209 protein-coding genes and 5 pseudogenes (2 of these 214 running past the window's edge) are annotated in these 230,686 nt (G+C 45.0%); 106 read left to right on the forward strand and 108 right to left on the reverse strand.

Annotated features, from left to right (window positions below):
- Together NL645_RS04510 and NL645_RS04515 are read left to right on the forward strand one after the other, a co-directional pair.
- Window positions 1–480: the 3' portion of a LysR family transcriptional regulator gene (locus tag NL645_RS04510; RefSeq protein ID WP_253651286.1), read on the forward strand. 408 nt of this gene lie to the left of the window's left edge; the window shows 480 of its 888 coding nt (coding positions 409–888); its start codon lies beyond the left edge, outside the window; it ends in the stop codon at window positions 478–480.
- A gap of 182 nt (window positions 481–662) precedes the next feature.
- Entirely contained in the window at window positions 663–2,483 is a 1,821-nt protein-coding gene (locus tag NL645_RS04515; protein ID WP_006742077.1) for a bifunctional diguanylate cyclase/phosphodiesterase, read from the forward strand.
- 107 nt (window positions 2,484–2,590) lie between these two features.
- Here NL645_RS04515 and NL645_RS04520 read toward each other — a convergent pair whose 3' ends face one another.
- Both NL645_RS04520 and NL645_RS04525 read right to left on the reverse strand, forming a co-directional pair.
- Window positions 2,591–3,874, reverse strand: a complete 1,284-nt coding sequence (locus NL645_RS04520; protein WP_309248899.1) for a peptidoglycan DD-metalloendopeptidase family protein — start codon at window positions 3,872–3,874, stop codon at window positions 2,591–2,593.
- Between the two features lie 124 nt (window positions 3,875–3,998).
- Window positions 3,999–4,628 carry a hypothetical protein gene (locus NL645_RS04525; protein WP_203342804.1) on the reverse strand — a complete coding sequence of 210 codons (630 nt, stop codon included), beginning with the start codon at window positions 4,626–4,628 and terminating at the stop codon, window positions 3,999–4,001.
- A 203-nt stretch (window positions 4,629–4,831) separates the two neighbouring features.
- On the opposite strand from NL645_RS04525, the gene NL645_RS04530 reads away from it, so the two are divergent.
- The 4 genes from NL645_RS04530 (at window position 4,832) to NL645_RS04545 (ending at window position 10,185) form a co-directional block, all read left to right on the forward strand.
- The gene (locus tag NL645_RS04530; RefSeq protein WP_012842460.1) at window positions 4,832–5,233 is read left to right on the forward strand and encodes a GFA family protein; all 402 of its coding nucleotides are present in this window, start codon (window positions 4,832–4,834) and stop codon (window positions 5,231–5,233) included.
- 152 nt (window positions 5,234–5,385) lie between these two features.
- A complete protein-coding gene (locus NL645_RS04535) occupies window positions 5,386–6,057 on the forward strand; it encodes a YoaK family protein (protein WP_005391213.1) in 672 nt (223 codons plus the stop codon).
- 455 nt (window positions 6,058–6,512) lie between these two features.
- The gene (locus NL645_RS04540) at window positions 6,513–7,877 is read left to right on the forward strand and encodes a YjiH family protein (protein WP_031780191.1); all 1,365 of its coding nucleotides are present in this window, start codon (window positions 6,513–6,515) and stop codon (window positions 7,875–7,877) included.
- 436 nt (window positions 7,878–8,313) lie between these two features.
- On the forward strand, window positions 8,314–10,185 hold the full coding sequence (locus NL645_RS04545; RefSeq protein WP_046873719.1) for a methyl-accepting chemotaxis protein: 1,872 nt from the start codon (window positions 8,314–8,316) through the stop codon (window positions 10,183–10,185).
- A 153-nt stretch (window positions 10,186–10,338) separates the two neighbouring features.
- Here the strand turns inward: NL645_RS04545 and NL645_RS04550 are convergent, their stop codons facing one another.
- From NL645_RS04550 to NL645_RS04560, 3 genes are all read right to left on the reverse strand, one after another.
- Complete coding sequence (locus NL645_RS04550; RefSeq protein WP_253651287.1) at window positions 10,339–10,686, reverse strand: hypothetical protein; 348 nt, start codon at window positions 10,684–10,686, stop codon at window positions 10,339–10,341.
- Window positions 10,687–10,921: 235 nt separating this feature from the next.
- The gene (locus tag NL645_RS04555; protein ID WP_170902664.1) at window positions 10,922–12,079 is read right to left on the reverse strand and encodes an amino acid permease; all 1,158 of its coding nucleotides are present in this window, start codon (window positions 12,077–12,079) and stop codon (window positions 10,922–10,924) included.
- Between the two features lie 696 nt (window positions 12,080–12,775).
- Window positions 12,776–13,087 carry a hypothetical protein gene (locus tag NL645_RS04560; protein WP_006742087.1) on the reverse strand — a complete coding sequence of 104 codons (312 nt, stop codon included), beginning with the start codon at window positions 13,085–13,087 and terminating at the stop codon, window positions 12,776–12,778.
- Window positions 13,088–13,228: 141 nt separating this feature from the next.
- Between NL645_RS04560 and NL645_RS04565 the strand changes: the two genes are divergently transcribed.
- The gene (locus tag NL645_RS04565; RefSeq protein ID WP_005391220.1) at window positions 13,229–13,564 is read left to right on the forward strand and encodes a helix-turn-helix domain-containing protein; all 336 of its coding nucleotides are present in this window, start codon (window positions 13,229–13,231) and stop codon (window positions 13,562–13,564) included.
- A gap of 215 nt (window positions 13,565–13,779) precedes the next feature.
- Here the strand turns inward: NL645_RS04565 and NL645_RS04570 are convergent, their stop codons facing one another.
- The 7 genes from NL645_RS04570 to NL645_RS04600 form a co-directional block, all read right to left on the reverse strand.
- The gene (locus tag NL645_RS04570; protein WP_253651288.1) at window positions 13,780–14,526 is read right to left on the reverse strand and encodes a phosphatase; all 747 of its coding nucleotides are present in this window, start codon (window positions 14,524–14,526) and stop codon (window positions 13,780–13,782) included.
- Between the two features lie 25 nt (window positions 14,527–14,551).
- Window positions 14,552–15,286: a nucleoside/nucleotide kinase family protein gene (locus NL645_RS04575; protein ID WP_253651289.1), complete on the reverse strand. Its 735-nt coding sequence runs from the start codon at window positions 15,284–15,286 to the stop codon at window positions 14,552–14,554.
- Window positions 15,287–15,295: 9 nt separating this feature from the next.
- On the reverse strand, window positions 15,296–15,814 hold the full coding sequence (locus NL645_RS04580; protein ID WP_031780192.1) for an MltR family transcriptional regulator: 519 nt from the start codon (window positions 15,812–15,814) through the stop codon (window positions 15,296–15,298).
- Window positions 15,815–15,873: 59 nt separating this feature from the next.
- Complete coding sequence (locus tag NL645_RS04585; protein ID WP_253651290.1) at window positions 15,874–17,145, reverse strand: zinc-binding dehydrogenase; 1,272 nt, start codon at window positions 17,143–17,145, stop codon at window positions 15,874–15,876.
- A gap of 47 nt (window positions 17,146–17,192) precedes the next feature.
- On the reverse strand, window positions 17,193–18,617 hold the full coding sequence (locus tag NL645_RS04590) for a PTS mannitol transporter subunit IICB (RefSeq protein WP_309248898.1): 1,425 nt from the start codon (window positions 18,615–18,617) through the stop codon (window positions 17,193–17,195).
- A 12-nt stretch (window positions 18,618–18,629) separates the two neighbouring features.
- Window positions 18,630–19,073: a PTS sugar transporter subunit IIA gene (locus NL645_RS04595; RefSeq protein ID WP_005391226.1), complete on the reverse strand. Its 444-nt coding sequence runs from the start codon at window positions 19,071–19,073 to the stop codon at window positions 18,630–18,632.
- A gap of 431 nt (window positions 19,074–19,504) precedes the next feature.
- Window positions 19,505–21,262, reverse strand: a complete 1,758-nt coding sequence (locus NL645_RS04600; RefSeq protein ID WP_253651291.1) for an SgrR family transcriptional regulator — start codon at window positions 21,260–21,262, stop codon at window positions 19,505–19,507.
- Between the two features lie 394 nt (window positions 21,263–21,656).
- On the opposite strand from NL645_RS04600, the gene NL645_RS04605 reads away from it, so the two are divergent.
- Both NL645_RS04605 and arsB read left to right on the forward strand, forming a co-directional pair.
- A complete protein-coding gene (locus tag NL645_RS04605) occupies window positions 21,657–21,998 on the forward strand; it encodes a helix-turn-helix transcriptional regulator (RefSeq protein WP_006742094.1) in 342 nt (113 codons plus the stop codon).
- A gap of 84 nt (window positions 21,999–22,082) precedes the next feature.
- A complete protein-coding gene (arsB, locus tag NL645_RS04610; protein WP_253651292.1) occupies window positions 22,083–23,138 on the forward strand; it encodes an ACR3 family arsenite efflux transporter in 1,056 nt (351 codons plus the stop codon).
- A 42-nt stretch (window positions 23,139–23,180) separates the two neighbouring features.
- On the opposite strand, the gene NL645_RS04615 is transcribed toward arsB, so the two are convergent.
- Together NL645_RS04615 and NL645_RS04620 are read right to left on the reverse strand one after the other, a co-directional pair.
- Complete coding sequence (locus NL645_RS04615; RefSeq protein ID WP_253651293.1) at window positions 23,181–23,960, reverse strand: helix-turn-helix transcriptional regulator; 780 nt, start codon at window positions 23,958–23,960, stop codon at window positions 23,181–23,183.
- A 21-nt stretch (window positions 23,961–23,981) separates the two neighbouring features.
- On the reverse strand, window positions 23,982–24,515 hold the full coding sequence (locus NL645_RS04620; protein ID WP_005391235.1) for a YbhB/YbcL family Raf kinase inhibitor-like protein: 534 nt from the start codon (window positions 24,513–24,515) through the stop codon (window positions 23,982–23,984).
- A 188-nt stretch (window positions 24,516–24,703) separates the two neighbouring features.
- Here NL645_RS04620 and NL645_RS04625 point away from each other — a divergent pair, with 188 nt between their 5' ends.
- Window positions 24,704–25,495, forward strand: coding sequence for a PhzF family phenazine biosynthesis protein (locus NL645_RS04625; protein ID WP_253651294.1), 792 nt, complete (start codon window positions 24,704–24,706; stop codon window positions 25,493–25,495).
- A gap of 92 nt (window positions 25,496–25,587) precedes the next feature.
- Here the strand turns inward: NL645_RS04625 and NL645_RS04630 are convergent, their stop codons facing one another.
- Window positions 25,588–26,616, reverse strand: a complete 1,029-nt coding sequence (locus NL645_RS04630; protein ID WP_253651295.1) for a lactonase family protein — start codon at window positions 26,614–26,616, stop codon at window positions 25,588–25,590.
- Window positions 26,617–27,024: 408 nt separating this feature from the next.
- Between NL645_RS04630 and NL645_RS04635 the strand changes: the two are divergent.
- From NL645_RS04635 to NL645_RS04645, 3 genes and pseudogenes are all read left to right on the forward strand, one after another.
- Window positions 27,025–27,972: pseudogene (locus tag NL645_RS04635) on the forward strand (HlyD family secretion protein).
- Window positions 27,973–27,976: 4 nt separating this feature from the next.
- A complete protein-coding gene (locus NL645_RS04640; RefSeq protein WP_005482690.1) occupies window positions 27,977–28,903 on the forward strand; it encodes an ABC transporter ATP-binding protein in 927 nt (308 codons plus the stop codon).
- Entirely contained in the window at window positions 28,903–30,000 is a 1,098-nt protein-coding gene (locus NL645_RS04645) for an ABC transporter permease (protein WP_005498311.1), read from the forward strand. Before NL645_RS04640 ends, NL645_RS04645 begins: the two co-directional genes overlap by 1 nt.
- A gap of 108 nt (window positions 30,001–30,108) precedes the next feature.
- On the opposite strand, the gene NL645_RS04650 is transcribed toward NL645_RS04645, so the two are convergent.
- From NL645_RS04650 to fdhF, 3 genes are all read right to left on the reverse strand, one after another.
- The gene (locus NL645_RS04650) at window positions 30,109–30,480 is read right to left on the reverse strand and encodes a hypothetical protein (protein ID WP_005391248.1); all 372 of its coding nucleotides are present in this window, start codon (window positions 30,478–30,480) and stop codon (window positions 30,109–30,111) included.
- 176 nt (window positions 30,481–30,656) lie between these two features.
- Window positions 30,657–31,598 (reverse strand): endonuclease/exonuclease/phosphatase family protein, encoded by a 942-nt coding sequence (locus NL645_RS04655; protein WP_253651296.1) that lies wholly within the window; start codon window positions 31,596–31,598, stop codon window positions 30,657–30,659.
- Between the two features lie 78 nt (window positions 31,599–31,676).
- A complete protein-coding gene (gene fdhF, locus NL645_RS04660; protein WP_253651297.1) occupies window positions 31,677–35,945 on the reverse strand; it encodes a formate dehydrogenase subunit alpha in 4,269 nt (1,422 codons plus the stop codon).
- Window positions 35,946–36,189: 244 nt separating this feature from the next.
- On the opposite strand from fdhF, the gene NL645_RS04665 reads away from it, so the two are divergent.
- The 5 genes from NL645_RS04665 (at window position 36,190) to NL645_RS04685 (ending at window position 43,854) form a co-directional block, all read left to right on the forward strand.
- Complete coding sequence (locus NL645_RS04665) at window positions 36,190–36,609, forward strand: hypothetical protein (RefSeq protein ID WP_164665794.1); 420 nt, start codon at window positions 36,190–36,192, stop codon at window positions 36,607–36,609.
- 217 nt (window positions 36,610–36,826) lie between these two features.
- Entirely contained in the window at window positions 36,827–38,248 is a 1,422-nt protein-coding gene (locus tag NL645_RS04670) for a TolC family protein (protein ID WP_253651298.1), read from the forward strand.
- A 102-nt stretch (window positions 38,249–38,350) separates the two neighbouring features.
- Window positions 38,351–40,066: an efflux RND transporter periplasmic adaptor subunit gene (locus NL645_RS04675; protein ID WP_145535531.1), complete on the forward strand. Its 1,716-nt coding sequence runs from the start codon at window positions 38,351–38,353 to the stop codon at window positions 40,064–40,066.
- Between the two features lie 2 nt (window positions 40,067–40,068).
- Window positions 40,069–43,209: an efflux RND transporter permease subunit gene (locus tag NL645_RS04680; RefSeq protein WP_253651299.1), complete on the forward strand. Its 3,141-nt coding sequence runs from the start codon at window positions 40,069–40,071 to the stop codon at window positions 43,207–43,209.
- Between the two features lie 63 nt (window positions 43,210–43,272).
- Window positions 43,273–43,854 (forward strand): cupredoxin family protein, encoded by a 582-nt coding sequence (locus tag NL645_RS04685; protein WP_053313544.1) that lies wholly within the window; start codon window positions 43,273–43,275, stop codon window positions 43,852–43,854.
- A gap of 97 nt (window positions 43,855–43,951) precedes the next feature.
- Here NL645_RS04685 and NL645_RS04690 read toward each other — a convergent pair whose 3' ends face one another.
- A complete protein-coding gene (locus NL645_RS04690) occupies window positions 43,952–45,301 on the reverse strand; it encodes a ferric reductase-like transmembrane domain-containing protein (protein ID WP_253651300.1) in 1,350 nt (449 codons plus the stop codon).
- Between the two features lie 239 nt (window positions 45,302–45,540).
- Between NL645_RS04690 and blaCARB the strand changes: the two genes are divergently transcribed.
- The gene (gene blaCARB / locus NL645_RS04695; RefSeq protein ID WP_047008407.1) at window positions 45,541–46,392 is read left to right on the forward strand and encodes a CARB family carbenicillin-hydrolyzing class A beta-lactamase; all 852 of its coding nucleotides are present in this window, start codon (window positions 45,541–45,543) and stop codon (window positions 46,390–46,392) included.
- A 292-nt stretch (window positions 46,393–46,684) separates the two neighbouring features.
- Window positions 46,685–47,734: a sensor domain-containing diguanylate cyclase gene (locus NL645_RS04700; protein ID WP_253651301.1), complete on the forward strand. Its 1,050-nt coding sequence runs from the start codon at window positions 46,685–46,687 to the stop codon at window positions 47,732–47,734.
- Window positions 47,735–47,852: 118 nt separating this feature from the next.
- Here the strand turns inward: NL645_RS04700 and NL645_RS04705 are convergent, their stop codons facing one another.
- Window positions 47,853–48,005, reverse strand: a complete 153-nt coding sequence (locus NL645_RS04705) for a hypothetical protein (RefSeq protein ID WP_005375418.1) — start codon at window positions 48,003–48,005, stop codon at window positions 47,853–47,855.
- Between the two features lie 245 nt (window positions 48,006–48,250).
- Between NL645_RS04705 and speG the strand changes: the two genes are divergently transcribed.
- Window positions 48,251–48,790 (forward strand): spermidine N1-acetyltransferase, encoded by a 540-nt coding sequence (gene speG, locus NL645_RS04710; protein WP_253651426.1) that lies wholly within the window; start codon window positions 48,251–48,253, stop codon window positions 48,788–48,790.
- A 48-nt stretch (window positions 48,791–48,838) separates the two neighbouring features.
- On the opposite strand, the gene NL645_RS04715 is transcribed toward speG, so the two are convergent.
- The 7 genes and pseudogenes from NL645_RS04715 to NL645_RS04745 form a co-directional block, all read right to left on the reverse strand.
- Window positions 48,839–49,636, reverse strand: a complete 798-nt coding sequence (locus tag NL645_RS04715; protein WP_104970180.1) for a hypothetical protein — start codon at window positions 49,634–49,636, stop codon at window positions 48,839–48,841.
- A 176-nt stretch (window positions 49,637–49,812) separates the two neighbouring features.
- Complete coding sequence (locus NL645_RS04720) at window positions 49,813–50,913, reverse strand: OmpP1/FadL family transporter (protein ID WP_253651302.1); 1,101 nt, start codon at window positions 50,911–50,913, stop codon at window positions 49,813–49,815.
- Window positions 50,914–51,033: 120 nt separating this feature from the next.
- A pseudogene (vmeQ, locus tag NL645_RS04725) lies at window positions 51,034–54,173 on the reverse strand (efflux RND transporter permease subunit VmeQ).
- A 10-nt stretch (window positions 54,174–54,183) separates the two neighbouring features.
- Window positions 54,184–55,326 (reverse strand): efflux RND transporter periplasmic adaptor subunit VmeP, encoded by a 1,143-nt coding sequence (gene vmeP, locus NL645_RS04730; RefSeq protein WP_253651303.1) that lies wholly within the window; start codon window positions 55,324–55,326, stop codon window positions 54,184–54,186.
- A 90-nt stretch (window positions 55,327–55,416) separates the two neighbouring features.
- Window positions 55,417–56,208 (reverse strand): hypothetical protein, encoded by a 792-nt coding sequence (locus NL645_RS04735; RefSeq protein ID WP_025532673.1) that lies wholly within the window; start codon window positions 56,206–56,208, stop codon window positions 55,417–55,419.
- Window positions 56,209–56,738: 530 nt separating this feature from the next.
- Window positions 56,739–58,898 carry a prolyl oligopeptidase family protein gene (locus tag NL645_RS04740; RefSeq protein WP_253651304.1) on the reverse strand — a complete coding sequence of 720 codons (2,160 nt, stop codon included), beginning with the start codon at window positions 58,896–58,898 and terminating at the stop codon, window positions 56,739–56,741.
- Between the two features lie 206 nt (window positions 58,899–59,104).
- Complete coding sequence (locus NL645_RS04745; RefSeq protein WP_253651305.1) at window positions 59,105–60,676, reverse strand: ATP-binding cassette domain-containing protein; 1,572 nt, start codon at window positions 60,674–60,676, stop codon at window positions 59,105–59,107.
- Window positions 60,677–61,067: 391 nt separating this feature from the next.
- Here NL645_RS04745 and NL645_RS04750 point away from each other — a divergent pair, with 391 nt between their 5' ends.
- The 3 genes from NL645_RS04750 to NL645_RS04760 all read left to right on the forward strand — a co-directional run bounded on the left by NL645_RS04750 (window position 61,068) and on the right by NL645_RS04760 (window position 64,233).
- Window positions 61,068–61,493, forward strand: coding sequence for a universal stress protein (locus NL645_RS04750; protein ID WP_005392539.1), 426 nt, complete (start codon window positions 61,068–61,070; stop codon window positions 61,491–61,493).
- Window positions 61,494–61,660: 167 nt separating this feature from the next.
- Window positions 61,661–62,278 carry an NAD(P)H-dependent oxidoreductase gene (locus NL645_RS04755; protein WP_005392538.1) on the forward strand — a complete coding sequence of 206 codons (618 nt, stop codon included), beginning with the start codon at window positions 61,661–61,663 and terminating at the stop codon, window positions 62,276–62,278.
- Window positions 62,275–64,233 (forward strand): monovalent cation:proton antiporter-2 (CPA2) family protein, encoded by a 1,959-nt coding sequence (locus NL645_RS04760; protein ID WP_253651306.1) that lies wholly within the window; start codon window positions 62,275–62,277, stop codon window positions 64,231–64,233. Before NL645_RS04755 ends, NL645_RS04760 begins: the two co-directional genes overlap by 4 nt.
- A gap of 99 nt (window positions 64,234–64,332) precedes the next feature.
- On the opposite strand, the gene NL645_RS04765 is transcribed toward NL645_RS04760, so the two are convergent.
- Window positions 64,333–64,626: a hypothetical protein gene (locus NL645_RS04765; RefSeq protein ID WP_005392536.1), complete on the reverse strand. Its 294-nt coding sequence runs from the start codon at window positions 64,624–64,626 to the stop codon at window positions 64,333–64,335.
- Window positions 64,627–64,871: 245 nt separating this feature from the next.
- Here NL645_RS04765 and NL645_RS04770 point away from each other — a divergent pair, with 245 nt between their 5' ends.
- On the forward strand, window positions 64,872–65,165 hold the full coding sequence (locus NL645_RS04770; RefSeq protein WP_005375388.1) for a helix-turn-helix transcriptional regulator: 294 nt from the start codon (window positions 64,872–64,874) through the stop codon (window positions 65,163–65,165).
- A gap of 109 nt (window positions 65,166–65,274) precedes the next feature.
- Here NL645_RS04770 and NL645_RS04775 read toward each other — a convergent pair whose 3' ends face one another.
- Window positions 65,275–66,624, reverse strand: a complete 1,350-nt coding sequence (locus NL645_RS04775; RefSeq protein ID WP_104972818.1) for an alpha-amylase family protein — start codon at window positions 66,622–66,624, stop codon at window positions 65,275–65,277.
- A 518-nt stretch (window positions 66,625–67,142) separates the two neighbouring features.
- Between NL645_RS04775 and NL645_RS04780 the strand changes: the two genes are divergently transcribed.
- Together NL645_RS04780 and NL645_RS04785 are read left to right on the forward strand one after the other, a co-directional pair.
- Window positions 67,143–67,499, forward strand: coding sequence for a MerR family transcriptional regulator (locus tag NL645_RS04780; protein ID WP_104973030.1), 357 nt, complete (start codon window positions 67,143–67,145; stop codon window positions 67,497–67,499).
- Between the two features lie 58 nt (window positions 67,500–67,557).
- Entirely contained in the window at window positions 67,558–67,935 is a 378-nt protein-coding gene (locus tag NL645_RS04785) for a carboxymuconolactone decarboxylase family protein (protein ID WP_053809605.1), read from the forward strand.
- Between the two features lie 82 nt (window positions 67,936–68,017).
- Here the strand turns inward: NL645_RS04785 and NL645_RS04790 are convergent, their stop codons facing one another.
- The gene (locus tag NL645_RS04790) at window positions 68,018–68,248 is read right to left on the reverse strand and encodes a PAS factor family protein (protein ID WP_005375384.1); all 231 of its coding nucleotides are present in this window, start codon (window positions 68,246–68,248) and stop codon (window positions 68,018–68,020) included.
- 285 nt (window positions 68,249–68,533) lie between these two features.
- On the reverse strand, window positions 68,534–70,960 hold the full coding sequence (locus NL645_RS04795) for a M9 family metallopeptidase (protein ID WP_104973031.1): 2,427 nt from the start codon (window positions 70,958–70,960) through the stop codon (window positions 68,534–68,536).
- A 447-nt stretch (window positions 70,961–71,407) separates the two neighbouring features.
- Between NL645_RS04795 and NL645_RS04800 the strand changes: the two genes are divergently transcribed.
- Window positions 71,408–72,385, forward strand: a complete 978-nt coding sequence (locus tag NL645_RS04800) for a hypothetical protein (RefSeq protein ID WP_104973032.1) — start codon at window positions 71,408–71,410, stop codon at window positions 72,383–72,385.
- Between the two features lie 31 nt (window positions 72,386–72,416).
- Here NL645_RS04800 and accD read toward each other — a convergent pair whose 3' ends face one another.
- Complete coding sequence (gene accD, locus NL645_RS04805) at window positions 72,417–73,280, reverse strand: acetyl-CoA carboxylase, carboxyltransferase subunit beta (RefSeq protein WP_046873750.1); 864 nt, start codon at window positions 73,278–73,280, stop codon at window positions 72,417–72,419.
- Window positions 73,281–73,422: 142 nt separating this feature from the next.
- On the opposite strand from accD, the gene NL645_RS04810 reads away from it, so the two are divergent.
- Window positions 73,423–74,322: a LysR family transcriptional regulator gene (locus tag NL645_RS04810; protein WP_253651307.1), complete on the forward strand. Its 900-nt coding sequence runs from the start codon at window positions 73,423–73,425 to the stop codon at window positions 74,320–74,322.
- 131 nt (window positions 74,323–74,453) lie between these two features.
- Here NL645_RS04810 and NL645_RS04815 read toward each other — a convergent pair whose 3' ends face one another.
- The 3 genes and pseudogenes from NL645_RS04815 to NL645_RS04825 all read right to left on the reverse strand — a co-directional run bounded on the left by NL645_RS04815 (window position 74,454) and on the right by NL645_RS04825 (window position 77,838).
- Window positions 74,454–76,013, reverse strand: coding sequence for a methyl-accepting chemotaxis protein (locus tag NL645_RS04815; protein WP_047008423.1), 1,560 nt, complete (start codon window positions 76,011–76,013; stop codon window positions 74,454–74,456).
- 345 nt (window positions 76,014–76,358) lie between these two features.
- Window positions 76,359–76,709 (reverse strand): DUF3147 family protein, encoded by a 351-nt coding sequence (locus tag NL645_RS04820; protein ID WP_005392525.1) that lies wholly within the window; start codon window positions 76,707–76,709, stop codon window positions 76,359–76,361.
- Window positions 76,710–76,760: 51 nt separating this feature from the next.
- Window positions 76,761–77,838: pseudogene (locus NL645_RS04825) on the reverse strand (nickel/cobalt efflux protein RcnA).
- Window positions 77,839–77,974: 136 nt separating this feature from the next.
- On the opposite strand from NL645_RS04825, the gene rcnR reads away from it, so the two are divergent.
- The 3 genes from rcnR (at window position 77,975) to NL645_RS04845 (ending at window position 79,795) form a co-directional block, all read left to right on the forward strand.
- Window positions 77,975–78,247: a Ni(II)/Co(II)-binding transcriptional repressor RcnR gene (rcnR, locus tag NL645_RS04835; RefSeq protein WP_046873754.1), complete on the forward strand. Its 273-nt coding sequence runs from the start codon at window positions 77,975–77,977 to the stop codon at window positions 78,245–78,247.
- A 196-nt stretch (window positions 78,248–78,443) separates the two neighbouring features.
- Window positions 78,444–79,370: a zinc dependent phospholipase C family protein gene (locus tag NL645_RS04840; RefSeq protein WP_109169148.1), complete on the forward strand. Its 927-nt coding sequence runs from the start codon at window positions 78,444–78,446 to the stop codon at window positions 79,368–79,370.
- Complete coding sequence (locus NL645_RS04845) at window positions 79,367–79,795, forward strand: hypothetical protein (protein ID WP_109169149.1); 429 nt, start codon at window positions 79,367–79,369, stop codon at window positions 79,793–79,795. The genes NL645_RS04840 and NL645_RS04845 overlap by 4 nt, the downstream gene beginning before the upstream one ends.
- A 124-nt stretch (window positions 79,796–79,919) precedes the next feature.
- Here NL645_RS04845 and ppiC read toward each other — a convergent pair whose 3' ends face one another.
- Window positions 79,920–80,261: a peptidylprolyl isomerase PpiC gene (gene ppiC / locus NL645_RS04850; protein ID WP_074189873.1), complete on the reverse strand. Its 342-nt coding sequence runs from the start codon at window positions 80,259–80,261 to the stop codon at window positions 79,920–79,922.
- A 214-nt stretch (window positions 80,262–80,475) separates the two neighbouring features.
- Between ppiC and NL645_RS04855 the strand changes: the two genes are divergently transcribed.
- Window positions 80,476–81,390, forward strand: a complete 915-nt coding sequence (locus tag NL645_RS04855; RefSeq protein ID WP_005392519.1) for a chemotaxis protein — start codon at window positions 80,476–80,478, stop codon at window positions 81,388–81,390.
- A gap of 100 nt (window positions 81,391–81,490) precedes the next feature.
- On the opposite strand, the gene NL645_RS04860 is transcribed toward NL645_RS04855, so the two are convergent.
- The 4 genes from NL645_RS04860 to hutW all read right to left on the reverse strand — a co-directional run bounded on the left by NL645_RS04860 (window position 81,491) and on the right by hutW (window position 84,615).
- Window positions 81,491–82,027, reverse strand: coding sequence for an ATP--cob(I)alamin adenosyltransferase (locus tag NL645_RS04860; RefSeq protein WP_048625311.1), 537 nt, complete (start codon window positions 82,025–82,027; stop codon window positions 81,491–81,493).
- A gap of 97 nt (window positions 82,028–82,124) precedes the next feature.
- Window positions 82,125–82,655, reverse strand: coding sequence for a heme utilization protein HutZ (hutZ, locus tag NL645_RS04865; RefSeq protein WP_065645732.1), 531 nt, complete (start codon window positions 82,653–82,655; stop codon window positions 82,125–82,127).
- 56 nt (window positions 82,656–82,711) lie between these two features.
- Window positions 82,712–83,215, reverse strand: a complete 504-nt coding sequence (hutX, locus tag NL645_RS04870; RefSeq protein ID WP_047008487.1) for a heme utilization cystosolic carrier protein HutX — start codon at window positions 83,213–83,215, stop codon at window positions 82,712–82,714.
- Between the two features lie 29 nt (window positions 83,216–83,244).
- Entirely contained in the window at window positions 83,245–84,615 is a 1,371-nt protein-coding gene (gene hutW, locus NL645_RS04875) for a heme anaerobic degradation radical SAM methyltransferase ChuW/HutW (protein WP_253651310.1), read from the reverse strand.
- 160 nt (window positions 84,616–84,775) lie between these two features.
- On the opposite strand from hutW, the gene NL645_RS04880 reads away from it, so the two are divergent.
- The 6 genes from NL645_RS04880 to NL645_RS04905 are packed head-to-tail and all read left to right on the forward strand — an operon-like array spanning window position 84,776 to window position 89,354.
- A complete protein-coding gene (locus NL645_RS04880; RefSeq protein WP_253651311.1) occupies window positions 84,776–85,519 on the forward strand; it encodes an energy transducer TonB in 744 nt (247 codons plus the stop codon).
- Window positions 85,519–86,217 (forward strand): MotA/TolQ/ExbB proton channel family protein, encoded by a 699-nt coding sequence (locus NL645_RS04885; RefSeq protein ID WP_005392513.1) that lies wholly within the window; start codon window positions 85,519–85,521, stop codon window positions 86,215–86,217. The genes NL645_RS04880 and NL645_RS04885 overlap by 1 nt, the downstream gene beginning before the upstream one ends.
- On the forward strand, window positions 86,214–86,627 hold the full coding sequence (locus tag NL645_RS04890) for a biopolymer transporter ExbD (protein WP_182018268.1): 414 nt from the start codon (window positions 86,214–86,216) through the stop codon (window positions 86,625–86,627). The genes NL645_RS04885 and NL645_RS04890 overlap by 4 nt, the downstream gene beginning before the upstream one ends.
- A 28-nt stretch (window positions 86,628–86,655) precedes the next feature.
- Window positions 86,656–87,525: a hemin ABC transporter substrate-binding protein gene (locus NL645_RS04895; protein WP_012842436.1), complete on the forward strand. Its 870-nt coding sequence runs from the start codon at window positions 86,656–86,658 to the stop codon at window positions 87,523–87,525.
- A gap of 9 nt (window positions 87,526–87,534) precedes the next feature.
- Window positions 87,535–88,572, forward strand: a complete 1,038-nt coding sequence (locus NL645_RS04900; protein ID WP_253651312.1) for an iron ABC transporter permease — start codon at window positions 87,535–87,537, stop codon at window positions 88,570–88,572.
- The gene (locus NL645_RS04905; RefSeq protein ID WP_253651313.1) at window positions 88,572–89,354 is read left to right on the forward strand and encodes a heme ABC transporter ATP-binding protein; all 783 of its coding nucleotides are present in this window, start codon (window positions 88,572–88,574) and stop codon (window positions 89,352–89,354) included. Before NL645_RS04900 ends, NL645_RS04905 begins: the two co-directional genes overlap by 1 nt.
- Window positions 89,355–89,545: 191 nt before the next feature.
- On the opposite strand, the gene NL645_RS04910 is transcribed toward NL645_RS04905, so the two are convergent.
- The gene (locus NL645_RS04910; protein ID WP_005392508.1) at window positions 89,546–90,007 is read right to left on the reverse strand and encodes a TetR/AcrR family transcriptional regulator; all 462 of its coding nucleotides are present in this window, start codon (window positions 90,005–90,007) and stop codon (window positions 89,546–89,548) included.
- Between the two features lie 607 nt (window positions 90,008–90,614).
- Between NL645_RS04910 and NL645_RS04915 the strand changes: the two genes are divergently transcribed.
- A complete protein-coding gene (locus tag NL645_RS04915; RefSeq protein WP_253651314.1) occupies window positions 90,615–90,914 on the forward strand; it encodes a YfcZ/YiiS family protein in 300 nt (99 codons plus the stop codon).
- Between the two features lie 74 nt (window positions 90,915–90,988).
- On the opposite strand, the gene NL645_RS04920 is transcribed toward NL645_RS04915, so the two are convergent.
- Window positions 90,989–91,261 (reverse strand): YnjH family protein, encoded by a 273-nt coding sequence (locus NL645_RS04920; protein ID WP_006742199.1) that lies wholly within the window; start codon window positions 91,259–91,261, stop codon window positions 90,989–90,991.
- Window positions 91,262–91,577: 316 nt separating this feature from the next.
- Between NL645_RS04920 and NL645_RS04925 the strand changes: the two genes are divergently transcribed.
- Entirely contained in the window at window positions 91,578–92,177 is a 600-nt protein-coding gene (locus NL645_RS04925) for a hypothetical protein (protein ID WP_031780261.1), read from the forward strand.
- 74 nt (window positions 92,178–92,251) lie between these two features.
- On the opposite strand, the gene NL645_RS04930 is transcribed toward NL645_RS04925, so the two are convergent.
- Window positions 92,252–93,361, reverse strand: a complete 1,110-nt coding sequence (locus NL645_RS04930) for a 1-acyl-sn-glycerol-3-phosphate acyltransferase (RefSeq protein ID WP_006742201.1) — start codon at window positions 93,359–93,361, stop codon at window positions 92,252–92,254.
- 191 nt (window positions 93,362–93,552) lie between these two features.
- Between NL645_RS04930 and NL645_RS04935 the strand changes: the two genes are divergently transcribed.
- Entirely contained in the window at window positions 93,553–94,161 is a 609-nt protein-coding gene (locus NL645_RS04935; RefSeq protein WP_253651315.1) for an AraC family transcriptional regulator, read from the forward strand.
- A gap of 127 nt (window positions 94,162–94,288) precedes the next feature.
- Here NL645_RS04935 and NL645_RS04940 read toward each other — a convergent pair whose 3' ends face one another.
- Together NL645_RS04940 and NL645_RS04945 are read right to left on the reverse strand one after the other, a co-directional pair.
- Window positions 94,289–94,771: a hypothetical protein gene (locus tag NL645_RS04940; protein ID WP_006742203.1), complete on the reverse strand. Its 483-nt coding sequence runs from the start codon at window positions 94,769–94,771 to the stop codon at window positions 94,289–94,291.
- A gap of 14 nt (window positions 94,772–94,785) precedes the next feature.
- The gene (locus NL645_RS04945) at window positions 94,786–95,319 is read right to left on the reverse strand and encodes a nicotinate-nicotinamide nucleotide adenylyltransferase (RefSeq protein ID WP_253651316.1); all 534 of its coding nucleotides are present in this window, start codon (window positions 95,317–95,319) and stop codon (window positions 94,786–94,788) included.
- 177 nt (window positions 95,320–95,496) lie between these two features.
- Between NL645_RS04945 and nadE the strand changes: the two genes are divergently transcribed.
- Complete coding sequence (nadE, locus tag NL645_RS04950; protein ID WP_006742205.1) at window positions 95,497–96,327, forward strand: ammonia-dependent NAD(+) synthetase; 831 nt, start codon at window positions 95,497–95,499, stop codon at window positions 96,325–96,327.
- 82 nt (window positions 96,328–96,409) lie between these two features.
- Here nadE and NL645_RS04955 read toward each other — a convergent pair whose 3' ends face one another.
- The gene (locus tag NL645_RS04955; RefSeq protein ID WP_139059232.1) at window positions 96,410–98,227 is read right to left on the reverse strand and encodes a hybrid-cluster NAD(P)-dependent oxidoreductase; all 1,818 of its coding nucleotides are present in this window, start codon (window positions 98,225–98,227) and stop codon (window positions 96,410–96,412) included.
- 267 nt (window positions 98,228–98,494) lie between these two features.
- Here NL645_RS04955 and NL645_RS04960 point away from each other — a divergent pair, with 267 nt between their 5' ends.
- On the forward strand, window positions 98,495–98,659 hold the full coding sequence (locus NL645_RS04960) for a YqaE/Pmp3 family membrane protein (RefSeq protein WP_005375297.1): 165 nt from the start codon (window positions 98,495–98,497) through the stop codon (window positions 98,657–98,659).
- Between the two features lie 155 nt (window positions 98,660–98,814).
- Window positions 98,815–99,843: a dihydroorotase gene (gene pyrC, locus NL645_RS04965; RefSeq protein WP_253651317.1), complete on the forward strand. Its 1,029-nt coding sequence runs from the start codon at window positions 98,815–98,817 to the stop codon at window positions 99,841–99,843.
- A gap of 98 nt (window positions 99,844–99,941) precedes the next feature.
- Here pyrC and NL645_RS04970 read toward each other — a convergent pair whose 3' ends face one another.
- Window positions 99,942–100,847 carry a DUF808 domain-containing protein gene (locus tag NL645_RS04970; RefSeq protein WP_046873771.1) on the reverse strand — a complete coding sequence of 302 codons (906 nt, stop codon included), beginning with the start codon at window positions 100,845–100,847 and terminating at the stop codon, window positions 99,942–99,944.
- 172 nt (window positions 100,848–101,019) lie between these two features.
- On the opposite strand from NL645_RS04970, the gene NL645_RS04975 reads away from it, so the two are divergent.
- The gene (locus NL645_RS04975; RefSeq protein ID WP_253651318.1) at window positions 101,020–101,937 is read left to right on the forward strand and encodes a M14 family metallocarboxypeptidase; all 918 of its coding nucleotides are present in this window, start codon (window positions 101,020–101,022) and stop codon (window positions 101,935–101,937) included.
- On the opposite strand, the gene NL645_RS04980 is transcribed toward NL645_RS04975, so the two are convergent.
- On the reverse strand, window positions 101,932–102,720 hold the full coding sequence (locus NL645_RS04980) for a helix-turn-helix domain-containing protein (protein WP_053809626.1): 789 nt from the start codon (window positions 102,718–102,720) through the stop codon (window positions 101,932–101,934). The genes NL645_RS04975 and NL645_RS04980 overlap by 6 nt on opposite strands.
- Window positions 102,721–102,818: 98 nt before the next feature.
- Between NL645_RS04980 and NL645_RS04985 the strand changes: the two genes are divergently transcribed.
- The 3 genes from NL645_RS04985 (at window position 102,819) to NL645_RS04995 (ending at window position 104,772) form a co-directional block, all read left to right on the forward strand.
- A complete protein-coding gene (locus NL645_RS04985; protein ID WP_074189861.1) occupies window positions 102,819–103,724 on the forward strand; it encodes a DMT family transporter in 906 nt (301 codons plus the stop codon).
- Between the two features lie 145 nt (window positions 103,725–103,869).
- A complete protein-coding gene (locus tag NL645_RS04990) occupies window positions 103,870–104,355 on the forward strand; it encodes an acyl-CoA thioesterase (RefSeq protein WP_005392490.1) in 486 nt (161 codons plus the stop codon).
- A gap of 171 nt (window positions 104,356–104,526) precedes the next feature.
- On the forward strand, window positions 104,527–104,772 hold the full coding sequence (locus tag NL645_RS04995; RefSeq protein ID WP_005375277.1) for a hypothetical protein: 246 nt from the start codon (window positions 104,527–104,529) through the stop codon (window positions 104,770–104,772).
- 362 nt (window positions 104,773–105,134) lie between these two features.
- Here NL645_RS04995 and malG read toward each other — a convergent pair whose 3' ends face one another.
- The 3 genes from malG to malE form a co-directional block, all read right to left on the reverse strand.
- On the reverse strand, window positions 105,135–106,025 hold the full coding sequence (gene malG / locus NL645_RS05000) for a maltose ABC transporter permease MalG (RefSeq protein ID WP_005375275.1): 891 nt from the start codon (window positions 106,023–106,025) through the stop codon (window positions 105,135–105,137).
- Between the two features lie 12 nt (window positions 106,026–106,037).
- A complete protein-coding gene (gene malF, locus NL645_RS05005; RefSeq protein ID WP_031780258.1) occupies window positions 106,038–107,612 on the reverse strand; it encodes a maltose ABC transporter permease MalF in 1,575 nt (524 codons plus the stop codon).
- 79 nt (window positions 107,613–107,691) lie between these two features.
- Window positions 107,692–108,870, reverse strand: a complete 1,179-nt coding sequence (gene malE / locus NL645_RS05010) for a maltose/maltodextrin ABC transporter substrate-binding protein MalE (protein ID WP_005375272.1) — start codon at window positions 108,868–108,870, stop codon at window positions 107,692–107,694.
- A gap of 672 nt (window positions 108,871–109,542) precedes the next feature.
- Between malE and malK the strand changes: the two genes are divergently transcribed.
- From malK to NL645_RS05095, 17 genes are all read left to right on the forward strand, one after another.
- Window positions 109,543–110,661, forward strand: coding sequence for a maltose/maltodextrin ABC transporter ATP-binding protein MalK (gene malK / locus NL645_RS05015; RefSeq protein WP_005375271.1), 1,119 nt, complete (start codon window positions 109,543–109,545; stop codon window positions 110,659–110,661).
- Between the two features lie 423 nt (window positions 110,662–111,084).
- Window positions 111,085–112,485 carry an undecaprenyl-phosphate glucose phosphotransferase gene (locus tag NL645_RS05020; protein WP_048625323.1) on the forward strand — a complete coding sequence of 467 codons (1,401 nt, stop codon included), beginning with the start codon at window positions 111,085–111,087 and terminating at the stop codon, window positions 112,483–112,485.
- A 10-nt stretch (window positions 112,486–112,495) separates the two neighbouring features.
- Complete coding sequence (locus NL645_RS05025) at window positions 112,496–113,701, forward strand: outer membrane beta-barrel protein (RefSeq protein WP_253651319.1); 1,206 nt, start codon at window positions 112,496–112,498, stop codon at window positions 113,699–113,701.
- Window positions 113,702–113,734: 33 nt separating this feature from the next.
- Entirely contained in the window at window positions 113,735–114,247 is a 513-nt protein-coding gene (locus NL645_RS05030; RefSeq protein ID WP_031780257.1) for a polysaccharide biosynthesis/export family protein, read from the forward strand.
- Window positions 114,248–114,262: 15 nt separating this feature from the next.
- On the forward strand, window positions 114,263–116,443 hold the full coding sequence (locus NL645_RS05035) for a polysaccharide biosynthesis tyrosine autokinase (RefSeq protein WP_253651320.1): 2,181 nt from the start codon (window positions 114,263–114,265) through the stop codon (window positions 116,441–116,443).
- Entirely contained in the window at window positions 116,421–117,230 is an 810-nt protein-coding gene (locus NL645_RS05040) for a putative capsular polysaccharide synthesis family protein (protein WP_253651321.1), read from the forward strand. The genes NL645_RS05035 and NL645_RS05040 overlap by 23 nt, the downstream gene beginning before the upstream one ends.
- A 2-nt stretch (window positions 117,231–117,232) precedes the next feature.
- On the forward strand, window positions 117,233–118,285 hold the full coding sequence (locus NL645_RS05045; RefSeq protein ID WP_253651322.1) for a glycosyltransferase: 1,053 nt from the start codon (window positions 117,233–117,235) through the stop codon (window positions 118,283–118,285).
- On the forward strand, window positions 118,251–119,504 hold the full coding sequence (locus NL645_RS05050) for an O-antigen ligase (RefSeq protein ID WP_104970209.1): 1,254 nt from the start codon (window positions 118,251–118,253) through the stop codon (window positions 119,502–119,504). Before NL645_RS05045 ends, NL645_RS05050 begins: the two co-directional genes overlap by 35 nt.
- Window positions 119,505–119,519: 15 nt before the next feature.
- Window positions 119,520–120,353: a putative capsular polysaccharide synthesis family protein gene (locus tag NL645_RS05055; RefSeq protein WP_253651323.1), complete on the forward strand. Its 834-nt coding sequence runs from the start codon at window positions 119,520–119,522 to the stop codon at window positions 120,351–120,353.
- Window positions 120,350–121,381 carry a glycosyltransferase family 4 protein gene (locus tag NL645_RS05060; protein ID WP_104973054.1) on the forward strand — a complete coding sequence of 344 codons (1,032 nt, stop codon included), beginning with the start codon at window positions 120,350–120,352 and terminating at the stop codon, window positions 121,379–121,381. The genes NL645_RS05055 and NL645_RS05060 overlap by 4 nt, the downstream gene beginning before the upstream one ends.
- A gap of 8 nt (window positions 121,382–121,389) precedes the next feature.
- The gene (locus NL645_RS05065; RefSeq protein ID WP_005392477.1) at window positions 121,390–122,697 is read left to right on the forward strand and encodes an oligosaccharide flippase family protein; all 1,308 of its coding nucleotides are present in this window, start codon (window positions 121,390–121,392) and stop codon (window positions 122,695–122,697) included.
- Window positions 122,698–122,699: 2 nt separating this feature from the next.
- Window positions 122,700–123,098 carry a VanZ family protein gene (locus tag NL645_RS05070; RefSeq protein WP_253651324.1) on the forward strand — a complete coding sequence of 133 codons (399 nt, stop codon included), beginning with the start codon at window positions 122,700–122,702 and terminating at the stop codon, window positions 123,096–123,098.
- A gap of 64 nt (window positions 123,099–123,162) precedes the next feature.
- Window positions 123,163–123,483: a N(4)-acetylcytidine aminohydrolase gene (gene yqfB, locus NL645_RS05075; protein ID WP_253651325.1), complete on the forward strand. Its 321-nt coding sequence runs from the start codon at window positions 123,163–123,165 to the stop codon at window positions 123,481–123,483.
- Window positions 123,484–123,533: 50 nt separating this feature from the next.
- Entirely contained in the window at window positions 123,534–124,133 is a 600-nt protein-coding gene (locus tag NL645_RS05080) for a TetR/AcrR family transcriptional regulator (protein WP_005392474.1), read from the forward strand.
- Between the two features lie 149 nt (window positions 124,134–124,282).
- Window positions 124,283–125,317, forward strand: coding sequence for an NADP-dependent oxidoreductase (locus NL645_RS05085; protein ID WP_006742222.1), 1,035 nt, complete (start codon window positions 124,283–124,285; stop codon window positions 125,315–125,317).
- A gap of 15 nt (window positions 125,318–125,332) precedes the next feature.
- Window positions 125,333–125,950 carry a glutathione S-transferase family protein gene (locus NL645_RS05090; RefSeq protein WP_006742223.1) on the forward strand — a complete coding sequence of 206 codons (618 nt, stop codon included), beginning with the start codon at window positions 125,333–125,335 and terminating at the stop codon, window positions 125,948–125,950.
- Window positions 125,951–126,239: 289 nt separating this feature from the next.
- Window positions 126,240–127,679: a catalase gene (locus tag NL645_RS05095; RefSeq protein ID WP_253651326.1), complete on the forward strand. Its 1,440-nt coding sequence runs from the start codon at window positions 126,240–126,242 to the stop codon at window positions 127,677–127,679.
- Window positions 127,680–127,844: 165 nt separating this feature from the next.
- Here the strand turns inward: NL645_RS05095 and NL645_RS05100 are convergent, their stop codons facing one another.
- Window positions 127,845–128,723 carry an NAD(P)-dependent oxidoreductase gene (locus NL645_RS05100; protein ID WP_145535615.1) on the reverse strand — a complete coding sequence of 293 codons (879 nt, stop codon included), beginning with the start codon at window positions 128,721–128,723 and terminating at the stop codon, window positions 127,845–127,847.
- A gap of 180 nt (window positions 128,724–128,903) precedes the next feature.
- Complete coding sequence (locus tag NL645_RS05105; RefSeq protein WP_253651327.1) at window positions 128,904–130,775, reverse strand: fructose-specific PTS transporter subunit EIIC; 1,872 nt, start codon at window positions 130,773–130,775, stop codon at window positions 128,904–128,906.
- A 267-nt stretch (window positions 130,776–131,042) separates the two neighbouring features.
- Here NL645_RS05105 and NL645_RS05110 point away from each other — a divergent pair, with 267 nt between their 5' ends.
- Window positions 131,043–131,345 (forward strand): PTS fructose transporter subunit IIB, encoded by a 303-nt coding sequence (locus NL645_RS05110; protein ID WP_253651328.1) that lies wholly within the window; start codon window positions 131,043–131,045, stop codon window positions 131,343–131,345.
- Between the two features lie 8 nt (window positions 131,346–131,353).
- Entirely contained in the window at window positions 131,354–132,130 is a 777-nt protein-coding gene (locus tag NL645_RS05115) for a PTS sugar transporter subunit IIA (RefSeq protein ID WP_021484097.1), read from the forward strand.
- 34 nt (window positions 132,131–132,164) lie between these two features.
- Here the strand turns inward: NL645_RS05115 and NL645_RS05120 are convergent, their stop codons facing one another.
- Window positions 132,165–133,007, reverse strand: coding sequence for a helix-turn-helix transcriptional regulator (locus NL645_RS05120; protein ID WP_006742228.1), 843 nt, complete (start codon window positions 133,005–133,007; stop codon window positions 132,165–132,167).
- 385 nt (window positions 133,008–133,392) lie between these two features.
- On the opposite strand from NL645_RS05120, the gene NL645_RS05125 reads away from it, so the two are divergent.
- Both NL645_RS05125 and manA read left to right on the forward strand, forming a co-directional pair.
- The gene (locus NL645_RS05125; protein ID WP_253651329.1) at window positions 133,393–135,300 is read left to right on the forward strand and encodes a fructose-specific PTS transporter subunit EIIC; all 1,908 of its coding nucleotides are present in this window, start codon (window positions 133,393–133,395) and stop codon (window positions 135,298–135,300) included.
- Between the two features lie 77 nt (window positions 135,301–135,377).
- Window positions 135,378–136,610 carry a mannose-6-phosphate isomerase, class I gene (manA, locus tag NL645_RS05130; RefSeq protein WP_253651330.1) on the forward strand — a complete coding sequence of 411 codons (1,233 nt, stop codon included), beginning with the start codon at window positions 135,378–135,380 and terminating at the stop codon, window positions 136,608–136,610.
- Between the two features lie 129 nt (window positions 136,611–136,739).
- Here manA and NL645_RS05135 read toward each other — a convergent pair whose 3' ends face one another.
- Genes NL645_RS05135 through norV form a run of 3 tightly spaced genes read right to left on the reverse strand, consistent with a single transcriptional unit; the run spans window position 136,740 to window position 139,783 of the window.
- A complete protein-coding gene (locus tag NL645_RS05135) occupies window positions 136,740–137,078 on the reverse strand; it encodes a DUF1971 domain-containing protein (RefSeq protein WP_139059218.1) in 339 nt (112 codons plus the stop codon).
- 44 nt (window positions 137,079–137,122) lie between these two features.
- The gene (gene norW, locus NL645_RS05140) at window positions 137,123–138,271 is read right to left on the reverse strand and encodes an NADH:flavorubredoxin reductase NorW (protein WP_253651331.1); all 1,149 of its coding nucleotides are present in this window, start codon (window positions 138,269–138,271) and stop codon (window positions 137,123–137,125) included.
- Between the two features lie 9 nt (window positions 138,272–138,280).
- On the reverse strand, window positions 138,281–139,783 hold the full coding sequence (gene norV / locus NL645_RS05145; protein WP_253651332.1) for an anaerobic nitric oxide reductase flavorubredoxin: 1,503 nt from the start codon (window positions 139,781–139,783) through the stop codon (window positions 138,281–138,283).
- A 190-nt stretch (window positions 139,784–139,973) separates the two neighbouring features.
- On the opposite strand from norV, the gene norR reads away from it, so the two are divergent.
- The 3 genes from norR to azu all read left to right on the forward strand — a co-directional run bounded on the left by norR (window position 139,974) and on the right by azu (window position 143,060).
- Entirely contained in the window at window positions 139,974–141,506 is a 1,533-nt protein-coding gene (gene norR / locus NL645_RS05150) for a nitric oxide reductase transcriptional regulator NorR (RefSeq protein WP_253651333.1), read from the forward strand.
- Window positions 141,507–141,594: 88 nt separating this feature from the next.
- Window positions 141,595–142,245 (forward strand): HAD family phosphatase, encoded by a 651-nt coding sequence (locus NL645_RS05155; RefSeq protein ID WP_005392456.1) that lies wholly within the window; start codon window positions 141,595–141,597, stop codon window positions 142,243–142,245.
- A gap of 362 nt (window positions 142,246–142,607) precedes the next feature.
- The gene (gene azu / locus NL645_RS05160; protein WP_005392455.1) at window positions 142,608–143,060 is read left to right on the forward strand and encodes an azurin; all 453 of its coding nucleotides are present in this window, start codon (window positions 142,608–142,610) and stop codon (window positions 143,058–143,060) included.
- A 67-nt stretch (window positions 143,061–143,127) separates the two neighbouring features.
- Here the strand turns inward: azu and NL645_RS05165 are convergent, their stop codons facing one another.
- The 7 genes and pseudogenes from NL645_RS05165 to NL645_RS05195 all read right to left on the reverse strand — a co-directional run bounded on the left by NL645_RS05165 (window position 143,128) and on the right by NL645_RS05195 (window position 151,453).
- Window positions 143,128–145,173 (reverse strand): EAL domain-containing protein, encoded by a 2,046-nt coding sequence (locus tag NL645_RS05165; RefSeq protein WP_253651334.1) that lies wholly within the window; start codon window positions 145,171–145,173, stop codon window positions 143,128–143,130.
- A gap of 402 nt (window positions 145,174–145,575) precedes the next feature.
- A complete protein-coding gene (locus NL645_RS05170; RefSeq protein ID WP_074189841.1) occupies window positions 145,576–145,926 on the reverse strand; it encodes an ethanolamine utilization protein EutQ in 351 nt (116 codons plus the stop codon).
- On the reverse strand, window positions 145,923–147,239 hold the full coding sequence (locus NL645_RS05175) for an FAD-binding oxidoreductase (RefSeq protein ID WP_253651335.1): 1,317 nt from the start codon (window positions 147,237–147,239) through the stop codon (window positions 145,923–145,925). Before NL645_RS05175 ends, NL645_RS05170 begins: the two co-directional genes overlap by 4 nt.
- A gap of 12 nt (window positions 147,240–147,251) precedes the next feature.
- Complete coding sequence (locus tag NL645_RS05180; protein WP_253651427.1) at window positions 147,252–148,535, reverse strand: NAD(P)/FAD-dependent oxidoreductase; 1,284 nt, start codon at window positions 148,533–148,535, stop codon at window positions 147,252–147,254.
- Window positions 148,524–148,685 (reverse strand): annotated as a pseudogene (locus tag NL645_RS05185) (rubredoxin); the annotation flags it as partial. The gene NL645_RS05180 and the pseudogene NL645_RS05185, both read right to left, overlap by 12 nt.
- Before the next feature lie 142 nt (window positions 148,686–148,827).
- On the reverse strand, window positions 148,828–150,264 hold the full coding sequence (locus tag NL645_RS05190; protein ID WP_253651336.1) for an aldehyde dehydrogenase family protein: 1,437 nt from the start codon (window positions 150,262–150,264) through the stop codon (window positions 148,828–148,830).
- Between the two features lies 1 nt (window position 150,265).
- Entirely contained in the window at window positions 150,266–151,453 is a 1,188-nt protein-coding gene (locus NL645_RS05195; RefSeq protein WP_005392447.1) for an aromatic ring-hydroxylating dioxygenase subunit alpha, read from the reverse strand.
- A gap of 319 nt (window positions 151,454–151,772) precedes the next feature.
- Here NL645_RS05195 and NL645_RS05200 point away from each other — a divergent pair, with 319 nt between their 5' ends.
- Window positions 151,773–153,509 (forward strand): BCCT family transporter, encoded by a 1,737-nt coding sequence (locus NL645_RS05200; RefSeq protein ID WP_253651337.1) that lies wholly within the window; start codon window positions 151,773–151,775, stop codon window positions 153,507–153,509.
- A gap of 94 nt (window positions 153,510–153,603) precedes the next feature.
- On the opposite strand, the gene NL645_RS05205 is transcribed toward NL645_RS05200, so the two are convergent.
- Entirely contained in the window at window positions 153,604–154,530 is a 927-nt protein-coding gene (locus NL645_RS05205) for a LysR substrate-binding domain-containing protein (RefSeq protein WP_253651338.1), read from the reverse strand.
- Window positions 154,531–154,773: 243 nt separating this feature from the next.
- A complete protein-coding gene (locus NL645_RS05210) occupies window positions 154,774–157,182 on the reverse strand; it encodes a glycoside hydrolase family 2 protein (protein ID WP_253651339.1) in 2,409 nt (802 codons plus the stop codon).
- A gap of 304 nt (window positions 157,183–157,486) precedes the next feature.
- Between NL645_RS05210 and NL645_RS05215 the strand changes: the two genes are divergently transcribed.
- On the forward strand, window positions 157,487–159,073 hold the full coding sequence (locus NL645_RS05215; protein WP_005392697.1) for a BCCT family transporter: 1,587 nt from the start codon (window positions 157,487–157,489) through the stop codon (window positions 159,071–159,073).
- A 62-nt stretch (window positions 159,074–159,135) separates the two neighbouring features.
- Here the strand turns inward: NL645_RS05215 and NL645_RS05220 are convergent, their stop codons facing one another.
- Window positions 159,136–159,864, reverse strand: a complete 729-nt coding sequence (locus NL645_RS05220; RefSeq protein WP_074189836.1) for a UTRA domain-containing protein — start codon at window positions 159,862–159,864, stop codon at window positions 159,136–159,138.
- 210 nt (window positions 159,865–160,074) lie between these two features.
- Between NL645_RS05220 and NL645_RS05225 the strand changes: the two genes are divergently transcribed.
- Genes NL645_RS05225 through NL645_RS05250 form a run of 6 tightly spaced genes read left to right on the forward strand, consistent with a single transcriptional unit; the run spans window position 160,075 to window position 165,335 of the window.
- A complete protein-coding gene (locus NL645_RS05225; RefSeq protein ID WP_253651340.1) occupies window positions 160,075–161,142 on the forward strand; it encodes an ABC transporter substrate-binding protein in 1,068 nt (355 codons plus the stop codon).
- 12 nt (window positions 161,143–161,154) lie between these two features.
- On the forward strand, window positions 161,155–161,979 hold the full coding sequence (locus tag NL645_RS05230) for an alkaline phosphatase family protein (protein ID WP_253651341.1): 825 nt from the start codon (window positions 161,155–161,157) through the stop codon (window positions 161,977–161,979).
- A complete protein-coding gene (locus NL645_RS05235) occupies window positions 161,976–162,866 on the forward strand; it encodes an ABC transporter permease subunit (protein ID WP_047008046.1) in 891 nt (296 codons plus the stop codon). Before NL645_RS05230 ends, NL645_RS05235 begins: the two co-directional genes overlap by 4 nt.
- A gap of 2 nt (window positions 162,867–162,868) precedes the next feature.
- Window positions 162,869–163,657: an ABC transporter permease gene (locus NL645_RS05240; RefSeq protein WP_253651342.1), complete on the forward strand. Its 789-nt coding sequence runs from the start codon at window positions 162,869–162,871 to the stop codon at window positions 163,655–163,657.
- A complete protein-coding gene (locus NL645_RS05245; protein WP_253651343.1) occupies window positions 163,654–164,673 on the forward strand; it encodes an ABC transporter ATP-binding protein in 1,020 nt (339 codons plus the stop codon). Before NL645_RS05240 ends, NL645_RS05245 begins: the two co-directional genes overlap by 4 nt.
- A gap of 2 nt (window positions 164,674–164,675) precedes the next feature.
- Entirely contained in the window at window positions 164,676–165,335 is a 660-nt protein-coding gene (locus tag NL645_RS05250) for an HAD family phosphatase (RefSeq protein WP_253651344.1), read from the forward strand.
- Between the two features lie 533 nt (window positions 165,336–165,868).
- On the opposite strand, the gene NL645_RS05255 is transcribed toward NL645_RS05250, so the two are convergent.
- From NL645_RS05255 to NL645_RS05270, 4 genes are all read right to left on the reverse strand, one after another.
- A complete protein-coding gene (locus NL645_RS05255) occupies window positions 165,869–166,279 on the reverse strand; it encodes a hypothetical protein (protein ID WP_253651345.1) in 411 nt (136 codons plus the stop codon).
- An 811-nt stretch (window positions 166,280–167,090) separates the two neighbouring features.
- Window positions 167,091–167,357: a hypothetical protein gene (locus NL645_RS05260; RefSeq protein WP_046873807.1), complete on the reverse strand. Its 267-nt coding sequence runs from the start codon at window positions 167,355–167,357 to the stop codon at window positions 167,091–167,093.
- Between the two features lie 341 nt (window positions 167,358–167,698).
- A complete protein-coding gene (locus NL645_RS05265; protein WP_253651346.1) occupies window positions 167,699–170,851 on the reverse strand; it encodes an efflux RND transporter permease subunit in 3,153 nt (1,050 codons plus the stop codon).
- A gap of 13 nt (window positions 170,852–170,864) precedes the next feature.
- Window positions 170,865–172,022, reverse strand: a complete 1,158-nt coding sequence (locus NL645_RS05270; RefSeq protein ID WP_139059295.1) for an efflux RND transporter periplasmic adaptor subunit — start codon at window positions 172,020–172,022, stop codon at window positions 170,865–170,867.
- A 518-nt stretch (window positions 172,023–172,540) separates the two neighbouring features.
- Here NL645_RS05270 and NL645_RS05275 point away from each other — a divergent pair.
- Both NL645_RS05275 and NL645_RS05280 read left to right on the forward strand, forming a co-directional pair.
- Window positions 172,541–174,058 (forward strand): phospholipase D family protein, encoded by a 1,518-nt coding sequence (locus tag NL645_RS05275; protein ID WP_046873810.1) that lies wholly within the window; start codon window positions 172,541–172,543, stop codon window positions 174,056–174,058.
- 89 nt (window positions 174,059–174,147) lie between these two features.
- Entirely contained in the window at window positions 174,148–174,735 is a 588-nt protein-coding gene (locus tag NL645_RS05280; protein WP_253651347.1) for a bifunctional 2-polyprenyl-6-hydroxyphenol methylase/3-demethylubiquinol 3-O-methyltransferase UbiG, read from the forward strand.
- Between the two features lie 50 nt (window positions 174,736–174,785).
- Here NL645_RS05280 and NL645_RS05285 read toward each other — a convergent pair whose 3' ends face one another.
- Complete coding sequence (locus NL645_RS05285) at window positions 174,786–175,256, reverse strand: ASCH domain-containing protein (RefSeq protein ID WP_253651348.1); 471 nt, start codon at window positions 175,254–175,256, stop codon at window positions 174,786–174,788.
- Window positions 175,257–175,456: 200 nt separating this feature from the next.
- On the opposite strand from NL645_RS05285, the gene NL645_RS05290 reads away from it, so the two are divergent.
- Together NL645_RS05290 and NL645_RS05295 are read left to right on the forward strand one after the other, a co-directional pair.
- Window positions 175,457–176,302 (forward strand): tetratricopeptide repeat protein, encoded by an 846-nt coding sequence (locus NL645_RS05290; RefSeq protein WP_005392681.1) that lies wholly within the window; start codon window positions 175,457–175,459, stop codon window positions 176,300–176,302.
- Between the two features lie 13 nt (window positions 176,303–176,315).
- Window positions 176,316–176,711: a DUF2391 family protein gene (locus tag NL645_RS05295; protein WP_031780282.1), complete on the forward strand. Its 396-nt coding sequence runs from the start codon at window positions 176,316–176,318 to the stop codon at window positions 176,709–176,711.
- A 3-nt stretch (window positions 176,712–176,714) separates the two neighbouring features.
- Here the strand turns inward: NL645_RS05295 and soxR are convergent, their stop codons facing one another.
- A complete protein-coding gene (gene soxR / locus NL645_RS05300; protein ID WP_025629511.1) occupies window positions 176,715–177,152 on the reverse strand; it encodes a redox-sensitive transcriptional activator SoxR in 438 nt (145 codons plus the stop codon).
- 201 nt (window positions 177,153–177,353) lie between these two features.
- Between soxR and NL645_RS05305 the strand changes: the two genes are divergently transcribed.
- From NL645_RS05305 to fusA, 5 genes are all read left to right on the forward strand, one after another.
- Window positions 177,354–178,562 carry an MFS transporter gene (locus NL645_RS05305; RefSeq protein WP_253651349.1) on the forward strand — a complete coding sequence of 403 codons (1,209 nt, stop codon included), beginning with the start codon at window positions 177,354–177,356 and terminating at the stop codon, window positions 178,560–178,562.
- 140 nt (window positions 178,563–178,702) lie between these two features.
- Window positions 178,703–179,584 (forward strand): LysR family transcriptional regulator, encoded by an 882-nt coding sequence (locus NL645_RS05310; RefSeq protein WP_253651350.1) that lies wholly within the window; start codon window positions 178,703–178,705, stop codon window positions 179,582–179,584.
- A 101-nt stretch (window positions 179,585–179,685) separates the two neighbouring features.
- Window positions 179,686–180,690 (forward strand): N-acetyltransferase DgcN, encoded by a 1,005-nt coding sequence (gene dgcN / locus NL645_RS05315; protein WP_253651428.1) that lies wholly within the window; start codon window positions 179,686–179,688, stop codon window positions 180,688–180,690.
- A 50-nt stretch (window positions 180,691–180,740) separates the two neighbouring features.
- Window positions 180,741–181,733, forward strand: coding sequence for an N-acetyl-D-Glu racemase DgcA (dgcA, locus tag NL645_RS05320; protein WP_253651351.1), 993 nt, complete (start codon window positions 180,741–180,743; stop codon window positions 181,731–181,733).
- 293 nt (window positions 181,734–182,026) lie between these two features.
- Window positions 182,027–184,051 (forward strand): elongation factor G, encoded by a 2,025-nt coding sequence (gene fusA / locus NL645_RS05325; RefSeq protein ID WP_100088706.1) that lies wholly within the window; start codon window positions 182,027–182,029, stop codon window positions 184,049–184,051.
- A 71-nt stretch (window positions 184,052–184,122) separates the two neighbouring features.
- Here the strand turns inward: fusA and NL645_RS05330 are convergent, their stop codons facing one another.
- On the reverse strand, window positions 184,123–184,317 hold the full coding sequence (locus NL645_RS05330; RefSeq protein ID WP_053808086.1) for a hypothetical protein: 195 nt from the start codon (window positions 184,315–184,317) through the stop codon (window positions 184,123–184,125).
- Between the two features lie 210 nt (window positions 184,318–184,527).
- Between NL645_RS05330 and NL645_RS05335 the strand changes: the two genes are divergently transcribed.
- On the forward strand, window positions 184,528–185,322 hold the full coding sequence (locus tag NL645_RS05335; RefSeq protein ID WP_253651352.1) for a phosphotransferase: 795 nt from the start codon (window positions 184,528–184,530) through the stop codon (window positions 185,320–185,322).
- Here NL645_RS05335 and nqrM read toward each other — a convergent pair.
- From nqrM to NL645_RS05350, 3 genes are read right to left on the reverse strand one after another with little or no spacing between them, the layout of a single operon-like run.
- A complete protein-coding gene (gene nqrM / locus NL645_RS05340; RefSeq protein ID WP_253651353.1) occupies window positions 185,300–185,509 on the reverse strand; it encodes a (Na+)-NQR maturation NqrM in 210 nt (69 codons plus the stop codon). The genes NL645_RS05335 and nqrM overlap by 23 nt on opposite strands.
- 1 nt (window position 185,510) lies before the next feature.
- Complete coding sequence (locus NL645_RS05345) at window positions 185,511–186,026, reverse strand: NifB/NifX family molybdenum-iron cluster-binding protein (protein ID WP_114323438.1); 516 nt, start codon at window positions 186,024–186,026, stop codon at window positions 185,511–185,513.
- Window positions 186,023–186,313, reverse strand: coding sequence for a DUF134 domain-containing protein (locus NL645_RS05350; RefSeq protein ID WP_253651429.1), 291 nt, complete (start codon window positions 186,311–186,313; stop codon window positions 186,023–186,025). Before NL645_RS05350 ends, NL645_RS05345 begins: the two co-directional genes overlap by 4 nt.
- A 502-nt stretch (window positions 186,314–186,815) precedes the next feature.
- Here NL645_RS05350 and NL645_RS05355 point away from each other — a divergent pair.
- The 4 genes from NL645_RS05355 (at window position 186,816) to ompV (ending at window position 190,723) form a co-directional block, all read left to right on the forward strand.
- The gene (locus NL645_RS05355; RefSeq protein WP_253651354.1) at window positions 186,816–187,715 is read left to right on the forward strand and encodes a proline/glycine betaine ABC transporter permease; all 900 of its coding nucleotides are present in this window, start codon (window positions 186,816–186,818) and stop codon (window positions 187,713–187,715) included.
- Window positions 187,708–188,937 carry a glycine betaine/L-proline ABC transporter ATP-binding protein gene (locus NL645_RS05360; RefSeq protein WP_253651355.1) on the forward strand — a complete coding sequence of 410 codons (1,230 nt, stop codon included), beginning with the start codon at window positions 187,708–187,710 and terminating at the stop codon, window positions 188,935–188,937. The genes NL645_RS05355 and NL645_RS05360 overlap by 8 nt, the downstream gene beginning before the upstream one ends.
- Before the next feature lie 253 nt (window positions 188,938–189,190).
- A complete protein-coding gene (locus NL645_RS05365) occupies window positions 189,191–189,727 on the forward strand; it encodes a copper resistance protein NlpE (protein WP_046873821.1) in 537 nt (178 codons plus the stop codon).
- A gap of 219 nt (window positions 189,728–189,946) precedes the next feature.
- On the forward strand, window positions 189,947–190,723 hold the full coding sequence (gene ompV / locus NL645_RS05370; RefSeq protein ID WP_253651356.1) for an outer membrane protein OmpV: 777 nt from the start codon (window positions 189,947–189,949) through the stop codon (window positions 190,721–190,723).
- A gap of 75 nt (window positions 190,724–190,798) precedes the next feature.
- Here the strand turns inward: ompV and NL645_RS05375 are convergent, their stop codons facing one another.
- The 3 genes from NL645_RS05375 to NL645_RS05385 all read right to left on the reverse strand — a co-directional run bounded on the left by NL645_RS05375 (window position 190,799) and on the right by NL645_RS05385 (window position 194,305).
- The gene (locus NL645_RS05375; RefSeq protein ID WP_253651357.1) at window positions 190,799–192,466 is read right to left on the reverse strand and encodes an ABC transporter substrate-binding protein; all 1,668 of its coding nucleotides are present in this window, start codon (window positions 192,464–192,466) and stop codon (window positions 190,799–190,801) included.
- Between the two features lie 159 nt (window positions 192,467–192,625).
- Window positions 192,626–193,240, reverse strand: a complete 615-nt coding sequence (locus tag NL645_RS05380) for an outer membrane beta-barrel protein (protein WP_005373936.1) — start codon at window positions 193,238–193,240, stop codon at window positions 192,626–192,628.
- A 180-nt stretch (window positions 193,241–193,420) separates the two neighbouring features.
- Window positions 193,421–194,305, reverse strand: coding sequence for a LysR family transcriptional regulator (locus tag NL645_RS05385; RefSeq protein ID WP_005392662.1), 885 nt, complete (start codon window positions 194,303–194,305; stop codon window positions 193,421–193,423).
- Between the two features lie 94 nt (window positions 194,306–194,399).
- Between NL645_RS05385 and NL645_RS05390 the strand changes: the two genes are divergently transcribed.
- Window positions 194,400–195,296: a DMT family transporter gene (locus tag NL645_RS05390; protein ID WP_005392661.1), complete on the forward strand. Its 897-nt coding sequence runs from the start codon at window positions 194,400–194,402 to the stop codon at window positions 195,294–195,296.
- A gap of 65 nt (window positions 195,297–195,361) precedes the next feature.
- On the opposite strand, the gene NL645_RS05395 is transcribed toward NL645_RS05390, so the two are convergent.
- The 4 genes from NL645_RS05395 to pncB form a co-directional block, all read right to left on the reverse strand.
- Entirely contained in the window at window positions 195,362–196,141 is a 780-nt protein-coding gene (locus NL645_RS05395; RefSeq protein WP_253651358.1) for a methyltransferase-like protein 9, read from the reverse strand.
- A gap of 170 nt (window positions 196,142–196,311) precedes the next feature.
- A complete protein-coding gene (locus NL645_RS05400) occupies window positions 196,312–196,830 on the reverse strand; it encodes a glycine zipper 2TM domain-containing protein (protein ID WP_182033271.1) in 519 nt (172 codons plus the stop codon).
- A gap of 214 nt (window positions 196,831–197,044) precedes the next feature.
- On the reverse strand, window positions 197,045–197,404 hold the full coding sequence (locus NL645_RS05405) for a hypothetical protein (protein WP_005373947.1): 360 nt from the start codon (window positions 197,402–197,404) through the stop codon (window positions 197,045–197,047).
- Between the two features lie 336 nt (window positions 197,405–197,740).
- Window positions 197,741–199,051 (reverse strand): nicotinate phosphoribosyltransferase, encoded by a 1,311-nt coding sequence (gene pncB, locus NL645_RS05410; RefSeq protein ID WP_253651359.1) that lies wholly within the window; start codon window positions 199,049–199,051, stop codon window positions 197,741–197,743.
- Window positions 199,052–199,350: 299 nt separating this feature from the next.
- Between pncB and NL645_RS05415 the strand changes: the two genes are divergently transcribed.
- From NL645_RS05415 to NL645_RS05425, 3 genes are read left to right on the forward strand one after another with little or no spacing between them, the layout of a single operon-like run.
- Window positions 199,351–200,076, forward strand: coding sequence for an NUDIX domain-containing protein (locus NL645_RS05415; protein WP_005373953.1), 726 nt, complete (start codon window positions 199,351–199,353; stop codon window positions 200,074–200,076).
- 32 nt (window positions 200,077–200,108) lie between these two features.
- The gene (locus tag NL645_RS05420; protein WP_053808096.1) at window positions 200,109–200,762 is read left to right on the forward strand and encodes an isochorismatase family protein; all 654 of its coding nucleotides are present in this window, start codon (window positions 200,109–200,111) and stop codon (window positions 200,760–200,762) included.
- A 31-nt stretch (window positions 200,763–200,793) separates the two neighbouring features.
- Window positions 200,794–201,150: a VOC family protein gene (locus tag NL645_RS05425; protein WP_253651360.1), complete on the forward strand. Its 357-nt coding sequence runs from the start codon at window positions 200,794–200,796 to the stop codon at window positions 201,148–201,150.
- 3 nt (window positions 201,151–201,153) lie between these two features.
- On the opposite strand, the gene NL645_RS05430 is transcribed toward NL645_RS05425, so the two are convergent.
- Window positions 201,154–201,894: a DNA-binding transcriptional regulator YciT gene (locus NL645_RS05430; protein WP_006741337.1), complete on the reverse strand. Its 741-nt coding sequence runs from the start codon at window positions 201,892–201,894 to the stop codon at window positions 201,154–201,156.
- Window positions 201,895–201,985: 91 nt separating this feature from the next.
- Window positions 201,986–202,375 carry a VOC family protein gene (locus NL645_RS05435; RefSeq protein ID WP_017189619.1) on the reverse strand — a complete coding sequence of 130 codons (390 nt, stop codon included), beginning with the start codon at window positions 202,373–202,375 and terminating at the stop codon, window positions 201,986–201,988.
- A 193-nt stretch (window positions 202,376–202,568) separates the two neighbouring features.
- Here NL645_RS05435 and NL645_RS05440 point away from each other — a divergent pair, with 193 nt between their 5' ends.
- The 3 genes from NL645_RS05440 (at window position 202,569) to NL645_RS05450 (ending at window position 205,193) form a co-directional block, all read left to right on the forward strand.
- On the forward strand, window positions 202,569–203,042 hold the full coding sequence (locus NL645_RS05440) for a peptide-methionine (S)-S-oxide reductase (RefSeq protein WP_134646420.1): 474 nt from the start codon (window positions 202,569–202,571) through the stop codon (window positions 203,040–203,042).
- A gap of 298 nt (window positions 203,043–203,340) precedes the next feature.
- Entirely contained in the window at window positions 203,341–203,781 is a 441-nt protein-coding gene (locus tag NL645_RS05445; protein ID WP_025787941.1) for a PTS sugar transporter subunit IIA, read from the forward strand.
- A gap of 11 nt (window positions 203,782–203,792) precedes the next feature.
- Complete coding sequence (locus tag NL645_RS05450; RefSeq protein WP_150917093.1) at window positions 203,793–205,193, forward strand: fructose-specific PTS transporter subunit EIIC; 1,401 nt, start codon at window positions 203,793–203,795, stop codon at window positions 205,191–205,193.
- Between the two features lie 62 nt (window positions 205,194–205,255).
- Here the strand turns inward: NL645_RS05450 and NL645_RS05455 are convergent, their stop codons facing one another.
- From NL645_RS05455 to NL645_RS05470, 4 genes are all read right to left on the reverse strand, one after another.
- On the reverse strand, window positions 205,256–206,311 hold the full coding sequence (locus tag NL645_RS05455) for a nitronate monooxygenase family protein (RefSeq protein WP_046873830.1): 1,056 nt from the start codon (window positions 206,309–206,311) through the stop codon (window positions 205,256–205,258).
- A gap of 187 nt (window positions 206,312–206,498) precedes the next feature.
- Window positions 206,499–207,902 (reverse strand): ethanolamine permease, encoded by a 1,404-nt coding sequence (gene eat / locus NL645_RS05460; RefSeq protein ID WP_253651361.1) that lies wholly within the window; start codon window positions 207,900–207,902, stop codon window positions 206,499–206,501.
- An 11-nt stretch (window positions 207,903–207,913) separates the two neighbouring features.
- Window positions 207,914–208,798 (reverse strand): ethanolamine ammonia-lyase subunit EutC, encoded by an 885-nt coding sequence (gene eutC, locus NL645_RS05465; RefSeq protein WP_046873832.1) that lies wholly within the window; start codon window positions 208,796–208,798, stop codon window positions 207,914–207,916.
- Complete coding sequence (locus NL645_RS05470) at window positions 208,791–210,203, reverse strand: ethanolamine ammonia-lyase subunit EutB (protein ID WP_046873833.1); 1,413 nt, start codon at window positions 210,201–210,203, stop codon at window positions 208,791–208,793. The genes eutC and NL645_RS05470 overlap by 8 nt, the downstream gene beginning before the upstream one ends.
- 184 nt (window positions 210,204–210,387) lie before the next feature.
- Between NL645_RS05470 and NL645_RS05475 the strand changes: the two genes are divergently transcribed.
- Window positions 210,388–211,338, forward strand: a complete 951-nt coding sequence (locus NL645_RS05475; RefSeq protein WP_046873834.1) for a helix-turn-helix domain-containing protein — start codon at window positions 210,388–210,390, stop codon at window positions 211,336–211,338.
- 44 nt (window positions 211,339–211,382) lie between these two features.
- Here NL645_RS05475 and NL645_RS05480 read toward each other — a convergent pair whose 3' ends face one another.
- Window positions 211,383–211,910: a TetR/AcrR family transcriptional regulator gene (locus NL645_RS05480; protein ID WP_046873835.1), complete on the reverse strand. Its 528-nt coding sequence runs from the start codon at window positions 211,908–211,910 to the stop codon at window positions 211,383–211,385.
- A gap of 123 nt (window positions 211,911–212,033) precedes the next feature.
- Here NL645_RS05480 and NL645_RS05485 point away from each other — a divergent pair, with 123 nt between their 5' ends.
- Complete coding sequence (locus NL645_RS05485) at window positions 212,034–212,255, forward strand: hypothetical protein (protein WP_005481464.1); 222 nt, start codon at window positions 212,034–212,036, stop codon at window positions 212,253–212,255.
- Window positions 212,256–212,356: 101 nt separating this feature from the next.
- Here NL645_RS05485 and NL645_RS05490 read toward each other — a convergent pair whose 3' ends face one another.
- The 6 genes and pseudogenes from NL645_RS05490 to NL645_RS05515 all read right to left on the reverse strand — a co-directional run bounded on the left by NL645_RS05490 (window position 212,357) and on the right by NL645_RS05515 (window position 216,614).
- Window positions 212,357–212,728 (reverse strand): VOC family protein, encoded by a 372-nt coding sequence (locus NL645_RS05490; RefSeq protein WP_046873836.1) that lies wholly within the window; start codon window positions 212,726–212,728, stop codon window positions 212,357–212,359.
- Window positions 212,729–212,787: 59 nt separating this feature from the next.
- Window positions 212,788–213,057, reverse strand: a pseudogene (locus tag NL645_RS05495) (LysR family transcriptional regulator); the annotation flags it as partial.
- A gap of 194 nt (window positions 213,058–213,251) precedes the next feature.
- Window positions 213,252–214,223, reverse strand: a complete 972-nt coding sequence (locus tag NL645_RS05500) for a leukocidin/hemolysin toxin family protein (RefSeq protein ID WP_253651362.1) — start codon at window positions 214,221–214,223, stop codon at window positions 213,252–213,254.
- 153 nt (window positions 214,224–214,376) lie between these two features.
- Window positions 214,377–214,586 (reverse strand): hypothetical protein, encoded by a 210-nt coding sequence (locus tag NL645_RS05505; RefSeq protein ID WP_005395278.1) that lies wholly within the window; start codon window positions 214,584–214,586, stop codon window positions 214,377–214,379.
- 105 nt (window positions 214,587–214,691) lie between these two features.
- Window positions 214,692–216,290: a chaperonin GroEL gene (groL, locus tag NL645_RS05510; protein ID WP_005395280.1), complete on the reverse strand. Its 1,599-nt coding sequence runs from the start codon at window positions 216,288–216,290 to the stop codon at window positions 214,692–214,694.
- Window positions 216,291–216,323: 33 nt separating this feature from the next.
- A complete protein-coding gene (locus NL645_RS05515; RefSeq protein WP_005373989.1) occupies window positions 216,324–216,614 on the reverse strand; it encodes a co-chaperone GroES in 291 nt (96 codons plus the stop codon).
- A gap of 269 nt (window positions 216,615–216,883) precedes the next feature.
- On the opposite strand from NL645_RS05515, the gene NL645_RS05520 reads away from it, so the two are divergent.
- Window positions 216,884–217,234 (forward strand): rhodanese-like domain-containing protein, encoded by a 351-nt coding sequence (locus tag NL645_RS05520; RefSeq protein WP_046873837.1) that lies wholly within the window; start codon window positions 216,884–216,886, stop codon window positions 217,232–217,234.
- Window positions 217,235–217,330: 96 nt separating this feature from the next.
- Here the strand turns inward: NL645_RS05520 and NL645_RS05525 are convergent, their stop codons facing one another.
- The 4 genes from NL645_RS05525 to NL645_RS05540 all read right to left on the reverse strand — a co-directional run bounded on the left by NL645_RS05525 (window position 217,331) and on the right by NL645_RS05540 (window position 221,524).
- Complete coding sequence (locus tag NL645_RS05525) at window positions 217,331–217,729, reverse strand: GFA family protein (RefSeq protein ID WP_046873838.1); 399 nt, start codon at window positions 217,727–217,729, stop codon at window positions 217,331–217,333.
- Between the two features lie 280 nt (window positions 217,730–218,009).
- Window positions 218,010–218,273: a DUF3012 domain-containing protein gene (locus tag NL645_RS05530; protein WP_005395285.1), complete on the reverse strand. Its 264-nt coding sequence runs from the start codon at window positions 218,271–218,273 to the stop codon at window positions 218,010–218,012.
- Between the two features lie 192 nt (window positions 218,274–218,465).
- On the reverse strand, window positions 218,466–219,485 hold the full coding sequence (gene fni, locus NL645_RS05535; RefSeq protein ID WP_006741316.1) for a type 2 isopentenyl-diphosphate Delta-isomerase: 1,020 nt from the start codon (window positions 219,483–219,485) through the stop codon (window positions 218,466–218,468).
- A 239-nt stretch (window positions 219,486–219,724) separates the two neighbouring features.
- A complete protein-coding gene (locus NL645_RS05540) occupies window positions 219,725–221,524 on the reverse strand; it encodes a sodium:proton antiporter (protein ID WP_253651363.1) in 1,800 nt (599 codons plus the stop codon).
- Window positions 221,525–221,948: 424 nt separating this feature from the next.
- On the opposite strand from NL645_RS05540, the gene NL645_RS05545 reads away from it, so the two are divergent.
- Window positions 221,949–224,603, forward strand: a complete 2,655-nt coding sequence (locus NL645_RS05545; protein WP_253651364.1) for a DUF2339 domain-containing protein — start codon at window positions 221,949–221,951, stop codon at window positions 224,601–224,603.
- An 88-nt stretch (window positions 224,604–224,691) separates the two neighbouring features.
- Here the strand turns inward: NL645_RS05545 and NL645_RS05550 are convergent, their stop codons facing one another.
- The 7 genes in view from NL645_RS05550 to flgG are tightly spaced (at most 32 nt apart) and all read right to left on the reverse strand, a layout consistent with a single transcriptional unit that may run on beyond the window.
- A complete protein-coding gene (locus tag NL645_RS05550) occupies window positions 224,692–225,732 on the reverse strand; it encodes a flagellin (protein ID WP_253651365.1) in 1,041 nt (346 codons plus the stop codon).
- A gap of 17 nt (window positions 225,733–225,749) precedes the next feature.
- A complete protein-coding gene (gene flgL, locus NL645_RS05555) occupies window positions 225,750–226,649 on the reverse strand; it encodes a flagellar hook-associated protein FlgL (protein ID WP_005395290.1) in 900 nt (299 codons plus the stop codon).
- 11 nt (window positions 226,650–226,660) lie between these two features.
- A complete protein-coding gene (flgK, locus tag NL645_RS05560; RefSeq protein ID WP_005395291.1) occupies window positions 226,661–228,034 on the reverse strand; it encodes a flagellar hook-associated protein FlgK in 1,374 nt (457 codons plus the stop codon).
- On the reverse strand, window positions 228,035–228,583 hold the full coding sequence (locus tag NL645_RS05565; protein ID WP_253651366.1) for a rod-binding protein: 549 nt from the start codon (window positions 228,581–228,583) through the stop codon (window positions 228,035–228,037). It lies immediately after the preceding gene.
- 10 nt (window positions 228,584–228,593) lie between these two features.
- A complete protein-coding gene (locus NL645_RS05570; protein ID WP_031780462.1) occupies window positions 228,594–229,715 on the reverse strand; it encodes a flagellar basal body P-ring protein FlgI in 1,122 nt (373 codons plus the stop codon).
- Complete coding sequence (gene flgH / locus NL645_RS05575; protein WP_005395295.1) at window positions 229,715–230,386, reverse strand: flagellar basal body L-ring protein FlgH; 672 nt, start codon at window positions 230,384–230,386, stop codon at window positions 229,715–229,717. The genes NL645_RS05570 and flgH overlap by 1 nt, the downstream gene beginning before the upstream one ends.
- A gap of 32 nt (window positions 230,387–230,418) precedes the next feature.
- Window positions 230,419–230,686 carry the 3' portion of a flagellar basal-body rod protein FlgG gene (flgG, locus tag NL645_RS05580; protein WP_005395297.1) on the reverse strand. The gene runs 518 nt beyond the window's last position, so the window shows 268 of its 786 coding nt (coding positions 519–786); the start codon falls outside the window, past its right edge — the gene reads right to left on this strand; the stop codon is at window positions 230,419–230,421.

Here is a 230,686-nt window from a genome sequence, read left to right on the forward strand (position 1 = left end):
AGCTTAGACCTGTTTATTAGCCGGGAATTAGAGCAACTTAATTCGCTAAGTTTCAAAGCCACCGCACTTTTCGAACATAAAGCCCAGTTTTACGCCGCGCCTAGTTACCTAAAAAAATATGGCACCCCACAATGCGTTGAGGATCTGACAGAGCATAATGTCCTGATTTGGGGTGAAAAGCCCTCACGAGAAATCAAAACCAATCGAGGCAAACGTATCAGCTTGTCCGGTAACTTTGCCACGACCAACCCAGAAGCGCTGTTTCATGGTGCCAAAAGAGGCATGGGTATTCTGATGACGAATAACGTCATGATCAAAGATGATCTCAAATCCGGAGCGTTAGTGCCTATCTTGCCCGATATCACGGCGGATAAAGCCACTGTATATGCCTACTATCCAAAGCTGGATTATCAACATACCCGGACTAAGCTGTTCCTCGATTATCTCAAATCGCGATTAGAAGAGGAGAAGCGTGCTTAGCTTGAATTTCTAGCGCTATATATCGATGAGGTTCAAGCATAAAAACATGAAAGTAATGATTTGTTCGTTCACAAAATTTGAAAAATTCGCCTTAGTAACCGATAGTTTATTTGATGCATATCAAATAATAATTCTTCGTGTCTCACACGATATGGTAATCACAACGCTAGGTGAAATGCTCAATGGGTCAGGTACAAATCAGTTTCCACAAAATTGATGAAATATTGAAGCTAAACGGCACGGCTCAGCTAAACCGAGTCACGTTAGATATTCATCAACAATTGCAGAGCCATTGCACTTGCGTTGTAGAAGTTGCGCATCTTCAACATTCGGCTCATACCATCTCCTTCGCTAGCAATGGAAAAATTACAGACAATCTAAGCTACCACCTTTCAGGCACCCCCTGTGAAAAAGTGGCAAAAGACATTGGCGAACATATTTTCTATCAGGACCAAGTTTACAAACGCTTTCCTGAAGATCAGATGTTTCAAGAGGATGGTATTCAAGCTTACATTGGTCTGCCATTAAAGACACAAAATGGCGAGGTTCTGGGAATTTTATTGTCCACCTTTACCCGAAGCATCCACGCTAAGGAAGCGCAAGATATCCTCGACTTCCACCGCTTTTATGCCAATGTCATTATTCACAGCTTACGTGAAAAGTGGGTCAGTGAACGTTCAGATAAGCTTCTTAATCAGCTTAGCTATGAAGTATCGCATGATAACCTAACTGGACTGCTCAACCGTAGCTGTTTAGCTGATACCTTGGAGACATTGACGCAACAGGCCACTCGTCCATTCAGTTTGGCTTACCTAGACATCGATAACTTTAAATCGATCAATGATATCAACGGAAACTACATCGGCGACCAAATCATTAAGTTTACGGCGAACGCCATTCAACAAAGCTTGTCATCGCCAAACAACGCTTTTCGTGTCGCAGGAGATGAATTCGCCTTCATTACTTACGACGAAGATCCTGTCGCCGTGTGTCAGGAAGTACTCGACAAAATTGAAAGCGGCTACAGCGACAAATCTAACCGAATTTCTTTCACTGTTAGTATTGGTATCGCGCGCGCACCAGTACATATGTTGAACAGCGATGAGCTAATTTTGAATGCCAGTCTCGCTCTCAAAGACTGTAAAAAACATCGCGATACACGAATTCAGCATTACGACACACACCTTAGCGCCCTTTATCACCGTAGAACGCAGCTTATTGAAGCTATGCGCATTCAACTTAGCGCTGACATACATGATAGCGAAGAGTTGTATGTCGTTGTTCAGCCAATCGTAGATATCACAAGCGATCGCTGGAATTACTTTGAAATCCTAGCCCGCTGGAACAGCAATGTTTACGGAAACATCTCCCCTGCGGAATTCATTGAAGCTGCCGAACAATCAGGCCTGATTATCGAGTTGGGTGAACGTATTATTGAACTCGCATGTATCGCAAAACAAGAGCTAGAAGCCAACTTAGGATACAAAGTCAAACTCTCTATCAATTGCTCTGCGTATGAGCTGGTCGACTCTAACCGCTATATTAACCACCTAACTAACATGGTTGAAAAGTATCAGCATGAAGCAAAAGACTTTGTTATAGAGCTCACCGAGACCGTTTTACTCTCGCAAAGTGGCCGTGAACAGATGGTACTTAACTCATTGCGGTACTTAGGTTTTAAGGTCGCGTTGGATGATTTTGGTACGGGATACTCCAGCTTGAATTACATACACAATTATCCGATTGATAGCATTAAAATCGATGCAACCTTCGTTCAAAACATGCTCTCAAATACAACCTCTGAACAAGTGGTGTTTTTGATAGCGCAATTAGCAGAACTGCTTGATGTGGATTTGATTGCCGAAGGCGTAGAAGACGATAGAGCACTACAAAAGTTAATTGAAATGGGCTGCCACTACATTCAAGGCTATTTCTACTCTCGCCCACACAGTGTTGATGAAATCGTACACCTGATAAATGAACGTGAAGTGCGGAGCGCCTAAGAGCTCTAAACAAGCCACGGTCATGGAATGTAAATCTAGCTAATGCATAAAGTAAAAGAGACCAAGCTATACTTAGTCTCTTTTTATTTTTTGAGCGAAGTACTTTGTTACAGCACTGCTTTCTCTTTATCGCGTAATAGCTTATCCATTTCATCTCTGTTCGCGACAAAGGTTGCCATCTCTTTCTTAGGAACAGAGCTCGCCATTGGGATGTTTGCTCGCATGGCGTTAACTGGACGGCCGTATTCAATCAATTCATAGTGAAGGTGTGGCCCTGTCACTCGACCTGTTTTACCTGAAAGACCGATACGCTGGCCTCGAGAAACCTTTTGCCCTTTCTTCACCAGAATCTTACTTAGGTGTAAGTAACGGGTTTTGTATTTGCTGCCATGCTCAACAACCACGTAGTTACCCGCATAAGGGTGTTTACGAGTCATGATCACTGTACCGTCACCAGTAGAAACGACTGGAGTACCGGTTGGTACGGCAAAGTCAGTACCGTTGTGTGGCGCGACACGCCCCGTTACTGGATGTAAGCGATTAGGATTGAAGCCAGAACTGATACGCCAACGGCTACTTACAGGATAACGCTGGAATGCGCGCTGCAAGCTCTCGCCTTTGGCATTGTAGAATTGACCATCGGTATGAAGGTAAGCTGTGATTTCACGTCCGCGATTGTAAATCTTAATCGCCTCAATTTCGTTCTTGCCCGTTGGTATACCATTGATGCTTTGCGAACGACGAACGACTTCAAATCGATCACCTGCACGAAGATCACGCCCAAAGTTGAGCTGCTCTTTGAGTAAGCTCACAACTTGACTCACTTCTGCCGACGTTAGACCTAATCGACTTGCAGAAGAAGAGAAACTGCCTTGAATAACACCAACCAATGGTTCTTGGCGCCACACGCCAGGAATCGAGATATCGGTAAAGTCATAGCTACCATCACTATTTAGTTGGTAGACCACTTTATCTGCAATAGAAAATTGCAGTTCCATTTTCTCTAACTCACCTGTCGCATCATCACGCCAAAAACGGAGCGTATTGCCCGGCTTTAGTGTATCAAGTGCAAGGTAGTTCAAATCCGTTTCCATTACTTTCATTAACGAGCTGTAACCGAAACCGAGCTGGCTAAAAATAGTGCTTAGGTTGTCACCAGCTTGGATTTGATATTCGAAGTTCGGGGGAGTGACAACTTCGGCAGTTGTCGCATCAAGAATTTTTTCAACGACCTGAGATTCAGGCAGGTTCAATGCGATGGTTTTGGTTAAAGATGACTCTTTGAGAGAGTGAGAAACACCAATCGCAACTAAAACTGGCAAGGAGTATACCAGCAGCGCTCTACGACTTGTCAGATTCGGCAACCGTCTTGTAATTTCATTTGTAGACACGGGAATTACTATCTCCTTTCAAACAAGGCTCATAGCTTATGCATTCCCGTATAAGAAATCACTATGAAATTTCGAGATCTAGCGCAGAAAACACTGAATTTTTACAGAACTCAAAAAAAATTCATCACTGTTGCATATGTAAGTTATTCCCTACACGCTTTAATGTGGATGAATTTAATTGATTTGGCGTATCTGCCATTGCTTGATCGTCACCATGCGCTAAATATGAAAGCGTGATAATGGCATCACTTTCCCATGTGATTTGGGTAAATTTAACGCGATCACCGACAAAAATACTGTCTAAAAGGACAACTCGGCTCGGCACGGGGTCAAACTTGAACAAGCCAACATAGTTAAACGAACCGCTACCTTGTGTCGTTACAATCATCGGTGCAGCAATCCATGAAACACTCTCAATCTCACGCTGACTAATAAACGCAGTTGGAACGAGTACCTGACCTTTTGTCGCACCTGCATCATAATCGCCTATCAAATAGCCGTTTTCTTTATCCCACTCATCAAGAAAAGTGACCGCTCCCTGCTCTGGTACTTGAATCGTCCATGGGTTGCGTGAAGTAATTCCCAGCGTCTCTTGCACAATAACATTGGTTTCTACTTCCGTTTGAGGGAACTTAGCCATGATCTCTTCATCAGACAAACTAAAGCGATAAACACCCGCGATCACAACCACGACCAATAATACGATCGGAATAAGAAGAATAAGTGGTATCGGCAGGATTCTTTTGTGAGCCATGAAGACTTCCTTGTTTAAAGGTATAAATGAAAAAGCGAGTATAGCATTGTATACCCAAATGATTTCATCCCTTCAAGTGTTTCAAAATTAAACTAAACTGACTGTATCCAAATGATTTTCAAGCCCAGAGTTCATAACTTGCCACTGACACTGCTCTCAGTGTTCCAAATTCATTGGTGTATTGGGAAGAATAGGTAATCACGATGACAACAACCATTCATACATGCGAATGCGCTTGCGGTTTAGTTGAGCTCCGTTGTAAGGGAGAACCCATCCGTACGTCTGTCTGCCATTGTTTTGAATGCCAAAAGCGGACAGGCAGTGTGTTTGGGGTACAGGCTCGCTTTGATAAAGAGCACGTAACTTTAAACGGTGAGGTCACCTGCTATACGCGAATGGGGGATGATGGCAGCGAGGTTCAGTATGAGTTTTGCCCTTCTTGCGGCACGACAATGCGCTTATTGGTCTCTACATTTCCTGAAATCATGATCATTCCCGTCGGTCTTTTTACTGATAAAGAGTTCCACCAACCAACGGTTTCAATCTATGAACAGAGGAAACATGGATGGGTGAGTTTCGAATGTACAATGGAACACATCAGGTAGGGGAAATCCCCCTCTATGTCGTTATCACGGTCAACGCAAAAGCTCTATAAATGAGATTTTTTTGAGAATGATCAACCGAGTTTTACTGTAAGGGGTTTCGTAACGCGGTGTGAGCGTTATAATCGGCTCCTAACATTTGGTGGGGTTTTATTGTGATTTCCAGACTTCCTCGTTGGGTGGAATATGGCGCGTTTCTACTTGCCCTTCTCGCGGGCTGCGTCAATGCCGTTGGTCTTCTCGGCTTTCAACATCAAGCGATAACACATCTTTCGGGAACCGTAACTCAGCTAGGGAACAGCTTGTTAACAGGTGTGGATAGCTCCATTCACCTGCTCTTCATCGTATTTAGCTTTTTGATCGGTGCTGCCTTTAGCGGCTTTTTTATTGAGAGCAGTGCGTTAAAACTAGGGCGAAGATATGGTGTTGCACTGTGCATAGAAGGGAGCTTGCTCCTACTCAGTTTGGGCTTTTTGGTGCAAGGGGATTTGTACGGCCAATATCTAGCGTCAGCAGCATGTGGATTACAAAACGCAATGATCACTACATTCAGCGGCGCAGTAGTCAGAACCACACATATGACTGGGATCATCACCGATCTGGGGATTATGATTGGAGAAAGCTTAAGAGGTCGTCAATTTGATCGACGTAAAGCAAAGCTATTCCTATTCATTTTCTTCGGATTCTTGCTGGGCGGTGTCGCAGGAGCCGCACTATTCGTGGTGTATGGATTATATACGCTCGTTTTCCCTGCAATATTGGCTTTCGCTACGGCTCTGATCTACTGGAGTTACCTTTACGTGCTTAGTCGCCAACAAAAAGCATAAAATTTCGAACCGATTGAGGCCGAATGCTTCAATCGGTTGTAGCTCAACTCTCTCACCGCTGCACTTCATAATAAACGTTTTATCGTGTTGTAACGCAGCTAAAAAACCTTATAACAGCTAGGGCTAACAGGGCTCCCGGCAAAAAGTTAGTTAGATCAAAGTCACATTTGTTTACCGTTTTATTATTCCAGTCACAATGCGCCCCATAATTCTCTGCGCTGCCCGCGCTCCGTGCTACAATTTTCTAACACAAGCAACATATTCGTATACACTTATACGTTATTTGACCAATTACCCGACAAATCGGCTGAATAACTAGATGTATTTAATGAATAGTATTGCAATGGATGCAGTTTGCGGGTACCCTCCGCAAAACTGTGATTAAATACGGATGTTTAGTGAATATTTATGTCATGGAAATGGCAAGTATTGACTAGTAGTAACACGAGACAACTATGCATAATACCACTAATGCTACTGAAGCACCTAAGGGCAACTTTTGGATGTTTTTCATCCCTTCCCTTATCGGTCTTCTACTCTTTATGGCTCCGATCTCATACGATGGCGGCCTAACTATCCCTGTTGCGGTTATGGCAAAAGTCATCCCGGCAGTATTAGGCGATACCTTGATCGCTATCGTCACCAGTATCATCGCTTTCATGGCAGTCGCTTCTGTTCTTTGCAAAATTTTCAAGCCTGCAGCGATTTTACGTAATGGATTTTTAAACGGTCTTTTCAATCCATCGCCACTTTGGCTTATTGTTCGCTTAATCGGTGGTGCAGCCGTATTAATGACATTCTTCCAAGTGGGTCCAAAAGCGATTTGGGAAGAAAATACAGGAGGCCTTGTTCTTACCGGTCTTCTACCAACTTTGTTTGCGGTGTTCATTTTTGCGGGCCTACTCCTTCCGCTTCTTCTGAACTTTGGTCTTCTTGAGCTGTTTGGCGCATTACTGAGTAAAATCATGCGCCCGGTATTCAACCTGCCTGGCCGTAGTGCAATTGACTGTATGGCGTCTTGGTTAGGCGACGGCAGTGTTGGTATCTTGCTAACCAGCAAACAGTACGAAAATAAATTCTATACTCAGCGTGAAGCCGCTGTTGTCGGGACAACGTTCTCAGCAGTATCGATCACGTTTAGCTTAGTGGTTATCGCTCAGGTACAGTTAGAGCATCTGTTCCTACCTTTCTACGGCGCAATCTGTTTAGCAGGTATTGTCGCTGCGGTTATCATTCCTCGCTTACCGCCGCTAAGCCTGAAGAAAGATCGCTACATTGATGGCAGCAACCCAGATAAAGATGCTGACGCCGTACCAGAAGGCCACACCACATTCTCATGGGGTATGGATCTAGCACTTAAGCGCGCGGGTCAGGTAACATCTGTTCAGTCTGTATTTAAAGAAGGCGTACATAACGCAATCGACATGGTGTTTGGTGTACTGCCTGTGGTTATGGGTCTAGGTACCGTGGCATTAGTGATTGCAGAGTACACTCCTGTATTTGAAATTCTAGGTCAGCCATTCATTCCATACCTAGAGCTACTGCAAATTCCAGAAGCTGTCGCCGCATCACAGACTATTGTTGTTGGCTTTGCGGATATGTTTATTCCAGCAATTTTAGCGGCATCAATTGATAATGAAATGACACGTTTTGTTATTGCAGCAATGTCAGTAACTCAGCTTATCTACATGTCAGAAGTTGGCGCCCTACTACTAGGCAGCAAAATTCCAGTAAACATTGTAGAACTGTTCGTTATTTTCATTCTGCGTACGCTAATCACATTACCTGTGATTGCTGGTGTTGCTCATCTGATTTTCTAAAATCAAAGCATCAATCAACAAAGGCTCCGCATTGTCGGGGCCTTTTTTATGTCTAAAACTCTATCTACAGCTCTATTCAGATCACTTAATTAGCAAACGCTCATAACTTACAACGAACAGCTCCAATCACGCCCCCTTTTACGACAGTTAAGTCGCTCTCATCTCACCAATAACGCCAACCTGAATCACTATGCTTTACGCAATTCTTTTCATTATGACGTTTTCATTAACAGAGCGCACAAATCTGATCAAACTCACGGTTTTTGTCGTAACTTACCGTTTTGTTTAAATTTGGTTAAAATAGACTCATGTTTTTGACAAAGATGTCGATAAAAAAGATAACCAAACACAATAGGTTTCTCTTGATGCCGAATTCGCCCGTTTAAAAAGAGGTGAAAGCATAGTGAAGCCAACCGGGAGAATCAGAGGAAAGCTCATGAAATTTAGACATAAGGTTGTCACAGCCTCGTCATTTTTGCTGCTAATTACCGTGTCACTACTGTCGACGCAACAAGTTATGACGATCCGCTCCCAAACGCAGGAGCACATTGACTCGAGTGTGAACGAGATATTGACCAGTGTTGGCAATACCGTGCAATCAGAAATGAATGCTAAAAAGGATCTCGCTCGTTCTATTACTGAAGTTATCGAACTTAATCCAAGTTCACACAACTACGTTCAGAACATTCTTGAGCGACCAACACCAAAAGCCAGCTTTCTTGCGATTGGCTTTGGTTATGAAAGCAATGGCTTCGTGATTGAAAATGACGACGGCTGGGAAGCAGGACCAGACTACGATCCGCGTCAACGTCCTTGGTTCATCGCAGCTAAAAACAAAGGCGATTTGGTCGTAACAGACCCATACGTCGATGCGTCTTCAAAAAACGTTATCATCTCTGTTGGTACACCTGTAAAAGAAAACGGCCAGTTCTTAGCTGGTATGTTTTATGACCTCGAACTAACTACCCTTTCTGACCTCGTCAACCAAGTTAATCTGTTTGACGCTGGTTACTTATTTTTGGTCACCGCTGATGGGACAACCATTGCCCACCCTCAAAGTAAGTACAACGGTGAAAAAGTTGGTAGCTACCTGCCACAGGTTGATCTTACACAATCAACGCAACACATTGAGATCGATGGCGATCGTTATATGATTAACTTGACTCACATCCCTGGCGAGAACTGGTACGTGGGTTCAGTTATTGATGAAGCTATCGCCTACTCTGCCGTAGGAGAGCTTCGCAACAGCGCTATTATTTATTCAATCATTGCCGTGATTGCTTCTGTTATTGCACTGACTCTACTCATTCGCACGCTCATGCGTCCGCTGGACACTTTAAACAACGCGATTAAAGATGTTGCGTCAGGGAAAGGCGATCTTACACAGCGCCTTGAAACTGATACTGACCAAGAATTCTCAGAGCTTGCTACAAACTTCAATACGTTCATGGAAAACTTGCAACAGCAAATTATTGAGTCGAAGAGTATTTCTGATCAAATTTTGAATGGCACTCAAATCACCGCTGAGGGTGCAAAAGATTCGGCAGGTGCTATTCAAACTCAGCTACAAGAGCTAGAACAATTAGCCACCGCGATGCACGAGATGTCTGTTACCGCGACTGAAGTTGCCAATAATGCGCAAGGCGCAGCGAGTGCAGCCAAAGAAGCTGATCAAGCAACAGTTGAGGGCTCTTCTGTGGTCGGTGAATCAACACAAACGATCAACATGCTTTCCGATAGCATTGACCTTGCTGTCGAAGAAGTGCAAGTGCTTGAATCTGCAACCGCCAACATCGAAACGATTCTAAAAGTCATCAACGATATTGCGGACCAAACGAACTTACTCGCGTTGAATGCCGCAATCGAGGCTGCACGTGCGGGAGAATCTGGCCGAGGCTTCGCCGTCGTTGCTGATGAAGTTCGTACACTGGCGCAACGAACTCAAGAATCAACAACAGAAATTCGTACTATGATTGAGCAGCTGCAATCTGGCGCATCATCTGTGGCAAATGCTATGCATCAAAGCAAGGGTAGCGCTGTAGAAGCCGTAGAAAAAGCAGACTTGGCAAACAACGCGCTACAACGTATTCGTGATGCGATTCAGCGTATTTCTGATATGAACTTACAAATCGCCTCAGCGGCGGAAGAACAAAGCTTAGTTGCGGAAGAGATCAACAACAATACGGTGAATATTAAAGACCTATCGACTCAAGTCGCCGAATCTGCAAATCGAACTAACGATGCTATGCAGGCACAGCAAGAAGATGTACATAAACAAGATCAAATATTAAACCGATTTACAGTCTAGTCTTCACCTAAACAAAAACAGCGAGCCAATGCTCGCTGTTTTTGTTTTTAGACCTCTATCGCAATGGTATCTAGACTTAGAACGCCTAGTTTTTAGTGTTGTTGCCACTCGGCTCAAAACTGTTATCACGCTTGCTATGCTGCCTTTCCCACTCTAGTTGAATTCAACATGGATATAGCGGTCATTGGAGCGACGATAATAACGATCATCCACTTTTAAATAGGTGAAATCTCCAATCTTTATGTAGGTACTATTACGAGGAATTCGGTCGTGGTAGTAGTAACTGCGTCTTGGTCGTCGAGACTCCACATAAATAACGTCACGATGTTTATACTTATGCTTATGTTTATGCTTGTGCTTGCGTTTATGATGATGGTGATGCTCATGATGGTGATCATATCGATGACCATGCCTATGTTCCGGGTCAGCCATCACTTCTGTACTAAACACACCTAAAGACAATATAACGCCAACCATGGCAAAAGATAATTGCTTTGACACAACAGAGCCTCTTATTAATATCAATAGCAACATAATAGGTAGGTGAATCACTGCACATGTCAGCCTTTCGCCAAGGAGTTTTACTACAAGGTCAAAGCTTATCGTGATTATTAGAGAAAGGTTAAGCATCACTGATATTGATAACTTTTTAAGTCCTCTTTGTTTGGGTTATAAGCACAAAAAAGCCGCCCGTTATACAACGGGCGGCTCAGTTTTTAAATAAGCTAGCGTGATTTTATACTGCTTGGGCAAACAGCAAGAAACAGCCGAATAGGAAGATCATGCTCATTCCCATTACGCCGCCACCAGCTTCATAAATACTGTCATCTTCTACTGGCACTCGACGCACTTTCATTGTCATTGATAATGGGACAAAGACCGCGAGAAACACAAGAATAATCCCCGCGTAGCTAAGAATAGCCAAGAAGTGTTCTGGCGCAAATACAGCACCTAGTAGTGGTAGCACAAACGTGGTAACAAAAATCACCGGCTTGCTTGCTTTCAGTAGGTCTGCATTTTGATCGTATAGCGCCATTGCCACACCTAAGAACGATGTTAACAGTGCTAACCCAGTGAACATGGATAGGATAAACTCCAAACCCTCGTATTGCTGACCTAATACCGAGATCAACTCCGTTACGTTGGAGTATTGAACAAGCTCATGAGGTGGTAGGTTACCGACAACTGCTAATAACCATAATAAGTAACAAACAAGCGGAATAGTTGAACCCACGATAATCATATTACGCAGTTGAGTTTTGCTCGCTTCTTTGTTGTAAGTTACAAGCGATGGGATCACGACCATAAAACCGAAACTGGTGAAAAGCACCGAGCTTGTCTTAATTAGCGCCATCTTATCGTCACTCACGACTTCATCAAGTCCCTCAAACGAGACGCTTGGTGCAAGCGCAAAAAGTGTCAGAATCAGCGCCACGATCATGCCTAGGAACAAACCGCGATTAAGCTTATCTACAACCCCTGTACCTGCCGAAACAATGATACCGACTAAAAGAGTAAAACCGACTTGGCTTGCGATCGTAGATGTTGGCAGCCCAATTGAGGCTGTTACTTTTTGTACGAGATCACCCGCACCAATGATATAAGCCATCAATAGACAAACTAACAGGGCGTAAAGCAAGCTGTTGGTTACCAACTGGCCACCTTTACCTAGCGTTTCGCGAGCAATTGCATTCATGCTCGCGCCGCCGCCTACTTTGCAACTAGCCTCAAGAAGGAGCAGCGCAGCGTAAGTCGTCCCAGCCCAGATGAATAACATAAGAAGAGTGCCCCAGAGGAGGCCAAATTGAGCAAGCACCATTGGTATAGCAAGCATACCAGCGCCAAGAGCAGTACCTGCAACGATCAGGGAGCTGCCGACAAGTTTTAGGTTCACGGTTAATACCTCTAAATTCAATCCGTTTATTTCTCGCCAGTTGTGCTACATCCAAAGCACACCCAACAAAACGCTCTACTCAGCCAAAATTTGGTTACAAGAACCCTATATGGCTAAGAAAACATGCAGCAAAAGGTGGTTAATTCAATTGCACATGAACACTTGAGAGTCGTTTTGGGCGATGTCATCGTTGATGAAATGCGCACAACTTTGGGTTCGAAGCAAAATTGTTCATCTTAATTCATCAACGCCATTCGTTATGAATGGATTTGGTTCGAAAAGATTGTAAGGCATAAGCAGGACGATTGAAAAGCAAAAGGTCAATCTTATAGCGATATATTTTAACAACTCTCCTCATTCACCTAAGATGTGTTGTTATTTTCATCACTAATCAGTCTTTTATCGCCTAATGAGAGTAAAAACGTGCTCAACCGCTCAACTTTGGATGGGTGTACAAATTAATTTACAGTTCAAGTAAAGGTGTTAGATTCCAGGGGCGTAGCCTAGATCGGACAATATCGCTATTATTCGCTGCGTACCGACACTGTTCGGTTCACATACCTCTAAACACTGATTTACGGTTCGAAACTATAGGTAAATGAGTGTCCGAATGCTGGGTGTGGTTCCCCAGCATTTGCATCCTTTCTTTTTGGTGTTATCCAAACTGTCTAAATCTAAGCTAGCTTGCCCATTCTATTAATACGCTTTATCTAACGCTCCGATGATATAAGTTAATGCTGAAACGCCCATATCCGCGACCTGCTTCTCAGTCACACTCATATTTTCATACGCAATCTGCAACTCTACCTCACCTATCGATTCTTTATGAAGATAAAGCTCTTTGTAGTTCATCAACCTCTGTTGAGACTGTCGAGTCAGAGCGACAACATTTTCTTTAGTGACACGATGCTGCTCATTAAGCTCGCTAAATAATTGATCTAAAATGCGTTGCATTTTGCGAATTGAGGATTTTGTCTCTATTGATTTGTATGATTGATACTTTTCCATTGAGTTTATAACTGACTAAAATATGTACATTTTTATTAGATGGCTATTCTTATACTGATTGCAAAACAGGTAAATATGAGATGGTTAAACTGGTCCACTTCTTGCTTTATTTAGGTCAAAACTGTCCTTTCAGGAGAGCACATGCAGGTCGACCCTATTATTGAAGCACTGATTGCGAGAAGAAAAGCGAGTGGCCTCTCCCGTGAACAAATGGCAAACATCGCAGGGATGAGCGTGAAAACGTATCAACGGATAGAGCGTGGAGAATCCGACCTGAAACTTTCCCAATATCGCTCCATACTGCGCTCTCTGCATTTGACCGATCTCGACATCGCATTGGATATAAGAGACGTTCAACATGTAACAGCGGATGATCTAATGGCCGTTGCACGCTTGCTTTCTCCTGAGGCTCAGTCCCTACTTGTTCGCCTGTTATCGCTCGTTATTGAACAGCGGAACACAAAAAGCGGCTCATAACCTTATGACTGATTAAGAGCAATAAAATTCCCGCTCGGCCTATAATATTCTCGAATTATGGCCTTCGTTCCCTTTTTCATTGATTCTTCTTTTCACGCTTTATATGACAGTCGCGTTGTGTGTTCTACGCCTCCCCAAAACGAATAAAACCCGCAGCTTAGCGGGTTTTAGGGCTGTATAAGAAAATACTTCGTTTAATGTGTTTGGGATTTTACTTAGTAAAAATCCTTAAACTCTGAAATCCTCGCCTTACCTCTCAGCAATAAGAAGTTCAAGAATCGGCTCGTCGACGTAGTGAGTATCTTCTCTTCTTCCACACCGTGTTTTTCCAGCAAAGCAATCGCCAAATCTAACTTAGAGATCTCTTCACAGAAGTGCGCATCAGATCCGGTACTGAAGTAAACGCCAATCTCTTTGCCCAGCTCGACAATGCGATCACAACGGGAATCACTGCCCTTACGGCTTTTGCCTGTCAAAGATGTATTGTTAACTTCAACCGCAACATTGTTCTCTTTCGTGCAGCGCAGCACCTGTTCCATATCGAATGGGTAATTTGGGTTGCCTAAGTGACCGAGAACATCCACCCTGCCGCTTTTAATCGCATTTATCAGAGCGGCAGTATGCTCAGCTTCGGTTGCGGGCTTGAATACGGGTTCATGGAAACTCGCAATCACCCAGTCAAGATGTTGGTCAGAAGACGATGGTAAGTCTATCTCCCCTTTCACATTCAGCGTGTTGGCTTCGACACCACGGAGAATACCTACATCGTGTAAAAAGCGGGGCAAAATTCTTTGATTATTGAAATGCCAGTAGTGAGGGGCTCCTGGCATTTCGGGAGCATGATCGGTGGTACAAAGAAGTTTTAGCCCCTTATTCTTGGCTGCCAATGCGTTCTCTAAAATGGTGCTGTAGGCATGTCCACTGGCAATAGTATGGGTGTGGCTATCAACGACGATATCCATGGTGACCTCCTAAATTGTGGACGAATTATCGAATTTCGAACGAACCGTTTTGATTGAGAAACAGCGTGAGATCCGCTGGAATTGAGTGATTTAAAACCTTATCTACATTTACGGCATCTGAGTTCAAATAAAACTCCAATGCAGCTTCTGGCTCTGTACCACCACGAATCTTACGATTGACTAAACGCTCTTGTAGAAACTCAGGCTGTGTATCTACAAAGACGGTAAAATCGGCCAAACAATGCAGTTCATTCCACACCGGTTCATTAAGCAGTAACCAATTCCCCTCAACGACAACCACATTCCGATTTACCAAAATGGCGTCGTCGACTGGATCATGCAAATTGCGGTCGTAGTATGGCCATTTTGTATCTTTCATTTTGAGCTGTTTGAGCTTGTCGATAAGCTCCGTCAGATTAAATGTTTGATAGGACCCCTTAATACTGCGCAGAGGCACGAGCTCGCCATCTCGTTCAATCGTATTGTTGTCGAGGATCTCATTTGGATAGTGGAAACCATCAAACGGCAGCACTTGTAAAGGCTCTTGGCTTTCATCATGTTCAGAGAGATATTCCCAGAACGCAGCAAGGGTTGACTTACCGCTGCCCGGAGGGGCACACAAGAACACCACAATGCGTTCCTGCTTCTCATGATAAAGACGGGTAAATTTTTCGATAAGAGGTTGATGGATTCGCTTTACGTCGGCATCAGGAAAGGTAGCTTCGGTTTCAAAACCACTGACGTTTAAATTCACTTTCATGGTGAACCCTTATTGATTGATCTCCCCTTCGATTCTTTCTATCAACATTTCACACGACAGCTTCAACACTGTTTTGATGAGAGATTCGTATCTCATTTGCGAAAAGGACTCAAACGAAGAGAACTTAAGCTGATTGATCGACTCAAGATAAAAGCTGTCTTGCTGAGAAGAGAGTACCGCTTGGTTTTTGATGAAGTCATAAATCACGTCATCCGCGAATTCGACTTTCTCCGGTTGGCTAACCACATACTCCAACACCTGATCGTACAACCCGATATCGGCGTAAGTTTCCAAAGAGATTTTGCCCATCGCAAACATCAGCTTCGATACCACATCGGTTGTTGCTAACGGACCATCTTCTTTCAATAAAGGATCCACAGCATACTCCTTCACAAGGTCGTCTTGAACGAACACTTTCGGAAGCAGTGCTTTTAACTTGAGGTTAATTATTTTGTTAGAAACCTGAAGAAACGCAGTGGCATTTTCGCACTCGTCCAGTTTCTCCAGTAATTCATCTTCACGTGACAACGTATTATGACCTCTCCATTGTGTGGCAGCGCAAAGGCTACCACACAAATTCGTTGCAACTAAACCGTTAAGCTTACGTCATAAAACTCAAGTAACGCTTTTTCTGCATGTGCGTTCCACACATAGTTATTAGCGTTCAAAATTGCGTCTAATTCGGCGAAGAACGGGTCTTGGTCTACCAACGATAAGAAATCATCAATCGCGGTCAATGGCAGGTCAATATGCGGGTAAATCAACTTCTTACCGCCCGGAATATCCAACTGATTCAAAATCGTATGGGGTGCAGCTTGTAAGCCACCAACATGCGTGATCATGAACGATGGATTGATCTTACCTTGTGAGGAAAGCTCTATAGATTCCACCATGTCACCCTTTGAACCACCGGACGTCCCTACAATATGGGTTGATTCGTAATGCACGTTGTAAAAGTTAAACGGCACTTTGAAGTTCTTATCCGTTGGGCCAGCAAAGAAATTCAAGCAACCATCATTGCCAAGTAGCTCATCCGCTTGCTCAAGCACTTGAGCAAGCGCCGCGTAGACCATTACATCGTCATAACCATTGCCACCGTTGAGTGCTTTGAGATACGTGACCGGGTCGTCGATTTGAGCCGTGTTCACGTAGTGCAGTTCTACGCCCTGCTCTTTGGCTTTTGCAACGGGAATGAGGCTTTCAGCTCGGTCTAAACGCGCGGCGTCGATGTCCGTCACCACGATCAGTTTTGGCTTTACAGGGCCGTTGATCGCATAGTCAATCGCACCAATGCCCATTGGGCCAGCACACGCAAGTAGCGCTAATGCTCCGCCCTCTTTGATGCCCATATCGTGCTCGTACACGTATTGCGTGGTGTGGTAGCTCGCATGGTACGCACCGATAATGCAAGACATTGGCTCAGCCAGCGACGCATCAGCAAAGTAATCGCCGTGGTAAGGCAGCACGCAGCCTAGGTCGATAGCGATTTTAGGAATAATGGAATACGTCGCGTTGCCGCCAAATGTCTCATAGCTGTAGCCCGCCGAGTAGCCTGTTGGCAAGCCCATGGCAGGTTGCAGAACAAAGTAATCGCCAGCTTTGAATCGGTCTTTTAGATTCTCACCGACTTCAACAATCACACCTGCGTATTCATGACCTGTCATCACTGGCACTTCGTCAATGTTTTCAGGAACGCGTTTGTGTTTGCTACCTAACAATGCTGCTTTGTAAGTGGATAGACAAATGCTGTTTGAAATGTTTTTAACCAGAAGTTCATCGGCTGAAATGCTTGGCAAATCAAAAGTTCTTAGTTGAACGTTTTTCTCACCACAGATAACCGCTGCCGTTGTTTGTACCATGATTTATCTCCTAAATGGGGCGATACCTGCCGCCCCAAACTGCATTGTTAGGCTGGTTGCTCAGTCGCGACCGCTTGTTGCTTAATCTTGTCCATCAGCTCGTCAAGCGCTGGGTCGTTGAGGAAGTTCTTGATCGTTACGACTGGTAAACCTGTCGCGTTGACCGCGCGGCTTTCTAAGCTCTCGTGTGTCACGACGATATCGGCTTCACTCGGGACTTTCTCGATGGCGAAGTTCTTCACTTCAATCTCTATCCCAGCTTGTACCAGCTTGCGTTTGAAGGTCGATGCGCCCATTGCACTAGAGCCCATACCCGCATCACATGCGAATGCGACAAATAAAATTGGTTTGCTCGGCTCTTGCGTCGTCGCAGCTGCAACTGGCTTAACTGCGCCTTCCGCTTTCATCTCTTTCATGTCAGAAACTGATTTCTCAAACTCGCTTTCTTTTTCTTCTGATTTGCTCACCTTCAGAATCGCACTTGCTACCAAGAAAGAGACAATCGTTGCACTTGTCACACCGGCGATGGTCGCAATGAAGCTACCTTTCGGAGTAAGAGCAAGGTAAGAGAAGATAGAGCCTGGACTTGGACCCGCGACCAAACCTGCATCGAATAGGTTGAAGGTTGCGATGCCTGTCGCCGCACCAGCAATCATTGCCACAATCATGATTGGTTTCATGAGTACATATGGGAAGTACAGCTCATGAATGCCACCAAAGAAGTGAATGATGATGGCACTTGGCGCAGAGCGTTTAGATAAACCCTGACCAAACTTTGCGTAAGCCAGCAGCATACCAAGACCTGGGCCTGGGTTAGACGCCACCATAAAGAAGATGGACTTGCCCGTTTCTGCGGCCGCTTGCAGGCCTAGTGGGTAATAAATACCTTGGTCAATGGCGTTGTTCAGGAACAACACTTTTGCTGGTTCGTTAATGATCGCTAACAGAGGCAGGAAACCCGTCGCAACCAACGCTTCGATGCCTGATTTCACAAACAAGTTTGCTGCGGTGACTGAAGGGCCAACAATCTCGTAGGCGAACAAACACAACAACATACCGACGATACCCAACGAGAAGTTGTTGACCACCATCTCAAAACCAGAAGGGATGCGGTGTTGAATACGTTTATCCACTTGCATCACAACCCAAGCACTCAGTGGGCCCATGATCATTGCGCCAACAAACATCGGTATGTCAGCCCCGACAATCACGCCCATCGTACCGATAGCCCCCGCTACCGCGCCGCGTTTTTCACCAACAATCTGACCACCAGTGTAACCAATTAAAAGTGGCAGCAAGTAAGTGATCATTGGCCCCACGAGTTCGCCAAAGGCTTCGTTTGGCATCCAGCCCGTAGGAATAAAGAGTGCAGTAATAAAGCCCCAAGCGATAAAGGCTCCGATATTTGGCAGCACCATGGCGGTCAAATGACCTCCGAAGGCTTGCACATTGGCTCGCATGTTTGCTTTCACGTTATGTTCCTTTTAGTATGCTTTTATTATGTCTAGCACTTGTTCTTTGGAAGAGGCTTGTGCCAGTTTTGCAATGTTCTCTTCATCCACAAACATCTCGCTCAACGCTTGAATCACCTCAATGTGGGTATCAGAGTCTTTCGCAGCTAAGGTAATAAGAATATTGGCCGGACCGAGATCCGATCCAAAATCAACAGGTGATGGGAAAATATGAATGCCTAAGCCTGTTTTTAAAACACCAGTTTCAGGTCGGGCATGAGGCATTGCCAATCCAGGGCATAACACATAGTAAGGACCGTTTTCTTCCGTTGAACGGATGATTGCATCAGCATAATGCTGGGAGACGTAACCTTTATTTTCTAGGTATTGAGTGGTCTTTTTAACCGCATCTTGCCATTGGTAAGCGCGATCATTAATTACATCTACTAGTTCGTGGTCGATTAACTCGTACAACATATTTAACCCTATCAACAGTTCGTCATCTGATGGGTTAATTATCAATAACAGAGTCCCAACCGCGCAACCGAGCTACTTTTGCGCTTCGAGTCACACTTTAAAGCCTGTCAATTTGTTTAAATGGACAGAGCTCAAAAATCCCACACGTAAAAAATCTACAAATTTTATTTGAGCAACAAGTCAATAGACGAATTTTGAATACAATCACCTTCTCGAAAATATTCTTAAAGTTACATTATTTAAATCAGATCACATTAGACCTATTGACTCGATATAATTCGTGATTAATTTCAAAGTTCATTTCGGGCTGTTTCTTGATCACTCGCGCTCAAACGTAGATAAGCATCACACTTGTTGGCTAGAAAAAATAAAAACGTCACTGGCTTTCACCAAATTGCAGACACAAAAAACCGCCATTCAGGCGGTTTTGATCAGTCCGCAGACCAAACGGATCGTATGTCTGGCCATCCCCAGTTTGTGAGTGCGACATCTTCCAAGACCCCTTGAAAACGTAGCGTCTGAGTATGGTGAAACATCGGTGCAATCCAATATTCGCTAATCAATGTGGACGCAATCGGCTCTAACGCGCTCAGATAATCTTCAAGCGGTGAGAATGCGCGGACATTTTCCATTTGAGCATCCAACCACGCCGCATTTTGCACCCCCAAGGTGTGGTAAAGCACGGCATTGCTAAAGAAGTTGCTAAACGCAGACGCATGACGGTTATCGTCCAAGTTGATATTGGTGACAACCAGAGTCTCATCTAGCGTGCCGTTTTTGGCTTTCTCGCTCAGTTCACGGTAGGAGTACATAACGATCTCCACTCGGCTGCCCGCACGCTCTAAACACGAAGAAATCGCTCGTGCGCACCGGCGTAGCGCCGTGTAATTGTACCCTGCGATGGTGATCAGCTTTGGCAACTTGACCGCATCTCCAAAGGGGCGCAACACTGGCTTCCAGTTAGGCAATAAGTTATAAGCAGGTATGCTCCCAAATATAATGTTTTCATTACGCATCACGTCAGCTAGCAGTTCAGGTTGAATCAATTCACTGATGTATCGGCGCTGGGCCTGAGACAAAGCGTGCTTTGCATGATGGTTAAACAGTGCGAACAAACAACCGTCTTCCGTTCGACTGCGTTTACTCGCTGGTGATACTTCACTGTTTGGCGTCGACATATAGTGGCTGCACATGTCATCAGCAGAATCAGGTTCTGGTTGCAATGTGTTTGCGGCAAGCGATGGATTTTCCATCTGTTCATCGTTGACGATCCATATCGTCACAAAATCCGTTAATACTCGACACGCGTAATAGCCATCAAACGCTTGCAGTTTCAAACGGTTTTCACTGTGCTCAACGACGGAAAATGGACCACTCCCCACCACCAACTTGTTGTTAGCAACGTTCACCTGACTCACGGGCTGAATGCCATATTTCACGCCAGAAATAAGTCCAGCAAAACCCAAGTCAGGTCGGTTAAGCTTAAAAACAACCTTCAATGGATTAAGTGCCGTAATGTTGGCAACATGCGCCAGCTCTTTTTCGTAGTATTCCAAAGAGCTTAATTTGGCGAACAAACTCACCACCGTGTCGGCATCGATTGGGTTGCCATTATGAAAAGTCAGACCCGGACGAAGATAAAATGTCCATTCGTACAAGCTGTCATCATAACGCCAATGATGAGCCAGCTCTGGCTGCACCTGCCCGTTGTAATCGCTCGAAACCAAACAACAATAAATTTGGCGAAGCAAAAAACGTTCACTACTTCGCTGCAGTTGATGCGGAACCACACGCTCGAACATGCGTTTGTAGGTCAGCTGAATATTGAGCCGCCCCTCTTTTACCGATGCGCCCGACGTTGTTTTGAGGAGTCGCCCAAATGCAGCTTCATCTTCATCCAGAATCGACAGCGCTTTCTCGTACTTACCAAGCTTGATTCGCTCTAGTGCAAGGCTTTCTTTTAGCGCGCTGAGTTCAACGTTTAACAACAATGTTGAACGCTGGTTCCGTCCCGGTTTTGGTCGCCAACTTAACCACGCTATCTCTTGCATCTGCGCCAGCAAACTGCGCGCATGACGAGGCGAAGTAAACAACAAATCGGCGATTTCTTGCAGCGTGGTTTTTGCTTCATTACCAACACCAAAAGAGAGCAAGCGTTGGTAATAACGAAATAAGTTGAGATCAGACACCGCACGCACCTTAACTCTAGGAGGCCATTCAATAGGCGTATTTTACTGAACTTGGCGGCAATAAAATAAGAAAACTTCCAAACACTTTGTTCCCCTTTTACTAACATTTCGTGCCTATATTGTAGGAAAACCCCACCAATTCGGTTTTATCAGGAATAAAGCGAAGAAATCTACTCTCTTTTTCGCCTCCCCTTTTTTCACCATACTAATTTAGCGAGCAGGAAATATAGAGAATTGCTCATAACCTAACCCCCAAGCAGAACTTAGCTCCTGATACCACACCCCCAATTCGTCGTATCTTTAAGTTCTGCTTTTTTACTGCCAACAGTTGCGCCTTAGAAAAAGCACACGTACACTTAATCGTAATTCGACGATTAACTATAAAGGTTTGCTCATGAGCAACAAATGCAGCGAAACGTGCCAAATTGCTTTTGAAGCCACGCAAAAACAACTCGATAAAGAGCAAGCACTCGCCGCTCAAGCGAAAGCGCTGTCTCATCCTGCTCGCTTACGCATTCTGCATATTCTTCACACTTTAGACACTATGGGCGGCTGCTTAAATAGCGATTTAGTCTCTGAGTTAGGTTTAGCGCAATCGACCGTATCAGAACACTTACGTATTCTAAAACAGGCCGGGTTTATCAGTGCAGAACCTAACCCGCCAAAGGTTTGTTACCGCATTCAACGTGAAAAACTGAACGCGTTTAACGCTCAATTTTCCGGTTTATTTAGCTAAGACACATTGCGCGCTTTCCATGCGCGCAAAGATAAACTATAACCTTATATATCGCCTTTCGACGATAGACGAATAGAGATCACTATGACGACTGAAGTTTTAAATAGTGCCAGCGAAAAAATGAGCTTTCTTGACCGCTACTTAACGGTTTGGATCTTTGTCGCAATGGCCATCGGCGTGGGGATAGGCGCAGCCTACCCGCAAGTAGCAGAATGGAACGAAGCAATGTCCGTTGGTAGTACGAACGTACCACTCGCCATTGGTTTGATTTTGATGATGTACCCACCACTCGCCAAGGTGAACTACGGTCTATTAGGAACGGTAACGAGAGATAAAAAAGCCATCACGCTGTCTCTGGTTATGAACTGGATCATCGGCCCAATCCTCATGTTCGTTCTTGCTTTAACCTTTCTTGGTGATCATCCAGGTTACATGGTCGGTATTATTTTGATTGGCCTTGCACGCTGCATCGCTATGGTCTTAGTGTGGAATGATATTGGCGGCGGCAACAAAGAATATGGCGCGGCCTTGGTGGCATTAAATAGCGCATTTCAAATTCTGACTTACAGCGTTATGGCTTGGCTATTCATCACCGTACTTCCACCGTTCTTTGGCTATGAAGGTTTTGTGGTTGATATTTCCATGGGAGACATTGCGGAAAGCGTATTGATTTACTTAGGCATTCCGTTCCTCGCTGGTTTTCTCAGTCGTAAATGGTTAGTCGCTGCAAAGGGTGAGAAGTGGTACAACGATGTGTTTATTCCTCGAATTTCACCCATTACTTTGATCGCTTTGCTCGCCACCATCGTGCTGATGTTCAGCCTCAAAGGAGAGATGATTTTACAGCTACCAATGGATGTGTTCCGCGTGGCAGTCCCACTAGCGATCTACTTCGTATTGATGTTTTTTACCAGCTTCTTTATCGGGAAGAGAATGGGCATCCCCTACGATAAAAATGCCTCCATCGCTTATACAGCGACGGGCAACAACTTCGAGCTGGCCATCGCGGTTTCCATTGCTGTATTTGGCCTGAACTCCGATCAAGCATTCGCTGGCGTGATTGGTCCGCTAATCGAGGTTCCTGTTCTGATTGCTTTGGTTAACGTCGCACTGAGGATGAAAACCAAATACCAGAGCTAAAATTGGAAACATAAAGATCGAGCCAAACAGCAATATTAAGTACTAACTGACGACAGTTTTTATGTACTCACTGGGCGTTAAACCAAACTTCCCTTTAAATCGTTGGCTAAAACGGCCTTCCGATTGATAGCCACACAACTGCGCGAGTAACGCAACGTTGTATGAACCATTTTGCATCAGGTAGAGTGCGTGATTTAAGCGCACTTCTGCCAGCACTTCGCGATACTGAGTGCCCTCTTGTTTGAGTTTGCGTATCAACGTTGCTCGGCTCATAGCAAAGCGCTCAGCAACAAATTCCAAAGGATGGTCATCGCCCGGAGAGCGTGACAGATAGCGGCTGAGTTTCTGACTGAACGAGGTATTGGAACTCGAGAAAAGCCGATGCAATAGTCCTCGCTCTGCTAACTGCTGATACAACCCCATCATCCAATAACGTTGCGTCGCTTCACTTAAACTTTCCCGTTCAAAAGAAAACAAGGCATTTAATGTCGCTTGCAGTGCTTTATCTGTCTCCACCGCTGGGACGTAATTTCCCAATGCATTACTCATACTCAGCTCTAACATTTCATCGCTAGGTACGCAGTGAAAACTGAACATTCGTGAGAGAAAACGCCCTTGTTGAGGAAGGTTTTCAAAATTCAGCGAAGCGTTTGCTTCACAAAGCATGATGTTAGGATGAAGAATATCAAACGCTTCGTCTCTCCAAAACAGACGCTTACTCCCTTTGATGATCTGGATAATACTCGGGGAGTGAATCCTGACGTTACGCAGCTTTTGCTGCTGCTCCGCACGAAACAGCGTCACTTGATATTGATGCCCCATCTTCTCCCCTTAAGTATTTAATTATCGCGTGTAAGTCGCGGTTAACTTCGCGTTGTCCAATGCAACACTATTCAACGTAAATCCTACAACCGCCGCTGGCGTGTTCTCATCCAAGTTCAACTTATCACTCGGCAGCGCCCAAACGGTAAACTGGTAGCGGTGCATACCATCTTTTTCTGGCGGACATGCGCCGCCAAAACCAGTAGTACCGTAATCGATACGAGACTCCTTACCGCCGAGCTTGCTAATATCAACGCCACGAGGCAATTCGTTAACTGAGGCTGGAATATCAAACGCTATCCAATGCCAAAAACCACTGCCTGTTGGTGCATCAGGATCGTACGCGGTAATCGCAAAACTTTTTGTACCCTTTGGAACGTCTTTCCACATCAGTTGTGGAGACTGGTTCGCACCATCACATCCCCAACCTGAATATTCAAATGTCTTCGCCATTGGATGACCTTCTTGAATATCTTTGCTCGTTAGTTCAAAAGCGTGGGCAGAGCCGATAACCAAAACGCTAAGGGCCAAAACAGACTTGTGAATCGCTTTCATGTGTTTATTCCTTTCAATGAGTTCAATTCAAGTCTATTCATCAACCCAAGCCAAGATACATCAATAAGTATCACAAAATATAAAACCATCGTCTATTTTGATACTTTAAGATTCAAATATAAATTTCTTATTCTCTGAGTTGCATCTGGTTTATGCTAACTAACCACTCATAGAACAAGGAAGACAAAATGGAACTGGATATCTACGTCGTTGACGCATTTACAGACACGCAATTTAAAGGCAACTCAGCCGCAGTTGTACCCTTGCAAGAGTGGTTAGAACCAGATCTAATGCAAAACATTGCAGCGGAAAACAACCTCTCTGAAACCGCGTTTGTTAAAACGATTGGTACGAATCAATATGAAGTACGCTGGTTTTCGCCACTTACAGAAATCGACTTTTGTGGACACGCAACGCTCGCTGCTTCCATGGTGTTGTTCGACCAACTCGGCGTTACAGGAAGTATTGAGTTTCACACATTAAAAGTGGGCACCTTAACCGTAATTAAGAACGCACTTGGCAAGATTGAAATGACATTTCCGACAAGAGTGCCACAGCCCGTCGACGCCATTCCTACGCAATTAATTGAGGGATTAAACTGCGAGGTCACACACGTACTGCTTAGCCCGCAAGCTTACTTCGTCATCGTGGAAGATGAGCAAACCGTTTTCGATGTTCAATATCGATCCGACCAACTGAAACAACTCGCTCCTTACGATGTCGTCGTCACATCAAAAGGCAGTCAATACGACTTTGTATCTCGCTACTTTTGGCCAGCGAACGGCGGAGATGAAGACCCTGTCACAGGATCAGTCCACGCAGGCTTAGCGCCATATTGGGCGCAAGAGCTCGGCAAAGCATCTTTAGTGGCGAATCAAGCATCAGCACGTGGTGGCGTTCTGTACTGCGAAGTCAAGGAGGATTACGTCAAAGTATCTGGTGATGGTGTGTTGTATATGAAAGGCAAAATTTACGTCTAACTGTACGTTGAAGATTGGCGTTAACTGTTTTTATCCTGAAAGCCTAGCCGCCCGCTAGGCTTTTCTATTTCCTGCTGCTTCTGCGTTATTCGTTACAAAAGTTGTTCGACAATACACACTGGAGAGCCTATCTCACAGTCATAACCCGTTGGGGTAATTTCACCCGTTTGAGGATTGCGACGAAAGCTCACCACATTGTTGGAATGTTGATTGGCAACCAACAACCACTTTTGATCATGAGACAACACAAAATCTCGTGGAAAAACCCCTTCACAGTGAATGGCTGCTCGCCTTTTCGGCGTATCGCCAGACACATCAAACACACTGATTTTGTTCTGAGCTCGGCAAGAGACATACAAAAACGTTTCATCTTGCGAAAGACGAATCGCCGCCGCCGCTTGCTGATTCTCTTCCCCTTCTAATAATTCTGTTTGATTCGAGATAAGCCATTTATCTTGGTGCTTAACCAGCACAATCATGGTTTCTGACAGTTCGCAAACCACATACGCTGTCGACTCTTGTTGGTTAAACACCACATGGCGCGGTCCCGAACCTGCGGGCAAATGAATCACTTGCGACAGTGAAAAATCCGGCGGCTGGGCATCGTAATCATAAATAAGGACGCTATCACTGCCTAAGTCTACGACAACCAATTGATGACTGTGCTTTAAAAACGTGACTTGATGAGCGTGAGGAGAAGTTTGGCGCTCTAAATTCGGCCCGCATCCATCAACGTATAAATCCGCCAATAAACCAAGCGGTTTACCATCGCGATCCAATTGAAATACGCTAACATTTCCAGAGCCATAATTAGCAACCGCCAACAACGGTTCTTTGATATCCAAATGACACGGATAATCGCCATTAATCGGCAAAGAGACGGATTCACTACCGCGAAAAAACGCAAGCTCTGCACCTTCATTTCTATCCATTTCGCTAAACGTATACAGCCCGTGTTCGGTGGTCGTGAGATAGGACGGATTACGTTGAACTACAACATCGTCAAGCCGATTCAGTTCACCCGTTTCAGTGTTCAGCGATAGACGCGCAATGCCCGTGCTCGTACTCGGTGGGTTGGTGTAAGTGCCAATATAAAAATGCACGTGACCAGTTGTTGTCATGGATGGCCTTATATGAGTGATTCGTATTATTCAACACCTTGCCTATTGTCATGGCCGACCGCAATCCATTTTACGAATCAACCACTTAAAATGTGAAGTGATTTCTAATTCAGAATCAAGTGACAACTTGCAGCCCCCAACTAGCCTAGTGTTTATCGCTGGGCATTTAACTTTACTTATCAGGAAAAACCTGACCTCGTTCAAGGTTTTTTCATTCCACTTAGCTACAAGCTTGTTCTAACGCTAAGCCTCTCTATTTAAAAAGAATCGCTTGTAGATAAAATGCTAAGCTCTAAAAAAGAAATCGTTATGGATGGCGGTTAGCGACGGGTTGGCGGGCTCAATCAACACGCTCCCGTTCGCAAGTTATCTATTCATGCATTACTTCTTCAAAGGAAGCACCGCACTATGAAGCGAATCATTTTTGGCACATTGATTATTGCCCTTTTAAGCGCCTGTTCGAAAGATAACACGCACCAAGCGCTTGGCACCCTGTAACGTGACCGCGTAACGTTTACCGCCACATCTAATGAGATAATTAGAGCCCTTCCTGTCAAAGAAGGCAGCTTGGTCAGTGAAGGGGAAGTGTTGGTTCAGCTCGATACCAAGAATCAACAAGCCGTTCTTGCGCACGCCGTTGCCGAGCAAGCCAAAGCGGGAGCGTATTTGCTTAAATTGACCAATGGTGAACGCCCAGAAGACATTGCTGCCGCATCGGCACGCGTAGCCCGAGCGGAAGCGCAGCTCACCGAAGCGCAGAAAAACTATCAACGCAAAGCAGAACTGGTGCGTAAAAAGCTCATCAGCCAATCCGAAAAAGATTCAGCTCTTGCGGCAAGGGACTCGGCGAGAGCCGAATTAGACTCAGCAAAAGAAGAGTTCAGTAAGCTCACCGCAGGTTCTCGCCTCGAAGACATCGAACAAGCTAAAGCCGCTTTAATGGCGGCAAAAGCCGAAGTGGCGTTGCAAGAGCAAAAGCTGGCAGAACTCACCATCACGGCTACGCGTGACGGTACGCTCGATAATTTGCCTTACAATCTTGGCGAACGCGTACCAGTAAACGGTGTGGTTGCCGTGATTCAAGCCAACCGCGTGCCGTATGCGCGAGTGTATGTTCCTGCCGATTATCGAATCGGGTTTATTCCTGGAAAAACCGTGACAGTGAATGTCGATGGCCTTGAGAGTCCATTACAAGGCACCGTTCGTTGGGTGGCTAGTGAGCCTTCATTCACACCCTACTTCGCACTAACCGAAGAAGAACGTTCACGATTGATGTATCTAGCAGAAGTTGATTTACCTGAGTCTGCCAAAACGTTGCCGTCAGGTGTGCCTGCCCAAGTAGATTTGGTGGAGTAAGCCAATGACCGAGTATGCAATTCAAGCTCAAAATGTGGTCAAAAAGTTCGGCGACTTTACTGCTATCAATAACATCACACTCAACGTGCCCAAAGGCAGCATTTACGGATTTTTGGGGCCAAATGGTTGCGGTAAGTCGACCACCATTCGTGTGCTCACCGGCCTTCTCAGCCCAAGTGAAGGCAGTGTGGATGTGCTTGGGTTAGACATCCCAAAACAATCCGAACAACTGCGGCTCAAAATTGGCTACATGACACAAAAGTTCTCGTTGTACGACGACCTATCCGTTCAAGAAAACCTCGAATTTATTGGGCAAATTTTTGGTTTAAGCAGCAAATCGCTGAAAGAGCGGATAGAAGAGCAGCTCACCACTTACGGGTTGGATCAATTGCGCAAACAGCGCGTAAGCGGCATGAGTGGCGGACAAAAGCAGCGCCTTTCACTCGCCGCGGCGACCATGCACAAACCCGAACTGCTATTTTTGGATGAGCCGACATCCGCCGTTGACCCCGAAAATCGACGCGATTTTTGGGAGCAATTGTTCGACTTGTGCGATCAAGGAACGACGATTTTGGTCACCACGCATTACATGGACGAAGCGGAACGCTGCCACCGTCTGGCGATCATGGAATCGGGCGAAATTCGTGCCGATGGCGAACCCGAACAGTTAATGGAACAGATGGGCGTTAATATCATTGAGGTGAAAGCCGACAAACTTCGTGAACTCAAAGAAAAGCTGATTCAACGTGACGAAGTTCGCTCTGCGGCGCAGTTGGGGATTCGTTTACGCATCCTTATCCACCAGCATGTCGAGCAGCCGATTGAATGGTTAAAGCAGACGTTTCCTGAACTTCAAAACGCTGAAATGAACCACGCTCGCCCAAGCTTAGAAGATGTTTTTGTCAGCGTGACAGGGAAAGGCCGCCAATGATGAAACCTATCGCTCGCATGAAAGCCGTCATGATCAAAGAGATTCGCCAACTTTCCCGTGACCGAATCACGTTTGGCATGGTGGTGATGATCCCGCTTATCCAGCTTTTGCTGTTCGGCTTCGCAATCAATACGGACATTCGCAACATTCCGGTAGGTGTTGTCGACCAAAGTGGCAGTACCGCCGGGCGGATCATTACCCAGTCCGTCAAAGTCACTCAAGTGGTGGATATCAAAGAAACCTATGCCACCGCGCAAGAGGCTGAACAAGCGATTCAAGATGGTATTGTGCGCGCTGTGCTGATTTTGCCAAGCGATCTCACACAACGCATGATGCAAGGTCGAGAGCTTGGGCAATGGATTGTGGATGGGTCAGATACCATGATCAGCTCGGCAATATTGTCGTTGCAAACCATGCCATTGACCGATTTTGATTTCGAGATTCGCCCGGCGCCAAGCAAAACATTCGAAGTCGCACTCTACTACAACCCAAGTCGGCGTTCTGCGGTCAACATCGTACCCGGCTTACTCGGTGTGATTCTCACCATGACGATGATTTTGTTCACCAGTGCCGCGATTGTACGAGAACGTGAACGAGGAAATTTGGAGCTATTGATCACCACGCCCATCCACTCGATAGAGCTAATGGTGGCGAAAATCGTGCCGTATATCTTTGTCGGCTTAATTCAGGTTTTCATCATTCTAGGGTTGGGACATTGGATTTTCGGCGTGCCGATTAACGGTGCAATCAGCCAAATTCTGTTTGGAACCTTGTTGTTTATCGCCGCCAGCTTAACTTTAGGATTGGTCATATCCACCATCGCCACAACACAGCTTCAAGCCATGCAAATGACGGTGTTCATTCTTCTGCCTTCAATTCTGCTGTCTGGATTTATGTTTCCTTACGAGGGCATGCCAGTCGCAGCACAGTGGATTTCAGAAGCCCTGCCCGCCACTCACTTTATGCGCATGATTCGAGGCATAGTGTTGCGAGGAGCGGATCTGATGGACTTATGGCGAGATACCCTTTGGTTGCTCGGGTTTACCGTATTTGGATTGGTCGTTGCGTCACTGAGGTTTAAGAAATCGCTCGATTAAACTTGCCAATTTTTCTCTTCCGCAGAAACAAAAATAGCCTCGACAATGAGGCTATTTTTGTTTGGATATTCAAATTTAGTTTTACCGGACTTAACTAAGCAACTCACCTTAATAATATTCGCCGTACGAGCAGTCTCGTAAGTCTGAAATACTGTAGTTTTTCAAAGAGTTGATTTTAAAGTTAAACACCACCTGTTTACAGACGACACCTTCACGATCGGTATAGGTAATAAAGCCTTCACTGTAAGCACGTTTGCCATCAGAAGACGTAACATCGGCCACGAGTTCTAAATGCCCTTTGTGCGCCTCTACGCGATTCATCATCTCAAACACATCCATCCACTCTTCGCGATTTGCCATTTGTATCAACATGGATTTGGCCTGTGTTTCCAACTGCTGCGGATACACGTAATAACGGTTGTAACCAAAGTATGCGCACATCAGTAATAAAACGAGTGCAAATGAGGTTGTTCTTGTCATGCAAGCGGCCTCTTGTTGTTATAAAAATCCTGCTTCGTTAGTTCAGTATAGGAAGCGAGCAAAGTTTAGGTCATGGAACTTGCTCAAATAACAGAGAACAGTCAGAGAGAGTCAATTCTATGACAAGCTCAGCACAGGTTTAACTTATGCAACACAACAAATTCTAAGGGCTTTAACTATGGAATATGCACACCGATCTGGGTTGTCACCATGCGGTGATCTGAGCCTTGTGGTAAAGCAGAGGATTCACGAGAGCAGATGATTCGCTGTCCTTGCTCAGATTTTAGCCACAAATGATCAATACCTATCATCATCGGCTCTGGCACGTTGATGCCTTTGATGTTAGTTGGCCAGCTCGTCACTGGCGCGGTTTGAAAACTCGGGAACAGCGTAGCAAAACGAGGGCTAACCGAGGAGAGATTGAAATCCCCCACAACCAACACCTCTGGCTCGGGATAAAGCGCGGTCAGCATTTCTATGGTTCGCACCAGCGCATTTCTTTGATGCCAAAGCTCGCTGGTTCTTGGTGACGGTGGATGAGCCGCAAACAAAGTGATCTGTGCTTGACCTTTAGGCAACCAAACCGCTCTGATGACTTCTTGTCCATTTGGCGCACGATAAACCGAAACCTCCGTGATGGGGTGTCGGCTAAGAATCATCAAATTTGATGGATACCCCACGTTACGTTGGCCACCATAATAATGCGGATAGACATCATCCAACATGTGCAAAAGGCTGCCAACACGCGGCGTCAGCTCTTGCATCACCACCAAATCAGCAGGATACCTCAACAGATAGTTGATGAACTGATTGATGTCCGAGTTTTCGTAAAAAAGATTGAATTGAATGACGCTCAACGAGTGCGAGCAAGACGCCACATGGCTGCGCTGCGACGGAACAAGTAACGAGACAAACAAAATAGCGACAAAGGCAGAAAATGCACTTTGCAACCATCGACGAGTGATGAAAAACGCCGAGGCTAAAGCAACGTAAGTGAACACAATGAGGGCGGGAATCGAGGTAAGATTCTCCGCCCACCAAATATGTTCAATTTGCCTGACAGCCAGCCAAATAAGAGCGGGTAGAAGCAATATGATCCACTTAAAAACGCTCGGCACACGCACTGCTCGTTTCGCTATTACATATCATAAGCTTAAATGCAATTTCTCAACTCGCCAGTGCGTGAAGTGTTGATGTTAGACGTGGTGTACCGCTTCCTCGACAGGCTCTGGTTGAGCAGCCGTTTCACTGATTTCAATCTTCACCGCTGCGACTTTGAATTCAGGAATTTTCGCATGCGGGTCCGTTGCCGTAGTCGTCAAGCGATTGACCGGCGATTCAACGAAATGAAACGGGATAAACACGACGCCTTTTTGCATTCGCTTGGTCACAAACGCATCAATTTCGATGCTGCCACGACGAGTCGACACTTTTAGGCGCTGACCATTATGGATACCAATTGCTTCGGCATCTTCAACACTGATCATCGCTCTTGGCCCAGCAAGGTTATCCAACCCTTTCGTTTTGCGTGTCATCGTACCGGTGTGGAACTGTTCTAGCACACGCCCTGTTGTAAGCACCAAAGGATACTCTTCATCAGGCAACTCGGCTGCATAACGGAACGGTACGCCCACCATTTGCCCTTTCCCTCGGGTAAATTGGGTTTGGTGCATAATACGAGTACCGTTTGGATTGTTCTTGTTACTTGGCCATTGAACACCGTTCGGCGTGATCGCGTCCCAACGCAATCCTGCATATTGCGGCGTTACACGCGCAATCTCGCTAGTGATTTCAGAAACGCACTGGTAATGCCAATCGCTGCCCATCGCGTTTGCGATCGCTTGAATGATCCACCAATCTTCTTTCGCCTCACCCGGCGCTTTCACTGCCGCATTAACGCGCTGCACGCGTCGCTCAGTATTGGTGAAGTGACCGGATTTTTCCGCAAATGAACAAGAAGGCAATACCACATCGGCGTCCTGCGCCGTCTCGGTGAGGAAGATGTCTTGCACGACCAAGAAGTCGAGTGCTTCCAACCCTTCAATCACGTGTGCTTGGTTTGGATCACTCAGTACTGGGTTTTCGCCCATGATGTACATTCCACGAACTTCTCGTTTGCACGCCGCATCGATGATTTCCGTTAGGGTAAGCCCTTGCTCAGAAGGTAAGTTCGGCGCATCCCACTCAATCGCGAATTTCTGACGAACAATCGGGTTATACACTTTTTGATATCCCGGATAGCAGTTCGGCAATGCGCCCATATCACACGCACCTTGCACGTTTGACTGACCGCGCAACGGGTTAATGCCACCGCCCTCGATACCGATGTTGCCACACAACAATTGCAGGTTAGCAATCGAACGAACGTTGTCGTGACCCGTCGTATGTTGGGTAATGCCCATTGAGTAATACACCGCCGTGCGTTTTGCTGTACCGATCATTCGCGCCATCGCAAAAATATCGTCCGCTTTTACGCCCGTAACCAACTCAACTTTGTCGAGGTTGTACGCTGGCGACATTACCTCTTGAAGCAAGGTATCAAAGCCGTCGACGCGCTCTTCGATGTATTCTTGATCGTACCAACCATTTTTGATGATTTGCTGCATCACGCCGTTGAGCAACATAACATCCGTACCCGGTCGATGCGCTAAGTACAGCTCTGCATGTTCGGCCATGTCTACTCGTTTCGGGTCTGCCACAATCAAGCGTGCCCCGTAATGACGAATCGCCTGTTTGATATGCGAAGCGATGATCGGGTGCGCAGATGTGGTGTCAGAACCGATAATAAAGATCACATCGGAATGCTTAATGCTTGGAATGTCGTTGGTCATCGCACCACTCCCCAACGATGCTTCAAGCCCTGTCACACTTGATGCGTGACACAAACGTGCGCAGTGATCAACGTTGTTCGTACCAAGTTCACGACGGATGAATTTTTGAAACGCGTAGTTATCTTCGTTAGTGGTTTTCGCTGAAGAGAATCCGGCCAGTGCGTTGCTACCAAAATCTTGCTTGATGGTCGAAAGCTTCGAAGCCACGAGCTGAATCGCTTCGTCCCAACTTGCTGGCTGCAACCAACCATCTTTACGAATCAGTGGTGTCGTTAAACGCTCTTCGTTGCTAATGAAATCAAAACCGAAACGGCCTTTCACGCACAGCATACCTTGGTTAACTGGCGAATCCGCCCCTTTTACATAGCGGATTTTGTTTTGTTGCTCATCGACAAACATGGTCAACTTACAACCCACACCGCAGTAGGTACAAATGGTGTCGACGGCTTTTAGGTGTTCGGTTCTACCTTGAGAACGATCACGGCTATCCACCATCGCGCCCGTTGGACATGCCTGAACACACGCCCCACATTGCACGCATTTTGAATCGCCCATGAGCGTCAAACCGCTGCAACTTGCGCCTTTTTCATCGGAGCGGAATCGTGGACGATCATCTGGTCTTAAAGCTGGTCGGCCATTTTTATCCGACACAAAACTCAACACACCATGTACCGCTTGCTCGCGGCATGCTTGAATACACTGACCACAACTGATGCAGCGGTTAGCATCAAATTCAATGAACTCAGAACTGCGGTCTACTTCGTATTTATGACGAAGATCTTTCGCACGTAAATCGAGCCAATCTTGATGACCAATCACGTTAGCAGAGGAAACGTCCACGGAAACATCGAAATGTTGCTCGGCATGATATTCCGTTGAGTAATCTCGCAAGGCACAGTCGGTATTCGCTTGGCAACCACACTCTAAGCAGCGCGCCGCTTCTTTCATGGCCTCTTCGTTATCAAAGCCCAGTTCCACTTCAGCAAAACTCTGCTCACGCTGTGCTGGCGTCAATTCCGGCATGATTGAACGAGCAACTTTTTGGATATTTTCGAAATGAAGTGGGTCAACCTGCGCCAGTTTTTTCTCTTTACGAGAGTTGAACGCTGGTTTCGGCATGTCCGCCATATCGCCATCGAGGAACAGATCAATCGCTTTTGCCGCAACTCGCCCATCTCCCACTGCTTCAACCGCTGTTGCAGGACCACGACGAAAATCACCGATACTGAAGATATTGCCCGTACCCGTGTGCATGGTTTGCGAGTCGGACTCAGATGTGTTCCAACGCGTTAGAGGAATGGACAGCTCATCGTTTTCTAAGAAGCTGAGATCCGGCTTTTGCGATACCGCTGCAATCACGGTATCAAATGCTTCAGTAAAGAACTCACCCGTTGGTTTCGGGCTACGACGACCAGACGCATCTGGCTCACCTAACGCCATTCGTTCTAATCGAATTGCCTTCACGCGGCCGTTTTCATCCGAGATGCTTTCCGCCGGATTCGTTAAGAAATGGAACTTCACACCCTCATGTTCAGCTTCGACGATTTCGTAGTCTTCGGCTGGCATTTCGTCGCGAGTTCGACGATAGATCAAAGTGGTATCGGCACCCGCACGACGCGCCGTACGCGCACAGTCGATCGCAGTGTTACCACCACCAATCACGGCAACTTTTTTGCCCGTAACGTAGTTTTGCTCTGTAACGTAATCTTTCAGGTAATCAACACCGAGGTAGCAACCGTCCAACTCGCTACCAGGATACTTCATTTCTACCGCTTGAGACGCCCCCACTGCCAAACAGACAGCATCGTAGCCTTCACTCAATTGAGACAGCGTGAAATCAACACCAAGCTTTTTGTTGGTTTCAACTTGCATACCGTTGCGGCACATCAGTTCGATTTCTTTGTCTAGAATGTCTTTGGGTAGGCGATATTCAGGAATGCCGTAGCGTAGCCAACCGCCTGCTTTTGGCATGGACTCAAATACGGTGACGTCATAACCTTCATTCGACAAGTAATAACCTGCCGTTAAGCCACCGGGGCCACTACCAACAACGGCGATCTTGCGATGCTTCGCTGGTTTTTTCTCTGGGACATACGCTTCATGCGCCGCTGAATCTGCGTCTGCGGCATGGCGTTTGAGTTGGCGAATGGCAATCGGCTCATCCACCAAAGAACGGCGACACTCACTTTCGCAGAATGCCGGACACACTCGCCCAATCGACAACGGCATTGGCAGTGTGCGTTTAATCACTTCAATCGCTTTTTGATGATCGTTTTGCGAGATATGGTAGAGATAAGATTGGATGTCTACCCCAGCAGGACACGCCGTTTTGCATGGAGCTTCACAGTCTGCGTAGTGGTCCGTCATGATTCGGTTGAGCGCTTTTCTGCGGTGCTCACTCAGTTGTTCTGATTGTGTGACGACATTGAGACCGCGGTACACTTTGAGATCACAGGCGCGCTTAGTTCCGCCACTTTCCACTTCGACCACACACAAATCACACGGAATTTTCTCGTTACTTTTGTTCATTCCGCACAGTGAAGGGATTTCGACCCCGCACACTTTGGCTGCTTCCAGAAGGGTTAGCCCCTCTTCTACAATTCTATATTTTCCATCGATGACAATTTCTATCATACAACCCCCGAAGCAGGCACACTAAACCTTACATTCTATAAGGATAAACCCTACCATGGAAAGTTCGTGTGACAAAAAACTCACTAGCGAGATATTTCTTAGCGATTAATATGTCCAATTGACTTTAAGATGTAGAACTCATTATCTCGAAGTGGGTTCGGTATAATCCTTGACTTTACCCCTAGGGTAACCTTTATTATTTAAGGGTTACTCGATATATAAGCTCATTTTGACTGGAAACCGTATGCGTCTGAAATCATTGCATACAATTTGGCTAACGTTATGTACAACGCTGATACTGCTGGTATCTAGCGTGGTTAACAGCGCGCCTTTAATGAGCCTAAAAATGATGTCGAGTGATGCCATGATGTCTGTTCACATGACGGAAATGGCAAGCGAGAACGATCACTGCGGCTCCCCGAGTATGAGCATGGAGATGGCCTCATCGTTGAGCTCCGACTCTGCAGAGATGACCATGAGCTGTGTTGATGGCTCCGGTATGATCCACAATTGCTGTACAGCATCTTGCTCATTCGTTTTTGTCCCATTACCAGCCACTGACAACCAGCTCTCCCCATTGGCTTGTCGCGCATCCATTGCCTCAGAAATTACCGCACCAGTGGTACAAGTCACCCATGATTTGTATCGGCCTCCGATAGTTTAATCCATACAAAGCATTCGACCCTGCATCGCTTTGCAGGCAGTTTCTTTGCGCCCAACTGATAGCGTGCTCACCTCAGCTATTCGCTCGTAACTCCATTTGTTACCTGCTATTTAGCGATAAAAAAGTGCGTCATCCGTTTGGCAAATACCAACGCTCTCATGCTCGGTTCAATCGATCCGAAACGCAAAAGAGCTTGGTATCAATTTGGATGTAAATTATGGAATTCAACCCAAATCGCTTAGTGGCACCAGTATGCTCACTGGCTCTGGTTGCCCTACCTGCTTTCAATGTGGTGGCACAATCGCCAGCCAATACGAAAGCACAGCAAGAAGCGCAAGCTCAATCAATCCAAACTCAGTCAACCAATGAGCTAGCAAACCTCATTAGCGTTGCGTTGAGTAACGATGGCAACCGTAAGCAGTTCTATGCTCAATCGGAAGCAATGCGTGAAACAGGCGTAGCCAGCGCAACCTTGATGGACCCGAAACTGAAAGTCGGTTTTGGTGGTTTGCCTGTCGATAGCTTCAAATTTGACGAGGATCCGATGACCAATATCTCCGTCGGTTTGATGCAACAGTTCGAACGTGGCTCGACGCTCGATCTTCAACAAAAGAAAGCCAATCAACAAGCCGATGGTTTGTCGCTACAAGTTCATGCACGGGAACTTGAAGTGGCAAACAGCATGACTCAGCTTTGGTTGGAGCTGGGCTATCAGCAGAAAGCAGAGCAAATTTTGCTAGAAAACCGTCGGCTCATGACGGAAATGGAAAACTTCATTCAAACCAATTACTCAATCGGCAAAAGCGAAGCGCAAGATTTACTGAATGCACAGCTTCAAGTGAGTAAGTTGGATGAAAAGCTGCAAGCCAACGCACAAATGCAGCGCCGTTTGGTCTCGCAACTCTCAGAATGGTTGGGCTCTGACTGGCTCAATACCTATACCCAAAACGGACGCTCAACACTTCAAGCCAGCAACACACTGACTTGGGCGTCATTAAACCAAAAGTTGTCTGCAAATAACGAAACGACCAAGCACTACCAACAGTTGAGTGAGCACCCGATGGTAAAAATGGCAGACGTAAGTATTTCTGCCAATGAAACTCAAGTGGACATTGCAGAGCAAGCTTACACACCTCAATTTGGTGTGGAAGTGATGTATGCCTATCGTCAAGCCAACAATATGAAAGGCGAACCAGCATCGGATTTGGTGAGCGCGTATCTCACAATGGACATTCCCCTGTTCACTGGCAATCGCCAAGACCGCAACTTAGCTGCCGCCCAGTATCAAGTGGGTGCCGCTCGTTCACAAAAAGATACGTTACTGACTCAGATGAACGCAAAGGTCAACACATTGCTGGTTGATCGCGCCAACTTGAGTCAGCGTTTAGAGCGTTATCAATCCACCTTACTTCCCCAAGTTCAATCTCGTATTCACGCGGTAGAAAGGGGTTATCAAAACAATACCGCACAGTTTAATGATGTGATCATGGCAAGCACAGATGAGCTGGCACTAAAGCTCGAACAGCAACGTCTTATTACCGATTTAAACATCGTAAACAGCAACTTAGCGGCTTTATTGGGTGGTTTCGAATATCAAGTATCCGCACCCAACATCACGACTGAAGCAAGCGCGAACTAAAACAAAACATGAGAGAACCCAAGTTTGGGGACGATGGCGAATGCACACCAATAAACAATCAACATCGCTGTCATGCCTCATGGGGAAAATAAGGAATTAGGAATGAGTTCAAATTCAATCAAGATAGCAACCATCGCTCTGCTTGTTGGCGGGGCACTAGGGTTTGGCGTTAATCAGTACCTATCTGGTGCAAACCACGACATGAGTGGCTCAGGCGCTAACGCTGCAAGCAGCTCAAACGAGCCACTCTATTGGGTTGCTCCAATGGATCCAAATTATAAGCGCGACAAACCGGGCAAATCGCCAATGGGCATGGACTTGATCCCAGTGTACGCTGAAGATCTCGCGGGTGAACAAGACAAACCCGGCACGGTAAAAATTGACCCATCAGTTGAAAACAACTTAGGTGTAAAAACTGCTCAAGTCTCTTTAGAGCAACTTTCACCTCGGATTGAAACTGTCGGCTATATCGCGTTTGACGAAAGTCATTTGTGGCAAACCAACGTTCGCGTGGCCGGCTGGGTTGAAAAGCTTTACATCAATGCCGTGGGTGAAAAGGTCAAAAAAGGCGATGTGCTGTTCACGCTGTACTCGCCTGAGCTAGTCAAAGCACAAGAAGAGCTGCTGAACGCCTACCGAACTGGGCGTAATGGCCTGGTGAAAGGCGCGACAGAACGTTTAGTGACACTGGGTGTTGATCGTTCTCAAATCAGAGCCATCACTCAACGCGGGAAAGCATCGCAAACTATTGAAATTAAAGCTCCGGAAGATGGCGTCATCGCGAGTTTGAACGTTCGTGAAGGTGGTTACCTATCCCCTGCTCAAGCGGTGATCAGCGCGGGCCCACTTGAAAATGTATGGGTGGATGCCGAAGTATTTGAGCGCCAAGCTCACTGGATGAAAGCAGGAAGTAGCGCCACTATGACGCTTGATGCTATTCCAGGCAATGAATGGAAAGGGGTTGTCGACTACGTATACCCTATTCTGGATCCTAAAACTCGTACCTTGCGTGTACGCCTCAAGTTCCCTAACCCGAATGGCGATCTTAAACCTAATATGTTTGCCAACATTGCCCTTCAACCAGTCACTGATAACGCAGTTATGACGATTCCTAAGTCTTCCGTTATTCGATCCGGCGGTATGACCCGAGTCGTGTTGTCTGAAGGCGATGGTAAATACCGCTCAACGCGCATCAAAGTTGGGCGTGAAGCCGACGACAAAATCGAGGTGCTGCAAGGTCTGTCTCAAGATGATCGCATCGTAACCTCTGCGCACTTTATGTTGGATTCGGAATCGAGCCAAACGGCTGATCTATCCCGTATTTCATCACCTACTGAAGCCAAAGTAGAAACAGTTTGGGCTAAGGGTGAAATCACCGATGTGATGAAAGATCACCGTATGTTGACCATTAATCATCAGCCCGTAGCAGAGTGGAATTGGCCGGGTATGGTCATGAACTTTACCCTCGCAGATGACGTTGATGTGGGCACTCTGCAAAAAGGCCAAGCTATCGAGTTTGAAATTCAGAAAACAGAGTCCGGTCAATATGAAGTCGTTGACTACAAAGCCGATGACAGCGTTTTCGTGACTGACGTATGGATTACCGGAGATATCAGCATGTTGATGGCGGATTTTGGGATGATAACTCTCAACCACCTCCCAGTTGCAGAATGGAACTGGGAGGCAGGAGAGATGAACTTCTCTGTAGGTAATGAAGTGGATCTATCCGGATTCAAAGAAGGTCAGAAAGTCCGATTTCTAGTTGAAAAACAAGGAGCTGACTACGTATTGAAGCAACTTGAAGCGGTTGAGGGCTAACTATGATTGGAGCAATAATCCGCTGGTCGATCAAAAACCGTTTCATGGTTTTGATCGCAACCTTAGCGCTTGTTTTAACCGGACTTTACAGTGTAAAGAATACACCTGTAGACGCCATTCCGGATCTTTCTGATGTTCAGGTGATCATCAAAACAAGCTACCCAGGCCAAGCACCTCAAGTAGTTGAAGATCAAGTTACTTACCCGCTAACCACCGCCATGCTCGCCGTACCAGGAGCGGAAACCGTTCGTGGTTATTCATTCTTTGGTGACTCATATGTTTATATCATTTTTAACGATGATACCGACATGTATTGGGCACGTTCGCGCGTTTTAGAGTACCTAAGCCAAGTAGCACCTAAATTACCACCGAGTGCAAAACCGACATTAGGACCAGATGCAACGGGTGTGGGCTGGGTCTACAGCTATGTACTGCAAGATAAAACTGGCAACCATGATCTTGCTGATCTACGCAGTATGCAAGACTGGTTCTTGAAATATGAGCTGCAAACCGTCGATGGCGTCTCTGAAGTCGCAACCGTTGGCGGTATGGTGAAGCAATATCAAGTTCAGATTGACCCAGCTAAGCTACGTGCTTACAACCTGACACTGCAACAAGTGAACATGGCGATCCAAAACGGCAATCAGGAAACGGGCGCCTCTGTTGTTGAAGTAGCAGAAGCGGAACACATGGTTCGCACTACAGGTTACCTAACGAGTATTGAGGATATTGAATCACTTCCGCTCAAAGTGACACAGAAAGGTACACCGCTCTTACTGGGCGACATTGCCGACATCAACTTAGGTCCGCAAATGCGTCGCGGCATCTCTGAGCTTAACGGCGAAGGTGAAGCGGTTGGTGGCGTTATTGTCATGCGATTCGGCGAAAACGCGAGTGAAGTCATCAGCAAAGTAAAAGACAAACTTGAAGATTTACAGCGCAGCTTACCGGATGGTGTAGAAATCGTGCCTACTTACGATCGCTCCACGCTGATTAACGCTGCCGTAGAAAACTTGTGGAAAAAATTGGCGGAAGAATTCATCGTCGTGGCGATTGTTTGTGCCCTCTTCCTATTTCACATCCGTTCGTCTTTGGTGATCGCGCTGAGCTTGCCCGTTGGTATTTTATCCGCGTTTATCGTCATGCATTCTCAAGGCATTAATGCCAACATCATGTCGCTCGGGGGGATTGCCATCGCCATCGGTGCTATGGTGGATGGTGCCATCGTAATGATAGAAAACGTCCACAAGCATATTGAACGAACGCCTCTCACGGATAAGAACCGCTGGCAAGTGATTGGCAAAGCCGCTGAAGAAGTGGGCGCGCCCCTGTTCTTCTCACTACTTATCATCACGTTAAGCTTTGTGCCAGTATTTGCACTGGAAGGTCAAGAGGGCAAGATGTTCTCCCCTCTCGCCTTTACTAAAACTTATGCAATGGCCGCAGCGGCAGGTTTGGCAATTACCCTCGTACCTGTGCTCATGGGTTATTTCATCCGTGGCAACGTATTACCAGAGCATAAGAATCCAGTAAATAGAGGCTTAATTGCGCTGTATCGCCCGTTGCTGAATACCAGCCTCAAGTATCCTAAGAGTATGATCGTTATCGCTTTAGGCCTAATGGCGTCAGCTTACTATCCAACCAGTCAACTGGGTAGCGAGTTCATCCCACCATTGGATGAAGGCGACTTGATGTACATGCCGACTACGTATCCGGGAATCTCGATTGGTAAAGCACGTGAACTAGTTCAGCAAACTAACAAACTGATCAAAACCGTACCGGAAGTCAAAACGGTTTGGGGCAAGATTGGCCGTGCAGAAACGGCTACCGACCCTGCGCCACTCACTATGATTGAAACTGTTATTCAGCTAAAACCTCACGATCAATGGCGTGAAGGCGTGACGACAGAGTCGTTACGCAAAGAGTTCGATGAACTGATTCAGTTCCCGGGACTCACCAACGCATGGGTAATGCCGATCAAAACGCGTATCGACATGCTTGCGACGGGCATTAAAACGCCAATTGGGATCAAAATCGCAGGCCCAGACCTGAAAGAGATCGAAAAAATTGGTGCTCAGCTGGAACCTATTCTTAATAGCGTTCATGGCACCTCATCTGTATATGCGGAGCGTGTCGCGGGTGGCCGTTACGTGACGATTGATATCAAACGCCGCGCAGCTGCGAGATATGGATTGAGCATCAAAGACGTTCAGCAAGTTATCTCAACAGCTGTTGGGGGTATGAATGTTGGAGAAACCATTGAAGGCTTGGAACGCTACCCGATTAACGTCCGCTATCCGCAAGATTACCGTGACTCGGTTGTTAAACTGCAAAACCTACCACTGGTAACCCCCAACGGCGCACGCATCGCACTCGCAGACGTGGCAGATATTCGTTATGAAGATGGTCCACCGATGATCAAAACCGAAAACGCGCGTCCAAACGGTTGGGTTTTCGTGGATATCGAAGGTCGTGACCTAGGCTCATACGTCGTGGAAGCACAACAAGTAGTAGCAGATCAACTTGAATTACCTGCGGGTTATTCGCTGGCTTGGTCAGGTCAGTACGAATACATGGAACGCGCCAAAGACCGCTTAAGTGTCGTAGTACCAATCACTATTGCGATCATCATGATGCTACTTTACTTCAGCTTCCGCCGTGTGGGTGAGGTGCTGATTATCATGCTGACGCTGCCTTTAGCAATGGTTGGTGGCTTATGGCTGATGCATTATCTGAACTACAACTTCTCTATTGCCGTGGGGGTTGGGTTTATCGCCCTCGCCGGCGTTGCGGTGGAGATAGGCGTCATCATGCTGGTGTATCTCAACCAAGCGTGGCACCACCGAAAACTGGATGCAGAAGAGAAACAACGACCGCTTCAAGCGCGAGATCTTACAGACGCAATTCGCGAAGGCGCTGGCTTGCGTGTACGGCCTGTCATGATGACCGTATTAACGGTAATCATTGGTCTTATTCCAATCATGTACGGTGAGGGGACAGGCTCTGAAGTGATGCAACGCATCGCTGCACCGATGATTGGTGGCATGGCCTCTGCCCTGCTGTTAACACTGCTTGTGTTACCCGCCATCTTCAAGCTGTGGAAACAGCGTGAAGTGAAATCAACTCAACACCAAGACAAATAATAACGAGCGCCATTATTCAGAGAGTAATGGCGCGATAGCTCATTGATAGTAAAGGAAATCAACATGAAAAAGACTCTTATCACTCTTGCTCTAACCATGGTATCGAGTGGCGTATTTGCTCAAATGGATAACTCAAACATGAACCACGAAAATATGGAGCATGGTCAAATGGATCACGGTTCCATGAACATGGATAAAATGCCGATGGATCATGGAAAAATGGACCACGGTAAAATGGATCATTCTGGTATGAGCGGCATGCCGGGCATGTCAGCGGTTGGTATGCCTGCAAATGGCGCAAAACCAGACAAAGTCGTTCATGTACTCTTAACGGATGATATGAAAATTACATTCAAAAAAGATGTGACAATAGAACCGGATGATGTGGTTCAATTTGTGGTAATGAATACAGGCAAAATCAATCACGAATTTACCATTGGTTCAGCAGAAGAACAGCTTAAACACCGTGAAATGATGAAAACCATGTCTGGCGATCACATGCATGACTCCGGCAATGCGGTCACAGTTGAACCAGGCAAAGCGAAACAACTCCTGTGGCACTTCCATGGCGATAAAAATGTAGAGTTCGCGTGTAATATTCCCGGTCATGCAGAAGCCGGCATGGTCAAAAAAGTGGAACTGTAGTGAAACCGGATTTACGCATTCACACGGTTCTTAGACGTTAAATGTAAATACAAAAGGAGCTGATTCAGCTCCTTTTTATTTCACCCCAAATACTAGATTATCGCATCACAAACAGCTCTTCATGATAGTGATGTTCTGTATCAAAACGATATGCCTCTAACTCTTTTTTCAGGGTTCGAGAAAATACCTCCGGTCCACAGAAATAAAACTCATAACGCGATAAATCGCCGCATTCCTTCGCAATTTGTTCAACATTAAGTCGAGGTGAAATCGCAGTATCTATCACGTTCAGTTTCACTTGTGCCTGACGCGCAGCATTCCACAGTTCATCCACTAAATGACTATCTAAGCCACGTGTGCAATAAAACAAATGCACTGGCGGATGTATTTTTAACGCTTTCAGTGAAGATAAGATAGCAAAGAACGACGCTATCCCGACACCACCAGCAATCCAAACTTGCGGCTTGTTGACATCAAACTCTAAACGTCCATACGGCCCTTCAACAACAACCTCATCGCCCGCTTTCACGCGCTGGTACAAATTGGTCGTGAAATCGCCTAGCTCTTTGATCAAAAAACGGACCTCTGGATCGTGCTCACCTGAAACAATCGTAAACGGATGTGGATCTTCATTACCAAAACGAACGTAAGCAAACTGTCCTGCTTTGTGCGCTTGCCAAGGTTTTCCTTGACCGTTATTGCTTGGCGCCAAAACCAGCTCCATCACGCGCGCTTGAGGGAAGTAGCGAGTCGACACCACTTTGGCTGGATAGCGGTTTGCTCGCCCGACAAAACCGAACAAGCTGTAAGTCGCAGCCGCAGAGCCCATCAATGCAAAACCTAAAGCGACAAAATGAATGGGATCGCCCCAGTATGCATGCTTTATCAATAAGACCGAATGCAAGGCAACCATCAAATACACCACAGCCATTAAACGATGGGATAACTTAAACGGTTTGTATTTAACAGCAGTCCAGAGTGACACTACCAGCAATGCCAATAACAAATAAAAGCCCCACTCACCTAAATCCAAACCTACATCACGCAGTTCTTTAACCCATAACTCCAAACCAACGAAGTTATTGCCCGATGGCCCTGCTCCAGTGTGTTTTAGTGGTTTTTCCAACCAACCAGCAGCAACGAGCCACTTCGGCACTTTATACATAAGCCAATGGATCACACCTAAACTGACGCCTGCTATACCTAACCACTTGTGTACTCGATATGCCTTGTCCATACCATGAACCCATTGCTCTATCACAGGTAAGCGCAGCGCCAGCACCATCGCAATAGACATCAAAGCTAACGACAAAACACCAGAATATTGAATAAGCGCGGAGCGCCATTGGAAGAATTGGGTCGAGGAAAGCAGTTGCGGTTCACTCATCCACCACAACACAGACACGGCGGCAATTATCATCCATACAAAATTTCGTACAGTTTTCATGAACATCACTCTCAAATTGACGACAACTCTAGTTTAGTTTTTCTAGCGTAATGCAACGTCAATATTCGTAAAGTTGAGTAAACCCACAATATACCTAAGGTCAATAACAAACTTGGAGGTATTGCGCAGAATCCTACAAAAAATCGACATGGATTTAACAGTGGTTAGAGTATTCGCTCGTTATAGTTTGCGTAACATCGCCACAGTGCGAACCAAAACCAAAATGAAGAACACGACGCATGAAAAAGTTATTTTTGTTGGCTGGGCTAATGGTTTGCTCAACCCTAAGTTACTCTTCCCAACTGAATGAAGACATTTCTCTCATCGAACAACAAACCTCAAGCAGAATTGGAGTCTCGGTTTGGGATACGCAAACCGATGAGCGCTGGGATTACCGTGGCGATGAACGCTTCCCACTCATGAGCACATTCAAAACCTTGGCTTGCGCCACAATGCTAAGTGATATGGACAGCGGTAAGCTAAGTAAAAATGCGACCGCGAAAGTCGATGAGCGCAGCATCGTTGTGTGGTCTCCAGTGATGGACAAACTCGCAGGCCAAAACACACGCGTAGAACACGCTTGTGAAGCTGCGATGTTGATGAGTGATAATACTGCTGCCAACTTAGTATTGAATGAAATCGGCGGCCCTAAGGCCGTGACAATGTTTCTGCGAACTATTGGTGATAAAGCGACGCGCCTAGATAGATTAGAACCACGTTTGAACGAAGCGACACCGGGAGACAACCGCGACACAACCACACCTAACGCCATGGTAAACACTCTGCGAACCTTGATTGAAGGAGAAACGTTGTCTTACGAGTCTCGCGTGCAATTAAAAATCTGGATGCAGGACAACAAGGTTTCAGACTCGTTAATGCGTTCAGTATTACCAACAGGTTGGTCTATCGCCGACCGCTCTGGTGCGGGTGGTCACGGTTCGCGTGGTATTAACGCAATCATATGGAAGGAAAACCATCGTCCTGTTTACATTAGTATCTATGTCACAGAAACCGAGCTATCACTGCAAGCCAGAGACCAGCTCATCGCGCAAATCAGTCAGTTGATTTTACAGAAATACAAAGATAATTAATTCACTGCGTACATATTTACTTTCCTAAGTTTACCCTCTTTGCCCTTCTCTTCCCTGAAGGGCTTTCCTATTCTTTGGTTCTACCTCAAAAACACCCCTTATTGAGTAATGACTTACTTATAAATAGGTATAACATTTATTCATTTAGGCGTGAGTTAACGCCCACATTAAGCAATTGAACACACATAGATGGCGATAAATAAACCATAATCTTACGTAGAAACGCATTTTTCTTGAAAATAGCTTCGTGTAACTTATTGTTGGTATTTGCAACATCGCAAGGAGATGTCTATTGAGACTTGAAAGAACTTTTAACCCTGATGACTTATCGATGCAGAACATGGAAAGTCCGATCTGTATGCCGATAGGGTTTGTTCACTTTTTAGCTCAATCGGAAACATTGCAGCAGGTGCTTGATACGGTCGCAGAATGGATAAATCGTATATTCAATTCCGACCGCGCGAGTATCACGCTTTATGAAAATGATGATCATCTGAAGGTCTACTCTTTCTCTGGTAATAAAGCGATTCCGGCTGAATTCTTGGTACCTATTCACCAAGCTTTTGTTGGCCGAGTGTTCAAAAAACAACAACTGATGATCTGTGACGATGTCACTCAATCTGATGAGGTCGATTGCGTGATGCTGGCATCCAATGGCATGGGGACGTGTATGGATGCGCCTTTAATGCACGGTAAAGTCTGTTTGGGCACGCTCAATGTTGCACATCACCAAACGCACACTTATACAAATGAACAAGCGGCACAGCTTCAGTGCATTGCTAACTGGATTGCTTTAAACATTGCCCTTCATATACAAATTATGAAAATGGAGCATCTCGCCACAACGGATGATCTGACTGGCATTCCAAACCGCAGAGAATTCATGCGACAAATCGAAAGCCGCTTGACTGAATACCGTACCCAAGGCATTGACTTCCATGTTGCTATTCTAGATTTAGACAACTTTAAGAGCCTTAATGATCGGTTTGGTCATGATGCTGGCGATAAATCGCTGATCCATGCAGTCAACACCATTCAAAGTCATCTACTTGACTGTGACTTACTTGCCAGAGTTGTCGGTGAAGAGTTTGCCATCGTACTAAGAAGCCGCTCATCGCAAGAAGCCCTAAACACATTAGAAACGATTCGCAATGCGCTAGAAACTACGACGATTCAACACTCAGGTCGTGATATGAGCTTTACCGCTAGTATTGGTGTAACTCAAGTCTGTAGCTTGGATGACTCGTTTGAACCACTCGTAAAACGCGCCGACTTAGCCCTTTACAAAGCCAAAGAAACCGGTAGAAACCGTGTTGAGGTTCATAAAACAGAAGAAAACTAGAAAAGAGAGTGATAAAAAAGGTAGCGACTTGTTGCGCTACCTTTTATAAATTCTAACCCGCCTAAAATAAGTAATACGAACTTTAAGCCAGTTTAGAAATAAGAGTGAGCAAATTTAATTATGCTTTCTTAAGATCTTTAGCTGGGTAAGTTAGCGTTTTCTCGCCTGCTTTTACGTGTGTGTAAAAACCGCCACTGCTTAAACCTGTAACAACCATTTCGCCAAGATCGATACCTTTAGTCGCTACTACTACGTCACCGATTGAAAACATATTGAATACCTTGTTTATTTAGATTAAGACACTAAGTCGTTGCGCGGTATTTAATATGATATTAGGCAAACCACCTAATCGAATTTTTTATCGTAAAGATTAATTTTTATTTGGCGTGAACTCTAAGTTTCCATATTGAAAAAAACACAATATTTCCCAAAAACAGATGCGCTATTCTTGTTAAATACGTTAAGATTTTCTAGCATCAATTGCGGAGGTTTACTCCGCCTCATTGGAGATAAATGATGAAGAAAGGCCTAAAAATGCGTGCACTAGAACGCTCTGATTTGCGCTTTATTCACGAACTAAATAACAACCGAAATATCATGGCCTACTGGTTCGAAGAGCCCTATGAATCTTATGATGAGCTCGAAGAACTGTACCGAAAACATATACATGATGACGCAGAAAGACGCTTTGTGGTTGAAGATGAAGACGGCATAGTGATTGGATTGGTCGAACTTATTGAGATCAACTACATTCACCGAAGCGCTGAGTTTCAGATAATCATCGCCCCAGAGCATCAAGGACGAGGTTATGCGACAGAGATGATTAATCGTGCATTGGATTACTCCTTCTCGATTCTTAATCTACGTAAAATATACTTATTAGTCGCAGTGGATAATGAAGTCGCTATTCATTTATATAAGAAATGTGGTTTTACTGAAGAAGGCCATTTAGTAGAAGAATACTTTATTAACGGAGCCTATAGCGATGTTAAGCGCATGTATATATTAAAACACCAATATCAGAAAAAGATCGAAGAAAAGAACGCGATTCACTAATTTATTCCATCAAAGTAAAAACGCAGCCATCGTTGCTGCGTTTTCAATTTATTCAAATTGATATTGGTAAGATAATGCGACGCGCCTATCTGCCTCATCTAAATAGGTGTTGTTGTCCATGACAAACGTCATTACGTTAAACGAGTGACGTTTATTCACGAGATAACCAAGGCCGATACCACCAAAGAAGCCTTTGTAGTTCTCTCCTTCACTGTTTTCTGAGCCGTAAGTGCCTGCTGCGAAGCTGATTAACGTCAGCTCTTTGGTAAACGATTTCAGCGCAAATGCACCAACGTAACCACTGCTGCCTGAAGAGCTCATCATATTGAAGCCATTCTCTGCACTTGGAGTGCCCGTAAAATTAGGCTCGCTACAGTGGCTACTTTCTGCACCGTCACATACGGGAACATCACCAGTGTTGTACGTATAGCCTGCCATTGGGAAAATTTGGAAGCCTGCTGGCTCAATCCCGAAATAACTTAACGGCATAAAGGTACCAACGCTGTAGTTGGTTTGATCCGCGCCGTTTACGTATTCATTTTTACCAAAATTGAAATTCACGATACCGACCGGAAACAACCACGAGCCACCAATACGCCACTCGCTCGCATCATCATTGATACGCAGGTTGATTTTGCGCGCTTGGTCAAGCGCAAGTGAGCCCGAGAATGAGATGTTTTGATCATCAAAATCGTAGTTGTTTGCGTACGACGCGCCAAATTTCGTGATGACTTTTGTTGGGTCATCCGCCAACTTGTTTTTATTGTCTTTTACTCGATGCTCGGCACCATGAGCCAGCGTACTGACCAACAAAGTCGTACACACTAACGCTAGTTTGTTTTTCATTTTTTAGTCCTTTGAGATGTTGAATACCCGCACTTAGCTGCGCAGATACTTTTTGAATCATCACTCACTGGATGTGACAGAAGCGCCCTAACTACCTTAGATGGCATGACAGCATCCAGTGCAGGTAGTTAGGGTAGAATGGCCTGTAAGGAAGGCGTTTTAGCGATTAGGAATGATTAGTTTTTCCAGTTGTAGCTCATGCTCATGAAGTACAGAGCAGGCTCATCAAAACCAGCTTGTAAGCGTGGCGTTTCTGACGATTCCATCAAGATCGCTTCAAAAGCGAAACCAATTGAGTTTTCTGAATCCAATTTGTAATCAATGCCTGTACCAATGCGGTATGCCTTGCCAGTAGGAACGGTAATGTCACCGTTTGATTGGCTTTCATACATGCTGGTATCGAATGCAAAACCTGCATTCCACATCATTTTTTCATTCAGTTTGTACTGAGTACCCAATGCGATTTGGTAAGTGTCTTGTGTCTCTACGTTCAGCGTGGTTGTGTATTCGCTCCAGTCTTGCCAGTTCACGTTCCACATCACCGCTAGGTCATCATTCACTTCGTGGTAAGCACTGAAGATCAGTTGTTGCGGAGCAATGGAGTTACTATTGTCGAATTCAAATTCGGTTTCAGAAGAGTAAGACAGACCAAGACGCGTGCCTGATGTTGCCTCATAAAGCACACCTACTCGGCCATTAACCTGAGTATTTTGGTCTTCGTCTAAGTATTTTTTATGCACGCCAGAGCTAGCCAACGTCCCTTCTACTTCATACATACCGTACTGAATGCCAAGCGCCGCACCCACAGACCAGTGATCATTGATGCGGTAAGAAGCGGAAGGTTGAATGGTCAAGGCTTGTGTCGTTGCTGTAGGAATATCTAAATGATTACCCAAAAGACCTTCGTACTCGAGACCAAGGCCGTAGTTGCCATATAAACCAATACCCAGCGTCCATTTGTCGTTCATTTGTTGGCTGTAAAATGCCGACGCCATAGGAACAAAACCAATCACGTTGCCAGCATCGCCAGTCATCGTGTCTAGTTGCGCGTCACCGTAAAGGCCAATCAGGTTACCAGAGAAAGATTTACCAGAAACATTCGCCAGACCAGCCGGGTTTGCTGCCATTACTGAGGCATCTTGCGCACGAGCCGCCATACCAGCGGATGCCAAACCAATATCCGATGCTGTTGTTTCGTAAAGGTATAACCCACCCGCTTGCGCAGCAGCACACGTCAGTAGAGAGCTCGCTACGACGATTTTTGAAAGATTTTTCATGCTAAAACCTATTATTGTTTGGGGAACCCACGCTGCGACGGTGGTTGTATATCAATGAAAGGCATTGGCCAATCGCATACAGCGTGGGGGTGTTGTGGAGTCAGTCGGTTGAAATCAGCGTTATTGCTCGCTCACCTCAAGTTCAGTGAGTTTCTTTCGCTTAAACTTCTCGCGCAGAGATTGCATCATCACGAAAAACACTGGCGTCAGCAACGTGCCTACAAACGTAGAGAGAATCATGCCGCCGAATACCGCAAAGCCCAGTGAGTGACGAGATGCCGCACCAGCACCCGATGCAATCACCAACGGGAATACCCCCAGATGAAGGCGAATGCGGTCATCTGTACTGCACGGAAACGGATTCGAGCAGCTTCTTTGGCAGCATCAATGATGGATAAGCCCTTTTCTTCTCGCAGAACTTTGGCAAATTCCACGATAAGAATCGCCACTTTGGCGGACATACCGATCAAGATGACCACACCAATCTGCACGTACAAATCGAACGGTTGTCCCACCAGTAATAACGTCCCCATTGCGCCGAGAATCGCGACTGGAACCGCCATCATTACCGCAGCAGGAATGGTCCAACTTTCGTACTGAGCCACCAAGAACAAGTAGGTGAACAGCAAAGACAATGCGAACGCGATTGGTGCCATGTTGCCTGCTTTCATCTCTTGGTAAGTCATGCCAGACCACTCGTACGAGTAACCACTTGGCAAAGATTTTGCAGCCAGTTTTTCAATGGCTTTTACGACATCACCCGAGCTGTAGCCTGGCGCTGGCGCACCGTTCACGGTTGCAGAACTGAACATGTTGTAGTTCGACAAGGTATCAGGGCCGAAGATCGGCTTCACTTTCACTAGCGTTGCCAGTGACACCATTTTTCCAGAGCTTGAACGAACAAACAGATGGTTGATGTCGTCGATGTTGTCACGGTATTGCTCTTCTGCTTGCACTTTCACTTGGTACGAACGACCAAACAAGTTGAAGTCAGAAATGTAGGCACCGCCCAACTGTGCTTGCAGTGTGCTGAAGATTTCATTCAACGGTACGCCCATCGAAATCGCTTTATCGCGGTCAATATCGATGTAACGTTGCGGAATGTTCGCACGGAAAATCGAGAACGCACGCGCCACTTCAGGCAGTTGATTGATTTGGGCAACAAAATCAGCGGTTGTTTTTGCCAACTCTTGTGGAGAACGGCCCAAGTTGTCTTGCAGCACAAGGTTGAAACCATCCACCGCACCCATGCCTTTGATTGCCGGCGTCGCGAAAACGAACGAAGCGGCATCTGGCGTTGAGTTCAGCATTTGGTTAACTTTATTCATCAATGCGCGTTGGTGTAGCTCAGGGTCTTTACGTTTGCTCCAGTTATCCAGTTTGATGATCAACATACCCGAGTTTGGAATCGACGCCATGTTAATTACCGAGAAGCCCGCAACCGAAACCACGTTCTCCACACCTTTCATCTGTTTTAGCTCATCAACGTACTTCTTCATTAATGGTGCAGTACGCTGCAATGCTGCTGCGTCTGGCAAACGCATTTCGACCATGAACACGCCTTTATCTTCGTTCGGTACGAAAGAAGAAGGTACGGTCATGAACGCAAACGCCAGCACCGCAATAAGCGCGCCATACACAGCGATACTCAGCACAATGCGGCGGCTCAAGAAGCCAACTAAACCTTGGTATTTGCGCGTTATTGCTTCAAAACCTCGGTTAAACGCACGCAAAGGTGCAATAGGTTGCGAGTGAGTTGATTTCAACATCAACGCACAAAGCGCTGGCGTTAACGTTAATGCGTTGATCGCAGAGATCAGCACCGACACACAGATGGTGACCGCGAACTGGTTGAACATTCGACCAGAAATACCCGGCAATAGCGCAACCGGTACGAATACCGCCAACAAAATAAGCGTTGTTGCCAATACTGGCCCCGTCACTTCTTTCATGGCTTGGATCGTGGCCGGAATCGGGTCTAAATGCTCTTCATGGATAACCCGCTCCACGTTCTCTACCACGATGATCGCATCGTCCACCACGATACCGATGGCGAGGATCAAGCCAAACAACGAGATGGTGTTAATGGTCATGCCCATCACGCCCATGATTGCGAACGTCGCAATGATGGAAACCGGAATCGCTAAGGTTGGAATGATGGTCGCTCGCCAGTTCTGCAAGAAAACGTATACAACGAAGGTGACAAGAAGTACCGCAATCACCAGCGTCTCGTACACTTCATCAATCGATGTCTCTACGTATTCGGTAGAGTCATACGCGATGTCGTAGACCAAATCATCTGGGAACGATTTCTCATACTCTTTCATGGCCTCTTTCACGCGTTCCATCACGTCTAGCGCGTTCGCTGTCGGCAACTGATACAAGGCCAGAACGGCGGCTGGTTCGTTATTCATACGACCATCAGCTTCGTAACCTTGTGCGCCAACTTCCACACGAGCCACATCTTTCAAGCGAATCAAAGAACCTTTCTTGCTCGCGCGGATGATGATGTTCTCGAACTCTTCTGCAGAAGTAAGGCGGCCTTTGGTTTGCAAAACATATTGATATTGCTGGTCACCCGGAGCTGGCATACCACCGATCTTACCCGCCGCCACTTGGATGTTTTGCGTTTTAATTGCGCCAATAACATCGCTAGCAGAAAGCTTCAAGGTGGCCAGTTTATTTGGGTTCAACCAAATACGCATTGAGTAGTCTTTCTTACCCAGCAGCGTAATGTCACTCATACCTTCGATACGTTTTAGACGCTCAACAATATTGAGATCCGCGTAGTTAGAAAGGTAGATACTATCGTGAGACTGTTTCGGAGAACGCAGTGTAATAACGCCCAGCATGTCGGAAGATTTCTTCTTAACCGTCACACCGATTTGGTTTACTTCTTGTGGGAGAGAAGACGTCGCTTGCGCCACCAAGTTGTTCACACGAACCTGCGCCATATCGCCATCTGCGCCCACTCGAAAATAGATACGTAGTGTGTATGAACCATCGTTACCAATCACAGAAGACATGTAAATCATGTCTTCAACGCCGTTGACTTTGGCTTCTATCGGCTGTGCTACCGTCTTTTTAACCACGTTCGCGTTTGCACCCGGATACATGGTGCTCACCGTAATTACCGTCGGAGAGATTTGAGGATACTCAGAAATTGGCAAGACTTTCAGGGCGATCATACCCATCAATGTCATCGCCAGTGAGATCACCAAAGCAAACTTCGGCCGGTGAATGAAAAATTTACTTAACATCAGTACTCACTCAGCCTTGTTCACTCTGTAGTTCAACGTCTTTCACCGTTGCACCCGGACGCACTTTTTGTAGACCATTGACGATGACTTTTTCGTTAGCCGCCAAGCCAGTCAGCACAGCACGTTTCACACCGTAGGTCTGACCAAGTTCAACGTTACGACGTGACACCACGTGATCATCACCAACCACCATGACGTAGTCACCCGCTTGGTCTTGCTGAACAGCCGCCGATGGGATAAGCAAACCATCAATGGTTTTGTTGCGCAGCTTGATGGTCAAGTTGCCATATTCACCCGGCATAAGCGCGTAAGTTGGGTTATCAAATTGTGCTTCTGCTCGAATTGAGCCTGTTTCTAAATCGATCTTGTTGCCAACGGCGTAGATCTTGCCATCAAGCGGATACAATGAACCGTCTGAAAGCGTCAGTGTTAAATCAACATCCAGTTTGTCATCGTTACGATGAGCCACATCAATCGCGCTTCTTACGCGGCGGTAGAGCTTCTCATCCACATCAAAGACAAAGCGAATTGGGTCGATTTGAGTGATCGAAACAAGAGGAACGAGTTGAATTTTCGAAATACGGTCACCCACTCGGAAGTTGCTGAAACCCACGCGGCCAGAGAAAGGAGCGCGCACAGAGCTAAATTCAAGATCGAGCCTTGCTGAAACCAGCGTCGCTTTCGCCTCTTCTACCGAAGCAATCGCTGCGGCGTGCGCGGCAATGGCGTCATCGTATTGCTGCTCACTGATGCTTTTATCTTTGATGAGTTTCTTCACACGTTCTGCATCACGCGTAGTTTGAACGAGTTGCGCTTTTGCTTTTTGCAACGACGCTTTTGCATACGCCAGTGCCGCTTTGTAAGGACGGTCGTCGATTTCAAACAGCAATTGGCCTTTTTCGACCATATCGCCATCTTTAAAATGAATCGCGGTTAATTCGCCACCGACTCGAGGCATAATATCAACGTCATTTACCGCTTCAGTTCGACCGATAAAAGTATGATAAGGAGTGATTTTTGTTTCGGTTAGGGTAACGGTTTCAACAGAGGGTGCTTGGGCAGTTTTCGTTGCGATATCGCCAGTTTTGCATCCTGATAGTAATGCAGAAGATATAGCAATAGATACCAACGCAAATTTATATTTGGCTTTCATGATAAACCTACTTTATGTAGAAAGTGCCCTAGCCTAAATATTTAAATATATGGATAAACACACTTTCTATTCTGGAAATAAATGAGGGAGTTAGAATTGGTAGTTAAATTCGATACGGTGATCACCATCACCAAAATTAACGTGCTCATTCCAGTTTGCAAAGTAACGAATATTTGCGCGAGGATTAATTTGATAAGACAACGCAAACTCATGAGTTAAGATATTATCTTCACCCGCGTAATAAGTATCTTTATATTGACTAGACCCTGACAATGTATGCATATACATTGGGTTGTAGTTAATCCAGATTTTATCGGTTAATTCAATTTTTGAGTACATACCGACAACGGTGAAAGTACCTGGAATTTCATAACCTTTGTCATCACCACTAAAATCATTAGCAATAGTGACACCCGCACCAGCCAAAGGAAATAACTGCAACATGCCAAACTTAGGTAGGCCTTGAATAAAGCTATAAGATGCATCTAATTTATCGTTATCAACGTCGTAATTTACATCCAATTGACGGCCTAGACCTTTTGCGACTTCTACTTGGAAATTACGTAGTCGGAAAGAGTCAATGCTGTCATCAACATTGGCATACATTGGATCGTCATTGTCGCGAATGCCAAGTAGCTCACCACCAATGCCTTTCATTTCGATGATGTTCATCGCCATGGTGCCAGGCTGGCTAGATTGGTAAGTTTGACCGATTTTGATGTTCGCGCCTTTGTCAGTAATACCAAAGCCAGCTTGGGTGTAAACCGCAAGTGGGTCAGACATATCTTGTAGTTCTTCGTCATTATTTGTCTGGGCATAAGCAGAAGACGCGAGTTGAAGGGCTGCTGCCATGATAACAACAGACGGTTTCACTAAATTCATAAAACTGTATCCATTTTAATGATTATAAAATTATTCACGTCATGAGGTCATCATAAATAGCAAGCAACACAACTCGCTTTGGATAATATAAATTATCAAAGCAAATTTAATAATGACAAAACATTAGACGTTTTAATTAAAATAAAATAAAGCGTCATAAAAGTTCAATCACTGCTACTTATATCTTATATAACTTGAAATTTGGTAAGATTTACGAAGAAGGGAATATTAAAACTTATGAAAATTAAATTATCATTAGAATAAATGATTAATTAAATTTACCATATAAATTAGGAGTGCAATGGTGTTAGGTGATCGCGATCAAGTTTTATTTTCATCGCATATTACTCTTCAGGTAAAGAAGAGAGTTGTAATAAATTGCAAATACCTTAATTTAATTAGCCTTGCGGTAAATTTAGAATAGTTACTCCACAATAAATTGAAAGGAAATCACACTCTGTGATTCCCTTTTATTTTCGAGTGCAAAAGCACCAATTCATTTCGTTAACTAGAAACGCAAACGATTCGCACTATTGCAGTTTCTCTATCCCCATATTGAACAGTGCAAAGCTATAAATATCTGCATTTGTCTCAATTATTTTACGCGTTGGTGTGCCAGCACCATGTCCTGCATTGGTTTCGATGCGAATCAAGGTCGGATTTGAACCCGCCTGTTTTGACTGCAACTCAGCAGCAAATTTATATGAGTGAGCAGGAACAACACGATCATCATGATCACCCGTTGTAATCAATGTTGCTGGGTATTCCACCCCCGCTTTTACATTGTGCACTGGCGAATAACCTTTCAGATATTGGAACATCTCTTTACTTTGCTCTGCCGTACCGTAGTCATACGCCCAACCAGCACCTGCGGTAAAAGTATGATAACGCAGCATGTCCAGTACGCCGACTGCTGGCAGCGCCACTTTAAACAGCTCTGGACGTTGCGTCATAACAGCCCCCACTAACAAGCCACCATTCGATCCACCGTTAATGGCTAACTTGTTTGATGACGTTACCTTTTCATCAATTAGAAATTCAGCCGCCGCAATAAAGTCATCAAACACATTTTGCTTTTGCATTTGAATGCCAGCGTTGTGCCACTCTTTACCATACTCCCCACCGCCACGAATGTTCGCTACCGCGTAAACACCACCAAGCTCCAGCCAAGCCGCACGTGTCGGGCTAAAAGATGGTGTGAGGCTAATGTTGAAACCACCATAACCATATAGGATGGTTGGTGCGCTGCCGTCCATCGGTGTCCCTTTTTTATAGGTGATGATCATCGGCACTTTTGTTCCGTCTTTTGAGGTGTAAAACACCTGGCGAGATTCATACAAAGCAGGGTCAAATGGCGCTTTAGATTTGTAGTACACCTCGCTATCACCATCTTTGATGTTCAGACGATACGTAGTGCTTGGCATCTTGTAGTTGGTGAAAGAATAGTAGACTTCGGTTTCTTCTTTTTTACCCGTGAAACCGTATGCGCTGCCAATATCAGGCAATTTGATTTCTCGGATGAGTTTGCCGTTCATGTCGTATTGCTTCACCATCGAGATCGCATCAACAATATAGCTCGCAAACAAGTTGCCACCCGCGGTAGAAACACGTAACACGTTCTTTGTTTCAGGGATCAAATCTTTCCAGTTTTTGGGCTGCGGCTGACTCGCATCCACCGTCACGACGCGTTTGTTCGGCGCATTAAGGTTCGTAACCAAGTACAGTTTCGTGCCTTGGTTGTCTATTACCCAAGTATCAGAGCTGGTGTTATCTAAAATGGTTTTAAGCGGGCTGTTTGGCTTACTCAAATCTTTAAAGAACAGTTTGTTACCCGATGTCGATACGCTGGCTGAGATAAACAAGTAGCGTTCATCATCTGACGTATAGCCGCCAACATAACGGTATTTCTCTTCCTCAAACCCGCCAAAAATCAGCTGGTCTTCACTTTGTTTCGTCCCAAGCTTATGAAAGTAGAGCTTGTGTTGATCTGTCTTCGCGGAGAGTTCACTCCCCTGTGGCTTGTCATAACTCGAGTAATAGAAACCTTGATTGCCGAGCCAACTGATGCCGCTGAACTTAATATCCACCAGCGTTTCACCGACGGGCTTTTTGGTTTCTGTATCTAACACAATGACTTTGCGCCAATCGCTGCCGCCTTCCGAAATGCTGTATGCGACCAAAGAACCGTCTCGTGAAAAGCTCACTCCCGCTAACGATGTGGTGCCATCTTCACTAAAAGTATTTGGATCGAGGAAAATTTCTGCTTCACCATCACCTAGCTGCCGATAAAGCACGTCTTGGTTTTGTAACCCGTAATTTTTGTAGAAGTAAGTGAACTTACCCTCTTTGAACGGTTGGCTTTGTTTTTCGTAATCCATGAGCTTAGTAATGCGCTCTTCAATCTGCTTGCGGTAAGGGATTTTCGACAGATAATCAAACGTCACTGCATTTTGTGCCTTCACCCATTCTGCGGTTTCTGGGCTGAGATCGTCTTCCAACCAGCGATAAGGATCACTCACTTTTGTACCAAAGTAGTCATCGACAACATCCACTTTTTGTGTGGTTGGGTACGTGATGGCTTTCGGGTTTACCTGTTCAACCGACGACTGCGCCGCTTCATTTGCATGCGCCACAGACAACACACTTCCGAGTGCGAGAGCCGTTGCGAATGCTAGGGTGTTCTTTTTCATGAAATTCCTTTTTATTTTTCTGTTGTCTTTTTGTGCAATACATCAGAACTCTACTATATATCGACAAAATGAATCTAATTTCATTAAACGAGTTGTGAAAGCCATCCTAACTCCCTCATTTCCCGCCAATTCTACATATCGGTAAGTGGCGGTGTAGAGCTTAGGAACAACGCTGAAGAGCTACGATGGCGTTTACTCTCTTTCGTTTAATTCAGTTCGATTTGACGCAAAACCCCAGACTCAGAAGCGAAATCTTGGTCGTGACTAATCAGAACAAATCCACCTTTGTATGTATTTAACGCCTGACTAAGCATTATTTTTGACTCGAGATCGAGATGATTATCTGGCTCATCAAGCAGCAGCAAAGGCTGGGAGTGTTGATGGCTGACGATCAGCATTGCGAGCTTCATCTTCTCGCCACCACTTAGTACGCACCCCAACCGAAACACAGCGTCTCGACGAAAACCGATCCCCGCCAGTAAGGTTCTCGCTTCACTTTCCGTCATCTCTTGGCAGGTCTCGATTACGTTCTCAAGTAACGAAAGATTTGGATTCACTGCGCCAAAGTGTTGGTCGAGATAATACAAGGGAGTATTCACTTGCAGCTCACCACTGAGCAACGACAACTCGCCAAGCAACGTCTTTAACAAGGTTGACTTTCCGCATCCATTTTTCCCTTTGAGATGGACTTTATCGTTCGCAAAAATCTGCAAAGTGATAGGAGTAGAATCCCCAAAAGGTAATATACCTTCTTGTATCGACAACACTTTTCTCGAACGGTTCGGATTATCTGCAAGATAAAGCTTTTGCGCTTTGAGCTGCTCATGTCGCGATTGCAACGCCCGCTCTTTGGCTTGTAAATGCACTTGTCTGAGTTGCTCATTCTTATTGCGATTTGAGGCGCTGGCGGTCGCGCTATCCTTTTTGCCATCAAGCAAAATTTTGGGCTGACTGCCGTCTTTGCGCAGTTTGTTCCCTTGCGCGGCGCGTTGGTCTGCTTTTTCGCGATTTTTCTGGGCTTGCTCAGCTAACCGTTTTTTCTGTTTATCGACCTGCGCTAACTGCCTTTCGACCGCTTGTAGCTCAGTGCGTTTTTGCTCGGCATACACATCGTAATTTCCACCAAAAACCTGTAAGCCTAGGCCCGAGATTTCCCAAATTTCCTCCATTGCTCGCAGCAGCTCACGATCGTGACTGATGAGTAAAATCGCGCCACCGAAATGCCTCATAGACTCTATCAACCATTGTTTCGCCTCAGTATCGAGGTGATTGGATGGCTCATCGAGAATCAAAAGTTCCGTTTCGTTTTCAAACAATTGCCATAACTGCAAACGCGCCAACTGACCACCACTGAGCCGAGCACAAGAGAAATCAGGGTCTTGCGGTAAGCCCATCGCAGCAAGCTGCTGTTTGAGTTTCTGTTCAATATCCCACTGCTCGCCAACCAGTTCGAACCAATGTTCAGAAACATCACCTTGTTCAATCTGCTTTAAAGCATGCAAGACCGCATCTTTGCCCAGAAACTGGGCGATCGATTGCTGACCTGAAAGCAAATCAGACGGCTGCTGGCGATACATCATGAAAGAAGAGGGAGAAGTCACAACACCGCTGGCAGGCTGAGTTTCTCCCGCCAAAATGGAAGCCAAAAGTGACTTACCGATGCCATTGCGCCCAACCAAACCAACACGTCGTTTAGTCATGGAACAAGAAATAGACTGGAATAGCGTCTCGCCATTATCAAACTGATGGCTAACATTAAAAGCTTGTAAAACTGGCATAATTTGCCTCCTGTATGACAGGGACAACAGCCGTAGCTATGATTTGAGATTGCAACAAAACGCGTGCACAAACGCATTAAGCTCTATGTAAAGCTCGACGATAAACGTCAAATCAAAAAGTCGTCTTGTTGCAAAGAAATATCGGAAAGTGAGCTACGCCTACTAACCCTGCAGATCCAAAAAATAAGTAAAAATATGGATAACAGGTTTAGTTCTTCATGTTGGCGTAATCTCCTAGAGAAATGATTTGCGAAGTTTAGCGGGTTTTCTGACTAAAAAGCAAGCGGCATTATTTATCAAAACTTTGAACGATTTCGAGATCTTATCTACACAAATTTTGCCCAAGCCATACTATGCTTACAGTAAAGCTAATCCACATAAGGGCGTGGTAATGAAATACAAACATATCCTTGTTGCACTCGAACTGTCCGATGAGAGCACTGTTCTGATCGACAGAGCCGTAGCGATGGCTAACTATCTCGACTCCGATATTTCATTCATCCATATTGATGGAACTCACGGGGAAATTTATCGTGAGCTCGTAGACATTAAAGAGAACCCAGACCAAAGGCCGCTGAATGAGCACTCTATGGAATGTTTGAGAACATTCAGTGAGTACATGGATTATCCACTCAAACACTTCTTCGTGGGTACTGGTGATTTAGCCGATAAGCTCGAAATTACCATCAAAGAGCAAGAAGTGGACTTGCTGATTTGTGGCCATCACCAAGATTTCTGGAGCAAAATCATTTCCTACTCAAGACATCTTATCAACAAGTCACCAGTCGATATTTTAGTCGTTCCTATTCATGATTAATTAGAATTTGACGCTTGCCAAAACCACCAACTTATTTGGTGGTTTTTTATTGATATTGAAACAGCTTAAGCACTTTTCCAAGCTAGCTTGACGGCCATTTATGAGTTACATTTTCTAACCAACCTGCGCTCCTACCGGGCATGGTTATTTAGATAGCAAGGATCCTTATGGCGAATAAAAAAGTATTAATTCTCTTTGCTCATCCTTCCCAGCATCGTTCAGAAGTGAATACTCCACTTTTCAAAGAAGCTCAAAAAATTGAAGGCGTGACATGTGTTGATCTCTATGGTGAATACCCTCGTTTCGATATCAATATCGACCGTGAACAACAACGCTTGCGTGAGCATGATGTGGTGGTTTTTCAATTCCCACTATATTGGTATTCAACCCCAGCAATTTTAAAAGAGTGGCAAGATCTGGTTTTGGAGTATGGCTTTGCTTACGGCACTGAAGGAACCGAACTACAAGGTAAAACCATGCTGTGCGTGCTTTCTGCCGGCGGCAAAGAAGAAGCCTATAAAGCCGAAGGCTACAACCATTTTACGATTCGGGAACTGCTCGCTCCTATCGAGCAAATGTCAGCGCTCACGGGTATGCACTACATTGCGCCTCTTGCTTTGTTCGGCGCACGTACAGCCGAAGAAGAAGGACGAATTCCCCGTCATGTCGAACGGTACAAAAGCCTACTAACAGCATTAGTCGAAGATAGACTGGATGTTGAAGCAGCTGCGTCATTAATCAAACTCAACAGCGCACTTCCGAAGCTCATCAAGGAGGCTTCATGACAGGGATATTCTTACAAGCCTTCGTGTATTTGATTGCCGCTGTGATCGCGGTACCACTTGCCAAGCGTTTAGGGCTCGGTTCCGTTTTAGGTTACCTCATCGCTGGTGTGGTAATTGGTCCAATTATCGGTTTAGTTGGTGAAGAAACAACGACAATTCAGCACTTTGCCGAATTTGGCGTGGTGATGATGCTATTCCTAGTGGGGTTAGAGCTAGAGCCTAAAATGCTCTGGTCAATGCGAAATCGTTTAATGGGCTTAGGCGGTCTTCAAGTTGGCGGTACCATCGCGGCGATTATGGGTATTGCCCTGTACTTTGAACAGCCTTGGACCATTGCCTTAGCCATCGGCTTGATTTTCGCCCTTTCTTCTACCGCGATTGTTTTGCAAACTTTTAGCGAAAAAGGGTTAACGAAGACAGAAGGTGGACAAAACGCGTTCTCTGTTTTGCTTTTCCAAGATATCGCTGTTATCCCGATGTTGGCCTTTATTCCGTTGCTGGCCCTGCCAGAGTTAGTCGAACAAGCACAAAATGCCGTTCAAACTGCTGCGCAGCATCATGACGATTTAAACCTCGTGGCCGATTTACCAGGCTGGGCGTACGGAATAGTCATCACAGCATCGATAGCGATTGTTGTCGTTGGTGGTCACTTTTTAAGTCGACCTCTGCTGAGCTATGTTGCTAGCTCTGGGCTGCGTGAGATTTTTACCGCCACCGCATTGATGCTGGTGATCGGCATCGCAGCACTGATGAGTTTAGTGGGCTTATCTCCTGCCTTAGGAACCTTCTTGGCTGGCGTTGTATTGGCGAACAGCGAATTTCGCCACGAGTTAGAATCTAATATCGAACCATTTAAAGGGTTGTTGCTAGGTCTGTTCTTCATCACCGTCGGCGCAGGGATCAATTTCTCGGTTCTATTTGGTGACTTCTGGTTGATCATGGCACTGACCATTAGCGTGATGGTATTGAAAGCCTTGGTGCTGTTTATTCTCGCGCTGATATTTAGAGTGAAAGGCAGCAACCGCTGGCTGTTTACCTTAAGCTTGGCTCAAGCGGGTGAATTTGGTTTTGTGTTGCTAAGCTTCTCTGTGCAAAACCACGTCATTCCGTTTGAACTCTCGCAAACTCTTGCGCTGGTTGTTGCTATCTCAATGTTCTTAACGCCAGGCTTGTTCATTCTATTTGACAAATTAATACTGCCGCGTTTTGAAACCCAATCAAACGAAAGAGAAAGCGATACGATTGAGGAAAAAGGCACAGTAATCATCGCTGGTATCGGCCGCTTTGGTCAGATTGTTAACCGCTTGCTTGTTTCTAATGGTGTAACAACAGTGGTGCTCGATCACCAAGCCAACCAAGTCGATAACATGCGCCAGATTGGCACTCGCGCTTATTTTGGCGATGCGACTCGACCAGATATGCTGCACACTGCAGGCATCGAGCATGCGGCTGCGTTGGTCGTCGCAATTGATAACCAAGAATCGAGTGTGGAATTGGTGAAGTACGTCAAACACACGTACCCCAAAGTAACGGTGATCGCACGCGCCTTTGACCGTGGTCACGGCTATCTATTGCGTCAAGCTGGGGCTGATATTATTGAATCGGAAACCTACCATTCCGCATTGGAGATGGGCGGTCACACGATGAAAGCACTTGGTATTCATCCCTTCTTTGTTGAGCAGCAAAAAGCGACATACAAGCGTGTTGAAGCACGCAAGTCCGAGATACTCTACAAAGCTTGGGAAGATGATTCTGAAGGCGAACGTTATGACAACAATTTCCGACAACTGTTTATTCAGTTAGAGGAAAAAATGGCGGAAGAGATGCAAAAAGATCGCCATGACAAACTCTCGCGCTCAGAACGTGGTTGGACGCCACCGCCGAAAGGTTACGCCGATGACTTCAATGAAGATAACGTTCAAGAACTAACACCGCCGAGAGAAGAGCCGCTCTGACGGTAACTTGCTCAATATTAAAAACCTCCCGTTTGGGAGGTTTTTCTTTTTCAGTACCGAGTCACATGCCGTGCAGGATAAAATGATCTTCTCACGAGATTACATAAGATCATTCATTAAAATCTCATACTCTTCGTTTGCTTCTTCCACTAAGTGAGAAAGCTCTAACGCATCAGTAACTGCAAGATTGAACTGCCACGGAGTTGTGTCTTCTTTACCACAGATTCGAGTTTCACACCCACGGCTCTCAAAAGACAAATCATCAAACTCTGTGGTATGGCGCTCTTGAAGTTCTACAATCTCAACTTCTAATTTACCGACAGGGTTAACTTTAACGTGAGCATGTAAATCTGAACTGTTAGACAAACAATAATCTCTATGAACCGCAATCATGGCCGCCTCCTTGGTCTGCCAACTGACAACTCACCCATGAGTGTAGACGAGGGAGTTTGAACGTGGGGTGAAATAATAATGAAGATTGATCTGTCTCATTGGAGTAGACAATTATTGTTGTGCTGGTATGAGCCGGTATGAATCTCATCTGATTTAAATCGTTCCTAGATCACAAGAGTTGGCATTTACCGAGACTTTCCCTATTATCGAAACAAATTTACTGTAGTCATTCTTTAGAGGTCAGTATGGAGCTTGAAGCCGTCGCTAAAGCACTAAAAGAGTTAGGTCATCCTACTCGTTTAAGTATTTACAAAGAAGTTGTCAAAGCGGGATACAAAGGTATCGCGGTAGGCGGCGTACAAGAAAAGCTTGGCATTCCTGCATCCACTCTCTCTCATCATATTTCTAGTCTAGCCTCAGCCGGGCTTCTCACCCAACGTCGTGAGGGGCGAACCCTTTTTTGCGTTGCAGAGTACCAATGTTTAGATGATGTGATCGGCTTTTTAAAGGCTGAATGTTGCGTTAATGAGTGCTCATAACTTCATAGCAGACGCGAAAGACTTCGGTTTTACATTAGACTTTACCCGTTCTTGAATGACCGCCGACAAAAATAAAACACCGAGCTCGCTAAGCTCGGTGTTTTATTTTTTAGTTTTCGACGAGCAACATTGAGGCTTTAGGTGGCACAATTAACTTACCGTCAGATGGAACGTCCTGATCCGTCATCAAATCCACCCAGTCACCATCCATTTTCAATGTCAAAGACTGCTGACGCTGCGATTTATTAAGCACGACAACGCCTTTGCTCCCTCGCTTAAATACCAGCATATCATCGTTACCTTCAAGAACACTCATCGACTCGCCATGCGTCATATTATGGAATTGGATCATTTTCGCCATTCGTGGATCGTTCCATGCGCCTTGCCATCTTGGCTTGCCATTTTTATCTGTAATACCGCTAGTGTTTAAGTCGGTATAAACCAATGGCACACCACCATCGCGGCCTAGAATGTAGGCATAAGCTAACCATTCGTTTTCCTCATCCATGATCAGATCAAGAAAAACGTCATTGTTAGGAATGTCATGCGTGACAACAAATGTAATGGCGCGACCAGGCGAAAGGGCCTGACCGAAACAGTATGGGTCAATCAACGACTTGAAACTGCCCTTTTTAGCAAACGCCTTAAAAATGGTTGAGAACAAAGGGAAATCGTAAGCGCCTAAGCGAGTTTCCTGTAAATACGGCTCAAGAAACAACTGATACTCTTCCTCTGTCGCACCGCCATCGGTAATAATTTCGCCAAATATATGCACATCGCGCGTGATGTCGTCTGTCCAAACACGTTTAAGATGCTCTAACGTCATGTGTTTCGCGGCATCAATACGAAAACCTTTCACACCAATGGCTTTCAGTGCTTTTAGGTAAGCGCGTTGCTGCTCAACGACATGGTCACAAACACGGAGGGTTGGCAAGCCAGGATCGGTTGGTCCACCTGTGATACGTCCATTTTGTACCTGCCATTTATCTTTCCAGTCTTTAATACCGAACGCTTCAACAAAGTCCTCTTCATCAAAAAGCGGTTGAGATAAGTCGCCAAATAACGTTAGCGACTGATATTTCTGTTTGTTTTGTTGGTATTCCTCCAAGACCTCTTGCCTTGGGTATTGGAGGTCTCGGCGAAGGTGGGCCTCATTTGCCATATGGTTAAACACCACGTCAGCGTAAACCCACACGCCAACTTGCTCCAGTTCACGAACCATACGGATAAAGTCTTTGGTATCACCCAACGCATTGTCGATGACACGGTAATCTTGAGGTTGATAGCGCTGCCACCAGCGATCATCGTGGGCGCTTTTCATTGGTGGCGAAACCAACACGGAGCCGTAACCTAGCTCGTGGATTTCTTTTGCTCGTTGGGCAATGTCAGCATACTTCCAATCAAACGCATGTAAGATAACATTCGCACCGAATGATTGTATTTCCTGTGAGCCACTCATGTTGTTCTCCTACTCGTTTTCACTCACGATTACTTGTTTGCATTTTTTTGTGAGTGAATTCAATAGTCGAAATTATAAGAGCTATTCATCAGACGCCCTCACCCTTTTCGCCCTAACTCAAGGCTGAAAATGAAGGCGTAGTGACTCCTCCATTGCACAAGTAGAAACGGTTCTGGACGTAAACGAGTAGATGGCATTCAAGCACACCGCACATAAAATAAATTAAGTCATTGTTTTGTATTGCAAAAAATTGCATTCAAAATATATGAAAGAAAATGCCCGGGTACGCCCTAAAGGAGGCCAAAGACTAAAAACAGCCAAACCACTCTATTGAGTAACTAATTTTTAATAAAGTGAAACTGGCAGGTGGATCACGTTTGGCGCGTATTCAAAACAGCCCCCTTCTGCGTATCCAACCTTAAAACATGGAAGATTACCGTTTGTATCTATCCCGAAATGACTTCAAAATGCGGAACTTAGCTTATGCCTATTGGTATGAATTACCTTGGAGGGTAATCATGAATATCAAAGAGTTTTCTAGCCTCGTCGGCTTGTCTGCTCATACACTTCGATACTATGAAAAAATTGGCTTACTTAAACATGTCCATAGAAACGCGAGTGGGCATCGAGTGTATAGTGCGAAAGATCTAAGCTGGATTAGCTTCGTAAAGCGATTAAAAGAAACTGCAATGCCGCTTGAAGAGATTCTGGAATATGCAAAATTAAGGGAAGTCGGCTCAGAATCTGTACGACAACGCCAAGCCTTGCTAGAGCAACACCAAGAAAACCTCAAGCTCCACATTGAACAGCAGCAAAAGCACTTAACGGCTCTAGAAGAAAAAATTGCCTTGTATAAAAGCGGAAAAGTTCATTGACTTAGAGTTAACTCTAACGATTAAGGTATGTTTGCATTTATTCACTAGGAACATATCGATGGAACAATCACGCTTTAACAAAGGATTAGAACTACTCTCTCACATTGATGGCGACGCTGGTCACAATGTCATCGAAAGCTTACAAGATATTTGCCCAGATTTAGCTCAGTACACCATTGAGTACCCGTTTGGCGATATTTATGCTCGCCCAGGCTTAGACCTAAAATCGAGAGAAATCGCAACCGTCGCCGCGCTAACGGCAATGGGGAATTGTTCGCCACAACTGAAAGTACATCTCAATGCAGCACTGAATGTAGGCTGCAGCGAGGCTGAAATTAAAGAAGTCATCTTACAGATGTCCGTCTACGCAGGGTTTCCAGCGGCATTAAACGGCATGTTTGCATTCAAAGAAGTGCTAGCGGAAAGAGCAGAGTAATAACGACGTTGGAATCAATTTAAAGGCAATTAAATTAAAAACGGCCCTTGGGGATCGGGCCGTGATTTAAACAACGAGTGAATTAGCGCTCAGGGGTTTCAAGCAGTTTAACCGCGCAATCTACCGCGTTGTTAATGCCTTGACTACTCTCCAACTTGCCTGAACTTGCAGGACCAAGGGCACAAGAATACAAAGCCAGCTGCTTATCGAACGGCAGATCCAACTGTTCATATAGATTTTGTCGGATTCTTGCATGTTGTTCTGGTTCTTGGTTAGCAAGGCTAATCAACGTTTCATAAATAAGCGTTTTCATGTCTTTCCCTTTTCACTTTATTGCACGGGGTGCATATATATTGTATCCGTTTGGAAAGCACAAATCAGAAGCTAGGTCACAGAACGCGTCGCTAAAAAAGTTTATGTGCGCGGTAAATTGTAATACAAACCTAAAGCCGTTTAGAAAAAGAGCAAAGGATAACTCGATAAATTAGCCGATTAACTAGCATTCGCCGCTGTTTGATCACAATGGCATCCGATACAAACAAAAACGCCGCTCTATGAGCGACGTTTTTTATCTCGATTTCAGCTAATCGAGCATGTTTTAGTTGAAGTGCACTAACATTTCAACGTCATCACCTTGTTCTTGTGCTTGAAGAGAGAAGTGCACATAGCCCGCTTCAGTAACAGGAATCGCAAGGTATTCGTTGCTACCTGCATAGTTGGAGACGTACTCGTGTTGCTCAACCGTAGGCCAATGCTCTCTGCTGGCGTATAGATCGACATTACCAGTTTGAGAGTGAGCCGTTAGCCATACACGAATCTCTTCAACACCTTCAGGTACATACACTGCCGCATAACGCTGCTTGTGAACGGTCAGCATTTTTGCTTCACCAGACTCTAATACCACCGGTGCCAAATCGTCTTGCACTTGTGTTGGCGGTGTTTGCGCTTCAACGTCTAAAGCAGCCACAAGATTCACTGAGTCATAGTTATCACGGCCAGTTAAACTGATGTAGTAACGACCTGCTTTCACGTAACCATCCTGCTCTGGCTCAAATACAATCTCTTCATTGCTGCCATCGCCATACTGGCTCATTTCAAAGTCGTAGTAATGCGCAACTTTGTTGTAGCTCATGTAAAGATCCGCATCCCCCGCACCTTCAATAGATACATTAAAGCGAACGGTGTTGGCTGGTACGTCAACGTAGAACAGTTTTTCGCTGTACGCTTCGCCACTGAGTTGAAGGCTTTGGTTCGCCGTCAATTCAGTCACTTGTGCTTCAGGTTCTGTTGGTTCTATTGGCTCTTCTGGGTCAGTAACTGGTTGCTCTGGCTCCACTTCTAACGTATCCAACCAGCGTTCAAACTCTGCGTCATATTGTTGACCTAATGTCGTCACCTGTTGCGCCCACTGTTCAAACTGACCAGTACGCGACAACGCCAACAAGCTTTCTACGTCTTGCGGATGATTTTCTAACATGAATCGAACGGCCAAGTAACCCCAACGATAGATACGATTAGTATCGTGAGAATATGTGGTATCAAACACAGTTGAAAGGCTCAGTTTACCGCCTGCAATCAGTTCGATCGCCGCTTGGTAGCCTTGTTTGTAATGCATGTATTCAGCAAAACCTTCCAGCCACCACACGATATGACCGTGGGCTAAGTTATCACTGAATGAGCCGTACTGGTTAAATCGCGCATCCAAATAGTGCGTGTACTCATGCTCTAGATTCAAGATCGATAAATCTTCGCCATTCGCATAGCGATAAGCCACGAAACGGGCGGTATTGTCCGCTTTTGATGGATTCCCCTCAAGGTACTGACCACCGTTGTCCGTTGTGTTACCAAACAGGAACGAAGAATAATCAACGTAGCTGTCGTTACTAGCAAACACCGCCACTTCAACACGATCATTCAAGTCATCAGCAACAGGTTGATTGCCCGTATTCGCCACTTGATGGAAGTCGGCTTCTTTCGCAGCCAGTACTTCACACGCTTTTGCAGCTTGAGCATCAGTTAGATCTTCAGAGCGAATGATGGCAGGCCCCTGACACTCAAAACGATTTGGCATCACGCGCGCAGCTAGATCTTGCTTAGCTTGCTCAATATTCAGACCATTTAGGCCTTCTGGTGCGTAGTAGCCCATCATCTCTACGGCAGCAAGCCACAGTTTGTCATGCTCGCTGCCCAATGGGTAACGCTGCATCACTTGTTGCATCACAGCCAAGGCTTTGCGTTTGGTCTCCTGATCTGGGCTCGCAAGCAAACGACCAGTTTCACGTAATGCATTGAAAACAATAAAGCTCGCATCCGTATCCAATGCCCAAGCGTTATCAGATGCGAATCTCGCTAATGTATCAATATGGTGAGTATTGTTTGCCATGTAGCGGTAGAACTCATCGTTTGCTACATGACCTGCCATAGAACGGAACAGGTTGTTTAAACCATCGACCCATTGCGTGTCCTGCGCGGTTTCACGGTTAAAGTGCATCAACGCGGCCATCATGCTATCCATGGTCAGCGGCAACTGCTTCACGTTATCAACCATCAAAGTCAGGCTCTTCATTGCGCCAACTTGTTCACGGCCTTGATCCAAAGCATGAGAGTTGTTAAGGAATAGGTTCGTCGACTGAGCAAAACGCTGACTCAACGCTTCTGAAAACTCAGGTGTACCTGTGCCAGCATTGTAACGAACGTAGTATGCAGCACGAATAAACTCGCCCAGATTTTCTAGAACACGAGCTTGCTCTGCTTCTCCACGATAGCGGGCAATTTCTTGATCCAACGCGACTTGGATACGGCTTAAGCTCGCTTCGCTGTAAATATCGTTCAGCGTTGCGGAAGGAGCTGAAAACCAAGCGTGGTAGCAATCATACTCTGCACCAGAAACGGCAGCAGCCAAGTCTCTCGATTGTTGTAAATCAGCAACAGCGCACTGGTTTTGTGCAAAAGAGAAGCTAGACACACTCGCTAGCATACAAGCAAGCGCCAAACGATGGCGCGGGAAAAAACGGATATGAGACATAACAACACTCATTGATTATTAACATACATTGAGTGGGGGTTTATATTCTTTACAGCTCAAACAGTGAAATCAGTGTCATAAAATTTATGAAATCGCTCCCAAAAATAGGCTTTTTACTCTAAATTTATGGGATCAATCCCAACCCAAGATTTCTCACAATTATCAATAAAAACATTAATTTACCTTTTTCTAAATAACGACTTTATGAGGAAAATTGCCCTTAAACGCCCCCCTTAACTCTTCCAGATAGAGTTCACGACAATCAAAGGTTCTAAATTAAATTTTGATGCTTGATACCATCTATTTTTATTTGTGACTCATTCCCAATAAGTCATCGAGTGCATATCAAAAGGTTGGCATTAATGGTAAATTCTCCGCCAAATCAAACACATTTACTCCTCGAATCATTGATGAGTGAATAAGCAGATATTTGGCTAGGGATAATACATGTCACTTTGGGGATTTTTGGGAGCGGGGCTTGCCTACTTCATGACAACGTTTGCCTTTGTTTTTGGCGGCATTTTTTGGTTATGTGCTGAAGGTAATACATTAAGAGAAACAAAGCGCCAATCATCAATAATGTCCGGGATTATTGCTTGTACTATTGGAACTTGGGTGCTTGCTTTTGGTGTTTACGTTTACGGTTACTTTTGGGATAACTCTTCTCACTATTATTTTTATTTGCTCGCTCCATGGGGACTTGCCATTTTTGGGGTAAACCTTCGTAACCGCTGGGTTAAGCAATACGCTCGTGTAAAACACTCAAAAGAAGAACAGTGGCAAAAGCGCTGGCGAGAATTATTAGGGGAAGATACTGAAGATCTTCCACCATATCCACATGATTACGAGCTCTACTCGGGCATTTGGCAAGCCAATGAAGCGCTCCGAGAACAGTGCTTTGCAGCGCTTCCTCACGGGAAAGCAGTCTACGAGAGAGTGAAAGCCTTCCAAACGATGGCCTCCCCCGCTGGTGACATAAACAATCAAGTTTTGCTGAGTAAACTCGATCAACTAGAGGATGAAATCATTCAAGTTCTTGAGCAACACTCGCAAAAGAAAGTAAGCATTAAAACTGGCTCAGGTACTTTACGCAAAGAGTCAAAACGCAATGTTTATCACCATGAGAATGGCCCAACAGAAGAGCAACTGTACGACTCAATCAACCTCCAACATGATTTGGATCGAGAGCTACGCAACATTATCTATGATCGGCTCGGTTACGATGGCGAAGATGAGTACTTTTTCCTCCAAGCGCCACTCGAAGAGCTTACCGAGAATGAAACCGCAATCAACTGGATGCTCTGGGGGTTAGTAAGCGACCATTTTGCTGTTGACCCATACCAAACGGCGTTGGATCTCAGCCTAATGAATGCGGAACCAAGATGGGGGCAAAATGAACGGTTTGTAATGATTACGGCTCAATAAACGCAAGTACTAAGCCTAACTTTAATATCACCTATTCTGAAACCACCCTCGCGTTGGTTAACTTAGCCAATAAGCCGCCAACGCGATCACGCATTTCACGTCTGTCCACAATCATATCTAATGCGCCATGTGCCAATAAAAACTCACTTCTTTGAAACTCGTCTGGTAGCTTTTCACGTACCGTTTGTTCAATAACACGCCTTCCCGCAAAGCCGATGCTTGCTTTAGGCTCACCAATATTGATGTCTCCCAACATGGCTAAACTCGCCGAGACGCCACCATAAGTTTGGTCCGTCAATACTGAGATATAGGGTAATCTGTGCTCAGATAAGTGGTTTAACGCAGCGCTGGTTTTTGACATTTGCATTAGTGCTACCAAAGACTCTTGCATGCGCGCCCCTCCGCAAGCAGAAAAACACACTAGCCCAGATTTTATATTAATCGCAGTTTCAACGGCGCGGACAAATTTCTCGCCAACCACCGCCCCCATCGAGCCAGCCATGAAAGAGAATTCAAACGCACAAGCTACAACAGGCAAGCCTAGTAACTTCCCCTGCATCACAACCAAGGCATCTTTTTCTCCAGTCGTTTTCTGCGCGATGGAGATTCGCTCTTTATATCGTTTTAAATCTTTAAAACCCAAAATATCCTGCGGTTCCAACTCACTTGCCAACTCTTGCTGTGTTCCATGATCCAGAAAAGTGTTTAACCTTTGACGTGCAGCCATTCTCATATGATGAGAGCACCTAGGACATACTTCCAAATTCTCTTTTAATGCCGCGCGATAAAGTATTTGTTCACATTCAGGGCATTTTGTCCAAACGCCCTCAGGAATAGACGCTTTGCGCGAACCTATTATATTCTTATTCTCAAATAACCTTTCTAGCCAACTCATGTGTACCTCATTATTTATCACCTCGTAGCACGACATCTGCATCGTTTGCCCGCTCTGACTTTTAAATAAAATTGTATGCAACTCAGTCTGAGGATAAAGTGCAATATGCTGGCTAGATAATCCAATAAAGTGGGACAATCAAATGTTTGATAACGTCGACCAAACCTGGTTAAAAAGTTTTCATTGTGTTTATGAGAACAACAGCTTTAAGCGAGCCGCTGAGTGTTTGAATATACCAACATCGAATGTCAGCCGACATATTGCCCTGCTTGAAGAAAAGTTAAACATCAGGTTGTTCAATAGAACAACAAGGCGAATGACGCCTACCGAGGCTGGAGAAGAGCTCTATAGCAGCACTCGTCCATTATTGGAACAACTCAACAACGCGCTAGAAACCGTGACTCGCCACTCGCACACCGTAACTGGAGAGCTACGTATTCTTATGCCAGACACACCTGTACTGGCCAAAGCGGTTGTCACCTTTTGCACGCAATACCCGTCAATCTCTTTATCTTGCGATACAACGCTAAACCCTAAAGATGAGATTATTGATAGCTTTGATGTCATTTTGAGTTTTCATAGAGGGACTTTGTCTGACAGCAATTGGGTAGCAAGGGAAATCAAACGCTGGCCCAGTGCTATTTTGGCTGCGCCTCAACTGCTTAATAAGTACGCCAGCCCTTACAAAATTACGGATTTAAATCATGTTCCCTGTATCACGACACTTACTGCAGTAAATGGCGCTCCCTGGGTATTTAAAAATCCCGACGGAGGTCATATTACGCAAACAGTACAATCCTCGTTCAAAGTAAACAGTGGCCATCTCGCTAAATCTGGCGCGTTATCAGGGCTTGGATACGCAATACTTCCAATAGAATCATGCAAAGGTGAGATCGAGAGCGGCAAGCTTGAAGTCATCCCTCTAGAATACGAACCTGAAGATTTAGTGCTTTATGCGTTTTACTCTTCTAGAAAGCACTTAGCCAAGAAAATCTCTATGTTTGTTGAGCACTTAAAACAACACGCGAAGCTTAACGCCTAGTTAAGCATTAATCATTTATCACAATAACTATAAAAACTGGCATAGTAGAGCAATTCGACATGCGATTTTCTCAAATAAAAAAGCCAGCAATCGAGATTTACTGGCTTTTGCAAAAGGATTTCCGTTGGCGTTTAAATTCTAAACGCTCCTACGTGACGATCGAGAGTTCTCGATAATTCTGCAAGTTGTTGACTTGATTCTTCCAATTGCTCACTCGCCGTTAGCGCGTTTTTCACGGAGTGACTGACGGTATCCATATTCATGTTAATTTCATTTGCTACCGTTGATTGCTGTTCTGTTGCCGTTGCCACTTGAGTATTGATATCCAAAATAGTAGTAACTTGATCAGCAATTGCCTCTAGTGCTTGTCGAGCGAGCTCCGTTTCTGCAGTGCCTTCTTCAATTAGGGTTCTACTATTACTCATTGAATTAACCGCACTTTGGGCTTCGGTTTGCAACTGATGTATCATATTGTCAATTTCATCAGTGGACTGAGCCGTTTTAGTTGCAAGGTTACGGACCTCGTCTGCCACTACGGCGAAACCTCGTCCGGCATCACCGGCGCGCGCTGCTTCAATAGCGGCATTTAACGCTAGTAGGTTCGTTTGCTCAGAGATCCCTCTAATGACTTCGAGAATACTACCAATCGACTGAGTGTTGTCCGCAAGACTTACGATAATATTGGAAGTACTGTTCATCTCGTTTTCAAGATTCGTCATCGCCGTCTTGGTGCGTTCTAGCGTCTTGTAGCCATCTTGAGTCTCATTACTTGCCGTGCTCGCAGCACTTGCTGCACCAGCAGCATTTGACGCGATTTCGTTGACGGTCGCGATCATTTCGTTCATAGACGTGACAACCAGCATGGTTTGCTCATTCTGCTCCTGGCCTCTTGCAAGCGCTTGTTGAGATTGTCCACGCAGCGCGACAGCGGAACCATTCAGATCCACACCAGTATTTACAACTTGTGTAATGATCTCATGTACCTTGCCAACAAACACGTTGAACGCCGAAGAAATTTGTGCGACTTCGTCATTACCTTTTGCTGGTAAACGAACCGTTAAGTCTCCGTCACCTTTCGAGATGTCTTGCAACGCCTCCTTAAGCGCAGAGAGCGGTCGCATCAGCTTGTTGAGTAGAAGCGATAGAGCCAAAACACACAGAACGAAGATCACCACCATGGAAATCAGTTGGGAAGTAATAATTCCATTCGTCGCTTGGCTTACTTCTGTAATAGGAATACCAATATCAAACGTGCCGTACAACTGACCATTCACGTAGATCGGCGCCATGATATCAAACACCCACACTTTCTGGACATCGGCATACCACTTTGAATACTGTTGTACACCTTTGGTTGCACCTTCAACGGTGTAGTTATCATTGTAGGTTTTATTTAGCTTTTGCTTATCACTGTGAGCAACCGCCGTCACATTGCGATCAATTACGACTGCATAGCTTACGTCTGAACGTTGTTTCAAACCCTCAACGAGCGATTGTAAGTCTTGCATTGGATTGGCTGAGTTCTCCAAAATATAACTTGCATTTCCTGCTAAAAACTCAGCTTGAACTTGGGATTTGTTTAAGATGATGTCATCGATTTTCTGACTCGAAATTAGGTACGTTGATGCCATACTTGCCACGACAGCAATACCAAACATGGCGCAAACGGCTAATAAGATGATTCTTTTCATTTTAATTGTCTCGGTACTATTCAATGTGATGCTCACGACAGAGCGTTAAGCCTTTCGCCTCTTATAACCAACACAAACTGTATTTTTAGCCTGTCTGGCAAAGCTAGACGTAACTTTGTAGCCACTGTATCTGCCTGATTACCGATAACTTTAGAATGAAGGAAGAAAAGTCTTCAAAACGTCACATTTCTACGAGGTTTGACTGAAAAACAAGAGAGTAATCGATAACTTCAAGTAAGCGGCCACACTAGCATCGAGAGTTAAAAAAAGAGTTCTAGTTAGAGCCTTGAAAATATAAATAAGCGAGCGCTTCGACCTATATTCTTACAATTCTCCTTTGCTCAATTAAGTTAATTCTATTCCAAACTCTTTGATAACGATGGTCACAATGAAGAAACAAACGATTGAAATAATGGCGCAAATCCCCAAAGAGAACCAAAACGAATATCGGCTCAGTAAGAAAGGAAAAACTAGAAACATCGGCAATGTAGGCAGTACATACCAAAAAGTATAAAACGCGTGGTTCGCGAGCTTTTCCTGACCTTGCCCTTCAATATACATCCAAATCAAAGCTAAAATAGTGACCGTCGGGAGCGCGGCAATCAGCGCTCCCGCTTTATCACTTCTCTTGGCAACTTCAGATATCAGCACCACTATTCCTGCGGTTAACGCGTACTTAGTAATCATCCACAACATGAAAGAGCTACCTTTAATAAACAAAAAGCGACGTAATAATTACAACAGAGCTTAGCTCATTAACGTCGTAAACCCGTGCATGCCCATATATACACCAACGGCACTAATCAAGATCCCCGATAAATAAGGTGCACGACGAGCCACATCGTTCAAACCACTCCACTTCGATGTTGCTTTTTGAACGCCCACTGCCGCGACAACACCAACCGCAACTAAAGTTAACGCTAGACCAATACTGAACGACACCACCAAGGTTGCACCAAGTGTCATGGCCTTAAGTTGCAAACAAATGAGTAAAACAGTGACCGCCGCCGGGCATGGTATTAACCCACCCGTCAAACCAAACAGAAGTATTTGTCCATTGGTAACATCTCGATCGCCAAAGCGCTTTTGAATATCTAGAGCGTGAGCACGCTCATGAGCATCTTGGTACTCTTTATTCTCACCTTCCGAATGGGAATCCGCATGAAAATGCACCTCGAAATCGTGGGTGTGATCATGGTGCCCGACCATCAACGTGACGAAAAAATCATCAGAGGCTTCAATACAGGAGGCGGATTCCAAATAGCCATCGCGATCAATAAAGTGATAAATATCAGAAGGCTGTCTGATTGCGTTGGGTAGCACTAGTTTAACGTCTTCAGCCGTTAAAGGCTTACCGTTAAGTGTGCGTAATTGAAAACGGCAGTGATACCCTTCTTCTACGATAGAAAGCGATAGATGCCCATGACCAGTATCGACAACTTGCGTTCTCCAGTCTCGAGCTTGCTTATGAGCTTTGTGCCAAGCTCGCTCATCGCTCCACGTTCTCCAGAACATCCATAAACCCGTCGAGACGATAATTACCCCCAGAGATAAGCTGCATCCATGGCTCCGCAGCTTCTGCAGTAAATCTTTGACTTATATACATCCCACCCGCAGCAATTATCCATACGATCGCCGTATGGGAAAGCGTTGCAGCCAACCCCAACATCACCGCCTGCTTCACTGTTCCTTTTACGGCCACAATAAACGCGGCCATCATCGTTTTTGAATGTCCTGGCTCTAATCCATGTAACGCTCCTAATAAAATGGCGCTGGGTATAAAAAACCATCCATTACCTTGTTGTAATAATGCGACAAAATCCATTGTTATTCTCAATATGCTCTTCTAAAGTTGCCCCAAACTATACTCCCCCCTAGTATTCAATACTACCCCCCAGTATAAGATAAGTGCTACATTATCAGTTAGAATCTCGCAGTCAGTAACTTAAAGAAGATAAGTCATGTCCCATACAACCAGAGATCAAAAGAAGCTCAATACCCGTGTCAGCAAAATACAGGGTCAGGTGAATGGTCTTAAAAAAATGCTGGAAGAAGAACATGAGTGCCAAGATGTGTTGCAACAAATCGCTGCAATTCGAGGGGCTGTAAATGGCTTAATGAAAGAAGTAATTAAAGGCCATCTGATCGAACACGTCGTATTGGAGGAAGAATTAGAAAAGCGTGAAGCTGATATGGAAGTTGTACTGAAAGTGTTGGACTCCTATATCAAATAACACGATTTCATTAATTTTTTGAAGTGCCATTATCGATTTTCATTAAAATAGATAACGCAAGTCCTAAGGCGATAATTTGCAAATGCCTCGCTCGATATCCAATACATAAACATTTATTTTTCTAAGACTCGAGTCGCAACGAACATATTGCCTGCATAGTAAACTCCATGCATTTAAACTGTACATGGAGGTTACTATGCCTGGTGCTTTCGCACATATCACAGCGGTAAATGAAGCTTCTGCTAATAATGCATTGATGAAGTTAAACATACCTCAAGAAGCAAAAAAGGCTTTAGCTCAAAATAAACGGTATTTAGAGCTCGGTTGTGTAAGCCCCGACTATCCTTACCTTGCTCTAATGAATTCTGCGCAAAATAAGTGGGCAGATAAAATGCATTACAACCACGTTGGTAAGCTAATTGATGCTCTTATTCAACAGGTAAAAGCCGAAGATAACGAACACTTTGAAAAAGCCTTCTCATGGTTATGTGGCTTTGTAGCACATGTAGCAACCGATATTACTCTTCATCCTGTTGTTGAATTAAAAGTGGGCCCTTACGCAGAGAACGCCCAGCACCACAGAATTTGCGAAATGCACCAAGATGCTTATATTTGGCCATCCAGGATGCAACTCGGAAGTATTGGCCTTGCAGATAGAGTAAGAGACAACATCGGCAGTTGTGTGGACCAGAGTAACAACAACCTAATAGATCCAGTTATTCGTACTATTTGGTCTAGTGCCCTTTCAGCTACTTACCCTGAATATGCTAAAGAATGCGAACCTGACGTAAACGTCTGGCACGAAGGATTTCAATCCATTGTGGATAATGCTGAGGAGTCGCATCGCTTATTTCCTTGGGCGAGGCATGTGGCTTCCAAGCTAGGGTTAACTTACCCGCTTCCAAACGAAGTTGACTCTACTTATATTCAGGATTTAGAAACGCCAGATGGTATTAAGCACTACGATGAAATTTTTGATAAGGCGATTAAGACAATCCAAATATTTTGGGAAAAGCTGGCAGCTACCATTTATGAAAACCAAGATACTGGCTTTTTTGAAAATTGGAATTTAGACACTGGCCGAAATGAAAGCGGACAGCTTAGTGCTTGGAGAAATCTATGAAGCTAATCATCGTTATCACCCTTCTTCTCTCATTGACTTCTTGCGCTAACAGCTCTCAATATCCTGAAGAGGTCATGTTTGATATGGCCTCGATTTTAAAAGATGTAGCCCAAGCTGTTGACGGTGAGCTCAAGTTTGGAGACACAGCAGGACTAGCAGAGAAAGAAATATTCGAAAATGCGATGTCAGCTAATCCAACTCAAATCACCAAACTCTCACAGTTAGCTATCGATGGAAACATTTCTAATTATCGAATTCTTTCAGAGTTTCAAGGTAATAATGCAGTTATGTTGATATGTGACGGGGATACAGCACTAATGGAAGATGCAGGTTGCAACTCAGAATTTGATAAGATCTATTGGGACTCCCCAAAACCTTACTCATGCCAAATCAAACTTGATGCGGCAGCTCTTTGTACTGATTAACAGTAGGGGAAATAGAGGAAATTTATGAGTAATACATGGCTTTAACTTATGCCTGTCATGTATTACTCACAATATGCAGAAACAGGTAATATTTAAAAAGCTCAAGCTTACCTGTAAGAAATCACTACGTTCTGTAAAGCACCTTTACAACATGCCAGCCGAACTTGGTTTTGACTAGATGTGGCGTCAGAACCTCGCCAGAAAAGCACACTTTGTCGAACTGAGGTACCATTTGACCACGGCGGAACTCACCAAGATCACCACCGCGCTTACCTGACGGGCAAGTGGAATACTTCTTCGCTAGTGTCTGAAACTTTGCGCCTTTTTTCAGTTGCTTGATAATGTCTTCTGCTTGCTCTTTGTGCTTCACAAGAATATGTAATGCGGCTGCTGTATTTGCCATTGATCTATCTCTCACTATTCTGGTCGCGCAAGTGTACCCAATCCCTTTTAACACGCCAAACATTTCTTGTTTATACCTAGGCGGCTTCAAGGTTCAAATACATGGGACTATAAAACTTTCGGCATAACAAGATTAAAATACAACCAAGTTTTGCTCAGTTAATCACTATTCTTGAAGAGATTGTCTAAAAAGCTCACATTTGTCTCTCCGATGGTTGAAGCCTTCGTCTGATAAGATTAGATTAGACACAATTCGGTGGTATTTATAAGGTTATTTCATGGCAAAAGTCGTTAGTAAAGCGAATCAATCTCAGGGCATGTTGATGTTCAAACTCACCCTGCAACAGAGTTTCGCGATAGGCACGCTAAAAGTCCGTGAAATCGTTCCGTATATGCCAACCACGAAGATCCCTTACTCGCATCATCACGTTATTGGCACCGTCACAATACGTAACTTAACAGTGCCTGTGATCGACATGTCAGCGGCTGTCGGCTTTCGTCCTATCAGTGAAGAAGAATACAAAAATTGCTACTTGATCGTGACAGACTGTTTGCGAACCGTGGTCGCCTTTATGGTTCGTAGTATTGAGAAGATCATTGAATGCGATTGGAAAGCCATTGAAACCCCACCAGCGAGCGCTGGGAAAAATATTTTCGTAACAGGTATTACTCGCTACGAAGACAAAACGGTTCAGATGCTGGATGTAGAACTGCTGCTTTCCAAAATTTATCCGCAATACGAAAACTCAAAGATCCCGATGCTGACAGATGTTGAACGTGAGCGCCTAAAAGCATTAAGCATTCTTTTGGTGGATGACTCTTCCATCGCTCGTAAACAGCTGTGTGATGCTCTTGATAGTATCAATATCGGATACCAAATTTGTAAAAATGGTTTAGACGCATTAGAGCTGATGAAAAGCGAGGCTGAGGCTCATCGACCAATCGATATTTTGGTCAGTGATATTGAGATGCCAGGGCTTGACGGCTACGAGTTAGCATTCGAAGTACAAAATGACTCCGCTCTTAATCACTCATACCGCATTTTGCATACGTCGTTATCGAGCGAAATCTGTGTAGACAGAGCTCACCAAGTTGGCGCACACGAGGCGCTTGAGAAGTTCAATGCTGGTGAACTGATTGAAGCCATGCTGCGCGGTGCAAAAGAACTAGAAGCCAAAGCTATGGCTTCTTAAATCTTAACTAAACAGCCAAGAAACAAATTGTCGAATATGGTGTTTTGCGGCCGTTTTTTCGCGCAGAAGCTTTGATGTTCGCAGCTGCTAGTTTCTCAGGTCACTTCTTTGGCATCGAGTAACTACGAGATACAAACTCTGTCTCTTCGACTTGATTGATGTGATTAATATAAGAAGCCAAGCTATAAAGTACATTCGCCAATAAGTTCGCGTAACGAAATAGAATAGGGGCAGGTTGTTTCTTACCTGCATGTTCGATCGCAACTAATGCTCGTACCGTTTTTTTAGCTTGGCAACGGCACAAATGCAATTGACTGGATGCTGGGTGCCCTCCAGGTAGAACGAAACCTTTGAATCCACCATCAATGCGTTGCTTAAGTAATTCATAATCTGCCTTTAGCTCTTCAACTTCCGCTTCTGTAATCGCTAGCTTTCCGCGAACCGAACCATTTAGGTGATAAACATTAGGCTGCATTCTTGTCAGTATATCGCGGCTAAACTCGTCCAGATCCATCGCGAGAACTAAACCAATACGACTACAAAGTTCATCTGCCGTGATTTCAAAGTCACAAACCGGACTGTCCTCGTAAATAAAGGGATAGCAAATCTCGCTCAATTCCTTGCTCACAGGCTTCATGCTTTTGTTCCAATATAAAAAAGGGAGCCAGTATAACCTAGCTCCCCTTATGCGTTCATTATTCCTAATGATCGATATTTACATGACCGATTTACAATCAAGCACTTTCGATTTTCTTGTGACCTTCTTGAAGGTGAACAAAATCTACTAAATCATCACCAGACACTTGATACGCCTGACCAAAGCCTTTAACAAATAGCCCCGATTCTGGCTTTAAGTTAAACAACACGAAATCCTCTAGTTGGCTGAGACCATCAATTATCTCCCCAAAACGTTCTTTCATTTGTCCAACAACTTGGTGCCACATCTCCGTGTCACGCTCAACCACATTTGCCACAGCATCAAAAGTTAAGCGCTTACGAGCAAACAACTGCTTTGAAGATTCTTCATCTTCGATCATCATCAAAGAAACGTTTGGGTTTTCTAGAAGGTTACGAGCATGACGAGCGATTTTAGAAATGAGTACGAAGTAGCCTTCCTGATTTTGGACATAAGGCGCGTAGCTTACATTAGGGCGAGCTTCTGCATCGACAGTTGCAAGCTGAAGCGTACGACGCTCCTGACGAAACTCTTTGATCTCTGGCCCTAAACGACCTTGCAAACGCTCTTGTTTAACTTGTTGATCCATATTGATACCTGACTTTACTAATTAGTATTCGAGTTGAGCCTCGATTATGTTTGTGATTACTTTTTCAATTCGGCTTGCAGGGCGCGGAATGCCGTGACTTGATCTTCAAGTAGCTCGCGCTTTTCGTTACGGCCTAAATAAACTTTGAAAATATTGCTTCCGCACTCAGAGAAAAAGCCAAAATAGTGACTCTCTCTGCCCATAAACGGTTTGCTGACCAATGCAACATTTTTAACATTATCTAGCTTCAAGTGACCGTGTAGCTCACCTTCTCTGCCCATTAAATTGTAATAGCCACGCGCTACTTTTCCCTTTGGGAATGGCGCTTTGACTTCAAAAATAGAGCCAAAAGAGTGAACAATAGTCGTCACTGGGCCGAAGCCAACCAAACCTTCTAGAATGCTTTGTGCTTGCGCTCCTGGAGCGATGGCCACCATTTCCTGCGGCAAAGCCGCAACAACCTCAAATTCAGAAATACCGAGACGTTCTGCCATCGCTGCTGGCAATAATTGCGGTTCTTGCTCTAGTAATGCTTCAACTTGTTGTTTGATTGATTCCATATGTTTTCCGTCTTTTTTCAATTTTTTCATTAATTATTGGATACTTTCGGTACGGTTTCGTTCATCTCTGACGTAAGTACCTGAATACAACCTTGAGCCAACGAAACGGCCCAGAAACTACCAGCAAGAGTAAGAACTAGGCTGCGTTCATGCAGTTCCACTAAACCTTTTTGCTGCCACACTTTAAATAGAGGCATTAAAAATCCGAACGTGTCCTCCCCCATAAACGATGGCAGTTGGTTTGCCTGAACGATACCGCGATCAAACCCGGATTTGAGTGCAGCAAATAGTGGCTCTAGAGGGCTTTGCTTCATCATCATAGCGATGGTGCTTTGCCCTTCTTTGATGGCTTTAATATAGGTCGCCAATGTGCGATGTTGCATCATTCCGTAACCACCGATATTACCTCCAGCGCCACAGCCAATTGGCAGTACCTCTGCATATGTCTTGGCTAAACTGTTGTATAAACTACGTTCACGGTTATCGATTGCCCAATGGTTCACACTCAGTTGCTTCATATGGTGTTTGGCCATAAAGTTCACACCGAGCTCATACATGCCTGCTTTTTCTGGCGTGGTAGCTGGTGGGGGGATTTTTCCTTTTTCTACAAGGTTAAGCATGGGGGCTGAACCACCTACTACCAACTGATATAAGTCCAACCCGTGTGCGCCAGTCGAGAGAAAATCATTTAAATCTTGCTCTAACACTTCTTTGGTTTGATAAGGCAAGCCGTAGAGTAAATCGATAATGACAGGAATTTTGTCTTCGTTGGCAATCTCGCTAACTCGCTTGAGCACATCTTCTCTATCATCTAATCGTTTCGCGCTGCGACGCACTTGTGTATTAAAACTTTGCACACCAAAAGAGAAACGATTAAATCCACCGTCTAGAGCGCCTTGGTATAGCTCATCAGAAAAACGGTTGATGCGACCTTCTAAGGTGATTTCACAATCCGAGGCCAAAGGAAAGTGCTCATGAATCGCCTGACCTAACACGCGAACCTGTGCTGGAGACAGATCCGTTGGCGTTCCTCCACCGATATACACAGCATGGAAAATACCGTTTTGTGTCCAAGGCAATGCAGCTTTCTCCTTGAGCTCCTGCATCAGTGCGTCAAAGTACTCATCAACCAGTGCGCGGCTCGCAGCATTTTGAAAGAAGTTACAAAAGGTGCAACGTACGCGACAAAATGGAACGTGAATATAAAGACAACGTTTATTGGTCGCTTTAACCGAGTTAGCGGTAACGCTTGAAAAAATTGCCTGTTGCTGAGGTGGAGGTACAGGCACGCTCGCTCCGCCAGCGTGTGCCGAATGTTTCTTAACAAAGGCAAATCGCAATGGGTCAGGGCTATCGCTTCCCAACACTGATTCGTCAAATTTATCGATATCGACGCTCATATATACTCGCTTAGCTCCCACCATATAAGGGGTAGAGGCTGGTCTTTAAAAATCTGCAAGAATCATAATTTGAGCGTAATGATAATGCAATTGATAATTGATATTATTTCGATTGTGAGTAATAATCTGCTCAAGTTTTCATAGTTTCCCGAGATATTCCGTGAACGTACAAAGATATGTCATTGCAGGAGGTGCTTCCCTTGCCATCCATGCCGCACTTCTTTTTGTTTCTCAAGAAACGAAAGTGTTCGCGATGCCTGCTGGAAATCCAGCAAGTTCGGTAAGTTTAAACCTTGTATCGGTACCACCACCTACCGTCGAAAAATCCACACCAGAAAATGTGGCGCCACCAAAAGAGCCTCAGGAGCAGCCTGAGCCAGAAAAGAAGATCGTAAAGAAACAGGTCGTCAAGAAAGACGCTGTTAAGAAAAAGGTAGTGGAAAAAAAAACAGAGCCAGTTAAACAATCTAAGCCTAAGACGGTTAAACCAACCAAAGCCGTAACAAAACAAGAGAATCAGCCCGAAGCCAAACCGAAGAAAAAAACGGAACCGGCGAAGAAAGAGATGGTCGCTCAGCAAACAGCGCCAGCGAGCCAATCCAAAGGGGCAACGTCTCAACCTATTTTGGTCGACAAACCAACGTTTGTGAATCAACCAACTCAGCCTCGCTACCCAAGATCTGCACAAAGGCGAGGTATCGAAGGCGTAGCCCTATATGAAATATGGCTCGATGAAAATGGCAATCAAATTAAACAGGTTTTGATTGAGTCTTCCGGCACAGAATCGCTGGACGCCTCAGCGCTTCGTGCCATCAAACAGTGGCAATTTACACCACATATTTCGGGCGGGCTAAAAGTGGCTCACCGAGTACAAGTACCTGTTCGTTTTAAGTTGGATGGATAATGGAACAACTACAAGAATTACAAACTCAACTTGGCCTAATGACATGGCCTTTGATCATTTGCTCAGCCCTCACCGTCATGATCATTACCGAGCGGTTATTCCACGTTTTGATTAGCCTTGGCGTCGGGAAACGAGCCATTCGCCAAAAACTCATTGGGTTAGACCCAACGAATGGAAACGATCTTGAGACGCTTGCAGAAGAATTGTCGCATAAGCGACCGCTCCTTTATCGTGGCGTTGCCATGTTGCTTGCCCATCACTCTTTCTCAAAGTCTCTAAGAGAAGATGCCGCAGGCATTTGGCTGCAAGAAAAACGTCATCAGCTGCATTCTGGCCTTCGCTTACTGACGTTGATTGGCGTCATTAGCCCTTTGATTGGTTTGCTTGGTACAGTACTTGGCTTAATTGAGATGTTCAAAGGCATCGCTGTCTCAACGGGGAATATCACTCCGAATGATTTGGCAGACGGTCTAGGCTTGGCCATGCGCACTACTGCAGCAGGCCTTATTATCGCCCTTCCTGCGATTTCAGGAGCACAAATCATTGGTTTGTGGGCGGATCGTGTGATCGCCAAACTCGAACACACATTAAACTATGTCAACTTATGGCTTGAAGGTATCTCTCTGCAACACGTGTCGCCAGACAATTCAACATTAGCAGTGCGCTCTTCTGCAAAGGTCGAGGCAGAAGCACAATGATTAAAACGCCACAAGACAACACTCGTAACGACTTAACTCCTGATTTAACACCGCTGTTGGACATCATTTTTATCGTAATGGTTTTCCTGATGTTAACTGCAGCGGTCAAGCTCGATTCATTAGATGTCAATTTACCGAGCACAGAATCTCAGGCCGTTACAGATGTCGACAAGCAATCCATCACGGTAAATATTCTCAAAGACGAGCCTTACTGGGCCATTAACGGCAAGACATACATCGATTGGGACAACTTTACCCTCGCGCTGCTAGAAGAGAGTAAATCAAGCGATAAACCGATTGTGATTGGAGCAGAAAAAACCGCGAACATTCAGTCGCTAGTTCAACTTCTCGGCTTTTTACAAGAAAACGGAATTCAGGCAACTCAGTTACTCACTGAAGAGCCATCATAAAAATAAGTAAGATAGAGATCCTTTCAAAATGAAGAACACACGTGCCACCATTCATGCTGTTGTTACGGCAGCCATTTCCCTACTTGCGAGTAGCCAACTTTTTGCCAATGAAACACCATCATCAGAGCGTGTTGTTAGTGCAGGCAGTGCCGTCACTGAACTGTTGCTTGAACTCGACGCCAAAGATAGCTTGGTTGCTATCGACGTAACCAGTCAGTTACCAAAAGGCATGGAGCTGCCTAAAGTAGGCTACCATCGCCGCCTTTCAGCAGAAGGGTTGCTCGCCTTACGTCCGACAAAAGTCATTGGCTCTGATGAGATGGGACCGAAAACGGCATTGAACCAATTAAAAGCAGCGGGGGTAGATGTAGAAATCGTCAATACCGATGCCAACGTTGAGGGCCTTTACCAACGTATCGATCAAATTGCGAACCTTATGAATCGCCAGGCTAAAGCGGAAGATTTAAAGCAAGATGTGAAAGCGCAAGTTCAAGCACTCAATGCAAATCAACCTGCTCAAGCTCAGAAAAAGAAAGTACTGTTTCTACTCATCCATGAAGGTCGACCTGCGAACGTTGCAGGATCAGAAACCACACCCGATGCAATTATTCAGCTAGCAGGCGGACTAAACCCAGCTGCTGACCAGCTGTCTTCTTACAAGCCTTTATCCACAGAAGCCATGGTAGAGATGCAGCCTGACGTTATTCTCGTTAGCGGTCGCAGCTATGAAACGCTGGGCGGTGCCGATGCGATTTTAAAAGCAATGCCACTTCTCGCCGCAACACCTGCGGGAATGAATAAAAATATCATCACGATTGACGGTCACGCCCTTGTTGGTGGTTTGGGTCTTAAAAGCCTTGTAGAAGCCGAACGTTTGAATGCGCTGCTTTACCCATAGAGACATGACATGTTGTTAAGACGTATCTCCCTTTCAACGACGTTATCCGTACTTAGCGGCTTTTTAGCATTTGTTGCTATCGCCTCTATTACAGTAGGTCCAATGAGCATTAGTTTCACTGACAGTTTGCGTAGCCTAACAGGAAGCAGTTCTGATCTCGCTCCTCACATTCAGTTGGTGATTAACGAGATCCGATTACCTCGCACCATTTTGTGTATGTTCATCGGCGCCATTTTGGCAATTTGTGGTGTGGTTATGCAGGGCTTATTCCGTAACCCGCTGGCCGAGCCCGGCATCATTGGTGTGTCTGCTGGTGCTGCACTTGGCGGTGCGTTCGCTATTGTTGTATTTGCAGAGTTTAGCCAAAACTATCCGCAACTAATGAACTTAGCTGCGCTGCCTCTTTTTGCTTTCCTAGGTGGTGCGTTGACGACCATTCTCGTTTATAAGCTCGGCACAAGTAAATTTGGTACCTCAGTTACGATTATGTTGTTAGCTGGTGTTGCCATCAGCGCGCTTTCAGGAGCGGCGATCGGTTACATGAACTTTATTGCTGATGATCAGATGCTACGAGATCTAACACTTTGGTCGATGGGCTCATTAGCTGGCGCAAATTGGTCGGGGATAGGCCTATCCGCTGTCACGCTGGTCGTCCTATTATTCTGGTTCCAGAAAAAATCGATGGCGCTAAATGCTCTGCTGCTAGGTGAGTCCGAAGCAAGACACTTGGGAGTTCCGGTCCAAAGACTCAAAAGACAGCTTATTTTGCTCTCTGCATTGGGGGTTGGTATTACGGTGAGTATTAGTGGCGCAATTGGTTTTATCGGGCTCGTTATTCCTCACTTAGGACGCATGCTAGCAGGCCCCGACCATCGAACGCTACTGCCAATCTCTGCACTCATGGGAGCGCTGCTTCTTACCGCTGCTGATATGTTTGCTCGTATTGCCGTGGCACCAGCAGAATTACCCGTCGGTATCGTGACCGCCTTGATCGGTGCGCCCTTCTTCATCTACTTATTGTTCCAGCAGAAAGGGAAGATTTTGTAATGAACCAGATCGTTTTATCGGGTAAAAACATTTCGATGAAATTTAGCAAGCGCGTTGTTCTCGATGACATCAATATTGATATCCGAGCTGGTGAAGTGACCGCCCTACTCGGCCCCAACGGTGCGGGCAAAAGTACTTTGCTCAAGCTTCTGTGTGGTGAAATCTCTTCAAATCATGACATCGCCTACTTCGGTAAACAAAAGCATGATTGGGAGCCAGAAAAAAGCGCAAAACACATTGCGATGCTTCCACAGCACAGTACGTTGACCTTCCCATTTTTAGCCAGAGAAGTGGTCGAATTAGGCGCGATTCCGCTATCGCTGTCCAATAAAGAAACCACTAAGTTAGCTTTACATTACATGGAACAAACCGATGTAATGCATTTGGCAGAAAGCCTCTACCCATCTTTATCTGGTGGCGAAAAGCAACGATTACATCTAGCACGCGTGATGACACAGCTACACCAATCTGGCGAGGAAAGAATCTTGATGCTTGATGAGCCAACCTCTGCGTTAGATCTCGCCCACCAACACAACACGTTAAAGATTGCTCGTGAGGCTGCGAAAACACAGAACGCCGCGGTCGTTGTCGTGTTGCATGACTTGAATTTAGCCTCCCAGTACGCAGACCGACTTGTACTTTTGCATAACGGAAAACTGGTTTGTGATGACACACCATGGAATGCACTGACGCCAGAGCGCATTGAGCACGTTTATGGCTACCGCTCCATCGTGACAAAACATCCAACTTTAGACTTTCCTCAAGTTCACGCCGCCGCTTAGCGTGTATCTCTTCTGAGCCGTCTCTTCTGCTTTCCAAACGACAAAGGCCCGCAATAATCATATTGCGGGCCTTTGCTTTGATATTTAATCGAATCTTGGGCTCAAAAGAGCGGCGAGAAAATTACTGTGTTCTGCCTTGGCTTTACAACCAAAGCAGCAAACAAGTGTTCATCTATCGCTCTCAATTGCGATTACTTACTCATTTGGATCAATGAACGACCAATCAACCACTCGAGCTCTTTGTCACCACCTGCGCCAAACTGGCTTTCAACCATTTTGTATAAACGGTCAATTCCGTTAGCAGCAAATTCTTGCGCATTTTCGGCCGTGACAATGTGATGGAATAGCAGTCGTAAAATCGCGAGGAACTCAGCATCTTCCAGTGCTTTAATCCAACTTTGTGAAAATGCACTTAGCCCTTTATCAAACTCTAGGTGTTCAATAAACATTTTAAAGATACGGCCATCCAGTGCGGCGGTGAAGTCCGTTTTCTTAGGGAAGTGATGGCTAATACCGGTACGAGATATACCTGTCTGCTGACTTAGAGTCGTGTACGACATTTTGTCGTAACCTAGTCTTAGTAGCTGATCAACAACGGCATCCATGATCTTTTGGATAGTGATTTCGGTATCTTCTTTACTACGCTTTGGCATATTTTAAGCTCTTCTCTTTGTAAATCCATCTAACTCACTATTAAATGAGGCCAGAATGAAATCATTCTTAGCATTATACCCAAGTTGCCCAAGGCACTTCGTTAAGCGAAACCTAAAAATTGAACCGCTAACACCTGCGCATTAAGGCCATTTGGATATATGTACTGCGACTACTTAATATAAAGTTAAGTTCCAAATCATAACGTCTTTACACTGCGTAATGTGCAATTTGCAGTTATGTTTTTGTCAATACATGCTACTCAAAATAAGGCGAAAAGTTAGTCTCATCAAAACCTTGCGCCATTTATTCATCGAAACTATTCAAAGACCAAGAATGATAATTATTAAAAATAATCAATCAAGAAATAGTCTTATAAATTGTCCATTAGTTCAACTGGGCTGAGCGAAATCTCGTCACTATGTTCGTTAATTGATTTTAAATGTTGATATATATCACATTAACGTTCTTGATGATTTAGTAATCCAATCTTTAACCCTTACTTAACAAGCGCCTATTCTGTTCTTTTTTTATTCAAAACTCGTCATTTTTGTAGATACAGATCAAATACCTGATAGAATACCCTTAGTATTTACAAGAGGATTCGTTATGAGTGTCGAATTAGAAAAAAACCAAGTATGTGAAGCTTGCGGCTGCGCAGGCGAGATTGGCTTCATCATCAAAGAAGGTGACGAAGTTGCCGACGTAACGGTTTTCGCACAGACAAAAATAGAGCTAGAGTCTGAACTACAAAAATACATTGAGCTCGCTAAATCAGTATGTGCTGATGTTGAATACAATGTTTCTGAAATAACAGAAGAGTCAAACCAAGCGACGGCTCGATTCAAATTTGAAGTAAGTGCTGAAAAGCTTATCTTTGAATTAAAAACTCGCTCACTCGCGCGTTAATGGAAAAAGCGAGCTCTGTGCTCGCTTTTTTATTTTTCCGTTATCCTAATATTAAACAGACCGTTTTTTGGCGTTTATTTATCTTTTTTGAATACCACCCACTTTAACGAACCATTCGTTTCAAAATCGTTCTCAGCTGTACACATCAGTAATACACCCTCAACATTAATCACGGCTCCGGTGGTGTAGGCTTTATCATCGTAGTAACAGATACGCTGACCTACCTTGCCGTCAGCGACCACTAGTGCTTTGCTTTCTGGCGTACTGTATGATTTAGCAAAAGCGGCCCCAGATAGTAGTACTGCTACAACACCAGCGGCAAAAATAGACACTCTTTTTAACTTCATGAAAATCTCCCTCAGACGCTCATGATACTAACAAGGACGCTTGTTCAGTTCTTGGCAGAACCTCATATTCTTCATATCTCTACTGATATTTTTCTCACATTTACTTTTAAATAAACTATATAATCAATTACTTAATCATTCCCTAACTTGCACACTGGAGCAACTCGGCATCGTGAGCGCGTGTATGCTTTCAGATAAAGCCCTAATTTGAAGTTCTTGGGCTAAAAATCAAAAACTGTTAACAAAGTATGCATAATGAGTCTATTTAAGTATAAGATGAGCACTTAAGATCTCTATGTTTACTAAGTCTCTGGCTATGCGTTTTGTTTCCCTTTTCCTTACCTTGATGCTGCTCTGCTTCCCATCTTTCGCATATGAGCTAGATTACTACTCTAAGTTTGGTCACACCGATAATTACGGTAATCTTGATCTACGAAACAAACCTTACACCCAATTACCTTCTGGGTTAGTGGTCAAAGGCAACTTAAATATCTCGCAAACCCCGATCAAAAAGCTGCCTAAGGGGCTTGATGTTGGAGGCAGTTTGGAAGCAACCAACAGCGCACTCAAAACCATTCGCTCAGGTACAAAGATAAAAGGTTATGCGAATCTACTGGGTAGTAAGATCGAAAGCTGGCCTAGGGGCATCAAACTCGGCGGTTATCTGAACTTGACGGATACACCATTAAAAACGCTCCCAGCTAAACTTCGAGTCAAAGGCGATTTAAGTGTTATTCGCACTCCTATCTCTGCTCTTCCTGAAGGATTGGTGGTTGATGGTAACCTTTATATAGGAGGATCCGCGCTACAAGTATTTCCAGACACGATGACGGTGAAAGGGAATATCTTTTTAGGTGGTAACAAGATCACCAAGTGGCCTAGCAATTTAACCCTTGGCGGGGCTGTTGCACCTTAAAAAGCAGACAAGAAAAAGCCCCGGGAAACCGAGGCTTTAAGGCGTTCATAATCCATCAAGTTCAGTGATGAATATTACTCTTGATTGTTCACTGGGTTGGCATAGCTCGCCACCAAATAAGGTCTTGCCCCTTCAGGTAACTGCTCCAATTTATCCGCGAGGTGACGCTTCACCGCCTCTGTGATGATGCTTGAATCTTCGCGTCCAGCAGCTAGCAAGTTGATTGGGTACAACTTGTAGTTGTTGTGAATTTGGCGGTCGATTTCGCCGGCAAGAGATTCTGGCGTTTCAAACTCTTGATCAATCACATCACCAAACGCGACATGCACACGGCCTTTATAACCAATGATGCCCTGAATGATGCTTTCGATATCTTCAAATTCACCTTTTTCATAACGGCCATTTTCTGCTTTTTCGTACAGCTCTTTTGCTTTGGCAATGTCACATGGATCATTTTCATAGGCAATCGAGACAGGAACGATTTTCAAAGAACGCGTGTATTCACCAAAGCTGATCTTCTGCTTGCGGCCTTCAACATGGAACATTTTTAAAATCGCAGGATCAGTAAAGTCGTTTCCATCTTTGGCACGACCTTCCTTTTGGGCAATCCAAATTGAATTACCGGTATCAAGCGAGTGTTTAATGTAGCTCGACAGTTGTCCTAATGCTTTCATCATTTCTCTAGGCGCCTTAGCAGAGCGCTTAACGATGAAGCTTTTATTGAGTCGCATCAATTCTGTCGCACATGGTTTCTTCAACAGGTTGTCACCAATCGCAATACGAACCGTACGGTGCCCACTTTGGTACAAGCCATAGTTTACTAGCGCAGGGTCCATCGCAATATCACGGTGGTTAGAAACGAATAAGTACGACGTGTTTTTATCCAGCTTATCCAAACCAGAAAAAGTGACGCCATCCGTTGTCTTATTCAATGTATCTTTCAGATACTTCTTCACTTCAATCTGAATCGCTTCTACTGAATCAAGCTTGCTCCATTTAGCTTTCAGGTAGATGCGCAGGATCGGGCTCATTAGCGTTTTAAACCACGCTGCTTTATTAGCAAAGCGATGATCGAGAATAGCAGTGATAAATTCATCATCTTGGATTAGACGATCCAGCGCTGCTGGAATTTCTTCGTCATTGTAAGGACGAATTTCAATATAAGGATCGGTATTGGCAGTCATTGTTCATTACATATCAAAAAAAGCTGGCACATTTTACGCATAGTTTTGCTGACAAGCAGCATTTCAACCCATACTTTTAACATGGTCATACCAGTTAGGCTACAATTTCTCATGCTAAAAAATTCTCTCAGCTGGTTGGAATCGTATAGGTTTAACGTTACCCTTAGCGCCAAAAAACACTGGTACTCATAATGAACTACGCAATTGAATTTCACGACGCTAAATACCCCTTTCTTGAAGTAGCTGCGCGCAAAAAAGCACTGAAGCACAGTCTACTGTCTGTCGTAGAAGGGTTAGCCGTCATTAAATTGGGTAAGCAGGAGTATGCCATTGAACCAGGCCAATATTTTTGGACTCCTCAAGGATGTTTGAGCTCCCTCACCTTTTTACCTAATTCTCGTGTATATCGTTGTGATTTTTCTGTGCGTTTAAATGATGACTTCTCACAACAAGCAGGGTTTGTGAAACCTTCACCGCTGCTAAAAGCCCTCGTCGAGAAACTAGCAACAACAGCCGAGCGCTCAGATCTGCAAACCGATCTGCTGACGGTAGTAAGACATGAAGTATTGACTCTCTCTCCTAAACTAGCGCACTCAACGTTAACAAAAACCATCAATCAGTGGACGCCTGGTTGTGACATGGACATTTCTAAAGAGCTGTGCTTGGTACTCACACTCCGTGAAGCAAGAAAAATGAAGCTGTCGGGAAAGAAAGAAGAGCAGATTGTCGATACGCTTTTTGCGGGTAACACAGAAGAATATGAGCAACTTTGCTTTTTGGTCTTTGGAGAATCGCTATAAGTCGCACTCTAACGAGCCATCTTTTCAGTATTACGCAGAGTAACGCGCGCAGAAAATAGAGACTCAGATAAAAATAAAAAGGGCGTACATGGATGATGTACGCTCTTTTTATGTTCGCTCAAGGTGACTAGAAGGGAACTTCAATCTGCATCATCCAGTCAGCGTCGTAATATTCGTGCCAACGATAATCAAATCGCATTCTTGGCTGTCCGTCGGATTTATCACCAAAACCCACGCTAAACATCAGGCCATGACTACGGAGCCACTCTTCTGTGTCCATTTTGCTCTCTTCGTCTCGGAGCTCTTCCGGCATCCAAAAACCAAGCCCAAAATAATTCTTTTCTAGATTTTGGGTTAGGAGTGGTGTGTCTTCCGGCTTAATCGCCCACTCTTCCCAATAGTTTTCTGTTGGCCCTTCGAATTTCGCTTCCGCAGCATACCAAATCAACGCATCCGTACTTAATACGCCAATGGAATCTAAAATTTCTTCACAGATAGGAAGGGTGTTATCTTCAAACACAACAGAACGATCAGAAAAATAGTTACACGCAGAATGAGCTTGTGTGACCACAAGCAGCGCACATGCACTAAATACGGCTAATCTGACCATGAAAATCTGACCTCTCAGTTCCCAGATAATGTTTCTTTGTATAAGCCTTCGTTAAGCAACAATTCACAGACGGACGGGGTTGTGTAGGCGTTTACGTCTTCACCCGTAACCAATGCGTTACGTATATCCGTGCTTCTGACTTTTACTTTTTCAGGGCACGCCATAACAGTCCAACGTTCCATAATCTCGACTGCTCTACTAAATTTAGCAAATTTGAAGAAATTATCAGGACCTATGACAAAAGTTATATCGGCTGTTGGGTAGATTTCTTGAATTTTTTCTAACAACGCATAGGTTGTCACACTTTGTCCGGGTTGGTACAAAGCTTGCTCTGCATCAGAACGCTGAACATTAGAAAGCCCCATATCTTTGATGAATGCATCAACCATTTTGCACCGAGTTGGGTAATCGAGCATATTCTTGCCCCAAGCGTGTGCAATGCTAGGTTCAAGTAGCACAAGGTCAAAGTGGCTCAATGACTCAATAACACTTTTATGCCCTAAACTAGGTGGGTTAAATGCACTACCAAAAATGGCGATTTTTTTCATATCCGGTGATTACCTGGTTGAAGAGAGTTTTCTAATCTGATGATTTCGGTATGATACTACTAATCTTTACAGCTTTTGACCCTAAAGTCGTGTTTATCAGTCTCAATTGCATGGTTTATCACCATTTGAGCAAGCGGGCTTTGGTGTCTGAAATATTTGCAGGAAAAGGAACCCTAAATGGAACAATCCATCCGTGATGAAATGCGTGTACTCCCTTCAATTGATCCGCATTTTGAAATTGAACGCCGTATTGCTTTTATTAAGCGTAAGCTACAAGAAGCAGGTTGTAAGTCACTGGTGCTTGGCATTAGTGGCGGTGTTGACTCAACCACGTTAGGTCGCCTTGCCCAGCTTGCAGTAGAACAATTGAATGCGGAATCTGGTACTGACAAATATCAGTTTATCGCAGTACGTCTGCCTTACGGTGAGCAAAAAGATGAAGATGAAGCGCAACTGGCACTCTCTTTCATCAAGCCAACACACTCTGTGTCTGTGAACATTAAAGATGGTGTTGACGGTTTGCATGCGGCGACTGATACCGCGTTGCAAGGGACTGGCCTGCTTCCGACTGAAGCCGACAAAATTGATTTCGTAAAAGGTAACGTAAAAGCGCGAGCTCGTATGATTGCACAATATGAAATCGCTGGTTACGTTGGCGGCTTAGTATTGGGAACAGACCACTCAGCAGAGAACATCACCGGTTTTTACACTAAGTTTGGTGACGGCGCGTGCGACCTTGCCCCTCTATTTGGTTTAAGCAAGCGTCAAGTCCGCGAGTTGGCTGCAACATTAGGCGCACCAGAGCTGCTTGTTAAGAAAGTACCAACGGCAGATCTAGAAGAACTAGAGCCGCAAAAAGCAGATGAAGATGCTCTGAACTTAACTTATGAACAGATCGATGACTTCTTAGAAGGCAAACCCGTTCCACAGCAAGTGAGTGATCGTCTGGTAGCGATTTACAAAGCTACGCAGCACAAACGTCAGCCAATCCCGACGATTTACGACTAAGCGATATTTTTCGTTCACTTTTAAACTCAAAACGCTGCTAAAGTTAGCAGCGTTTTTATTGAGAACCCGGGAGCCTTCTCGCTTAGTTTGTTACCGTCACGTCCGTCTCTGGAACAGCACAACACGCCAATACGGTTCCCATCGCACGTTCCTCATCTGTCAACGCAGGCACGTCCGGATGATGTACTTGACCCGACGTAAGCTGAACCTTACACGCGCCGCATAAGCCAGCACGGCAGCTATTGCTAACAACCTTCCCTGCGTCTTCAAGCTGATCTAACAACGTTTTCTGATTATTCCCTACAACTTTCGTCCCATTAAAATCGATCGCTATGCTCTTCTCTGGTCTTGAAGTGACTGAAGATACGCCAAACGCTTCTTGATGGTAGTTTTCTTCTGGCAGCCCTTTTCTTAGTAGGAGGTTTTTCGCTTTCTCCATAAAACCATCAGGACCACACACAAACACTTGGCGCTGTTCAATATCTTTGATTTGCTTAATGTGTGACAAACTTAAACGCCCTTTTAACCCAAACCAATCAACGGCAGGCTGCGTCAAGCAGATTTTCACTTCTAACCCCGGGTGCTTACGCTTTAACTGCTCCAACTCAGAGCGACAAGGAATATCATTTTCGGTACGACATTGATGGTAGAAAACCACGTTCTCCAACTGATTGTGATCCGCTAAGTAACGTACCATCGATAGCATTGGTGTTACTCCACTGCCTGCAGAGAGTAACAATAGAGGCTGCGCTTCATGAGTTTTTAGGTGGAACTGGCCATCAGGTTGTTCTGCCTCTAAAACATCACCGACTTGTAAATTGTCTAAGAGCGAATTAGAGACTCTTCCACCTGCAATACGCTTAACAGAAATAGCATAGCGACCCGGACGAGACGGACTGGATGATAGCGTATAGCGTCGACCTACTTTCTTACCATCAATATTCACTTCTATTGGCAGGTGTTGTCCTGGCAAGTAATTAGGTAAAGAACCTTTGTTTGGTTCTAACCATAAGGTCACGAAGTCTTGGGCGATTTCTTCACGCTCAACACATGTTAACGTCATGCGCACTGGCGAGTTATCTGCGTAAAACTCCGGCTCTTTGTACTCCAATACTTCAACTTTATCGCCTTGACGAATAATGCCTTCATTTCGCGCGACAAGATTCTGGCCAAAGAACACACCACCGACATCGTTTGCACGGAACTGCTGCAAGGTTTTGAGCGGCTCTTTGCTCTCACGGAATGTGCCTCTTTGGGTATTCACCGTAGTCAGGATACAGCGCTCGCAAGGTTTGAGAGACTCAAACTCTACCTCACCGATTCGTATGCGCTTCCATGAATCTTCTTCAAACGGCTTAGTATCAGAGACAACTAAGTTAGTACGAAACTGATCCATTGAATGTAGCTCTGAACTTCTTCGGTTCAGCTCATCAAGTGAAGCCTGGCTAATCACTAACACCGGATAACCATCGGCAAAGCTAACATTTTGTCCTAGCTTTTCGCGAACACGATTCGATTGCTCACCACTAAACAACAACTCAACACGTTGACCCAATACACGACTAAACCAATCATCTGCATCATCTGTGGTGGTATATGCAGTAAAGGTGTCTTTCCAAACTGTTGCTGGCGTTTCCTGCATTTTAAAGTCTTGATAACGGATTTTAAGCGGCTCCATCCCCAAACTGCTAAACACAACCCCATCGGATAATAAGGCGGACTTAATGGTTACCATTTGCGGATACTTTCTCGCGGTAATCATAGCGCCATCAGCTTTCGCAATCATAAAACGACGATCGAAGCTCAATCCTTGCTTCTCAACCCATACTGACGACAGCGATAATCCGCCAACTGACTTAACCGGAAAAACATTAATTTGGGATAAAACGGGTTGCGACATAGCCTTCTTCCTACAGGGTGTTTTTTATTTGTTGCAGTATTGTATACCCAAATCACATTAAGTTGCAGAGTCTACTGCCGCTTCATCCAACTCAATTTTTCTGAATGTTATTCTTATAAATTTGGTTTGAGCGACAAGTATTTACTACACTCAACATTCGCGTTTTTTAACACCGTTCTGACCAAATACCGTTTGATAAAGTGTGATACGGCACACATAATTCATCTGAGTTATCACTGCCCCCATTTATTGATTTGGAGCTTAATTATGGATACAAGAAAACTGGTTCTGATTTTGTTATGTATCTTTCTTCCACCCGTCGCGGTGTTTATGGAGAAAGGTTTGAACAAAGACTTTTTGATCAACCTAATCTTGACGTGTTTCTTCTTTCTACCAGGTACGATCCACGCGCTTTGGTTAACAATGAAGTAACCACTTACACTCTCACTCTGTAGAAAAGTGAAAAATGGGATGAAATGTGAGGGCAATTCCTCTATCATCCTGTCGCCTAAGCGCAAGCGTTTGCTCAAAAGCAAATACGGCGCTTAGGCTCCAATCAGACAACTTTTCAATGGTGGGAGCAATTAATGACAACACTGACAATCACTCGTCCTGACGACTGGCACGTTCACTTACGCGATGGGGAAGTTCTTAAAGACACCGTTCGCGACATCAGCCGCTACAATGGCCGTGCGCTGATCATGCCAAATACCGTCCCACCAGTTACTACAACTGAGCTCGCCCTAGCCTACCGTGACCGAATTCTAAAAGAGCAACATGGCGAACAGTTTGAACCTTTGATGGCGCTTTACCTCACAGACAACACCACACCAGGTGAAATACGTAAGGCTAAAGCCACCGGAAACATTGTTGCTGCCAAGCTTTATCCTGCAGGCGCTACCACAAACTCAGATTCCGGTGTGACCAATGCGAAGAACATTTACCACGTTCTCGAAGCAATGGAAGAAGTCGGAATGTTACTTCTGGTTCATGGCGAAGTAACACATCACGATGTTGATATCTTCGACCGAGAGAAAGAATTCCTTGATACTGTCCTCGCTCCTATCGTCAATGACTTCCCTAATCTTAAAATCGTTCTAGAACACATCACCACTGCCGACGCAGCAAACTTCGTTAATAACGCCTCAGATAACGTAGCTGCTACCATCACTGCTCACCACCTTCTTTTCAACCGTAACCATATGCTTGTGGGTGGTATTAAGCCTCATTTCTACTGTTTGCCAATTCTTAAGCGCAGCACCCACCAGCAAGCGCTGATCGAAGCTGCAACCAGTGGTAGCAAGAAGTTCTTCCTAGGTACTGACTCTGCGCCACATGCGAAAGGGGCAAAAGAGTCAGCTTGCGGTTGTGCTGGTTCTTACACCGCACACGCAGCGCTAGAGCTTTATGCAGAAGTATTCGAGAATGAAGGCAAGCTGGAAAACTTGGAAGCGTTTGCAAGCTTCAATGGTCCTGATTTTTACGGCATTGCGCGCAACACAGATACGGTAACGTTAGAAAAATCCGCTTGGGATGTGCCGGAAACGATGCCATTTGGCAATGATATCGTTGTGCCTATTCGAGCAAATGAACAAATTGAGTGGAAAGTGAAGTAAGTACTTTACTGACGTTCCACCCATAAAAGAGGGTCATGCCTTTCTGTGAAAAGAAGTCATGACCCTTGTTGTTCTTGTCTTGTTTTGGGCTGTGATTACTAGTGGCCGCGAATTTTTTCTACAGCTGTCCACACAGCAACCACAATCAACCCCGCCACAAAACCGATAATACCGTTAAGCAAAATAGGCAGAATCGCTGTAGCAACCGAATGACCACTAAAGTTCATAATAATCGGCTCTACAAAGTGATGAATGGCAGGCACGTTGTGCACTACAATCCCCCCACCGACTAAAAACATCGCGGCAGTTCCCACAATCGTTAACAACTTCATCAGCTTTGGTGCGAAAGCAACTAAAGCACTGCCGACTTTCGCCATCCAGCCCTTACCTTTTGAGCGAATTTCAAGGTAGAAGCCCAAGTCATCCAATTTCACGATGCCTGCTACTAAGCCATAAACACCAATGGTCATGATGACTGCAATTAAGCTCACCACTAAGATTTGCGTCACAAGGCTCGCCCCAGTCACGGTACCCAACGCAATCACAATGATTTCCGCAGAAAGAATAAAGTCCGTTCGAATCGCACCAGCAACTTTGCGTTTTTCATACTCTTCTATCGACTCGCCAGTATTAACTAACTCTTCTTTTTCTTCGTGCGGATGCGAGTGAGGGAACACTTTCTCAAGCACCTTTTCTGCCCCTTCAAAGCAGAGAAACAAGCCGCCAATTAGCAATAGTGGCATGATAAGCCATGGAATAATCGCGCTAATTAGCAATGCTGAAGGAACTAAAATCAATTTGTTTTTGAACGAGCCTTTCGCAACCGCCCAAACGACTGGAATTTCTCGCTCAGATGCAACACCAGACACTTGTTGAGCGTTTAACGCTAGGTCATCACCCAACACACCTGCGGTTTTCTTTGCCGCCATTTTCGACATTAAGGCGACATCGTCGAGTACCGTGGCAATATCATCCAACAGTGTGAGTAAACTTGCTCCAGCCATTTTTTGTCTCTTATATGAAATTGAGTAAGTAACAAAATGTAACACCAATAAATCACTCATCAAAGTGATGATTTTGCAAAGAATACTATCCCAAATGGTGTTTTATATTGCCGTTAAGATAAGACAGGTCTAGTCTTGTGGTACCTTTCAGCAGTCAAAAGAAAAAGTATAGATGAAAAGTGGATACATTTACCCAATCGGTACCCCTGGCCAACCTTGGAGCGAAGAGGAACGTAAAGCTTGGTTAGCAACGCAAGAAGTAAAACGTAGCTACCAAGATGAAGTCGTCAGTAAAATCGATGCCCTACGCGAGCGTTTTGGTGTTGAACAATACGGTGCGCTCTCATACAACGAGGCACGTTTCCCTCTGTTTTGTATCAAAACTCGCAACTGGGATTCAACGAAGCCTGTTGTTTTGGTCACAGGCGGCGTACACGGTTATGAAACCAGCGGTGTACATGGCGCTTTAAAGTTTGTAGAAACAGAAGCAGAGCGCTACGCAGAGCATTTCAATATTGTCGTTGCACCTTGCGTGAGCCCTTGGGGTTACGAGGTGATCAACCGCTGGAATCCAAACGCGATTGATCCAAACCGCTCTTTCTATAAGGATAGCCCCGCCGAAGAATCCGCCAACCTCATGAAGCTCGTTGCGACATTAGGCGATGTATTAATGCACATTGATTTGCACGAGACGACAGACTCCGATGAAACAGAGTTCCGTCCTGCGCTTGCCGCTCGTGATGGCATTGAGTACATCGAGGGCATGATCCCAGATGGCTTTTACACGGTGGGAGATAGTGAAAACCCTCAACCCGAGTTTCAACAAGCGGTGATTGAATCGGTTGCGAAAGTGACTCACATTGCACCTGCAGATGAAAATGGCGAAATCATTGGTTCACCAGTCGTACAGTTTGGCGTTATCAACTACCCAATGGTGAAGCTGGGTCTGTGTGGCGGCGTAACAAATTGCGTTTACGGCACGACAACGGAAGTGTACCCAGACAGCCCAACGGTGACCGACGAAGAGTGCAACGATGCGCAAGTTGCAGCCGTGGTCGGTGGTCTGAATTACGTTCTGGCTCAGTTATAATAAGCGGTTCTTATATTGCTCCGGTGTCATGCCGGAGTATTTCTTGAACATTGCGATAAAAGGGCTAGCTTGGTTATAACCTAACGTCAACGCGACTTCCTTTACGGTCTGCCCTTTACGCAGCAACTCCATAGAATGTAAATATCGCACACGTAAGCGCCACTCAGTAAAGCTCATGCCCAACTCACTCTGGCAATGTCTCGCTAACGTGCGTTCTGTGGTATGCACTTTTGCCGCCCACTCCGCCAAGCTGATCTCATCCGTCGGCGATTCTTCTACTGCTTTTAAAATCGGTTCAAGATACTTATTGTCGGTTGTCGGTAAAAAGTGATGTTCGACTTCTTGCTTTGCAAGCTGGTCCAATAACACTTGTACCAATCGCTTGTCTTCATCACTTTGCGCCACGTTAATGTCTCGTTGACGAAAGTCCTCAATAATGGACGACACGATTGGAGTCACTTTGATCAGACTCGTTTTGGTAGGAAAGTGCGCCGTCAATTCAGGGGCAATGTTCAAAGAACAATATTCGATAGGTTTACGGTTGTAACTAGTATGACGGATACCAGCGGGAACCCAAATTGCAAGATGCGGAGGCGCTAGAAATCTTGTATCTTCTGCATCCATCTCTAGGATCCCACCGCTGATCAGCTGCACTTGCCCCCAAGGATGGCTATGAATTCGTGTTTCTGTATTAGAGAGAAAGGCTTCAAAATTCATAAATACATCCGATGGTGCGCGGTCGATTGATAATGAGGGATGAAGATTTCTGGCGCTCTTTTTCAAAATTGTCTTCCTATCGCTTACGATGTCTTTTAAGAGATACTTTTTATTATAAAGACCTGCCAGACTAGCGCCATCAATAATTGTGCTATAGGGTTCTCATGATTTATTTACTTCCGTTTTTCACCGTTATGATTTGGGGTGGTAACTCAATTGTGAATAAGATGGCAGCAAGCGCCATTGAACCAAGTGCGATGAGTTTCTATCGTTGGTTTGTCGCAATGGTACTTCTAACTCCATTTTGTCTACCTGCGATCATCAAACAACGACACATTATTCGACCTTACTTAACTAAGCTGGCATTTCTTGCGTTACTTGGCATGGTGCTCAACCAATCACTTGGCTACTACGCTGGTTTAACGACAACGGCTTCCAACATGGCACTGATTACCTCTTTGGTTCCTTTGATCAGTGTGTTTTTAAGTGTTCCTCTGTTAGGCAAGTCTGTATCAATGTTAAGTATCGTCGGTGGTGTGATTTCGCTCGGCGGCTTGGCGTTTATGCTTGGTCATGGTGATATCACCTACTTTTTACATCAAGACATGACCCAAGGTGATAGCCTTATGCTGATTGCAGCCATGGTATACGCGGCTTATTGCGTGCTGCTAAAACGCTGGAAGATGCCTTTCAGTAGTTTGACTCTGGTTTACATGCAAGGCTTCTTCTCGGTTGTGATGCTTACACCACTTTGGCTCTCTAGTGAACAACTGTTACCAAGCCAAGACGCGCTACCATTAATCGCCTATGCTGGCATTGCGGCTTCCATTTTTGCGCCGTTAATGTGGGTGAAAGCGATCGATTCAATTGGCGCTGATTCAAGTGCCATGTTCATGAACTTAATGCCCGTGGTTTCTGTCGTACTTGCTTCAACGTTGATTGGTGAGAAAATTTACGCTTACCACATTATTGGTGGGCTGTTAGTCATCTCTGGCGTTATCCTGTCGCAAATAAAAATACGACACAGAAAGCCATTGCCCAATTCCGAGATTGCCTCCACCGCCAATTAATCCCAGTTCCCCAAGCCACAGAACTACGCTGTGGCTTTTTGTTTTCATCGTTCGAATAAAAGTTAATATTTTGTTTCATTCTCTATTCCCGAAAATTCATCTTACTGCTAAATTGGGAAAACAATAACCCATCAAGGAAAGACAGATGAGCAGTGGTCAAAGAGACATTACCCTTCGCTTTTTAGCAGAACCCAGTGACGTCAATTTCGGCGGAAAAGTGCACGGCGGCGCCGTAATGAAATGGATCGACTTAGCAGCCTACGCCTGCTCTGCAGCGTGGAGTGGCAAATATTGCATTACTGCATACGCAGGTGGTATTCGTTTTGTTGCGCCGATTCATGTCGGCAACTTAGTCGAAGTTAGCGCGAAAGTCATTTATACCGGACGAAGCTCAATGCACATCGCGATTGACGTGCAAGCCAGTGACCCAAAGCAAATGAAAAACAGACTCACCACCCACTGTATCGTTATTATGGTTGCTGTGGATGAAAACGGAAAACCAACCGACGTACCGAAATGGGTTCCAGAATCTGATGAAGATAAAGCCTTGGAACAATCCGCTATCCGCCTTATGAACATGCGCAAAGAAATCGGGGAAGAGATGGAAGCGCACGTAAAGTATCTCAAGTAACCTACATCCGTTAAGAACGCTATTGACTACCTCAACGTTACTTATAACCAGAGTGTGGAGCAACATCATGGTTTTGCTATTTGCTTCACACTCGGCCTCCTCTGTCATAAATCCTTCACCTAGCTTTGCTTAAATCCTTCCACTATTTTGGAGTTGGATAGAGTTTGGATCTTGAGACTAAAAGAAACGACCTTAAGTGAAGAGACGTTGACCAATTTAAAAGCGGTCGAGTACCAGTGGGTAAGAACCATGTACGTCGAGGGGTATAACGAAACAGAAATTAACCATTACATTCAAACCTGCTTTGGCGGTGATGTCACCTTTGCAAATTTATTTCGTCGCGTCGCACTACAGCAAGAAAGCTTATACACGCTGCTTCAATACGTTGGATGTGCCCCCTCCAGTCGAGAGTTTTAATCCTTACCTACCTCAATTTTACTGATACCTGAACTCAGGTTATTTATGTGAAGTGCTACGCAGGGCATTCTCCTAGCCCTGTGTAATCCATTGCAAAGCCGCTAATCTTTATCCGCTTATTGAACAACTGTATTTAACAGGTATAAAAAAACCTGAGTCTAAACTCAGGTTATGGTTACAAAAACTGTTAGTGATTGAATCGTAAGGAACTAAGCTAACAGCCAGCTATGCGTAACGCCAATAAAAGCCAAGATATTACTGATCGGCGGCCAAACCAAAATTGTAATATCCGTGCTACGTATAAGGGCGACCATGTGGTCGCCCTTTTCTAGTTATTCTTATCAATCTCAGACCACAAGAGATTATCCTTTCACACCACCAGCAGTTAGACCACCAACCAACCAGCGTTGAGCAAGTAAGAATACGGCAGTGATTGGCACTGCTGAAAGTACAGCAGCTGCAGCAAAGTCACCCCACAAGTAGTTTTGTGGATATAGGTATTGCTGCATACCCACTGCAAGTGTGTACGAGTCTACATCAGAAAGTAGTAGTGATGCTACAGGAACTTCACCAATTACCATGATGAACGACAAGATGAATACTACCGCTAGGATTGGCACAGACAATGGAAGCAATACCAAACGGAATGCTTGCCATGGTGTCGCACCATCCAGTGCCGCCGCTTCTTCTAACGAAGAGTCAATACTTTCGAAGTAGCCTTTAATCGTCCAAACGTGCAGGGCGATACCCCCTAAGTAAGCGAATATCAGACCGCCGTGCGTGTTCAGGCCAAGGAATGGAATGTACTGACCCAATTTGTCGAACAACGCGTATAGAGCAACCAATGCCAATACCGCAGGGAACATTTGGAAGATCATCATCGCTTTTAGGATGGTGTTCTTACCTTTGAACTTCATACGAGCAAACGCATAAGCTGATGTGGTTGATAGCGCCACGATTAGGATTGCAGAAATACCACCCACTTTTACTGAGTTCCACAGCCATGTCATGACTGGGAATGGTGGCGGTGTAACTGTACCGTCTGGGTTAGTCACCGAGAAACCTAATGCCAATTTCCAGTGATCAAGCGTTGGGTTGTCTGGGATCAGACTACCCGTTGCAAAGTTACCTTCACGGAATGAAATCGCGATGATCATCAGTAAAGGGAAAATAATCAGTGCCAAGAATGCCCACATCGCAATATGAGTAGCCCAAACACGATACTTTAATGACTTACCTTGTACCATTGCCATTGTAATCTCTCCTTAGTCCTGAGCTACTTTAGTTACGCGTAGGTTGATAAGTGCCAATGCGCCAACCAATAGGAAGATAAGTGTTGCTACTGCACTTGCTAGACCGAAGTCTTGACCGCCCGCACCTTCGAATGCGATTCGGTAGGTGTAACTTACCAATAGGTCTGTGTAACCCGCAGGTTCTGACGTACCAATCATGTTTGGACCACCGCCTGTCAACAACTGGATAAGCACGAAGTTGTTGAAGTTGAAGGCAAAGCTCGCAATCAACAGCGGTGTTAACGGCTTCAACATCATTGGTAGCGTGATACGAGTAAAGTTAGTAATAAAGTTCGCACCATCAATTGCTGACGCTTCATATAAATCATCAGGAATCGCTTTTAGTAGACCCATACATAGAATCATCATGTAAGGGAAACCAAGCCACGTGTTCACAATCAGGATCATGGTTTTCGCCATGAACGGGTCTGAGAACCAAGCAGGGCTAATACCGAACAAACCTTCCAGAAGCATGTTGATCTCACCAAAGCTTTGGTTAAACAAACCTTTAAAGATCAAGATAGAAATAAACGCCGGTACCGCATAAGGCAGAATCAGTAAGAGTCGGTAAACCGAACGGCCTTTTAATGCTTCCCACTGAACAACACTTGCTAGAACAAGACCAATTACAAGCGTAAATAGTACGGTGAGTGCTGAGAACACAATCGTCCAGATAAAGATACTGATAAACGGCTCTTTGATACCATCATCTTTCCACACACGCTCAAAGTTGTGTGTGCCAATGTTCACCACAAAGCCAGGAGACACTGTGCTACCAACAAACTGACCGTTTTCATCGACAGGTTGGTAGTAACCTACTTCCATATTTGGACGTAACGTCTCTTCAGTACGATTGTTGTAAAGCGTTTCGCCGTCTTCTTGCAGCGTGTACAAAGGCACAACTGCCGCAAATTTACGTAACCCGCTCATGCGGATGTCTTCACCGCTCGGCAGATGCAAATCAACACTGCTCAACGTATTACGGCTCTTAACAATCGTCTTGATTGATTCTTTCTCGCCCGTAGCTTCTTCAATTGGCGATAGGTCAAGATCCGATGCTGAAAGACTATCTAGTTGAAAAGTGGGCGTAGCAAGTAGCTCCCCATCTTTTTCAACCACAAGCTGATGTCCTTGATCCGTTTTATATAAAGTGAACGGGTAACTATCACCACTTTGATAAGTTCTGTCCAAAAGTACGCTCTGCGCACGATCAAAAGAGAGTTGGTTTTTCGCGCTGTAGTTGGTAAACGCCAAACCTATGGTGTACGCCAGAGGGAAAAGAATGAAAAGGATCATCCCTGCGATACCAGGGTAGATGTAACGGTGTGCGTACGTCTTTTTACTACCAAAGATGAACAACGCTAAAGCGGTAAGAATGATCGTAAGTAGTGCAAACGCAATCTCACCGCGTGAATACATAAGGATTGTTGCGTAGCCATTGATAATGCCGACTGTGCCTAAAAGTGACCATTTCATGAACACTTTTTTGCTGCTCGGAAGGCTGGCTTCTGGTGCTGTCATAGCATTTGTACCTTGAACTGACTGCATAGGGAACCTGCTAGCGAATATAGAATAAATATAGAAAAGTAAGGAGGAGTTGCCCCCTCCTTAAAAAGGTCTTACTTAATTATTTAGTCATTTGTTTTTCTGCGTCTGCCAATGCTGCATCGACAGTTTGACGACCATCAACTACGTTGATGATTGCGTTCTTAGCCGCGCCCCAGAATGCGTTCATTTGAGGAATGTTTGGCATAATTTCGCCGTTCATCGCGTTATCCATAGTCGCAGCGATACGAGTATCTGAATCTAGTTCACGTTGGAACGAGTTAAGCGCTACCGCACCTAGAGGCTTATCGTTGTTAACCATACGTAGGCCGTCGTTTGTTAGTAGGTAGTTCTCAATGAACTCAACCGCTAGGTCTTTGTTTGGAGACGCAGTGCTGATACCAGCCGTTAGAACACCAACGAATGGCTTAGAAGATTGACCTTGGAACTTAGGTAGCGTAGTCACGCCGTAGTTAACGCCAGACTTCTCGATGTTGCCCCAAGACCATGGACCGTTGATCGTCATCGCTGTCTTGCCTTGGTTGAATGCAGACTCAGATACTGAGTAGTCCATATCTGCAGAAATTACGCCTTTGTCTACCAAGCCTTTTACGAAGCTCATTGCGTCTTTAACGCCTTCTTTCGCGATACCAGCGTCTTTAACATCGTAACCTTCAGAAGTGTATTTGAACGCGTAGCCGCCATCAGCAGCCATTAGTGGCCAAGTGAAGTACGGTTCTTTTAGGTTCCACATGATTGCAGACTTGCCGTCTTTTTTAAGTTTTGCATCTAGCGCTGCAACTTCTTCCCAAGACTTCGGTGGGTTTGGAACTAGGTCTTTGTTGTAGATTAGAGATAGAGACTCAACCGCAACTGGGTAGCCGATCAATTTGCCGTCGTAACGTACTGCATCCCAAGCGAAATCAACAATACCTTCTTGAATGTTCTTAGAAGGTTTAATTTCTGCTAGCAGGCCAGCTTCTGCGTAACCACCGAAACGGTCGTGAGCCCAGAATACGATGTCAGGACCGTCACCAGTCGCTGCAGTTTGAGGAAATTTGTCTTGAAGGCCATCTGGGTGAGCCACTGTCACTTTAATGCCAGTGTCTTCTTCGAATTTTTTACCAACTTCAGCAAGGCCGTTGTAACCTTTGTCGCCGTTGATCCAGATAGTAAGTTGTCCTTCTTCGATGGCAGCATTAGCACCAAAAGAACCCAAAGCAACAAGAGTACCTAGTGCTACAGCGCTTAACTTTTTCATGTTCGTATCCTTTTTATATTTTTGATGTAGGGCTAGTCCATTGAGGTTCAGCCGTATTTCGACATATATCATCTGAAATAATCCAATATGTCTCATCCTCCTAATCCCTACGCCCTTACAATTATGACGTATTTTCGTGATCTAAATCGCCAAGGGTAAGAGACTCAAATCACAAAACGGATACTTCCTGTGATCGGTTTCAACTTTAGGTGGTGCAATAATGTGATTTCCGACCAACTGCTTTATTCCTCCTACTTTTTTACTCCTCCCTACCTACTCCCCCTACAATTATTTCTATTAGGAGGATGTCGCACCTCGCACAATCTTACAAACTTCAGTCATCCAAGAGTGGATGGTAAGAACCCTTTCCCAGCAGTGCCTACGTATTAGGAAAAAGATTTGCTGGTTTTGCATTGCCAGACGAGTGGAATGTCATTATTGGTGTTGTTTGTGGTAATTATTTCACGGGGGAGACAACACGAATAATGTGGGGGAGAGAAACTCGTACTTGGCTATGATGGGTAGCACTTCTATTCAGGACATTTTATTGAAGTGCTACCCTACTTTTCTTACCAACCGCAATAACTTACCGATTCCTACTGTTACTGCTCGCTAGATAATTCATATAATGATGAGCGGTGAATAATAAAAAATTGATCGAGGACGAGCTACATGGCGAGTGTCACGTTAAAAAATGTTTGTAAAGCGTATGGCGACGTACTGATTTCTAAGAACGTAGACCTAACAATCAACGAAGGTGAATTTGTTGTTTTCGTAGGTCCATCAGGTTGTGGTAAATCTACCCTTTTACGTTGTATTGCCGGTCTTGAAGACATTACTTCAGGTGATTTGTATATTGGTGACCAGCGCATGAATGACGTCGAACCATCCAAACGTGGTGTTGGTATGGTATTCCAGTCTTACGCTCTTTACCCACACCTTAACTTATATGACAACATGTCATTTGGCTTAAAATTAGCAAAAGCAGACAAAGCAGAAATCGACAAACGTGTTGAGCAAGCTGCAGAAATTCTACAATTGGGCCACTTACTTGAACGCCAACCAAAAGCGCTTTCAGGTGGTCAGCGTCAACGTGTGGCTATCGGTCGAACACTGGTATCACAACCTAATGTATTCCTTCTGGATGAACCACTATCAAACTTGGATGCCGCACTGCGTGTAAACATGCGTGCGCAAATCACTAAGCTACAACGTCAACTTGGTTGTACCATGATCTACGTAACGCACGATCAGGTAGAAGCAATGACAATGGCAGATAAAATCGTTGTACTAGACGGCGGTTATGTATCGCAAGTTGGTAAGCCGCTTGAGCTTTACCATTACCCACAAAACCGCTTTGTAGCAGGCTTTATCGGTTCTCCGAAAATGAACTTCATGAGCGTATTCATTGATGAAGTAGAAGCAGAGCGCGTCAAAGTTCAACTATCTAATGGCGTATCTTTCTGGATTCCAGTGGATGGCACAACGGTTAACCGCGGCGACCGCATGTCTTTAGGCATTCGCCCTGAGCACCTATTATCCGCTTCTGAAGCTGATGCAAGCATTCACGGTGAAGTGATGATTGTTGAGAAGCTAGGTAACGAAACTCAAGTATACCTAAACCTAGAAGGCGCAGACGCAGACGTTATTTTCCGTCAGCCTGACACGCTCGCAGTCGATACCGGCGATAAAATCGAGATTGGTATTCCAGCACACCGTTGTCACCTGTTCCACAGTGATGGTCGTGCATGTCGCCGCCTATACAAAGAAAACGGCGTGGAAGTCGAATAATTCATTCGTCCTGATTCACAATAAATCCCTCTCACTTGAGAGGGATTTTTTTATCCTAATAAATATAAGTAATTCGATACTAAATCATTAATCGTTAACGAATAAGATCACCCGTTTCTTCTACCTTCACATAAACCATTGTCTTTGTACTGATACTTCATTTTTAATACTTTTCCTCATCCCTCATGAGTAAGTACCAGCTTTTTCCTAACACGCCAAACTTAGCCAAAGGCCTAAATTTCATTCTTATTTCCACTTACCTCAACAACGCAAATTTTTACACTTATCAACGAAATTACACGTGACAAAAAACTTAGAAGCATTCAACAGAATGCTCTGTTCACCAACTACTAATAACGCTCACGACACGGCAATTGGGGGAGACACCCAAGGGCGGTAGCGTGTAAGAAGGGAAACTGAGTCATGAAACAAAAAGGACTTATCCGCTCTCACGAGATGGAGTTCGCTTTTTTATATCGCATCTCAGATCTTGCTGTCATCGTCTCTTTTATGCTGCTTTTAGTGTTCAAAGACATGAATACTGCGATGGGGAAAGATTACGTCATACTGGCTTTTGTTGGAGGCATCTCCTTTCTATTTATGGCAGAAAGCGGCAATCTGTACCGCTCTTGGCGAACCAGTTCGTTTAAAGAGCAGATGATTATTGTCTGTGTGGCCTGGGCAGTAACTTCCGCGCTTATCTTTATTGTTCTGTATTTTTCGGAAGTCTATGACTTATTTGATAACACTATTCTGGCATTGTGGTTTGCGATTACGCCCGCTCTACTTTTGGCATGGCGAGTGACATTCCGTACCGGATTAGCCTATTTAAGAAAAAAAGGATTCAACACTCGTACTGCAATAATCATCGGCCAAACTCCTCACGGCATTACCCTTGCTAACGAAATTCAAAACCACACTGAACACGGTGTACTTTTTGATGGCTTTTACGATGAGCGTTCTTCCGACAGATTGCCAAATTCTGCTTACCCTATTAAAGGGGCAGTTGACCACGCTCTTGAGCGAGCCAAGAAAGGGGAAGTGGATTACGTCTATATCGCAATGCCAATGCACGCAAAAGAACGTATTGCATCGCTTCTTAACCAATTCTCAGACACCACCGCAAATACGTATCTGATTCCCGACTTCTTTACCTATAACCTTTTGCATTCTCGTTGGGCGCAAATCGGCCAAGTTCAAACGCTCAGCGTGTTTGATACACCATTTGCTGGAATTTCTTCCTGGGTAAAACGGTTTGAAGACATCTTGTTTTCGAGCATTATTTTAGCCTTGATCTCTCCAGTCCTGCTCGCCATTGCGATTGGCATTAAGCTGACCTCTAAAGGTCCGGTCATTTTTAAACAGCATCGTTACGGCCTCGATGGACGAAAGATAGAAGTCTGGAAATTCCGTTCAATGACCACTATGGATCAAGGCCCTCACGTGAAACAGGCGACAAAGAACGACCCACGCATTACGCCTTTTGGTGGTTTTCTGCGTCGCACCTCTTTGGACGAACTGCCTCAATTTATCAATGTACTGCAAGGGACCATGTCTATTGTTGGTCCACGCCCTCACGCCGTGGCGCACAATGAAGAGTATCGCCAGATTGTTGACCGCTACATGCTACGTCACAAAGTAAAACCAGGCATTACTGGCTGGGCGCAAATTAATGGCTATCGCGGCGAAACAGACACCTTAGAAAAAATGGAAAAGAGAGTCGAATTTGATTTGGATTACATCCACCACTGGTCGGTTTGGATGGACATCAAAATCATCTTCATGACCGTTTTCAAAGGGTTCACTGGTGCTAACGCTTACTAAGGTTGAGATTATGAAGAAACTGACAATGGCAATAGCATTGAGTCTGTTTTCAACTGGCTTACTCGCAGAACCGATGGCTTACCAAACCGAGTCTGGCATTGAGTTTATTCCCCTCGTAAAAACTTTCTACGAGGGCGATGACAACATCAACAAAGCGGAGGAATCCGGCAATGTAGAATCGGTCAATATTTGGGGTATAGAGCCAAGCTTATTAGCACGTATAGAAAGGAATCGCTATCGCGCAGATATTTTATACAAGTTGAAAGCAGGTTTTTCATCCGATGACCGCAACGACTTCGACGATCATACCTTTCAGTTTTCCAACTTTTTTGAGTTCAATCATCGTCATCGTTTAGTGGTTGATTACCGTTTTCGCGCCCAGCATGAAGTTCGAGGAGAAGATATTACCGAAGGTAATGGTAGCGCAATCGACTCACCAATAGAGTTCAACCGTAACGATATCAAAACCAATTATGTCTTTGGCTCTAACGGTGCAAAAGGCAGACTCGAATTCGGTTTAGGCTACAGTGATAAAACCTATCAAAACTACCGTGACGGCTTGCCTGGGCGCACAAACGCTAAAACAAAATACAACGATTTTCGAGCCCCCAATGCACACTTGGAATTCTATTTAAGGGCGACGCCAAGAACCTATTGGTTGGTTGGGACAAAACAAATAGTAACCGACTATCAGCACCGAAATTCTTCGCAACCATCCAAGGATAACAACACCAGTTTCTATTACACCGGTGCCGAATGGGAAGTCACCGGAAAAACCAAAGGCATCGCTCGACTCGGTTATCAAATCAAAGATTTTGACAGCGCTCACCGAGAGACATTTAAAGGCTTTAGTTGGGATATCGGCTTTGAATGGTTGCCTCAAGAACAAACTCTAGTCAGCGTGAAAACCACTCAAGCAGCGGTTAACCCTGACCAAGATGGCGATTACAACCTACAAACTCGTTATCGACTGAACCTCAAGCACGATTGGAATAGTTACCTTGCAACTCGCTTAGGTGCTATTTATCAACAAGATGACTATACGGGGATCACCAGAAACGACGATCGCTACACCCTATCTTTTGGTATCGATTATCAAATTAAACGCTGGGTACAGCTGCAAGCCGACTGGCAATACCAAGATAAAACCTCTAACCGACCAGATTATAGCTTCGAACAGAACATTTGGACTTTAAGCGCACAGTTTTCTCTGTAAAAAGGATTATTAATGAAGGCATTCATCACATTCATGAGTGTAGCGTTGTTGCTATTTAGCACTTTGGTCAACGCTGACTCAAACGAGGAAGATTACTTACTCGACACGGGCGATACCATTTCCGTGCAGGTCTACGGTGAAGAAGATCTTACGATTAAAAATATTCTAATAACGTCAGATGGCTATTTTGATTACCCCTACCTTGGCCGAATCAAAGCAATCAAAAAAACACCGAAACAACTCAAGTACGAAATAGAAACGGGTTTAAAAGGCGATTATCTCATCAACCCAAAAGTGATGGTCACTATCAATAACTTTCGTCTGTTTTATGTCAATGGCGAAGTCAGGAAGCCAGGTGGATTTGAATATCGACCAGGATTAACTATCGAAAAGGCCATCGCTTTAGCGGGTGGCTTGACCGACCGAGCCTCACGCAAAGGCATTAACCTCACCAAACATAAAACGGGTCAAACGATAGAGGGTGTCAGTATGCACCGCAACGTTGAACCTGGTGACATTGTATTTATTGACCAGAGCTTCTTTTAAGTGACAGGGAATCAAATGAACGGGACTCATCCAAATAATCTCCAGATGAAAAAAGTAGAACTGATTCGTTTTGGTCATCACTTTAAAGCGATTAAAAAGAATTGGCTAAGCATCGCAGCTTTCACGCTTCTGTTTTCATTAACTTGTACTTGGTATATCTACTCCAAAGCATCGATATACCAAGCTACAGCAACGCTACTCATCCAAGAAGAGCAAAAAAGTGCCCTTTCAATCGAGGAAGTATATGGTGTCGACACAACAAAAAAAGAGTACTTTCAAACGCAAATCGCTATTTTAAAATCGAATCATATTGCAGATAAGGTCATTAGAGAGCTGAACCTAACTCAACTACCGGAGTTCACACGCTCAGGTGGATTAAATCAAAAGATCGACCAAATAAAGTCGATCCCTTTTGTTCAAGACCTACTGAATGTGGCTCCAAGCCCAAAAGAAACTGCCCAGTTTTCAGAGTCCTATTATCAAGCGCTTCAAGCTTTCAGAAGTAAACTCGATATTGAGCCAGTACGTAACACCCAATTAGTCAGAATTCGCTTTCGTTCTACCGATCCTAAGCTTGCTACGACAATCGCTAACGCGGTCGGCCAAGCCTACATTGACGCAAATTTTGAAGCCAAATTGGTCGTTACACAAAATGCGGCTACTTGGTTGACAAATAACTCACAAAAATTGGAGGAGCGATTACGTAACTCTGAGCAAGCGCTGCAAGAGTTCTTGTTAAAAGAAGGGTTGATCGATATAAACGGTATTGATGAAATTTACGCAAATGAGCTAGAAGAACTCACTCGCAAGCTAAATGTCGCTGTTAATAAGCGTATTGAAGCACAGACGTTAATCCAACTGTTAAGACGTAAATCCTCACAAAGTTTAGACAGCTTGCTGTCAATTGATGAATTCGCTAATCAAGCGCAGATCCGCGACCTAAAATTATCGGAAGCCCAGGCAGCTAAAAATCTCTCTGAGCTGGCACAGCGCTACGGCCCCAAGCATGACCGAATGATTCAGGCGAAAGCGCAGCTCGCTGAAATTCAATCAAGAACCCAGCAACTCATTCGTGACATTTCCTTCAGCAAGCAACAAGACCTTCTTGCTGCAAAGGCGCAAGAGGACATGCTTAGAGCAGAACTCGATAACAAAAAGGCCGATTTCCAATCGTTAGGGTCACAAAAAGCGCGTTACGAGCAGTTAAAACGCGAGGTTGAATCCAATAAGGCACTCTATGAAGCGTTCTTAAATCGTGAGAAAGAGACCAACGCCACCAGCGACTACAAAAATGTCACTGCACGTTTTACTGACAAAGCCATCATCCCTCTATTTCCGGTAGCACCGCAACGAATCAAACTGGTACTGATTGCCTCATTTTTTGGCTTTGCCATTGCTTGTGCGCTGGTCATCATCTTAGAAACTCTGCGAGAAGTTATCCGAAGCACAGCCGATGTGCAGGAAAAACTTGGTGTTACGTGTTTAGGCGTGATTCCGATGGTCAAAAAACGCAATTTGCGTAAAAACGGCGTCAGTTATACCGCGTATTTAGATGATGAAGAAAAGCTATTTAGTGAAGCTTGCCGCTCCGTCAGAACCTCGCTTCTGCTCAGATTAACCAACACGAAGCAAAAGATATTGCCCTTTACCTCTGCTATTCCAGAAGAAGGAAAAACATCGACCAGTATCAATATGGCGGTGTCGTTTTCAAAAATGGAAAAGGTATTGATCATCGACTGCGATTTACGCCGACCTTCCATCGCAAAACGGTTTGGTATTGCTGAATCAAGCCCAGGCTTAACGCATATCCTGACTATGGATACGCCAATCAAAGATTGTGTTACGCATATAAAAGAAGCCAACTTAGATGTATTACCGGCAGGCCTAATTCCGCCAAACCCACAGGAACTGCTAGCTTCTGATCGCTTTAAAAAGTTGCTCGAACATTTTCAAAATAAGTATGACCGGATCATTATCGATACACCGCCCCTACTGTCAGTGAGTGATGCACTTATTCTTGGTCAGTATGCCAATGGTCTGATTACCGTCATTCGCTCTGAGTCGACAAAATCATCACTGGTTAACCTTGCGTTATCTAAACAAATACAACACTCAGTTCCATCTCTTGGCGTCTTAATCACACAAGCCAAGACTAAGGAAGGAGAAACGCTTTATGACCAGAAATACGCCTACTAACTCAAACGCATCTTGGTACCAAACGTTGAAAAGCCAAGAACAACCGGTATTGATCTATCAAATGGGCAAAGTAGGTTCGAGTGCATTAGAACATTCCATTCCTAACTCGATTCACTTGCACGATCTTATGACTGTCGATGCGCAAAAACAGATATCCCCTGTAAGGGCGCAATTGCATAAACCTCAGATCAATGCGTTAAAGCGACGACTCAAGCGCATAGCGATGAGCCGTATGTTAAAGCGCAAGAAAAAAGTTCGAATTATCTCGCTGGTGCGTGAACCGATCGGACGAAATGTTTCAATGTTCTTTCAAGCACTTCCGTTTTGGATGGCGGACAAATATCTAAAAGATGACAGCGCAATACGTACCGAACGACCGCAATTACTCCAAGAGGCATTTGATAAGCACATGAATCATCAATATGCGCTGCAGTGGTTTGACAACGAGATCAAACAACTAACAGGGATTGATGTGTTTAACGAACCTTTTAATCACGAAGTAGGCTATCAGACATACCATAACAATAACTTTTCACTGTTGGTCATTCGAAGTGACAAGCTAAAGCAGGCTAACTCCGCAGTTGAAGGCTTTTTAGGTTACCCCGTGGATGTTGTTTATGAAAATCAGTCAGACAACAAATGGTACTCGCCACTAATGAAAGAATTCAAAACGCAATTTCAACCTACACCCGAGTACGTTGAAGAAATGTTGAATTCTAAATTGACGAAGCACTTTTTCTCAAATGCAGAAATCACCGACCTTAAACAGCAATATCTGACCAATTAATCATGAAAACCAAGATTCTACATATTATTAATGATCTTTCTCAGAACGGCGGTGCTCAGAAGTTCTTAGTCGACCTTGTTTTAGAACATAAGCCTGAATACGAAATCAAAATTTTGGTCTTGTGTGATGAAAATGATTACTTACCAACGCTATCCGCCCAAGGGATAGAGTGTTTTAACTGGCGCACTTTGTCATTGAGTGAGAAATACTGTTTGCTGCGTTGGCCGCATGTCGTTCACGGGCACCTCTACCCTTCCATTTATCTAGCGCTATTGGCGGTAGGTAAAAAACGAATCCAGACTGAGCACTGCTCTTACAACCGTCGACGTGACTATCCGCTGTTTAAGTTCATGGAGTACGTCTTATATTGGGGCCACGACTTGACGGTCAGTATTAGTGAAAAAGTACAAGATGAACTGGTGAAGTTCATGCCTCGCTACCAACATAAATATCACGTGGTGCACAATGGCGTTGATTTAAAAAGGTTTTCTATGACGCCAAGATGCGCCAGCCACCTGATCGACAAACCAGTTATTAAGATTGGAATGGTGGGCCGACTTCATCAACATAAAGATCATGAAACGCTTATCCAAGCACTTATCCATTTACCAAGACGATACGAACTCCATCTTGCAGGAGATGGCGAAAAAAAATCGTCACTGCAAGCATTAGCAACAAAAATCAACGTCGCGCAACGTGTTCACTTTCATGGGGTAGTTTCTGATGTTCCAGCGTTTTTGAACGACATGGACATTTACGTGCAATCATCGCATGTCGAAGGCTTTGGCTTGGCGGCGGTTGAGGCCATGGCAGCAGGCTTACCCGTATTATCATCGGACGTACCCGGTTTGGATGACGTCACCGGACGTGCCGAATATTTATTTCAGGTTGGTAACTCAAATGAGCTGAGCCAGAAAGTGCTCCAGCTGTGTGAAAGTGTTGAGCGGTATGACGCTGCAAGTCAATACTCAGTCAATAGGGCCTCTCTCTACACCATCGATAAATTTCGTGAAGGTTACTATGGAATCTACCAGCAGCTTTGCACCAACAAATAGCTCCGCGCCATCGAGCCATCGAGCCTCATGGTTTGCAGCATGCCTATTAGCATTGTTCTTTATTCCTATGAAGTTTCGTGCTGGAGGAATAGCACTAGCACCATCAGACATCGTAAGTCTTTTGTCCATTGGTTTTACAGCGTTAGTGGTATTGGAAGGAAAAGCTGAAAAACTCATGCATCCCTGCATGGGGTTCCTCGTATTGTTCACTGGGTATGTGTTCTTAAATGGCCTGCTAAATCGCGTCCCCCTAATGCCGCTAGTTATAGAAACCGTGCAATGGCTGGCGATTCTCTGCTTGCTTAGCCTAATGTACGCCTATGGCGTGTTTGATGATGAATGGGTAATGGTTTATTTCACTTATCTGCTGTTTTTCATCTGTACGCTCGTTGCCTTATGGCACTTTGCTCAAGGCTATCAAAGCGGGTTTAAGTTACTCGGGGTAAGTAAATACGGGTTCGGTGTACTTTGCTCACTATTGTACCTTTATCGGGATAAAATTCGCGCTTTCCACCTTTTGATGCTCGTTGCTTTGGTATTACTGGTGTTGTCGCAAGAAAGAAAAGCACTACTTGGTTTTTGTCTGCTTTTCTTCTTTGACCAGCTGCTCGTAAAAAACCTGATGAGAAAATCGCTTAATGAAACGTATACGTGGACCATTTTATTGGCCTTAAGCTTTATGGTGTTCACTGCCGTCGCAACTACACTCTATGTTGGGTTTGAAACGTTAGCAGACACATTGGAAATAACCCAAGAAGACGTCTTATTTGCCAACCAAAGTGAAGCTCGCTGGGTGTCGAACCTTCATAGAAAACTCTTACTTGCCAATGGGTTAGATATTTTACTTCAACACCCTATTTTAGGTGTCGGCGCGAAGATGCTGCCCAACTTTATGATCAGTTACTTTAACTATGATGAGCTGGCGATCTACACCCACAACTTTGTGTTAGATACCGCAATTGAATACGGGTTGCTCGGTATCGCCCTATTATTTGGTGGTTATTTTCTTTTTATTCGCTTTTGCTTCCGTAGTCTCAATGACAACAGGAAAAGCCTCTTACTCGCGATATACGCCCTCATCATGGTGTTCTTCGTTGCGGTAAATACCACCATCATTTTAATACTCTTATTACCCGTCATGATAAGCATGAGCCGCGAGTCAACGGTCAACACCATTGCTCATACTTTTCCGGTAAACCATCACCACGAATTTGAATAATCAAGGATAGGATAGATGAAGTATTCAATCTCTCGACAATTTGAAAAGAACCGAGAACTCCAAGCTGACAATTTTGTTTTAGTTTACCAAATGGGCAAAGTTGGCTCATCGTCAATTGAGCACACGCTGGGAGAAAGAAATATCCCAAGCTATCACATCCACACCTTTGATGATCACGAAGAATTTCACATGTATCACAATAAAAAAGACGTGAGTAAATTTTTCGATTTCAAAAACCGTGCGCTCTACCGCTTAGTGCTCAAGCAACGAAAACGTATCTTACAAAAACGCGAACAGATCAAAATCGTCACACTGGTCCGCGATCCAATCGCAACAGTCTTTTCTCGTTTCTTTCAAGACCTCCATTTGCAATTTATCGAAGGCAAAAAGAATGATGCAATTCACCGAGATATGGCAGTCACGCATCAGCACCTCGAACATTGTTTCGATAACTATATCAATCTCAACTATTTTGCGGACTGGTTCGACAACGAGTTAAAACGTAACTTCAATATCGATGTGATGCGTCAAGAACTGGACAACACTCAACCTTTCTTCACATTCAAGAACGAGCAAGCCAACGTCATGCTAATCAAATGCGAAAAGCTCAGCTCTCTCGATAAAGAAATTGGCGAGTTTCTCGGGCTGCAAGACTTCGTGCTGAAAAACAGCAATGAAGCGAAAAACAAGTGGTACTCCAATATCCACCAGCACTTTAAGCATCACTACGACTTTTCAAAGCTGTTCTATATGTACGATCTTCCCTTATATCGCCACGTTTATTCAGAACAAGAACGTGATGCTTTCAAGCATAAATGGATGCAGACACCAGGAACAAAATCATCATGAAAAAAGTGCTCCATATTACAGAAGCCTTCGGAGGTGGCGTTCAAACAGCCCTCTATAGTTATGCTCACTCCTCTCGAGATGAGCCTTATCAACATTTCTTGCTAGCCAGAGCTCGAGAAAACGACTTAACCAATGAGAACAACCATCATATTTTCACACAGACCAAATGGGTGGAAGGCGGCTTACTTCAATTTGTTCGCGATGCAAACCACATGATTGCATCACTTACGCCTGACGTTGTGCATTTGCACTCGAGTAAAGCGGGATTTCTCGGGCGATTTCTAAAACTTGGCAAGGCGCGCTTGGTTTATACGCCGCACTGTTATGCTTTCGAACGTGAAGATATCTCCGAATTCGCGCGCCAGCTCTATAGAGCGCTAGAGAAAGTAAAACTAAGCAAAATTGATGTGGTGGCAGGCTGTAGCCAACGAGAATGTGACTTGGCGATTAGTATTGGCGCGAAACGTGCTGAACTGCTCAACAACTACGTGTCCTATCAAAGTGAAGAGCGTTTATTGCGAAACAGACAAGAAGCGCTGCGACTTGTTGTGCTTGGTCGTGTCGCGCCCCAAAAGGATCCGCAATTTCTCATCAACACATTGCAACACCTTAATCGATATGCGCTTAACCGCCCATTAGATATCACTTGGATAGGTGGCGGTGACCACACACTCGAACAAAAATTGCGTACAGAAAATGTGGATGTGACTGGCATGTTGCCTCGTGATGAAGTGGTTAAAAAGCTCAAGGGTTCAGACCTTTACTTACATACTGCAGCATGGGAAGGGATGCCGTTAACTATTCTAGAAGCAGCCAAATTACATCTTCCTATGGTGATTCGAACTATCGGCGCGACCCAAGATCTCAACTACCCATTTTTAGCGCTAACACCTGAAGAAATGGCCAAGCAGATCGCGCACTGTGTCAATCATTATGATGAAATTGATTTTTGCCAATATACAACAGCGTTAAACGACGCCTTCAGTGAAGAAAAACAGCGCCTCGCACTCAATAATATTTACGGTTAAATACCTCTATGTTTCACACTATTCAACAAAAATTACTGTTGATGCCCAGCGGTAAAAAAAGCTTGCTATCTACTGGATTGAAAACCGCAATCACGCGTGTGTTGAGTGCGCTATTTGCTTTTTTACTGACACTGATTGTATCGAAGGCCAGTGACGCTTCGACTTCCGGTCAATTTTTCTTTTTATTCAACCTAGTCTCACTACTCGCGATCGTTTCTCAGCTAGGTTTTGATGTCTCATTAGTTCGCTACAATGCGATCGCCTTTAACAACAAAGAGACACTTCAACAAAGCCACAACTATAAAACTGCACTTTATCGAAGTATGGCGTTTTGCTTGCTAGCCATTGCCGTTTTGTTGGTAGGATTTAATCTGTTTCCTGAACAGCTAAACCAGACCCAATCGCCAATGCATGCGATTACTTTAGGCTTGTTCTGCATACCGTTTTTGGTGCTTGCACAGACCAACAGTCGTGTGCTTCAAGCATGTAGAAAGGTCGTGTCATCACTGTTTGCTTTACAGCTTGGCGTGAGTATGTTGATGGTCTTTTTTGTCTTTGGCTTGGACTATATCGGTCAGCAAAATATCAACAATCTGATGACCGCACTGCTTCTGGCGAGTATGAGCGTCGCGGTAATATCCAGTGTTAATTGGCTAGGTTCAGGTCAGTATCAGACATCGGCTTTCGTACCAAACAAAAAAATGGTCGCTTCTGCCAAGCAAGTCTGGATTGGCAGTATCTTCACGAACGTTCTTCAATGGGGAAGCCTTGTCATTGCGGGCTTTTTTATCTCAACAGCGGAACTCGGTTTATTAGCTGCAGCTCAACGTACATCACTACTGATTGGCTTTGTGCTGATTACCATTAACTTTGTGGTCGCCCCTATGTTTGCCTCTCTCTACAAAGAACGCCAAATGATCAAACTGCAAAGCCTGAGCCGTTTAGCTTGCCGAGCCAACGTTGGTTTGGCCATTGTGCCCGTGATTATTTGCACTCTATTCCCAGAGTTTGTGATGCGGTTTTTTGGTGAAGAGTTTCTTGCTGCTGCGCCACTGTTAGTCGTCCTGTCTTTAGGGCAGTTAGTCAATGTTGCGACTGGCTCTGTAGGGTTTTTATTACTCATGAGCGGTCACGAAAGAACCATGAAATACATTACAATTTCCTCCGGCACAATCTCTATCTGCTTGCTCATTGCGCTTTGCCAAACGTTCGGTGTTATTGGTGCAGCATGGGCGATGGCAATTGGCATGGCAATTCAGAATCTAGCAGCGTTGTACTTTGTAAAACGTTACTTAGGCTTCTTTCCAATAGGTTAATTATGGTTTCAATACTGACACGGATAAGTTTTGTTTTCGTTCTGACGCTTACGGCTTCACTCTCTTTGTGGAAAAGCTCTGACTTACACCATGCCACTTACCTGCAAATGGAAACCTACTTAGGTGGATCGAGTACGCTTCACTTTACCTTCAGTTTATTGATCGGCTTTTTATCGGTCTTCACCTTCCCCTCTTTAGTAAGTTCAAGTAAAGCCGACGTCTTTGGCATCCGTCTTTTGCTACTACTGTTGGCTATCGTTTCAATGGAAGAAATAAGTCAACTTTTTATTCCAAGTCGCTCATTTAGTTTTGATGATCTCAGTACCAACTGGATAGGCATTATCTCGGGTTACTTTAGTGCCAAGTTGATTCGCTTCCTGCGCACTCGCTCGTTCTCTTGAAATAAGCACCTCAAGGTTATTTAGGTATATAATTACGCCAAACAATCAGACTAACGAGTACATCATGTCATCCCACCCAACCAAGATTACCTTTTTTGAATTCTTAACCCCGTTGATCACATCAGGCAAAAAAACGATTACGATTCGAGATGAATCAGAAAGTCACTACGTTCCAAATACAGAGGTCGAAGTTTTTACGCTAGAAACGGATCGTAAAGTCTGCAACATCAAAATACGCTCTGTAGAACCACTCAACTTTGAAGATATCAATGAGTTTCATGCTGAACAAGAAGCCATCGAACTACCAAAACTCAAGCAGTTAATTCGAGAAATCTACCCAAACATCGATACGCTATTTGTGATTGAGTACGAGCTAATCAAATAACCTACAACAAATACTAGACGACTGGTCTAATTCATTCTATAGTACGCTTCATGAACGCAAAGACGAACGACACACGCCAACATATTCTCGACGTCGGATACGAGTTAATCGTAAACCGAGGGTTTACGAGTGTTGGCCTTTCAGAGCTTTTAAAAAAGGCCGCGGTGCCGAAAGGCTCGTTTTATCATTACTTCAAATCCAAAGAACAATTTGGTGAAGCGATGATTCAAGACTACTTTACTAAGTATTTTGAGCGTTTAAACGCACGCTTTACCAATACCGATCTGAATGGCTACCAACGCCTGATGAGCTACTTTGAAGAAATGGTCAAAGTAGAAGACGACGTATGTAATGCGAACAAATGTTTGTTGGTCAAGTTAAGTGCGGAAGTCTCCGATCTCTCAGAGCCCATGCGCCTAGCGTTACGCCAAGGTGCAGACAAAACCATTCAATCAATGGCGTATTGCATTGACGTAGGCATTCAAGATGGCTCTATCCCAAATGGTGACAGTGCTTTATTGGCAAGGCAGATATACTACCTTTGGAACGGCGCAAGCTTGCTGAACAAACTGTATCAAGATCAGGCAGCATTAACGCAAAGTCTGACCTATACTCAACATCTACTGCAAAACACGCGAACTTGCCCATAGTAGGTAGCGTAAAAGTAAGATGAACACCCTACATGTGTTTCACAGTTGGTAATAACTCCTGTGATAGCACAATACACTTTCCCGCTCTATGAGCGGGATATTTTGAAATCAAAACTAGACGACCGGTCTAATCAATAAGTGAGATAAATATGACTAACGCAACAAATCGCAGAATCGTACTCGCGTCACGTCCCCATGGTGCACCAACAAAAGAAAACTTTCGTCTAGAAGAAGTGGCGAAACCGACTCCTCAAGATGGTGAGATGCTACTGAGAACCGTTTATTTATCTCTCGACCCATACATGCGCGGTCGCATGAGCGATGCCGAGTCATACGCCGATCCTGTTGCGGTTGATGACGTAATGATCGCTGGCACAGTTTGTCAGGTAGAAGCATCGAACCACCCAGATTATGAAGCGGGTGAATGGGTTCTTGCATACACTGTTGGCTGGCAAGACTACGCCATCTCAACTGGTGAGATGGTGATTAAACTTGGCAAAGAACCACAAAACCCTTCATACGCTCTAGGTGTTGCTGGCATGCCAGGCTTTACCGCGTATATGGGCTTGCTCGATATCGGTCAGCCAAAACCAGGTGAAACCATTGTGGTAGCAGCCGCGACGGGCCCTGTGGGAGCGACTGTTGGTCAAATTGGCAAAATCAAAGGTTGCCGAGTTGTTGGTATTGCAGGCGGAGAAGAAAAGTGCCGTTACGCCAAAGAAGTCCTTGGCTTCGATGAATGTATCGATCACAAAGCTGACGACTTTGCAGAGCAGTTGAAAAACGCCTGTGACCAAGGTATCGATGTTTACTTCGAAAACGTAGGTGGCAAAGTATTCGAAGCTGTAATGCCACTTCTGAATACCAGCGCACGTATCCCACTTTGTGGTTTGATTTCTCAATACAACGCAACAGAACTGCCTGAAGGTACCGACCATCTTCCATTATTAATGGGTAAGCTGCTGACTAAACGAATCAAGGTGCAAGGCTTCATCATTTTTGATGACTACGGACATCGTTACGGTGAATTTGCGCAAGATATTAATCAATGGTTGGCAGAAGGAAAGATCCAATACCGTGAACATCTAGTACAAGGACTGGAGAATGCACCAGAAGCATTTATCGGTCTGTTGGAAGGTAAGAACTTCGGCAAGCTTGTAGTACAGATTAACGACCCATTATAAGGAAGGGATAAATAAATGATTAAACTTCACCATCTCAATCAGTCTCGCTCAAAGCGCATCATTTGGTTACTTGAAGAGCTAAATGTGGATTACGAAATCGTGCCTTATGTTCGTGACAAAGTGACCTTCATGGCACCGCCTGAGCTAAAGAGCGTTCATCCGCTCGGTAAATCGCCCCTGCTTGAAGATGATGGCGAGTTCATCATTGAATCAGGCGCGATGACCGAATATTTGATTGAGAAGTACAGTGATGGTGCGTTGGCTCCTGAGCGTGGGACGAAGGCGCACACTGAGTACCTACAATGGATGCACTTTGCTGAAAGTTCAGCAATCTTACCAATGTTGTTAAAAATCTTTATTAGCAAAGAGCCAAACGAAACTCAATTTCTATCAGGCTATGCTGACAAAGAAGCGATGAACGTTCTGGGTTATTTCGAGCAATCGCTAGAAGGCAAAACTTACCTAGTAGAAGAACGTTTAACTGGCGCAGACATCATGATGTCATTTATTGTCGAGCTCGTGCATAAGTTCGGTTTGGCTGGTCACTTCCCGAATATTGAACGTTATGGAAAACAACTCGCAACGCATCCAGCGTTTGAAAAAGCTGAGCAAATTGAAGTGAAGTACTCCTAATCATTCCGCCCCTTTGATGCTCAATAAAGCGATATCAAAGGGGCGATTTCCGACGTTAGCCTTGTCAACAAAGCGCAATTCATGCAAGTGCCTGCGTGCTCTTTTTACCCTTTTCGCCAATACGTTAATAAACCGATCATAAAAATCAGCTAAGAATCTGATTCTAAGTTACTTTTCATCATCGTTCCCACCTATTGAATTGATAAGCAGTATCAGTTTTTGCTTCCAGCTTTTCCGTAATAATCTTCTCTTCAGTTGCTAAGGTATTGATCCCTGGAGGGGAAGAAAAATGACAAATAAGAAATTAACCACCGCCGCAGGCTGTCCTGTCGCCCATAATCAAAATGTGATGACTGCAGGTCCTCGTGGTCCCCAACTACTGCAAGACGTTTGGTTCCTTGAAAAACTGGCACACTTTGATCGTGAAGTGATTCCTGAGCGTCGTATGCACGCCAAAGGCTCAGGCGCTTACGGCACCTTTACTGTGACTCATGACATCACAAAATACACTCGCGCGAAGATCTTCTCGGAGATTGGTAAAAAGACCGAACTATTTGCTCGCTTTACCACCGTTGCGGGGGAGCGCGGTGCCGCAGATGCAGAGCGCGACATCCGTGGTTTTGCGCTAAAGTTTTACACCGAAGAAGGCAACTGGGACTTGGTTGGTAACAACACGCCAGTGTTCTTCCTCCGTGATCCACTAAAATTTCCAGATCTAAACCACGCGGTGAAACGCGATCCACGCACCAACATGCGCAGCTCGACAAACAACTGGGATTTTTGGACATCGCTGCCAGAAGCGTTCCATCAAGTAACCATCGTCATGAGTGATCGTGGTATTCCTGCGTCTTACCGTCACATGCACGGCTTCGGTAGCCATACATTCAGCTTTATCAACGCTGAAAATGAACGCTACTGGGTGAAGTTCCACTTCAAAACTCAGCAAGGTATTAAGAACATAGGCGATGAGGAAGCACAACTGCTTGCGGGCAAAGATCGTGAAAGCCATCACCGCGATTTGTATGAGTCGATTGAGCGTCAGGATTTCCCGAAATGGAAAATGTATGTACAGATCATGCCAGAATTAGAAGCCGACGAAGTTAACTTCAACCCATTCGACCTAACAAGAGTATGGTCTCAAAAAGATTATCCACTTATCCCTGTAGGTGAGTTTGAGCTGAACCGTAACCCAGAAAACTTCTATGCGGAAGTTGAGCAGTCCGCGTTTAACCCGGCAGCTATCGTTCCTGGAATTGGCTTCTCGCCAGACAAAATGCTGCAAGGCCGTCTGTTTGCATACGGAGACGCGCAGCGTTACCGCCTAGGTGTAAACCATCACCAAATTCCAGTTAACGCGCCTCGTTGTCCGGTACACAGCTACCACCGCGATGGCGCAATGCGCGTTGATGGCAACTTTGGTTCAACACTAGGTTACGAACCAAACTACAAACAAGAATGGGCAGAGCAACCAGATTACTCTGAGCCACCTCTACGCATCAACGGCAATGCTGATCATTACGATCACCGTGTAGACGAAGACTACTTTAGCCAAGCGGGTGACCTATTCCGTCTTATGAGCGAAGAACAGCGTCAAACTCTATTCGACAACACCGCTCGTGCAATGGATGGTGTGCCAGACTTCATCAAAGAACGTCACGTTAACCACGCCTACCAAGCGGACGAAGCTTACGGCAAAGGCCTTGAGATTGCGCTAGGCTTAAACAAGTAAACGGACACTGCACCAGCAAATGCTGTGATAAGAAGACATAAAAAAGAGGTGCCCCAAAGCACCTCCTCATTAAAGTTCGTTAATCACACACTAATGTTCAAGGGGAACGATCATGATCAACTTAAATTTCTTCAAGCTCTTTGATACCAAAGAACTGTTTATCTACTACTGATTCTTAGCGACGGCTTTAATCAGAACAGACGTATCCATGCGGCCTAAACCATCACGCTGAAGGTCAGCGTATTGCTCATCCACTTTTTTAGTTAGTGGTAAGTTGAGCCCAACCCGCTCTGCTTCTTGCAGACAGAAGCCTAAGTCCTTGCGCATCCAATCAATCGCGAAGCCAAAATCAAACTTATCTTGCGCCATCGTCTTGGCGCGGTTTTCCATTTGCCATGACCCTGCAGCACCGTGCTTGAGTGTTTCAACTACTTGTTCAATATCCAAACCGGATTTCTGCGCGAGTAACAACGCTTCGCTCAAGCCTTGAAGCACACCACCAATACAGATTTGGTTTACCATTTTACAACGTTGACCTTGGCCATTTTCACCCAGAAGCGTCATTTGCTTTGCATATACGTCCATCGCTGGAGACACACGATCAAAAATGTTCTGCTCGCCACCACACATGATGGTTAGTACGCCATTTTCTGCGCCTGCTTGACCACCAGATACCGGAGCATCAATGAAGTGATTGCCATATTTGGTACAAGCATCGGCCAATTCAACGGCTAAATCAGCGGAAGTCGTGGTGTGATCAACCAGTACCGCGCCTGCTTTTAGACCGACTAGAATGCCTTCTTCACCGTATACAACGCTGCGCACGTCATCGTCATTACCGACACAAGTAAATACGATATCGCAACCTTCTGCAGCTTCTCGCGGTGTCTCACACGCAATGCCGTTGTATTCTGCAGCCCATTTATCAGCTTTGGCTTTGGTGCGGTTGTATACTTTGGTTTCATATCCCGCTTTGCTCAAATAGCCCGCCATTGGGTAACCCATAACACCCAAACCAATAAATGCTACTCGTTGTTTTTCCATTGCACGCTTCCCTTAGTTCACCTGACTGAAATGTTTTGTAACATGCTACTAAAGAATTGAAAACATTACTCGTAATTTATCCTTCACTCGCGGCACAAATAAAAGCGAACCGCGATGTTGGAGTAAATACCAAAAGCATTCATCAGGGTCATCGAGGAGACATTTCTCAGAAGTTAAATGTTAAGATACTCTACGAGCTTGCAACAAAGCCGTGGCGTTCAACATGGCATCCTTGGTACTGACATCCAAGACTTGGATTTTTCGAAAGCGTTCCGGTTCTTTAATCGCCACATCGTGAGCAAAAATCACAAACTTGGCTTTCTCGATGTCTTTCTCGGTAATTCGATTGATGACGCCATTCGCGCCTTGGGTTTCGACTTTAATCTTAATGCCGAGTGCACACGCTGCTTTTTCCAATGACTTAGCCGCTAAGAACGTATGCGCCACACCTGATGGACAAGATGTGACCGCCAAAACATCCGCCTCACCTTCGCCTTGAACGGAGCCATATACTTGAGAATGACCAGTGTAGCTTTCATCTTCGGTGACGGTTTTCTTTAGTGCAATCACGATCAACGCCGTGGTAACAGAGCCCGCAATCGTGCCGATGATGTAACCAATTTTTCCATCCACAACAGGGAGAACAATCCAACCGCCCCACGGTGCATGGTTCATTACGTGGAACATAAAGCCAATCACGTTACCAACGATGCCACCCGCCACAATAGCTGGTAACACTCGCGCAGGGTCGCCAGCGGCAAAAGGAATCGCACCTTCGCTAATACCGATCATCCCCATAATACCTGCGGCTTTCCCCGCTTCGCGTTCATCTCGCTTGAATTTACTCGGCGCCAAAAACGTGGCTAGTGCCATACCCAATGGCGGCGTACAAATCGCAATACCGACCCCGCCCATCAACCATGGTTGCGTGTTCACTTGGGTTTGAGCAAACAACGTCGCCACTTTGTTAATTGGGCCACCCATATCAAACGCGGTCATTGCCCCAAGCACGGTACCGAGCATCACTTTGCCTGAGCCCGCCATGCCAGTCAGCACCTCGTTCATTGTGGTCATTGCGCTGGCTATCGGAGCACCTATCACCCACATCACCGCGCCGCAAGTAACAAACGTCCCCACTAGCGGATAAATAAAAATCGAGCCAAGCGAACTCATGCTGTCTGGTAGCTGAATTTTCTTTAATAGCCAAACGACAAAGCCAGCAAAAAAGCCGACCACAATCGCACCTAAAAAACCCGTATTGTAATGACTGACCGCAATCCAAGATCCAATCATACCCGGCGCAAGGCCCGGCTTGTCGGCAATGGAATAAGCAATGTAACCGCCAAGAACGGCAGTAAACAATGTCAGGCCAGCAATCCCCATTTGGGCAATATCGGCCAGAATGCCCTCTTGTGGCACACCACCGTGACCAGAGATCATCACCGACAACGACAACAACACACCGCCCGCAACGATAAACGGGATCATGTGGGATGTGCCAAACAGCAAGTGCTCTTTAATGCGGCCAAGTTTTTGCGCCCAAGGGCTCAGAGGTTCTGATGCAAATTCTAAAGAAGTTGGGAGAAATTCATTGGATTGGGTTTGAATATCAATCAACATCTCAAGCGCTTCTTCTCGCGATTGAGCCTGTTTGAGCTTTTCAACAAAGCCGTCTTCGATAATTTTGGTGGAAATTTGTGCCAATACTTCAATGTGATGATGATCATCACCATCTGGAGACGCCAGCATGAAAAACACATCGGACAGCTCGCCATCTTCGGCGCCATAATCAATCCCACTGCGGCTGATCCCGACCGCGACAGCCGGTTTCGCTACAGCATCACTTTTGGCATGAGGGATCGCAATACCATCATCAAATCCTGTGTTACCGATCTCTTCTCGTTTCCAGATATCTGCCAAGAACTGGCTTTGACTATTGAGCTTGCCGGCGGCCTCTAGCATATCGACCAGCTCTTTGAGCGCTTCATCTTTGGTTTGAGCTTTTAGATCTAAGCATATCGTTTCTAGCTCAATTAGGTTTGTGATGTCCATTGTTTTACCTTCCAATATTCACGCTCGAATATATACCCAAGTGAGTTTGAGATACAGGATCCCCTGGCTCGTATGCGTTCCTACTCATTTTATTTGGGCATAGATTAACCAGTGCCTACCCTTTGATATATAGGACTAAAAGTGCATTAACTGGATTAATGTAACATGAGATTCAAACTGTGATAGAGCTCTTGCGTTAATCCAGCTCAAATCAATTCAATCTGCGGTGGCTGTGCTAATATCCACAAAAAATAAAATGGATAGAACATGAAAATAGTAGCGGTGACAGCATGCCCTACAGGCATCGCTCATACTTATATGGCGGCAGATGCACTAATGAAAGCTGCGCCAAAACATAACGTGCAAATTAAAGTAGAAACGCAAGGTGCGATGGGGATAGAAAATCAGCTCACTCCTCACGATATCGCTCAAGCGGATCAGGTTTTGATCGTGTCGGATATTGAGATAGAACAACCAGGCCGATTCGAAGGGACGCGCAAAATTCAAATCCCCATTGAAGAGGTTTTGCTGAACGTCGACAAAGTATTCCTCGTCCACTTCCGCGACTAAATTTGCAGATGAACGAATACCAAATCACCTTTTTCGTCGATAATGCAAATGCCAGTGCGCACCTTGCTCAGCCACTCAATCGAGTGGCAAAGAAGTTCAAAAGTACCTTACATATCATTAATGTAACGCAAAATCGTGTTGCGGAACTCACCAAGTCCGTGGCGATTTTGCAAGCAGGTCTACAACAAGGTGATTTGTGTCAAATCACAGCGATTGGCATTGACGCAGAGCTGGCCTGCTTCGTCATCAAAGACATGATTGCTGAGCACTTTACTGTGGTGGGATCTCATATCAACTATGAGTTTTCTAGCCAACTGGCCGAGCGTTTACCACAAATTTGCCCACCTTGTGAAATCAAATGGCACTACGCCAAAGCGCATACCGAGCTCACCAAGTTTGAATGCCTTAAAGGATTAGCTCAGCTGATCCACCCCATTCATCCCGACGAACTGATTCTTGCTTTTATTAAACGCGAAGAACGTTCATCAACTTGCGTGACTCCGGGGATCGCTCTCCCACATGTGATGTTTTCAGGTGTTGACCACATTTCCATTGCCGTTATTGCAAATGAAAAGTCGATGGATTGGGCTTCAAAGATGGGTGATGTTCATCTGGCTATAGCACTGGTGATGCCAGAAAGGCCGACCCGAGATCAGATCATTGCGGCTACTAACCTCACACGAAATCTGCTTACCGATCAAATGGCGGAACGCCTACTACTAACAAAAAGCAGCGTCGACTTACAAGCGCTGCTGATGTACGCCATGTCGAGGCTGCTTGCCTAAACTTCTCTATGATTTACGCTCTCTGACTGAAGGCTTAAATTGAACCACGATATTCCGTCGGCGTTCTGCCTGTACGGTTCTTAAATACTCGGCAGAAATAGTTCACGTCTTTAAATCCACAGCGCACTGACACGTCATTGAGTTTGAAGTTGTATTTCTTGAGCATAAACTTCGCGCGATCCACGCGTACCCAAGTAATGTAGTCTGCCAAGGTCATGTGCCCCTGCTGACGGAACAAGCGCGACAAATGGTTCGAGGAAATACTGAATCTCGACGCAATGCTGTCACGCGTGATTGGGCGATGGAAGTTCTCTTGAATGTAGATGCAGATCCCTTGATAGAGATCTTGCACACGGCTATGTGACTGCTGCTCGACTGGCGCATCCAACATCGTCTTCGCGTATTGCAGCAATGCTTGCAGTAAAAGCTCATCCATTGGTTTTTTAGTATTCTCACGAGCCAGTGAGCTCAACGCTTCTAAGATGTTATCTATCGCAAATCCTGAGCGCGTTTGGATGCTATGCTTTTGAATATCGTAAAAGTTTGCCTCACCTTTGCGTTTGCTCACCAAACTCAACCCAAGTTGTCGACGCCCAAACAAAATACTTAACACTGAGCAATCGGTATCCCAGTCTGGTTTATTCCAACAGTTAGGTGGAATAAATATCGCGTCGCCTTTTTTAGCAACGATGTGCGTTACTTTTCGATCATGACTTTCCATTTCATTAATATATTCCCCATCCAGAACTAACTCTAGGCGAGGGAAATTAACTTGATAGCTAAATTCAGGCGGCGTATGAAAATCTCCTGCAAACCAAATATTATGAAATGGCTCTCTTTCATTTAATACAGCTGAAATTAAATCATGAAAAATCATTGTCTCACACTCTACATATGCATCAATGATGCTATTTACTATAGATATACACCGGACTGGACTTTTGTGCTATTGAGCAAAATCACACTTCCATTTTAATGTTACAAAAATCCAGTTAACGCATCAAATTTCCAGTGACAAAAACTCTATCAACAACACCAAATCCCTTTTCAAATGGGAGCAAAGCCACATTTCACTTATCGTTTAGCTTCTTATCCATCATGTCACAGATATGCAGCTAGATTTGTCTAATTAACGATCTAAATCACACTATAGTGAGTAGGTTACAATCCTCCAGTAAATGCATTTTTTCTTCACTACAGTCTTTTTCTCACTAATTTAAAAATATCCCTGAAATAAAAATTATATTTATAGGGGTTCTACAATGATCACCAAACTAATAAATGAAGACTTAATTAAGCTTGATCTTAAAGCGTCTTCAAAAGAAGACGTATTTAAAGAACTGGTTGCCGTTCTTCATGCCCAAGGTCGTATTTCTGACCAAACACAATTTCTTGCAGATATAAAAGCACGTGAAGAATTAGGAAATACTGGATTTGAAGATGGCGTGGCAATTCCACACGCGAAAAGCGCCGCTGTGATTGAACCAGCGGTTGTGATCGGCGTAAGCAAATCAGGTATCGAATACGGCGCGGAAGACGGTTTACCTTCAAAACTGTTCTTCATGATCGCTTCTCCAGACGGTGGCGATAACCACCATATCGAAGTACTTGCAGAGCTGTCTTCAAAACTGATTGAAGATGGTTTCATTGATGCATTCTTAGGTGCAGCAAACAGCCAAGACGCACTGGCACTCCTACTTACTAAAGAAGAGCCGCAAGCAGTGGCAGACGCACCAGCAAACCAAGGTTTCATCATTGGTGTTACTGGTTGTCCTGCGGGCGTTGCGCACACTTACCTAGCAGCAGAAGCGCTAGAGAAAGGTGCAGCGGCGATGGGCTACGAAATCAAGGTTGAAACGAACGGTTCAATCGGTGTGAAAAACAGCCCAACCGCAGAAGAAATCGAGCGTGCAGACGCAATCATCGTCGCCTGTGACAAACAAGTCGACATGAACCGCTTCGCGGGCAAACGCGTGGTTAAAACCAACGTAAAAGCCCCAATCCGCGATGCTCAAGGACTGATTAATGAAGCGTTAAGTGCTCCGACATACCAAGCAGAAGCAAGCAGCAATGCGCAAACTTCTGTTGCAAACAAAGCCTCTCAGGCTCGCTCTGACCTTTACCGCTACTTGATGAACGGCGTATCACACATGATCCCCTTCGTCGTAACGGGGGGTCTGTTGATTGCACTTGCTCTTGCAATCGGCGGTCAGCCAAGTGAAGCGGGCATGGCAATTCCTGAAGGCAGCATGTGGAACCAAATCCTCAACGTCGGTGTGGTTGCCTTTACGCTGATGATCCCAATTCTAGCGGGTTACATTGCTTACGCGATTGCTGACCGCCCTGCTCTAACTCCTGGCTTGATCGGTGGTTGGATTGCAAACAACGGTTCTTTCTACGGCGCAGACGCAGGTACAGGCTTTATCGGTGCCATCATCGCAGGCCTGCTTGTGGGTTACTTCGTGAAGTGGATTACGTCGATTAACTACCACAAGTTTATTCAACCTTTGGTGCCAATCATGATTGCGCCAATCACAGGTTCGTTGTTCATCGCAGGTCTATTCATCTTCGTTATCGGCGCGCCAATCGCAAGCCTAATGGACGGCCTGACTGCGCTACTAACTAGCATGAGCACAGGTAACGTAGTTCTATTGGGTATCGTACTTGGTGGTATGGCTGGCTTCGATATGGGTGGCCCATTCAACAAGGTCGCATTCTTATTCTCTGTAGGCATGATTGCGAGCGGTCAAACTCAATTTATGGGTGCGATGGCGTGTGCAATTCCAGTTGCGCCTCTAGGTATGGCAATGGCAACGGCGCTTGGCCGTAAGTTCGACCTGTTCGAAGAATCAGAAACCGAAGCGGGCAAAGCCGCAGGCGCAATGGGTCTGGTGGGAATCTCTGAGGGTGCTATTCCATTCGCGGCGCAAGATCCAATGTCAGTGATTCCTGCAAACGTACTTGGTTCAATGGTGGCGGCAGTAATGGCGTTCTCATTCGGCATCACCAACAGCGTTGCTCACGGTGGTCCCGTGGTCGCTCTGCTTGGCGCGATGAACCACCCAGTCCTTGCTCTGATTTGTATGGCAGCTGGCGCAGTAGTTACCGCAGTAACGTGTGTAACTCTGAAGAAAGTTCGCAAAGCAAAAATGATGCAAGCAGCCGCTTAATCACCCCTTCCCCCAAATGGCTCCTATGGCTTGGGCAATGTCGCCCAAGCCATGATTTTCTCTCATGGTGACACTCTATGTCTGATTTAACGATGTCCGATACACAAACGATTCAAACTCAAGCTAAGCATCCGATGTTTTTCCTGATGAACAACGTGATTCAAAACTACGCTTGGGGCAGTACTACTTCTGTTAACCAACTGTTTGGCATTGAAAACCCAACGGGCGAACCACAAGCCGAAGTATGGATGGGAGCGCATCCAAACGGTTGCTCAGTGGTGATGGTAAACGACGAGGAAACCAAACTCTCTTCACTGATTACTCAAGACATGAATGCTTTTCTGAGTGAAGAAGTCGCAAACCGTTTTGGTGAACTTCCATACCTGTTTAAAGTGCTTGCCGCTGAGAAAGCGCTGTCGATTCAGGTGCACCCAAACAAGCAACAAGCAGAACTGGGTTTTGCACTGGAAGAAAAACAAGGCATTCCCCTAACCGCTGCAAACCGTAACTACAAAGATCCAAACCACAAACCAGAATTGGTTTACGCGCTAACCGAATACCAAGCGATGAATGGCTTCCGCCCAACAAGTGAAATCATCAGCTTCTTCTCTGAGCTGGCGATTCCTGAGCTGCAAGGCTTGGTGGATGAACTTATCGCAAACCAAACGCCAACGGGCTTAGCGACCTTCTTCTCCGGTCTACTGTCACTGGAAGGCGAACAGAAAGAGATGGCGTTGACGGTGCTATTGGCACAAGCTCGCATCACCGACTTACCTCTGTTCAACCTGATCTTGGAGTTAGAAACGCAATACCCGGGTGACATTGGTTTGTTTGCGCCCTTGCTACTCAACGTCATCACGCTAAAACCAGGCGAAGCGATGTTCTTGGATGCAGAAACGCCACACGCGTACTTGAAAGGGACGGGGCTTGAGATCATGGCGAACTCAGACAACGTGCTACGTGCCGGTTTAACGCCGAAGTATATGCATATAAAAGAACTCGTTGCATGCACACGCTTCGAAGAAAAACCATTCGACAGCCTATTGCTCGCACCAAATGAAATCGACGACATATTGGAATACCCAGTTCCCGTCGACGATTTCAAATTCGCGATTGTAAAACAAGCCAACCAACGAACGCTTGATGTAAGAACCGCAGAAATCCTGTTGCCGCTAGATTCCCCGCTCGTGATTACACACGCAAATGGTGAAACATGTGTAGTAGACAAAGGCCAATCTGTTTTCATTCCGGCTTACGCAAAACAATACACCTTGAATTGCGAAGGTCGTGTGGCGCGGGCTTACAGTTAATATCGCTGATTAAGTTTGCATGTCGTTACTGCCAATAAGCAAAAAAGAGCAGAGAAACGTCTCTGCTCTTTTACTTAATATGCGCTTTTCCCGATAAATTCACGCAATAATCAAATTGTCTAGAAAGGTTTACTGCTTAGCGTGGAACATCGCTTGTCCACTTTTATCTTTATTCGACCAAAAGTTAATATTGAACTGTGCATCATCGCTCATTTCAATACGATGCCAATACTGTGGCGGGCTTGTCGCGAACTGACCTGCGTTGATCACGATGACCATTTCAGGCTCTGTCGCGAATTCATCTGCAAAACCATAATAGGTGACTTGCCCCTCCATTACGCATAACTGCCCAAACACGCCTTCGGCTGTGTTGTGATGAGTTAGAAGAGCTGGAGGCACACTGCCTTTGGTAAAAAATGGCGTCGAACGTTGAACCGTCCAGTCTTTCGGAATACGAAGATGTGACATGGTTATACCCTCTTTGAATATAAAATTGTGCTGCTTGAAGCGAGTTACGATTGCGCGACTTGAGACAGTTCACGCAGTAACGGAAAAGCCTGAGCCACTTGCTCGCCCGTCACAACAAACCCTGTCAATATGCTTTGTTCATTTTCAGCTTTTGCCACGATGCCAGATTGAGAAATCTGCACATTCCAATTAGCGACAGCACTGAAGTCCCCGGCAAGCTGAATTGGGTAACTCGGCGTTTTGACTTTTACTATCATTGGCGGCAACTTCAATTGCGCTTCCTGCCCAAGCAACTGCTTACCTAAAACATTAGCACTCAACACGATTGGCTGAAGGTATGGAAGCATACGCCCTTGTATCTCGGCGCAATCGCCCAGAGCGAATACATTGTTCGCAGAAGTCTGCAGCTTAGCGTCGACAGCAATGCCTTTCCCAACCTCTAACCCACAAGCCTTCGCTAACCAAGTGTTAGCACGTAAACCCGCAGCTGAAATCACTACATCGGCTTCGATTGCTTTACCTTTGCTCAAGCTTGCCACCAGCGAATCATCCGAGTGATTGATCGCGACAACTCCAGTCTCCAAGGCAAGTTGAATACCTTGCTGCTTGAGTTGGTTTTCGAGCGGCAATGCGACGAATTCAGGAATCAGGTTAGCGAGCAAACGGGAATTTGGCTCAACCACCGTAACGGCTTTACCGCTGCTCGCAATATCCATGGCAATCTCAACGCCAATCAAACCACCACCGATAACCATTACGCGCCTTGCTTGACTGATTCTCTCTTCTGCGAGCTGATACTCTTGTAACGAATTGAGCGTTAGGATATCGCCAGAAGCATCACCTCGCATTGGAGGAACAAAGGCTTTCGCACCCGTTGCAAAAACCAGTTTGGAGTACGCATAAACTTGTCCATCTGCTACCACTTGTTGGGCTTGCGTATCCACACTATCAATTTTAGTGTGGGTTAATAACTCGATATGGTGCTCTTGGGCAAACGCTTCTCCCGTTGTTACTACCAGATCCCTCGCGGTCTGTTTTCTACTGAACACATGGCTCAAATCGGGCTTGTTATACTCCGCACCGTCATCAGCGGTGAATACTTGAATTGACACCTGTGCATCCATTCGACGCACAGTTTTAACCAGTTGATAGGCAGCAAAGCCACTGCCTATGATTACAATTGGTGCTTGCATCACAGCTCCTTACCCCTTGAACTCAACAAATACATCTTTACCCAAGTGACACTCAGGGCAAAGGAAGTAATCCGGAACGTCTGACCACGTGGTACCCGGTTCAATTCCTTGGTTAGGCTCACCCTGAGCAGGGTCATACACCCAGTTACAAACGGTGCAAATCATGCACTGGCAATCTGATGGATGTGCTTCTGAGCTTGGATTAATAAGCTCCCTTTCGACCACTGCTGGCGTTTCTACTTGTACAACGGGCTGTGATCGAACTTGCGGTGCAGACGCAGCCATCATCGGAGCCGTAACAGGACTTGTTAGTGGATGTTTCGCCCACAGTTTCGCGATGCTCTTGCCATGTTCACGACACTCACGCATCGCTTTACCATCTGGTCGCCATTTGGTTTTCAGGCTGACTGCCGTTTCAAAACCCGCATCGGTCAACCGTGCGTGGATACGGTCTACCGCACCACCATTCCAACCGTAGCTACCAAAGGCAGCGGCTTTTTTCGCTTTAAAGCGCAGACCGGTAATTTCTTCTAGCATGCCTGCGATCTTCGGCATCATGACGTTATTCATGGTAGATGAACCAACCAATATGCCTTTTGAGCGGAACACATTGGCGAGGATTTCATTTTTGTCATGTTTAGAGACATTGAAGACTTTGACCGCCACGCTAGGGTCAACATCGTGAATGCCCTGCGCAATCGCGTCCGCCATCATTCGGGTATTGTTCGACATAGAATCGTAGAAGATGGTAATACGATCTTCTTGGTAGTTATCCGCCCATTCCAAATATTGCTCGATGATTTGAACTGGGTTATCGCGCCATACAATACCGTGTGAAGTTGCAATCATGTCGACAGGCAAATTAAAGCTCAACACTTCTTTGATTTTAGCGGTTACCAAGCTGCTGAATGGCGTTAGGATGTTTGAGTAGTAACGCAGACACTGTTCCATCAACTCATTTTGGTCCACCTCATCGTTGAACAAACGCTCATCGCAGTAGTGCTGACCAAATGCGTCATTACTGAATAGCACCGCATCGCCCGTTAGGTATGTCATCATACTGTCTGGCCAGTGCAACATCGGCGCTTCTACAAATACCAATTGTTTACCGTTACCAATATCGATGCTGTCACCCGTTTTTACCGTTTTAAAGTTCCATTCGGGATGATGGTGATGACCCACAATCGAATCAATCGCCGCTTCTGTACAGTAAATTGGCGTGTTCGGAATCTTCTCCATCAATGCAGACAATGCGCCTGAGTGATCTTCTTCTGCATGGTTCACGACGATAAAATCGATCGTCTTAAGATCGATTTCCATTTCTAGGTTCTGGATAAATTGCTGGCTGAATCGATGATCGACCGTATCGATCAGCACCGTTTTTTCTTCACGAATTAGATAACTGTTGTAGCTGGTACCTTTTGTCATTTTGTATTCTGTACCATGGAAATCTTGAACTTCCCAATCGCGTTGACCTACCCAGTGGATGTTGTTTTTTACGTGAATTGTCATGATTACTACCTTGAATGACGAAATAAACAAAAATAATTTCTTTCAGTATTGCACTGGGCGTGCCAACTTTAACTTTCAATATAATTCAATAACTTAAAAACGAAACAACTCAATATAATGTCATTTTGACACAGTTGAAAAATGTCAATTAGACACTAAAATAGTCATATTGACACAATTGGTATTGGCTATGACTTCTTTAATCGCGCAATGGCTACACATCACGCAAGACCTTAACTCGGCGCTCACTCAACAGGCTCGCTTCGATACCTTATTAACCACGATTCGAGAGGTATTAAAATGTGATGCTTCTGCTCTTCTTTTGTATGAAGATCAGCACTTTAAGCCGCTGGCTATCAATGGCTTAGCAAAGGAAGTATTGGGACGCCGTTTTTCTATAAACCAACACCCGAGATTGGAAGCCATTGCACGCGCTGGCGATATCGTACGGTTTCCATCGAATAGCGACTTACCCGATCCCTATGACGGGTTAATTCCGAACCACGACGACAAGCTGCACGTCCATTCATGTATTGGCCTCCCTTTGTTGATCGACGATCAATTGATTGGCGCGATCACTATTGATGCCTTCGACCCGAATCAGTTCGATGGTTTACTCAATCAAGAACTACGCTTTGTAAGTGCGTTAGCCGCGGGTGGCTTGCACACTGCTCTACTACTGGAGCAGTTAGAAACACAAGCAAGCTTGCCACGTGAGTCTTACACTGAGAAACGCACGCTAAGCAACGAAATCATTGGCAAATCTGCTGGAATGAAAGCACTTCAAGAGCAAATCGATGCGGTGGCAGATACCGAGCTATCTGTGTTGATAATGGGTGAAACAGGTGTTGGTAAAGAGCTCGTCGCAAACGCAATTCATCATCGCTCTCACCGAGCCAATAATACCTTGGTGTACTTAAACTGTGCCGCGTTACCGGAGTCTGTCGCAGAGAGTGAGCTTTTTGGTCATATCAAAGGCGCTTTTACTGGTGCTATCAGTAATCGCAAGGGTAAGTTCGAGCAAGCCGACGACGGCACACTGTTTTTGGATGAAGTCGGCGAACTGTCGTTAGAACTGCAAGCTAAGTTACTTCGAGCTCTCCAATACGGCGACATCCAACGTGTGGGTGATGACCGCCATATTCGAGTCAACACACGCATTGTGGCGGCAACGAACCGTGTTCTGCATGAAGAAGTAAAAGCTGGCCGTTTCAGAGCAGATTTGTACCACCGTTTGAGTGTATTCCCTCTTCATGTTCCCCCACTTCGTGAACGTGAAGACGATGTCGTGCTACTGGCTGGTTTCTTTGCAGAGCAACTACGCAGCAAGTTGGGGCTGAACAGTGTTCGACTCTCTCCCACTCTAGTTCAAGCACTTAAAGATTACTCTTGGCCGGGCAACGTGCGTGAACTGGAACACGTCATCAAACGAGCGGGCGTGCTTGCCAAAGCTAGAACTCAATCGCTGGATATCGAATTGGTGGAACAAGATTTCGATATCAAAGCGTCGAACAATCAGCCCATCACTGAAGAGCCAGGTATACCTAGCTCTTCATTTGAACTGTCAGACGCTGGTTTAAAGCAAGCCACTGACACCTTCCAAAAAGCCATGATTCTAAAAGCACTAGAGCAGAATCAAGGAAACTGGGCTGCAACAGCACGTCAGTTAGAACTCGATAATGGTAATTTACACCGCTTAGCCAAACGGCTAGGTATAAAGTAAAAAAGGATACGGACGGTTTGAATTCCGCAAGAAAATCTATCTCGCTTATGTCAAAATGCACCATCACAATCGAAAAGTCTGTAATGTAATGAACTACCAAGCTGCTATTTTTGATATGGATGGTTTGCTCCTTGATACTGAGCGCGTCTGTATGCGTATTTTCCAAGAAGCATGTGAAGTCCAAAACCTTCCGTTTTATGAAGATGTTTACCTGTCGATCATTGGTCGTAATGCGGCAGGTATTGAAGCAATTTTCCGCAAAGCCTACGGTGAGAACCTAGACCGCCTGCATCATGAATGGCGTACTCGTTACAATGCTGTCGTCAAACACCAAGCCATCCCAGTGAAAAATGGTGTTGTTGAGCTGCTAGAATGGCTGAAAGCACAAGGCTTACCAATCGCAGTAGCGACTTCTACGGCAAAAGAGGTGGCGAAAATCAAACTGGAATTAGCGGGTTTGAGTAAGTACTTCGACAACCTCACCACAGGCTGCGAGGTAAACCACGGTAAACCCGATCCAGAAATCTATTTGCTGGCAGCGAATCGTCTGGATGTAGAACCAAGCCAATGTTTGGCCTTTGAAGATTCCAATAACGGTGTTCGCGCAGCGGTGGCAGCGAATATGGTTACTTATCAGATTCCGGATTTAGTTGAGCCTTGCGAAGAGGTAAAACAATTTGGTCATTCCATCGTGCCGTCATTACATGAAGCGTTAGATGCGTTGAAGCAAAATCGCTAAACGTAAACTGCCGCTCTAACTGTTAAAGCTCAGCAATTTGGCTGAGCTTTTTTATGCTTGAGCCTCTCCTCTCACCTTCTCTAATCTACTTCTAATAAATGCCAAGATACTGCTCCAAAGGCTTAATAAGATAGACCTTATCTCTGTACGGGGCGTGTTCCTTTCTTTTTTGATTTACCTCACGCCATCGCATGAAATAGGGCCTATGAGTGATCAAATAGTGGAACTAACCAGTACAACTTTGCAACAAAACGTCAATATACCGCTTGAAGCACGTTTTTCGAGTGAAAATTGGCTGATAATGAGAACTATTGGATGAGATTAATCCAAGTCAGCCCAAAATATAAAATGGAGAGTGTTATATGTCTTTACGTTTATTAGCAGCAACCTTCGCATTAGTAGGAATGAGCTTTGGTGCCCAAGCCAGTGCCGAGTGTGAAGTGTCCCTAGATGCTAACGATATGATGCAGTTTTCTACTAAAACACTGAGCGTTCCAGCCACTTGTAAAGAAGTAAAACTGACGCTAAACCACACAGGTAAAATGCCTGCACAATCAATGGGTCACAACGTCGTTATCGCAGATACCGCTAATCTACAAGCAGTAGGTACGGACGGCATGGCAGCAGGTGCAGAAAACAATTACGTGAAGCCAAATGACGACCGTGTATACGCTCACACAAAAGTGATTGGCGGCGGTGAAAGCACCAGCATTACTTTCAGCACTGAAAAAATGAAAGCTGGCGGCGACTACTCATTCTTCTGCTCGTTCCCTGGTCACTGGGCGATCATGCAGGGTAAATTTGAGTTCAAATAAGAGCTAACTAAGTCAAAACAAGACTCACTATAGGGAAGCCATCGCTTCCCTTTTTATTGCACGTTAGTTAAGCACGTCGATGGATAATCTCATCCAAAGGTACAGGCCTTGCTAAGTAAAATCCTTGAACTTTATCAACCCCACTTGACCGCACAAAGTCATAGTCAGACTGCGTTTCCACCCCTTCCGCTACGACCTCGCAATTTGCAATATGTCCTAACTTAGCAACCAATCGATACAGTTGACGTCCACGATGATCGTTAGCGTCCAATAGCAGCGATCTGTCTAGCTTAATCTTGTTGAATGGATACTTGAACAAATGAGGAAACGACGCGTAGCCCGTACCAAAATCATCCATTGTGATACGAACTCCCATACTCTGTAGAGCTTTCATGGTGTTAGTTAAAGAAACTTCATTGTCTAATACGGCTTCTTCAGTAATTTCAATTTCAAGCCATTCAGCCGGGATTCCAAAATAGACCAACCGGCCTTGTAAATGCTGAACAAAATCCACTTGTTGAATGGTAGCGACAGAAACATTAATGGCCACTCTTCGCTGCTCAGATAATCCCATTTCCTTCATATCCGACAACACCTTTTCGAGTACTAATTTATCGAGCAGTGGCATGGCATCTAACCGGTGAAAATCTTCAATAAACGTTGGTGAAAGTAAGTTTCCATCTTCATCTTTATATCGAATAAGCGCTTCGTAAGAATACTGTTCCGCATCCTTTGTTGAGTGCTGCTTTTGATAAAACATCACCAACTCGCCTTCACGAAGAATGGAAGTTAAACGCTTCTGCGCGGATGACTTGCTGATACTCGATGTGTTCGCATCTTTCACACTACTGAGTAGTGATTTAAATAGGGATTGTTCTAAACCATTGTAAGTATTACTTACACCAAGCTGCCCCACATATTTGCCTGCATAGGCTAGATAAAAAGGTCGATAAATTAGTACACCAATCGCAATCACCACCAGTTGAAGTATCGCCCCCTGTGCATGATGCCCCATTGCAACATAACCACTCAACAGAGGCGGTGTCATCCAGTTCACAATATTTTCAACAGGCGCAATTAAGCCGGAAGCAATCGCACAGTAGGTGATGATAAAACTTACCAGCGGTACTAATACAAATGGGACGACCAGAATAGGGTTAAAGATGATAGGCAAGCCAAATAGCAGCACTTCATTGATGTTGAACATCACCAATGGTGCTGCCGCTAACGCCAGTAAAATATGATTGCGCTCTTTAGCGAACAATAACAGACACAGGAGTAAACTGATGCTATTCCCTGACCCGCCCATGGATAAAAATGCGTCGTAAAAACCTTGGCTAATGACGTTAAGCGACGCTTCGCCTGTTTGCCAAGCAGCCATGTTGGCTTCGGTCGCAGCGTATATTTGCTGCTTGATGGCAAACAACATGTTGTGACCATTAATGCCCGCCGCTCCTAATAAGCTCAAGATGGATTGATAAAATAATCCTCCTGTGAACGTCAGCGGATCAAAGTTAAGTCCAGCCACTGTTGTAGTAAAAGCATCCATCACCGCTGCGGTGACATGAGATAAGCTAACCGCAAATAAAACGAATACGAAAAAATGTAAGACATCTTTAAAAAGACGAGAAGAGAAGTCCATTGCTTGAGGATCAAGCAGCTCAATTCGGAAACTTTTACAATAAACGTATGACACCGTTGCACTGAAGAGTGCTAATAACGGGTTATTCGGCAACATGTAATTACTAGAAAGGCTGTCATTCTCTATTGAAATTAAATAGAACATGACCAACGAATAAATGATGATAATCGCGCTCGACACATTCACTTTATGCGATAAATAGTAACCAGCCACAATGCAAAACGCTGTGGGATATAAGTTGATTAAAATATCAGAAAGATGGAACAATAACTGAGAAACCTCTGACATCCCTAGGATTCTAGAAGCGTGACCCAAAAAGATGGCAAGTGCGTTAGATAGCGTCAGCGGTAACAGCAATAAGGCAATAGATGCGAGATCAGTAAGATAAGATTTAGATCCAAGTCGCCATTTATCTGTAAATACCGTTAGACGATGAAAGGGGTCAAATACGCGTTCACGACGAGTGTGCATGGTGAGTTCTTATATTAAGTAATAATCATCGGCTGCGAAATAGGCAGCCGTAAATGCAACGGCCAGACTCAGTAACGTATTATTTGGTGGATAATTTTTAGTGTTTCTATTGGCTAAAACAATAGTTTGAATTGCCAGTCACAGCGCAAAGATGTCGCAAGTGCAATTTAACGATTATATACCCCTTGATCCAATGAGATTATTATCCTTAACGATAAAAGCCATACCAAGCATCTCGATATGGCTATCGTTAAAACTGATGTATATACCCAAATGACTTCAAGAAGGAGGCTTCGGTGACACGCCCTTAACGAGCGAGTTGATTTGGCTCACATACACTGTGAACGATTTTTGATTTAGCACGAGTAGAACTTCAAGTCGTTGTCTCGTCTGTAAAACAAATCATTTAATCCCGTGTAGCTCTTTCCAGTTTCCTGGATGAACCACGTAGCCGAATAGAGCATGCCCACCATAAACTAGCTCGGTTCCTTCCGGGATCCACAGCATTTGACCTGGGTGCACAAAATGTGTCTCACCATTTGCGGTCAGCTCGAAACAGCCTTCAATCACAAAAATAACCTCATCATAAAGCACCGTCCAAGCCACTTGAGCGCCTTCCCATTTAGCAAAGCCTACGCCAATGTTTGGTGAGATTTCTGGGCTTAACGCTCGGGCTACGTACGCCATTCCCGGCGTATCACCACGAACATTAAAATCTAGGTTTTTACTATCAACGAGTTTGACTTGCTTCATAACTCACTCCGGCTTTGCCATTTTGCTAATTGGATACGCGTTTTTACTCCCATGCCTAAAAAAGGCTCTGGCGGATTCAAACAAGGCATTCCTGTCACTTGCTGTATTTCATCCAATGATTTAGATGTCGCACCAACAACATAGTCAGCTAACAGCGTTCCAGAAATGGTTCCCCACGCAGCACCAACACCATTGTCACAAGCGCTGGCATAAACACCTTCATCTAATTGACCAAAAAAGTTAGTAAAGTTACGAGAGATGGCATATACCCCACCCCATGTGTGAGTAAATGGTACGTCGGCCAGCTCGGGGTAACGCGCCAAAAAGACTTGACGATGATCGTCTCGGATTTGCTCTCTGACTTTATCGTTCATGCTTGAGCCATATTTCGGCACGTGTTTGTAAGTATTTCGGATCAAAATACGTCGATCGGCGGTCATACGTAACGTCGTTCCCGCATGATCTGCTGGAGTTAAACCCCAATTCAGCTCACCTCCGTATCGTTGCATTTCTGCGTCGGTCAATGGACGCGTCCAGCTTGCAAACGTCATCACTGGCAGTAATCTGTTTTTAAGGTAACCAAACTCACGAGTAAAAATGCTGGTGCCAAGTAACAGTTCAGTGGTTTCAACAGAACCACTATCTCCATGTAATACCCAGTAACCGTTTTCTTTACTGAGTTTGCGGATTGGCGAGTTTTCTAACACCTCGACATTCTCTGGAAGGCTTTCCCCTAGCCCACGCACCAGAGCAGCAGGTTGCATTAAATAACCACCTGGCGTGTAAATTGCGCGGCTGTAGTAATTTGTCCCTAAGACTTTCGCCAGCTCACTGCCATTAACATGGAAGTATGGTTCGCCAAGGTCTTTCATTAGGTGCTCAAAGTGATCGAGATACGCTTCACCGCGCGCCCCTACGGCTCCTTGATATTTGCCCTTTGCTGACCATTGACAAGAAATACTGTGCTTCGACACTAAAGTGTCTAGCTGAGCAATCGCAGAACGGTTGAGCGATAATAACTTTTGTTTGTGCTCAGGATCGGGATGCTCAAGTGAAAACTTATGGGGCAAATCGATCACAAAGCCCGAATTTCTCCCTGACGCCCCTTGGCCGATACGTTGTGCGTCAATCAGTATAATTCGTGCGTTAGGCTGAAGTTCAGCTAAACGTCTTGCCATAGCTAGTCCAGCGAAACCGGCACCTAGCACGGCATAGTCAGCAGTTTGTTTACCTTTTAACGCTGGTTTTTCTGCAATACTTGGCAACGCATGGTACCAACCACATGTTGCATCATCATTGGGTAAATGAATCATCTTCTTTCTCCGTTACGCTGCTGACAGTTTCAATGACAATTGATCTAGCCAAGGACCTCGTAATGACTGTACTTTTCTTCCTAGCAACGCAAAGCCAAGCATCGTTCCCTCAGGAGAATAAAACGCAGCGGTCAATTCATTTGCTTGGTTCTCGATGTACCATTGTCCCTGCTCTTCAGCGGCTACCGGGAAAATAGTGAGTGGAAGAATCGGCGTTTTCACAATCACAGGAGTTGGCGTTAACGAGATTGACGCGACATCGCCTAGCAAGCTTTTCGCTACGGAAGGAATCATTTGATTAATTGGCGCAATATACGGCTGCCAACCTTGCTCAGTTTCAACACAGTCGCCTAGCGAGTAAATATTCTCATCACTCGTCTGGCCAAATTGATTTACTTTAATGCCGCGGCCTACTTCTAGCCCTGCTTGCTCAGCCAGCGATACATTTGGCTTGAGTCCAACCGCGCTTAGCACTAGGTCTGCTTCAATCTGCTTGCCACTGTTTAGATGTAAAACCGCACTGGATTCGGACCTTGGCTCGATTCTGGCGATACTGTCTTGTAGAGCCCATTGCACGCCTCGATCTGCAAGTACGCTTTGTAATGATTCACCCAACTGTTGCGGGATCAAACGCTCCATTGGCCATTGACCCAACCCGATGACTGTCACTTCATAACCACTTTCGATCAGGTCATTCGCGAACTCACAGCCAATTAAGCCATCGCCAAGGATCGCGATGCGCTTTTTGTTCTGTAGCTGAATTCTGAAACGGCGGTAATCAACTAAGTCGTTCACACTCATAACACAAGAGCGCTCTCCCTCAATTGGGATTTCAATCGGTGATGCACCTGTTGCCAGTACCAAGCGACTGTAGGCGTATTTACCGATGGAGGTATGTAGCGTTGAATTGGCACGATCGATATGTTCAACGCGGGTATGCGGGTAAACGCGGATATTGAGACGGCTTTCCCACTCCAACGCGCTTTCACTTTGTAGCGCGTCGCCGTCTTTATTCATGACCAGTGCATTAGACAAGGCAGGCTTGCAGTACAGTGCGCCATCATCAGCGGTAAAGACAGTGATCGGAACCGTTTCAGATTGCGCTCTAAGTGCCGCTGCCAACTGGTAACCACTGTGGCCACTACCGATGATAACGATAGGGTCAGCTGAAAATATAGGCTGAGTGACTTCAGATGGAAGTGGCTGAGCAGCATTGGGCTGAACAGACGATCCTACCGACACCGAAGACACTGCCGCGACCTCTTCTACTGGCGCATCGTCGGTGATTTCGATCATTTCAAAATCGGCCTTACCCACTAAACAGTCGGGGCATAACCAATCATCCGGCACATCTTCCCATGCTGTTCCTGGTGCAATGCCATCGGATGGCCAACCTTGTGCTTCATCATAGATTAAGCCGCAAATAATACAGAGCCACTTTCTCATCACTTTTACTCCAACTACCTTGTTCAGAATTTCCGTGTTTACAAACCGCTGTCAGATTTGTAGCGATTCCATCAACCTCGCCCTAGCTTGTGGTCTGAAATCCAAGCCGGTGCGAGGTGATGAAAATCAAGTTACACGGTAGCTATACGTTGCTGTCTTGCTGCAAACGAATGGCAATATTGCGTGTCTGGACATAGCTATAAATCGCTTCTTGTCCTTTTTCTCGCCCAAAACCGGACAAGCCCACGCCACCAAATGGTGTTTCGATACCACCAGCAAACCATTCATTGATGAACACTTGCCCACCACGCAGTTGCTGCGCCACACGCAATGTTTGGTTTAGGCTTTCACCAAAGACACCAGCGACCAGGCCAAAATCGGTGCCATTCGCGATTTCGATTGCTTCTTGCTCAGTTTCAAACGGTGTAATTACCAGTACAGGGCCAAACACTTCTTCTTGTGCAATGCGCATATCTGGCGTGGCTTCAATCACCGTTGGTGCCACAAAGTAACCCGATAAATCAGGTGCGTAGCCACCCGTTAGGATATTCGCGCCGTCGGCTTTTGCTTGTTCTATCATTTCAAGCACGCGTGCTTGTTGATCAGCCGATACCAACGGTGTGATGTCCGGCTGGCTTTCGCCTTGACCAATAGTTAGGCTTTTTGCCATTTCCACTACCGCCGCTTTTACTTCTTCATAACGCTCTTTTTGAATCAGCAAACGAGACATTGCCGAGCACACTTGACCAGCGTTAAAGAAAATACCGACCTGAACGCTTTTCAAAAGTGTTTCAAGGTTCGCATCTTTCAGTGCGATAGCAGCCGATTTACCACCCAGCTCCATCACCGATGGAGTAGCGCGTTGCGCTGAATCTTGCAGAATGCGTTGGCCGGTCGGTACAGAACCCGTAAAGACAATTTGATCGACCTCTTGATGCTGCACCAAATGACTGCCAACGACGGAGCCTTTGCCACATAGCAAGTTAATCGTGCCTTTCGGGAAGCCCGCTTTTTCAATCGCTTTAACCAACAACGTAATGGCAAGTGGAGAAATCTCTGGCGATTTGATCACCACTGCGTTACCAGCAGCTAATGCAGGTGCCAATGAGCGTGCACAAATAGAGACAGGGAAATTCCACGGCACAATCTGTACTGACACGCCAAACGGCACATATTGAGTGAAGTCGACATAGTCTTTACCCAACGGAATTGACGTGCCTTCCAGCTTGTCGGCCATGCCAGCGTAGTATTCGAAGTAACGTGCCGACTCTAAAAACTCATCTTTGGCATCTTGCAAAGATTTCCCATTTTCACGACAGGCAACTAACCCACCTTCATCAACCATTTCACGAATAGCTGCGGCGGCTTTTAACATCCACTCGGTTCTGACGGCTGGACGAACGTCCGAAAGAAGGCCTTGCTTGACTACTCGGCGTGCCGCTGCCATTGCGCGATCGGCATCGGTGATAGTGGCTTCTGCAATCGTCGCATACGCTTCGGCTGTGCCAGGATTCATGACGGTCAGCGCTTGCTCTGAATCGCACCACTCACCATCAATATAATTAAGGTAATGCATCATCTTACTGCTCCAGTGCCGCTTTCACTTGCTTTGCCAACCAGGTTTGGAAGAAATGCGTCGGAACATCCATTTCTGGTGAGAACACGCCACCACTAAAGCCAGGTGAGTAACGACCTTCCTGCATACCTTCGACCGCTCCAATATCTTCGCCGAACACGACTCGCCACGACTCAACGGTAGCAGTACGACACGCAGCAAACTCATCTTTCGTTGCTTCATCACCCACATAGAAAACACGTAGGTGCTCAACACTCTTATTCGCAGTGATTGGTTCAATCATCATTGCAAAGGCATGATCGGCTTGAATACCAAGCAACACGTTTGGAAAGAGTGCAACGTATTCTGCATGACGCAGCTTATCTTCTGGCCAGCTTGGAAATTTAGGTAAGTGTGTTCCTGCTGTATCAGAAAGGTTGTACGCGAGACTACCTTGACCAGCAAAGCGCTCTGCAAACATGATGTTGTAGTGATCCTCTAGGCGAGAATAACTGTTCAAACTCGGATGCACCCAAGGTAAGTGGTAAGCCTCGCAGTAGTTTTCTACGGCAAGCTTCCAGTTACTTTTCACTTCGATCTCTAAGTTGCCACCCATGTTCACGCGGCGAAGAAGACCTAACCCATCTTCACCTAAGAACTGCTGCCAACGTTGCTCTAGCGGCGCGATATGATCTTCAAAGCTTTCTGCATTGCCCGATAAGTTAACGAATACCATGTCCATCCAAACGGCTGAACGAAGTGGCTTAAGGCCGTGTTTTTCACACTTAAATCGATCATCTTTGTGTTTTGCGATACCACCGATGTGTGGTGTGCCTTTTAGATTGCCGTCAAGATCGTACGTCCATGAATGGTATGGACAGCGAATCATGCCTTGAACTTCGCCTGCCTCATGCACCAGCTTCATACCACGATGACTACATACGTTGTGGAAGACTTGGACTTCACCTTGACGATTTCTCATCATGAGTAGTGGAAGATTCATGAAATCAAGTGGCATCACATAGCCATTTTTAAGCAGGTCTGATGCAAAACCAATGCATACCCAAGTGTTACCAAACACCTGATCACGCTCAAAAGTAAAATACTCTTCGCTGGTGTAGGCCTGATTCGGCATTCCTGTTGCTTCACTGATTGGGTTCAGTACATTATCAACAAGTTCAACAGGAATAATGGTTTGGTTGACATTGCTCATATTCTTATCTCCGAGAGTCGAGTTGCATCCAGTGCGTACAACATCGTGTTGTGTTAGTAGAGATGATTTTGATTAACAACCCAGCAACAAACAAACGACTTTTTCGCCGGGTTTGGATGAGTTTTTGTCATTCGTGCATTGATCTCAAACAACAAAATAACCTTTTAATTAACAAGGTTCTTCTTGTCATGATTAATACTCATTAACCGATGAGTATTAATCAGTTGAAACACAAAAGCCCTCTCTCTACTCTCTTTCAAAAATTAACAATAACGCAACAAACAATGACGCTAAAACAAAAGCACTGTGAGGGATGCCTATGAGAGCAACATCTGGGATATTGAAAGGACTCAATCCGACTGTGACTATCGCATCAAAGATCGTCGTTATCGGTTTTGTACTTTTCTGCGCCATTCTCGCCAACCAAGCGGGTCAATACTTCGAAACGATTTCCGGCATTTTGCTGCAGAATATGAAGTGGTTTTACATCGGACTTGTTTCACTCGTTGTCGGTTTTCTTCTTTATCTTATGGTTAGTCGATATGGACATATTCGTTTGAGTAAAGATGACGAAAAACCAGAGTTTAGTTATTTGTCTTGGGTATCCATGCTTTTTTCCGGAGGCATGGGGATAGGCTTAATTTTCTGGTCGGTCGCCGAACCGATGTGGCATTACGATGACAACCCATTTACTCAAGGCCTGACCAATGAAGCCGCAACAACATCAATGAAGCTGACATTCTTTCACTGGGGTCTACACCCTTGGTCTGTCTTTATTATTGTTGCACTCGCATTAGCCTACTTTTCCTACCGTAAAGATCTGCCTTTTACCCTACGCTCTATCTTGTACCCTTTGATTGGCGATCGTATTTATGGGCCTATCGGGCACACGGTTGATATCCTAACAGTCGCGGTGACTGCTTTTGGTATCTCTCAAACCTTGGGGATGGGAGTTATCCAAATAAACTCTGGTTTGAATCAAGCCTTTGGTCTAGACATTAGTTTGGGGATTCAACTCTTTATTATCGTTTCCCTTTGTACTTGTGCGGTTGCGTCGGTGCTATCTGGTGTAGGGAAAGGTATTCGCCGTTTATCAGAATGGAACATGCTGCTTTCACTCGCACTCGTGCTGGTCGTACTTTATATTGGCCCAACTCGCTATATCTTAAATACGCTACTTGAAAGCACGGGGCTTTATGCACAAAACATTGTCGGTATGAGCTTATGGAGCGATGCACAGAATGACTCTGGCTGGCAAAACTGGTGGACGGCTTATTACTGGCCTTGGTGGATGACTTGGGCACCTTTCGTTGGCATGTTTGTAGCTCGTATCTCTAAAGGGCGCACAATACGTGAGCTTATCGGCGGTGCTCTCATCGTACCCACGCTGATCACGTTTTTATGGATTTCAGTATTTGGTGGCGCAGCGTTGAAGGTAGAGCAAGACGCTCGTGTTGCTCATCAAGAGCAAGTCACTACGGCACAAGAAGCTAAACAAACACCACCTGCAGATTTTTCTGGCGGCCCAATTCTTGAAGCGACTAAAGCTGATACGACACGCGCTTTGTTTACGCTATTCGACAATCTAGATACAGGTATGTTTGGTAAACTACTTAGCGTACTTGCGTGTCTATTGCTCGGTACTTATTTCATTACCTCCGCGGACTCAGGTACCTTGGTTCTATGTACCCTCGATGCCGCTGGACACAGTGAACCTCCCACGTCAATACGCGTATTATGGGGGATCATGATCGCCGCCATTGCGGGAGTGCTTCTATACGCAGGAGGGTTAAAAGCAATGCAAACGGCCTCCATTATTGCCGGTTTCCCTATCGCCATTTTTATCGCGGTGATGAGCTTAACGCTATTTCATAGTATTCGACGCGAGCCTAAGCCATGGGCAATGCTTCCAGAGCATGTTCACCCAGAGCAAGAGAAACTTGATGGTCCTGTTGAACCGCTTGTTGAAAGCAAAACTGTGGCTTCCGAGCCTATCGCTTCAACATCCTCGCTGAAAGATGATTCCACACTCAATCAAGGACCAGCACTCACTTAGTGCGTCGTTTCATAAATCAATAAAAACAAAGCGGGAACTAGTACTCCCGCTTTTTTAACATGACCAAACTCTGTTATTTTCTCTGCTTATTGATTTAGGCTAAGCCTCGATCACCTACTTCATCTGGCAACTGATGCAAAAGCCATTCTCTAAAACGTTTGACGCTTGCTGGGATTAAACCTCTATTTTTAGGTTCAAGCATAGAAAAATTGGAAGGTGTTGAAAGAACATGCTCGACTGGCCTAACCAAAGCGCCGCTTTGTAAATAGTCGTCCACTAATGACCCCCAGGCTAACGCGATGCCCTGACCATTAATTGCCGCTTGTAACAGCATTGGATAGTTATTGATGTTCATGCGATTACGAGGCGAAATATTTGGCAACCCCACACTTGCAAACCACTGCTCCCAATTCACCCAATCTCTTTGAGACTCTTCCAGATAGAGTAACGTTTTATTGAAGATTTCTTCTGGCTCACTAGGCTGGCCGATTTTCTCTAAATAAAGCGGGCTACACACAGGGAATACTTCTTCTGAAAATAGCGTTGTCACATCCATTTCCGCAGGTGGAGTGCGACAATAAAACAAGGCGATATCGCAATCTAATCGGCGTAAGTCCAACACATTATCTGAGGCCAATATCCTTATATCGATGTCATCATGTTCATTTTGAAATTGAGCAACCTTAGGCAACAACCACAAGGCTGCCATTGCATTTGTCGTCGCAACCGTGATCTTTTGTTCGCCCTGCCACTTCTTCACTTCACCCGTGATTTGAGCAATATCGAGCAAAGATTGGCTAACAGCTTGATAATATTGAAGACCTGTAAGAGTTAAATTAATACTTCGATTGGCTCGCGTGAACATAGCCTTGCCTAAGTATTCTTCTAATTGTCTAATTTGGCGACTGATAGCACCTTGGGTCACGTTTAGCTCGTCAGCGGCTAACGTAAAACTCAAGTGCCGCGCCGACGCTTCAAACGCAACGAGGCTATTTAAAGGTGGGAGGGGTTTGATTTTCATGTATCTTCCAGTAAGGCAGTATTGTAATTATTTTTATTCCCGGCAATCTTATGTTGCACGTGGATAATGCCATTCTGGACAACACCTCAAAAACGACAATTTATAAATGATAAAAAATAGAGATGAATCATAAATTGTTGTGAGAGAGGCAACCGTATACAGTTTCGTGGCTACAAAGAGCACAAAAAAGAGGAGCAAAGGCCTCCTTCCCAGATATCAGCATATAGATGTTCTATGCCCGTTTTAATCATTAAGGTGGTATACCCTCAACGACTGTTGCATGCCTAAAACATCATCACCTAAATACTCAACCGTCATTGGAACGTTGGTCAGCAGAGTAAAACTGGAGTCACTGAACCTTCCATCAACATCGCTTTCCAAATGAACAAAAAACGCAGGCTTGTCAGCAATCAATGTAATTTGGCTACCCTCAATCGAGACATCAATATTGGCTTTCGCTATCGGCAAGGTTTTTAGCTCGTGAGTGCAAAACCATGTGTTGCTTATTCTGTCTTCACCGATTTGCGCTTCAACATAGAAGAAGCCTGACGTAAGTTCATCCTTCTCAACCGATTCATCCAATTGCCACAAAATCGTATTGCTGTCTGCTATGACCGTTTGTTCTAAGCTCCAACATTGCTTTTCTTCCCCTTGCCAATCTACCCACTTGAGCAGTGCGTTGACGCTTGCGGGCGCTTTGGCATCATTGAGCAAATGCAGGCTCAACTTGCCTGTATGCTCGGAAAATACCAAATACTGCGGCGCAAAAAAGCGTTTTGCATGATAGTGCAACTGCTTCCAACGACCACTGTATTCCAAGCTAGACCAAGAACTAACAGGCCAGTTGTCGTTGAGTTGCCAGTACAGCATGCCGCAACAAACTGGAGAAATGGCACGCCAATGATCGCATGCAGTTTTGATCGCGATTGCTTGCTGAACTTGGCTTAAATACAGCATGTTCTCGAATCCAGAGGGAAAACGGAAATAACGCGTGAACATCTCTGTGATGATACTGTTACCACGAGGATTCTTCTGATGTTGTTCAAAGGTTAGGGACGTGATATTCCAATCTTGCTCCGGGACAAACTGCTTAACTTCTGCAAAAGATGGCCAAGATTGAAAACCAAACTCAGAGCAAAAACGAGGATTCACGTCAAGGTAGGCACTGAATGGTTTTCCTGAATGCCAAACGTCCCAAAAGTGCATATCACCTTTACTATCATCATGCCACGCGTCACCGAAATCCAGTTCACCATTACATGGGGAACTTGGCCAGAAACGACGAGCGCTATCTTGTTCGGTAATCACCTGCTCAATCATGCGGTTGAGGCGATCGTAGTTAACCGTGTATTTGACTTTATTGTGCTTAGATTCTTCGTACCACCCAATAGCTCCAATCACTTCATTATCACCACACCAAAGTGCTATTGATGGGTGCTCCTTAAGCCTCGATATTTGGTATCGAAGCTCACCTTCGACCTCTTTTAAGAAGACATTATCAGATGGGTACAGTGAACATGCGAACATCATGTCTTGCCATACTAACAAGCCGAGCTCATCACACAGATTGTAAAAGATCTCGCTCTCGTACTGACCTCCACCCCACACACGTATCATATTCATGTTGGCGTCAACCGCACTTTGCAAAAGGTTGCGATAACGTGTTTCGCACTCTCGCCCCGGCATTGCGTCAATAGGGATCCAGTTGGCACCTTTGGCATTAATTGGTACGCCATTGACGATAAATTCCATCGCAGAGCCATGTTCATCAGCTTGGTTATTTAGGGTTAACTGACGCAAACCAACGTTGCGCGTTAACTTTTGCTCTCTGCAAGAAATGGTAATGGGGTAAAGACAAGCTTCGCCATAACCCGATGGCCACCAGCGTTGAGGCTCCGAAATGTGGAACTGGCAATGATAGTGACCACTTCCTTTTATTTGAATACATTGACGCTCACCATTAAATTCAACCATCATTTCATGGCGTTGACTGTCCGTTTCCACTTCAACTAATACATCAAGAAACACACTCTCATCGGCTTGCCATTGCTGCTCTGTCGAAAAGCCTTTGAGCCAAAGCTCATTCACAATGTCGATTTGAATGGGGTCGTAAATACCCGATACCATCAAGCAAATGCCCCAATCCCATCCGGAATGACATTGCGTTTTTCGGATCAAATTCATATGCGGAATTTGATTATTTCCCATTGCGGAAGGGACTGGGAAAGGCAACTTTTTGGCACGTTCTAAACCTTCTATATCGACTCTGGCGAATTGAACAAGAACAGTATTTATGCCCTGTTTTAAATAAGGTTTGATATCAACTCGTTGTTGATTAAACATGTTGCTGCAAGTTAGTGCTAACTCACCATTAATATAGAAAGTTGCCAAGGTATCGACACGAGTTAGCGTCATCCAAACTTGCTTGGCAGACAACGTAAACGCATCAACTTCAAACTCACGCGAGATATGCCACTCACACTCTTCAATCCAACGAACTTTGTTTTCATTATCGGCAAAATAAGGATCCGGAATGCGCTCTGCTTGCAAAAGCGCCGAAATATTATCGCCCGGAATAGACATTGGAATTTCAATATCGGGACGCTGTGGCGAGGTAAGTAACCACTGTCCATTAAGTTCGAAGTGAGCCATTGAGTAAACCTCAGTTTGGAGAAGAAACATGTTTGCTCAATGTAACCCTGAGTAATCCATGCAAAAACAAGGGAAATGTTATTTACATACGAAATGCGGTGCACTTCACGTAAAAACACTTTCCTTTGATCTCTACCCAAAAATCAGCAACTTGGCTAACCTGTTAAAAATTAATCGAAATCTAAGGTTATATTTGCAACTTCGACATGTTAACATCATCGGCTTTTTGAACATCCTCACACTTTTCGTCGAAACGATGTGAGGGGAAATGCACGGCTTCATAGCCCTAAAAAGCGAAGTAATTATGTCAAATATGACGAATGCCGCCTCCCACACAGCGCCTATTCAGGATGCTGACTATTCTGCTATTCATCCCCCATCTCTGCTCAAGCGCCTCGAACTCACCAATCCTGTCTTTTGGTTAAGTGGTAGCTTCCTCACTCTATTCGTTTTACTTGCCCTAACGAATACCGACTCTCTAACCGCAATGGTTAACACCGGCTTCGGCTTTGCTACTAAATATTTCGGAGCTTACTGGCAAGTACTGCTTCTTCTGAATTTCCTTATTGGTTTGGCTCTTGCGTTTGGTCGCACTGGTTATGTGCGTCTAGGTGGTCTAGCGAAACCTGATATTGATAACTTTAAGTGGTTGTCAATTGTACTCTGTACCCTACTTGCAGGTGGTGGTGTGTTCTGGGCCGCTGCTGAGCCTATCGCGCACTTTGTGACTGCCCCACCTTTATACGGTGAAGCTTCACCGAAAACTGCCGCAATCAATGCTCTATCTCAGTCTTTTATGCACTGGGGCTTCTTAGCTTGGGCGATCCTTGGTGGTTTATCTTCCATTGTCTTAATGCACTTGCATTACGATAAAGGCCTGCCTCTTAAGCCGCGTACTCTGCTTTACCCTGTGTTTGGCGATAAAGCCATTAAAGGCTGGATTGGTGATGTTGCTGACGCATGTAGCATTATTGCCGTAGCAGCAGGAACAATCGGCCCTATCGGCTTCTTAGGTTTACAAATTAGCTACGCGCTAAACTCATTGTTTGGCCTGCCAGATACGTTCGTAACGCAAAGCATGGTTATCATGGCAGCGATCCTGATGTATACCCTTTCCGCACTAAGCGGTTTGAGCAAAGGTATTCAAATCGTCAGTCGTTACAACATTATTTTGTCTGTGCTGTTAATTGGTTACATCCTGTTCTTTGGACCGACAAGTTTTATTGTTGATGGCTACGTACAAGGCGTTGGTCGCATGGTAGATAACTTCTTCCCAATGGCGCTTTACCGTGGTGATACGGGCTGGCTAAGCTGGTGGACAGTATTCTTCTGGGGTTGGTTTATCGGTTATGGCCCAATGATGGCGATCTTTATTGCTCGTATCTCTCGTGGTCGTACAATTCGCCAATTGATCATGTCTATTAGCATCGCAGCACCGCTGATTACTTGCTTCTGGTTTAGTATCGTTGGTGGCAGTGGCCTTGCGTTTGAACTTGATAACCCTGGTTTGATTTCATCTGCGTTTGAGGGCTTTAACTTGCCTGCAGCACTGCTAGCGATTACCGGTGAATTACCTTACCCAATGATCATTTCGGTTCTGTTCCTGATCTTAACGACAACATTTATCGTGACGACGGGTGACTCAATGACTTACACAATCAGTGTAGTGATGACGGGCTCAACAGAACCAAACGCAGTGATTCGCTCATTCTGGGGCTTGATGATGGGTATTGTCGCTATCGCGCTTATCTCAATGGGCTCTGGTGGTATTTCTGCATTGCAGTCTTTCATTGTAATTACCGCCGTGCCTGTGTCTTTCATTTTGCTGCCAAGCATTTGGAAAGCGCCTGGCATCGCAAGTAAAATGGCAAAAGAGCAAGGACTAGTTTAAACCGCCTCTCTAACCAATATGCGAAAAAGAGCCCTTCATTGGGCTCTTTTTAATTCTGCACTTTATCCTACGCTATCAATGCGAATCATCACTGCATCTGGACGCCAATACTCGAATTCGCAGTCCATTAATTTGCCATCTTGTTTGTAGTTTACTCGACGAATTTTCAGAACCGGCTGTCCTTCAGCCAAGTTCAACGCTTTAGCGACATGAGCAGGTGCTGACGTTGGAATCACATCAAAACGAGAGCGCTTTGTCTCGTAGCCATACTTCTCACGATAAATACCCGTCAGTGACATGATGAGGTTCTCGGACAATATACCTTCAAACAGTGCTGATTTGAGTATATTCTCAACAAACAATACCGCTCGCCCATCAATAAAACGTAACCGTTCAATCACATAAATTGGGGTAATTCTCTCAACCTCTAACGATTTTGCATACTCACCTGCGGCCATTTCACTTCGCACGTTGAGTAACTTGGTTTCTGCAATACGATGCTGCTCTCGAATCATCTGATGGAAGTGAGAACGAGACAACGGGTTGTAACAGATCCGCTCTGGAGATACGTACCAGCCACGACGCTCTTCTCGGTAGATCAGGCCTTCAGTTTCTAAAGACACCAACGCATCTTTGATAGTGATTCGAGTCGTAGAAAACAGCTCACTGAGCTCCCTTTCTGATGGCAGTTTTTGTCCTTCCGACATGATGCCGGAAAGAATCTGCTGCTTTAAGCTGCTTCTAATTTTTCCTAATTGGGTACCAAATTGGCTGGTGCCTGTCGCTCTCATTCTGATCTAGTCCAACGATAATTTGATGAACAACATAAGGCGTGTACGTAACAAAAATATGACATTAATCAACAGAACACATATTGAGCGTATGAAATATAAGTGCCATAGAAATTCATAAAAACTGTCAAATTACTTGCGCTAAATCGTCACATTCCATCCATAGCATACAAAGCGAACTTACTGACCTAGTCCAGAAGGATGGAGACAATGAAAACTTTGCTAAGTCGTTCAATTACCGCACCAGCGGCAATCATCGCGGTAACGCTTGCAGCACCAACAGTAGCGAAAGAAGCCGATATTGAGTCATTGGTTACCGCAGCACAAAAAGAAGGGGCGGTTTACAGTGTAGGTATGCCCGATAGTTGGGCGAACTGGAAAGACACTTGGGCTGATTTAAAGTCAAACTACAACCTTAAGCACCAAGACACGGATATGAGCTCGGCTCAAGAAATCGCAAAATTCGAAGCTGAGAAGAAAAACGCGACCGCAGACATTGGTGACGTAGGCTTTGCCTTCGCACGTGTAGCGGTTAAAAAAGGCGTCACTCAGCCATATAAACCAACAACTTGGAATGACATTCCAGATTGGGCAAAAGACGAAGATGGTCATTGGGCACTTGCTTACACTGGCACTATTTCTTTTATCTCCAACAATAACCTCGTAAAAGACGCGCCAAAAACGTGGGATGACCTATTAAAAGGCGACTACAAAGTGACCGTAGGTGACGTCGGCGTAGCAGCACAGGCAAACAACGCAGTTCTCGCCGCAGCGTTCGCCAACGGTGGGGACGAATCCAACCTCAAGCCTGCGCTCAAGTTCTTTTCTGAACTCGCGAAGCAAGGTCGTCTTTCATTTACCGATCCGAACATCGCCAACCTAGAAAAAGGCGAAGTGGAAGTGGCGATCATGTGGGACTTCAATGCGTTGAACTACCGCGACAAAATTGACCGCGACCGCTTTACAGTGAGCATTCCTCAAGATGGCTCTGTGATTTCTGGTTATACAACCATAATCAATAAATACGCGAAGAACCCTAATGCAGCAAAGCTTGCTCGTGAGTACATCTTCAGCGATCAAGGGCAAATCAACTTAGCAGAAGGTTATGCGCGTCCAATCCGCACCAACATCACACTACCTCAAGCAGTGCAAGACAAGCTAATTGCTAACGACCAATACAGCAATGTTCACCCAGTGACTGACTTCCCAGCTTGGGAAAAGTCCGCACGTAAGCTGCCACGTCAATGGCAAGAAAGTGTCTTAATCCACCAGCAATAAGAGTAAGTCGTTATGAGCAATAAGGTCATCCTTGTTGTTCTAGATGGACTGAACTATCAGGTAGCCCGTGATTGCATGGGCTACCTCAATGGTCTTCTAGAACAAAGTCGTTCCCAACAAGAAACTCTCGCAACGCTTTATCCTGTGCAGTGTGAGTTGCCCTCAATGTCTCGCCCACTTTATGAGTGCATTTTAACGGGCGTTCGCCCTGTAGAAAGCGGCATCGTAAACAACAATATCGTTCGTCTATCCAAACACGATTCCATTTTCAGTTTGGCAAAAGCCCAAGGCAAAGTGACCGCTGCGGCTGCCTACCACTGGGTCAGTGAGCTTTATAATCGCGCGCCATTTGAACCTGTTCGCGATCGTTTCACGCATGATGAAACTCTGAATATCCAGCACGGCTGCTTTTACCATTGGGATCATTATCCTGATGAAGCCTTGTTCCTGGACGCAGAGTATTTACGTCGAAACTATCAACCTGATTTCTTACTGATCCACCCGATGAATATCGACGATACAGGACATAAGTTTGGCCTAGACTCTCGCCAATACCGCAATTGTGCGCGAGGTGCAGACATTATTCTTTCCAACTACATCGAACAATGGCTTGCTGATGGGTATCAAATCATTGTGACCAGCGATCATGGCATGAACAACGATCTTTCTCACGGTGGGATTTTACCTGAAGAGCGAGAAGTTCCTCTGTTTGTCATTGGCGATAAGTTTACCCATCAGGATTGTCATATTAAGCAAACTGATATTTGTGGCACCGTTTGTCAATTGCTAAACCTTGACCACACGAAGCCATACACTCAGGAATTGTTAGCACTATGAGCAGTTCTGTCCTCTCCCCAAGCTCTAGCGAATCACGCTCAAATTTGGCAAGTACTTGGTTAAAGCGCTTTAAGCCAGCCATTTGGTTAGTGCCTTTCGCGCTGTTTTTCTACCTATTTCAACTCGCACCGATGATTTGGGTACTGTTAAACAGCTTTATCTACGATGGCGAGTTTGCCTTAGATAACTACATTGAAGTGCTCGACTCCGCCTTCATGATGCAGGCGTTTGGCAACAGCTTGTGGTTAGCGGTGTGGTCGAGCATTTTTGGCTTAGCCATTGCGACTTTGTTGGTCTCTTCTCTACGCAGAGTCGATTCTAAAGTCCGCGACGGTGTGATTGCGTTTACGAACATGAGCAGCAACTTTGCAGGCGTACCTCTGTCATTCGCTTTTATTATTATTTTGGGCACCAATGGGGCGATTACCCTTTTGCTCAAGCAGTATGGCTTACTCGGTGATTTCGACCTTTATGGTAAATGGGGCCTGCTGGCCATTTACATCTACTTCCAAATCCCGCTGGCGGTGTTGTTAATCTACCCTGCGTTCGACGCGTTGAGTGATGATTGGCAAGCAGCTGCTGCGCTACTGGGAGCCAAAACATCGCAGTATTGGGCGAAAATCGCGCTGCCAGTGCTCTCACCAGCCTTATTCGGTACCTTTATTATCTTAATAGCCAACGCAATCGGCGCATATGCGAGTGTTTATGCGTTGACCTCCGGTAACTATAACGTCATCACAATTCGAATTGCGAGTCTGGTATCGGGAGACCTGTTCCTTGAACCTAATCTCGCCGCTGCAATTTCGGTGATTCTAATGGCGTTACTTGCCTTTATCACAGTGATTAACCAATGGCTCATTTCGAAAAGCTATGCAGGTAGGAAGTAGTCATGTACAACGTTAATACTCGATTCCATAAAACGGTGGTTTATTCCATTGTTGGGATCATGCTCATCCCGATTTTAGCGACCTTTGTCTATTCGCTTTCATCACGCTGGGGCGCCACGGTGCTTCCGGATGGTTTCACTTTTGATTGGTACGTTAAATTGCTGACCGACCCACGTTTCTTGCAAGCGTTTGGGCGTTCGCTGTTTATTTGTATTGCTTCGCTAACCCTCAGTGTCATTCTGGTTCTGCCAGCGATATTCGTGGTGTTTTACTACTTTCCGAAGCTCGATAAGCTCATGAACGTATTGATTTTGCTACCATTCGCTGTACCACCAGTCGTGTCGTCCGTCGGCTTGCTTCAACTTTATGCTGACAGTGAAATATCTCTTATCGGTACCCCTTGGATTTTAATAGGCACTTACTTCACCATCGCGTTACCGTTCATGTATCGTGCGATTTCCAATAGCTTCGAAGCAATTAACCTCAATGATTTAATGGACGCGGCACACTTACTAGGGGCAAGCACAACCAAAGCATTCTTGATGGTCATTTTACCTAACCTCAAGAAAGGGCTGATGGCATCGCTTTTCCTTTCATTTTCATTTCTACTGGGAGAGTTTGTGTTCGCCAATATTTTGGTCGGCACACGTTATGAAACCTTGCAAATCTACTTGTATAACATGCGTCAGACAAGCGGCCACTTCACGTCTGCCTTAGTGATGACCTACTTCCTATTTATTTTTTTCCTGACTTGGTTGGCAAGTCGTTTCAGCCGAGGAGTCAAACAATGAGCTACGTCACTGCGAAAAATCTGACTAAACGTTTTGGTGATAACACCGTATTTGAGGACATTCACTTTAACATCGAGCAAGGTGAATTCATTACGCTTTTGGGCCCTAGCGGTTGTGGTAAATCGACGCTACTTCGCAGCCTTGCAGGGCTTAACCCTGTCGATGGCGGCGAGATTTGGGTAAACGGAGAAGATATCACGCATCAAGTCCCGCAAGAGCGTGGTATTGGGATGGTCTTTCAATCGTATGCGCTGTTTCCCAATATGACCATTGAAGGCAACATTGCATTTGGCTTAAAAATGAAAAAGCTTGCGAATGATGATATTCGACGTGAAGTAGCTAAAGTAATCAAACTGGTGGATCTGGCAGGTAAAGAAAAACATTATCCGCATCAACTTTCTGGCGGTCAGCGCCAGCGTGTCGCACTCGCCCGAGCGTTGGTGGTGAAACCTCGCATATTATTGCTTGATGAGCCACTTTCTGCGCTTGATGCCAAAATCCGCAAACATCTTCGTCAGCAAATCCGAGACATTCAGAAAGAGATGAATCTCACCACTATCTTCGTAACTCATGACCAAGAAGAGGCGATGATTATGTCTGATCGTATCTTCCTAATGAGTAAAGGGGAAATTGTTCAAGCAGGAACACCTGAAGAAATTTATACTCATCCTGCTAACGAGTTTGTGGCCGGTTTCATGGGGCACTACAACCTTGTAGAGGCCAATAAAGCCAAGCAACTCTTCAATATTGATACCGAATGGAAAGTAGCGATTCGCCCAGAGTCTATATATGTAAAAGAGCAAGGTCGTCAATATGATAGCCACATCTCAGCGCCACAAGTAGGTACGATCACCAACCATCAGCTTCTAGGTAATGTTATTCGATATCAAGTGAACGTTGAAGAGTGTGAGCTCACTGTTGACTTGCTTAACCGCTCTTCAGAACGCTTACTAGCGAATGGCAGCCAACTAGAGCTACTCTTTAACCTAAACGAAATTCAACCAGTGAGAGCCTAAACATGTCCAAACCTTTGTATGTTTTTGATATGGATGAAACCCTAATAAACGCTGACTGCGCAATGATTTGGAACGAGTTTATGGTTGAGAGAGGCATCGCGACTGATCCTTTATTTATTAAGGAAGATCAGCGTCTAATGGCCTTGTACTCCGAAGGCAAAATGGACATGGAAGATTACCTAGCATTCTCCATGAAGCCACTAGAAAACATGCCGATTGAAGAAGTAAACGCCTTGGTTGAAGAATGTGTTGAAAGCCATATTCTGACTAAACAGTTTCCTCAAGCTAAAACATTGATTGAGCAACTGTCTCGTGATGGTATAGAGATGGTTATCATCTCTGCCAGCGTCACTTTTTTGGTGGAAGCCGTTGGTCGCCGTCTTAATATTCCAACCGCACTCGGCATCGATTTAATCGAGAAAGACAACCGTTATACTGCTGAAATCGACGGTGTCCCTAGTTATCGTGAAGGTAAAGTCACGCGCTTAAAACAGTGGCTAGAAAATCAGCCTGAGCCTTATTCTGAAATCCATTTCTATACCGATTCAATCAACGATTTGCCTTTATGTGAATACGCAGATTACACCTACCTGGTAAATCCATGCCCACGCCTCAAAGAACACGCGAATCGATCACATTGGACGCTATTACGTTGGAATTAGCCTTCGGTCTTTATAGCAATAAAGGGCAGCGAACTGCTGCTCTTTTCCTTTAATTGCCTGGTTATACGTGAACTCAAATTTGAGACCATCGAAAAACAAACACACCAGTAACAAAATGGCATAAGCCATGTCGAATTATTAAAAATAATGAAGATTTAGCAGTGTGATATGACAAGATTTATATAACCAAAATGGATAAAGAAAGGGCCATCTATATCTCATGATGTATTCAAATTCGACAGTCAAGCATTCCAGGAACAATAGAACAACATATTCACAATCCAGACTAACGATAATGAAAACATTGATTGAAGAATTAACATTTTAACAATCATTGCAACAATGTTAACTTTAGCTCCGTTGGTCGCGCTGGTGGTAAGCCTCTCACCAAGCCTATTGTCAGTTTTATATGGACGTTCGACCACCTCCAAAATGAATAGACACCCAATTTGGTGCCCTTTATTACGCCCGCAGAGGAAATTCTTTGCGGGCTTTTTTCTTTAAGTTGAAAGTCAGAGCGCACAGGATCAATTCTATTTGGTCAATCTCTCTACCTTGGAGGTAGTATACGAATCAACAAGCGGAGACAACTCTAGTAACTCTAACACCTTTTTCTCAAAGGTTTCATCAGCACTTCTCACCCAATCTAAAAACTTTTTTTGAGCAAACATAGGCTCGATTTCGTATAAAAACTCGATACTAAAGTAAAACTCATTTTTGATATGCAAATTGTAAACTCTTCGATAGTCCCTCTTATACTCCAAGTTACCTTCTACGTATTTTGAGTACGTTTTCTCTCCAACATCAATAGCCTGGCATTTAATTGGGGGGTAGCTGCGAAGAAACTCTCCTACGAGAAACTCTTCTTTCGCTCTCTTTTTTTCTTCGTTTATCGGCTCTAATCCCCAGCGATGATTTGCGTAATCGTTAGCATCATTCATCATCTCTGTATGATCTCCTTTCTTAGATCCTTCAGGAGACTCTAGAGCATGATAAAACTCCACATACTCTTTTTCTATGAATGAAGATAATTGATTGACAGTTCTAATATTCTCATTGGCAGACTTGATCCTTAGCCTAATATATAAACCACCTTGTTTATTTATAGGTAATAGAGGGTTTAATATTTTTTTTGAAATGAGAAATAAATAGAAGCCAATTTTATTAACTTTTCATGCCGTTCTTCTTTTGAGTCAACATCGAATTGTTTTAACTCCACAAGATCTTGGTATACATGCCCTTCATATATATTGTTCGGACACTCAAATGACAATACTAAGTCATCTATCTGGAATACATTATGTAGCAAGTTTGAAAAATCTGGTTTTCCTCGAAAGCCATCTTTACAAATTTTAATAAGGCCCATATTTCTAACTCTTGTTCTTTAAATATGCATCAATACCTTTAAACGAGAGCCTGCAATATGAGTTCTAATTCAAGTAAAGGTAAGGCACATACTAAGGTATGATGAAGGTCAAAAAGGAGAACGGCTCTTTTCTAAATTTAAAATATCTAACATCGCCTCCAGTTTACTGAAATCTACACTTTTAAAAGTTACATCCGCTCCAGCGATAGCTCATCAAACACGCCAACGATTGATAGTAAGCTTGAGGCTCTGAGACCACCTATAAAATGAGAAACAAAAAAGCCAGCCTTAAAAGGCTGGCAAGTAGAGCAACAAGGTCAGTGCTTACTGCTAACTAGCACTGAACTCGTATTGGATTCATTTTCGTCTGTTAGTCTCTTTATCGGCGGTTATGACTTGCTTGCTTTCTCTTTGTGGCACGTTACCTTTACTAACTGTTCTTGCTCATCTTTAATGTTTTTCACGATACGCTCATCGCGTGCGTGAATGGCATCCATATTCATTTGCTGAATATCTGCTACAGCTTCATGCTTCATTTCAGAAAAGTCCTGACGTAAATCTGAGCTCCACTCCTCTTTGTCTAAAGTGTTAGCAGCAGCGATTGGTGATGACATTACAACAATAAGACTTAGAGTAGATAGAAATACGCTTTTCATAATAAGCTCCTTGAGGATTAGCAGTTCGTTTTAGTTACAATTTATATATTGCACATACGATGCCAACTTTTATTTTGTTATTTTTCAATAAGTTAACCAAATGAATATATTCATCATTATCTCCATCTGGTAAATTTCGCTAACCAAGTGTTAAATTAACCAAGGGAATCAAACGCGAAAAAGCATTCATAAAAGGAATGATTTATCAGGAGATTTTCTCGCTGTTCTTTCATCGAATAAATTACGTAACAACCCACTCTAGAACTGCTTTGAATCAAAATACAGAAATAAAAAAGCAGCCCGAAGGCTGCTCCTAATCGTTAACATCAAGCTTGTTAACTCTATGTATTTACTTCAACGCTCGACGTCACTGGCGACTTTCTGAAACGATTGATAAAGCGATGAACAAACCCCTTAATCGATCTGAAAATATTTTTAATATCTTCAAGCATTAAATACAAACAAGGCACCAGCACTAAAGTCAGAACCGTTGCGTACAACACCGCAAAGCCCAAAGCTACAGCCATTGGTATGACAAAACGCGCCTGCAAGCTCGTTTCAAACATAATCGGCAATACACCCGCAAACGTCGTTATTGAGGTGAGCGTGATCGCTCGAAAGCGTGCACAGCCCGCTTCAACCACCGCTTGTTTGATGTTCATACCCTTTTCTCTCACTTGGTTTACGTAATCTGTCATAACTAGAGAGTCGTTGATAACCACGCCAGCAGCGGCGATCAAACCAAATGTCGACATCATGCTGATATCCAAACCTAGCCAGAAGTGGCCCCAAATCGCCCCCGTCAGACTAAATGGAATGACTGACATTACAATCAAAGGTTGGGTGTAACTTTTTAACGGTACGGCTAACAAGATGTAGACGATGATCATGCCTGCAATAAAGAACAGAATCTGTTCATTACGCTGCGCTGCCTGCTCTTCAATATCACCACCCAATTCCGTTTTCACACTCGGGAAGACTTGCTTCATGTCCGGTAATATATTGTCGTCAATGACCTTCACGATTTCTTGAGGTTCAACCAATTCTTCGTCTATCGAACCATAGACATAAACGGTTTGATACCCGCCTTCACGTCGAATGCTACTCACGCCCGGCTGCTCGTTGATCTTCACCACATCACCCAGCATGACCTTCTTACCTGCTAGCGTGGTAATCACAGCGTAACGTAATGATGAAAATGCTTCACGTGTCAGTTGCGGGTAACGCACCATAACTTTGATTTCTTCACCATCACGAATAAGACGCTGTGCTTCACCACCGTAGAAGCTGCCACCCACTTGCTCTGCGATCATGGTGAGATCCAGTCCGAGATCGTACGCTACAGGCGCAAGAGAAAGGAGCACTTCTTTGCTTCCTGAATCAATAGAAGATGAAATATCGTATAGCCCTTCTTCCTGCTGTAAACGCTCTATCAAGTAACGCCCAGCCTCGTTCAATTCATTAATATTAGAACCAAACAGCAAGTAACCAAACTCATCTCTGTCACCGCCACCCGCGCTCTGCTCGCGGATTTTGATGCTCTTCATTCCAGGAATAACTGGCATAGCTTCACGCCAACGTCGAGCAAGTTCAAATGTATTGAACGGGCGTAATTCCTCATCAACCAATGGCACCAAAACACGGCCTTCGGTACGACTTCTGTTGTATGAAAGCACATCACGAATCATACCTTGACCATGTTCTGCGATGGTATCTGATTCAATTTTTTGCATCACACGTTCGATGGTCTTAAGAGCACTGATTGTTTGCTCACTTGAAACGGTACCGTTCATTTCAATAGTGATCGCAGGATAGTCAGTAGGCACTTTAGGGTTAGGGATCACCCGAACATAATTCGCGTTGATCAAAGCCGCGCTGATCAGCAGTAAACCGCAAAACACAGCAAATACTGTCCAGCGCCAATGCGTACATGTCGTGACAAAGTTACGATACGTACCGTTTACAAAGCCAAAAAAACGTTGGTTAAATCGGTCACGCCAGCCACCAGGTTTAACTGGCTTAAAGTGGGTATGTGCGAGGTGAGCAGGAAGGATTAACTTCGATTCAATCAAACTGAAGATCAAACAAAGAATCACAACGCCCGCAATACCATAGAAGAAAGCACTGTCAATACCGCTAGACAACAAGAAAGGGGCAAACACGGCAATTGTGGTTAAAACGCCAAAAGTAGCTGGCGTGGCAACACGTTTGACACCGCGAACCACATTTTCTACGCCACCGCCTTTTTCTTCAATTTCGCTGTAGGCGCTCTCTCCCATCACGATGGCGTCATCGACCACAATACCGAGCACCATAATGAAGGCAAAAAGAGATACGATGTTTACCGTGATCCCTAATGCAGGCATCATCATCACCGCGCCAAGAAAACACACTGGTAGCCCAATCATTACCCACATTGCCAAGCGAAAGCGCAAGAAAATGGTCAGCATAATCGCCACTAGAGCAGCGCCTTGCAGCAAGTTTTTCAACATCATGTCGAGACGACCATTTAAATAATAGGTCGTATCCACTAAGACTTTGAGCTTAACGTCCTGCGGTAATGTCTTATTTTTTGCTTCGATGTAATTACGAACAGACTCGGCAACAGGGATAATGTTCTGCTCACGAGTCGCTTCAACAGACATGTAGATCGCATTTTGCCCTGAGTACTCAAAGTAGCGCTCTTCTTCCGTAAAGCCATCTTTGATCGTGGCGATATCTTGCAGTAAAACCTTCGCACCATTTGCGCCAAGCTTTACAGGAATATTCCTAAACTCATCACCACGGTAGTACTGATTTTCAATCCTTACTGCGATCATCCCTGAGTTTGTTTTGACTTCGCCCGCAGAAAAGTTGGCAGAATAACGACTGATCGCGCTGCTGATATCGCTCAACGTCAAGTCGTATTTACGAAGAACGAGTGGATCAACTTCAATCGCTATCTCTTCTTCTGGTGCACTCAAATACACCAACATGACATTTTTGAGTTGAAGTAATTCATCCTCGACTTGCTTAGCAATGGGTTTGAGCTCTTCAAGCGGTCGGTCCCCAACTAACCCCATTTCTATCACATCTTGACGCCACTCAACTTGGTAGACATTGATCGGTTCCATACCGGCAGGTAAGTTGGATAAAGTATCAATGCGTTGATTTACATCATCCAAGACACGCTTGATATCAGCATTAACGTCTACCTCGATAGAGACATACGCGCTACCTCTAGAGGCCGTTGAGACCGTTTTTTTAATCCCGGTGACATCTTTAATCGATTCCTCAACCTTAACGAGAATGCTTTCTTCAATTTCTTGAGGTGAAGCGCCAGGATAAGTCGCACGAACATCAATGTAGTTCACCTCAATGTTCGGAAACATCTGCCTTTGAATAAAGAGAAAACTCACCACCCCCATGATGATGATGAACACCATCAAAAGGTTGGCAGCGACGGGGTTATTCGCAAAATAAGCAATTAAGCCCTTTTGTTTAGTATCTTCCATGACAAACTCCTACTTACTGTACGACGGTTTCGGAGTCGTCACTCTTTTTTGCGATTTGTACCGCCATGCCTTTTTGAGGGTACTCCGGCAAGGTAAGTACCAACTTATCACTTTGCTCTAAGCCTTCCCCCACAAGTAAAAACTCACCTTCTGCTCTCAAGACCGTTACCGTCCGAGGTTGAAGTTGATTCTCACCATTCACTACCCATACCGTGCGATTTTTGACTAATTCCTGTGGCAGGCGATAGATATGCTTTAGCTCCTTACCTGTGAAGCTCACTTCAACGTAGGAGCCAAATTTAATTGGAGGCTGCTGATTATCGACACCGTATGGGTCAGCGATTTGAATGACCATGTTAATCATTCGGGTAGCGCTATCAATCATGCCTAAATCACGAACCACTCGACCTTCTCTAGTGGTAGAAAACACACCTTGCTGCGTTACTGTCGCAGTGAGCTCACCAATGGATTCAGGTAAAAATGCACTATCAAAACCGGCGATTGGTACGTGCACCTCCGCCACTTCAATGTTGTTTAGCGTGGCAACTCGAGAGCCAGATGTGACAAATTGACCAACACCAATATCACGCTCAACAACCAGCGCATCGTAAGGTGCGACGACTTTGCAATTTTCTAAATCTCTTTTTGCTCGTTTGAGTGCCGCTTGAGCCGACTTCACTTGCGCTTGCGCGCTCAAAACGTGAGGCTTACGTAAATACAGGTCTGTCACTTGCTTATCGCTCAGTCTCTTGGCCTGACGTTTTGCGACTTCCGCTTTGGCTTGCTCCTCAATCAAGCTCGCACGTGCGCTAGCTAAATTGGCCTCGGCTTGCAAAACCGACGCTTCGTAGTTGTCACTTTCAATCGTGAACAGCACTTCTCCTCGTTTCACGATCCCACCCGTTACAAAATTAGGGTGCCAACTTATCACTTCACCACTGACTTGCGCGGAAAGGTGTGTTTTTTCAAAAGGGACTAACTCACCATGGCTGGTTATCACCACTTTATGATCGGTAGGAAAAAGAGAAGAAGCCTGAACGGTAGGCTCTGTAATGGCATCTTTAGTTGACTCTTTTTCCGGAGCTGTCGCGGCAATTGCGGCATATCCTGCATAAGAGCCACCAACGACAACGAAAGGTAAAAGCCAACGTAATACGGGTTTTGCTAACATCGAAAATCCTTTTTTATTGTTGTTTTCATCACCATGCTTTTATTAAATCTTTGACTCCCTGTAAGCATGATGGTGAGGGAATTACATTTGAATAGACGTCAAAGCAGCGCGTACCTTGCTTTTTCGGTTGCTAACTACAGAGTTATTGCCAATTCAAAGTTAATGAAATTAACAAAAAATTAACCAACTTCGCAAGTTGCCCTGACTTAACTCTTCTTTTAAATAGCAAGGGACGTGCCAGGCATTTATTTATTAAAATTCAAATAGTTATTATTACTCAACTATTTTAACCAGTGTGCTATTGGTCATAATCACCAGATATTAGTGATTATGACCAATTCAGACACAATCATAATTAAAATAAATGATTATCTGCGTTCAAAAAGGTGAACTTAATCCCGAGAACATGACAATTCATTGATTAATAGCCCGTTATCCAACCTTGTTGGATGCACGCTGCGGCAACTTAGGTCTATAATTTCTGATAAGTAACACTCTGTAAGACAAGGAAATGTACTTTGTTACATACACTCGCTAAGCTGCTCTTCCCTTCTTTATTCACAATTTTATCGGCATGTTCATCCGTGTCATTGAACGATCCCAGTGAAAAATCCACTAGCTTCCAACTTGGGTATCAAGGTGACTCTGTGCTTGCACAGTACTTTGAAGCTTACGGGAAAGACCCAAAGTCAATCACTGGCTTTTCTCCTTTAAATCAAGGACACGATGCCCTTCTTGCTCGCACCTCTCTAATCGAGTCCGCACAAAAAAGCCTTGATCTTCAATACTATATTTACCGTGGTGACGAAACGAGTCAGCTAATAACGTGGCGCTTGTATGAAGCTGCAAAGCGTGGAGTCCGAGTAAGGCTTTTGCTTGACGATATGCAAAAGCGAAACGATGACGTGATGGCTGCCCTCAATGCACATCCTAATATCGAAATCCGCTTATTCAATCCGCATCAGTATCGCGACTCCCGCTGGTTCGCACTTGCCAGTGACTTTGAACGTCTTAATCGCCGTATGCACAATAAATCTCTGATTGCAGACAGTGTTTCTGCCATTGTCGGGGGTAGGAATATCGGCAATGAGTACTTTTCTTTTGAATCACAAGTCGAATTTGGTGATTTTGATCTACTGCTCTATGGTGAGGCGGTACAACAAACTGCAGATCAGTTCGACCTCTATTGGAATAGCGCCTATGCGATACCAATGGAATGGATAACACCGGACTCACAGCAAATTACCGACCTGGCGATTCAAAAGCAGGTCGACAAACTCCAGCTAGAGGAAAAGTTCTCAACCGGCCGTTATGACTTCACTAAACTGGATATGTACCAAGCTCTCAAACAAGGCAATCTCAAGCTCTACTGGGGAGAAGCAAAAGTATGGTTTGACTTACCCGATAAAGTTGCGACCCGAGAGAGCCAACTTATTGATAATTTAACGGAGCTGGTTAAAAGTGTTGAACATTCATTTGTTCTTATCTCCCCCTATTTCGTCCCAACCGAAGTCGGCACACAAGCATTGAGTAACGCGGCCAAGCGAGGCGTTGATATCACGATTGTGACCAATAGTCTCGCCTCTAACGACGTGTTTGCCGTGCATGGTTGGTACGCAAAATATCGAACAGACCTACTCGAAGCTGGGGTCAAGCTATGGGAAGTAAAAGCGAGCGCGAAACTCAAAAGCAAGTGGAGCCTCACGGGGAGCAGCAGAGCAAGTTTACACGCAAAAGCAATGACGATTGATGACAAAACTCTGTTTGTTGGCTCGATGAACTGGGATCCACGTTCAGCCGCTTTGAATACCGAAATGGCCGTTGTTATAGAACAGCCAGAATATGTGCAAATGTTTCTAGAACAACTGCCGAATCAATTGTCGAATAACGCCTATGCCTTAACTCTACGCGACGGAGACATTGTCTGGACTGACATAAAAACAGGCAAAGAATATGATTCTGAACCAGAGGCCGGAGTATGGCGAAAAATGGGCGCTTGGTTCTCCGGCATATTGCCAATTGAAGATCAGCTATAACAATTGCCAATGTTTCAAAACCTCCCCGATAAAGCAATACAAGAATGGACACTAGATTTGGGGAAACACAATAAATACAAGGAAGTTCAATGTCAGCACAATGGAACGAGTACTATCAGAAAATTTTAAACCAACCTCACCGCCCAAACGTGGAAAATGCCGTAAACCTACTGAAACTCGAGAGCAAAGTCGCTCTTGATATTGGCTGCGGAATAGGTCGAGACAGTCATTTCCTCCTCGAACACGGGTTTAACGTTCACGCATTTGATAGCCATGAAGATGCAGTAAAAACTTGTTTAACACGCTTTGAAGGCCACAAGCGTTTCTCAATTTCACAGTGCTGTTTTACTGAGTTTGACTACCCTCAATGCAGCCTGGTTATCGCGAATGCCAGTTTGTTCTTTTGCCCGGACGAAGGCTTTGAGCAAGTTTGGACCAAAATAGACAGTGCCTTACAACCTGGCGGTATCTTTTGTGGTGATTTCTTAGGAGTAAAAGACTCTTGGGTTGCATCAGAAATGCATCCGAACATTACCGCATTAACGAAAAAAGAAGTGGAAAGTTTATTCGCGGATTACGAACTCATTTCATTGAATGAAAGAGATGAAGACGGAACCACGGTAGTCGGAAGCCCAAAACACTGGCACATGTTTAGTGTGACCGCTCGCAAGCGCTAAAAGCGGTCTCTCAAGAAAGCAGCACTTCAAATCAGTGCTGCTATCAGAGATTAATTGACTGGATACACCACTTCAAAACGCTCCAAAACTAGCGTACGTTTCTCATGCCAATCTATGTTCAACTCATCGCATTCAGCTTTAAAAAATGCAGTATGCGCGTCACGCCACCAGTTTAAGGTTCTATCACCTTCGCCTTCTGCGTAGGCAAGCTCTGCGGTTACATCCTCATATTTGCATGTGCTGACATCAGTAATTCGTATCACACAAACGGGGTCCCCGTTCCAATTCGTGACGACTTGTAAATTGCCCACTTGTGGCATGCTTTCGCCATGCTCTCGATACCAAAGCTCCATACTGCAAGAGGCGGTTTTCTGTCCAATTCGAACCAAATCGGCGCATACGTTGGCGTTGTATTCATCGGCACAATAATAGTCAGCACTAACTGATGGTACGGCTGCTCTTTGTTCTGGTGATAATAATTTTAGATACTGCTCTAAGTAATCCTTAGCTCGCGCGTCCATGCTCACTCCATTAATCATAAATTCGCAAGGAGGATAAAAGATATCACGGCAAATAACCACCAGGAACAAACTGAAAAACAACAAGAATATGACTTTTACGTAGACGACAATTATTTCTTTTGTAATAACTTTGCTAAACGTTTGTGCTATTTGCTATTGTTGCATGGTCTATCTGTACTCTTCTCGTGAAAGGACGTTATATGCGCTTATTTATTGGTATTTTTTTCTCGCTGATACTTGCCTTGCCGACAATGGCATCGGACGAAAAGTATTCAGAATCGGATCTGTTAGATAGACCATTAATGGAACGCTATATTTTAGATGAGCTAAAAGCACTGCGTCAGGACTATCAGAGCCTAGAAAAACGAATGATCACAGAGATCACCGACCGCGAGCTGACGGTTGCGGATAAATCGTTGAACTATGCCAACGTGACCGTAACCTACTTCTTCTACATCATCGCAGGTGTCGCATCGCTGATCGCCTTTGTAGGCTGGCAATCTCTGCGTGAGTTTAAACACAACACCAAAGAGATGGCGGATAAACGATTAGAAAAGATCGCCCAAGAATACGAGAAGAAATTTGTAGCACTGGAGCGAGATTTAAAACGCAAAACTCGCATTATCAGTGAAAACAATAAAGAAATTGAGAAAATCAACGAGATCCATAACTTATGGTTGCGTGCGCAAAGCTCACAAACACCAGAGCAACGTATTGAAATCTATGATGAGATCTTGCTGATTCGCCCAGGTGATTTAGAAGCGTTGACTTACAAAGCAGACGCCGCGATGGAAATCAACGAATACCACTGGGCACTAAGCATCTGTAACCGCGTACTTGAAGTCGATTACACCAATGGTCCTGCACTGTATCAACGTGCTTGTGCATACTCTCGTCTTGGCATTGAAGAGCAAGCCATTGAAGACTTGGAACGCGCTATTGAATACAGCCCATCTATTCGTGACTTGCTTGCCGAAGAGCGAGACCTCGAATTGCTGCATGGTAACGAGCGCTTTGAAAAGCTCTTACACCTAGCAAACGAATAATGGAATGAGCAGCATGAGTAGCCACTTTAATTTAGAAGACGCCAGCCAAGTGTTGGTTGGCGCTTTTGCCCTAGCCGTCCCCATCTCTTTTTCTGAAGAGGCGTGGCGACTAGGTGAAAGCTTGCCAATGGCAAACCTGCTCATGCTGTTAAGCCTTTCTGTCATTTTCCTCAGTTTTTTCGCCTATCAAAGCGTGTTCCAAAGCCACATAAAAAATCGCGTATCCATTTTTATTTTTCGTGTGGTTATCGCCTATTCTATCGCCGCTATCGTAGTAGCGCTGGTGCTATTCTGCCTCGATAAATTACCGCTACTGTCTGACCCTCTGGTTGCGATAAAACGCGTTATCGTCATCACAATGCCGGCGTCAATGGGCGCGATTGTGGTGGACAGTTTCGACAAAGAATAACGCTTACGCCCCTTCTTCTAAGGTCAAATTAGAACCCGAGTGGTCTTTGCCTAACACATCTTCTGGGTTTCGCAGTGCGCAGGTTTCTAACGACAAACACCCGCAGCCAATGCATCCACCCAAATCGTTTTGCAGGGCTTTGAGCTTTTGAATTTTTTGCTCCAACTGTTCATGCCAATGACTCGCCATGACTTCCCATTGCTGTTTGTTTGGCGCTTGATGTTTCGGCAGCTCATCTAGCGCATGTTTGATTTCTTCTAACGACAACCCCACTTGCTGTGCCGCTTTAATAACCGCAACACGGCGCAACACACTTCGATGATAGCGACGCTGATTACCTTGATTTCTCCAACTCGAAATCAGTCCTTTTTGTTCATAAAAATGCAGGGCAGAGACCTTCACTCCGGAACGTTTTGCCACTTCTCCTACGCTGATTTCCATCCTTGACTCCCTGTGTATCAATTTTGTTAAAAAAATGCTTTACCTCAAGTTTACTTGAGGTTTTAAAGTTGCACCATCTTAATTAACGCTAAACCCAGATGGTCTCGAAATAATGCGTTCGGAATGAACAAGTTGGTTGACAAACACAGCACCGTTATAAGCCAACGTTTTGAAATCCAAAGGGAACTTGAGGCAAACATAATGAAAAATAAAACTCAGCCGTACTTAGCTGGCCGCTTCTTCGACAGTATCTCCTCTGGCTTGTTCATGATGGCACTGCCATGGGTCATGCTTTCCGAGCCCAAAATGGGCACATTCGTCGCTTTAGTTTCTCTGAGCTGCACCGCGATTTCTTTTCTGGCAACGCCTTTCTTTTCCACTTTAGTTGACCGACACTCACGCAAAGCACTCCTCGTGCTCAATCAATGGATTCAATCGGGCATGGCTTTGGTGGTGTTCATTGCTTATTGGTTGGGTTTTGAGTCCCACTGGCTGCTGGCTTTTGCGCAATTGGTGTATTGGGTTTCGAGTAACTTTGCATGGACGACCAACAACGCCTTCACCCAAGAAAATTATCAGCATCACGAATACGCAAAAATTTCGGGTCAGCAAGAAATTGTAATGCAATCCACGACCCTAGGAGCTGGTGCGTTGGGTATTGTTTTGCTTGAAATGTGGGGAATGAAAGAGTTTGCTTTGTTTGCAGCCAGCACATCCGCTTTAGCGGCGATGTTTTATATTCTGACGCCGTATACCCAACAATTAAGGGCATCAAAATCTGTCGCTTTCATCGCACAACTCAAAGAGAGCCAACAAATATTCCGTCTCGAACCCCGCTTTTATGGCTTTATTCTGCTCTCTTGTCTCTCTTATCCTGCATTGACGTATTTGAGCAAATTGGTGCCGATTTGGTTTTCTGAACAAGGCATCTCTGGCGATTGGTTTGCAGGGTTCAACATCAGTTTTGGTCTCGGCTCGTTGCTAACTGGTTTCATTGTCACCAAAGTGCTGAGTCGCGCCTCCCATAGCCACATTATGTTTGCTTCGATGGTTATGGTATCTCTGACGTTAATCGGGATGAGTTTTTCAATGAGTCCCCTCATCATCTTGTTGTTTACGGCACTGTTTGGCGTATTTAACGCGCTGAATCGCATTGTGAGAGTCAACTGGATGCATCACACCGTAGCGGTTCATCAACGTGGTCGTGTTGATGGCGGCATCAGCATGTTTTCCACCACCATTCAATCTCTCAGTTATGTATTAATCGCGATGTTGAGTCATTACGAGCTAACACAATACGGTTTTGCAATAGCAGCTGTTGTCATGGTGTTAGCAGTGGTATTGATGGGATTACTCAGCCGAGACGTCGAGCCGTTTAACGATCTGCCCCTTCATGCGGCTGCAAAGTAAAGCGGTATAAATAGATATGACGAAAAGGAAGACGACCAACATCGTCTTCCTAATTTTCTACACCAGCACTTTTTTCCTCTATCGCTCATCAGCAAGGTTGGGTATTCTGAGGCGACCAACATGAGAAGAAGGAATTCGCAGTGAACTTAAGACAATTGGAAGTCTTTTACGCCATTATGCAAGCAGGAACGGTGTCTGGTGCTGCTCGCTTACTGCACGTTTCCCAGCCCAATGTCACTCGAGTTCTCGCCCATACAGAACAACAACTGAGCTTCACTTTATTTGAGCGTGTAAAGGGGCGTCTCGTTCCAACTCAAGAAGCCAAAACCTTATTGCCAGAGGCTGAAAAAGTCTATCAACAACTCGGACAATTTCGCTCTCTGACCAACAAAGTCAAACAGGGAACTCAACATTTACGAGTTGGTGCTCCGCCTGTTTTGGCCGCACACTTGTTAGCGCCGACTGTCGCGTTGTTGTCGAAAGAGCACGGCATCTCCTTTGAGCTCTTAACGGCCAATCGCGATGAGCTGTGCTCAGGCTTACTGAAACATGAACTGGATGTCGCCATTGCGTTCGGTGAAGAAACGCCACCCGCGATCATGGGGCACATGTTATTGAAAGAAAACTTGGCACTGATCGCTCCTAAAAGCGCAGCGATACCCACAGAAAAAAACGTCATTTTAGAAGAACTCATCAGTGACGATTTACCCATTATCGGTTTAGATAGCCGGGACCCTTTGGGTCTATTGCTGCATCAAACCTTATCGGCGCGTGACGAGCATTATCAACATGCCATTACCGTCCGCAGCTACTCCGCGGCGGCTGAACTGGTGAAAAACGAAGCAGGATTCGCCATTGTAGACCCTTGGACTGCAAAACAATATCGCCAAGATAATGCCGTTTCCGTGCATGCTTTGGAGCCAAACATGTCCTTCTCTGTCTCTATTTTATTCGCAGAGCACACACCTCAATCCATTGCGACAAAGCAATTTATCACCGCCCTAAAACAACAGATGGTTTAAAGGTATAACCTGAAGTTATACCTGCCTAACAAATAAGAATTCGGTTTCCTAAATCAGTCTGGCTACATTAATGAGCAATAACGATGACGAAGGGAACCATCATGCAAATTGCTCAACCTTACCTACTCTTTCTTGGCGATGTAACCGATCCACTCGCAGCAAAAACCGCGCGTGGCATATACCAATGGCGACCTGAGATTTGCCTTGGCCAAATCCGCCTGACGCCAGAAACCGTATCGCTTGGTTTAACCGACATGACACTACAACAAGCGCAGCAGCAAGGAGCAAAAACGCTGGTGCTTGGCACTGCAAATCCAGGAGGCGTCATTCCTGAAGCTTGGCAAGCTACCTTACTTGAAGCGGCAGAAATGGGATTTGAAATTGCATCGGGCATGCACCAACGTTTGGCGGAATTTGCTCCTCTTGCCGATCTAGAACAACGCGGATTAACCAAACTGTATGATGTTCGCCATTATGATGCCCCGCTCAAGGTCGGCAATGGCAAAGCTCGCGCAGGCAAGCGAGTACTTACTGTAGGGACAGATTGCTCCGTTGGCAAAATGTACTCTGCCCTTGCCATTGAGCATGCATTGAAGCGTAAAAACTGTCGTGCAGAGTTCAAAGCAACGGGTCAAACCGGAATTCTCATCGCAGGCAGTGGCATTTCGATTGATGCTGTAGTTGCCGATTTTATCTCCGGCGCAGTAGAAGGGATCAGCCCTGAGTTCACCGATCACGATTGGGACATCATCGAAGGGCAAGGTTCATTGTTTAACCCTTCATTTGCTGGCGTAAGTTTGGGCTTACTTCACGGCGCACAAGCAGACGCTCTGATACTGTGCCATGAGATTGGTCGCCCGCACATCCGCAACTTACCACATGCGAGCTTGCCAACCATTGAACAAACGATAGAAGCGAATCTGGCCGCTGCTCGCCTAACAAATCCAAACGCTCAATTAGTGGGTATTTGCTTAAACACTTCGGCGATCAGCGAAGAAGATGCAGCCCAGCTATGCCAGGATTGGAGCGACAAATATCGGGTGCCCGTCACCGACCCTGTGCGTTTTGGCGTAGATGCGGTTGCAGATAGGCTCCTTACGATTTAAGAAACATTTACGGTTTAGAAAATAACTGCGGTTTAGGGAAAACTAGTGAGATGAAAATTCATGTAGAACCCGTCACGATTGCTATGGCGACACCATTTCGCATCTCTCGCGGCGGTCGGACAGAGTGCCACGTAGTCCGCTTGACAATTGAACACCGAGGCATGATCGCCCAAGGAGAATGCACGCCATACCCTCGTTATGGTGAATCAGTTGAATCGGTAATTAAGGCGATTTCTCACGCCGCGCATGAACTGCAAAGTTTGTACGCCAAAGGTGACGCTGATGTGATGGCTCTCAAAAGCCAGCTTCAATCATTATTGCCCGCAGGAGCGGCAAGAAATGCGTTGGATTGCGCGCTTTGGCATCTTCTTGCGCTTTTGAACCACAAGCAGCAGGTTCACGACCTCTTTACGTTACCTGAGGCGATTGTGACGGCGATGACGGTTTCTATCGATACGCCGCAAGCGATGGCAAAACAGGCGCAAGCTTACCTTAGCCAAAGCGCAAAACTGCTTAAGGTAAAACTGGATGGTGAACACGTGATTGAGCGCGTTGCAGCAGTGCGTGACGCCGCGCCGCACGCACAAATTGTCTTAGATGCGAATGAAGCGTGGCGAAACCTCGACATCGCGACGGTATTTGATCAACTCGAACCGTTTAATATCACCATGATCGAGCAACCGTTGCCACAAGACTGCGACGACGTACTCGCTAGCATTACGCACCCCATTCCACTTTGCGCCGATGAAAGTTGTCACACCAGAGAGCAATTGCATCAACTGCTTGGCAAATATGAAATGGTGAACATTAAGCTAGATAAAACGGGAGGGCTCAGTGAAGCATTATTGCTGGCCGACGATGCAAAAGAACTCGGTTTTAGCCTCATGTCCGGTTGTATGTTGGGGACGTCGCTGGCAATGCGAGCTGCGTTACCTATTGCTGCTCAGGCGAGCGTTGTCGATCTTGATGGCCCGGTGTTGCTCGGACAAGATATAACGCCGAGCTTAGTTTATCGCGACGGCGAAATCGTTCTTTCCAAATAGCCTAAACAATCCCGAGGTTTTGCTCCAAAAGTCAGAACCTCTGAGTTTATGATCTCGATTAAAAAACAATCAGCCCCATCATGAAATAAGTCACATAAATTATATGGTTATTACGGCATGCTAAGATTACAGTAGTCCAATAAGGTGGTCTTATGCATCGAGTCATCCGGAAAATGACATGGAAGACGAATAGGCGGTAATCCCGCCCTACTCCAATGCAGTGCGTGGGTTTCTCTAACAACCCACTTCCTAGCAATTCGTAGGTTTTTCACGCCATCTTGCAAGGAGGCTCTATGCCTATCAACAAAATACGCAATATCGCTTTTGTCGGCCAAACCGGGACCGGTAAAACCACGCTGATAGAAAAACTGCTCTTCACCTGCGATGCCACTCACCATTTAGGCAGCGTAGAAAAAGGCGATACCGTTACCGACTTCGACCCTCAATCCATCCAATATCAACACAGTATTGAAGCAACGCCAGTCGCACTGCGCTGGAATAAACATCGGCTCAATATCATCGACACTCCGGGACAAAACGAGTTACTTGGCCGCACGATCAGCGTTTTTCCTGCCGTTGAAACATCCGCCCTTGTCATCGACCCTCAAACCCCACTAAACCAAACTTCCGATCGCTTATTCACCTTTGCTAAAGAGCAGCAAAAATGTCAGATGATCATCATCAATAAGCTCGATAACCACGGTAGTCAGTTAGAAAGATTGATGGAGAACATCGTTGAGCATTTTGGGGACCACTGCTTGCCGATCAACTTACCTTCGGCTGACGGGGAATCTGTAGTTGACTGCTATTTCGAACCAGAATTGGGACGAGAAACCTTACTTGCGACGGTAGATGAAGCTCATGAGACCTTGATTGACCAAGTTATCGAAGTCGATGAAGAACTGATGGAACTGTATCTGGAACAAGGCTCCGAACTCACCGCAGAGCAACTGCATGATCCGTTTGAAGAAGCACTGAGAACTGGACATGTGATTCCGGTCTGTTTTGTCTCCGCACAAACCGGCGCGGGCGTCGAGTTGCTGCTGCGCACCTTGGCGGAGATCATGCCCATGCCAAACGAGGGTAATCCTCCTCTACTGGAAAAGAACGGCAAAAAAATCAAAGTAAATTGCGAAACTTTAGAGCACACCGTCGCACACGTGTACAAAGTCAGCGTCGACCCATATATGGGAAAACTTGCCTACTTACGTGTGTATCAGGGTGAAATCAATGCGGGCAGCCAGCTTTATATTGGCGAAAGCAACAAGGCATTTAAAGTTGGGCACTTATATCAACTGCAGGGCAAAGATAGAACCGAGATCCCTCGCGCGCTTGCGGGCGACTTCTGCGTTTTAGCCAAAGTGGATGATCTCGAATTCGATTCAATCGTTCATGACTCTCACGAAGAAGATGGTGTTCAACTCAAAACGTTGGACCTTCCTGACTCCATGTATTCTTTGTGCTTGAAGCCTCTTAAGCGTGGAGATGAGCAAAAATTAGGCGATGTACTGAATAAAATCGCCAGTGAAGATCCTTCGCTGCGCATCGAACATCGCGCTCGCACCAACGAAACCATCATCAGCGGCCAAGGGGAGTTTCACCTCAAAGTCGCATTAGAAAAGATGGCTAACGTGTACAAACTGGACGTCGAAACCTGCCAACCAAGCGTAGAATACTTTGAAACCATCACCAAGCCTGCCGAAGGGCATTATCGACACAAAAAACAAAGTGGCGGTGCAGGCCAGTTTGGTGAAGTGCAATTGAAGGTTCGTCCACTCGAACGTGGCGCTGGATTTAAGTTCATCAACAAAGTGGTGGGTGGCGCCATTCCAACCGCGCTTATTCCCGCGGTCGAAAAAGGTATTTTACAAGTACTCGAAGAAGGGGCGATTTCTGGCAACCCAATCAAGGATGTGGAAGTCACCGTTTATGACGGTAAATATCACTCCGTCGATTCAAAAGAAATTGCGTTTGTCATCGCAGGTAAGAAAGCCTTTTTAGATGCGATCAACAACGCTGATCCTATTGTGCTGGAGCCCATTGTCCAAATGGAGTTACACGTCCCAACCACAAACGTCGGTGACGTGTCTGGGGATTTGTCAGGTAATCGAGGATTAATAGAAGGTACCGAACCGATTGATAGCCAATTCACGTTGTTGAAAGCCAAATCGCCAGTAAACGAGTTGCAAGATTACGCTCGTCGATTGCGAGCTATCACGGGTGGTGAAGGCAGTTTTAGTATGACTTTGAGCCATTACGAGCCCGCGCCACCAGCAGTGCAAAAACAAGTCTGCCAAGGCAGTGCTCAACAAGGTTAATTCCCTAAGATTCAAATCAATCAAATAAAAAAGCGCCCTCAAAATGAGGGCGCTTTTAGGTAAATTAAAATTTATTTATCGAGAGACAAACCGATCTGACTGATTTTGCTTTCAAACTCTTCGATGCTGTTCGCTTTGTAAGTCGGAGCACCGTTAAAGTAGCGCGGTTTCTCTGGCAGCATCGCATTTTTCAGCTCTTGTTCTTGGTCGATATTGTCATGATAAACCGTTACACGATTTGGAATATCCTGCTTTATTACAGCCATATTGGTTCTCCTTGTTTAAATCGAATATTAAGCGTAGAACGTGGTTAACGATGCGTAAAAGCCACTGTGCAAAATTTAGACACCAGCGACAATTTTATACTCAAACCATTGCATTATTTTGTTTCAATGTTCTCTTTAAGTATTCTTGGAGCACACACCTTTCGCGTTTAAGGTAAGTGAAGATTCCACCATCAAAAGACAGGATGTCTCATGTCAAAGCAAGAGCTTAACCAGATGGGCAGTGCCAAAGTTTATCTGGTAGAAAAACACGGCATTTCATTCATTGAAAAGCAACAGGTAGAACAGGTTGAGGTCGCTTTTTATCAACACCAGGCTAAACCATTCAATGAACTTGGCATTCTTGTACCTGAGCTCATTGATTACGATCACCAACAAAATACGTTGCGAATCGAGTATATTCCGCACTCTGTCAATCAAGAATTCCTGCTTGAAGAGCCGCGCGTGATAGAACAACTAGCTAAAATACATAGACTATCTCCGACATCAAATGGTGTTTATCATCCTCATCAGTGGACACAACCAGCCACTTCCCAAGCTTTAAGCACGCTCAAACTAGACGCAAAAACAGAGCGGTTCTTTTATCAGCTACAAGAGCAATCCGGCCCGCTTTTCAACGCCAAAAATTTGATCTCTGGAGACACCAATGCCGGGAACTGGGGGCGACGAGATAATGGCGATTTGGTGCTGTTCGACTGGGAACGTTTTTCGACAGGGCATATCGCGATAGATTTAGCGCCACTAGTCAAAGGCATGGGCAGATTCGAAGATTATCTTGGTGTGGCGCATACCTATACCAAGACGGCAAAGCAAGGCGATGCGAGTAATTTAGCAAGAACGATTGCAATAGCTAAAACGTGGATGGTGGTAGAAGTGGTGAATATACTGGTCTCGAGACAGAACCCTCAGACCAGTAAATACATTGACTGGTTTAAACAAACCTTACCGAAATGGGCAAAAGATCTTAGCGCTCAGATGACGAATTAGGTTCGGATATTTGATACAAACGTCTTTCAGGCTCGGCACAAAAGGTTTCACAATTGCACACCTTATCAACACCGACATTATTCAATCCGCCACAACTCCCTTGAATACGCTTGTTGTGGAAAATGACGCCAAGCGACATCAACAAAATGATTGCGAGAAAACCAAGAAAGGTAAATAACCAAACCATATTAACCTGCCTTATTAGCCATCGTCTTTAGCCTAAGTATAGCAGGGCGAGATGTCACTTTAAGTAGCCCTGCTGGTGCTTTCGGTCTTGCCAGCAAGGAGGGTTTGGATTTTTTGCCACCACAACCACAGGAACCGCAACCGCCTTTTGACTTGTGAGCATTTTTCTTATGATTGTTTGAGGGACGACCTTGAGACGGCTCAATGAGAGGCTCTCTTGGAACCGCAAGTACATCTTCCAGTGAGCTACGGGTAGAAAGCCTGAATACTTGCGTGCCACTACGAAGTAATTTGGCTAGTGCGCGTTCACCGATATTTCGTACAAGTACAGCATCCACATTGTACTCTTGCAGAGACTGAATTAACTGAGACTTCGCATTGCAACCTGCTTGTGGCATCGAAGCAATGTTCGCTAAGTTTTTTAGCATACCGTCAGTATCAGAATAAATAGCAATATATGGTGCTTTAACAAAGTGGTTTGCCACCCGCTCACCATCATTAGGAATAGCATAAATCATAAGTTTGACTCCTCATCCGGAAAAACTAATGCATGACCTTCAACTAAACTTTTTGCGACTTTCAATCTTGCACTTTTTACTGTGTTACCAAAAGTTTGTCTAGAGACGCCCATCTGTTCAGCAGCATGCTGCTGGCTAAGACCCTCTAAATCGGCCAAACGCAGTGCTTCTAGCTCTTCTGGTAATATGGCGACTTGCTCCAACTGATGAAATGGCACGCCATTAGGTTTGAAACAATGGTGCGCAGCACGTCCGCATATTCGTCTTTCTATCTTTGGTCTTGCCATCATTATCCCTCGAAAACACAGGGTCAAATTACGCCTTAAACTGGCATATGCCAATAACATTTTTAGCATATGCCAATAAACTAAGTTTGCAAAAATCGACACGATAAATACGTAAGACATCAGGATTAATTAGATATCTAAGAATTGACAAACTTTGGTGACAAACGAGCAAAAAGATCAATTCTAATTATCTAGATAATAAAAACGTTAGTTTGCGCAGACTTTTCATACAAATACGCGCTAATGTATTCATTTTATTGGAGAAGAAAAACTATAATCCGATCAAATCATTCATTTGAACACTAATGATTATTTTATTAAAAGAGTGTCTCCCTAAGTAACTATAAAGTGCAGGTCGACTGCATTGAAATGAGCCTAAAGGGTAAAACAATAGATGGAGGACCTATCGAACCACCAATCATTACTTGGTCTACGATCCCAGCCATTCTTGCTGAATCACGTCTCTTGAGGGCACCTAGATATATCAGAAAAGGAAGTAAATATGTCTGACTCGAATTGGCTCAGCGAATTCCCAGAAATGGATCGCTCTGATCTTAGAGCGATTCGCAAAACACTCGATGGCGCCTACCGAGATTTCTCTCGTGAATATGGTGAACTTATCGAGTCTCTCTTTGATCCGCTCCTTTCATTTCTTGTCTGGTTTGAAAAACTGCTTATTTCAACACCTTGGGTCGTTGTTTTAGGCGTCTGCACCGCCCTCGTTTATGCCGCTAGTCGCTCTTGGAAACTGGCTATCGCATGTTTTGGCTCACTTATCTTAATTGGCTACTTCAGCATGTGGGAAGACACAATGCGCACGCTCAGTATTATCACGGTGTGTACCATGCTGGCAATCACACTCGGGATCCCTATCGGCATCGCCATGGCGCGCTCTAATCGTATTCAGTCTGTTGTGACGCCATTACTCGACGTCATGCAGACCATGCCGGCATTTGTGTACCTCATCCCAGTTGTTATGTTACTCGGGATCGGCAAAATTCCTGGCCTCATCGCAGTAGTAATCTACGCGATTCCACCTGTTATTCGTTTAACTAATTTGGGGATTCGTTTGGTAGATAAAGAAGTGTTGGAAGCCGCAACCGCATTTGGTGCCAGCAGTAAACAGCGGCTTTTTGGGGTCCAACTTCCGCTCGCAATGCCAACCATCATGGCGGGAATCAACCAAACGATCATGATGGCACTGTCGATGGTCGTCATCGCATCGATGATTGGGGTAAAAGGTTTGGGCCAGCCCGTTCTTAAGTCGATTACCAATCAATATTTCACTCTTGGTCTTTTAAATGGTCTAGCCATTGTCGCTCTAGCGATTCTTTTCGACCGCGCTTCACAAGCGTATGCGAAACGCACTCAAGCCCATCTGGGAGATTTAAAGCATGACTAGCCCACTTATCGAAATCAGCGGTCTGTATAAAATCTTCGGACCCAAACCCGACAGCGTGATTGAGCGCGTCAAGTTGGGACATAGTAAAGAACACGTGTTAGCGGAAACGGGCCACACGGTCGGGCTAAAAGACATCAACCTCCAAATTAAAAAGGGCGAGATTTTCGTCATTATGGGTTTATCCGGTTCAGGAAAGTCCACCATGATTCGCCACTTCAATCGCCTAATCGATCCAACCATGGGACAGATTTTGGTGGAAGGGGTAGATGTCATGCAGCTTTCTAACAAGGAGTTAGAGCAGTTTCGTCGTCATAAGATGTCGATGGTGTTTCAACGTTTTGGCTTATTGCCTCATCGCACTGTTATCGACAACATCGCTTACGGTTTGGAAATTCAAGGAATAAGTAAAGAAGCGCGCTTATCAAAAGCAAACGAATGGTTGGATACCGTTGGATTAACGGGTTATGAGAACCAATATCCCGCTCAGCTATCAGGTGGTCAGCAGCAACGCGTAGGCCTCGCGCGAGCATTGGCAACCAACGCCGAAATACTGTTAATGGACGAGGCATTCTCAGCGTTGGACCCACTGATTCGGAGCGAAATGCAGGATCAGCTGGTAGAGCTGCAACAGAAGCTGCACAAAACCATTATTTTCATTACTCATGATTTAGATGAAGCACTGCGCCTTGGCGATCGCATTGCGATCCTTAAAGACGGTGAGCTTGTGCAACAAGGTTCACCAGACGAAATATTGCTGCATCCTGCCGATGAGTACGTTGAAGCCTTTGTAAAAGACGTCAATAGAGCGCGAGCATTGACGGTTGAGACTGTGATGCAGCCACCTTCATATCGCATTGCCGCTAAAACCATTGAAGAAGCGCTCAGTGAGATGAAACGTGTAAAACGTGATTATGCTTATCATGTGACCGATGCAGGCTATCAAGGCGTGATAACGCAACAAGGGTTACTAGACGCGACTAAGTTAGCTCAAACCCCAAGCTGGGATGATGATATCTATGAAGAAGTGCCTATCATCTCTCCCCATTCAGCCATTGAGCAAATATTGACTGAAACCATGTCGTGCGAATACTCACTGCCCGTTGTCGATGAGCATGGTCATTTGAAAGGTGAACTAGAGCGTCGTACTATTGCTGATCTATTCGCTTATGAAGACAGCACAAAACGAAGCACCTCACGTTCAAACATCGATAAGGCCTCTTAACTGATTTAATAAAACAGCTCACAGCAATGTGGGCTGTTTTCACTATCTCTGCCCCCCCTCTAGATATTTATTTGTAGACTCAAGCTTGATATCCCTATCAACATTTACATTGTTCTGATTTTCCTGACAATTTTATGCTCATATTCGGTTTTATTGACATAGATAGATCATTCTATTGCTTTTTGATGACGCAAATACCTGATAAATGTCTACTATTACTCTCATACAAAATCTTGATTTAAAGAGGGATAAAATGAAAAAAACAATGTTGGCACTAACAGGCGCGGTAATCATTCTTGCAGGCTGTCAAGATGAGAAACCTGCCGAAACAAGCGCAGTTGAAGTACCTCAAGCGACGGAAACTGAAGTCACTACTAGCGCAGAAGTTACTACAGAGACAATTGACACGCTGCCAGTAGCAGAAGAACAAGTCATCACTGAAGAAACATTTGTAGACTCTGAGCATAACGCACAAAATGCCCTTGACTGGAACGGCACATACAAAGGTACGCTTCCATGTGCGGATTGTTCAGGTATCGACATGACCATCACACTAAATCAAGATGGCACTTACGTACTTGAAGAAAGCTACCAAGACAAAGAAGACGGTCAGTCAAAGTCTGAAGGCCAATTCACTTGGGATGCAAACGGCAGCATCGTAACGTTGACAAACGAAGATGCGCCAAACCAATACTTTGTTGGTGAAAATGTACTTATGAAGCTAGACATGAATGGCGAAAAAGTAACAGGTGACCTAGCACCGTTATACAACTTAACGAAACAGCAATAAGTCAGTATCGATACCTGATAAATAATCTAAATCCGAGCTACCCCAGCTCGGATTTTTTCTTTCCATCGACGGCGGTTGCCTTTCTTATCGTCCTCCTATGATCTTACATTCCGCTTCTTATCCTGATGGTTCATTACATTTCCATACGCTTTGCTGATAGAGGCTTACAACTTTATTTTGTACAGCGTTCAAAACAAATCAGAACAACTCGGAAAAATGATGAAAAAGACATTAATTGCACTACTAACTCTGGCTGCTGCTGGTTCAGCGGTTGCTGGTGATACTTATATTCGTAACGGTAACATCTACAACAATGAAGGTGGCTGGAACGCGGAAGTCGGAGTGGCTCATGGCAGCGATCTTTTCAAAGATCAAAAATACAATACAGCTCCAATTCTAAATGGCGGTTACCATGGTGACGACTTTAACGCCGATCTAAGTGGCATTAACTACCGCTTCTTCGGTAACACCAATGAATTAATCAACATGAGTGCCTACCTTGTTGGCAGTGGTGTCATGCGTGACGGTGATATTGCAAAGAGTCTGAAAGGCACGGATAAACGTCGCTTTGCTGTCGATTTAGGTTTGAACACTGACTTTACGTTAGATCAACACAATGTGATTTCAACATACCTTCAACATGATATCAGTGGTGCTTACAAAGGTTACTTAGCGGGCGCGACTTACTTCCACATTATGAACTTCGGTAGTGTTGATTTTGTTCCTTTTGCTAACCTAACTTATCAAAGTGAAGACTACGTAGATTACTACTTTGGCGTAAAACAACGCGAAGCAAATGCAAACCGCAAAGCGTACAAAGGTGATTCAACAGTAAGCTATGGTTTAGGCTACAAGCTAGTCATGCCAATCAACGATAACTGGCAAGTGAGCCAAATGACACAATACACTCGCCTAGGCAGCGGTATCAGCGATTCCTCGATTGTTGATAGTGCAAATCAATGGGTTGTTGGTGCGAGTGTGTCGTACAACTTCTAACTCTACATTCCACATAAAGCCATCATTGCGATGGCTTTATGTATTCATACTCTATGCTCACCGTATCGAAATATGCTAGTTAGAGTGAGCGATCCAGAGACGATGCAAATCGCTATAACCCGTATTTTTCACCTGAACACCGCGCACTTGCTGTGTTTTTGTCACCTCTTCATAGCCAACAAATAAAGGCAAATAAAGGTACTGCTCTCGTAACACTTTTTCTACGCCTAAAAGAGATTGTAAAGATTGAGCATTTGTCATGGCTTCGCGAAGGTTTTCTCGATGGATCAACATCTGGCTTTGATCAAAACTAAAACGCAAACCTGTTGCTATCGATAGCCATTCAAATACGCCATACTCAAACGGCGCTTCCATGACTTCTTCAATTAGGAGCAAGTCCGCTCGATGTGATACGACTTCAGGAAAACTAATGTCATCAATAATGACGATCTCTAGCTCTAGTCCCGTCGCCCGAATCACTCGGTGCAACCACTCAGAGTGACGAATTAAACTTGGTATCGTCCAGATTGGCTCGGCTAGCGCTACTTTACCTTGTAGCTTAGGCGTCACAATAGCCTCTGCTATTAGTAAATCTTGCCCTTGAGTCACTAACTGAATGCTGTCAACGGCACTTTGCGCCTCATAGATTCTCTTTTGCGCATTGATGTAATCGGCGAGTTGATGCCAGTCTTCTTTTGCGAGATTAGAGTCCGCGCGCTCCCGATAGGTCAAATATGAAAATGCGCTGATTTTTTCCACTTCAACGTGATCAGAAGTTTGGTTAAAACTCAACATATTCAAGGTTTTAACATTACCATGAGACAGCGTAATTTGGTCCAACAATGCGCGCGCTGAAAAATATTCTTTGTGTGCTTGAAGAAGCATACTCTCTTGGTTCCAACCACTGATTTTAAATGGTCCGGTTCCTATGTGGTAAGAATAACCAGAACCGAAAGAAACAACATCTCGACAAAGAATAGAAGCGTGAGGAGTGGCTAACATGTATGGAAAAAACATGTTCGGATGTTTCAATGTAATTTTTAAGCAGCTCGATGTTTCGGCAATCACACTGTCAATACACTGCCAGAGCTCGTGTACTGGTCCTTTTATTTCCTTAAGTCTTTCGATGCTCCAAACAACATCTTGTATGCTGAGAAGTTCGCCATCGTGACGATATATTCCAGGCCTCAACCATAACGTCATCACATTGCCTTCCATTTTCCACTCATGTGCTAGCGAAGGCTCAATGCCACCATTGGAATTTTGAGTCAGCAAAACATCATAAACACTTTTCGCCACATGCAGTTCAGTATGACGATAAGTATTCGCAGGATCGACCTTAGACACCCAAGGATAAGAGGAGATCAAAATAGCGTTATTTGACTCATTCAACTGGTTCACTTTTTCAGAGGCAATCGTCAACGCCCTGACAGCACTTTGGCCGAACCAATCGATAAGTTTTGTTATCGAGTTCATTCTTCCCCGACCAAGCTCCTCAACCAAAAATTCGGTCATCGCTTGTTGAAGGGAAATAGTAATATTCAGACGGCTGGCGTTACTTCTGCCAATTGCAGGTTTCCAATCTACCCAACCGTAAGTGGCAAGCTTTTTCATCACAATAGAAACATTGCGCCTTGACGTACAAATTACCACTTCAAGCTCAGACAGCGTAACGAAGTGATATTGATGAGGTTCAAAGTGCTTTAACAGTAGATCCAGATACCTAAGATTGACATCGTTCACAAAGATTCCTAAGAGTTATTCCAAAGCAAAAAATAGCACAGGACGCTTAGCAACTAAACTTCCTGTGCTATATCTAAACATATTCAAAGCTTGGGCTCAGCTCGACCAACAGAAGTCAAAAACGTGTACTAAGCCAAGAGGTAACTTGAATAAGTATTCTTAGAAACGGTAACTCATACCTACAGAGAACACGTTGATGTCAGCATCAACCGTTACTTTTTCATTACCAAATTTCGCAATGTCTAGCTCAGGCATCATGTATTCCCATTCAACTTGCAGAGCAAAGTTTTCTGTAATAGCGAACTCTGCGCCTAAACCGTACATGCCTGTCACAGTGCTGTCAGAAATGGTGGTATGGCCTGCGCTACCGTCAATCACAGAGTTGCTAATTTTGAATTCAGCATTGAAGTAAGAAAGACCAGCTTTAGCAAAAAGGTTGAAACGATCACCAATAGGTAGAGTCGCCTTTGGTTGAATCGATAGATACTTCATATCACCAACAGTAACAACTTTGCCGTCTAAAGCGTCGTAGCCACCAATGGCTGCTTCTAGAGAAATGTATTCGTTGAATTTGTAACCACCAAATACTTTACCTGAAAGGCTTGAGTCATCTTCAAGTTTAAGCTTAGTGCTAGCGTTGGTACCACCACCATTGATAGAGCCATTAACATCACCAAACGATGCTTGACCTACCGATGCGCCAACGTAAGGAGCTGCGTTTGCAACAGAACATGTTGCTAGAAGGGCTGTCATTAGCCATGTTTTTTTAAACATTGTATTTCACTGCCTGTTAATTATTGAGGTTGTGTTTTGCCCATCCTTAAGCACGTCATGCTATCCATTTCACTCGGTTTCAAAACCAAGTTGATGTTAATGAATAAAAACTCAATAAAACATGAAATATTTAAACACAACTTTGCCACTTTATTTCTTAATTATGACAATTTAGTCATTTTACAAGCACTGTTGCTTCAACCAATTGGTGAGTTTGATGATTTCCGCCTGCTTGGCTCGGCTCTTTTTATGAATAAAATAAAAGCTGTCCCCCGTCTCTAATCCATGAGAAGGGATATACACCAAATCATGCGCTTTATCTCTTTCATTGAGCATAAAATCATTCGCAAATGCGATGCCTTGGTCATAACGCGCCGCCTCTATTGCCAACAACATATGACTAAAATGTTGAACATCGACATCTTTTGGCAAAGTGTAACCACCCGCTCTGCACCACTCTGCCCAGTCTTTTCCTCTCTCACGATAAATAGAGTCTGTCGACAAAATAGGATATCGCCAAAGCGCTTCTGGAATGGGTTGATCTTGTAACTCTTTCCAAATTTTATGGCTGCATACCGGATACAGCGTTTCCGCGTATAACTTCACCGACATATAGTTGCGCTTTGGCTTCTCTACCGTGATAAAGCAATCACCAACGCTATCTGTCTGCTCAGGATCACCAACAACCATATTGAGTGTCAGATCGATTTCCGGATGTAACCGCTTAAAATCAGACAAACGCGGAATAAGCCACTTTACGGCAAGCGAGCTATAAATCGCTAAACGTATGCTGCCTTTGTCCCCTTCTCTCACCTTTTGGCTGGCCATCGCAATAGAGCTAATTGCCGGGCTAATATCCTCTAAATAACGAGCACCAGTATCCGATAAAGAGAGCTTTCTTCCTTGACGAATAAATAATGACTCGCCCAAATAATCTTCCAATAATCGTATCTGATGACTAACGGCACTTTGCGTCACATTGAGCTCTTCAGCCGCAAGCGAAAAGCTAGAGTTTCGAGCGACAGATTCAAAACAGTGAACCGCTCTGAGTGGTGGCAATTTCATTATCTAAAAATCTCATACTTAAACTAATAAATATCACTTCACTTCATCCTATGACATCACCTACTCTTTGGCAAAGAAAGAGGAGAGGAAATAAGTGAAAGTTACATCGGTCGGCGCAGCTATGCTGCTATTAATTGTTGGGAATCTCATTGCGGTGCTTTCAGACTCTTTAATTAAAAGTGTCGGAAATGAAGTGCCTATTTTTCAGTTTGTCTTTTTCCGACAAATTTCCGCAGTGCTTTTTCTACTGCCTGTCTGCTTGCTGACAAAAAAGACTCATTTTCTTGAAGGATTTAAATGGCATGCTGTCCGCGCTCACGTGTGGTTGCTTGGTGCTATATTTATGGTTTTGGCGATTTCATCTTTACCGCTCGCAACTGCGAACGCAATCTTCTACGCCGCGCCATTGATCATGTTGCCGCTTGCAGCAATCTTTTTTGGAGAACAGTTATCTAAGCAATCGGTCGCGGCTGCGATCATGGGCTTTGCTGGAGTGTTGGTCATCATTCGTCCAGATCAAATCGACTGGGCAGCGATTTCGGCTTTAGTTGTGGCTATTACCTTGGCAATCAATAACTTGCTCATTCGAAAACTGCCAAAAAATCAATCTGTCATGCAAACGTTATTGATGACAAACTTGGCAGGTATTCCCGTGGCTTTCTTACTTGTTCTGATCGAAGCGGAACCTTGGGACTGGAGTGCTTTCCCTGTCGCTGCTGGCTCAAGTTTGTTCATCATGATTTATGCGGCAACATGTGTGATCGCTTACCGCTCGATTGATAGCAACAAAATTGCCAGCGCTGAATACAGTGGCTTAATTGGTGCCGTGTTTGTGGGATTAATCTGGTTTGGAGAAGTGCCAGACATATTTATGGCGATAGGAACCATTATGATTGTTGTGCCGCTGGTTTGGCTTTCTAAACGAGAACGTCGCAAGAAAAAGCTGCAAGCTCAGCAAGAGCGAGAGCAACAAGAGGCGCACGTTACTTAAAATCGCGCTCTATCTCAAAGACTAAAAAAAACCGAGTCGTAAGTACTCGGTTTTTTTATGTGGCTCTAATCCATTCTGATATAAGCGACCACATGAGATAAAAACTGCCTTGCAAAACGATCATTAAACCGGATGCGATATTCATGATCGGCTTCCGATACTAAACGCCAACCTTCAGCAAAGTACGCTTTGATATCATCGACCGCTTCTTCTTCATTTTTGATGTGTTTCGCGTTCCACTGATAAGTGCAAGAGACAACCATCAGCCCGCCAACCTTGGTGGCTTCTTTTAGAGCGTTGATCACGCTAAGTGGCGACTCACATTGATCAACCACGTTCAAACATACGACTAAATCAAAGCGAGATTGGAGAGTATCGTGCTCAAAAGGTTGGTTAATCAGCGTCAAATCAACATGAGCACATTTTTGCACGATATCTCTATTCTCTACTTCTAACGTGTTTATGGTGTTCACATCGTGAAGATAAGTTAGCTCGACTCGTTGTTCTTCTATTAATAGTTGCTTCAAGCCATCCATCAACCTATTTGAAGGCTCCACAAGCGTCGCTTCTTTAAGGTTAGGTAAGCGTTGCACTAACTCATAATAGTTTCTTCCCAGCGCCGCGCCAACCTCAAGTAGGGAATACGGCTGAACGCCGCTCTCAAGTGCCGTCTGCGCAATAAAATCAGCAATTTGGGAGCAGTGAGGTGATGACAAAAAAGAGAGTGGGACTTGTTTTGAGCGACTGGTTATCGTCTCAATCTGCTTATCTTCGATGAACTTGTCGAACCATTGCGCTTCGAAATAACCAGCTAAACCGCGATCGGTCAGGTAAAAATCTTCCATGTTTTTTCCGTTCGTACTTTTAGAAAAGTGATTGTATCGAACGCTGAAATTAGCTGGTAATTCTGGCTGCACATTCCCGCGGGAAAATAGATGAAAACACCGCTTATGTGAAAAAGCCCTTTCATCTCAAAGATAAAAGGGCTTGTTAATTACTTCGGTTGAGGAGCTAGTTATTGCGGAAGAACAACTTTGCCATCTTGAATTGGGAACGTTTTTGTCGCTGGCTTGCTCGCTAAGCGAACCGTCGTTGGCGCACCTGAAACTTCATAAGTGACGTCGTAACCCACTACTTTATCAGATGTTGTGTATTCTGTGTGGCACTGCTTTTTCGTCGTTGTCACTACATCGCCTTGTTGCACGTTCTCCTGAATCTTACGACCCGTTAATGCACCAGCAATCGTACCAGCTGCAGTTGCAATCACTTTACCTGAGCCGCCACCGATTTGGTTACCCAATGCCGCGCCAGCTGCTGCGCCGCCGACCGTACCAATTATTTTATTATCATCCGTAGGGGCAACTTGCTCCGTTACTACCACGTCTTTACATACTTGGTGTGGATTTTTCACAGTTTCAGTCACCGCTTCAACCAAAGTAATGTTTGCTTGGGTTGGAGCTGGTGGCGTTTTGTCTTTACAGCCTGCTAGTACAGCAACAACTGCCGTTGCAATTGCGATAGATTTCATATTCATGATTTACATCCCAGTATGGTTTGCTTTGATGAGCGTTATGGTAAATCGCAAAAGGGAAATCACATCAGACGAAAACAAACCCTCTGTCATTAACAAGTAAAGAAACACTGTTTTATAAAAGATACGTCAAGAAACACTCAGCAGCGTGTCAACAGAGCTAAAACTGTATCACTACTGATTATGATTGGGCTGGACTAGTCTATGAGATTTATTTTTAAGCCAAGCTCAAAAATAGTTCGTCATCCGTTAAATACTTATGACGGTGGCTTAGATTACGCACGTGCATAAACATAAAATCAGGAAAGCCAGGAGCAATAATGTTGTTTGGTTCCCAGCATACACCGCCAACAAACACATATCGCCCTTGCTTGTCATCTTCGTGAAGGGGGTTATTAAGAGGAGAAGAAAACTCTGCGCGGCAACCCTCAACCACACAAACAATTTGTCCTTTAAAAAGGCCGATCACGCGCTTAACAAGATTTGCCTTGATGCCACATTTCCATGCCTGCCGAGTTGCCATCTCATAGCCATATTTTCGGATCGCTTTCTTTTGCAAATGTACTACTAGGTTCATTTTGACTCCCGATTCAAGCAATTACGCGAAGCCCAAAGTCATAAAAGCAGATAGACGTCTATACCCGAGTGACCTCATGGTACATGGGAATAAACTACGTGATTAGACTGAGAGTTTAGTGTCCGATGAAAATACACCTTCCACAATGCTGTAACGTATCGATTTACACCAATCATAGGCACATAGCACATCAAAAAAACAACCTCATTTTCGAGTGCTTTCCTACGCTGTATCTGGTTACTTCTGCGTATTACTATAACGAAATCACCCTCTACGTTTGTCTATATAAATTTGTCGTAACGATAGAGGGCACTTATCAAGAAGGAGGGATAACGCCTACGCGTCGATGAGATAGTTTTGACCTTCAGTTTCTAGACGATCAATCAGTTTACGACACTCATTTAAATCAAGAGGTTGCTCGAAGCGGCGCTTGAGGTTCATCAAAAAGAAGATATCCTCACACATGGCTTTCTCAGGTTCGTCACTGATTTTTGCGACTGGTGAACCATTGCACGTGACCATTTTGATCACGATAGAAAGTGGCTGGTAGGCTTCACCCTCTTTATTGACATAATCACCCATATCGTTCGCAAGAAAAGTACCGATACCAAAACTCACCTGAATACGTCCCTGGAAATACTCGCAAATATCTAACGCTTGTTCGAAGTTAAGTCCGTCGGTAAACACCAGCGTTTTTGTTAACGGGTCTATATTAAGCGACTGATAGTGTGCAATCATTTTTTCACCCCAGCTATAAGGGCAACCACTATCGTGACGTACACCGAAATACGCGTTACTTAGCTCTTCATCAAAGTCTTTAAGGAAGGCATCAATACCAATCGTGTCGGTAAGTGCAATACCTAGTGCACCGTTAAACATTTTTTGCCAACGTTGCAAAGCCACTTTTTGCGAATCTCGCACATTCACCAGAGCTTGATGACCCATAAACCATTCATGAGCAACGGTACCGATAGGCGTCAAATTCAGTTCTTTTGCTAAGTGGTAGTTGCTTGTTCCTGTCAAACATTCCGGCACTTCCTGGCACAAGAACTCCAGCATGGTGCGCTGAGCTTGAAAGGAAAAACGTCGACGCGTCGACATATCAGAAAACTTAAAGTTAGTGATGTTACGACGTTTTAGTTCGGATTTTAGGTACCGAACTTTCTCTTCTAAAACGGTGGTAAATTGCGCTACAGGGATATCTGACCAACGCTGACGGCTACGAACTTCAGACACGATGCTCATGATGATCGTTTCGTACAAAATAGTATCTCGCCACAAACCATTGATAGTAATGCGTAACTGGCTTGAGCCATCAGCCATGGCTTTATTATGGAAAGAGACATCACTTTGTGGATTGAAACAGAAATGGCGCAGTGCATCAACAAAGTCAGGATTCAGGTAAGGCGCGACACGCTTAATATATTCGATTTCTTCTTGCGTAAATTGAATGTCTTGCAGTTTAAGAACTTCTGCTTTTACCTCTGGTAGCAGTTCAGAGAGATCTTCCTCGCTACGCACAATAAATTTGTATGACACCATCGCATCAGGGTAAAGCGCTGTTACTGCGCTCATCATATTGACTTTGTAGACATCAAAATCCAAAGCGCTTTGAATGATGCGGGAAGAAAATAGTTTGGTGGTCATTAGGTGCCCTTCTACACGCCCTTCCTGGGTATATAACTTTTTGTTACTAACTAATTTGCGTAAACAATAAACACCCATCTATAGTTTGTCAACTTTTGTTACTAACCACTCATTTTTATAAGGTTTTTCTGTCTAGAATTCGCACACAGATTGTGAATAAGTCAGATTTATTCGTAGATTTATACTCAAGGCGTACTATGAAGCACTACCGAAAACGTTTCGCACAACTCGTTACTTACCCATTGATTGACCACTTGTTATGCGCTAGATTACTTACAAATCAATATTAGGACCCAACCATGATCGTATCTGTCGACATTATTCCATTCAGGCTATCAGGCTGTGCCGATAAGGGATTGGAAGTGTTGTTGATTAAACGTTCAAATCCAAATCGGCCATACCATGGAGTCTGGGCACTACCGGGCGGATTTGTCTTTGATAAAGACTTAACCAGTGAAGGAGGACGCCCGGCCGATGAAAACTTTGAGGCGGCGCGTCGCCGAATTTGCCGCGAGAAAATCCATACTTACCCTCGTCACTTTAGTGAAGCTTTTATCGACGGCGATCCCAAGCGTGATCCAGAAGACTGGAGCTTAAACATTACGCACTACGCCTTGGTCGATCGTAACAATGTAGAGCAAATCAACAATGCAGGTGTACCAGAGTGCCAACTTAAATGGTTTTCGCTACAGGCTATACTCAATGGAGAAGAGACTCTCGCGTTTGACCATCAAAAAACCATTGAAAAAGCGTGGCAGAAGCTTCGTGCATCCATTGAATACACATCGGTTCTTTTGTTTGCATTAGACAAAGAGTTTTTGGTTGCCGACATCATTTCTGCTTATCAAGAGTTTGGTATTGATATTAGCCGAATGACGATTAAGCGCCGCTTGATAGATTCAGGCGTACTAAAACCCACCAATAAAGTCGCTTCTACCAACAAAGGCAAAGGTGGAAAACCCGCAATGGTATATACGCTGACCAGCGACGAAGTAACCTTTTTTCAAAACTGTTTGCGTGGATAAACGCAGGCAATCAGACAGACAAGGAGTCTGCCATGACTGTTCGAGTAAACTATCAAACTACAGCAGTGATCGACGTTGATCCAGAGAAAGGCTTTAGTGAGTTATGTCCAAATGAACTACCCGTTGCAGGTGCGTTGGAAATCGTACCGGAGCTTCTGAGTAATCATGCCAAAGGCCGATTAAAACTGGTGAGCCGTGACTTGCACCCACCGAAAGCAAAATGGGATGCAGAAACACCAGCCAACATGCTTGAACCCGTCGGTCTACCCAATGTGGATATAAAATGGAACCGCCATTGTGTGCTTGGCACAACAGGTTCTGAACTGCTAGACGGTTTACCACCCGTGTTGGACTACGATTTTCAAGTTAATAAAGGCATGGATCCTGACGCGCACCCTTACGGTATTTTTTTCCATGATATTGCCGATACTAAAACGACAGGCGCACATGAATTTCTAAAATTCAACGGGATTGATACTCTAGTGATCGGTGGTCTCGCGCTAGATTTTTGTGTGAAGAAATCCGTCATGCAAGCACTGGATCTTGGCTACAATGTGGTGGTCAACCTTGCTTCAACTCGCGCAGTGCTGCCTGATAATATTGAAAATGTGCTGACAGAGCTCAAGGATCAAGGCGCATTATTTGTCGAAAAAGCGGATGACATCATCGTAGAAAAATTCGCCTAGAGGCAAGAAACAAATGGATAGGGATTTCACCATGCATCAACACGAGAAGTTAAACTACGTTGAATTTGGTTCCACCAATATTAACGCTACAAAACAATTTTTTGAGCGTACCTTTGACTGGACCTTTATCGATTATGGTCCTGAATACTCTGCATTTTCAGGACAAGGGTTAGATGGCGGATTCTTCAAATCTGAGTTTGTAAACCAAACCACAAATGGTGGCGCACTTTTAGTGTTTTATAGCTCAGATATTCAAGCCACGCAGATAAAAGTTGAGCAGCATGGTGGAAAAATTATCCGCCCTATTTTCGAATTTCCCGGCGGCTGCCGATTCCACTTCACCGAACCAAGTGGAAATGAATTCGCAGTATGGTCGGAGAGCCATTAGTACTTACCCCAACACCACTTCCACACCTAGCTTTTTGATTTGCTCAAGGTCGCTTTTCGGAGCGGCTTTGTCGGTTAATAACACCGATATTTCGTTGGTATTGCCAATTGAAGAAGGATAAATCTGTCCAAACTTACTGGAGTCCGTCAGTACGATGTTACGTCTATTCTTTGCCAGAATGGCCTCTGCGATGTCGGCACGCATCATGTCTCGGCTAGTAAAACCAGTGTCTTGGTGAAATCCGTCGATACCCAAGAAAGCCGTGCTGAAGTGAATGTTCTCAATACACAACTTGGTTAATGGTCCAACTAAGCTCTCACCTTGATGCTGATACACACCACCAAGCAAGATGATGTTAGCTGAGGTGTTACGGATGAGATGGGCGATGTACGCCGATGGAGTAATGATGGTCACATCGCCGCGTTCAGCTAAAGTGCGAGCCAGTAATGCGTTTGCACTCCCACCTTCAATCAGCACTGTCTCACTTGGCGCGACCAAGTCTGCCGCTTTATTTGCAAGTGATTGTTTAATATCGAAACGGACTTCTAATCGGGTATCAATATCATCACTTTGCAATGCGGTAGCTGCGCCGTGTACGCGCTTTAGATAGCCCTGTTGCTCCAGAAAATTCAAATCCTGCCTGATGGTCACGCCCGACACGCCGATAATGTCAGAAAGCTCCGTGACTTGAACGCGTTTACGATCATTCACTAATTGCAGGATTTCATTTTGTCTTGGGTTCACAGGCTCACTCCTTATTAATGAGCTTGCAGTATACGCCCGAATACTTTCATATGAAAGCAGCCTGTGAACGATAGAAATAAGCTAAGTCGCGTTACACCGTAAGCTCAAGACGGTTGCCGTCCGGATCTAAGATGCAGCTTTCGTAATAACCATCACCCGTTTGTCTCGGACCGTCGATCCATTGGTAGCCATCATCTACTAAGGTTTTGGTTAATTGATCCACCGCCTGCTCTGATCCTAAAGCGAAGGCAAAGTGTGCTAATCCTGTTACCTGCATCGCATGAGATTTTTCACAAGCGGTCACACCTTCCATCGACATTAACTCCAATCGCGCTCCACTTTCAAACGAAAGAAAGTAAGATGAAAACTGCTTAGTTGGGTTGTGGTATTTATCGTTAGACACCGCGTTAAAATATTTCTCATAGAAGGCTTTTAACTCTTCCAAACGTTCTGTCCAAATCGCGATATGTTCAATTTTCATTAGGGTTCCCCTTAGCTCTTAACTGCGCTCAATCTAACGAGGAAAAGCAGCACAAAAAAGAGAGCAAATCATCACCGAGTTGTTCCTGTTTTATGTCCGAACTGCTCATCGATGAGTCATTAAATCTATGGTTGGAGTTGTGTTTGAGCGAAAGTGATGTCCATAATGGCGCAAAGTTTTACAGGATAAAATGATGGAAGAGATTTACTTCGCAGGCGGCTGCCTTTGGGGCGTTCAAGAATTTATGCGCCACCTTCCCGGCGTAATCAGCACCGAAGCAGGACGAGCAAATGGCACGACGGATAACACTCAATCCGAATACGATGGTTACGCAGAATGCGTGAAAACCCAATTCGACCCTGAGCTGGTTTCGGTTGAAACTTTGATGGGGTATCTGTTTGAGATCATCGACCCGCACAGCGTTAACAAACAAGGTGAAGACGTAGGTGAAAAGTACCGTACCGGTGTTTATAGCCAAAACGAGCAACACCTAACTATTGCTAAAGCGTTTATCGCAGCAAGACCGGATGCCGATAAAATCGCCGTAGAAGTGCTGCCACTCACAAACTACGTGCCAAGTGATGATGAGCACCAAGACCGACTCACGCGCTTTCCAAATGACTACTGCCATATCCCGTTAGATTTGCTGCATAAATATAAAAATTAATGGCCAGCCTTTATCGCTGTTTCTATTATCTCAAACTAAGAGGCGCAACGCCTCTTTTTGCATCCTAACCAGGGCTTTGATCCTCCTCCAGTTCATTTTCATGTCTAGTTATTTATTTCAAAATAACTGGAATATAAATCACATAATAAATTTTATAATATTCCGCATTATTAATGACGGCTATCACACTTAAGATTGAGTGATACAAAAGTATAGTTATTGGTTTTTTTTTACTATTTCCGAAAACCACTTCATTAATTAAATTTGACTCATTACTTCAGTACCAATGAGTCACAAAATGATTACAGAACTAACAAACGTCAATTTAATTAAAGGCAACCTTCAAGCAAATAATAAAAAAGAAGTCTTTGAAGAGCTAGCACAAATGCTATTCGAAAATAATCGAATCAGCAGCAAAGAGGCTTTTTTAACCGACATCGAAGCACGTGAAGTATTAAGCGTGACTTCAATGGACGGCATCGCTTACCCACACGCAAAAAGCAAAGCGGTTACAGAGCCTGCAATCGCTGTTGGCGTAAAGCGCGAAGGCATCGAGTATGGCGACGAAGAGGGAGTCAAACCGACCGTATTCTTCATGATTGCTTCACCTGATAACGGTGCCGACCACCATATTTATGTTCTTCAAGAATTATTCGGAAAATTTAGCGAAGAGTTTATTGAAGATATTCATAACGCAAAAGACGAAAACCAAATACTAAATATTTTAATTAATTCATAAGGCGTGAAATTATGAGTACAATCACAGCTCAAGCTAGCAATAATAGCGATTTCAAAAAACTCCTAAGTACCATGAAAGGTCACCTTTTATTCGGTACTTCTCACATGCTGCCATTTATCGTTGCGGGTGGTGTACTACTGGCGCTGGCGGTAATGGCATCAGGTAAAGGTGCGGTTCCTGCGGACGGTTTATTGGCGGATATTTCTAATATCGGTATTAAAGGTCTGGTGTTGTTCCCAATTATTCTTGGTGGCTTCATCGGTTACTCAATTGCAGACAAACCAGCACTAGCGCCAGCGATGATCTCTTCTGGCATCATGGCTGACATGGGCGGCGGCTTCCTAGGTTGTATCGTCGCTGGTTTTATCGCTGGTGGTGTAGTTCTACAACTTAAGAAGATCCCTCTTTCTGCTAACATGACTGCGTTGGGCGCTTACTTCATCTACCCACTTGTTGGTACGCTTATCTCTGCAGGTATCGTTCTATGGGGTATCGGTGAGCCAATCAAGATCTTCATGGCTTCTATGAACGAATTCCTAGCTTCTATGGCTGGCGCTTCTAAAGTGGTTCTAGGTACGATTCTTGGTGGTATGACTGCATTCGATATGGGCGGTCCAATCAACAAAGTAGCAACGCTATTCGCTCAAACTCAAGTTGATACTCAACCATGGCTAATGGGTGGTGTTGGTATCGCAATCTGTACGCCTCCTCTAGGTATGGCACTAGCAACATTCCTATTCAAGAAGAAGTTCACTAAGCAAGAGCAAGAAGCAGGTAAAGCAGCAGCAATCATGGGTTCTATCGGTATCTCTGAAGGTGCTATCCCATTCGCAGCAAACGACCCTGTACGCGTTCTTCCTTCAATCGTTGCTGGTGGTATCGTTGGCTGTGTGTTCGGCTTCCTAACAGACGTACTACTACACGCACCATGGGGCGGTCTAATCACAGCTCCTGTATCAAGCAACATCCCAATGTACGTTGTAGGTATCGCACTAGGCTCACTAACAACAGCAGTTATCGTTGGCTTCTGGAAACCAGTTGCTGAAGAAGAAGCAGAAGACGAAATCGCAGAAGCAGCACCAACGCAAGCTCAAGCGGCTCCAGCAGCAGGCGAAGGCGAGTACGACATCGTAGCAGTAACATGTTGCCCATCTGGCGTAGCACACACATTCATGGCTGCGAAAGCACTAGAGAAAGCAGGTGCAGCAGCGGGTCTGAAAATCAAAGTAGAAACTCAAGGTCAAAACGGTATCCAGAACCGCATCACAGACCTAGATGTAGCAAACGCGAAGCTGGTTATTCTAGCTCACGATATCCAAGTAAAAGACGCTCACCGCTTTGCAAAAGCAAACGTTGTTGAGTGTTCAACGAAAGAAGCGATGCGTAACGCAGCGACTCTTGTGAAAGCTTAAACCTTAAGCTCCTCCCCCTAAGAGCCCTTTCCCCCAAAGGGCTCTATTTATTATAGAATAAGTCAATTCAAATCAATCCCTTCCACTAATGACAGTGTCATTTCTGCCGCCGAAACTTCTTTGCAACCCGACGAATTTTGTCCGCACCACAACGGTGTGAATTCATCTCGGTTTTGCTTTTCCATAAGCGCTCTTAGTTGAGCCATTTCAATGGAGGCGTATGGGAATTTCGGCGCAGACTCACAGATGTAGCCTAGCTCCGACATCGCGCGATTCACAATGCCTCGTGCTGGTCTGCCCGAGAAAACATTAGTCACCGCCGTATGCTGCGCGCGCTCACTGGCAATCGCATATCGATGTAAAGACGAGGTTTTTGCCTCATCACACAACAAATAGGCGCTGCCAACTTGAACGGCACTCGCTCCTAATCTCAACGCGGCTTCCACACCGCTTCTATCAGCGATTCCGCCTGCAGCAATAACAGGCAAATTCACCCGTTTGGAGATTTGTGGTAATAACGCCATCAGACTTAATTGAGTAGTTAAATCATCCGATAAAAACATGCCTCGGTGTCCACCAGCCTCCAAGCCTTGGGCGATAATACCGTCAACGCCTTTTGCTTCCAGCCAAAGTGCTTCATCCACCGTGGTTGCTGTCGAAAGGATCTTCCCTCCCCAGCCTCGAATTCGCGCTAATAAGTCATCGGTTGGCAAACCAAAGTGGAAACTGATCACTGGCGGTGCAAATGGTTCAATCGCGTCAGCAATATCATGATTGAAAGGCATTCTTGTCGGAGCGTTTGGCTGCTCCTGTACGGTTGCACCAACTTCAGCAAAATACGGTTGCAGCGTTTTTTGCCACTCTTCGTGCTTGTTGGCGTCGTATTCCGGCATCTCATGGCAAAAGAAGTTGAGGTTGAACGGTCGATTGGTCGCCTGTTGAATAAGTTGAAGTTCTTTAACGATGGCGTCTTTATTCAGCATTCCACAAGGTAACGAGCCAAGCCCGCCAACATTACTGACAGCTATGGTCATTTGGCTATCTTGCACGCCGGCCATTGGTGCTTGAATAATCGGTAACTCTGTTCCAAAAAGTGTATTAAATGCGTTGTTTTTCATGATCCTTCCTTGAAAACTTAAACTATACCAGTGGTGGCTGTGCTCCATAGTTATCCAGACTAGACTTTCACATGATTAATCACTTATAAAGTTAAAGTGATGCATTTGTGCGCTATGCACTTTTGATAGAAATGACAAAGGGAGCACATGGCTCCCTTGATGTAGTGGCGAACAATAATTGAAATGGCTATCGTGCTACATCTGATTCAAGCTCTAATTCTGCAACAGAAAGCATGGCAAACTCTTCCTCGGCGGTTGCTGCAATCAATTTGTTGCGGCTGTACAACCCATAATAAACACCACCGATAAGAAACAATCCCATTGTCATGAAAAAGGCTGAGGGATCAAAAGCATAAACACCTGTCATTGCGATCAAAGAAAGCACCAGAGAAATACTCGAAGTAATTATCCCGCCAGGCGTTTTATATGGGCGAGCTAACTCCGGCTGTTTAATTCGCAATAAAATATGGCTCAAGGACATTAATGCGTACGATACCGTCGCACCGACAACAGCCATCGCCAAGATTAAGTCCCCCTCCCCCGTAAGAGAAACCAAGAACCCAAAAACTCCCGGAACCAAAAGCGCACGAGAAGGCACTTTTTTGTCACTGGTTAATGACAAAGTTTGCGGCAAATAACCCGCGCGGGAAAGCGCAAACACCAAGCGACTGTAACCATAAATGATAGAGAAGAAAGAAGCGATAAGACCTGCCAATCCAAGTAAGTTCACGACCATTGCTATCGTTGAATTGCCTGTAAGCTTCAGCGCGTCAACTAATGGCACCGCGCTATCGCCTATGACCTTTGAACCAACCGCACCAGCCAAAAGAACGACTACCAGAGTTGCGGTTAGTAATAAAAACAACATCGCACCAATGATGCCTTTTGGAACATCTTTTGCCGGATTTTTTGCCTCCTCTGCCGCTAAAGGTACACCTTCAACCGCAAGAAACAACCACATTGCAAATGGCAACGCAGCCCATACGCCATACCACCCAAACGGCAAGATTTCTGTTGCCTGAGCCGTCGCCGGAGCAATATCGAATAAGTTATTAACATCAAAGTGACCAATAAGCACAGCAGTAGTGATTAGAATAGCTAGCACAGCCAAACCGCTGATGACCATCATTACTTTGAGAGCTTCGCCAACCCCTGCCATATGAATAGCGATAAAGACGGCGTAGAAAAGTGCGTAAACAACAGGGCCATCGATACCAATCAATTCATTCACTGCTGAGCCAATAAAAATTACTATCGCAGCAGGTGCGAGCGCATATTCAATCAAAACTGATAAGCCCGTGAAAAAGCCTCCTGTCGGCCCCATCGCCTGTCTTGCGAAGCTGTAACCACCACCCGCAGCAGGAATAGCCGCAGACATTTCAGCTAAAGACAATACTAGCGTGAAATACATTACTGCCATCGCGATAGCAGCAATAAGAAAGCCTCCCCATCCTGCTTGAGCGATGCCAAAGTTCCAACCGGCGAAGTCACCAGATATAACATACGAGACACCTAAGCCAGCAAGTAAAATCCAACCTGCGGTGCCTCTTTTTAGCTGCCTTTTGGCCAAGTACTCCTGATGTTTAGACATAGTAAATCCTTCTACTTTGATGAAATTAAAAAGTTGTCGCTGTGTTTATCTTCAACGCTTGCGCCACCTGGCTCATTGATGTCGGAGCGATCTTTCAGGTTCACTCCTGACAGTTGTAATTTTCGAGCCTCCTTGAGCAAGTAAAATGCGCGTTCACAGGCATCGTCATAATTGAGCCCCTGAGGGCGCACATTGGAAATGCAGTTTCTTTGGGAATCTTTAGAGCCTCGTTTAGCCCCCCAAGTGAGATACATACCCATGCTATCCGGAGAAGTTAGACCTGGCCTCTCTCCAATTAAAACCAGCACGGCCTTAGCGTTAAAACATTCACCAACATCATCCCCTACAGCTACTCTTCCTTGCTTTACGATTGTGATAGGTGCGAATTTCCATTGATGTTCATCATCAGCGCTTAAAAGAGAAATCAATCGAGTAACAACAGGCACGGCATGGTTTTGAATTGCGACGGAAGAAAGTCCATCAGCAATAACAATCGCAAGATCAATGTCAGTGTTATGCTCATTTGCTATCGAGTTGAGCGTTTTCCAAGAAGATTCATCGAGCTGCCGTCCTAAATCGGGCCTTTGCAAGTACATAAGCCGATCACTCACTTGGCTGCTCACTACCACTGGAGGCTCTAAGGTATTTTCAAGAATCGAGTAAGAGTCCGACAAACCAGCAACGAGAGACTCAATATTCAAACTGCAATGCACTGCATCCATAGCTTGGGCGTGATCCAGCTGAAATGAGAGTAACTCGTTGGTTGGTACACTGTTCCCGCTGCGACCCAGAGCGATCCGAGCAGAGGTGAAGTCGCGTAACTTGCCCCAAGGGTTGTGTGTGACAACTTCAGACTCGTCTTGTGTGGACTGAGAAATGGTGATCACTTTACCCATGAGAATACCCCTTATTCAGTTGATTAATTGCTCCCGAAAACGAGCGAGAGATTTGCTCACTTAACCGAACGTCTTGCACGCTCTCGAAAATCTGCATCTCCATTAACCATTGTTCAAACTCTGGAGCTGGCTTCAGACCGAGTACTTTTCTTGCGTAAAGGGCATCGTGAAATGAGGTAGTTTGATAGTTGAGCATGATGTCATCAGACCCTGGAATACCCATGATGAAAGAGCACTCGGCCACGCCTAACAGTGTCAGCAAATTATCCATGTCATTCTGATCGGCATAGGCATGATTGGTGTAACAGATGTCGCAACCCATGGGTAAACCAAGCAGCTTCCCACAAAAATGATCTTCAAGCCCAGCACGAATGATCTGTTTGCCATCAAACAGGTACTCTGGGCCAATAAACCCAACAACTGTATTAACCAACAAAGGATCGAACTGTTTCGCGACAGCATAAGCACGAGCTTCGCAAGTCTGTTGATCGACCCCATGAAATGCATTCGCAGACAACGCTGTACCTTGTCCGGTTTCAAAATACATCACATTGTTTCCTACACTACCTCGATTCAAAGACAACGCGGCTTCATGGGCCTCTTTCAAAATCGACAAGTCGATTCCGAAGGTATCATTCGTTCCTTGCGTGCCGCCTATCGACTGAAAAACGAGATCGACTGGTGCACCCATTTCAATGGCTTCGATCGTGTTCGTGACATGAGTTAACACACAAGACTGAGTCGGTATTTGATAGTGTTGAATCACCTCATCCATTAAGTTCATTAACTTAATAGCTTGAGGCACATTATCTGTTGCCGGATTGATACCGATAACCGCATCGCCATTTCCGTACATCAGACCATCAAAAATGGTCGCTGCGATACCGTTGAGAGAATCAGTGGGGTGATTCGGCTGTAAGCGAGTAGACAGGCGACTCGGCAAACCTATCGTATTCCGAAAAGCCGTGACAACTTGGCATTTTTTAGCAACGAGAATCAAATCCTGGTTGCGCATAATCTTACTGACTGCGGCCACCATTTCTGGTGTTAAACCTTGACGAATTTTAGCCAACGTTTCACCATCGGCTTCTTCACTCAGCAGCCAATTTCGAAAATCTCCGATCGTCAAGTGCTCAATCGGTTTAAAGGCTTCAAGGTCATGCGTATCGATAATTAGGCGAGTGATATCGTCGCTTTCGTATGGAATAACCGCCTCGTTAAGAAACGTTTTAAGTGGTAACTCAGACAGCGCCATTTGTGCGACTACACGTTCTGCCGCTGACTGAGCACAAACCCCAGCTAACGCATCGCCTGATCGCTCCGGTGTCGCTTTCGCCATCAAGTCAGCTAATGACTTAAAGGTATAGACTTTACTTCCTTGTTGCCGACGATAAGTTGCCGTCATTGCTCTTCCTCTTCACTATTTGGTTCGCTTTTTGCTGAACTATCAATAAGCTTTAAGAAAGTATTGCCAAATGTGTTCCGTAGCGTTATCAAAAACTGGCAACATTTATAAAACACTAATAAACAATGAGTTACATAAAAACTGCTCCAACATGACTCACAAAAAAGGAATGAGCATCACAAGGATGAGTGACCAAACACCCCAAACCGCACCAATGCTGTGCATCCATCACACAAAGGATGCAAACCAACAAGCTGCAAGCCTAATAAACTGGCAACAGGAATACGATCAACTCAGCGATGGCCGATTTTTAGGTCAAATTCGAGAACGACGATTTCCCAATTTCCATGTATTTCGAGAAGACAGTAACCGCTCACTAAGACAGCAATGCAGGGTTGAACAGGGAGGTATTTGGTTGGGTTTGAGTGCGGAAAATAAGCCGCTACACCTAAATCACAGCAAGTTTAATGCAAGCCAGCTTTTGCTTAGACAAGGTGGTGCAGATTTTGAGTTAATGACACCTGAACAGTTTTCTATCTATGGGATAGTACTCGACAGAAAACTGGTTCAAATCATAGAAAAACAGCTCGAGCTAGACGGTATCGGCTGCAACACACCGCACTTAGCGGGACCAACAGAAAAGCACATTCAACAACTTAAATTCTACTTGGGTACTTTGCTCGGTCCCACTGAGTCGCGATGGTCTGACAGCACACATCAGGTGGTTTTAAAAGACATCGTACTCGAACTGTTCTCAATCAGTTCACCAAGCGCAAGCCACCCGATATCAATCTCTCATCGTCAGCATGTGATGCGCCGCATAAAGCAACAGCTACACGACTTAGACTACCGAACTCCGATCACCGTCAGTGAACTGTGTGACGCTGTGCACGTCAGTCGTCGCACACTGCAGTACACCTTTGAACATTGCTGTAATACTTCCCCAAAGCAGTTCATACATCGAATGCGCCTGAATCAAGTACGCAGAGTGCTACAATGCCCTGAAGATAATCGAACAATTGCAGAAATCGCTTTTGACTTTGGTTTTTTCCATCTCGGGCAGTTCAGTCAAAGCTACAAACGGCTATTTGGTGAGACGCCAACTGAAACGAGAAAATGGGAGTCCAGCAAATAAAATGACAGGCAGTATATCCTTTCAGCTCCTGCGTTGGGGCTATTTTATGTAGTCGCAATGATTTTCTGAAACTTAGCATGAAGGTCTTCAAGTGCCGCTTCAACATCCGGTTCTGCACGGCTCAAATGTGCGATTAGCGTCATGAAGTAACAGTCAAAAATCAACGGCATCTTGTCTTCAAGAACAGAGCTTCCGCTTGAAGATTCAAACAAAGCTTGGTTAAACGACTGGTAATAATCCAAATCCCAAATCACCTCTTTCAACAAGGCTCGGCTCAGCTCGACGTTCGCAAAATAGTAGCGATAGTATTTATCCGTCAGCGCCAAACCAATGTCGATATCTGTCTTACCTTCCACACTGACTAGCGTTTCTTGGCTGATCTGTTGCAGTTGCGCCAGCATCCCTTCGCGCAAAATCGACAGTTTAGTCGGGAAGTGGCTGAACACCGTACCGTCGGCGACTCCTGCTTCTCTCGCAATCTGCCTTGTGGTCGTCATGTCATAGCCATTCTGAGCAAAAGATGCCCACGCGGCTTTTAGGATTTTGTCTCTGGTTTGTTGTCGCTTCGTCATTGATGTATCTGCTTAATGAGCCTGAAAGGATCATACCTTGAGCGGCTGACATTGACAAATTGAGCGCGCTCAATTATAAAAATGAGCACGCTCAATTTTATATAAAAACAAAAGGAATCGCTCATGTACGTATTAAACAAACTAGGTCAAGGATTGATTTTCTTGCCGACCATATTCTGCTTTTCTTATATTTTAAGACCAATATTGATGGTGATTCTCATCCCAGGTGGGCTCGCACTTTTGGCGTTAATCGGTGGGGCAGAAGTCAGAGCAGAACTCAAAGCCATGCTGCTTGAGGAACTTTTTGGGGTCAGTCCATCACATACCACCTCGAAAAAGGCATGAGTGCGCGAGAAACGTTGGCAAGGTTAAGCAAAAAACAAAACGCGCAGGTATCGAGATCTTAATACCTGCGCGATATAGATGTGATGAAAAGAGGACTGGCGTTAATCAGTATTCATGTTCTGACCGATTCGCCATAAAACGCCACTAGGGTCAAACAAACAACATTCGCGCATGCCCCAAGGTTGCTCGACCAGCTCAGTCAAACGCGAGCCAAATTCCTCATGGCCCACTTTGGATAAGTGCTGATGCCAGCTTTCTGCGTCTTCTACGAGCAAGTGCATCATGAAGTTGTTGCCTTGTTCTGGCTCATAAAAATTCTGTAAAAGGAACGCGCAGCTGCCTTGAGAGAAGTACGCCACATCACCGAAGTCTGACGCCATATCAAAGCCTATCGCCTCATAAAAACGTTTTGATAGCGCGTAATCTTTCGCCGGAACAAATGATTTGATTTCAACAATATTGAGGTTTTCCATTTCCAATTTCCTAAGCCCTTATCCATCAAACTGACTGACGTAATCACGCTCTACGCCTTCTATTCGCCTTGCGTATTTTGCTGCGATGGTAGTGGTACACACTCTACCATTTGCGTTTGTAACCACGTGATGAATTTATGTTCGAGTTCTGTACGCTTTTTATCTTGGCTCAATAAAACATAATTGCAACCTGATAGCACAAAACCAAATGGCGCGACTAAATTACCGCGCTTAATATCTTCCATAACAAAGGGATACGATCCCATCGCCGCGCCTAAGCCATCCACCGCGGCTTGTATGCAAAAATAAAAATGCGCAAATGATTGCTGAGTGTTGCCGTTGAAGGTTTCACAACGTGTTGATTGCTGCCAATCCGCCCAAGCATGTGGGGCGGGATTGGTCATTTTCGCCGCGATGCTGGGCTTAAAGACTTAATGCGCTTGCGATCAGATTTCGACCATAAAAATGCGGCTACTAGAGCCGCATTATAATCCACAAACCTTCGGTCTGATAAGTGAAACGTTTATTGAGTGATAACGGTTAGCGTATCCCAATCAATCGTGAAGCGAATTTGTGCCTCAGTGTAGTGGCTCGTTGTACCTTGATCGTACCAGTTGCACGCATTGCGAGAGAAACCTTCTTCAACTTCTTTCATGCCAGCTCGTGCGATCATCTCCGTTTTTGGCTCTTCTCCGCGCTCAAATTCTGGAGTGAACACATACTGGAATTTCGGTTTGAAACCGTAGATCAAACGCGGCAAGTTCTCTTCTGGTAATAGGTTCTCGTTTGAACAACCTGTGTAGTGGTAAACGCCCGCCCATTTACCGTAGCACTGGTAATCGTTGGTGTAAATTTGGCTAAGAGAGGTGGTCCACTTAACGCCCATACCGCGTTCCATGGAAGCCTTTGGTTTGGCTGCGGTGACGTAATCCTTACTTGAGTAGCGAGACGTATAAGCCACACCCAGGTCGGTCGTCAACGAGCCAGAAAAACTTGGTGTCGAGCCCGGTGTTGCAGTCGCGGTTAAGCCGATAGACGGTGCAACCGTGGTTGTCGATACCGAAACATCATTGGCTTCGTTTTGCGGTGAGTAATCCTCACTAAATACAGGCGTGCCACCAGCTTGATAGATGCTGTAATCGAACGCAACTGGGTAGTTTTGAGTAAAACGGTCAACAATCGCTGCATCAAAAGTGTGTTTTACACCCGGCTTACCTGGTACATAACCATTCCCTAGAGTGATCACGCGAGCCGCTTTTTTATCGTTCTTTGAGTTATGGAATAACTCAACCAGTAACTTCATCTGCACACGGCTACCACGAAACTCGTACGGGAAAAGCTCAGGCTCGCTTTGCATCACGACCTCATAACTTTTCTTCACGTAACCTTCTAGCGCGATGTCATCAATCAAGACACTTTCTACAACCTTGTTATCAGAAGCAGCGGCAGTAGCGGAAATCCCTAACATTAAGGGAAGCAGTATTTTCTTATTCATTATTTTATTACCTTACTTGGGAACAGTCCCAATTTAAGCTAACACATTGAACAAGTAGCGACAATCAAACGAAAACGATTCACATTATCAATAATTTGACCTACACCCAGAAATGAAAAAAACAGCCAACTTACGCTGGCTGTTTCGATGCAGTTAATGAATGACCCGTGCGTCCCCTTTAAATAACTGAGACAAATCGATAGTGAATATTGTCACTGTCGGACGTTTAGGCAGAGCATTTTCGATCGAAAACTCTGGCCCAGCTGGAACGAGGGGGAAGTGAATAGCCGTCGGCCACGTTGACGAAGCTTCATTACCGCTCGGCTCAGATATTGAGAAAGAAAACGCGGGTAAACGGGTCATAACACTTACCTCAAATGACTGATTCGCGGGCTCAAGCGAGCCCGCTTAGGTTTTGCAATGTTATTGTTGTTTTAACGCCTACTTAATCACTAACGATTGATAACGTTAGATATCAAGTTCTTTGTCTTCAACGTGGTTGGTGATCATCGCTTCAGTCGTGATCATCAAGCCAGCAACAGACGCCGCGAATTGAAGCGCTGAACGTGTTACTTTCGCAGGGTCCAAGATACCCATTTCGATCATGCTGCCGTATTCACCTGTTGCAGCGTTGTAACCGTAATCCGCATCACCCGCTTTGACAGCATTCGCTACGACTGAAGCTTCGTCACCTGCGTTAGTTGCGATTTGACGGAGAGGCTCTTCCATCGCACGTAGCGCAACTCGGATACCCACGTTTTGGTCATCGTTGTCACCTTTTAGATCCGCCAATTCTTTCGCGATCTTAGTTAGGGCAACACCACCACCAGCAACAATACCTTCTTCAACCGCTGCGCGAGTAGCGTGTAGCGCATCGTCCACGCGGTCTTTCTTCTCTTTCATCTCAACTTCAGTTGCAGCGCCGATCTTGATCACCGCTACGCCGCCAGAAAGCTTCGCAACACGTTGTTGAAGCTTGTCTTTGTCGTATTGAGAAGTGGTTGTTTCGATTTGTTTTTCAATCGAAGCCACACGATCAGCAATCGCGCTTGCTTCTGCTGCGCCACCCACAATAGTTGTTGTGTCTTTGGTGATGGTCACTTTCTTCGCGCTACCTAGTTGCTCTAGCGTTGCTTTTTCGAGTTCTAGGCCGATTTCTTCAGAGATGACCGTACCTGCGGTTAGTACCGCAATGTCTTCCATCATCGCTTTACGGTTGTCACCAAAACCAGGTGCTTTCACCGCAGTCGCACGCACGATGCCGCGCATGTTGTTCACAACCAATGTCGCTAGCGCTTCACCTTCGATGTCTTCAGCAATGATCAATAGCGAGCGAGAAGATTTCGCCACTTCTTCTAGCACTGGCAATAGCTCGCGGATGCTGCTGACTTTTTTGTCCACCAATAGGATGTAAGGGTTGTCTAGCTCTACGCTGCCATTTTCTTGGTTAGTAATGAAGTATGGCGACAAGTAACCGCGGTCGAATTGCATACCTTCAACCACAGACAATTCGTTGTCTAGACCTTGGCCTTCTTCCACCGTAATCACGCCATTGCGACCCACTTTTTCCATCGCTTCTGCAATGATTTCACCGATCGCGCGATCGCTGTTTGCAGAAATGCTACCCACTTGGGTAATGGATTCTTTGTCGCTACATGGCTTAGACATTTCACGTAGTTTCTCAACCGCCGCTTCAGTGGCTTTGTCGATACCACGTTTTAGGTCCATTGGGTTCATGCCAGAAGCTACCGCTTTAAGACCTTCGTTGATGAAAGATTGCGCCAGTACAGTAGCCGTCGTTGTACCGTCACCCGCTTCATCATTCGCTTTGGACGCCACTTGTTTCACCATTTGTGCGCCCATGTTTTCGAACTTGTCTTTCAGTTCGATTTCTTTCGCTACAGACACACCATCTTTGGTAATGGTTGGCGCGCCGTAAGATTTATCAAGCACAACGTTGCGGCCTTTAGGGCCTAGTGTCACTTTTACTGCATCCGCCAGTAAGTTCACACCTTTCAGCATTTTTTGACGTGCGTCATTAGCAAATAATACGTCTTTTGCAGCCATAATTATCTCCTCAAAAAACTACTACAAAAATAATTACTCAACGATTGCTAACACATCAGATTCGGACAGAATCAAGTATTCTGCGCCGTCAATTTTCTCGGTTTTCACGCCGTAACCGTCATTGAAAATGATTTGGTCGCCCACTTTGACTTCCATCGCAGCGCGTTCGCCATTTTCAAGGCGTTTACCTAAACCAACAGCAATGACTTTCCCGCGGTTTGATTTTTTCACCGACTGAGAAGTTAAAACGATTCCCCCTTCAGATTTATTTTCCACCTCTTGTCTTTCAACAATTAGCTTGTCATTTAAAGGACGAATTTTCATTTTTAAGTGCCTCCTACTTGGAACCAAAAATAAAAGACAGAATAAACATCAAGATGGATTTGCGAGTCGACCGCTCGCTTTCGATGAGAATAATAAGGTCGAAAAATTGGAGTTCAAGAGGTGGATTTCATAAAAATTTTTTATTGAATTGAATAAAATCTTCTATCGAAACTTTTGACATTCACGACCACTTAAAACCTCTTTATGATGGAAAATGTGTTCAATCAAATCTAGAGTGGTTACATACTCTTAAAAAGGATAATCAAACAATGAAAAAGGTCGTATCTCTGTTTCTTGCAACATTGTGCGTTGGCTTGCTTTCTTTCAGCGTTGCGGCTTCTGAGCGTGCTGAGCAAGGGTGGCAACTGATTGAGAAAGGCGCAATGATTGTCGATGTACGCACGCCGCAAGAGTTCTCTGAGGGGCATGTAGACAATGCGGTCAATTTCCCTCTATCTGAGCTTGATAAACATTTCCAAGACGTCGATAAAGATCAAGCGATCGTATTGTACTGCCGCAGTGGTAACCGCTCTGGTAAAGCGTATCAATATTTGCAATCACAAGGGTTCACGAATCTGCACAATGCAGGTGGCTTAGAAGAACTGCAAGACGCCAAATAATCATCTCTGTTCTAATTTCAAAAATAAAAGCGCAGAGGGCGTTGCAAACTTATTGCAACGCCCTCTGTTACTAAATAAATCTCTTCCGCTACTACTCTATTTGGGCCCGGCCTCAAACTGAGTCAGGTTATCCGATATCTCAAGCCACGGCGCTTTGGACGCGACAAAAATATGGAAATTTGGCTTGTGGGATGGTGCATCATCCAAGACCCCTAGGCGAATATTGACAATCCCATTGTTCTTTTTCGAATACAGGCTCGATCCGCAATGGCGACAAAAACATAGCATGGTATTTTCGCTTTTCTGATAAGTCTGAATATCCTCTTTTCCTTGAGTAATGAGCAACTTATCCAAAGCGATACCACCTGCAGACGAGTAGTCGGAGCCTGTGAACTTGCGACATTCCGAGCAATGGCAATTTCCCATGTACTTGAATTCATCTGCCACTTCCAATTTCACCTTACCACACAGACATGAGCCTTTGAGTACTTCCATTTGAGTCCCTTTTTGTTATGAATCTAATTGAATTAGACGAATACACCGACACCATGCCACTGCAATGCGAAAAATTAAAGGCAGGTAATACAGGTTTTCAAAAATGAAACGAAAATGTAAAACACTCTATTCAGAGGAAAGATAGGTGTGCTCAGCACATGAGAGCTCAAGCTATTGTCGATACAAAAACACCAAGCAAGACGCTTGGTGTTTTCTTAATATTTTGTCTAACACAGTCATCGCTCTTAATGAGAGACGCCTTGTTGAGAAAGTGTAGTGCTTAGAAAATGCAGTGCTTAGTAAAGCTGGTAGCTTCGTTTGCACTCCAGTCACCTTTTGGCTTATCTTTCAAGTTCTCACACCATTGCTCGCTGCCCACACCATCTTGAAGAACACAGTGCTTCGCAAAGTCTACTGCGTTGTCTGCTGTCCATTCTGTTTTTGGCTTATCGCGCATGTCGTTACACCAGCCTTCAGTGCCCACTTCATCACTACAAGCGGTTAAAGCAGAAGCCGCCAACATCAGCATGACTAGTTTTTTCATAAATTTAAGGTTCCAGTTGCAAACAATATTAAAATAAAACTCAATCGCTTCAACAAATGCCCATTCAACGGTCTGAATTAAGCAGTCACTTGTTGAAGTGACTTTTGTATCAACTATAACGAAATTATCAGTCTACGTGTTAAGACACCGAAAAATTATTGAGCCAAGCTGCGTAAATGACACCATAAACACCTATAGGCAGCGCGCTTGCGTTAATGCGCTGATCTTAGAAGACCCCGTGCCAAAACATGATAAACGTAACTCTAACGCCATTTGCTCAAAGTGCTCGACCACCGCTTGAGTGCTTATGGTAGCCGCTTTCAAGACTGCGCCCGCTTGCCCAACGAGATTGGCGCCCAAATGTATGGCTTTCGCCGCTTCAAGTCCGTTGTGCACACCACCTGAGGCGATCAAAGGTAATGTAGGATGCTGTGCTCTTATTTGAGTCAAACATTTTGCCGTCGGGATACCCCAATCGCGAAAAAGCTCGGCTGCACGCTGCATTTTCGGGTTATCTTGGCAATAGCCTTCAACCGCGCTCCAACTTGTGCCACCCGCGCCCGCTACGTCAATAGCATCCACACCGGCGTCAACCAATCGCTGCGCAACGTGACCACTTATACCAAAACCGACTTCTTTGATAATGATCGGAACATTCACGCGAGATTTAAGCTGCTCGATAGCGTGTAAGACCCCAATCCAATTATGGTCGCCATTTTTCTGAAACGCTTCCTGCATTGGGTTTACGTGTACAAACAACGCATCCGCTTGAATGGATTCAACCGCACGCTGCGCATTATCAAGTTTACCTTTGTCGCGCAATTGAGCGGCTCCAAGGTTGGAATAAAGCGGCACATCTTTGGCTAAATCACGAATGGTTTTACCTAGACCTGCGTGTTGGCGCTCTTCTAAGCTAATACGCTGCGACCCCACGCCCATCGCAATGCCTAATTCACTGGCGGCTTCAGCCAAACGACAATTGATCACTTCAGCGTCTTTCGCTCCACCTGTCATCGAGCTAATCAAAAACGGCAGCGCCAATCGGTGGCCAAGAAACTCTGTCGACAGGTCGATCGCCTGAAAGTCACATTCTGGCAGCGCGCAGTGTTCAAACTCGACAGACTCAAAGCCCGCCGTTTTATGCTTCATGCTCATGTCATGATGTAAAACAGCGTCTAGATGTAAATCTTTTCGGTTAGTTTGCGGAGCCATAATGTCACCCTAAAGTAAAACAGTCGCGCAGTATTGCGATCCTTATCAGTAACGTCAATGCGAATTTTCTGAATTCACGAGATTACTTTTCCGAAACCAGTAATGAATCACGACTTACTCTGACATTATAGGAAGAGAAACTCGCCTTCTGTTTTAAACAAGCAGGCGAGTGTTTCACCAAGTTGAAGTAATCAGCGTGCGAGACACCACGATAAAAATGAGCCGCATACTTCTCTAATTTACTTTGCGCTTTCTGACAGAATCAGAGACACAACGGTACTTGTGGTGGTTGGAGCAAACTGCTCAGGGTCATCACAGAATTGAATTTTTCCTTTTTCTTCAACGTGGAACAACGGCACTACCGAGTTCCCTTTGTGATGCGCTAAATAGTCTTGATACGTAAAGTTGTCGCTCAACTTCGTGTGTTTTATCTCTGCACCGCGGCTCAACAAACTGGCCAGCTGGGTATAGCTTACGTTACCGCCCATCAGCAATTTACCGTGGTACTCCTGAGCCACGGAGTGCTTCTCGCTACCATTGCCGTTGGTTTTCACTTTTTGCAAGCAGTGAACTTTATCTTCACCAAACTCGTCGACAAATTGCATGCAAGCCATAATGTTGAAATGCTGGTCAGGCGTTAATGCAACGACTTGTCCCACCCCTATCAGGTTCAAATTGTCATCTGCGTGACTAGAAATCGGATTTCCGTAGTAGTAATCCAGCCCCAACATACGAACTTGACTGATGTACTCCCAGTTAGAATCGGTCATCAATATGCGGCGGTCATAACGTGCCAACGCTTGACCAATTTCTCTGGCTACTCGGTTAGCACCAATCAACAAGAAGCCACGTGGCGCTGGCTCCGCGACGCCCAACATCAATGCGACAGGACGTGCCGTTGCACTTTGTAAAACAACCGTTCCGATGATCACCATGAAGGTCATAGGAACCAGTAAAATCGCTTCATCAATACCGTATTCGGTCAATTTGATCGCGAAAAGAGACGAAATAGAGGCAGCGACAATACCGCGCGGTGCAACCCAAGACAGAAACAGTTTATCTTTGAGTCTCAAGTTACTGCGGATGGTTGAGAGGAAAATCGACAACGGGCGCGACACCAACTGCATAAATACAAACAGCAATAACGCGCCACTACCCAGCGCAGCAAAATCATCCAAGCTTATGCGTGCAGCAAGGAAAATAAATAGGCCGGTGATCAGCAATATGGTCAAGTGCTCTTTAAAGTGCAGAATTTGTTGAATATTGATGCCCTTTGCGTTGGCAAGCCACATACCCATTACAGTAACCGTGAGTAATCCTGCTTCAGACTCAATATGGTTGGAGACGGAAAATACGCCAAGCACGATCATCAAAACTGCAAATGGTTGCAAGTATTCCGGTAGCCACGCACGGCGCATAATTGTCGCGACTGCTGCGCCGGAGGCCGCACCAAGAATGACGCCCACGGCAATGAGCGTCCCGAACACTCCGACGCTATTTATCGCGCTGTGCGATACGATGAACTCATAAACCATCACAACAAAAAGCGCACCGAGTGGATCAATCAAGATCCCCTCCCAACGCAAAATATTAGCAAGCGTACTGTTAGGCCTTACCGTCCGAAGAAGTGGCACGATCACCGTCGGACCTGTTACCACGGTTAAGCTGCCGAACAACATGGCGAGCTCCCAAGTAAAACCGAGGAAATAGTGCGTCGCAATACTGGTTGCTGCCCACGAAATGATGGCCCCGATGGAAACGATACTCCAGACTGAGCCACTCACACCGCGAATTTCTTTAAAGTTTAGGGTCAAGCTGCCTTCGAAAAGAATCACCGCAACCGCCAATGAAACCAACGGAAAGAGCAAATTCCCTAAAATCTCATCTGGATTTAACCACTGCATAAATGGCCCGACAATCAACCCAGCTAGCAGCAAAAATAAAATCGCTGGTAAGCGCAATCGCCATGCCAACCACTGACAACCTAAACCAATGACCCCAACCGCTGATAGAACCAGCGCTTCATTACCCACTTGCATTAATAATTTACCTGTTTTGTCTTTTTTCGCGTGAATGCGCTATACCCAAATAACCTCGGGCGTGCGGTTCAATAAGCATGACTTAGCATGCAGACTAAACGGCTTACCTTCGACTCTTCGACAGCATGCCTCTGAAATACACATTTTTGAGGTCACTTGGGTATCGCATCAGAATTATGAATATAGTTGAACCCCAATGACTTAACGACTCATTTCTGTTCATCAGGTCTTAAAGTGACATACAAGTATGTCACTTCGTCGAATTCATCATTACGCATTGAGTTTCATTATGTAGAATGATTCTTAAAGAAAGCGCGGAACCTAGCACTATATGAAGCTAAGGCAAAGCGCTTGGACTAAGCTTTAGCGTACGTGCTCAAAGTTAAGAATCGTGTGTCACGCGACGTACGCAAGGAGAAATGGATTGTACGTAATACTAGCACTATTCATGGCATTGCTCGCCATCCTCATCGGAGTGAAAGCCGCCAACCGAGCAGCACTTTTAGAAAAAGAGCTAACCAAACTTCGTGAAGAGGTAACATCACTGCGAGTCAGTCTAAATAAGGACTCGAACCAACCAACGTGCCAACAATCCAGTGTTGAAGAGGTAACAAAAGAGGCAAACTCCTCATCCTCTAAGGAGCATGACCCGATTACCGACCGAGCATCTTATCCAAACGCAACACATCAAGCTCAATACCAGACAAGCGAAGTTCAACTGGACGTTTTTAGTCAAGAACAAGAGTCTATATTGCCAAGTAGAGTGCAGAGTCTGTTTAGCAACATTCAAGAAAACTGGTTGGTTTGGGTGGGCGCGCTGGCAATGCTAATTGGTGGGGGGTATCTCGTACAGGTTATTGGTAGTCACATTGAGTTTTCGCCACTTATGCGTGTGTCCTTTGCGTTTGTACTCTCGTTACTTATGGTGCTTGTTGGCGAATGGTTCCACCGCAAAGAACAACAAAATCCTCAACGAGCAACACGAGCCCAAGGCTTTACTTATGTGCCTGCCGCCGTTACCGGAACCGGGCTAACTGGCATTTACTGCACGGTTATCTTTGCGTTTGTTGTTTATCAAATGCTGACGCCTAGTGTCTCGCTTATCATCTTAGCCGCTGCTGCATTTTGTAGCTTGGCTCTATCTTTACAGCAAGGGCCGTTGATGGCGGTGCTTGGTCTGATTGGTGGATATACCGCACCGTTATGGATTGGTGGAAGCGAGCCTAATTACTTCTTATTAGCTGGGTATATCAGCGCGATCTCGGTCGCGGCAACATTGCTAATGCAAAAAGTGCGTAGTGCATGGATTTCTCCAAGCATCGCGCTTCCACATGTTGTTTGGATGCTGTTGCTCATTGAAAGCATGCCGCTTGAGACGCTTTTTTCTTGGCTGGCTATTTATCTCTCCATTACTCTTTATCTTATTTTCGCCGTTCCAAGACTGGGTTGGACACTCCATCCTCGTTATCATCACTGCCAGAATAAGTGGACAAATCCGCCGACCGCTACCTCTCTCGCGATTGCGTTATTGACCTTTTCGGCTGTCACTAGAATGCCAGAATTGGACACACTACAAATGGTGTACTGTTATGCGCTGCTCGTTGCGACAGTATGGCTCCCAGCGGTTCGCACAGGTTGGTCATTGCGCGTATTTTTGCCTTCCATATTGGTCTCTGCGACCGCACTTGTTGTCCTTACTGTCGCGTTTGACGCTTTGTATATGCCAGAACATGGTGCCAGTATCTTACTCGCATTAGCCACCAGTATTGCACTGATCTGCTGTCGAACTTATTGCCAGTCACTCAGTGACCGATCGCAACTCAGCGGCGTACTTCTGTTGGTACTGGCTCCAGCAATGAGTTTGATTACGCTGTTTTATGTCGACGAATTTATGCAAGGCTACCTGTGGCACTGGACTGCATTTTGCGCATTGGTGACCGTTTATTACGTTGTACTTGGTCAACGCTTACATTCGCTAGCATTGGAATGTTCTGCCGTCATGCACGCTTTAATCGTAGGCGTCGCCTTTGTTTGGTTAAGCGATACCTGGTTGACGACAGCAATCTCGATACAAGTTGCGGTAATGGCGCTACAGACGCAATCAGGGTTATTTCGCCCCGCAAGTTGGGCGATTAAAGTGGCGATGGGGATACTGGTCATCCGCCTCACACTTTTACCCTTCATCCCTGAATGGCAACCCGTAGAAGCAGGACATTGGGCTTGGGTTATTGTGAGTTACCTACCGTCTCTCATCATCCTGCTCTATGCTCGAGCCACGCTAAAGCAAGTGGACCTCGAACTGACCAACTGGTTTGAAGGCGCATTTTTGCATGTATTCTTAATGGCGCTATTCACCCAAACCAACTACTGGTTAACTGGGCAGTACGGCTATTTGGGACACCTTGATTTCACAAGCGCCATCGTTTTTGCTAACCAAGCGTTGGTTATGGGTTTGGTGTACAGCTACCGTAGCCAATTTGCACAACGCTTAAGCCGCATCTATGAAGCCTACAGCTACCTGCTTTGGTGTGCCTTCGCATTGCTGATAATTTTGCTTAATACGGCAGAGTCGCCATTGGTGACTGACAACGTCTCAGCCCAAGCTCTTCCCGTCATTAATATGCTAAGCGTCGGCTGGTTGCTGCCAGCTTGCATCCTACTTATCGCAACCTTTAGAGGCTGGAATACGTTACAGGTTCATCGATTTGCGGTTGCTAGCCTAGGCTTTGCACTTGCTGCTATTTGGTTAGGTATGTCTATCCGTCAATTCTGGCAAACCACATCCATGATGCTGTACCAACCGACCAGCATGGCAGAACTGTTCAGTTATTCAGTAGCAGGTTTGCTCGTGGGTGGATTGCTTACTTGGCGCGGTGTGACACACAGAGGGTTGATGATGCAGCGCGTGGGTCTAGTGGTTTTAGCTTTTGTCGCACTCAAAGTATTCTTATGGGATGTTAGTTCTCTGGATGGGTTCTGGAGAGCAATCAGCTTCTTAGGTTTAGGAGCATCTTTAATCGCGCTTGGGTGGTTATTCCAGAAATTGAATCGCTCGGTGGCAAAAGCACTCGAACCATAAACGAATTAAAGAGAGATTCCCGACAATGCACCGTTCTCGTTATTGGGGGGCGATAGCGATGCAAAGCCGGGAATCATTGGAGTGTTCGTTATTTTAGCAACGCAACAACCGTATGACGACGCACGTTTGCTTGTGCATTCAACGCTTGAAAAGTCGAGGTAAACTCACCAGACTTCTGCACAAAACCATCCAGTTTTGCATTCACATCATCCACAGAAAGCTGCGCGGTTTTATTTTGAATTGAGCGCATTTGAGTATTCAACTCTCCATGAAATGCTTTCGCTTCCTGCAAGCTCGTTTGCACTTGTCTTAGGTGCTGGTTCACTTTGGCAATCGTCTGTTTCATACCATCGCGTGACGCCAAATCAAACCCAAGTTCTGCAATACCATCTGGCTCTGACTTTAGATTTAGAACGTTCGGCTGGCCCGCAGGAAAACGGTGCCCTTCGCCCGTGACCATCACTTTCTGCTGCATTTGCTGATAAGCGTTGTCTCTGGCTTCAAATAAAATGCTGCCATCGTCAGCTAATGAGGCACGCATCCCTAAAGCAATCAAGCTTCGGTCAAGCATTTTGACAGTTCGAGCACCATCGGCTTGTCCATCGAACTGAATCATTACCGCTTGACCCTGAGGGAAATCCAAACGAATTTGCTCAGCCTTGTCACTTAAACGATGCACGTTCAAGCCAGGAATAGAAAAGCGACGAATGTCTGCTTTATCTAGCTTTAAATGCAGTTCGTTGTTGAGCACTTTCTGGCCGTCGAAACGAGCATGCTCCACAACGTTCTGAATGGTGGCTTTAGAACGAACCAATGTATCCTGCAAGCCAGGTACATTTTGCACGCCTTGATTCACCGCTTGCGTCAAACCACGTTTAATTTGAGTCAGCTCTTTGCCAATCACCTGCAACGATTTCGATGCGACCTGCACTGCCGTCGCTTGCTGCTGACCCTGGGTCAGTTGAATCCCAGAGACAGAGTAGGCTGACGCAGTGTCAGCCTGAACTTGCGCCGGGCGCGGTTTAATTGCAGTACTTGAGTCTGCAGAACGGGTCGGCATGATAGAGGCTTGTTCTTGCCCACCCAAGCGTATGCTATGGGGTCTAACCTCTACTGTACTCATTACCATAAAAGAACTTCCTAACCTTATAGACGGTCAAACAACGATAGATCATTGATCTTTACATAGCTCGCTTGCGTTGCTTGCAAAGCCGCCATGTAATTGCTCAAGCGTACCGATGCTTCACCGTAATCCAGAGCTGAGAGGTCACCTGATACTTTATCGACGAACAGTTTATTCTCACCATGAGCACCGCCAACCAAATCTAGGTTATTGTGTCGACCACCAATCTCCGTCATCGTGCCAAGTACGCTTGCCAACGTATCATCAATGGCACTCAGGCTTGCGTCCACTTCAGCTTGGAAATTCGGACTCGGGTTCTCAAATTCTGTAATTAGATTATTAATTTGATCCAGTACGTTTTTGCCGCCACCAAGGTCCAAAATATCCTTTGCCGTCATGTTGGAATCCATCGTTACGCCTTTCGCAATCGTCACGACACGTTTATCGCTGTTGCCCTCGATGACATAACTACCGCTTGCACTGTTTATAGCAGGGGTGTCAGTTTTGGTGCCTGAAAATAGGTAGTGCCCTTCTTCATCCTGAGCATTGAAAGACGACTCAATTGAATCACGATAGCTCTTTAGCTCCGTGATCATACCGGTACGGTCTTGATCAGTCAGTGAGCCATTCGCGCCCCATAATGCAATATCACGCATGCTCATCAGACTCTCTTTCACTGAGTCTAAATGTGTTTCTTGACTCGAAAGCGTGGTTTTGACGTTTGCGATATTGTTTTGATATTGGGCGATGGCGCTGTTTTCACGGTCCAAATTAAGCAGCTTAATCGATGCCATTGGATCGTCAGATAGCTTAGTTAGACGCTCACCTGTCGTCATTTGTTGTAGCACGTGCCCCAGACCTGCATTGTTACCTTGCAGGCTTTGCAGCATCATTTGGCTAAATTGATTGTCACTGATTCGCATCTGGGTTTCCTTTAGAATAACTGCAATACAGAATCGAACAGCTGATTCGCTGTGCTGATCACTTTCATGTTGGCATTGTGTGCATTAGCAAACGTCATTAAGTTAGCCGCTTCTTCATCACTGTTAACGGCACTCACATTGTCACGAGCCGCATGTGCTTGCTTGTTCATGGCTAACTTAGCTTGATAATCGGCGTCTGCTTGGCGTGCTTTAATCGCGGTTTGACCCACCATAGAACTGAATGCGTCATTCAAACTCACAGAGCCATAGCCAGTCACTGAAACAGGTTTGTTGCTTAAATTAATCAACGACTGCAATACATCCGCATTACCTGGCGTACCATCACTTGAAAAAGCAAGCTCACCTGGAGTTAACTCAGTGATATCCAAACTTGCCGCTGGGTTGGCAGGGTCGTAACTGAACAATGGTTTACCTGGGTTACCATTTAAATCTTGTCCAGTAGCGAGCACAGCGTTGTATTCATCCGCTAATGCTTTCGCCATGTCATTCAAAGCCAATTGGTTTGGTTTTAATACATCGGTTTGATAATCGTTAATCGCACCTAATTTGCCACCAAGAGAGTCACCAATCGCAAAACTTTGGCTTGAGAATGTTACGTGTAAGTCTGCTACGTAAGGGTCACTAGGGTCCGGTACGGCTGCGAGTTTGCCATGGTCCGTGCCCATCACAAGTGGCTGACCAGAGGTCAACGTTACCTGAACACTGCCGTCAGGCTGTTCTGTTGTTCTGATTTCGATGGTTTGAGATAACTCGCCGATCAATTTATCTCGTTCATCCATAAGCTGCGATGGGTTGCCGCCTGTTCCTTGCATTTCAACCAGCTGCTTGTTTACCTTCGCGATGTTTTCCATGAGGCTATTCGCGTGGTTGAGTGCCGCATTACGCTGGTCGCTCATATCTTTATGTTGGTTGTGCAAAGACTCGGTCAACGTATTAAAGCGGCGCGCCAACGCTTCAGATTCGTTGATGATTTGTTGACGGTAAGGGATCGACTCAGGCTTAACCGTGGCATCGTTAAGCGCAGCGTTTAGAGAGTCCAAACCAGCAGAAATACTGAAGCCATCGGCCCCTAGCGTATTTTCCAATTGGCTCATGTTGCTGGTGTAGCCAGAAGCGTACGCCGCCATACTGTTAGTGGACCACGTTTGCTTAATCAGAAATTGGTCTGTAACGCGGCGAATGCTGGTGACCTCTACCCCTAAACCAGGGCTTAAGCGGTTGGCTTTTCCGTCATCAACTGATGCCATCAACGCTTGTTGACGGCTGTAGCCCACAGTATTCACGTTCGCCACGTTTTGTGCCGTTACGTCTAAGGCCACGCGGTTCGCGCCTAAACCTGAAAGGGCAATATTAACTAGGTTCATTTACAGCTCCATTTTCCTGATCAACGGCTGAGAAAACGCGGTAGTCATACCGGCCTCACCGAGCACCTGTTTTACAGAGGCGACGGCTTGAGAGGCGGTATTAAATAAGCTTGAGTTCCCCTCAATCTCGTTAGCATCAAGCTGTGAGATAGATTCAGAATTCGCACCTTTACCATCGTTTGCAGATGAGATGTTACGCGCAGCATCAAAGGCGACTTCGCGCATAGAGGGGCTAAGTTGCTGGATGAGCATATTGGCAATGCCTGAGCTCTGCTTTTTTGCCAGTTCCATTGCCAGTTGCCCATCGTACATATCGCGGAAAACACCTTGCTGCTGGCTTGCAAACGGGCTGTCTTTATCCGCTAGAACATCGCTGCTGCTGCGCATTTGACGCAGCACCATTTGTAAAAACATCGCCTCAAATTGACCCGCCACTACTTCAAGCACGCCTTCCTGATCTCGACTCTGCTTGATGTTGGCAAGTGCGCTGTTGTCGTGATACAGCATCGAATTCAGTTGAGTTTGTTCATTGGTACTGTCTAGTTTCATCCTTAACTCCTTAAATCACGACCAATTCAGCGTTCAATGCACCCGCTTCGCTCAGTGCTTGCAGGATAGACATTAAGTCAGTAGGTGTGGCACCTAAGCTGTTTACCGCAGTCACAATAGTGTTGAGCTCCGTGCCTGGAGGCCAAATCACCATTTGAGCTAAATCTTCGTTCACATCAAGATCCGTTTGGTTAACGACTTTCGTATCGCCATTTGCAAACGCATTTGGCTGACTGACTTGTTGTGATTCAGAAATTCGCACGGTTAAGTTGCCATGGCTCACTGCTGCCTCACTTACTTTGACACTCTTACCGATCACGACCGTTCCCGTACGAGAGTTAAAGACAATTCGAGCCGGCTTGCGGCCTTCCACGACGCTCATTTCTTCAAGCATCGACATCATCACTACGCGCTGTTGGGTATCTTTTGGTGCACGCATATCAATGCGCGCTTTATTGATCGCAACAGCAACGTTAGGCCCAAAAGTGTTGTTGATTTCACGCGCGATATTTTTTGCCGTTGTGAAACTTGGTTTACGCAGGTTTAAGGTGACTTCATCACGCTGGTTGAAGTCAGTTTTGATTTCTCTCTCTAACGTCGCACCATTCGGGACGCGACCTGCCGTTGGTGTATTAACTTCGACTTTGGAGCCACTTCGCCCTTCTGCTGATAAACCGCCCACCACGACGTTTCCTTGTGCAATGGCATACACTTCACCATCAATACCGCGTAAAGGCGTCAACAATAGCGTACCGCCACGGAGGCTTTTCGCGTCACCAATTGAAGACACGACCACGTCCAAAGTTTGTCCAGGGCCCGCCATTGGATCAACGGTTGCTGTCACGCTCACAGAAGCCACATTTCGTAGCTTAGGGTTCATACTGTCATCAATTTGAACCCCAAACTGACGGAGCATGTTGGTAATAGATTGAGAAGTAAATTTCACTTGGTTTCGGTCACCCTGGCCAGCTAAGCCAACCACCAAACCATAACCGACCAATTGGTTTTCTCGAATGCCGCGTACATCGACCAAGTCCATGATCGGAATTTCCACTTCAGCATGTGAAGTGGTTGGTAATCCCAAGGTCAACACCAATAGGAAAGACGTAAAGAAAGATTGCATTGTCTTCATTAGAAAGGTACCCATGGGCTGTTGAAGAATTGAGTTAGCCATCCGGCTGCGTTGCTGTCAGCCAGAGCTCCGCGACCTGCGTAGGTAATTCGTGCATCAGCAATTCGTTGAGAAGAAACTTGGTTGCTGCGATTAATATCATCCACACGAACAATGCCAGTGAGACGAATAAACTCATCTCCCTGGTTTAGGCGCAGCCATTTTTCGCCACTGATACGCAATACACCATTAGGTAACACCTCGTGTACCGTTACGGTGATTGCACCTTGCAGCTTGTTGCCCTGTGAGCTTGAAGCACTGCCATCAAAGTTGCGGCTGCCATCGACACTAACCCCTAACTCATCGAACGTTTTCGTTCCTATGGTCGGCGCCGCGAAATTAACCGCTGAACTTTTGCCAAACTTAGTACCCGCTTTTTTGCTCGATGAGGTTTCTTCTGATAGTTGAACCGTTAACACATCGCCAACTCGGTAAGCACGACGATCCTGAAACAGGGTCATCGTGTATTGGTGACGATAAAGACTACCAGACTGGGTTTCCGGCAACGTGTAATCGAGCGTTGGTGGTGCGTATTCCTCGGCATTTGGCTCAGGCGGAATAAATTCCTGACGGCCGGCACATCCCACCAGCAACACGGCGGCTACTGCCCAACTCTTAGAAAGCCATTTCATTGCTTTTTCCTTCATCATCACCAATTTCATACTTACATTGATTGCGAAACAAACTTCAGCATGTCATCTGCAGCAGAGACCACTTTCGCATTCATCTCATACGCACGTTGAGTCGTGATCATGTCGACCATCTCTTCCACTACTTGTACGTTTGAACCTTCCAATGCACCTTGCTTGATGAGGCCTGCGCCATCTTCACCAGCAATCAGTTCATCTGCCGGGCCGCTGGCTTCCGTTTCACGGAACAAGTTACCACCCACGGCCTCTAAGCCTGCTGGGTTAATGAATTTTGCGAGTGTG

The sequence above is a fragment of the Vibrio sp. Y51_MX_L26 genome, from assembly GCF_024181935.1.
In the GTDB taxonomy this organism is placed as follows: domain Bacteria; phylum Pseudomonadota; class Gammaproteobacteria; order Enterobacterales; family Vibrionaceae; genus Vibrio; species Vibrio diabolicus.

What these genes read in the sequence shown, in the direction of transcription:
- NL645_RS04745 (WP_253651305.1), bottom strand. Translation starts at nt 60,676, where the DNA reads ATGCCAGTTTTACAAGCTTTTAATGTTAGCCATCAGTTTGATAATGGC.
- NL645_RS04575 (WP_253651289.1), bottom strand. Translation starts at nt 15,286, where the DNA reads ATGAAAGTGAATTTAAACGTCAGTGGTTTTGAAACCGAAGCTACCTTT.
- NL645_RS04525 (WP_203342804.1), bottom strand. Translation starts at nt 4,628, where the DNA reads ATGGCTCACAAAAGAATCCTGCCGATACCACTTATTCTTCTTATTCCG.
- NL645_RS04855 (WP_005392519.1), top strand. Translation starts at nt 80,476, where the DNA reads ATGGCAAAAGTCGTTAGTAAAGCGAATCAATCTCAGGGCATGTTGATG.
- NL645_RS05100 (WP_145535615.1), bottom strand. Translation starts at nt 128,723, where the DNA reads ATGGAAAAACAACGAGTAGCATTTATTGGTTTGGGTGTTATGGGTTAC.
- NL645_RS04675 (WP_145535531.1), top strand. Translation starts at nt 38,351, where the DNA reads ATGAGTTCAAATTCAATCAAGATAGCAACCATCGCTCTGCTTGTTGGC.
- malK (WP_005375271.1), top strand. Translation starts at nt 109,543, where the DNA reads ATGGCGAGTGTCACGTTAAAAAATGTTTGTAAAGCGTATGGCGACGTA.
- NL645_RS04720 (WP_253651302.1), bottom strand. Translation starts at nt 50,913, where the DNA reads ATGAAAAATCTTTCAAAAATCGTCGTAGCGAGCTCTCTACTGACGTGT.
- NL645_RS04620 (WP_005391235.1), bottom strand. Translation starts at nt 24,515, where the DNA reads ATGAAAGCGATTCACAAGTCTGTTTTGGCCCTTAGCGTTTTGGTTATC.
- NL645_RS05165 (WP_253651334.1), bottom strand. Translation starts at nt 145,173, where the DNA reads ATGCACACTCGTCGTGAACGCGTATTTGACCCCTTTCATCGTCTAACG.
- fni (WP_006741316.1), bottom strand. Translation starts at nt 219,485, where the DNA reads ATGGCTCCGCAAACTAACCGAAAAGATTTACATCTAGACGCTGTTTTA.
- NL645_RS04735 (WP_025532673.1), bottom strand. Translation starts at nt 56,208, where the DNA reads ATGAATTTAGTGAAACCGTCTGTTGTTATCATGGCAGCAGCCCTTCAA.
- pncB (WP_253651359.1), bottom strand. Translation starts at nt 199,051, where the DNA reads ATGACCACCAAACTATTTTCTTCCCGCATCATTCAAAGCGCTTTGGAT.
- blaCARB (WP_047008407.1), top strand. Translation starts at nt 45,541, where the DNA reads ATGAAAAAGTTATTTTTGTTGGCTGGGCTAATGGTTTGCTCAACCCTA.
- NL645_RS04960 (WP_005375297.1), top strand. Translation starts at nt 98,495, where the DNA reads ATGGATACAAGAAAACTGGTTCTGATTTTGTTATGTATCTTTCTTCCA.
- NL645_RS04975 (WP_253651318.1), top strand. Translation starts at nt 101,020, where the DNA reads ATGAAAAGTGGATACATTTACCCAATCGGTACCCCTGGCCAACCTTGG.
- NL645_RS05525 (WP_046873838.1), bottom strand. Translation starts at nt 217,729, where the DNA reads ATGGAAGTACTCAAAGGCTCATGTCTGTGTGGTAAGGTGAAATTGGAA.
- NL645_RS05180 (WP_253651427.1), bottom strand. Translation starts at nt 148,535, where the DNA reads ATGATCGAAATCACCGACGATGCGCCAGTAGAAGAGGTCGCGGCAGTG.
- dgcA (WP_253651351.1), top strand. Translation starts at nt 180,741, where the DNA reads ATGAAAATTCATGTAGAACCCGTCACGATTGCTATGGCGACACCATTT.
- NL645_RS04775 (WP_104972818.1), bottom strand. Translation starts at nt 66,624, where the DNA reads ATGAGTGGCTCACAGGAAATACAATCATTCGGTGCGAATGTTATCTTA.
- NL645_RS04680 (WP_253651299.1), top strand. Translation starts at nt 40,069, where the DNA reads ATGATTGGAGCAATAATCCGCTGGTCGATCAAAAACCGTTTCATGGTT.
- NL645_RS05050 (WP_104970209.1), top strand. Translation starts at nt 118,251, where the DNA reads ATGGAATCTACCAGCAGCTTTGCACCAACAAATAGCTCCGCGCCATCG.
- NL645_RS04820 (WP_005392525.1), bottom strand. Translation starts at nt 76,709, where the DNA reads ATGTTGTGGATGATTACTAAGTACGCGTTAACCGCAGGAATAGTGGTG.
- azu (WP_005392455.1), top strand. Translation starts at nt 142,608, where the DNA reads ATGTCTTTACGTTTATTAGCAGCAACCTTCGCATTAGTAGGAATGAGC.
- manA (WP_253651330.1), top strand. Translation starts at nt 135,378, where the DNA reads ATGTCTGATTTAACGATGTCCGATACACAAACGATTCAAACTCAAGCT.
- norV (WP_253651332.1), bottom strand. Translation starts at nt 139,783, where the DNA reads ATGACAATTCACGTAAAAAACAACATCCACTGGGTAGGTCAACGCGAT.
- NL645_RS05445 (WP_025787941.1), top strand. Translation starts at nt 203,341, where the DNA reads ATGATTACAGAACTAACAAACGTCAATTTAATTAAAGGCAACCTTCAA.
- soxR (WP_025629511.1), bottom strand. Translation starts at nt 177,152, where the DNA reads ATGGAAATCAGCGTAGGAGAAGTGGCAAAACGTTCCGGAGTGAAGGTC.
- NL645_RS05155 (WP_005392456.1), top strand. Translation starts at nt 141,595, where the DNA reads ATGAACTACCAAGCTGCTATTTTTGATATGGATGGTTTGCTCCTTGAT.
- NL645_RS04750 (WP_005392539.1), top strand. Translation starts at nt 61,068, where the DNA reads ATGAAATACAAACATATCCTTGTTGCACTCGAACTGTCCGATGAGAGC.
- pyrC (WP_253651317.1), top strand. Translation starts at nt 98,815, where the DNA reads ATGACAACACTGACAATCACTCGTCCTGACGACTGGCACGTTCACTTA.
- NL645_RS04945 (WP_253651316.1), bottom strand. Translation starts at nt 95,319, where the DNA reads ATGAAAAAAATCGCCATTTTTGGTAGTGCATTTAACCCACCTAGTTTA.
- NL645_RS04780 (WP_104973030.1), top strand. Translation starts at nt 67,143, where the DNA reads ATGAATATCAAAGAGTTTTCTAGCCTCGTCGGCTTGTCTGCTCATACA.
- NL645_RS05395 (WP_253651358.1), bottom strand. Translation starts at nt 196,141, where the DNA reads ATGGAAGATTTTTACCTGACCGATCGCGGTTTAGCTGGTTATTTCGAA.
- NL645_RS05450 (WP_150917093.1), top strand. Translation starts at nt 203,793, where the DNA reads ATGAGTACAATCACAGCTCAAGCTAGCAATAATAGCGATTTCAAAAAA.
- NL645_RS05440 (WP_134646420.1), top strand. Translation starts at nt 202,569, where the DNA reads ATGGAAGAGATTTACTTCGCAGGCGGCTGCCTTTGGGGCGTTCAAGAA.
- yqfB (WP_253651325.1), top strand. Translation starts at nt 123,163, where the DNA reads ATGTCATCCCACCCAACCAAGATTACCTTTTTTGAATTCTTAACCCCG.
- NL645_RS05415 (WP_005373953.1), top strand. Translation starts at nt 199,351, where the DNA reads ATGATCGTATCTGTCGACATTATTCCATTCAGGCTATCAGGCTGTGCC.
- NL645_RS05060 (WP_104973054.1), top strand. Translation starts at nt 120,350, where the DNA reads ATGAAAAAAGTGCTCCATATTACAGAAGCCTTCGGAGGTGGCGTTCAA.
- NL645_RS04885 (WP_005392513.1), top strand. Translation starts at nt 85,519, where the DNA reads ATGGAACAACTACAAGAATTACAAACTCAACTTGGCCTAATGACATGG.
- NL645_RS04630 (WP_253651295.1), bottom strand. Translation starts at nt 26,616, where the DNA reads ATGACAACAACTGGTCACGTGCATTTTTATATTGGCACTTACACCAAC.
- NL645_RS05470 (WP_046873833.1), bottom strand. Translation starts at nt 210,203, where the DNA reads ATGACGGCAACTTATCGTCGGCAACAAGGAAGTAAAGTCTATACCTTT.
- NL645_RS04585 (WP_253651290.1), bottom strand. Translation starts at nt 17,145, where the DNA reads ATGGTACAAACAACGGCAGCGGTTATCTGTGGTGAGAAAAACGTTCAA.
- NL645_RS05035 (WP_253651320.1), top strand. Translation starts at nt 114,263, where the DNA reads ATGAACGGGACTCATCCAAATAATCTCCAGATGAAAAAAGTAGAACTG.
- NL645_RS05565 (WP_253651366.1), bottom strand. Translation starts at nt 228,583, where the DNA reads ATGAAACTAGACAGTACCAATGAACAAACTCAACTGAATTCGATGCTG.
- NL645_RS05200 (WP_253651337.1), top strand. Translation starts at nt 151,773, where the DNA reads ATGAGAGCAACATCTGGGATATTGAAAGGACTCAATCCGACTGTGACT.
- eat (WP_253651361.1), bottom strand. Translation starts at nt 207,902, where the DNA reads ATGTCTAAACATCAGGAGTACTTGGCCAAAAGGCAGCTAAAAAGAGGC.
- NL645_RS04815 (WP_047008423.1), bottom strand. Translation starts at nt 76,013, where the DNA reads ATGAAAAGAATCATCTTATTAGCCGTTTGCGCCATGTTTGGTATTGCT.
- NL645_RS04970 (WP_046873771.1), bottom strand. Translation starts at nt 100,847, where the DNA reads ATGGCTGGAGCAAGTTTACTCACACTGTTGGATGATATTGCCACGGTA.
- NL645_RS05355 (WP_253651354.1), top strand. Translation starts at nt 186,816, where the DNA reads ATGTCTGACTCGAATTGGCTCAGCGAATTCCCAGAAATGGATCGCTCT.
- groL (WP_005395280.1), bottom strand. Translation starts at nt 216,290, where the DNA reads ATGGCTGCAAAAGACGTATTATTTGCTAATGACGCACGTCAAAAAATG.
- NL645_RS05420 (WP_053808096.1), top strand. Translation starts at nt 200,109, where the DNA reads ATGACTGTTCGAGTAAACTATCAAACTACAGCAGTGATCGACGTTGAT.
- NL645_RS05105 (WP_253651327.1), bottom strand. Translation starts at nt 130,775, where the DNA reads ATGGACATCACAAACCTAATTGAGCTAGAAACGATATGCTTAGATCTA.
- NL645_RS05405 (WP_005373947.1), bottom strand. Translation starts at nt 197,404, where the DNA reads ATGAACCTAGTAGTACATTTGCAAAAGAAAGCGATCCGAAAATATGGC.
- NL645_RS05055 (WP_253651323.1), top strand. Translation starts at nt 119,520, where the DNA reads ATGAAGTATTCAATCTCTCGACAATTTGAAAAGAACCGAGAACTCCAA.
- NL645_RS05335 (WP_253651352.1), top strand. Translation starts at nt 184,528, where the DNA reads ATGTCAAAGCAAGAGCTTAACCAGATGGGCAGTGCCAAAGTTTATCTG.
- hutZ (WP_065645732.1), bottom strand. Translation starts at nt 82,655, where the DNA reads ATGGATCAACAAGTTAAACAAGAGCGTTTGCAAGGTCGTTTAGGGCCA.
- NL645_RS04650 (WP_005391248.1), bottom strand. Translation starts at nt 30,480, where the DNA reads ATGACAAGAACAACCTCATTTGCACTCGTTTTATTACTGATGTGCGCA.
- NL645_RS04645 (WP_005498311.1), top strand. Translation starts at nt 28,903, where the DNA reads ATGAAACCTATCGCTCGCATGAAAGCCGTCATGATCAAAGAGATTCGC.
- hutX (WP_047008487.1), bottom strand. Translation starts at nt 83,215, where the DNA reads ATGGAATCAATCAAACAACAAGTTGAAGCATTACTAGAGCAAGAACCG.
- NL645_RS05515 (WP_005373989.1), bottom strand. Translation starts at nt 216,614, where the DNA reads ATGAAAATTCGTCCTTTAAATGACAAGCTAATTGTTGAAAGACAAGAG.
- NL645_RS04940 (WP_006742203.1), bottom strand. Translation starts at nt 94,771, where the DNA reads ATGGTCAGATTAGCCGTATTTAGTGCATGTGCGCTGCTTGTGGTCACA.
- NL645_RS04570 (WP_253651288.1), bottom strand. Translation starts at nt 14,526, where the DNA reads ATGGATATCGTCGTTGATAGCCACACCCATACTATTGCCAGTGGACAT.
- NL645_RS04740 (WP_253651304.1), bottom strand. Translation starts at nt 58,898, where the DNA reads ATGAAAAAGAACACCCTAGCATTCGCAACGGCTCTCGCACTCGGAAGT.
- NL645_RS04595 (WP_005391226.1), bottom strand. Translation starts at nt 19,073, where the DNA reads ATGTTGTACGAGTTAATCGACCACGAACTAGTAGATGTAATTAATGAT.
- NL645_RS04915 (WP_253651314.1), top strand. Translation starts at nt 90,615, where the DNA reads ATGAGTGTCGAATTAGAAAAAAACCAAGTATGTGAAGCTTGCGGCTGC.
- NL645_RS05530 (WP_005395285.1), bottom strand. Translation starts at nt 218,273, where the DNA reads ATGAAAAAACTAGTCATGCTGATGTTGGCGGCTTCTGCTTTAACCGCT.
- NL645_RS04540 (WP_031780191.1), top strand. Translation starts at nt 6,513, where the DNA reads ATGCATAATACCACTAATGCTACTGAAGCACCTAAGGGCAACTTTTGG.
- NL645_RS05175 (WP_253651335.1), bottom strand. Translation starts at nt 147,239, where the DNA reads ATGATTCATTTACCCAATGATGATGCAACATGTGGTTGGTACCATGCG.
- NL645_RS05505 (WP_005395278.1), bottom strand. Translation starts at nt 214,586, where the DNA reads ATGACCCGTTTACCCGCGTTTTCTTTCTCAATATCTGAGCCGAGCGGT.
- NL645_RS05090 (WP_006742223.1), top strand. Translation starts at nt 125,333, where the DNA reads ATGATTAAACTTCACCATCTCAATCAGTCTCGCTCAAAGCGCATCATT.
- NL645_RS05125 (WP_253651329.1), top strand. Translation starts at nt 133,393, where the DNA reads ATGATCACCAAACTAATAAATGAAGACTTAATTAAGCTTGATCTTAAA.
- NL645_RS04670 (WP_253651298.1), top strand. Translation starts at nt 36,827, where the DNA reads ATGGAATTCAACCCAAATCGCTTAGTGGCACCAGTATGCTCACTGGCT.
- NL645_RS05040 (WP_253651321.1), top strand. Translation starts at nt 116,421, where the DNA reads ATGACCAGAAATACGCCTACTAACTCAAACGCATCTTGGTACCAAACG.
- ompV (WP_253651356.1), top strand. Translation starts at nt 189,947, where the DNA reads ATGAAAAAGACATTAATTGCACTACTAACTCTGGCTGCTGCTGGTTCA.
- NL645_RS05095 (WP_253651326.1), top strand. Translation starts at nt 126,240, where the DNA reads ATGACAAATAAGAAATTAACCACCGCCGCAGGCTGTCCTGTCGCCCAT.
- NL645_RS05305 (WP_253651349.1), top strand. Translation starts at nt 177,354, where the DNA reads ATGAAAAATAAAACTCAGCCGTACTTAGCTGGCCGCTTCTTCGACAGT.
- NL645_RS05270 (WP_139059295.1), bottom strand. Translation starts at nt 172,022, where the DNA reads ATGTTAGCAAAACCCGTATTACGTTGGCTTTTACCTTTCGTTGTCGTT.
- NL645_RS04925 (WP_031780261.1), top strand. Translation starts at nt 91,578, where the DNA reads ATGCGTTTTGTTTCCCTTTTCCTTACCTTGATGCTGCTCTGCTTCCCA.
- NL645_RS04760 (WP_253651306.1), top strand. Translation starts at nt 62,275, where the DNA reads ATGACAGGGATATTCTTACAAGCCTTCGTGTATTTGATTGCCGCTGTG.
- NL645_RS04755 (WP_005392538.1), top strand. Translation starts at nt 61,661, where the DNA reads ATGGCGAATAAAAAAGTATTAATTCTCTTTGCTCATCCTTCCCAGCAT.
- speG (WP_253651426.1), top strand. Translation starts at nt 48,251, where the DNA reads ATGAAGAAAGGCCTAAAAATGCGTGCACTAGAACGCTCTGATTTGCGC.
- NL645_RS05455 (WP_046873830.1), bottom strand. Translation starts at nt 206,311, where the DNA reads ATGAAAAACAACGCATTTAATACACTTTTTGGAACAGAGTTACCGATT.
- malF (WP_031780258.1), bottom strand. Translation starts at nt 107,612, where the DNA reads ATGCAGTCAGTTCAAGGTACAAATGCTATGACAGCACCAGAAGCCAGC.
- NL645_RS04560 (WP_006742087.1), bottom strand. Translation starts at nt 13,087, where the DNA reads ATGGAAAAGTATCAATCATACAAATCAATAGAGACAAAATCCTCAATT.
- NL645_RS04640 (WP_005482690.1), top strand. Translation starts at nt 27,977, where the DNA reads ATGACCGAGTATGCAATTCAAGCTCAAAATGTGGTCAAAAAGTTCGGC.
- NL645_RS04615 (WP_253651293.1), bottom strand. Translation starts at nt 23,960, where the DNA reads ATGGGGCATCAATATCAAGTGACGCTGTTTCGTGCGGAGCAGCAGCAA.
- NL645_RS05030 (WP_031780257.1), top strand. Translation starts at nt 113,735, where the DNA reads ATGAGTGTAGCGTTGTTGCTATTTAGCACTTTGGTCAACGCTGACTCA.
- NL645_RS05085 (WP_006742222.1), top strand. Translation starts at nt 124,283, where the DNA reads ATGACTAACGCAACAAATCGCAGAATCGTACTCGCGTCACGTCCCCAT.
- NL645_RS04605 (WP_006742094.1), top strand. Translation starts at nt 21,657, where the DNA reads ATGAGCAACAAATGCAGCGAAACGTGCCAAATTGCTTTTGAAGCCACG.
- flgH (WP_005395295.1), bottom strand. Translation starts at nt 230,386, where the DNA reads ATGAAATGGCTTTCTAAGAGTTGGGCAGTAGCCGCCGTGTTGCTGGTG.
- NL645_RS05220 (WP_074189836.1), bottom strand. Translation starts at nt 159,864, where the DNA reads ATGAGAGCGACAGGCACCAGCCAATTTGGTACCCAATTAGGAAAAATT.
- NL645_RS05360 (WP_253651355.1), top strand. Translation starts at nt 187,708, where the DNA reads ATGACTAGCCCACTTATCGAAATCAGCGGTCTGTATAAAATCTTCGGA.
- NL645_RS05550 (WP_253651365.1), bottom strand. Translation starts at nt 225,732, where the DNA reads ATGGTAATGAGTACAGTAGAGGTTAGACCCCATAGCATACGCTTGGGT.
- ppiC (WP_074189873.1), bottom strand. Translation starts at nt 80,261, where the DNA reads ATGTTTGGCGTGTTAAAAGGGATTGGGTACACTTGCGCGACCAGAATA.
- NL645_RS05240 (WP_253651342.1), top strand. Translation starts at nt 162,869, where the DNA reads ATGTACAACGTTAATACTCGATTCCATAAAACGGTGGTTTATTCCATT.
- NL645_RS05380 (WP_005373936.1), bottom strand. Translation starts at nt 193,240, where the DNA reads ATGTTTAAAAAAACATGGCTAATGACAGCCCTTCTAGCAACATGTTCT.
- NL645_RS04685 (WP_053313544.1), top strand. Translation starts at nt 43,273, where the DNA reads ATGAAAAAGACTCTTATCACTCTTGCTCTAACCATGGTATCGAGTGGC.
- NL645_RS05345 (WP_114323438.1), bottom strand. Translation starts at nt 186,026, where the DNA reads ATGATTTATGCTATTCCTAATGATGGTGAGCGGGTGGCAAACCACTTT.
- NL645_RS05195 (WP_005392447.1), bottom strand. Translation starts at nt 151,453, where the DNA reads ATGAGCAATGTCAACCAAACCATTATTCCTGTTGAACTTGTTGATAAT.
- NL645_RS05020 (WP_048625323.1), top strand. Translation starts at nt 111,085, where the DNA reads ATGAAACAAAAAGGACTTATCCGCTCTCACGAGATGGAGTTCGCTTTT.
- NL645_RS05295 (WP_031780282.1), top strand. Translation starts at nt 176,316, where the DNA reads ATGAGTAGCCACTTTAATTTAGAAGACGCCAGCCAAGTGTTGGTTGGC.
- NL645_RS04935 (WP_253651315.1), top strand. Translation starts at nt 93,553, where the DNA reads ATGAACTACGCAATTGAATTTCACGACGCTAAATACCCCTTTCTTGAA.
- NL645_RS05190 (WP_253651336.1), bottom strand. Translation starts at nt 150,264, where the DNA reads ATGATGCATTACCTTAATTATATTGATGGTGAGTGGTGCGATTCAGAG.
- NL645_RS04990 (WP_005392490.1), top strand. Translation starts at nt 103,870, where the DNA reads ATGAGCAGTGGTCAAAGAGACATTACCCTTCGCTTTTTAGCAGAACCC.
- NL645_RS04715 (WP_104970180.1), bottom strand. Translation starts at nt 49,636, where the DNA reads ATGAAAAACAAACTAGCGTTAGTGTGTACGACTTTGTTGGTCAGTACG.
- flgK (WP_005395291.1), bottom strand. Translation starts at nt 228,034, where the DNA reads ATGAACCTAGTTAATATTGCCCTTTCAGGTTTAGGCGCGAACCGCGTG.
- NL645_RS05080 (WP_005392474.1), top strand. Translation starts at nt 123,534, where the DNA reads ATGAACGCAAAGACGAACGACACACGCCAACATATTCTCGACGTCGGA.
- NL645_RS05115 (WP_021484097.1), top strand. Translation starts at nt 131,354, where the DNA reads ATGAACGAATACCAAATCACCTTTTTCGTCGATAATGCAAATGCCAGT.
- NL645_RS04845 (WP_109169149.1), top strand. Translation starts at nt 79,367, where the DNA reads ATGAAGCTAATCATCGTTATCACCCTTCTTCTCTCATTGACTTCTTGC.
- nqrM (WP_253651353.1), bottom strand. Translation starts at nt 185,509, where the DNA reads ATGGTTTGGTTATTTACCTTTCTTGGTTTTCTCGCAATCATTTTGTTG.
- NL645_RS05385 (WP_005392662.1), bottom strand. Translation starts at nt 194,305, where the DNA reads ATGAAATTGCCACCACTCAGAGCGGTTCACTGTTTTGAATCTGTCGCT.
- NL645_RS05025 (WP_253651319.1), top strand. Translation starts at nt 112,496, where the DNA reads ATGAAGAAACTGACAATGGCAATAGCATTGAGTCTGTTTTCAACTGGC.
- NL645_RS04690 (WP_253651300.1), bottom strand. Translation starts at nt 45,301, where the DNA reads ATGAAAACTGTACGAAATTTTGTATGGATGATAATTGCCGCCGTGTCT.
- NL645_RS05250 (WP_253651344.1), top strand. Translation starts at nt 164,676, where the DNA reads ATGTCCAAACCTTTGTATGTTTTTGATATGGATGAAACCCTAATAAAC.
- NL645_RS05205 (WP_253651338.1), bottom strand. Translation starts at nt 154,530, where the DNA reads ATGAAAATCAAACCCCTCCCACCTTTAAATAGCCTCGTTGCGTTTGAA.
- NL645_RS04985 (WP_074189861.1), top strand. Translation starts at nt 102,819, where the DNA reads ATGATTTATTTACTTCCGTTTTTCACCGTTATGATTTGGGGTGGTAAC.
- NL645_RS04895 (WP_012842436.1), top strand. Translation starts at nt 86,656, where the DNA reads ATGAAGAACACACGTGCCACCATTCATGCTGTTGTTACGGCAGCCATT.
- NL645_RS05045 (WP_253651322.1), top strand. Translation starts at nt 117,233, where the DNA reads ATGAAAACCAAGATTCTACATATTATTAATGATCTTTCTCAGAACGGC.
- NL645_RS04800 (WP_104973032.1), top strand. Translation starts at nt 71,408, where the DNA reads ATGTCACTTTGGGGATTTTTGGGAGCGGGGCTTGCCTACTTCATGACA.
- NL645_RS04860 (WP_048625311.1), bottom strand. Translation starts at nt 82,027, where the DNA reads ATGAAGCCTGTGAGCAAGGAATTGAGCGAGATTTGCTATCCCTTTATT.
- NL645_RS05070 (WP_253651324.1), top strand. Translation starts at nt 122,700, where the DNA reads ATGGTTTCAATACTGACACGGATAAGTTTTGTTTTCGTTCTGACGCTT.
- NL645_RS05330 (WP_053808086.1), bottom strand. Translation starts at nt 184,317, where the DNA reads ATGGCTGTAATAAAGCAGGATATTCCAAATCGTGTAACGGTTTATCAT.
- fusA (WP_100088706.1), top strand. Translation starts at nt 182,027, where the DNA reads ATGCCTATCAACAAAATACGCAATATCGCTTTTGTCGGCCAAACCGGG.
- flgL (WP_005395290.1), bottom strand. Translation starts at nt 226,649, where the DNA reads ATGCGAATCAGTGACAATCAATTTAGCCAAATGATGCTGCAAAGCCTG.
- NL645_RS04625 (WP_253651294.1), top strand. Translation starts at nt 24,704, where the DNA reads ATGGAACTGGATATCTACGTCGTTGACGCATTTACAGACACGCAATTT.
- NL645_RS05475 (WP_046873834.1), top strand. Translation starts at nt 210,388, where the DNA reads ATGAGTGACCAAACACCCCAAACCGCACCAATGCTGTGCATCCATCAC.
- dgcN (WP_253651428.1), top strand. Translation starts at nt 179,686, where the DNA reads ATGCAAATTGCTCAACCTTACCTACTCTTTCTTGGCGATGTAACCGAT.
- NL645_RS04955 (WP_139059232.1), bottom strand. Translation starts at nt 98,227, where the DNA reads ATGTCGCAACCCGTTTTATCCCAAATTAATGTTTTTCCGGTTAAGTCA.
- NL645_RS04765 (WP_005392536.1), bottom strand. Translation starts at nt 64,626, where the DNA reads ATGATTGCGGTTCATAGAGATTATTGTTTGTCTAACAGTTCAGATTTA.
- NL645_RS05120 (WP_006742228.1), bottom strand. Translation starts at nt 133,007, where the DNA reads ATGATTTTTCATGATTTAATTTCAGCTGTATTAAATGAAAGAGAGCCA.
- NL645_RS04785 (WP_053809605.1), top strand. Translation starts at nt 67,558, where the DNA reads ATGGAACAATCACGCTTTAACAAAGGATTAGAACTACTCTCTCACATT.
- vmeP (WP_253651303.1), bottom strand. Translation starts at nt 55,326, where the DNA reads ATGAAAGCCAAATATAAATTTGCGTTGGTATCTATTGCTATATCTTCT.
- eutC (WP_046873832.1), bottom strand. Translation starts at nt 208,798, where the DNA reads ATGGGTAAAGTGATCACCATTTCTCAGTCCACACAAGACGAGTCTGAA.
- NL645_RS05490 (WP_046873836.1), bottom strand. Translation starts at nt 212,728, where the DNA reads ATGGAAAACCTCAATATTGTTGAAATCAAATCATTTGTTCCGGCGAAA.
- NL645_RS04890 (WP_182018268.1), top strand. Translation starts at nt 86,214, where the DNA reads ATGATTAAAACGCCACAAGACAACACTCGTAACGACTTAACTCCTGAT.
- NL645_RS05365 (WP_046873821.1), top strand. Translation starts at nt 189,191, where the DNA reads ATGAAAAAAACAATGTTGGCACTAACAGGCGCGGTAATCATTCTTGCA.
- NL645_RS04770 (WP_005375388.1), top strand. Translation starts at nt 64,872, where the DNA reads ATGGAGCTTGAAGCCGTCGCTAAAGCACTAAAAGAGTTAGGTCATCCT.
- NL645_RS05500 (WP_253651362.1), bottom strand. Translation starts at nt 214,223, where the DNA reads ATGAATAAGAAAATACTGCTTCCCTTAATGTTAGGGATTTCCGCTACT.
- NL645_RS05350 (WP_253651429.1), bottom strand. Translation starts at nt 186,313, where the DNA reads ATGGCAAGACCAAAGATAGAAAGACGAATATGCGGACGTGCTGCGCAC.
- NL645_RS05065 (WP_005392477.1), top strand. Translation starts at nt 121,390, where the DNA reads ATGTTTCACACTATTCAACAAAAATTACTGTTGATGCCCAGCGGTAAA.
- NL645_RS05265 (WP_253651346.1), bottom strand. Translation starts at nt 170,851, where the DNA reads ATGGAAGATACTAAACAAAAGGGCTTAATTGCTTATTTTGCGAATAAC.
- NL645_RS05260 (WP_046873807.1), bottom strand. Translation starts at nt 167,357, where the DNA reads ATGAAAAGCGTATTTCTATCTACTCTAAGTCTTATTGTTGTAATGTCA.
- nadE (WP_006742205.1), top strand. Translation starts at nt 95,497, where the DNA reads ATGGAACAATCCATCCGTGATGAAATGCGTGTACTCCCTTCAATTGAT.
- norR (WP_253651333.1), top strand. Translation starts at nt 139,974, where the DNA reads ATGACTTCTTTAATCGCGCAATGGCTACACATCACGCAAGACCTTAAC.
- NL645_RS05520 (WP_046873837.1), top strand. Translation starts at nt 216,884, where the DNA reads ATGAAAAAGGTCGTATCTCTGTTTCTTGCAACATTGTGCGTTGGCTTG.
- NL645_RS05110 (WP_253651328.1), top strand. Translation starts at nt 131,043, where the DNA reads ATGAAAATAGTAGCGGTGACAGCATGCCCTACAGGCATCGCTCATACT.
- NL645_RS05230 (WP_253651341.1), top strand. Translation starts at nt 161,155, where the DNA reads ATGAGCAATAAGGTCATCCTTGTTGTTCTAGATGGACTGAACTATCAG.
- NL645_RS05425 (WP_253651360.1), top strand. Translation starts at nt 200,794, where the DNA reads ATGCATCAACACGAGAAGTTAAACTACGTTGAATTTGGTTCCACCAAT.
- rcnR (WP_046873754.1), top strand. Translation starts at nt 77,975, where the DNA reads ATGTCCCATACAACCAGAGATCAAAAGAAGCTCAATACCCGTGTCAGC.
- NL645_RS04905 (WP_253651313.1), top strand. Translation starts at nt 88,572, where the DNA reads ATGAACCAGATCGTTTTATCGGGTAAAAACATTTCGATGAAATTTAGC.
- NL645_RS05225 (WP_253651340.1), top strand. Translation starts at nt 160,075, where the DNA reads ATGAAAACTTTGCTAAGTCGTTCAATTACCGCACCAGCGGCAATCATC.
- NL645_RS04565 (WP_005391220.1), top strand. Translation starts at nt 13,229, where the DNA reads ATGCAGGTCGACCCTATTATTGAAGCACTGATTGCGAGAAGAAAAGCG.
- NL645_RS05290 (WP_005392681.1), top strand. Translation starts at nt 175,457, where the DNA reads ATGCGCTTATTTATTGGTATTTTTTTCTCGCTGATACTTGCCTTGCCG.
- NL645_RS05435 (WP_017189619.1), bottom strand. Translation starts at nt 202,375, where the DNA reads ATGAAAATTGAACATATCGCGATTTGGACAGAACGTTTGGAAGAGTTA.
- NL645_RS04910 (WP_005392508.1), bottom strand. Translation starts at nt 90,007, where the DNA reads ATGCCAAAGCGTAGTAAAGAAGATACCGAAATCACTATCCAAAAGATC.
- NL645_RS05255 (WP_253651345.1), bottom strand. Translation starts at nt 166,279, where the DNA reads ATGATGAATGATGCTAACGATTACGCAAATCATCGCTGGGGATTAGAG.
- NL645_RS04665 (WP_164665794.1), top strand. Translation starts at nt 36,190, where the DNA reads ATGCGTCTGAAATCATTGCATACAATTTGGCTAACGTTATGTACAACG.
- malG (WP_005375275.1), bottom strand. Translation starts at nt 106,025, where the DNA reads ATGGCAATGGTACAAGGTAAGTCATTAAAGTATCGTGTTTGGGCTACT.
- NL645_RS05135 (WP_139059218.1), bottom strand. Translation starts at nt 137,078, where the DNA reads ATGTCACATCTTCGTATTCCGAAAGACTGGACGGTTCAACGTTCGACG.
- NL645_RS05570 (WP_031780462.1), bottom strand. Translation starts at nt 229,715, where the DNA reads ATGAAGACAATGCAATCTTTCTTTACGTCTTTCCTATTGGTGTTGACC.
- NL645_RS05210 (WP_253651339.1), bottom strand. Translation starts at nt 157,182, where the DNA reads ATGGCTCACTTCGAACTTAATGGACAGTGGTTACTTACCTCGCCACAG.
- hutW (WP_253651310.1), bottom strand. Translation starts at nt 84,615, where the DNA reads ATGAGCGTCGATATCGATAAATTTGACGAATCAGTGTTGGGAAGCGAT.
- NL645_RS04705 (WP_005375418.1), bottom strand. Translation starts at nt 48,005, where the DNA reads ATGTTTTCAATCGGTGACGTAGTAGTAGCGACTAAAGGTATCGATCTT.
- NL645_RS04530 (WP_012842460.1), top strand. Translation starts at nt 4,832, where the DNA reads ATGACAACAACCATTCATACATGCGAATGCGCTTGCGGTTTAGTTGAG.
- malE (WP_005375272.1), bottom strand. Translation starts at nt 108,870, where the DNA reads ATGAAAAAGTTAAGCGCTGTAGCACTAGGTACTCTTGTTGCTTTGGGT.
- NL645_RS05285 (WP_253651348.1), bottom strand. Translation starts at nt 175,256, where the DNA reads ATGGACGCGCGAGCTAAGGATTACTTAGAGCAGTATCTAAAATTATTA.
- NL645_RS05280 (WP_253651347.1), top strand. Translation starts at nt 174,148, where the DNA reads ATGTCAGCACAATGGAACGAGTACTATCAGAAAATTTTAAACCAACCT.
- NL645_RS05400 (WP_182033271.1), bottom strand. Translation starts at nt 196,830, where the DNA reads ATGAATATGAAATCTATCGCAATTGCAACGGCAGTTGTTGCTGTACTA.
- NL645_RS04810 (WP_253651307.1), top strand. Translation starts at nt 73,423, where the DNA reads ATGTTTGATAACGTCGACCAAACCTGGTTAAAAAGTTTTCATTGTGTT.
- NL645_RS04920 (WP_006742199.1), bottom strand. Translation starts at nt 91,261, where the DNA reads ATGAAGTTAAAAAGAGTGTCTATTTTTGCCGCTGGTGTTGTAGCAGTA.
- NL645_RS04790 (WP_005375384.1), bottom strand. Translation starts at nt 68,248, where the DNA reads ATGAAAACGCTTATTTATGAAACGTTGATTAGCCTTGCTAACCAAGAA.
- NL645_RS05540 (WP_253651363.1), bottom strand. Translation starts at nt 221,524, where the DNA reads ATGCAAGTGGGTAATGAAGCGCTGGTTCTATCAGCGGTTGGGGTCATT.
- NL645_RS05245 (WP_253651343.1), top strand. Translation starts at nt 163,654, where the DNA reads ATGAGCTACGTCACTGCGAAAAATCTGACTAAACGTTTTGGTGATAAC.
- NL645_RS04840 (WP_109169148.1), top strand. Translation starts at nt 78,444, where the DNA reads ATGCCTGGTGCTTTCGCACATATCACAGCGGTAAATGAAGCTTCTGCT.
- NL645_RS05480 (WP_046873835.1), bottom strand. Translation starts at nt 211,910, where the DNA reads ATGACGAAGCGACAACAAACCAGAGACAAAATCCTAAAAGCCGCGTGG.
- NL645_RS05170 (WP_074189841.1), bottom strand. Translation starts at nt 145,926, where the DNA reads ATGAAGCAAGTCAAACTCGTTGATAGTAAAAACCTAGATTTTAATGTT.
- norW (WP_253651331.1), bottom strand. Translation starts at nt 138,271, where the DNA reads ATGCAAGCACCAATTGTAATCATAGGCAGTGGCTTTGCTGCCTATCAA.
- NL645_RS05485 (WP_005481464.1), top strand. Translation starts at nt 212,034, where the DNA reads ATGTACGTATTAAACAAACTAGGTCAAGGATTGATTTTCTTGCCGACC.
- NL645_RS04515 (WP_006742077.1), top strand. Translation starts at nt 663, where the DNA reads ATGGGTCAGGTACAAATCAGTTTCCACAAAATTGATGAAATATTGAAG.
- NL645_RS04545 (WP_046873719.1), top strand. Translation starts at nt 8,314, where the DNA reads ATGAAATTTAGACATAAGGTTGTCACAGCCTCGTCATTTTTGCTGCTA.
- NL645_RS04930 (WP_006742201.1), bottom strand. Translation starts at nt 93,361, where the DNA reads ATGACTGCCAATACCGATCCTTATATTGAAATTCGTCCTTACAATGAC.
- NL645_RS05215 (WP_005392697.1), top strand. Translation starts at nt 157,487, where the DNA reads ATGTCAAATATGACGAATGCCGCCTCCCACACAGCGCCTATTCAGGAT.
- NL645_RS04900 (WP_253651312.1), top strand. Translation starts at nt 87,535, where the DNA reads ATGTTGTTAAGACGTATCTCCCTTTCAACGACGTTATCCGTACTTAGC.
- accD (WP_046873750.1), bottom strand. Translation starts at nt 73,280, where the DNA reads ATGAGTTGGCTAGAAAGGTTATTTGAGAATAAGAATATAATAGGTTCG.
- fdhF (WP_253651297.1), bottom strand. Translation starts at nt 35,945, where the DNA reads ATGATAGAAATTGTCATCGATGGAAAATATAGAATTGTAGAAGAGGGG.
- NL645_RS04795 (WP_104973031.1), bottom strand. Translation starts at nt 70,960, where the DNA reads ATGTCTCATATCCGTTTTTTCCCGCGCCATCGTTTGGCGCTTGCTTGT.
- NL645_RS05235 (WP_047008046.1), top strand. Translation starts at nt 161,976, where the DNA reads ATGAGCAGTTCTGTCCTCTCCCCAAGCTCTAGCGAATCACGCTCAAAT.
- arsB (WP_253651292.1), top strand. Translation starts at nt 22,083, where the DNA reads ATGACGACTGAAGTTTTAAATAGTGCCAGCGAAAAAATGAGCTTTCTT.